General features: G+C 63.7%; 213 protein-coding genes, 3 tRNA genes, 2 pseudogenes and 1 riboswitch (1 of these 219 running past the window's edge). Of the genes and pseudogenes, 93 read left to right on the top strand and 125 right to left on the bottom strand.

The features are described from left to right. Positions 1–466: 466 nt before the first annotated feature. The 4 genes from AC58NV_RS16835 to AC58NV_RS16820 form a co-directional block, all read right to left on the bottom strand. Positions 467–1,240 (bottom strand): LamB/YcsF family protein, encoded by a 774-nt coding sequence (locus AC58NV_RS16835; protein ID WP_497228145.1) that lies wholly within the window; start codon positions 1,238–1,240, stop codon positions 467–469. Further along, positions 1,237–2,268 (bottom strand): 5-oxoprolinase subunit C family protein, encoded by a 1,032-nt coding sequence (locus AC58NV_RS16830; protein WP_497228144.1) that lies wholly within the window; start codon positions 2,266–2,268, stop codon positions 1,237–1,239. Before AC58NV_RS16830 ends, AC58NV_RS16835 begins: the two co-directional genes overlap by 4 nt. Further along, positions 2,265–3,017 (bottom strand): 5-oxoprolinase subunit B family protein, encoded by a 753-nt coding sequence (locus AC58NV_RS16825; RefSeq protein WP_497228143.1) that lies wholly within the window; start codon positions 3,015–3,017, stop codon positions 2,265–2,267. The genes AC58NV_RS16830 and AC58NV_RS16825 overlap by 4 nt, the downstream gene beginning before the upstream one ends. Before the next feature lie 109 nt (positions 3,018–3,126). Continuing rightward, positions 3,127–4,530 (bottom strand): methyl-accepting chemotaxis protein, encoded by a 1,404-nt coding sequence (locus tag AC58NV_RS16820; RefSeq protein ID WP_497228142.1) that lies wholly within the window; start codon positions 4,528–4,530, stop codon positions 3,127–3,129. A 551-nt stretch (positions 4,531–5,081) separates the two neighbouring features. Here AC58NV_RS16820 and AC58NV_RS16815 point away from each other — a divergent pair. After that, positions 5,082–6,470, top strand: a complete 1,389-nt coding sequence (locus AC58NV_RS16815; protein ID WP_497228141.1) for a sensor histidine kinase — start codon at positions 5,082–5,084, stop codon at positions 6,468–6,470. Position 6,471: 1 nt separating this feature from the next. Next, positions 6,472–6,933 (top strand): response regulator, encoded by a 462-nt coding sequence (locus tag AC58NV_RS16810; protein ID WP_497228140.1) that lies wholly within the window; start codon positions 6,472–6,474, stop codon positions 6,931–6,933. 43 nt (positions 6,934–6,976) lie between these two features. On the opposite strand, the gene AC58NV_RS16805 is transcribed toward AC58NV_RS16810, so the two are convergent. Next, on the bottom strand, positions 6,977–7,618 hold the full coding sequence (locus AC58NV_RS16805) for an alpha/beta family hydrolase (protein WP_497228139.1): 642 nt from the start codon (positions 7,616–7,618) through the stop codon (positions 6,977–6,979). A 114-nt stretch (positions 7,619–7,732) separates the two neighbouring features. Continuing rightward, a complete protein-coding gene (locus tag AC58NV_RS16800; protein WP_497228138.1) occupies positions 7,733–9,790 on the bottom strand; it encodes a putative bifunctional diguanylate cyclase/phosphodiesterase in 2,058 nt (685 codons plus the stop codon). Positions 9,791–10,120: 330 nt separating this feature from the next. On the opposite strand from AC58NV_RS16800, the gene AC58NV_RS16795 reads away from it, so the two are divergent. From AC58NV_RS16795 to AC58NV_RS16780, 4 genes are read left to right on the top strand one after another with little or no spacing between them, the layout of a single operon-like run. Further along, positions 10,121–10,738, top strand: a complete 618-nt coding sequence (locus AC58NV_RS16795; protein ID WP_497228137.1) for a paraquat-inducible protein A — start codon at positions 10,121–10,123, stop codon at positions 10,736–10,738. Then, positions 10,705–11,349, top strand: coding sequence for a paraquat-inducible protein A (locus AC58NV_RS16790; RefSeq protein WP_497228136.1), 645 nt, complete (start codon positions 10,705–10,707; stop codon positions 11,347–11,349). Before AC58NV_RS16795 ends, AC58NV_RS16790 begins: the two co-directional genes overlap by 34 nt. Further along, the gene (locus AC58NV_RS16785) at positions 11,336–13,420 is read left to right on the top strand and encodes an MlaD family protein (RefSeq protein WP_497228135.1); all 2,085 of its coding nucleotides are present in this window, start codon (positions 11,336–11,338) and stop codon (positions 13,418–13,420) included. Before AC58NV_RS16790 ends, AC58NV_RS16785 begins: the two co-directional genes overlap by 14 nt. A 1-nt stretch (position 13,421) precedes the next feature. Next, positions 13,422–13,979 (top strand): PqiC family protein, encoded by a 558-nt coding sequence (locus AC58NV_RS16780; protein ID WP_497228134.1) that lies wholly within the window; start codon positions 13,422–13,424, stop codon positions 13,977–13,979. A 134-nt stretch (positions 13,980–14,113) separates the two neighbouring features. Here AC58NV_RS16780 and AC58NV_RS16775 read toward each other — a convergent pair whose 3' ends face one another. Both AC58NV_RS16775 and AC58NV_RS16770 read right to left on the bottom strand, forming a co-directional pair. Continuing rightward, entirely contained in the window at positions 14,114–14,425 is a 312-nt protein-coding gene (locus AC58NV_RS16775; RefSeq protein ID WP_497228133.1) for an ETC complex I subunit, read from the bottom strand. A gap of 81 nt (positions 14,426–14,506) precedes the next feature. After that, complete coding sequence (locus tag AC58NV_RS16770) at positions 14,507–15,193, bottom strand: glutathione S-transferase family protein (RefSeq protein ID WP_497228132.1); 687 nt, start codon at positions 15,191–15,193, stop codon at positions 14,507–14,509. Between the two features lie 85 nt (positions 15,194–15,278). On the opposite strand from AC58NV_RS16770, the gene AC58NV_RS16765 reads away from it, so the two are divergent. Beyond that, entirely contained in the window at positions 15,279–15,728 is a 450-nt protein-coding gene (locus AC58NV_RS16765) for a MarR family winged helix-turn-helix transcriptional regulator (RefSeq protein WP_497228131.1), read from the top strand. A gap of 87 nt (positions 15,729–15,815) precedes the next feature. Then, positions 15,816–18,014, top strand: a complete 2,199-nt coding sequence (gene uvrB, locus AC58NV_RS16760) for an excinuclease ABC subunit UvrB (RefSeq protein ID WP_497228130.1) — start codon at positions 15,816–15,818, stop codon at positions 18,012–18,014. A gap of 64 nt (positions 18,015–18,078) precedes the next feature. Here the strand turns inward: uvrB and AC58NV_RS16755 are convergent, their stop codons facing one another. After that, on the bottom strand, positions 18,079–18,603 hold the full coding sequence (locus AC58NV_RS16755; RefSeq protein WP_497228159.1) for an REP-associated tyrosine transposase: 525 nt from the start codon (positions 18,601–18,603) through the stop codon (positions 18,079–18,081). 252 nt (positions 18,604–18,855) lie between these two features. After that, positions 18,856–19,158 carry a hypothetical protein gene (locus AC58NV_RS16750; RefSeq protein ID WP_497228129.1) on the bottom strand — a complete coding sequence of 101 codons (303 nt, stop codon included), beginning with the start codon at positions 19,156–19,158 and terminating at the stop codon, positions 18,856–18,858. A gap of 304 nt (positions 19,159–19,462) precedes the next feature. Between AC58NV_RS16750 and AC58NV_RS16745 the strand changes: the two genes are divergently transcribed. Beyond that, on the top strand, positions 19,463–19,930 hold the full coding sequence (locus tag AC58NV_RS16745) for an aminoacyl-tRNA deacylase (RefSeq protein WP_366662548.1): 468 nt from the start codon (positions 19,463–19,465) through the stop codon (positions 19,928–19,930). Positions 19,931–19,978: 48 nt separating this feature from the next. Here AC58NV_RS16745 and AC58NV_RS16740 read toward each other — a convergent pair whose 3' ends face one another. Then, complete coding sequence (locus AC58NV_RS16740) at positions 19,979–20,239, bottom strand: TFIIB-type zinc ribbon-containing protein (RefSeq protein WP_366662547.1); 261 nt, start codon at positions 20,237–20,239, stop codon at positions 19,979–19,981. A gap of 153 nt (positions 20,240–20,392) precedes the next feature. On the opposite strand from AC58NV_RS16740, the gene AC58NV_RS16735 reads away from it, so the two are divergent. Beyond that, positions 20,393–21,001, top strand: coding sequence for a hypothetical protein (locus AC58NV_RS16735; protein WP_497228128.1), 609 nt, complete (start codon positions 20,393–20,395; stop codon positions 20,999–21,001). A gap of 15 nt (positions 21,002–21,016) precedes the next feature. Here the strand turns inward: AC58NV_RS16735 and AC58NV_RS16730 are convergent, their stop codons facing one another. Then, positions 21,017–21,424 carry a universal stress protein gene (locus AC58NV_RS16730; RefSeq protein WP_366662545.1) on the bottom strand — a complete coding sequence of 136 codons (408 nt, stop codon included), beginning with the start codon at positions 21,422–21,424 and terminating at the stop codon, positions 21,017–21,019. Between the two features lie 299 nt (positions 21,425–21,723). On the opposite strand from AC58NV_RS16730, the gene AC58NV_RS16725 reads away from it, so the two are divergent. Further along, positions 21,724–21,846: a hypothetical protein gene (locus AC58NV_RS16725; RefSeq protein WP_497228127.1), complete on the top strand. Its 123-nt coding sequence runs from the start codon at positions 21,724–21,726 to the stop codon at positions 21,844–21,846. Between the two features lie 25 nt (positions 21,847–21,871). On the opposite strand, the gene AC58NV_RS16720 is transcribed toward AC58NV_RS16725, so the two are convergent. Continuing rightward, entirely contained in the window at positions 21,872–22,195 is a 324-nt protein-coding gene (locus AC58NV_RS16720) for an antibiotic biosynthesis monooxygenase family protein (RefSeq protein ID WP_497228126.1), read from the bottom strand. A 153-nt stretch (positions 22,196–22,348) separates the two neighbouring features. Between AC58NV_RS16720 and AC58NV_RS16715 the strand changes: the two genes are divergently transcribed. Both AC58NV_RS16715 and AC58NV_RS16710 read left to right on the top strand, forming a co-directional pair. Next, positions 22,349–23,008: a hypothetical protein gene (locus tag AC58NV_RS16715; RefSeq protein WP_497228125.1), complete on the top strand. Its 660-nt coding sequence runs from the start codon at positions 22,349–22,351 to the stop codon at positions 23,006–23,008. A gap of 27 nt (positions 23,009–23,035) precedes the next feature. Next, positions 23,036–23,521, top strand: a complete 486-nt coding sequence (locus AC58NV_RS16710; RefSeq protein ID WP_497228124.1) for a HugZ family pyridoxamine 5'-phosphate oxidase — start codon at positions 23,036–23,038, stop codon at positions 23,519–23,521. A gap of 2 nt (positions 23,522–23,523) precedes the next feature. Here the strand turns inward: AC58NV_RS16710 and AC58NV_RS16705 are convergent, their stop codons facing one another. From AC58NV_RS16705 to AC58NV_RS16690, 4 genes are all read right to left on the bottom strand, one after another. Next, positions 23,524–25,809, bottom strand: coding sequence for a right-handed parallel beta-helix repeat-containing protein (locus tag AC58NV_RS16705; RefSeq protein WP_497228123.1), 2,286 nt, complete (start codon positions 25,807–25,809; stop codon positions 23,524–23,526). A gap of 97 nt (positions 25,810–25,906) precedes the next feature. Next, positions 25,907–26,308: a DUF4864 domain-containing protein gene (locus AC58NV_RS16700; RefSeq protein WP_497228122.1), complete on the bottom strand. Its 402-nt coding sequence runs from the start codon at positions 26,306–26,308 to the stop codon at positions 25,907–25,909. Positions 26,309–26,459: 151 nt separating this feature from the next. Next, positions 26,460–28,103 carry a lysine--tRNA ligase gene (locus AC58NV_RS16695; protein ID WP_497228121.1) on the bottom strand — a complete coding sequence of 548 codons (1,644 nt, stop codon included), beginning with the start codon at positions 28,101–28,103 and terminating at the stop codon, positions 26,460–26,462. A gap of 136 nt (positions 28,104–28,239) precedes the next feature. Beyond that, on the bottom strand, positions 28,240–29,124 hold the full coding sequence (locus AC58NV_RS16690; protein ID WP_497228120.1) for a LysR family transcriptional regulator: 885 nt from the start codon (positions 29,122–29,124) through the stop codon (positions 28,240–28,242). A gap of 96 nt (positions 29,125–29,220) precedes the next feature. On the opposite strand from AC58NV_RS16690, the gene AC58NV_RS16685 reads away from it, so the two are divergent. The 3 genes from AC58NV_RS16685 (at position 29,221) to AC58NV_RS16675 (ending at position 30,737) form a co-directional block, all read left to right on the top strand. Next, entirely contained in the window at positions 29,221–29,679 is a 459-nt protein-coding gene (locus AC58NV_RS16685) for a cupin domain-containing protein (RefSeq protein WP_497228119.1), read from the top strand. 104 nt (positions 29,680–29,783) lie between these two features. Next, positions 29,784–30,206, top strand: a complete 423-nt coding sequence (locus AC58NV_RS16680; protein ID WP_174147283.1) for a tellurite resistance TerB family protein — start codon at positions 29,784–29,786, stop codon at positions 30,204–30,206. 123 nt (positions 30,207–30,329) lie between these two features. After that, on the top strand, positions 30,330–30,737 hold the full coding sequence (locus AC58NV_RS16675; protein WP_497228118.1) for a DUF2513 domain-containing protein: 408 nt from the start codon (positions 30,330–30,332) through the stop codon (positions 30,735–30,737). Between the two features lie 91 nt (positions 30,738–30,828). Here the strand turns inward: AC58NV_RS16675 and AC58NV_RS16670 are convergent, their stop codons facing one another. Then, a complete protein-coding gene (locus AC58NV_RS16670; protein ID WP_497228117.1) occupies positions 30,829–31,740 on the bottom strand; it encodes a PLP-dependent cysteine synthase family protein in 912 nt (303 codons plus the stop codon). A gap of 119 nt (positions 31,741–31,859) precedes the next feature. On the opposite strand from AC58NV_RS16670, the gene AC58NV_RS16665 reads away from it, so the two are divergent. After that, positions 31,860–32,234 carry a winged helix-turn-helix transcriptional regulator gene (locus AC58NV_RS16665; RefSeq protein WP_497228116.1) on the top strand — a complete coding sequence of 125 codons (375 nt, stop codon included), beginning with the start codon at positions 31,860–31,862 and terminating at the stop codon, positions 32,232–32,234. On the opposite strand, the gene AC58NV_RS16660 is transcribed toward AC58NV_RS16665, so the two are convergent. After that, positions 32,231–32,950 carry a GNAT family N-acetyltransferase gene (locus tag AC58NV_RS16660; protein WP_497228115.1) on the bottom strand — a complete coding sequence of 240 codons (720 nt, stop codon included), beginning with the start codon at positions 32,948–32,950 and terminating at the stop codon, positions 32,231–32,233. The genes AC58NV_RS16665 and AC58NV_RS16660 overlap by 4 nt on opposite strands. Before the next feature lie 112 nt (positions 32,951–33,062). Beyond that, positions 33,063–34,550: a D-alanyl-D-alanine carboxypeptidase/D-alanyl-D-alanine endopeptidase gene (gene dacB / locus AC58NV_RS16655; RefSeq protein WP_497228158.1), complete on the bottom strand. Its 1,488-nt coding sequence runs from the start codon at positions 34,548–34,550 to the stop codon at positions 33,063–33,065. Positions 34,551–34,682: 132 nt separating this feature from the next. Between dacB and AC58NV_RS16650 the strand changes: the two genes are divergently transcribed. Beyond that, positions 34,683–35,489, top strand: coding sequence for a DMT family transporter (locus AC58NV_RS16650; RefSeq protein WP_497228114.1), 807 nt, complete (start codon positions 34,683–34,685; stop codon positions 35,487–35,489). On the opposite strand, the gene AC58NV_RS16645 is transcribed toward AC58NV_RS16650, so the two are convergent. Next, a complete protein-coding gene (locus tag AC58NV_RS16645; protein ID WP_497228113.1) occupies positions 35,469–36,083 on the bottom strand; it encodes a nicotinate-nucleotide adenylyltransferase in 615 nt (204 codons plus the stop codon). The two genes, AC58NV_RS16650 and AC58NV_RS16645, sit on opposite strands and share 21 nt — an antisense overlap. A 157-nt stretch (positions 36,084–36,240) precedes the next feature. On the opposite strand from AC58NV_RS16645, the gene AC58NV_RS16640 reads away from it, so the two are divergent. Next, positions 36,241–37,308, top strand: coding sequence for a peptidoglycan-binding domain-containing protein (locus tag AC58NV_RS16640; protein ID WP_497228112.1), 1,068 nt, complete (start codon positions 36,241–36,243; stop codon positions 37,306–37,308). 139 nt (positions 37,309–37,447) lie between these two features. On the opposite strand, the gene AC58NV_RS16635 is transcribed toward AC58NV_RS16640, so the two are convergent. Beyond that, positions 37,448–37,978: a YcnI family copper-binding membrane protein gene (locus tag AC58NV_RS16635; RefSeq protein ID WP_497228111.1), complete on the bottom strand. Its 531-nt coding sequence runs from the start codon at positions 37,976–37,978 to the stop codon at positions 37,448–37,450. A 56-nt stretch (positions 37,979–38,034) separates the two neighbouring features. Then, positions 38,035–38,373, bottom strand: a complete 339-nt coding sequence (locus AC58NV_RS16630) for a hypothetical protein (protein WP_497228110.1) — start codon at positions 38,371–38,373, stop codon at positions 38,035–38,037. Positions 38,374–38,746: 373 nt separating this feature from the next. Between AC58NV_RS16630 and ettA the strand changes: the two genes are divergently transcribed. After that, a complete protein-coding gene (gene ettA / locus AC58NV_RS16625; RefSeq protein ID WP_497228109.1) occupies positions 38,747–40,414 on the top strand; it encodes an energy-dependent translational throttle protein EttA in 1,668 nt (555 codons plus the stop codon). Positions 40,415–40,426: 12 nt separating this feature from the next. Here the strand turns inward: ettA and AC58NV_RS16620 are convergent, their stop codons facing one another. After that, positions 40,427–41,221 carry a putative phage abortive infection protein gene (locus tag AC58NV_RS16620; RefSeq protein WP_497228108.1) on the bottom strand — a complete coding sequence of 265 codons (795 nt, stop codon included), beginning with the start codon at positions 41,219–41,221 and terminating at the stop codon, positions 40,427–40,429. Positions 41,222–41,700: 479 nt separating this feature from the next. Between AC58NV_RS16620 and AC58NV_RS16615 the strand changes: the two genes are divergently transcribed. From AC58NV_RS16615 to AC58NV_RS16605, 3 genes are all read left to right on the top strand, one after another. Continuing rightward, positions 41,701–42,072 carry an eCIS core domain-containing protein gene (locus AC58NV_RS16615; RefSeq protein ID WP_366662525.1) on the top strand — a complete coding sequence of 124 codons (372 nt, stop codon included), beginning with the start codon at positions 41,701–41,703 and terminating at the stop codon, positions 42,070–42,072. A gap of 134 nt (positions 42,073–42,206) precedes the next feature. Then, the gene (locus AC58NV_RS16610) at positions 42,207–42,425 is read left to right on the top strand and encodes a hypothetical protein (RefSeq protein ID WP_497228107.1); all 219 of its coding nucleotides are present in this window, start codon (positions 42,207–42,209) and stop codon (positions 42,423–42,425) included. 154 nt (positions 42,426–42,579) lie between these two features. After that, positions 42,580–42,825: a hypothetical protein gene (locus AC58NV_RS16605; protein WP_497228106.1), complete on the top strand. Its 246-nt coding sequence runs from the start codon at positions 42,580–42,582 to the stop codon at positions 42,823–42,825. 47 nt (positions 42,826–42,872) lie between these two features. Here AC58NV_RS16605 and trxC read toward each other — a convergent pair whose 3' ends face one another. After that, positions 42,873–43,298: a thioredoxin TrxC gene (gene trxC, locus AC58NV_RS16600; RefSeq protein WP_497228105.1), complete on the bottom strand. Its 426-nt coding sequence runs from the start codon at positions 43,296–43,298 to the stop codon at positions 42,873–42,875. A 165-nt stretch (positions 43,299–43,463) separates the two neighbouring features. On the opposite strand from trxC, the gene AC58NV_RS16595 reads away from it, so the two are divergent. Both AC58NV_RS16595 and AC58NV_RS16590 read left to right on the top strand, forming a co-directional pair. Then, entirely contained in the window at positions 43,464–44,036 is a 573-nt protein-coding gene (locus tag AC58NV_RS16595) for a L,D-transpeptidase (RefSeq protein ID WP_366662520.1), read from the top strand. Between the two features lie 230 nt (positions 44,037–44,266). Continuing rightward, positions 44,267–44,476, top strand: coding sequence for a cold-shock protein (locus AC58NV_RS16590; protein WP_027236435.1), 210 nt, complete (start codon positions 44,267–44,269; stop codon positions 44,474–44,476). Positions 44,477–44,528: 52 nt separating this feature from the next. On the opposite strand, the gene AC58NV_RS16585 is transcribed toward AC58NV_RS16590, so the two are convergent. After that, complete coding sequence (locus tag AC58NV_RS16585) at positions 44,529–45,170, bottom strand: arylesterase (protein WP_497228104.1); 642 nt, start codon at positions 45,168–45,170, stop codon at positions 44,529–44,531. Positions 45,171–45,218: 48 nt separating this feature from the next. On the opposite strand from AC58NV_RS16585, the gene AC58NV_RS16580 reads away from it, so the two are divergent. Together AC58NV_RS16580 and AC58NV_RS16575 are read left to right on the top strand one after the other, a co-directional pair. Further along, positions 45,219–45,923 (top strand): ABC transporter ATP-binding protein, encoded by a 705-nt coding sequence (locus AC58NV_RS16580; RefSeq protein WP_497228103.1) that lies wholly within the window; start codon positions 45,219–45,221, stop codon positions 45,921–45,923. Beyond that, entirely contained in the window at positions 45,920–48,445 is a 2,526-nt protein-coding gene (locus tag AC58NV_RS16575; protein WP_497228102.1) for an ABC transporter permease, read from the top strand. The genes AC58NV_RS16580 and AC58NV_RS16575 overlap by 4 nt, the downstream gene beginning before the upstream one ends. Before the next feature lie 21 nt (positions 48,446–48,466). On the opposite strand, the gene AC58NV_RS16570 is transcribed toward AC58NV_RS16575, so the two are convergent. Beyond that, positions 48,467–48,916, bottom strand: coding sequence for an RrF2 family transcriptional regulator (locus tag AC58NV_RS16570; protein ID WP_174147302.1), 450 nt, complete (start codon positions 48,914–48,916; stop codon positions 48,467–48,469). Positions 48,917–49,017: 101 nt separating this feature from the next. Here AC58NV_RS16570 and AC58NV_RS16565 point away from each other — a divergent pair, with 101 nt between their 5' ends. Both AC58NV_RS16565 and AC58NV_RS16560 read left to right on the top strand, forming a co-directional pair. After that, positions 49,018–49,590: a gamma-glutamylcyclotransferase family protein gene (locus tag AC58NV_RS16565; protein ID WP_497228101.1), complete on the top strand. Its 573-nt coding sequence runs from the start codon at positions 49,018–49,020 to the stop codon at positions 49,588–49,590. Beyond that, positions 49,587–50,780, top strand: a complete 1,194-nt coding sequence (locus AC58NV_RS16560; protein ID WP_497228100.1) for a DUF2254 domain-containing protein — start codon at positions 49,587–49,589, stop codon at positions 50,778–50,780. Before AC58NV_RS16565 ends, AC58NV_RS16560 begins: the two co-directional genes overlap by 4 nt. A gap of 70 nt (positions 50,781–50,850) precedes the next feature. On the opposite strand, the gene gltX is transcribed toward AC58NV_RS16560, so the two are convergent. The 4 genes from gltX to AC58NV_RS16540 form a co-directional block, all read right to left on the bottom strand. Then, positions 50,851–52,176, bottom strand: coding sequence for a glutamate--tRNA ligase (gene gltX, locus AC58NV_RS16555; RefSeq protein ID WP_497228099.1), 1,326 nt, complete (start codon positions 52,174–52,176; stop codon positions 50,851–50,853). A 125-nt stretch (positions 52,177–52,301) separates the two neighbouring features. Then, entirely contained in the window at positions 52,302–52,730 is a 429-nt protein-coding gene (locus AC58NV_RS16550) for a DUF1801 domain-containing protein (RefSeq protein WP_497228098.1), read from the bottom strand. A 75-nt stretch (positions 52,731–52,805) separates the two neighbouring features. Beyond that, entirely contained in the window at positions 52,806–54,137 is a 1,332-nt protein-coding gene (locus AC58NV_RS16545) for an NAD(P)/FAD-dependent oxidoreductase (protein ID WP_497228097.1), read from the bottom strand. A 179-nt stretch (positions 54,138–54,316) separates the two neighbouring features. After that, on the bottom strand, positions 54,317–55,975 hold the full coding sequence (locus tag AC58NV_RS16540; protein WP_497228096.1) for an NAD+ synthase: 1,659 nt from the start codon (positions 55,973–55,975) through the stop codon (positions 54,317–54,319). Between the two features lie 182 nt (positions 55,976–56,157). Between AC58NV_RS16540 and AC58NV_RS16535 the strand changes: the two genes are divergently transcribed. Next, entirely contained in the window at positions 56,158–57,579 is a 1,422-nt protein-coding gene (locus AC58NV_RS16535) for an MORN repeat-containing protein (protein WP_497228095.1), read from the top strand. Positions 57,580–57,624: 45 nt separating this feature from the next. Here the strand turns inward: AC58NV_RS16535 and AC58NV_RS16530 are convergent, their stop codons facing one another. Continuing rightward, positions 57,625–58,296 carry a pyridoxamine 5'-phosphate oxidase family protein gene (locus AC58NV_RS16530; protein WP_497228094.1) on the bottom strand — a complete coding sequence of 224 codons (672 nt, stop codon included), beginning with the start codon at positions 58,294–58,296 and terminating at the stop codon, positions 57,625–57,627. Positions 58,297–58,391: 95 nt separating this feature from the next. Between AC58NV_RS16530 and pdxR the strand changes: the two genes are divergently transcribed. After that, a complete protein-coding gene (gene pdxR, locus AC58NV_RS16525; protein WP_497228093.1) occupies positions 58,392–59,768 on the top strand; it encodes a MocR-like pyridoxine biosynthesis transcription factor PdxR in 1,377 nt (458 codons plus the stop codon). A gap of 76 nt (positions 59,769–59,844) precedes the next feature. Here pdxR and AC58NV_RS16520 read toward each other — a convergent pair whose 3' ends face one another. Together AC58NV_RS16520 and AC58NV_RS16515 are read right to left on the bottom strand one after the other, a co-directional pair. Continuing rightward, a complete protein-coding gene (locus AC58NV_RS16520; protein ID WP_497228092.1) occupies positions 59,845–61,389 on the bottom strand; it encodes an alanine/glycine:cation symporter family protein in 1,545 nt (514 codons plus the stop codon). A gap of 21 nt (positions 61,390–61,410) precedes the next feature. Continuing rightward, entirely contained in the window at positions 61,411–61,845 is a 435-nt protein-coding gene (locus AC58NV_RS16515) for a universal stress protein (RefSeq protein WP_174147313.1), read from the bottom strand. 510 nt (positions 61,846–62,355) lie between these two features. Here AC58NV_RS16515 and AC58NV_RS16510 point away from each other — a divergent pair. After that, positions 62,356–63,942 carry a 2-isopropylmalate synthase gene (locus AC58NV_RS16510; protein ID WP_497228091.1) on the top strand — a complete coding sequence of 529 codons (1,587 nt, stop codon included), beginning with the start codon at positions 62,356–62,358 and terminating at the stop codon, positions 63,940–63,942. Positions 63,943–63,999: 57 nt separating this feature from the next. Here AC58NV_RS16510 and AC58NV_RS16505 read toward each other — a convergent pair whose 3' ends face one another. The 3 genes from AC58NV_RS16505 to AC58NV_RS16495 all read right to left on the bottom strand — a co-directional run bounded on the left by AC58NV_RS16505 (position 64,000) and on the right by AC58NV_RS16495 (position 66,846). Further along, a complete protein-coding gene (locus AC58NV_RS16505; protein WP_497228090.1) occupies positions 64,000–65,745 on the bottom strand; it encodes an adenylate/guanylate cyclase domain-containing protein in 1,746 nt (581 codons plus the stop codon). Positions 65,746–65,810: 65 nt separating this feature from the next. Beyond that, positions 65,811–66,533, bottom strand: a complete 723-nt coding sequence (locus tag AC58NV_RS16500; RefSeq protein WP_497228089.1) for an SDR family NAD(P)-dependent oxidoreductase — start codon at positions 66,531–66,533, stop codon at positions 65,811–65,813. After that, positions 66,523–66,846, bottom strand: coding sequence for a darcynin family protein (locus AC58NV_RS16495; RefSeq protein WP_497228088.1), 324 nt, complete (start codon positions 66,844–66,846; stop codon positions 66,523–66,525). The genes AC58NV_RS16500 and AC58NV_RS16495 overlap by 11 nt, the downstream gene beginning before the upstream one ends. A gap of 151 nt (positions 66,847–66,997) precedes the next feature. Here AC58NV_RS16495 and AC58NV_RS16490 point away from each other — a divergent pair, with 151 nt between their 5' ends. Next, a complete protein-coding gene (locus AC58NV_RS16490) occupies positions 66,998–67,570 on the top strand; it encodes a TetR/AcrR family transcriptional regulator (RefSeq protein ID WP_497228087.1) in 573 nt (190 codons plus the stop codon). Here AC58NV_RS16490 and AC58NV_RS16485 read toward each other — a convergent pair. Continuing rightward, positions 67,507–68,301, bottom strand: coding sequence for a 23S rRNA (adenine(2030)-N(6))-methyltransferase RlmJ (locus AC58NV_RS16485; protein WP_497228086.1), 795 nt, complete (start codon positions 68,299–68,301; stop codon positions 67,507–67,509). The two genes, AC58NV_RS16490 and AC58NV_RS16485, sit on opposite strands and share 64 nt — an antisense overlap. A 131-nt stretch (positions 68,302–68,432) precedes the next feature. Between AC58NV_RS16485 and AC58NV_RS16480 the strand changes: the two genes are divergently transcribed. From AC58NV_RS16480 to AC58NV_RS16450, 7 genes are all read left to right on the top strand, one after another. Further along, positions 68,433–69,212 (top strand): lysozyme family protein, encoded by a 780-nt coding sequence (locus AC58NV_RS16480; RefSeq protein ID WP_497228085.1) that lies wholly within the window; start codon positions 68,433–68,435, stop codon positions 69,210–69,212. Positions 69,213–69,443: 231 nt separating this feature from the next. After that, positions 69,444–70,490 (top strand): rod shape-determining protein, encoded by a 1,047-nt coding sequence (locus AC58NV_RS16475; RefSeq protein ID WP_019297721.1) that lies wholly within the window; start codon positions 69,444–69,446, stop codon positions 70,488–70,490. 65 nt (positions 70,491–70,555) lie between these two features. Then, positions 70,556–71,497 carry a rod shape-determining protein MreC gene (mreC, locus tag AC58NV_RS16470; RefSeq protein ID WP_497228084.1) on the top strand — a complete coding sequence of 314 codons (942 nt, stop codon included), beginning with the start codon at positions 70,556–70,558 and terminating at the stop codon, positions 71,495–71,497. Next, on the top strand, positions 71,490–72,029 hold the full coding sequence (locus AC58NV_RS16465) for a rod shape-determining protein MreD (protein WP_497228083.1): 540 nt from the start codon (positions 71,490–71,492) through the stop codon (positions 72,027–72,029). Before mreC ends, AC58NV_RS16465 begins: the two co-directional genes overlap by 8 nt. Beyond that, positions 72,026–73,972 (top strand): penicillin-binding protein 2, encoded by a 1,947-nt coding sequence (mrdA, locus tag AC58NV_RS16460; protein WP_497228082.1) that lies wholly within the window; start codon positions 72,026–72,028, stop codon positions 73,970–73,972. The genes AC58NV_RS16465 and mrdA overlap by 4 nt, the downstream gene beginning before the upstream one ends. Next, positions 73,969–75,120 carry a rod shape-determining protein RodA gene (gene rodA, locus AC58NV_RS16455; RefSeq protein ID WP_497228081.1) on the top strand — a complete coding sequence of 384 codons (1,152 nt, stop codon included), beginning with the start codon at positions 73,969–73,971 and terminating at the stop codon, positions 75,118–75,120. The genes mrdA and rodA overlap by 4 nt, the downstream gene beginning before the upstream one ends. 18 nt (positions 75,121–75,138) lie before the next feature. Continuing rightward, a complete protein-coding gene (locus AC58NV_RS16450; protein ID WP_497228080.1) occupies positions 75,139–76,071 on the top strand; it encodes a 2-hydroxyacid dehydrogenase in 933 nt (310 codons plus the stop codon). Between the two features lie 83 nt (positions 76,072–76,154). Here the strand turns inward: AC58NV_RS16450 and AC58NV_RS16445 are convergent, their stop codons facing one another. The 7 genes from AC58NV_RS16445 to AC58NV_RS16415 form a co-directional block, all read right to left on the bottom strand. Then, the gene (locus tag AC58NV_RS16445) at positions 76,155–78,170 is read right to left on the bottom strand and encodes a M3 family metallopeptidase (RefSeq protein WP_497228079.1); all 2,016 of its coding nucleotides are present in this window, start codon (positions 78,168–78,170) and stop codon (positions 76,155–76,157) included. Between the two features lie 81 nt (positions 78,171–78,251). After that, positions 78,252–78,602 carry a hypothetical protein gene (locus tag AC58NV_RS16440; protein ID WP_497228078.1) on the bottom strand — a complete coding sequence of 117 codons (351 nt, stop codon included), beginning with the start codon at positions 78,600–78,602 and terminating at the stop codon, positions 78,252–78,254. 9 nt (positions 78,603–78,611) lie between these two features. Next, positions 78,612–79,661 carry a HesA/MoeB/ThiF family protein gene (locus AC58NV_RS16435; RefSeq protein ID WP_497228077.1) on the bottom strand — a complete coding sequence of 350 codons (1,050 nt, stop codon included), beginning with the start codon at positions 79,659–79,661 and terminating at the stop codon, positions 78,612–78,614. Further along, positions 79,661–80,116 carry a dUTP diphosphatase gene (gene dut / locus AC58NV_RS16430; protein ID WP_497228076.1) on the bottom strand — a complete coding sequence of 152 codons (456 nt, stop codon included), beginning with the start codon at positions 80,114–80,116 and terminating at the stop codon, positions 79,661–79,663. Before dut ends, AC58NV_RS16435 begins: the two co-directional genes overlap by 1 nt. Positions 80,117–80,155: 39 nt before the next feature. Beyond that, complete coding sequence (gene coaBC, locus AC58NV_RS16425; protein ID WP_497228075.1) at positions 80,156–81,352, bottom strand: bifunctional phosphopantothenoylcysteine decarboxylase/phosphopantothenate--cysteine ligase CoaBC; 1,197 nt, start codon at positions 81,350–81,352, stop codon at positions 80,156–80,158. 60 nt (positions 81,353–81,412) lie between these two features. Continuing rightward, positions 81,413–82,249: a ChaN family lipoprotein gene (locus tag AC58NV_RS16420; RefSeq protein WP_497228074.1), complete on the bottom strand. Its 837-nt coding sequence runs from the start codon at positions 82,247–82,249 to the stop codon at positions 81,413–81,415. Then, complete coding sequence (locus AC58NV_RS16415) at positions 82,246–83,124, bottom strand: RNA polymerase factor sigma-32 (protein ID WP_366662487.1); 879 nt, start codon at positions 83,122–83,124, stop codon at positions 82,246–82,248. The genes AC58NV_RS16420 and AC58NV_RS16415 overlap by 4 nt, the downstream gene beginning before the upstream one ends. Positions 83,125–83,398: 274 nt before the next feature. Between AC58NV_RS16415 and cobU the strand changes: the two genes are divergently transcribed. The 4 genes from cobU (at position 83,399) to AC58NV_RS16395 (ending at position 86,854) form a co-directional block, all read left to right on the top strand. Further along, positions 83,399–83,917, top strand: coding sequence for a bifunctional adenosylcobinamide kinase/adenosylcobinamide-phosphate guanylyltransferase (gene cobU, locus AC58NV_RS16410; RefSeq protein ID WP_497228073.1), 519 nt, complete (start codon positions 83,399–83,401; stop codon positions 83,915–83,917). Further along, on the top strand, positions 83,914–84,495 hold the full coding sequence (locus tag AC58NV_RS16405) for a histidine phosphatase family protein (protein ID WP_497228072.1): 582 nt from the start codon (positions 83,914–83,916) through the stop codon (positions 84,493–84,495). The genes cobU and AC58NV_RS16405 overlap by 4 nt, the downstream gene beginning before the upstream one ends. Positions 84,496–84,553: 58 nt before the next feature. Further along, a complete protein-coding gene (locus AC58NV_RS16400; protein ID WP_497228071.1) occupies positions 84,554–85,237 on the top strand; it encodes a glutathione S-transferase in 684 nt (227 codons plus the stop codon). A 114-nt stretch (positions 85,238–85,351) separates the two neighbouring features. After that, the gene (locus tag AC58NV_RS16395; RefSeq protein WP_497228070.1) at positions 85,352–86,854 is read left to right on the top strand and encodes a YifB family Mg chelatase-like AAA ATPase; all 1,503 of its coding nucleotides are present in this window, start codon (positions 85,352–85,354) and stop codon (positions 86,852–86,854) included. Between the two features lie 20 nt (positions 86,855–86,874). Here AC58NV_RS16395 and gshB read toward each other — a convergent pair whose 3' ends face one another. The 3 genes from gshB to rsmI form a co-directional block, all read right to left on the bottom strand. Then, a complete protein-coding gene (gshB, locus tag AC58NV_RS16390) occupies positions 86,875–87,807 on the bottom strand; it encodes a glutathione synthase (RefSeq protein ID WP_497228069.1) in 933 nt (310 codons plus the stop codon). Between the two features lie 71 nt (positions 87,808–87,878). Next, positions 87,879–88,253 carry a YraN family protein gene (locus tag AC58NV_RS16385; protein WP_497228068.1) on the bottom strand — a complete coding sequence of 125 codons (375 nt, stop codon included), beginning with the start codon at positions 88,251–88,253 and terminating at the stop codon, positions 87,879–87,881. A 3-nt stretch (positions 88,254–88,256) separates the two neighbouring features. Continuing rightward, positions 88,257–89,114 carry a 16S rRNA (cytidine(1402)-2'-O)-methyltransferase gene (gene rsmI / locus AC58NV_RS16380; RefSeq protein WP_497228067.1) on the bottom strand — a complete coding sequence of 286 codons (858 nt, stop codon included), beginning with the start codon at positions 89,112–89,114 and terminating at the stop codon, positions 88,257–88,259. 87 nt (positions 89,115–89,201) lie between these two features. Between rsmI and AC58NV_RS16375 the strand changes: the two genes are divergently transcribed. The 5 genes from AC58NV_RS16375 to AC58NV_RS16355 all read left to right on the top strand — a co-directional run bounded on the left by AC58NV_RS16375 (position 89,202) and on the right by AC58NV_RS16355 (position 95,582). Then, a complete protein-coding gene (locus AC58NV_RS16375) occupies positions 89,202–90,368 on the top strand; it encodes a penicillin-binding protein activator (protein WP_497228066.1) in 1,167 nt (388 codons plus the stop codon). Continuing rightward, positions 90,328–93,165 (top strand): [protein-PII] uridylyltransferase, encoded by a 2,838-nt coding sequence (locus tag AC58NV_RS16370; RefSeq protein ID WP_497228065.1) that lies wholly within the window; start codon positions 90,328–90,330, stop codon positions 93,163–93,165. Before AC58NV_RS16375 ends, AC58NV_RS16370 begins: the two co-directional genes overlap by 41 nt. Continuing rightward, positions 93,162–94,712: a murein biosynthesis integral membrane protein MurJ gene (gene murJ, locus AC58NV_RS16365; protein WP_497228064.1), complete on the top strand. Its 1,551-nt coding sequence runs from the start codon at positions 93,162–93,164 to the stop codon at positions 94,710–94,712. Before AC58NV_RS16370 ends, murJ begins: the two co-directional genes overlap by 4 nt. Continuing rightward, positions 94,709–95,296 (top strand): Crp/Fnr family transcriptional regulator, encoded by a 588-nt coding sequence (locus AC58NV_RS16360; protein ID WP_497228063.1) that lies wholly within the window; start codon positions 94,709–94,711, stop codon positions 95,294–95,296. The genes murJ and AC58NV_RS16360 overlap by 4 nt, the downstream gene beginning before the upstream one ends. A gap of 88 nt (positions 95,297–95,384) precedes the next feature. After that, positions 95,385–95,582, top strand: a complete 198-nt coding sequence (locus AC58NV_RS16355) for a YgaP family membrane protein (RefSeq protein WP_497228062.1) — start codon at positions 95,385–95,387, stop codon at positions 95,580–95,582. A gap of 223 nt (positions 95,583–95,805) precedes the next feature. Here the strand turns inward: AC58NV_RS16355 and AC58NV_RS16350 are convergent, their stop codons facing one another. Then, positions 95,806–96,492, bottom strand: a complete 687-nt coding sequence (locus tag AC58NV_RS16350; protein WP_497228061.1) for a rhomboid family intramembrane serine protease — start codon at positions 96,490–96,492, stop codon at positions 95,806–95,808. Between the two features lie 99 nt (positions 96,493–96,591). Between AC58NV_RS16350 and trpS the strand changes: the two genes are divergently transcribed. Beyond that, complete coding sequence (gene trpS, locus AC58NV_RS16345) at positions 96,592–97,620, top strand: tryptophan--tRNA ligase (RefSeq protein ID WP_497228060.1); 1,029 nt, start codon at positions 96,592–96,594, stop codon at positions 97,618–97,620. Positions 97,621–97,763: 143 nt separating this feature from the next. Beyond that, on the top strand, positions 97,764–99,773 hold the full coding sequence (locus tag AC58NV_RS16340; protein WP_497228059.1) for an OmpA family protein: 2,010 nt from the start codon (positions 97,764–97,766) through the stop codon (positions 99,771–99,773). A 54-nt stretch (positions 99,774–99,827) separates the two neighbouring features. Here AC58NV_RS16340 and AC58NV_RS16335 read toward each other — a convergent pair whose 3' ends face one another. The 5 genes from AC58NV_RS16335 to paaG all read right to left on the bottom strand — a co-directional run bounded on the left by AC58NV_RS16335 (position 99,828) and on the right by paaG (position 103,252). Next, complete coding sequence (locus AC58NV_RS16335; RefSeq protein ID WP_497228058.1) at positions 99,828–100,037, bottom strand: hypothetical protein; 210 nt, start codon at positions 100,035–100,037, stop codon at positions 99,828–99,830. A 62-nt stretch (positions 100,038–100,099) separates the two neighbouring features. Next, entirely contained in the window at positions 100,100–100,696 is a 597-nt protein-coding gene (locus AC58NV_RS16330; RefSeq protein ID WP_497228057.1) for a TetR/AcrR family transcriptional regulator, read from the bottom strand. A gap of 16 nt (positions 100,697–100,712) precedes the next feature. Then, complete coding sequence (gene paaK / locus AC58NV_RS16325) at positions 100,713–102,023, bottom strand: phenylacetate--CoA ligase PaaK (RefSeq protein ID WP_497228056.1); 1,311 nt, start codon at positions 102,021–102,023, stop codon at positions 100,713–100,715. A 15-nt stretch (positions 102,024–102,038) separates the two neighbouring features. Next, complete coding sequence (paaI, locus tag AC58NV_RS16320; RefSeq protein ID WP_421054207.1) at positions 102,039–102,464, bottom strand: hydroxyphenylacetyl-CoA thioesterase PaaI; 426 nt, start codon at positions 102,462–102,464, stop codon at positions 102,039–102,041. 2 nt (positions 102,465–102,466) lie between these two features. Then, entirely contained in the window at positions 102,467–103,252 is a 786-nt protein-coding gene (gene paaG, locus AC58NV_RS16315; protein ID WP_497228055.1) for a 2-(1,2-epoxy-1,2-dihydrophenyl)acetyl-CoA isomerase PaaG, read from the bottom strand. A gap of 127 nt (positions 103,253–103,379) precedes the next feature. On the opposite strand from paaG, the gene paaZ reads away from it, so the two are divergent. The 3 genes from paaZ to AC58NV_RS16300 all read left to right on the top strand — a co-directional run bounded on the left by paaZ (position 103,380) and on the right by AC58NV_RS16300 (position 106,565). Next, positions 103,380–105,410: a phenylacetic acid degradation bifunctional protein PaaZ gene (gene paaZ / locus AC58NV_RS16310; RefSeq protein ID WP_497228054.1), complete on the top strand. Its 2,031-nt coding sequence runs from the start codon at positions 103,380–103,382 to the stop codon at positions 105,408–105,410. Positions 105,411–105,494: 84 nt separating this feature from the next. Beyond that, on the top strand, positions 105,495–106,295 hold the full coding sequence (locus AC58NV_RS16305) for a PaaX family transcriptional regulator C-terminal domain-containing protein (RefSeq protein ID WP_497228053.1): 801 nt from the start codon (positions 105,495–105,497) through the stop codon (positions 106,293–106,295). Between the two features lie 193 nt (positions 106,296–106,488). Beyond that, positions 106,489–106,565 (top strand) — tRNA-Met (locus tag AC58NV_RS16300). Positions 106,566–106,700: 135 nt separating this feature from the next. Here the strand turns inward: AC58NV_RS16300 and AC58NV_RS16295 are convergent. The 3 genes from AC58NV_RS16295 to AC58NV_RS16285 all read right to left on the bottom strand — a co-directional run bounded on the left by AC58NV_RS16295 (position 106,701) and on the right by AC58NV_RS16285 (position 111,855). Next, a complete protein-coding gene (locus AC58NV_RS16295) occupies positions 106,701–107,684 on the bottom strand; it encodes a GlxA family transcriptional regulator (protein ID WP_497228052.1) in 984 nt (327 codons plus the stop codon). 23 nt (positions 107,685–107,707) lie between these two features. After that, positions 107,708–110,182 carry a GcvT family protein gene (locus AC58NV_RS16290; protein ID WP_497228051.1) on the bottom strand — a complete coding sequence of 825 codons (2,475 nt, stop codon included), beginning with the start codon at positions 110,180–110,182 and terminating at the stop codon, positions 107,708–107,710. A 152-nt stretch (positions 110,183–110,334) separates the two neighbouring features. After that, positions 110,335–111,855 (bottom strand): trimethylamine methyltransferase family protein, encoded by a 1,521-nt coding sequence (locus tag AC58NV_RS16285; protein WP_497228050.1) that lies wholly within the window; start codon positions 111,853–111,855, stop codon positions 110,335–110,337. 93 nt (positions 111,856–111,948) lie between these two features. Between AC58NV_RS16285 and AC58NV_RS16280 the strand changes: the two genes are divergently transcribed. Beyond that, positions 111,949–112,863: a LysR substrate-binding domain-containing protein gene (locus tag AC58NV_RS16280; RefSeq protein ID WP_497228049.1), complete on the top strand. Its 915-nt coding sequence runs from the start codon at positions 111,949–111,951 to the stop codon at positions 112,861–112,863. A 1-nt stretch (position 112,864) separates the two neighbouring features. Here AC58NV_RS16280 and AC58NV_RS16275 read toward each other — a convergent pair whose 3' ends face one another. From AC58NV_RS16275 to AC58NV_RS16235, 9 genes are all read right to left on the bottom strand, one after another. Next, the gene (locus AC58NV_RS16275) at positions 112,865–113,725 is read right to left on the bottom strand and encodes a metal ABC transporter permease (RefSeq protein WP_497228048.1); all 861 of its coding nucleotides are present in this window, start codon (positions 113,723–113,725) and stop codon (positions 112,865–112,867) included. Further along, the gene (locus AC58NV_RS16270; protein ID WP_366662740.1) at positions 113,725–114,603 is read right to left on the bottom strand and encodes a metal ABC transporter permease; all 879 of its coding nucleotides are present in this window, start codon (positions 114,601–114,603) and stop codon (positions 113,725–113,727) included. The genes AC58NV_RS16275 and AC58NV_RS16270 overlap by 1 nt, the downstream gene beginning before the upstream one ends. Further along, positions 114,603–115,520, bottom strand: a complete 918-nt coding sequence (locus AC58NV_RS16265; RefSeq protein ID WP_497228047.1) for a manganese/iron ABC transporter ATP-binding protein — start codon at positions 115,518–115,520, stop codon at positions 114,603–114,605. Before AC58NV_RS16265 ends, AC58NV_RS16270 begins: the two co-directional genes overlap by 1 nt. Before the next feature lie 99 nt (positions 115,521–115,619). Next, a complete protein-coding gene (locus AC58NV_RS16260; RefSeq protein WP_497228046.1) occupies positions 115,620–116,522 on the bottom strand; it encodes a metal ABC transporter substrate-binding protein in 903 nt (300 codons plus the stop codon). A gap of 191 nt (positions 116,523–116,713) precedes the next feature. Continuing rightward, positions 116,714–118,276 (bottom strand): alkaline phosphatase family protein, encoded by a 1,563-nt coding sequence (locus AC58NV_RS16255; RefSeq protein ID WP_497228045.1) that lies wholly within the window; start codon positions 118,274–118,276, stop codon positions 116,714–116,716. A gap of 147 nt (positions 118,277–118,423) precedes the next feature. After that, positions 118,424–119,179: a maleate cis-trans isomerase family protein gene (locus tag AC58NV_RS16250; protein ID WP_497228044.1), complete on the bottom strand. Its 756-nt coding sequence runs from the start codon at positions 119,177–119,179 to the stop codon at positions 118,424–118,426. A gap of 13 nt (positions 119,180–119,192) precedes the next feature. Then, a complete protein-coding gene (locus AC58NV_RS16245; RefSeq protein ID WP_497228043.1) occupies positions 119,193–120,359 on the bottom strand; it encodes a M24 family metallopeptidase in 1,167 nt (388 codons plus the stop codon). A 132-nt stretch (positions 120,360–120,491) separates the two neighbouring features. Beyond that, the gene (locus AC58NV_RS16240; RefSeq protein ID WP_497228042.1) at positions 120,492–121,637 is read right to left on the bottom strand and encodes an amidohydrolase; all 1,146 of its coding nucleotides are present in this window, start codon (positions 121,635–121,637) and stop codon (positions 120,492–120,494) included. A 167-nt stretch (positions 121,638–121,804) separates the two neighbouring features. Continuing rightward, positions 121,805–122,338, bottom strand: coding sequence for a hypothetical protein (locus tag AC58NV_RS16235; protein WP_497228041.1), 534 nt, complete (start codon positions 122,336–122,338; stop codon positions 121,805–121,807). 221 nt (positions 122,339–122,559) lie between these two features. Here AC58NV_RS16235 and AC58NV_RS16230 point away from each other — a divergent pair, with 221 nt between their 5' ends. Further along, a complete protein-coding gene (locus AC58NV_RS16230) occupies positions 122,560–123,039 on the top strand; it encodes a YHS domain-containing (seleno)protein (protein WP_497228040.1) in 480 nt (159 codons plus the stop codon). A gap of 98 nt (positions 123,040–123,137) precedes the next feature. Here the strand turns inward: AC58NV_RS16230 and AC58NV_RS16225 are convergent, their stop codons facing one another. The 12 genes from AC58NV_RS16225 to miaB all read right to left on the bottom strand — a co-directional run bounded on the left by AC58NV_RS16225 (position 123,138) and on the right by miaB (position 135,169). Then, positions 123,138–123,770, bottom strand: a complete 633-nt coding sequence (locus AC58NV_RS16225; protein WP_497228039.1) for a (d)CMP kinase — start codon at positions 123,768–123,770, stop codon at positions 123,138–123,140. Then, positions 123,767–125,113: a 3-phosphoshikimate 1-carboxyvinyltransferase gene (aroA, locus tag AC58NV_RS16220; protein WP_497228038.1), complete on the bottom strand. Its 1,347-nt coding sequence runs from the start codon at positions 125,111–125,113 to the stop codon at positions 123,767–123,769. The genes AC58NV_RS16225 and aroA overlap by 4 nt, the downstream gene beginning before the upstream one ends. An 86-nt stretch (positions 125,114–125,199) precedes the next feature. Continuing rightward, positions 125,200–125,976, bottom strand: a complete 777-nt coding sequence (gene trmB, locus AC58NV_RS16215; protein ID WP_497228037.1) for a tRNA (guanine(46)-N(7))-methyltransferase TrmB — start codon at positions 125,974–125,976, stop codon at positions 125,200–125,202. Between the two features lie 80 nt (positions 125,977–126,056). Next, positions 126,057–126,713, bottom strand: coding sequence for a COG3904 family protein (locus AC58NV_RS16210; RefSeq protein ID WP_497228036.1), 657 nt, complete (start codon positions 126,711–126,713; stop codon positions 126,057–126,059). A gap of 208 nt (positions 126,714–126,921) precedes the next feature. Next, on the bottom strand, positions 126,922–128,103 hold the full coding sequence (metK, locus tag AC58NV_RS16205; RefSeq protein WP_497228035.1) for a methionine adenosyltransferase: 1,182 nt from the start codon (positions 128,101–128,103) through the stop codon (positions 126,922–126,924). Between the two features lie 6 nt (positions 128,104–128,109). Next, positions 128,110–128,158, bottom strand: a riboswitch (SAM-SAH riboswitch). Between the two features lie 61 nt (positions 128,159–128,219). Continuing rightward, the gene (lnt, locus tag AC58NV_RS16200) at positions 128,220–129,719 is read right to left on the bottom strand and encodes an apolipoprotein N-acyltransferase (protein ID WP_497228034.1); all 1,500 of its coding nucleotides are present in this window, start codon (positions 129,717–129,719) and stop codon (positions 128,220–128,222) included. Then, positions 129,716–130,615: a hemolysin family protein gene (locus tag AC58NV_RS16195; RefSeq protein ID WP_497228033.1), complete on the bottom strand. Its 900-nt coding sequence runs from the start codon at positions 130,613–130,615 to the stop codon at positions 129,716–129,718. The genes lnt and AC58NV_RS16195 overlap by 4 nt, the downstream gene beginning before the upstream one ends. Positions 130,616–130,637: 22 nt before the next feature. Continuing rightward, the gene (gene ybeY, locus AC58NV_RS16190; protein ID WP_366662716.1) at positions 130,638–131,150 is read right to left on the bottom strand and encodes an rRNA maturation RNase YbeY; all 513 of its coding nucleotides are present in this window, start codon (positions 131,148–131,150) and stop codon (positions 130,638–130,640) included. A 79-nt stretch (positions 131,151–131,229) separates the two neighbouring features. Then, positions 131,230–132,240, bottom strand: coding sequence for a PhoH family protein (locus AC58NV_RS16185; RefSeq protein WP_497228032.1), 1,011 nt, complete (start codon positions 132,238–132,240; stop codon positions 131,230–131,232). Positions 132,241–132,380: 140 nt separating this feature from the next. Beyond that, on the bottom strand, positions 132,381–132,686 hold the full coding sequence (locus AC58NV_RS16180) for a hypothetical protein (RefSeq protein ID WP_497228031.1): 306 nt from the start codon (positions 132,684–132,686) through the stop codon (positions 132,381–132,383). A gap of 13 nt (positions 132,687–132,699) precedes the next feature. Further along, positions 132,700–133,275: an OmpA family protein gene (locus AC58NV_RS16175; protein ID WP_497228157.1), complete on the bottom strand. Its 576-nt coding sequence runs from the start codon at positions 133,273–133,275 to the stop codon at positions 132,700–132,702. 571 nt (positions 133,276–133,846) lie between these two features. After that, positions 133,847–135,169: a tRNA (N6-isopentenyl adenosine(37)-C2)-methylthiotransferase MiaB gene (miaB, locus tag AC58NV_RS16170; RefSeq protein ID WP_497228030.1), complete on the bottom strand. Its 1,323-nt coding sequence runs from the start codon at positions 135,167–135,169 to the stop codon at positions 133,847–133,849. 126 nt (positions 135,170–135,295) lie between these two features. Between miaB and AC58NV_RS16165 the strand changes: the two genes are divergently transcribed. Both AC58NV_RS16165 and AC58NV_RS16160 read left to right on the top strand, forming a co-directional pair. Further along, entirely contained in the window at positions 135,296–136,165 is an 870-nt protein-coding gene (locus AC58NV_RS16165; RefSeq protein WP_497228029.1) for a glycosyltransferase family protein, read from the top strand. Positions 136,166–136,705: 540 nt separating this feature from the next. Continuing rightward, a pseudogene (locus AC58NV_RS16160) lies at positions 136,706–137,323 on the top strand (ammonium transporter); the annotation flags it as partial. 464 nt (positions 137,324–137,787) lie between these two features. Here AC58NV_RS16160 and AC58NV_RS16155 read toward each other — a convergent pair. Then, complete coding sequence (locus AC58NV_RS16155) at positions 137,788–138,693, bottom strand: LysR family transcriptional regulator (RefSeq protein ID WP_497228028.1); 906 nt, start codon at positions 138,691–138,693, stop codon at positions 137,788–137,790. A gap of 147 nt (positions 138,694–138,840) precedes the next feature. On the opposite strand from AC58NV_RS16155, the gene AC58NV_RS16150 reads away from it, so the two are divergent. Genes AC58NV_RS16150 through speB form a run of 5 tightly spaced genes read left to right on the top strand, consistent with a single transcriptional unit; the run spans position 138,841 to position 142,851 of the window. Continuing rightward, positions 138,841–139,677, top strand: a complete 837-nt coding sequence (locus tag AC58NV_RS16150) for a transporter substrate-binding domain-containing protein (RefSeq protein WP_497228027.1) — start codon at positions 138,841–138,843, stop codon at positions 139,675–139,677. Positions 139,678–139,705: 28 nt separating this feature from the next. Continuing rightward, positions 139,706–140,383 (top strand): amino acid ABC transporter permease, encoded by a 678-nt coding sequence (locus AC58NV_RS16145; protein WP_497228026.1) that lies wholly within the window; start codon positions 139,706–139,708, stop codon positions 140,381–140,383. Then, complete coding sequence (locus AC58NV_RS16140) at positions 140,373–141,023, top strand: amino acid ABC transporter permease (RefSeq protein ID WP_497228025.1); 651 nt, start codon at positions 140,373–140,375, stop codon at positions 141,021–141,023. The genes AC58NV_RS16145 and AC58NV_RS16140 overlap by 11 nt, the downstream gene beginning before the upstream one ends. Further along, positions 141,023–141,820 carry an amino acid ABC transporter ATP-binding protein gene (locus AC58NV_RS16135; RefSeq protein ID WP_497228024.1) on the top strand — a complete coding sequence of 266 codons (798 nt, stop codon included), beginning with the start codon at positions 141,023–141,025 and terminating at the stop codon, positions 141,818–141,820. Before AC58NV_RS16140 ends, AC58NV_RS16135 begins: the two co-directional genes overlap by 1 nt. A gap of 59 nt (positions 141,821–141,879) precedes the next feature. Further along, positions 141,880–142,851 carry an agmatinase gene (gene speB, locus AC58NV_RS16130; protein WP_497228023.1) on the top strand — a complete coding sequence of 324 codons (972 nt, stop codon included), beginning with the start codon at positions 141,880–141,882 and terminating at the stop codon, positions 142,849–142,851. Positions 142,852–143,353: 502 nt separating this feature from the next. Here the strand turns inward: speB and gyrB are convergent. Together gyrB and AC58NV_RS16120 are read right to left on the bottom strand one after the other, a co-directional pair. Beyond that, positions 143,354–145,771, bottom strand: a complete 2,418-nt coding sequence (gene gyrB, locus AC58NV_RS16125; RefSeq protein WP_497228022.1) for a DNA topoisomerase (ATP-hydrolyzing) subunit B — start codon at positions 145,769–145,771, stop codon at positions 143,354–143,356. A gap of 85 nt (positions 145,772–145,856) precedes the next feature. Beyond that, positions 145,857–146,450 carry an NAD(P)H-dependent oxidoreductase gene (locus AC58NV_RS16120; protein ID WP_497228021.1) on the bottom strand — a complete coding sequence of 198 codons (594 nt, stop codon included), beginning with the start codon at positions 146,448–146,450 and terminating at the stop codon, positions 145,857–145,859. A gap of 109 nt (positions 146,451–146,559) precedes the next feature. On the opposite strand from AC58NV_RS16120, the gene AC58NV_RS16115 reads away from it, so the two are divergent. Next, a complete protein-coding gene (locus AC58NV_RS16115; RefSeq protein WP_497228020.1) occupies positions 146,560–147,153 on the top strand; it encodes a TetR/AcrR family transcriptional regulator in 594 nt (197 codons plus the stop codon). On the opposite strand, the gene AC58NV_RS16110 is transcribed toward AC58NV_RS16115, so the two are convergent. From AC58NV_RS16110 to AC58NV_RS16055, 12 genes are all read right to left on the bottom strand, one after another. Then, positions 147,150–147,770: a LysE family translocator gene (locus AC58NV_RS16110; RefSeq protein ID WP_497228019.1), complete on the bottom strand. Its 621-nt coding sequence runs from the start codon at positions 147,768–147,770 to the stop codon at positions 147,150–147,152. The genes AC58NV_RS16115 and AC58NV_RS16110 overlap by 4 nt on opposite strands. Further along, positions 147,767–148,864: a DNA replication/repair protein RecF gene (recF, locus tag AC58NV_RS16105; RefSeq protein ID WP_497228018.1), complete on the bottom strand. Its 1,098-nt coding sequence runs from the start codon at positions 148,862–148,864 to the stop codon at positions 147,767–147,769. Before recF ends, AC58NV_RS16110 begins: the two co-directional genes overlap by 4 nt. A gap of 97 nt (positions 148,865–148,961) precedes the next feature. Further along, the gene (gene dnaN / locus AC58NV_RS16100; protein WP_497228017.1) at positions 148,962–150,083 is read right to left on the bottom strand and encodes a DNA polymerase III subunit beta; all 1,122 of its coding nucleotides are present in this window, start codon (positions 150,081–150,083) and stop codon (positions 148,962–148,964) included. Between the two features lie 258 nt (positions 150,084–150,341). Continuing rightward, positions 150,342–152,792, bottom strand: a complete 2,451-nt coding sequence (locus AC58NV_RS16095; protein WP_497228016.1) for a GcvT family protein — start codon at positions 152,790–152,792, stop codon at positions 150,342–150,344. Between the two features lie 83 nt (positions 152,793–152,875). After that, positions 152,876–153,889 (bottom strand): GlxA family transcriptional regulator, encoded by a 1,014-nt coding sequence (locus tag AC58NV_RS16090; RefSeq protein WP_497228015.1) that lies wholly within the window; start codon positions 153,887–153,889, stop codon positions 152,876–152,878. Between the two features lie 18 nt (positions 153,890–153,907). Then, on the bottom strand, positions 153,908–154,804 hold the full coding sequence (locus AC58NV_RS16085; RefSeq protein WP_497228014.1) for a homocysteine S-methyltransferase family protein: 897 nt from the start codon (positions 154,802–154,804) through the stop codon (positions 153,908–153,910). After that, complete coding sequence (locus AC58NV_RS16080) at positions 154,801–155,871, bottom strand: alcohol dehydrogenase family protein (RefSeq protein ID WP_497228013.1); 1,071 nt, start codon at positions 155,869–155,871, stop codon at positions 154,801–154,803. Before AC58NV_RS16080 ends, AC58NV_RS16085 begins: the two co-directional genes overlap by 4 nt. A gap of 45 nt (positions 155,872–155,916) precedes the next feature. After that, positions 155,917–158,364: a GcvT family protein gene (locus tag AC58NV_RS16075; protein ID WP_497228012.1), complete on the bottom strand. Its 2,448-nt coding sequence runs from the start codon at positions 158,362–158,364 to the stop codon at positions 155,917–155,919. A gap of 15 nt (positions 158,365–158,379) precedes the next feature. Continuing rightward, positions 158,380–158,751: a GFA family protein gene (locus AC58NV_RS16070; protein WP_497228011.1), complete on the bottom strand. Its 372-nt coding sequence runs from the start codon at positions 158,749–158,751 to the stop codon at positions 158,380–158,382. A gap of 9 nt (positions 158,752–158,760) precedes the next feature. Then, positions 158,761–159,330 carry a helix-turn-helix domain-containing protein gene (locus tag AC58NV_RS16065; RefSeq protein ID WP_497228010.1) on the bottom strand — a complete coding sequence of 190 codons (570 nt, stop codon included), beginning with the start codon at positions 159,328–159,330 and terminating at the stop codon, positions 158,761–158,763. Between the two features lie 201 nt (positions 159,331–159,531). Next, complete coding sequence (locus AC58NV_RS16060; RefSeq protein WP_497228009.1) at positions 159,532–159,987, bottom strand: GAF domain-containing protein; 456 nt, start codon at positions 159,985–159,987, stop codon at positions 159,532–159,534. 93 nt (positions 159,988–160,080) lie between these two features. After that, a complete protein-coding gene (locus AC58NV_RS16055; RefSeq protein WP_497228008.1) occupies positions 160,081–161,253 on the bottom strand; it encodes a thiolase family protein in 1,173 nt (390 codons plus the stop codon). Positions 161,254–161,348: 95 nt separating this feature from the next. On the opposite strand from AC58NV_RS16055, the gene AC58NV_RS16050 reads away from it, so the two are divergent. The 3 genes from AC58NV_RS16050 (at position 161,349) to AC58NV_RS16040 (ending at position 164,061) form a co-directional block, all read left to right on the top strand. After that, a complete protein-coding gene (locus AC58NV_RS16050) occupies positions 161,349–161,693 on the top strand; it encodes an STAS domain-containing protein (RefSeq protein ID WP_366662690.1) in 345 nt (114 codons plus the stop codon). Between the two features lie 35 nt (positions 161,694–161,728). Beyond that, positions 161,729–162,178, top strand: a complete 450-nt coding sequence (locus AC58NV_RS16045; protein WP_366662737.1) for an ATP-binding protein — start codon at positions 161,729–161,731, stop codon at positions 162,176–162,178. Positions 162,179–162,486: 308 nt separating this feature from the next. After that, positions 162,487–164,061, top strand: a complete 1,575-nt coding sequence (locus AC58NV_RS16040; RefSeq protein ID WP_497228007.1) for a gamma-glutamyltransferase family protein — start codon at positions 162,487–162,489, stop codon at positions 164,059–164,061. Between the two features lie 37 nt (positions 164,062–164,098). On the opposite strand, the gene hspQ is transcribed toward AC58NV_RS16040, so the two are convergent. Continuing rightward, positions 164,099–164,425, bottom strand: a complete 327-nt coding sequence (hspQ, locus tag AC58NV_RS16035) for a heat shock protein HspQ (RefSeq protein WP_039147423.1) — start codon at positions 164,423–164,425, stop codon at positions 164,099–164,101. 333 nt (positions 164,426–164,758) lie between these two features. Here hspQ and AC58NV_RS16030 point away from each other — a divergent pair, with 333 nt between their 5' ends. After that, positions 164,759–165,346, top strand: a complete 588-nt coding sequence (locus AC58NV_RS16030) for a transglycosylase SLT domain-containing protein (RefSeq protein WP_366662687.1) — start codon at positions 164,759–164,761, stop codon at positions 165,344–165,346. 62 nt (positions 165,347–165,408) lie between these two features. Beyond that, a complete protein-coding gene (locus AC58NV_RS16025; protein ID WP_497228006.1) occupies positions 165,409–166,800 on the top strand; it encodes an alpha/beta fold hydrolase in 1,392 nt (463 codons plus the stop codon). Positions 166,801–166,816: 16 nt separating this feature from the next. Here AC58NV_RS16025 and AC58NV_RS16020 read toward each other — a convergent pair whose 3' ends face one another. The 4 genes from AC58NV_RS16020 to AC58NV_RS16005 all read right to left on the bottom strand — a co-directional run bounded on the left by AC58NV_RS16020 (position 166,817) and on the right by AC58NV_RS16005 (position 173,242). Further along, the gene (locus AC58NV_RS16020; protein ID WP_497228005.1) at positions 166,817–167,401 is read right to left on the bottom strand and encodes a LolA family protein; all 585 of its coding nucleotides are present in this window, start codon (positions 167,399–167,401) and stop codon (positions 166,817–166,819) included. Positions 167,402–167,480: 79 nt separating this feature from the next. Next, on the bottom strand, positions 167,481–170,507 hold the full coding sequence (locus AC58NV_RS16015; protein ID WP_497228004.1) for a DNA translocase FtsK: 3,027 nt from the start codon (positions 170,505–170,507) through the stop codon (positions 167,481–167,483). A 115-nt stretch (positions 170,508–170,622) separates the two neighbouring features. Then, complete coding sequence (locus AC58NV_RS16010) at positions 170,623–171,801, bottom strand: aminotransferase class I/II-fold pyridoxal phosphate-dependent enzyme (protein ID WP_497228003.1); 1,179 nt, start codon at positions 171,799–171,801, stop codon at positions 170,623–170,625. Between the two features lie 109 nt (positions 171,802–171,910). After that, the gene (locus AC58NV_RS16005; protein WP_497228002.1) at positions 171,911–173,242 is read right to left on the bottom strand and encodes an amidase; all 1,332 of its coding nucleotides are present in this window, start codon (positions 173,240–173,242) and stop codon (positions 171,911–171,913) included. Between the two features lie 110 nt (positions 173,243–173,352). Here AC58NV_RS16005 and AC58NV_RS16000 point away from each other — a divergent pair, with 110 nt between their 5' ends. Continuing rightward, the gene (locus tag AC58NV_RS16000; protein ID WP_497228001.1) at positions 173,353–174,579 is read left to right on the top strand and encodes an FAD-dependent monooxygenase; all 1,227 of its coding nucleotides are present in this window, start codon (positions 173,353–173,355) and stop codon (positions 174,577–174,579) included. A gap of 23 nt (positions 174,580–174,602) precedes the next feature. Here the strand turns inward: AC58NV_RS16000 and AC58NV_RS15995 are convergent, their stop codons facing one another. From AC58NV_RS15995 to AC58NV_RS15985, 3 genes are read right to left on the bottom strand one after another with little or no spacing between them, the layout of a single operon-like run. Further along, complete coding sequence (locus AC58NV_RS15995) at positions 174,603–174,791, bottom strand: Trm112 family protein (protein WP_039184767.1); 189 nt, start codon at positions 174,789–174,791, stop codon at positions 174,603–174,605. After that, positions 174,788–175,432: an LON peptidase substrate-binding domain-containing protein gene (locus AC58NV_RS15990; RefSeq protein WP_366662679.1), complete on the bottom strand. Its 645-nt coding sequence runs from the start codon at positions 175,430–175,432 to the stop codon at positions 174,788–174,790. The genes AC58NV_RS15995 and AC58NV_RS15990 overlap by 4 nt, the downstream gene beginning before the upstream one ends. A 27-nt stretch (positions 175,433–175,459) precedes the next feature. After that, entirely contained in the window at positions 175,460–176,386 is a 927-nt protein-coding gene (locus AC58NV_RS15985; RefSeq protein WP_497228000.1) for a tetratricopeptide repeat protein, read from the bottom strand. A 74-nt stretch (positions 176,387–176,460) separates the two neighbouring features. Between AC58NV_RS15985 and AC58NV_RS15980 the strand changes: the two genes are divergently transcribed. Further along, on the top strand, positions 176,461–176,982 hold the full coding sequence (locus tag AC58NV_RS15980; protein ID WP_497227999.1) for a DUF6653 family protein: 522 nt from the start codon (positions 176,461–176,463) through the stop codon (positions 176,980–176,982). A gap of 95 nt (positions 176,983–177,077) precedes the next feature. Here AC58NV_RS15980 and xth read toward each other — a convergent pair whose 3' ends face one another. Further along, a complete protein-coding gene (xth, locus tag AC58NV_RS15975) occupies positions 177,078–177,866 on the bottom strand; it encodes an exodeoxyribonuclease III (RefSeq protein WP_497227998.1) in 789 nt (262 codons plus the stop codon). Positions 177,867–178,105: 239 nt separating this feature from the next. Further along, positions 178,106–178,792, bottom strand: coding sequence for a response regulator transcription factor (locus AC58NV_RS15970; RefSeq protein ID WP_019297625.1), 687 nt, complete (start codon positions 178,790–178,792; stop codon positions 178,106–178,108). A gap of 172 nt (positions 178,793–178,964) precedes the next feature. Here AC58NV_RS15970 and ribA point away from each other — a divergent pair, with 172 nt between their 5' ends. Together ribA and AC58NV_RS15960 are read left to right on the top strand one after the other, a co-directional pair. Continuing rightward, the gene (ribA, locus tag AC58NV_RS15965; RefSeq protein ID WP_497227997.1) at positions 178,965–180,053 is read left to right on the top strand and encodes a GTP cyclohydrolase II; all 1,089 of its coding nucleotides are present in this window, start codon (positions 178,965–178,967) and stop codon (positions 180,051–180,053) included. Then, positions 180,053–180,562, top strand: coding sequence for a L,D-transpeptidase family protein (locus tag AC58NV_RS15960; RefSeq protein ID WP_497228156.1), 510 nt, complete (start codon positions 180,053–180,055; stop codon positions 180,560–180,562). Before ribA ends, AC58NV_RS15960 begins: the two co-directional genes overlap by 1 nt. Positions 180,563–180,617: 55 nt before the next feature. On the opposite strand, the gene AC58NV_RS15955 is transcribed toward AC58NV_RS15960, so the two are convergent. Both AC58NV_RS15955 and AC58NV_RS15950 read right to left on the bottom strand, forming a co-directional pair. Beyond that, the gene (locus tag AC58NV_RS15955; RefSeq protein WP_497227996.1) at positions 180,618–181,268 is read right to left on the bottom strand and encodes a YggS family pyridoxal phosphate-dependent enzyme; all 651 of its coding nucleotides are present in this window, start codon (positions 181,266–181,268) and stop codon (positions 180,618–180,620) included. Positions 181,269–181,391: 123 nt separating this feature from the next. Further along, positions 181,392–182,420 (bottom strand): porin, encoded by a 1,029-nt coding sequence (locus AC58NV_RS15950; RefSeq protein WP_497227995.1) that lies wholly within the window; start codon positions 182,418–182,420, stop codon positions 181,392–181,394. Between the two features lie 332 nt (positions 182,421–182,752). Here AC58NV_RS15950 and AC58NV_RS15945 point away from each other — a divergent pair, with 332 nt between their 5' ends. From AC58NV_RS15945 to AC58NV_RS15925, 5 genes are all read left to right on the top strand, one after another. Continuing rightward, the gene (locus AC58NV_RS15945) at positions 182,753–183,235 is read left to right on the top strand and encodes a DUF3576 domain-containing protein (protein ID WP_497227994.1); all 483 of its coding nucleotides are present in this window, start codon (positions 182,753–182,755) and stop codon (positions 183,233–183,235) included. Between the two features lie 88 nt (positions 183,236–183,323). Continuing rightward, a complete protein-coding gene (gene leuS / locus AC58NV_RS15940) occupies positions 183,324–185,900 on the top strand; it encodes a leucine--tRNA ligase (RefSeq protein WP_497227993.1) in 2,577 nt (858 codons plus the stop codon). Between the two features lie 12 nt (positions 185,901–185,912). Continuing rightward, complete coding sequence (lptE, locus tag AC58NV_RS15935; protein ID WP_497227992.1) at positions 185,913–186,428, top strand: LPS assembly lipoprotein LptE; 516 nt, start codon at positions 185,913–185,915, stop codon at positions 186,426–186,428. After that, the gene (gene holA / locus AC58NV_RS15930) at positions 186,425–187,453 is read left to right on the top strand and encodes a DNA polymerase III subunit delta (RefSeq protein WP_497227991.1); all 1,029 of its coding nucleotides are present in this window, start codon (positions 186,425–186,427) and stop codon (positions 187,451–187,453) included. Before lptE ends, holA begins: the two co-directional genes overlap by 4 nt. A 76-nt stretch (positions 187,454–187,529) precedes the next feature. Further along, positions 187,530–188,120 carry a glutathione S-transferase family protein gene (locus tag AC58NV_RS15925; RefSeq protein WP_497227990.1) on the top strand — a complete coding sequence of 197 codons (591 nt, stop codon included), beginning with the start codon at positions 187,530–187,532 and terminating at the stop codon, positions 188,118–188,120. Here AC58NV_RS15925 and AC58NV_RS15920 read toward each other — a convergent pair. Continuing rightward, complete coding sequence (locus AC58NV_RS15920; RefSeq protein ID WP_497227989.1) at positions 188,093–189,292, bottom strand: TIGR03862 family flavoprotein; 1,200 nt, start codon at positions 189,290–189,292, stop codon at positions 188,093–188,095. The two genes, AC58NV_RS15925 and AC58NV_RS15920, sit on opposite strands and share 28 nt — an antisense overlap. 68 nt (positions 189,293–189,360) lie before the next feature. On the opposite strand from AC58NV_RS15920, the gene AC58NV_RS15915 reads away from it, so the two are divergent. Next, positions 189,361–189,654, top strand: coding sequence for an HNH endonuclease (locus AC58NV_RS15915; RefSeq protein WP_497227988.1), 294 nt, complete (start codon positions 189,361–189,363; stop codon positions 189,652–189,654). Here AC58NV_RS15915 and AC58NV_RS15910 read toward each other — a convergent pair. From AC58NV_RS15910 to AC58NV_RS15900, 3 genes are read right to left on the bottom strand one after another with little or no spacing between them, the layout of a single operon-like run. Then, positions 189,651–190,337, bottom strand: coding sequence for a VOC family protein (locus tag AC58NV_RS15910; RefSeq protein ID WP_497227987.1), 687 nt, complete (start codon positions 190,335–190,337; stop codon positions 189,651–189,653). The genes AC58NV_RS15915 and AC58NV_RS15910 overlap by 4 nt on opposite strands. Further along, positions 190,334–190,945: an enoyl-CoA hydratase/isomerase family protein gene (locus tag AC58NV_RS15905; protein WP_497227986.1), complete on the bottom strand. Its 612-nt coding sequence runs from the start codon at positions 190,943–190,945 to the stop codon at positions 190,334–190,336. Before AC58NV_RS15905 ends, AC58NV_RS15910 begins: the two co-directional genes overlap by 4 nt. Continuing rightward, positions 190,942–191,691, bottom strand: a complete 750-nt coding sequence (locus tag AC58NV_RS15900; protein ID WP_497227985.1) for an SDR family oxidoreductase — start codon at positions 191,689–191,691, stop codon at positions 190,942–190,944. The genes AC58NV_RS15905 and AC58NV_RS15900 overlap by 4 nt, the downstream gene beginning before the upstream one ends. Positions 191,692–191,826: 135 nt before the next feature. Between AC58NV_RS15900 and AC58NV_RS15895 the strand changes: the two genes are divergently transcribed. The 5 genes from AC58NV_RS15895 to lpxK all read left to right on the top strand — a co-directional run bounded on the left by AC58NV_RS15895 (position 191,827) and on the right by lpxK (position 197,904). Then, positions 191,827–193,350, top strand: coding sequence for a DUF2125 domain-containing protein (locus tag AC58NV_RS15895; protein ID WP_497227984.1), 1,524 nt, complete (start codon positions 191,827–191,829; stop codon positions 193,348–193,350). 122 nt (positions 193,351–193,472) lie between these two features. After that, positions 193,473–194,819, top strand: coding sequence for a TldD/PmbA family protein (locus AC58NV_RS15890; RefSeq protein ID WP_497227983.1), 1,347 nt, complete (start codon positions 193,473–193,475; stop codon positions 194,817–194,819). Then, on the top strand, positions 194,806–195,609 hold the full coding sequence (locus AC58NV_RS15885) for an inositol monophosphatase family protein (RefSeq protein WP_497227982.1): 804 nt from the start codon (positions 194,806–194,808) through the stop codon (positions 195,607–195,609). Before AC58NV_RS15890 ends, AC58NV_RS15885 begins: the two co-directional genes overlap by 14 nt. 113 nt (positions 195,610–195,722) lie before the next feature. After that, a complete protein-coding gene (locus AC58NV_RS15880) occupies positions 195,723–196,916 on the top strand; it encodes a 3-deoxy-D-manno-octulosonic acid transferase (RefSeq protein WP_497228155.1) in 1,194 nt (397 codons plus the stop codon). Further along, complete coding sequence (gene lpxK, locus AC58NV_RS15875) at positions 196,903–197,904, top strand: tetraacyldisaccharide 4'-kinase (protein WP_497227981.1); 1,002 nt, start codon at positions 196,903–196,905, stop codon at positions 197,902–197,904. The genes AC58NV_RS15880 and lpxK overlap by 14 nt, the downstream gene beginning before the upstream one ends. 68 nt (positions 197,905–197,972) lie before the next feature. On the opposite strand, the gene AC58NV_RS15870 is transcribed toward lpxK, so the two are convergent. Both AC58NV_RS15870 and AC58NV_RS15865 read right to left on the bottom strand, forming a co-directional pair. After that, positions 197,973–198,644 (bottom strand): DsbA family protein, encoded by a 672-nt coding sequence (locus AC58NV_RS15870; protein WP_497227980.1) that lies wholly within the window; start codon positions 198,642–198,644, stop codon positions 197,973–197,975. After that, on the bottom strand, positions 198,641–199,168 hold the full coding sequence (locus tag AC58NV_RS15865; protein ID WP_019297604.1) for a DUF721 domain-containing protein: 528 nt from the start codon (positions 199,166–199,168) through the stop codon (positions 198,641–198,643). The genes AC58NV_RS15870 and AC58NV_RS15865 overlap by 4 nt, the downstream gene beginning before the upstream one ends. A gap of 84 nt (positions 199,169–199,252) precedes the next feature. On the opposite strand from AC58NV_RS15865, the gene mutY reads away from it, so the two are divergent. Both mutY and AC58NV_RS15855 read left to right on the top strand, forming a co-directional pair. Further along, positions 199,253–200,317 (top strand): A/G-specific adenine glycosylase, encoded by a 1,065-nt coding sequence (gene mutY, locus AC58NV_RS15860; RefSeq protein ID WP_497227979.1) that lies wholly within the window; start codon positions 199,253–199,255, stop codon positions 200,315–200,317. An 84-nt stretch (positions 200,318–200,401) separates the two neighbouring features. Further along, complete coding sequence (locus tag AC58NV_RS15855) at positions 200,402–201,535, top strand: alkane 1-monooxygenase (protein ID WP_497227978.1); 1,134 nt, start codon at positions 200,402–200,404, stop codon at positions 201,533–201,535. Between the two features lie 3 nt (positions 201,536–201,538). Here AC58NV_RS15855 and AC58NV_RS15850 read toward each other — a convergent pair whose 3' ends face one another. The 4 genes from AC58NV_RS15850 to AC58NV_RS15835 form a co-directional block, all read right to left on the bottom strand. Further along, positions 201,539–202,930, bottom strand: coding sequence for an adenylate/guanylate cyclase domain-containing protein (locus AC58NV_RS15850; protein ID WP_497227977.1), 1,392 nt, complete (start codon positions 202,928–202,930; stop codon positions 201,539–201,541). 190 nt (positions 202,931–203,120) lie between these two features. Beyond that, positions 203,121–204,224 carry a site-specific DNA-methyltransferase gene (locus tag AC58NV_RS15845; protein WP_497227976.1) on the bottom strand — a complete coding sequence of 368 codons (1,104 nt, stop codon included), beginning with the start codon at positions 204,222–204,224 and terminating at the stop codon, positions 203,121–203,123. Between the two features lie 107 nt (positions 204,225–204,331). After that, on the bottom strand, positions 204,332–204,949 hold the full coding sequence (gene rnhB / locus AC58NV_RS15840; RefSeq protein WP_497227975.1) for a ribonuclease HII: 618 nt from the start codon (positions 204,947–204,949) through the stop codon (positions 204,332–204,334). A 96-nt stretch (positions 204,950–205,045) separates the two neighbouring features. Beyond that, complete coding sequence (locus AC58NV_RS15835; RefSeq protein ID WP_497227974.1) at positions 205,046–205,561, bottom strand: hypothetical protein; 516 nt, start codon at positions 205,559–205,561, stop codon at positions 205,046–205,048. Positions 205,562–205,718: 157 nt separating this feature from the next. Between AC58NV_RS15835 and AC58NV_RS15830 the strand changes: the two genes are divergently transcribed. The 3 genes from AC58NV_RS15830 (at position 205,719) to AC58NV_RS15820 (ending at position 208,400) form a co-directional block, all read left to right on the top strand. Next, positions 205,719–206,012 carry a hypothetical protein gene (locus tag AC58NV_RS15830; protein ID WP_497227973.1) on the top strand — a complete coding sequence of 98 codons (294 nt, stop codon included), beginning with the start codon at positions 205,719–205,721 and terminating at the stop codon, positions 206,010–206,012. Then, positions 205,984–206,685, top strand: coding sequence for a winged helix-turn-helix domain-containing protein (locus AC58NV_RS15825; protein WP_497227972.1), 702 nt, complete (start codon positions 205,984–205,986; stop codon positions 206,683–206,685). The genes AC58NV_RS15830 and AC58NV_RS15825 overlap by 29 nt, the downstream gene beginning before the upstream one ends. A gap of 140 nt (positions 206,686–206,825) precedes the next feature. Beyond that, a complete protein-coding gene (locus AC58NV_RS15820; RefSeq protein ID WP_497227971.1) occupies positions 206,826–208,400 on the top strand; it encodes a DUF427 domain-containing protein in 1,575 nt (524 codons plus the stop codon). Positions 208,401–208,638: 238 nt separating this feature from the next. Here the strand turns inward: AC58NV_RS15820 and AC58NV_RS15815 are convergent, their stop codons facing one another. Both AC58NV_RS15815 and AC58NV_RS15810 read right to left on the bottom strand, forming a co-directional pair. Then, the gene (locus tag AC58NV_RS15815; protein ID WP_497227970.1) at positions 208,639–209,673 is read right to left on the bottom strand and encodes an ACP S-malonyltransferase; all 1,035 of its coding nucleotides are present in this window, start codon (positions 209,671–209,673) and stop codon (positions 208,639–208,641) included. Beyond that, positions 209,670–211,859, bottom strand: coding sequence for a dehydrogenase E1 component subunit alpha/beta (locus AC58NV_RS15810; protein ID WP_497227969.1), 2,190 nt, complete (start codon positions 211,857–211,859; stop codon positions 209,670–209,672). The genes AC58NV_RS15815 and AC58NV_RS15810 overlap by 4 nt, the downstream gene beginning before the upstream one ends. Positions 211,860–212,113: 254 nt before the next feature. On the opposite strand from AC58NV_RS15810, the gene AC58NV_RS15805 reads away from it, so the two are divergent. Continuing rightward, positions 212,114–212,200 (top strand) — tRNA-Leu (locus tag AC58NV_RS15805). Between the two features lie 96 nt (positions 212,201–212,296). Here the strand turns inward: AC58NV_RS15805 and AC58NV_RS15800 are convergent. Both AC58NV_RS15800 and AC58NV_RS15795 read right to left on the bottom strand, forming a co-directional pair. After that, the gene (locus tag AC58NV_RS15800; protein ID WP_497227968.1) at positions 212,297–213,784 is read right to left on the bottom strand and encodes a flavin-containing monooxygenase; all 1,488 of its coding nucleotides are present in this window, start codon (positions 213,782–213,784) and stop codon (positions 212,297–212,299) included. Positions 213,785–213,795: 11 nt separating this feature from the next. Then, the gene (locus AC58NV_RS15795) at positions 213,796–214,239 is read right to left on the bottom strand and encodes a cupin domain-containing protein (protein WP_497227967.1); all 444 of its coding nucleotides are present in this window, start codon (positions 214,237–214,239) and stop codon (positions 213,796–213,798) included. A gap of 126 nt (positions 214,240–214,365) precedes the next feature. Between AC58NV_RS15795 and AC58NV_RS15790 the strand changes: the two genes are divergently transcribed. Both AC58NV_RS15790 and AC58NV_RS15785 read left to right on the top strand, forming a co-directional pair. Continuing rightward, complete coding sequence (locus tag AC58NV_RS15790) at positions 214,366–215,373, top strand: cupin domain-containing protein (protein ID WP_497227966.1); 1,008 nt, start codon at positions 214,366–214,368, stop codon at positions 215,371–215,373. 69 nt (positions 215,374–215,442) lie between these two features. Then, positions 215,443–215,518: transfer RNA gene (locus AC58NV_RS15785), tRNA-Thr, on the top strand. 1,775 nt (positions 215,519–217,293) lie between these two features. On the opposite strand, the gene AC58NV_RS15780 is transcribed toward AC58NV_RS15785, so the two are convergent. From AC58NV_RS15780 to AC58NV_RS15755, 6 genes and pseudogenes are all read right to left on the bottom strand, one after another. Beyond that, on the bottom strand, positions 217,294–217,584 hold the full coding sequence (locus AC58NV_RS15780; protein ID WP_497227965.1) for a hypothetical protein: 291 nt from the start codon (positions 217,582–217,584) through the stop codon (positions 217,294–217,296). A 29-nt stretch (positions 217,585–217,613) separates the two neighbouring features. Then, positions 217,614–217,763 (bottom strand): hypothetical protein, encoded by a 150-nt coding sequence (locus tag AC58NV_RS15775; protein ID WP_497227964.1) that lies wholly within the window; start codon positions 217,761–217,763, stop codon positions 217,614–217,616. Between the two features lie 574 nt (positions 217,764–218,337). Beyond that, positions 218,338–218,856 (bottom strand): TOBE domain-containing protein, encoded by a 519-nt coding sequence (locus AC58NV_RS15770; RefSeq protein ID WP_497227963.1) that lies wholly within the window; start codon positions 218,854–218,856, stop codon positions 218,338–218,340. A gap of 193 nt (positions 218,857–219,049) precedes the next feature. Then, positions 219,050–219,277 (bottom strand): annotated as a pseudogene (locus tag AC58NV_RS15765) (Fe3+/spermidine/putrescine ABC transporter ATP-binding protein); the annotation flags it as partial. A gap of 542 nt (positions 219,278–219,819) precedes the next feature. Next, complete coding sequence (locus tag AC58NV_RS15760; RefSeq protein ID WP_497227962.1) at positions 219,820–220,320, bottom strand: hypothetical protein; 501 nt, start codon at positions 220,318–220,320, stop codon at positions 219,820–219,822. Further along, positions 220,280–221,134 (bottom strand): ABC transporter permease, encoded by an 855-nt coding sequence (locus AC58NV_RS15755; protein WP_497227961.1) that lies wholly within the window; start codon positions 221,132–221,134, stop codon positions 220,280–220,282. The genes AC58NV_RS15760 and AC58NV_RS15755 overlap by 41 nt, the downstream gene beginning before the upstream one ends. A 404-nt stretch (positions 221,135–221,538) precedes the next feature. On the opposite strand from AC58NV_RS15755, the gene AC58NV_RS15750 reads away from it, so the two are divergent. After that, positions 221,539–221,967, top strand: the 5' portion of a protein-coding gene (locus AC58NV_RS15750) for an FAD-dependent oxidoreductase (RefSeq protein ID WP_497227960.1). Its footprint extends 1,992 nt past the window's final position; the window shows 429 of its 2,421 coding nt (coding positions 1–429); it begins with the start codon at positions 221,539–221,541; the stop codon falls past the right edge of the window.

Raw genomic sequence — 221,967 nt, 5'->3', positions numbered from 1 at the left:
TCACCTCTGAGAGACAACAATCCCGGCTGCGCTCCAATTTCTTGCTGCGCCGCCGTTCCAGCTAACCCTCGGTGGTGACCGTCAGCGCCTCAGCGCCGCCGGTGAGGGGTGTTCTATGGTTAGCGCCGGAGAGTCGCAACCCCTTTTTTGAAGTTTCTATGACTTTTTGCTTGCCTCGGCAATAAGTTGATATTTTTCAATCGGTTATCACCCTTGAAAAGCTGCGCTCGCAGCCGGGAAACGGGCTTTCAGCGGGCCTGGAGAGAACAGGCGGAACCGCCCTTCGATTGCACCACACTATATGTTGGGGGTATGCCCCTTGGCATATACAAGCCGGTCGGTTTCCATCGAGTCGGCTGGAATCGAATCCGACGGCGCAAGCGCCGCGATTCCCGGGATTTTCCCGGCGTGCGGCCCAAAAATCTGCCTCAGATCCTGCTCCCCAAAGGGCGCCCCCTGCCGCGCCTCAGCCCCGGCGGCCGGGGAATTGCCGGATGGCGATCCCGCCTGCGGTCAGGCTGCTGCGGACGGAGGCGGCGAGTTCCACGGCCTCGGCTGTATCACCGTGCAGGCAGATGGTGTCGATCGCCGCCGGAATGCGTTTACCGCTTTCGGTGATGATCACCCCTTCCTGCACCATTTGCAGGATGCGCGGCCCGGCCAGGTCCGGATCGTGGATCACCGCCCCCGGCAGGGAGCGGTCGACCAGGGTGCCGTCGTCGTTATAGGCGCGGTCGGCAAAGATCTCGCCGCACCAGTTGCAGCCCAGCTCGCGCACCACCTCCTCCATGGCGGTGGCGGCCAGCACCATGATGATGATCTCCGGGTCCACATCCAGCGCCGCCTCGTAGCAGGCGCGCGCCATCGCGTGGTCGACGCAGGCCATATTGGAGAGCGCGCCGTGCAGCTTCAGGTGCCGCACCCGGGTGCCAGCGGCCTGGGCCAGGCCCCGGGCGGCGCCCAGCTGATAGCGGATCATATTGGCCAGGGTGCCGTGCGGCACCTGCATCTTGCGGCGGCCGAACCCCTGCAGGTCCATAAAGCCGGGGTGGGCGCCGATGCCGGTGCCGTTGTCCCGTGCCAGCGCCATGGTCCGCGCCATCACATCCGGGTCACCCGCGTGAAAGCCGCAGGCGATATTGGCGGAGGAGACGATGCCCAGAAGCGCGGCGTCATCGCCCATGTTCCAGGGGCCGTAGCTTTCGCCCATATCGGCGTTCAGGTCGACAGTCTTGGTCATGCGCTTTCTCCCGTCGCAAAAGGGTCCGCCTCCGCCGAGACGGCCCCGCTGATCAATTGATAGGACAACAGGTCCCGGACCGCCTGCGGATCCCGCACCAGCGGGCGGCAGGCAGCGGGCAGTCCCTTCAGTGCTTTTTCGAATTTCGCCTGGATCCCCAGCCCGTCCTCCAGGCTGATCCAGCGGAAGCGCAGCGCCGCCCCCGCCTGCGCCTGCGCTACCCTGGGCAGATCGCAGGGCAGCACGGTGCCGATCCGCGGGTAGCCGCCGGTGGTCTGGCATTCGCGCAGCAGCACAAAGGGCTTGCCGTCGCCGGTCATCTGCACGTCGCCGGGCAGGATCACCTCGGACAGTATGTTGAGCTGCCCTTCGGCGGCGAACCCCTCTCCGTCCGAGACCATTTCCACCCCCATCCGGTTGGCACGGCTGCCGCGGCAAAAGGCAGTGGCGGCAAAGCGGGCCCGGACGGGTTCGGGGAACAGGCAGCTCTGAAAGCTCTCTACGATACGCAGCTCGCCGCCCTTGAACCGCTCCTCCGCCGCCAGCACCAGCCCGGTATCGCCGTTCCGGTCCGGCCCGGCGGGCAGCAGGTCTCCGGCCTCCGCCACCCGGCCCAGCCCGGCCATCAGATGCACGGCGCGGGCGCCCAGCAGCGGTTCCGTGGCGATGCCGCCGCCCAGATGCAGATAGCCGTAGACGCCGGCGCGGGCAGCGCCGATGGTCAGGCGCTGGCCAGCCTCCATCCGGTGCGAGGCATTCCAGGCCAGCGCCTCGCCATCCAGTGCCGCCGCCATCGGCGCCCCGGTCAGCGCAATGCGCACGGGGCCAATGGCCTCGAACTCGCCGCCCATGCCGCCCATCTCCAGCGCTGCGAGGTCCGGGTCCTGCCGCAACAGCGCCGCGCCTTCGGCCAGCGCCAGCGGGTCAGCCGCTCCACCCTGCGACACGCCCTGCCCCAGCAGCCCGGGACGGCCCGTATCCTGCACCGATGCGGCCGGGCCGATGCGGAGAATCCTGAGGCCGCTCATGCCGGGATCTCCGAGGCAGTGGCGCCGCCGCGCAGCGGATCGTCTTCGCAGAGCTTCAAAAAGTCCGGCCTGGACACCGGTTCAAACTGCATCTCATCTCCGGGCCTCAGGGCAAAGGGCTCGTCTGTGTCCGCCTGGAACAGCCTCAGCCCGGTCTGGCCGACATGGCGCCAGCCGGTCGGCGCCGGGCTGGAAAACAGCACAAGCTGGCTGATCGCCTGCACCAGCGCGCCGCGCGGCACCATCGGGGTCAGTTCGGTCTGCCGCGGCAGGTTCCACTCCGGCCCCAGCGAGCCGAGGTAGGGCTGGCCGGGCGCAAAGCCGATGGTCAGCACCCGCACCCGTGCGGCGCCCAGGCTGTCGATGGCCTGCGCCTCGCTCATCCCGGCGGCATCGGCGGCCTCCGCCAGCTGCGGCGCCAAATCGGTGCCGTAGACGGTGGGCACCCGCCAGAACCGGCGCCCGGCGGGCAGCGGCGCCTGCAGCCAGTCCCGCGCCGCCAGCAGCTCCTGCAGCGCCGCCTCAATCCGCCCGTGCGGCAGAACGGAAGGGTTAAAACGGACAAACACCGAGGCCAGCGAGGCCATGGTCTCCGCCACGCCCTCCAGCGCCCGCGCCTCCACCGCGGTGCGGAACGCCAGCGCCGCCCGGTTGGAGGCCTCGCTCAGGCTGCCGCCGAAGCTGACCAGCATGCCGCTCAGCCCGGCGCGGCGGACCAGCGGATATGCAGCCGCATCCTGGCTGTCCATGTGTTCACCCCGTCATTTTGCGGCCAGCGTTGCGGCGCAGGCGGACAGTGTCAACACGTCAATTCAGGCAAACCCCGCGGCACCCGCGGACCGGCTGACGGCAGCCGCCTCAGAAGTCGTCCCTGCCCTGCGCCGCGGACAACCCGTCCTGCGCCGGCGCCGGGCGCTGAAAGGCGATCACCTCCGCCGACGGGGCAGCCGCCGGAGCCGCGCCTTCGCAACCGCTGAACTTGGACACCTCGCGGGTCAGCTGGCCGGAATCGGACGACAGCCGCCGGCTGGCGGCGGAGGCCTCCTCCACCATCGCCGCGTTCTGCTGGGTCACCTGATCCAGCTGCGAAACACCCTGATTGATCTCGCTCAGCGAGGCCGCCTGCTCCTTGGCGCCGGCGGCAATGCCGCTGATGTGGCTGGAGATGGTGCCGACGCTGTCGATGATCTGCTGCAGCTCGGCGCCGCTGCGGCCCACCAGATCGACCCCGCTGGCCACCTGCTGCTTGCTCTCGCTGATCAGCTGCTTGATCTCCCCGGCGGCCCCGGCAGAGCGCTGCGCCAGCGCCCGCACCTCGGAGGCCACAACCGCAAAACCGCGGCCCGCGTCGCCGGCGCGCGCCGCCTCGACCCCGGCATTCAGCGCCAGCAGGTTGGTCTGAAAGGCGATGTCGTCGATCATGCCGATGATCTTGGCGATCTCCTCGGAGGACGTCTCGATCTTCGACATCGCCGCCACCGCGTCCCCGACAACCCGGCCGCTGCGCTCCGCCGCGGTCTTGGCCTCGCTGACGATGCCCTCCACCTTTTCCGCACCCTCCGCCGCGGAATGAACGGTTGAGGTCAGCTCCTCGATGGCTGCCGCGGTTTGCTCCAGCGTGGCGGCCTGGCTTTCGGTGCGCTGCGACAGGTCGCTGGCCGAACGCGAAATCTCATCCGCGGTGCGCCCCACCGCACCCGACACCTGGGTGACCGCGCCAATCGCCGTTTGCAGCTGTTCGGCAGAGCGGTTGAACGCTTCGCCCAGCGCCGCGATATCGGCCTGCTCCGAGAGGGTGACCCGGACGCCCAGGTCGCCCTGGCTCATCGCCTCCAGCCCGCGGGCGATCTCCTGCAGGCCGCGGCGGCGCACGGTCACATCGGTCGCCACCTTCACCACCTGCACGACGGAGCCATCCGGCCCGGTGACAGGAGCATAGGTGGCCTGGATCCAGATGGTTTCCCCGGCCTTGGTCACCCGCGGGAACTGATCGGTGAACACCTTGCCCTTCGCCAGATCCTTCCAGAACGCCTTGTATTCCGCGCTGGCCGCTAGATCCGGCGCCACGAACATCGAATGGTGCCTGCCGGCGATATCCTCCAGGCTATAGCCCATTGCGGCCAGGAATTTGGCGTTGGCGGTCAGAATGGTGCCATCCGGTTCGAACTGGATCGTGGCCTGGGTGCGGTCAACCATTCCGGCAATCATTTCAGCATTGCTGGCCTGTTCTGCAGGCTTGGCCGACTTTGATCTGAAAAACATTCTGACTCTCCGCGTTCGTGATTCTAAATTGCTGGCGAGAGACTGCCGCTAAAAAGACAGAAAACTCTTAACCGGGAACAGGCCTGCCTCGGCGCCCCTGCCAAGCCGGCGGAGCGGCCCGAACCGGTTCTATCCTCGCCGCAGCAGCGCTTCGGCACCCGCCCCCGTGAGGGCAGCATCAAAAATCGGGTAAAACCTGCCCTGACCGGAACCGGTTTACAGTTTGCTAACCGGCTTCAGGCTTTCTGCCCAGGATTGCGCGGCGGGCTGCAAGCCGTTGCAAATCGCCTTGGCCGGCGGCAACGGCCCAATATCCGAAACACAACTTTAAGTTGCATTTTTCTTGAAACAGCGCACGAAGAATGTACCCTGACCGGACAAGCCGCTAGCCGGCTGCAAGCATTGCCACCAATCAGCAGCCGGATTTCTGACCGCCTGCACCGAACCAAGGGAACGCCCGCATTATGACATTTGCCCGGCAAACCGGCATCCATCAACAGCCTCGCTGGCGGCTCCCGGCCGGCCAGCATGCCCAGGCCGCAGCCGCCCTGATGATCGCCGCCGGATTTTTGTTCGACTACCTGACCCCGCTGGGGGTGGCGGCCGGGCTGACCTACACCGGGGTTGTCCTCTGCGCCATCTGGGCGGGGAAGCCCGCCACTGCCTACGCCTATGCCGCGGCGGGATCCGTGCTGACAATTCTCGGCTATCTTCTGTTTCACCGGGCCGGCATCCATGAATGGATCGTCCTCACCAACAGGGGGCTAACGGTCCTGGCGCTCTGGGCCTTTGCCTATGTTGTTTGCCGCCAGAAGACGATCATGGTCTCCCTGGAACGCAAGCAGACAGAGCTGACGGCCATCCGCGACAACAGCGTCGAAGGGATGGTCACCATAGATCCCGAGGGCAGAATTCAGAGCTTCAACCGCGCCTGCCAGCAGATCTTCGGCTACAGCGCAGAGGAGGTGGCCGGCAAGAATGTCAGTATGCTGATGCCCGCTCCGTACCGGTCGGAACACGACGGCTACATCCGCGCCTACTTCAAGACCTGGCAGCCGAAATTCATCGGCGACAGCCGCGACGTGCAGGGGCGGCGCAAGGATGGCAGCACCTTCCCGCTCAATGTCTCCGTCAGCGAGATCCGGATCGGCGAGCACATTCTATTCAGCGGCATTGTCCGCGATATCTCCGAACAGAAGCGCGCTGAGGAGGAACGGGAGAAATTCATCGACGACCTCTCCCGGTCGAACCGGGACCTGGATGATTTTGCCTATGTCGCCTCCCACGATCTGCGGGCGCCCTTGCGGGTGATCGACAATGCCTCCAGCTGGCTGGAGGAGGACCTGGCGGAAATCCTGGATGAAGACAGCCGGGAAAACCTGCAGCTGCTCCGCTCCCGGGTGTCGCGGATGGACCAGCTGCTGGACGACCTGCTTGAATATTCCCGGATCGGGCGCAAGACCGACCACCGCTATCAGCAGCTCACACCCGGCAACGATCTGATGCAAGAGGTGCTGATGCTGATTGATCAGCCCGCGGGCTTCACGATCCGCATCGACCCGGCGTTCGAGAGCATCCAGCTGGTGAACATGCCACTGAAACAGATCTTCGCCAACCTGATCTCCAACGCCATCAAGCACAGTGAATCCGGTGCCGGCTCGGTGGACGTGACGCTGCAGGACGCGGGCGGCCACTGGGTCTTTTCGGTGGCGGATGACGGTCCCGGCATCGAACCCAAGTACCACGAGAAGATCTTCAAGATGTTCCAGACGCTGCAGTCGCGGGACCAGGTCGAGGGCAGCGGCATGGGCCTGTCCATCGTACAGAAACACGTGCAGCAGGCGGGCGGCACGATCTCTCTCCAGTCCGCCCCGGGGGAGGGCTGCGATTTCCGCTTCACCTGGCCCAAGCATGAGCCCGCCGCCAAGGGAGGCAGCTGACATGGCGCATGGCACCGGCATCCCCTTCTCCCGGACAGAGCTGAAGATCCTGCTCGTCGATGACGACGACGGCGACGCCAAGGCGGTGCGGCGCGCCTTCCGCAAAGCCAATATCGCAAATGAGATCACCCGGGCCGTTGACGGCATCGACGCGCTCGACATTCTCCGCGGCACCGGCGGCAGGGACAGGATCACGCCGCCCTACGTGCTGCTGGCCGATATCAACATGCCGCGGATGAACGGCTTCTCCCTGGTCGGGGAGATGCGCAGCGACCCCGGCCTGCACAAGTCGGTGGTGTTTTTCCTGACCACTTCCAGCGACCAGCAGGACATCGCGGCCGCCTACAGCCTGAACGCCGCAGGCTATATCGCCAAGGAGACCGCCGGGCGCGACTTCCTGCAGCTCGTCACCATGATGGACCGCTACTGGCGGATCATCGAACCACCCGCACCGGAACACTGAGCCGCCCGGCGCCCGGCCCCGCGCCCGGGCCTGCCAACAGCCTCTATGCCAGCCCCTTGGCCCAATCGCCGGCCGCGGCGCAGGCCGCGTCCAGATTGTGCTCCTGTCCGAAGCCGGTCACGGTCTTGCGCGGTTTCAGATCATGGTCCCCGTCTTCCAGCCAGCACAGCCTGATCGCCGGAGACAGCGCGTACCCCTGCACCTCCTCCAGCGCGCCGAAAGGGTCGCGGCTGCCCTGGCAGATCAGCGCGGGCGTTTCCAGCCCCTCCAGATGCGCGGTCCGCAGGCGCTCCGGCTTGCCAGCCGGGTGAAACGGGTAGCCAAGGCACAGCAGGCCGCAGATGCGCCCGCCGGCGAGCAGCTCGTCAGCAATCAGGCTCGCCACCCGGCCGCCCATGGATTTGCCGCCGATGACCAGCGGCCCGTCGCAGGCAAGGCAGCTGACGGCGGCCAGAAACTCCGCCTGCAGTTTCTCAGCCTTTGGCGGCGGCCGCTTCGGCCCGCCGCTGCGGCGGGCGGCCATATAGGAAAATTCGAACCGCGCCACCCGCAGCCCCCGGCCGGCGAGACCGGATGCAATGGCCGCCATGAACGGCGTGTCCCTGGGGGCGCCCGCACCATGCGCCAGCAACACCGTCGGGCAGCCATCGCGGCCGCCGTCAAAAAGAAAAGAAATTTCCGTCAAGCCCGTGCTCTCCCAAACCGCCCGGCAGGCAGGTTAGCAGCTTGCAGCCTGCGCTTCATCCCCTCCGGCGGTTCCGGCCGCAGCGCCTGCCCGCGCGCCGGCCCAGGTGCGGCATCACGCCGAGTGTCTCCTGTCCGCCGCGCTCTGCCCGCAGGCAATCCGCCGCATGTCCTCCCGGTTCATCGGCATCCCGAAATAGAACCCCTGGACGGCACTGCATTTCTCCGCCTGCAGGAAGTTCAGCTCATCCTGCTTTTCCACTCCTTCGGCCAGCACCGGAATGTTCAGGGCCGACCCCAGCAGCAGCGTCGAACAGACGATTGCCGCGCTCTGCGCGTTCCTGTGCACATCCCTCACAAAGCTCTGGTCGATCTTGATCTTGTCAAAGGGAAAGGTCTGCAGGGTGGCCAGCGAGGAATAGCCGGTGCCGAAATCGTCCATCGCAATGCGGACGCCGTAGTCCTTCAGCTGATGCATGACTTTCAGGCTATGGGCCTGGTCGTCGATGATGCTGGATTCGGTGATTTCCAGCTCCAGCCGCTCGGGCGGCAGGCCGGTTTCCAGCAGGATGTCCATCACATCCTCGGCAAAGGACGGCTGCACCAGCTGCTGCGGCGCCACATTGACCGCCACCTGGAGCGGCCGCTCCCAGCCGGACGCCTCTTTGCAGGCCGCGCGCAGCACCCAGTGCCCGATCTCCCGGATCAGGCCGGTCTCTTCGGCCACCGGAATGAACTCGCCTGGCCCCACACGGCCGCGGATGGGATGGTCCCAGCGCAGCAGCACCTCAAAGCCGACCGGCTCCAGCGTGGTGATGTCATTCTGCAGCTGATAGGCCAGCTCGAACTGCCCCGCGGCGCAGGCCTGGCGCAGATCGTGGACCAGCTGCAGCTTCTCCCGGCTCTGACGGTTCATCTCCTCGCTGAACTGGCAGATCGCGCCAGCCGGATCGGACTTGGCCCGGTACATCGCCAGGTCGGACTTGTGCAGCAGCTCCAGCGGGTCGCGGCCCTCCTGCAGGCTGGCTGCCACCCCGATAGCCGCCCCTACCCGGACCGAGATGCCCTCCAGCTCGATCGGCTCGGTGACCGACGCCTGCAGGCGTTCGGCAAAGGCCAGCACCTGCTCGATCCGCCGGAACCCCTGCTTGACCGCAACAAACTCGTCGCCGCCCACGCGCGCGATGTGCTCATCCGGCCCCTGCTGGCAGGTCAGCCGCCGGGCTACGGCCTGCAGCACCTTGTCGCCCACCGCGTGGCCATGCAGATCGTTCACCTCCTTGAACAGGTTCAGGTCGATGGTCAGCACCGCCGCACGCCCGGTCTCATCCTTGCGCATGCGCTCTGCCAGATCAGCCAGGAACTGCGTCAGCCACATCCGGTTGGGCATCCCGGTCAGCGGATCGTGCAGCGCCGCGTGCGCCAGCATCCGGCGCGCTTCGCTTTCGGCATTTGCCTCGATGACGGCAGAAGCGAAACCAACCAGCAGGATCAGCCCCATGACCCCGGAAACCAGCATCCCCAGCACCGTCCCCGAGATCACCTCTTCGGGCACATCCACCGGCGGGCTGAGCTGGACATTGATGGCGCTCATGCCGGTGAGATGCATGCCGCAGACGGCGCCCGCCAGCAGCACCGTGGCCAGCGCCCGGTTCCGCCTGCCCAGCCCCTGTCTGGCGGCAAAAGCATACCCCCAGGCGCCCAGCCCGACTCCGACCGCAAGCGACAGCACCTGGTAGCCCGGCTGCCACTGCAGTTCCCCAGGGATCAGATAGGCCTGCATGCCGGTGTAGTGCATCACGGCCACCGTCAAGCCGAACGCGCCCCCGGCCAGCAGGGCCGGATGCCGTCCGGCGCCAAAGGCCAGCACGGCATTGGCAGCCAGCACCCCCAGCACCGCCACCAGCAGCGACAGTCCGGTCAGCAGCGGTTCGTAGCCATGGTCGAATCCCGGCTCATAAGCCAGCATCGCAATGAAATGCGTCGCCCAGACTGTCGCCCCGGTGATCACGCCGGAGAGCCCCAGCTGCACCAGCCGCTGCCGCCCCGTTGCGCCGTTCAGCCGGTTGATCAGGCGCACGTTCAGGCCGACCCCGGCAACACAGACCAGGGCGGCGACAGCCATAAGCCCGTAATTGTGCTGCTGCGTTATGCAATCCAGAATTCGGTACATCAAAATCCCCGGGCCGAGATACAGTGCTGCGGCCAGAATTCCGCCAAAAGCTTAAAGAATGGCGAAATCCGCAATCCGGGCGGTGCCGGCAGCACTCTGCATTTGCCGCAAATACCAGCGTATGCCCGTCGCCCTGCCAGCCCCCGAGCATCGCCCCCGGCTGCCGGCACGTCCTGTGCCATTCCGCCCAAAGCCGGGGCGCTTGCCATGCTGTCCTTTAAAAAAAACCGATTGAATTCCGGCCCTGCACGGCCTCAAGTGAGCAGCGATAGCACCAGCTGCTGCCGCAGGCGCGCAGCGGCTGGCCTGCGGCAACGGGAGACGAGTGCAATGGACTCTGGACAGCTGCTTGCCTGCCCCACCTGCGATGTGCTGCACCGCGACCAGGACGTGCCGGCGCATTCGGTCGCCCGCTGCGCCCGCTGCGGCACGGTGCTGGCGGCACCCAAGTCCGGCGCCATGACCCGGATCGCGATGCTGTCGCTGACCGCGCTGATCCTGCTGGCCGCCGCGGCCGTCTTTCCGTTTCTTGAGCTGAAGGCCCAGGGGCTGTCGCATCAGGCGTCGGTTCTGGATGCGGTGCTGGCCTTTTCGCAAGGGCCGATGGCGCCGCTGTCGCTGGCCACCGGCCTGCTGATCGTGCTGCTGCCCGCCGCGCGCTACGGCGCGCTGGTCTACACCTTGGCCCCGATGGCCCTGGGCTGGCGTCCGGCGCCGCGGGCCGCCACCGCCTACCGCTGGGCAGAGCGGCTGAAACCCTGGGCGATGGCCGAGATATTCATCATCGGCGTGGCTGTGGCCCTGGTCAAAGTCTCCGGCCTGGCCAAGGTCGGGCTGGGCCCGGCCTTCTGGGCCTTTGCCGCCCTTCTGGTGGTGACCATTCTGACCGACAACGCGATTTGCAGGCTGACCGTATGGAAAACCCTGAGAACCCGCAGCGCTTCCTGACCGCCGCCGCAGCCGGGCTGGCCGGCTGCCGCGCCTGCGGCACCGCCAATCCAGGCGGCACCCGGATCTGCGCCTGCTGCGGCAGCCCGCTGCAAGCCGCCGCCCCGGACAGCCTGCAGCGGGTCTGGGCCTGGCTGGCGGCCGGGATGATCGCCTATGTGCCCGCCAACCTTTACCCGATGCTGCGCACCACCACCTTCGGCCGCACCTCCGAGAACACCCTGATCGGCGGCATTGCCGAACTGTTCAGCCACGGTTCCTATGGCGTCGCGCTGATCGTGTTCCTGGCCTCCATCGTGATCCCGGTCGCCAAGTTCCTCGCCATCGGCTACCTGGCGGTTTCGGTCCGCAGGCCCGCAGCCCTTGGTAGCCACGGCCGGCTGATGCTTTATGAAGTGGTTGAATTCATCGGGCGCTGGTCGATGATTGATGTCTTTGTGGTGGCAATCCTGACCGCCCTGGTGCAGCTGGATTTCGCCGCCGCCGTCGCCCCCGGCCTGGCGGCGGTCAGTTTTGCAATGTCGGTTGCCTTCACCATGCTGGCAGCCCAGAGTTTAGATCCGCGGCTGATCTGGACCGCAGATAGCGAGAATTTGGATGAGCACCCCTGACCCTGCCCGCATGAACATCTCCAGCCAGCGCCCCTCGACCTGGCGCAACCTGTCGCTGGTCTGGCTGGTGCCGCTGGCGGCGCTGCTGGTGTCGCTGGGGGTGGCGTGGAAAGCCTATTCCGACCGCGGCGTGCTGATCAGCATCAGCTTCGAAAACGCCTCCGGCATTGCCGCCAATGAAACCACCGTGCGCTACCGCGACGTGGTGATCGGCCGGGTCGAGAAGGTCGGCTTTTCCAGCGACCTCAGCAAGGTCTCCGTCCAGGCCCGCGTCGACAAGGACATCGCCCCCTATCTGGATTCTGACGCCGCCTTCTGGGTGGTCCGCCCGGAAGTGTCGGCGCGCGGCATCTCCGGCCTCAGCACCGTTCTGTCCGGCGTCTACATCGAGGGCAGCTGGGACCAGGACCCCGGCCTCCCGCAGACCGCCTTCGAGGGCGCCGACCGGGCGCCGCTGGCGCAGCCGGGCCGCGGCGGGCGCCGCATCACCCTGCGCACCGATGACGGCCGGATGATCTCCGAAGGCGCGCCGGTGCTGTTCCGCGGCATCGAGGTCGGCCGCCTGGAACAGCCGCGCCTGACCGTCAGCGGCGACAGCATCGTCGTCGACGCCTTCATCGAGGCCCCGCACGACCGCCGCATCAACTCCGCCACCCGGTTCTGGGACAGCTCCGGCTTCTCGGTCTCGATCGGGCCCAGCGGCCTGTCGCTGGACGTGGACAGCATCGCCTCGCTGGTGGCCGGCGGCATCGAATTCGGCTCCGTGTTCGACGGCGGCCAGCCGGTCGGGCCGGGCACCGTCTTCGACATCCACGCCGACGAGGCCGCCGCCCGCCGCACCGCCTTTGCCCGCACCCTGTCCGGCGGGGTTGCCGTCTCGGTCGCCTTTGACGAGTCGGTGGCGGGCCTGGCCAGCGGCGCCGCGGTCCAGCTGCGCGGCGTCAAGGTGGGCGAGGTCAGCAGCCTCAACGCCGCCATCCAAAGCGGCAGCGACGAGGCCGAGGTGCGGCTGATCGCCAAACTGCTGCTTGAGCCTGCGCTGATGGGCCTGCCGCCGGGCTCCGGCGAGGCCGAGGCCCTTGATTTCCTGGAGCAGGCGGTCGAGGGCGGCCTGCGCGCCCGGCTGGCCTCCGCCAGCCTGTTCAGCTCCGAGCTGATCGTCGAGCTGGTGACGCTGGAAGACGCGGCCCCCGCGCAGTTTGCCCGCAACGCCGAACCGTTCCCGCAGCTGCCCAGCGCGCCCTCGGACCTGCCGGATTTCACCGCCACCGCCGAAGGCATGCTGGAACGCATCAACGCGCTGCCGGTCGAAGAGCTGATGGCGCAGGTCATCGCGACGCTGGAAAGCATCGAAAACCTGGCCTCCGCCGACAGCACCGTTCAGACCCCGGCAGCAGCGGTTGCCCTGCTGGAAGACGCCCGCGCCCTGGTGACCGACCCCGGCACCCGCGCGCTGCCCGGCGAATTGCACGCGGCCGTCACCGACCTGCGGGCCATGCTGACGGAGCTGCAGCAAAGCAAAGCGGCAGCCAAGCTGGCCGCGGCGCTGGACCAGGGCAGCCAGGCCGCCGCCAGCCTAGCCGCCGCATCCGAGGACCTGCCCGCGCTGGTCGCCGATTTCCGCGCCCTGGCGGCCAAGGCCAATTCGCTGGAAGCCGAAGAGCTGATCCGCTCCGCCAGCCAGCTGATGAACAGCGCCGATGCGCTGATCGGCACCGAGGGCGCCCGCGAGCTGCCCCCGGCGCTGACCGGCGCGCTGGAAGAAATGCGCGCCACGCTGGAGGAGATGCGCCAGGGCGGGCTGGTCGAAAACGCCAATGCCACCATGGCCTCGGCCCGCGGCGCCGCCGATGCCGTGGCCGCCGCCGCCGAGGGCCTGCCGGCGCTGTCTGCCCGGCTGGAACGGCTGGTGGCACAATCCGAGGCGCTGATCGCCTCCTACGGCGCCCGCTCCAGCTTCAACTCCGAAACCCTGGACGCGCTGCGCGAGATCAGGACCGCCGCCCGCGCGGTCTCCCAGCTGGCCCGCAAGATCGAACGCGACCCGAATTCCCTGCTGTTTGGAAGATAAAATGATTCAAGCCCTGAAATTGCTGCTCCCCCTTGCCCTGCTGACGGCCTGCGCCGGGGGCAACGATCCCCGCTATCTGATTTCTTCTGCCCCTGGCGAGACGGGGACCAGCCTGCGTTCCCGCTCGATCGAGGTGCGGCTGGTCTCGCTGCCTTCCTACGCGGCCGCCGCCGACATCGTTGCCGAGGGCGAAGGCGGCGCGCTGTTTGCGCTTGGCGGCGCGCAATGGGCGGATGACCCGGCCCGCGGCATGACCGCCGCCCTGGCCCGCGGCCTCAGCGAACGCACCGGCGCCGCCGCGGCGATGGAGCCCTGGCCGCTGAACACCGGCCCGAACGCGCGGCTGGATGTGCGGGTGGATCAGGCCTATGCCCGCGCCGACGGGCTGTTTGAGCTCTCCGGCCAGTTCGCGGTCTCCTCGCCCGAGGGCACGGTGCGGGAGTTTGTGCAGCGCTTCGATATCACCACGCCGGTTGCAGGCGAAGGCGCCGGCGCTGCCGCCGATGCGCTGGCCCGGGCGCTGGCAGAGCTTACCCGGCAGGTGTCGCTGGCCATGTAGCTCAGCCGCCGCGGCAGGCCAGGCCGCCCGGCGCGCAATGCCGCAGCCGCAGGAAACATGAAGGCGCCCATCGGGCGCCTTCATGTTTCCCCGCCGGGCCGGCAAGACAGCAGCCCGGGCGATAGCGGCAAAAGTCAGTGGGTCCAGGGGCTGCGGCGGTTGGTGGCGAAGTTGTCGCCATAGCCGCCGGGGCGGATGTTGGCCTTGCGCTCCTTCGGCTCGACGACCACCGCGTCGATGCCGTGGTCCTCGGCATATTCCACCGCCGCTTCCTTGCTCTCGAACCGCAGCTTGACCTGCGCCTGGGTGTCGGAGGAGGAGGTCCAGCCCATCAGCGGGTCCACTTCCCGGGCCGAGGCAGGCGCAAACTCCAGCACCCATTTCCGCGTCTTGGCCATGCCAGAGGTCATGGCGTTGCGTGCCGGCCGGTAAATCCGCGCTTGCATGGGCTGTCTCTCCTTGAGTCTCAATCCAGCGCTTTTATGCGCCGGATGCGGTTCTGCGGCAAGGTGGCATTTTGAGCAGGGTTATCCGGGTTTTGCAGCACCGCCACAGGCCGCCTGCGCCAGCCTCCCCAGATGCGATGGCCGCGCCGCCAGAAACGCCATCAGCCGCGCCGGATACCCCTCCGGCGGCGCCTGCCGCACCGACGGGCGGGCCGCAACCGCCGCCCGCCACGCGGCCATTGGCCCAGCGCCCGGCATCAGGGCAAAATCCCCGATCGCATCGAAGGTATCGAAGTAGCGGAAGATGGTGCCCCAGACCCCGTCCACCATGTGAAAGTTGTCTCCGGCAAAGAACCGCCCCGCCACCTCCGGCGCGATCCGCTCCAGCCGCCCGCGCAGGGCTGCAGCCGCCGCGGCAAACGCCGCCTCATCCGGTGCATTATACAGTTTGCCCATGGCCGCCAGCGTGCCGGAGCCGTATTCGATCCAGGCCCGGTGCCGCGCCCGCTCCAGCGGATCGGCGGGATGCAGGCTGCCGGGCGTGGTCTCATCCAGGTATTCCGCAATCACCTGGCTTTCGAACAGCACCCGCCCGCCGGTCTCCAGCACCGGCACCCGGCCCGTCGGCGACAGCACCCGGAACCAGTCTGGCTTGTCCGCAAGATCGATATAGGTGCGGCGGTGCGGAATGGATTTCTCGCTCAGCACAATCACCGCCCGCTGCACATAGGGGCACAGGTGGTGGCTGATCAGATGCAGGTCGCTCATGGGATCCTCATTTAGATGCAGTTGCATCCACATCAGATAAGAGCCCCGCCTTGCATGTCAATGCACCTGCATCTAAATATCCCGCATGCAGACACCCGACCCTTTCGACATCTGGCTGCCGCTCGCCCGCGCCCACAAATCCATCCTCGCCTCGGTGGAGGCCGCGCTGAAGCAGGCGGGCCTGCCCGGGCTCGACTGGTACGACCTGCTGTGGGAGCTGGAATGCGCCGGCGATACGGGCCTGCGCCCCTTTGAGCTGCAGGAGAAGCTGCTGCTGCCGCAATACGGCGTCTCACGGCTGGCGGACCGGCTGGCCAAGGCCGGATACCTCATCCGGCAGGAGTGCAGCGGCGATGGCCGCGGCCAGGTCCTGCTGCTCACCCCCGCAGGCGCCGAGACCCGCGCGCAGATGTGGGCGGTTTACTCGGACGCCATGCAGCAGGCCGTCACCCCGCATTTCAGCCCGGGCGAGGCGCGGCGGCTGGCGGAGCTGCTGGGAAAGCTGCTGCGCCCCGCGCCTGCTGACAAAATCTGACACCATATCCCGGATTGGCCGCCACCCCCCCTTGCACCGGAACAAAAACAGACCAAAATCGGCCCCAGCCGCCAACGGAGTCGCCTGATGCCCTACGCCCATTCCGACAAAACCATGCCGATGATGACCCAGCGCGCGCCGCAGCAGCGGCCCAAGCTGGAGGGCGGCAAGCAGTTCGTCATGAACACCACCTTCGATCCCGCGGGCGACCAGCCCACCGCGATAAAGGAACTCTCCGAAGGCGTGATGGAGGGCGAGCGCAACCAGGTGCTGCTGGGCGCCACCGGCACCGGCAAGACCTTCACCATGGCCAAGGTGATCGAGGAGACCCAGCGCCCGGCGATCATCCTTGCCCCCAACAAAACGCTGGCGGCGCAATTGTACGGCGAATTCAAGGGCTTCTTCCCGGAGAACTCGGTCGAATACTTCGTCTCCTTCTACGACTACTACCAGCCGGAGGCCTATGTGCCGCGCTCCGACACGTATATCGAGAAGGAAAGCCAGATCAACGAGCAGATCGACCGGATGCGCCACTCGGCGACCCGCGCGCTGCTCGAACGCGACGACGTGATCATCATCGCGTCTGTGTCCTGCATCTACGGCATCGGCTCGGTCGAAACCTACTCGGCGATGACCCAGGACCTGAAGGCGGGCGAGATGTACGACCAGCGCCAGATCATGGCCGATCTGGTCGCCCAGCAGTACAAGCGCAACGACCAGGCCTTCCAGCGCGGCTCCTTCCGGGTCCGCGGCGACACCCTGGAAATCTTCCCCGCCCACCTGGAGGACCGCGCCTGGAAGCTTTCCTTCTTCGGCGAGGAGCTGGAGGCGATCACCGAATTCGACCCGCTCACCGGCGAAAAGACCGGCACCTTCGACCAGATCCGCGTCTATGCGAACTCCCACTACGTGACGCCCAAGCCGACCCTCAACCAGGCCGTGGTCTCCATCAAGGCGGAGCTGAAGCAGCGCCTCGACCAGCTGGTGGGCGACGGCAAGCTGCTGGAAGCGCAGCGGCTGGAGCAGCGCACCAACTTCGACCTCGAAATGCTGGAGGCGACCGGCCACTGCAACGGCATCGAGAACTACTCCCGCTACCTGACCGGCCGCGCCCCGGGCGAGCCGCCCCCGACCCTGTTCGAATTCATCCCCGACAACGCCATCGTCTTTGCCGACGAAAGCCACGTCTCCGTGCCGCAGATCGGCGGCATGTACCGCGGCGACCACCGGCGCAAGTTCACCCTGGCGGAACACGGCTTCCGCCTGCCCTCCTGCATGGACAACCGCCCCCTCAAGTTCGAGGAATGGGACGCCATGCGCCCGCAGTCGGTCTTCGTCTCCGCCACCCCCGCGGGCTGGGAGCTGGACCAGTCCGGCGGCGTCTTCACCGAACAGGTGATCCGCCCCACCGGCCTCCTGGACCCGGAGGTCGAAATCCGCCCCGTCGGCATGCAGGTGGACGACCTCCTCGACGAAATCCGCAAAGTCACCGCCAACGGCTTCCGCACCCTGGTCACCACCCTGACCAAACGCATGGCCGAGGACCTCACCGAATACCTGCACGAACAGGGCATCAAGGTCCGCTACATGCACTCCGACATCGACACGCTGGAGCGGATCGAGATCCTGCGCGACCTGCGCCTCGGCGCCTTCGACGTTCTGATCGGCATCAACCTCCTGCGCGAGGGGCTCGACATCCCCGAATGCGGCCTCGTCGCCATTCTGGATGCCGACAAGGAAGGCTTTCTGCGCTCCGAGACCTCGCTGATCCAGACCATCGGCCGCGCCGCCCGTAACGCCGACGGCCGCGTCATCATGTACGCCGACAAGATCACCGGCTCGATGGAGCGCGCCATCGGCGAAACCAACCGCCGCCGCGAAAAGCAGATCGCCTACAACCTCGAGCACGGCATCACGCCGGAGACGGTCAAGAAAAACGTCGAGGATGTTCTGGCCGGCCTCTACGAGGGCGATGTGGACATGAACCGCGTCACCGCCCAGATCGGCAAACCGATGCACGGCGCCAACCTGGAGGCGCATCTGAACGGCCTGCGCGACGAGATGCGCAAGGCGGCGGAGAACCTGGAGTTCGAAGAAGCCGCTCGCCTGCGCGACGAGATCAAACGGCTGGAGGCGGTCGACCTCGCCATCTCCGACGACCCCTTGGCGCGGCAATCGGCGGTGGAGGCGGCGTCGGAAGCGGCTGTCAAATCGCGGGGGCGGTCAACCGCGGGCAAGGCCGGGACGCGGGCCTACCGGGGGAAATCGCAGAAGAAGTTTTCGTAGGGTGGGCAATTTGCCCACCATCCCCCGGTTACAAAAAATGAAACGGTGGGCGGTATCACCCAGCCTACTCGCCAAACGCCCCGTCCGGGCTACCCTCTGCCCATTCCGCCCCGACCCGCCAGGCGCGGATATCGCGGTGGATCGACGAAAACGCCCAATCCGCAGGGCGCTCAACAAGCCCGTGCTTCACCGGATTGGCCCAGCAATAGGCAACATGCCTCCGGTAGTCCTCCTCATCCCGAATCAAATGCTCCCAGTACCGCCGCTGCCAGATCCCTTTCTCCCGCTTGGCCTGTTTGCTGGCTGACCGCCCGAACCTACCTTCAACAGCGTGTGAAAACCTGGATTTAATCAGCCGCCAACGCTCCGGGAAGCCGCTGTCGCCTGCCGGCAGCGTCCAGACCGCATGCAGGTGATCGGGCAGAACCACTATGGCATCGCAGCGGAATGGCGCCTGCTTCAACGTCTGTGCAAACGCCGTCCTCAAGGCTGCAATCTCCCCGACGAGCAGCGAGCTGTCCCGCTGCGCCAGATTGACGGTGAAAAAATAGCAGCCGCCCTCGCGTTTGAACCGGCGGTAATTTGGCATGGGCAATTTGATCCCAGGGCTGGTTAACACCTCGTTAACCAGCTCTCGGATGGTGGGCAAATTGCCCACCCTACGTTGCACCATGCCCCGGTAAAACCACCGCAAACCCATTAACCAACCATCAATAAACAAGGTTTCGCAGCGAAACCCCTTTTCGTTTACGCCTGCGCCGCACCACCGCTCTCCCACTCCGACACACAAAACCCCTCCGGAAACTCCGGAGGGGGACCACTCGTCACCACACAGTCTAAATCAGTTGTCGGCGGCGGTCTCGGTGCCAGCATCTTCCGGCGGGGTCACTTTAATGCCGGGCACGGTGATCTCGGCGTCCTTCATCTCCACGTCGACATCCGGCACCTTCACGGTGGCGGATTCCTCGGTCAGCTCGACCGACCCGACCTCGGCATCGAATTTGGGCAAGTTGCCGCCCTCGACGCTCACATCCACATCCGGCAGGCGGGCCTCTTCGGTCTGGTCGACGTCGATCATGTAGAAAGCGGCAGCAATGGCGATAACGGCGGCCACCCCGATGGCAACGGCAGATCCGGTCTTCATGGTAATTTCCCTCTCGACTACCTGGCACCACAGCGGTGCGTCGCAGGGATAACGGCCAAAGGGCGTCAAGGGTTCCCAAAAGATTTCCGCCGGTTCCGGCCCGGCCATGCCGCCCCCCCCTTGCCCGACTCACCCCATCGGGCGCAGACTGGAGGGCACCAGAAACCTGCGCGCGCCCCGGCTTGCCGCTTGCTGCGCCCAGATCTGATGCCGCCGCCAGATCAGTGAGCCAGGATGCTCCCGCGGCGCCCAGGACCTGAGCCACGCGCCGCCGGGCCCCGCGCCCCAGACAGGAGGACCTTCGATGATTGCCTCACGCCTGAAACATCATCTGGAGGCACAGGGCTTGCCCTTCGCCACCGTCCGTCACCCCTATACCGCCACAGCATCCGAATGCGCCGAAGCCGCGCATGTGCCGGGCGGCCACCTGGCCAAATCGGTGCTGATTCACATGGAGGAAGGCCCCTTCCTGGCGGTGATCCCGTCCGACCAGAAGGTCGATCTGCACAAGCTGCAGTCGATGGTCGACCGCCGTCTCGGGCTGGCGCCGGAGATTGAGCTGGACCAGGTCTTTGACGACTGCGACCCGGGCGCGGCGCCCTGCGTCGGGGCGGCCTATATGGTGCCCACGATCATCGACGACAGCCTCACCGGTCTCGACAAGGTCTGGTTCGAGGCCGGCGATCACAAGACGCTGGTCGAGATGAAGGGTTCCGATTTCGACACCCTGATGAAGGACGCCAAACACGGCTCCTTCTGCACCATGCACTGATGCCTGCGGCCAGCCGCCCCAATGCCGCCGGGGCGGCGCCACCGGCTGTCAGAAGTCGAACAGATCTTCCAGGAAATTCTTCTTTTTCTTCTTGTAGTATTTCTTCTCGTGGCGCGGCTCATGATCGCGGCCGCGGTCGTCATAGCGCTGCGGCTGCGGCGCCGGCTGCACCGGCTGTGCCGACCGTTCGATGATCTTGTCCAATTCCCCCCGGTCCAGCCACACCCCGCGGCAGCGCGGGCAATAGTCGATCTCGACGCCGGCGCGGTCGGACATGACAAGTTCGGTTCCATCAATCGGGCACTGCATTCGCTTCTCCTTGCACAACTTCTGCAGTTGACGTGGGAACCGCCCCCGCGCTCTGCAAGGCAAAGCCAGTGCAAAAACGCGCAATTTGCGGGTTTCCGCCCGTTTCCAGACAGCTGACCCATGGTAAGCTGCCTGCAAACCACGGAGGCTTACATGAGCAGCAAGACCATCCTCGCCGGGTTTCTGGCCCTGATCCTATCCTGTGCATCCGCCTATGCCGGCGACGGCGGCGGTGGCGGCGGCCGGGACGGGATGGACTCCGGCGGCGGCCAGCGCAGCGGACTCAGCTCCCGGGCCACCAAGGCGGTTGTGACCACCCTGACCCGCGGCTTCGACCGTTGCGGCGAGCTGCCTCAGGTCTACAGGTTCGACTGCTTCCGCCACACCTACAAGCTGGCAGCGCAGAAACTGGACGGCAACCAGGCCTATGCCGAGGCCTACAAGGCGCTGGTGCTGGTCGAAGAAACCCTGACGCGGTCCGTCAAGCAGAATCTGGACCCAGCCCAGCCCCCCAAGCGCAAGGGGCTGAACCTTTACCGTGCGGTGAAGCCGGCGGCGGTGCCGCAGATCAAGCGGCAGGCGGAATCGGCAATGAAACAGGCCGAGACCATCCTGCTGCGCTCGCCCGCAAACAAGCAGGTGCATTACGCCCGCATTGCCGAGGCGGTGAATTCCAACAAGGTGCTCTTGCGCTCCGCGCTGCTGCCCGGGGGCATGATCCGGCTGGCCTGGAGCCTGCTGAAAACGGCGGTTCCGGCCTAGGCCGCGGTCCGCCCCTCAGCGCACCACATGCACGGCGCAGGCTGCGTGGCGCACCACGTGGCCTGAGGTCGACCCCCAGATCAGATCCTGCATCGCCGGGCGGTGCGAGGCGAGGATGATCAGGTCGGGCTGGTTCTGCTCTGCCCAGTCCAGGATGGTGCGGCCGGAGTGGCCCTCCACCAGCACCCCTTCAGCATCGGGCAGGGTCTTGGCCAGCCCGTCCAGCTCCGCCTGCAGCGCATTGCGGGTGTCCTCCATGAAATCCGCCGGGATGTAGGAAATCGCATAGGCCGGCACCTGTTCGATCACATGCAGAAGTGTCACCTTGGCCCCCGGCGCCGACAGCAGCCGCGCCACCTTGAGCGGCCCGGTCACGTCGCGTTCCGGATCAAATGAGATCGGCACCAGAATATTGTGATACATCGCAATTCTCCCTTCGCTGGCAGTCTACACCATTTTTCCGCTCTGTTGCTTGATCCGGATCATCCGCGGCGTGCAATCCGGACCGCTGTGGCAACGCCTTGTCCGGAACGCCGCAGGCCCCATAGGGTTCCAGTCAAGGACCCGCCCGGCGGCACGCTGGCATCTTCTTTGAAAAGCAGCCAGAGGATTGCCGGTTCCCTCCTTGCAGTTTCGCTGGCGCTGGCCGGAGGGTCAGGGCGGTCAAGCCGGAAGGGCGGAGCCCGGCGGCAGAGGCCTTCCCGCGCGCCTGCGCCCAAGTGGTGATGATCCTGCTGCGCTCCCAGAAGCCGGTCAAGGCGCACTGCGCGCGCATCGCCGCGGCGGCGGACTCGGCCAAGGCCGTCATCCGCTCCGGGCTGATGACCCTGCACCGGTTCATTTGAGATTCTGCCCCCAGCCAGCCGGGCCTCAGGCCCCGAACACCTCGGCGACGTCATACATCACCGGCTCGAAGCTGCGGCACAGCTCGTTGATCTTGCGGTTGCGCTCGCGCATCTCCGGGCTGCGCAGCATCGCCATGAAATCCTCGCGGCGGCGCCATTGCGAATAATTGGCAATCCGGGTCTGGGCGTCGTTCACATGCAGACCGGCCGAGATGAAGCCCGGCTGTTTGGAAATGAACTCCGCATAGGCGTCCTCAAGCGCCTCCAGCAGGTCCTGGCATGTCCCCGGCGTCATCTCGAATGTGGTGATAACGGTCTGGATGTCCGCGGTTTTTGCAATTTTCGGCATTGGCTCCTCCGTTGACGTGACCCCAGCCTACGCCCGTTCACGCGATTAGCGCACGACATTTTTTACGGAACAGCCCGAAGTGGCGCGCAAGAGGGTTAACACAACCTTAACTATAAATCCGGACCCTTGATGCACCCGCGATGAGGCCAAGGGATGAAAACTGCCTATGCCGCCTGTCTTGCTGTGCTGCTGGCTCCGCCGGCGGATGGCGGCGCTTGGCTGGAGGTGCCGGGAAAAGGGTTTGCCGCGGCCAGCGCCACCTACCGCCAGACCCAGGGGCTGGCCACACATGAGCTGGGCTATTACGCCGCTTACGGGATTTCGCCGAAACTGACGCTGGGGGTGGACCTGAATCAGAACGCGGATATCTCCGGGCATGCGATGATCTTCGCACGGCTGCCGCTGCGCGCGGGGGACAGGTACAGGCTGGCGGTTGAGGCCGGCTTCGGAGGCAATCATTACCGCGGCCAGTGGGCCTTGATGCAAAGAACGACCCTGTCCTACGGGCGCGGGTTCGGCACCGCCACGGCCAGCGGCTGGCTGGCAATTGATGCGGCATACGAGCTGCGCAACAGCGGGCTGGACGCGATCTGGAAACTGGACGCCACTCTGGGGCTGAACCGGCCCGGCAAAGCCGCGCCGATGCTGCAGATCGAGACCGCAAAGCCGGACGGCGGGCGTTTTTCCTATACGCTGACGCCTGCGCTGCGCTATCCACTGCCTGCCGGGCGCGAGCTGATCCTGGGGCTGGAACACCGCAGCGCGGGCGAGGGCAGCCTTGGCCTGAAACTGGGGCTGTGGCAGAAATTCTGAACCCTTTCCACGGACAGAAAGCGCAACATGGCAGATGTGATCCGCCCCACTGATGATGAAGCCCGCGCACTGGCACGCGGCCTGATGGAGGAGGCGCGCTTTGCCGCGCTTGGGGTGCTGCTGGAGGGCGGCCAGCCGCTGGTGACGCGGGTGGCCTTTGGTCTGGATCCGCAGGGATGCCCGATCAGCCTGGTCTCGGACTTGGCGCAGCACACCCAGGCGCTGCGGCAGCATCCGGCCTGTTCCCTGATGGTGGGGGAGCCGGGCAGCAAGGGGGATGCACTGACCCACCCGCGCCTCAGCCTGCTGGCAGAGGCGGCGTTTGTGCCGCGCAGCGATCCGGCGCATGAGGCGCTGGCGGAGGCCTATCTGCGCCATCAGCCCAAGGCCAAACTGTACCTGCAGTTTGCCGATTTCAGCTTTGTCCGCTTTCGCGTCACGGCAGCGCATCTGAACGGCGGCTTCGGCAAAGCCTTCCGCCTTGCCGCCGCTGATCTGCTGCCCGGCGGCTGACATCAGCTGTCCATCCGCATCAGCACCTGCACCTCGCCCTTGACCGCCTCCTGCCAGCGCAGGCGGATTTCGTCCTGGTTCGTGCCCTGCAGCACATCGGCATAGGGCGTGATATAGCGGGTGCTGTTGCCGCTGGTCTGCAGCGGCCCCAGCGCCACCACGCTGTCGGCAAAGCGCGCGTAGCCCTGAAACGGCAGTTCGTCGCCGGACTCCACGGTCCAGGAGGAGGAGGCGGAGGACTGGCCGTGGCGCACCCGCAAGGGGTTGGCCGATTGGGCGGTGACGTTGTGGTACATGTTGCCGGTGACCACCACGTTCTTGGAGCGGCTGAAATCCAGGCCGGCAAAGCTGGTGTCGACCCGCTCTGCCCGGTCGATGCTGCCGTTGGTGGAGCGGAACTTGTTGCCGGTAACCGAGACGCCGTTCAGGTAGTGGCCGCTGCCGTAGGGTTTCACCACGATGTAGCTGAACCAGGGCGCGACATCGCCGGACAGGAACACATTGGCATTGATCGACAGCGCGCTGAAGGAAAAGCCGCCGGTGTAGTCCGGGGACGCGTCGCGTTCATTGGTCCATTCGATGAAGCAGTTGTCGACATAGTTGTCGGACACGGTGGAGGTGCAGTTGTTGGAGGTCAGCACCAGCCCCGCGGTGCGCACCCCGTTCGGGACGCTGTCGCCCTGGAAGAAATGGTTGCCGGTCACCGTGTTGTTGCTGCCGCCCAGGATCGCGAAATGGCGGAAGCGGGTGGCGCGGTTGCTGCGCAGCTTGGCGTCGTTGTTGTTGACGTTGAGCCCGATGCTGACCCGGTCCGGCACGTCCAGCGGGTCCTCGTCCGACAGGAACTGGCAGTTGTCGACCAGGATGCCCTGGCAGCCGGTGCCGATGGAGGTGATGCCGCGGTCCTTGGGTCGGGAGATGAAGCAGCTGTCGAAGGTATTGACCGATCCGGACGGCGACAGCCTTACAGCGCTGCAGCGGCCGTTGCACTGGAACTCGATATCCTGCAGCCCGAATTTGCTGAGCGAACTGAAGCCGCTGAAATCCACCAGGTACTTGAAGTCGCGGAAGGTGAAAGTCTGGGTGCCCTCGGCATCGTAAAGCGCGGCGCTGAGGGTGAGTTCGCCGGCGCCGGTGTTCTTGGATCTGACATAGACCTCGCGGCCCACACCCGCGCCCTCGACCAGCGATCCGACGGCGATGTTGGCGATATTGGCGACATTGGTCAGCTTCTTGGAATCCGACGCGCTGTAGGTCGCCTGCGAGGTCACGGCATCGGTGTCCCAGGCAGAACTGCTGGCGGCCTCCAGCTGGCCGTTGCGGATGATCCGGCGGGTCGCATAGGAGGATTTGTTCGGCACCGCCGCGGCCATGTCGATGGGCCCGCTGACGGTGATCTTGCGGCCCATCAGGTCGAGCGATTCATGGTCGGAGTTGTTGATCAGAGCCTGAAATGCCTTCTTGAAGCCCAGCTCCTCATCCCCGAAGGCGGCGGCATAGGCGGGGAAGTTGTAGTTCTTGGTCAACAGCAGCATGGCGCTGTCCGGCATCTCGACTGTGCCTTCGAACACCGCCTCGTGGTTCAGCGAGACAGTACTGGCCAGATAAAACTCCCCCGCGGGCACCAGGATGCGGCGCCCGTCCGCGGCGGCATCGGCAGCCTCAAACGCCGCCGTGCAGTCAAAGCTGCCGTTGCCCACCGCGCCGTAATCGGTGACATCCACCACGCTCAGCATGTCGCGCAGGAAGGCGCTGGTGATATCGGTGATCTCGATATCGTCGATCCGCACCACGCCGCCGTTGGCGCCGGTGAGGTCGAGGCCGAAATGACCGTAGGCCGCATCGCGGCCCCAGGGCATGTCCACGCCGCCGCGGCTGCCGCTGCCGACGATGCCGGTCACCTCGACCACCTCACCATAGGCGGTAAGCGCCACCTGCGTCGCAAATTCGGTGACCCCGCTGATGTGGCTGCCGCCCGCTGCTGCCGCCCAGCCGGCAATGCGGACCGAGGGCAGCGCGCCGCTGACGGCCTTGATGCGAATCCTGATCTGCAGATAGCAGCCCGGTTGCAGCGGCGTCTGGCCCATGAAGCGCAGCTTCTGGGTGTTCTCGGTCTTCTGCATCTCCAGGCAGCCGCCGAAATCCGCGTCCGCCGCCACAAAGACCGCATTGGCGGCGCCGTCATAGGTATCCGAGCCCGGGGTGCCGTCGCCGCTGGACCAGACATCGAGGCCGTCCGCAAAGGCGGGGGGCATCAGCTGCAGACCTTCGGTGATTGCCTTGTTCATGGAAGCTTCCTTTCCTGCTGCGCATCTCGCGTTCGGGGAAAAGGAAGTACAGGAGCGGCGTTAAATTCCGCCCAGCGGTGCGTACGCTGCCCTGGGTTCAGACGCTGTCAGCCTGCCCTTTCAGCAGGTGTACCGCGTTGATTTTCCAACCGCTTTCCAGATTAACCATTTGGTAATCCAACAGGTGCACGGCGCCTGTTTGGTCGGTGATCATCACCCGCTGCCACAGGCTGCCTGCGACCTCGCGCAGGTCCAGATAGCGCACCTCGGCCGAGCGCCAGACCATCGGGTAGCCCTGGCGCACCATCCCGGCAAACCGTTCAGGCGTGCCGAAGATGCGCCGGATATTCGGCGAGGCGTAGGAGAACGCGGTCTCGGTATCGTTGTTCAGGAAGGCCTCAAACTGAGAGCCGATCACGGATGTGACCGGCTCTTTCTGAGCTAATGCCGGGAAGGCCAGAAGTAAAACACTAACCCCCGCAAACAGAACACTGCGCATCTGTCCCTCCCGGTCCGTTCCCTTAAGTTAGACCAGAGTGACGCAGCGTCAAAACATTTTTTGCGATTTGGTAATTTTCTTGCGTGCCGAGAGGCTGAACAGAAAAGGGCGCGGAAACCCGCGCCCTGTCTCATTGTCCTTGAATGCAGGCTCAGGCCAGCTCGCCCGCCAGCGCTTTTTCGATCAGCGCGATGGTGTCCTCGACGCCGTAAAGCGCGATGAAGCCGCCGAAGCGCGGGCCCTGGGACGCGCCCAGCAGCACCTCATAGATCGCCGAGAACCAGGCGCGCAGCGGCTCGAACCCGTGGATCTTGCCGATGGCAAAGACCACCGATTGCAGGAATTCCTCATCCGCGAAGTTGGCCTCGGGCAGCGGGTCGGTATTGCCGGCGATCTCGTTCTTCTTGGCGATGGCGGCAAGTGCGGCGTCTGCCGATTTCAGCGCGTCTGCCAGATCGCTGAGCGCCGCGCGCTCCTGATCGGTGGGCAGGCGGAATTCCTTCGCGGGTTTCACGAAGTCATTGAAATAGGCAACCGCAAAGCCCGCCGCCTGGTCCATGCCCGGATGGGTGTCCGGCGTGGCGTTGGGGGCGTATTTGTTGATGAAGCCCCACATGGTCGCCTTGTCCTCGGCGCTGGAGGCAGAGGCCAGGTTCAGCAGCATCGAGAACGGCACCACCATGTCGGACTGCGGAACATCGCCGCCGTGGATGTGCCAGACCGGGTTGTTGAGCTGCGCCTTCAGATCCTGGCCATGGTAGGCGCGCAGCTGCTGGTGGTATTCATCCACCGCCTTGGGGATCACGTCGAAATGCATCCGCTTGGCGGTCTTGGGCTTCTGGTACATGAAGTACGCCAGCGACTCGGTCGAGGCATAGGTCAGCCATTCGTCGATCGACACGCCGTTGCCGGAGGATTTGGAGATCTTCTGGCCGTTTTCATCGAGGAACAGCTCATAGGTGAAATGCTCCGGTGCACGCTGGCCCAGCACCCGGCAGATGCCGTCATAGATCGGCGTGTTGGTGGAGTGGTCCTTGCCGTACATTTCGAAATCGACTTCCAGCGCGGCCCAGCGGGCGCCGAAATCGGGCTTCCACTGCAGCTTCACGTTGCCGCCGGTGACCGGCAGGGTCCATTCCTTGCCGTCCTCGTCGTCGAAGGTGACGGTATAGGTCTCGGCGCAGACTTTCTTCATCGGCACATAAAGCACGCGGCCGGTTTCCGGGTGGATCGGCAGGAAGATCGAATAGGTCTGGCGGCGCTCTTCGCGCAAGCTTTTCAGCATGATCGCCATGATGTCGTCGTACTTGTCGACGGCGCGCTTCAGGATCTCGTCGAACTGGCCGGACTGGTAGAATTCGGTGGCCGAGTAGAACTCGTAAGAGAACCCGAAGGTGTCCAGGAACCGGCGCAGCATGGCGTTGTTGTGGTGGCCGAAGCTCTCATGCGTGCCGAACGGGTCCGGCACCGAGGTCAGCGGCTTTTGCAGGTGTTCCGCCAGCGCCTCCTGGTTTGGGACGTTGCCGGGCACCTTGCGCATGCCGTCCAGATCGTCGGAGAAGCAGATCAGCCGGGTCGGGATGTCCGAAATGGTCTCGAACGCCTTCTTGATCATGGTGGTGCGGGCGACCTCGCCGAAGGTGCCGATGTGCGGCAGGCCCGACGGGCCATAGCCGGTTTCGAACAGCACATAGCCCTTCTCCGGCGCGCCCTTGGCATAACGTTTGAGAACCCGGCGGGCTTCTTCAAACGGCCAGGCTTTGCTCTTCAGAGCTTCTTCGCGCACATCAGACATTTGTGTTCTCCATCGGCGGCAGTTTGTCAGCGATCGGGGTGCCGCGTGATCATCCCGGATGCCCCATGCACCCGGCCCTTCCCTCTATTGTGCCTGTGCAGCATGAGTCAATGATCACCGGCCCGGGCGGCGTTTGCTAGGCCGCCTTTTCGGTGATCCACGCCAGAATGTCCCGCACGTCGCGCCCGGCCGCCAGGCCATCGCGGGCAGAGGCGAAGTAGCCGCGCGCGGAGCTGGCGCTTGGCCCCTGCAGCCGCACCAGCGCGCCGGTGCCCAGAAAGCTGTCGAGCACCCCGCCCCAGGCCAGGCACACCCCCTGCCCGGCCAGCGCAGCGTTGACCAGCATCGCATAGGAATTGAAATCCAGCGCGCGGGCGCCGGACGGCATTGCCAGGCCCGCCTCATGAAACCAGCTGGGCCAGTCATGCCACTGGCTGCGGGCGGCCTCCATCGTCAGCAGCGTCATGCGGGCAAAGTCATGGCGGTCCGCGGCCATTCCCAGGCGCGTCAGATACAACGGGCTGGCCACCGGGAAGACCTCGTCCCCCAACAGCCGCTGCTCCTGCCCGGCGCCTGTTTCCGGCAGCCCGAAGCGGATCAGCAGATCGCCGGGGCGGATCGCCTCTCCATACTCCTGGCTTAGGATACGGATGGTCACCCCGGGAAAGGCGTCCTCCAGCGCGCCCAGCCGCGGGATCAGCCAGAAGGCGACAAAGCCGGCCGGGGCCGAGACCGTCACCACCCGACCCTGCGCGCTCTGCCGCAGGCGGGCCACCGAGGCTTCGATCTGCCCGAAGCCGCTGTGCAAAGCCTGCAGAAGATCCTTGCCCTGCGGGGTCATGCGCACGGGCTTGCGGCTGCGGTCGAACAGGGCGCAGCCCAGGTCCGCCTCCAATGCCGCGATCCGGCGCGATACCGCGGGCTGCGAGACATTCAGCTCCTGCGCGGCGGCGGTCAGGGTGCCGTGGCGCGCCGCGGCATAAAAGGCGGTGAGCCCGGAAAAGCTGGGAAGGCGCTCCATCTATCATAACCTCAGCGTATATTACTGTGCAGCTTTACCCTATTGAGCGAAACCCGGGAAGGCCTCTAACTGGGCGGCAGGATGAGGAGACCCGCGATGACTGCAGAACTGACCACCCTGGCTGCCGATCTGGGCGATGCGGAACAGCTGCATCAGCCCTCCAACCTGCCGCATGCGCCGCTGGCGGTGGATGCCGCGCAGGTGCCGCTGGCGGGCGGCACCGATCCGGCCTATGGCGAGGTGCGCTGGCGCACGCTGATCAACGGCAGCGACGACGCCCCGCGCGATATGGTGCTGGGCATTGCCGAATTCGGCCCGGGCGGCCGCCTGCTGTCGCACCGCCATGACCCGGCAGAGTTCTATTTCGGGCTGGAGGGGTCCGGCGTGGTGACCATCGACGGCATCCCGCATGAGATTCGCCCCGGCGTGGCCATCTATGTGCCCGGCGGCGCCGAGCACGGCACCGTGGCGGGCCGGGACGGGCTGCGCTTCGCCTATGGCTTTGCCGAACCGAGCTTTGAGCAGATCCAGTACCGGTTTTCCGCACAAGCTTGAATCCGAGGCGGATTTTTGCGGCTTTGGCGCGGGCAGCAGTTGAACCTGCCCCGCCCTGTACCTATCCTGATTGCAGCAGCATGCAGCATGAAAAGGATGCCTCGATGAGTGAGCAAACCCCGCACCCGATGTCCCCGCAGGACTGCCTGGTGGCGCTGATGGTGGCGGTGTCTGCCTCGGACGAGAACATCCGCACCGCGGAGCTGGTCAAGATCCAGTCGGCGGTCAACATGCTGCCGGTGTTTGCCGACTACGACATCGACCGGGTGGCCCGCATTTCCCGCACCGTGTTCGACCTGTTCGAGCAGGAGGACGGGCTGGAGGCGCTGTTCGGGCTGATCCGCGGCGACCTGCCGGAGCGGCTGTTCGAAACCGCCTATGCGCTGTCCTGCGATGTGGCGGCGGCCGACGGGGTGCTGGGTGAGACCGAGCTCGAATTCCTGGCGGAGGTCCGTTACGAGCTGAACATCGACCGGCTGCATGCCGCCGCGATCGAGCGCGGCGCGCGGGCCCGGCACATGGTCTGACGGCGGCCGCTTTACGCAGCTGCCCTTGCCCGCATTGCATGGCAGGGTTGCACAACGCACGCTTGCAACAAATTTGACCCGTTCCCATTTGGCGCTAGTTCGACGCCTATCGGGAAACGGGTCATGGTCACGTGGCAAAGAGACATCAGTGAAATCCGCAGGCTGCTGCTCGAGATCGAGGGCGGCAGGGAGGCGTTCTGCGCCCTGCCGCGGTCCGCTGCCGAAGCGATGATGCTGCCCGCGGAGGACTGCCTGCCCGATGCCGAAGCCCGCAAGCTGGCCTATCACCTGAGCCTGCTGGAAAGCGCCGGGCTGGCGCGGTTCAGCCGGCTGTCCAACGGCAACTGGCATGTGCGCGGGCTGACCTGGAACGGCCATGAGCTGCTGGACAACATCCGCCGCGAGGACGTCTGGGCTGTGGTGCAGGAACGGCACCGGCAGCTGGGCGGCTTCAGCATGGAGATCCTCAGCGGTCTGGCTGGGGAAATGATGCGCCGCGAGGCCGGCGCGCTGGAAACTTCCGGCACCTGAGCAGTGCTTTCCGGGGACCCGGCCGGCGCGCACTCCGCGCCGGCCGTTGTATGTCAGGAGACTGCCGGAATGCCGAGCGCCCCCGGCAACGTCACCGGTACAGCGCGGAATTCAGGTAGCGCAGGCCGGTGTCGATCACCACGGTGACCACCCGCTTGCCCGGCCCCAGTTCGCGCGCCCGCTGCAGCGCCGCCCAGATATTGGCGCCGGAGGTGATGCCGCCCAGCAAGCCCTCCTGCTGCGCCAGCATGCGGGCACCGGCAAAGGCATCCTCGTCCTTGACCGGCACCACCGCGTCAATCAGGTCGCGGCGCAGGATTTTCGGCAGGAAGGACAGCCCGATCCCCTCCAGCTGGTGGGTGCCGCTGGTGTCGCCGCCCGACAGGTTGCGCACGTGGTAGGGCTCAATGGCGGTGATGCAGGTTGCCGGGTTGGCCTCCTTCAGCACCTCGGCATTGCCGGAAATGCAGCCGCCGCCGCCGGTCGCCATCACGAATTCATCCACCGGACCGTCCAGCTGCGCCAGGATTTCGCGGCCCATGCCGTGATAGCCGCGCTTGTTGTCCATGTTGTTGACCTGATCGGTCCAGAACACGCCCGGCTCCGCCGCCAGTTCCTTGGCCCGCGCGATGGTGCGGTCGATCACGCTGGCGGTCAGGATGCCGCCCTCGGCATGGATGATCTCCACCTCGGCGCCATAGGCGCGCATGGTCTGCAGCTTCTCCTCCGAGAACGCGTTGGAAGAGACGAAATGCGCCCGGTAGCCGCGGGTGGCGCAGACCATCGCCAGCGAGCTGCCGGTGCTGCCGCCGGTGTATTCCACCACTTTGCCGCCGGGCTTCAGATCGCCGCGCCGCTCGGCGCCTTCGATCATCGACAGCGCCATCCGGTCCTTCATGCTGCCGGTCGGATTGGCGCCTTCCCATTTCACCCAGACCTCGGCCATGTCCGGTGCGATCAGGTGCTTCAGCCGCACAAGCGGCGTGTTTCCGATGGCGTTCATGTGGCGGTTCTCCCTTGCTGCGCGACTCACTTTCAAAATTAAAGTCACTATGCGCCAGTGGCTTTCATTTTGAAAGCCGCTTAATCTGGGGGAGTGCCAGAACCCGCAGGAGCCGCGCCATGACCCAGCCGCAGACCAAGTACCGCTCGCGCTGCTCGATTGCCCGCACGCTGGATGTGCTGGGGGACAAGTGGACGCTTCTGGTGGTGCGCGACCTGATGTGGCACGGCAAGCATACGTTCCAGGAGCTGCAGGCAAGCGAGGAGCATATTGCCGCCAACCTCCTGTCGGAGCGGCTGAAGCGGCTGATGGCGCTGGGGCTGGTGGCGCGGGAGGCCTATCAGGACCGGCCGGTGCGCTACCGCTATGCGCTGACGGATGACGGCCGCAGCCTGGAGCCGCTGCTGCTGCAGATCATGGGCTGGGGCCACGCGCATCTGGGCGGCGGGCTGTTTGATCCGCAATCCGGACAGACGGTGGCAGTGGCGGATTAACCCCTGTGGGCTGCAATCAGACTTTTTAGGCTCTGTTTTTGCTGTCCCTGCGCGTCGAAATTGCCGGGGTCGAGCCATTCGGCATAAGCCGCCTCCAGCCGCGGCCATTCGCTGTCCAGCACCGCATACCAGGCGGTGTCGCGGTTGCGGCCCTTGTAGACGACGGCCTGGCGGAACAGCCCCTCGTAAGTAAAGCCCAGCCGCTCTGCCGCGCGGCAGGAGGGCGCATTCAGGGCGTCGCATTTCCATTCATAGCGGCGATAGCCCAGGTCGTTGAACACCCGCGCCATCATCAGGAACATCGCCTCCGTCGCGGCGGGCGTGCGCTGCAGGGCCGGGGCATAGGTGATGCCGCCGACCTCGATCACCCCGTGCTCCGGCTTGATCCGCATATAGCTGGCCACGCCTTCGGCCCGGCCGCTGGCACCGTTGACGATGGCGAAATAAGGCTGCGCATCGACACCGCTGGCCCCCTGGATCCAGCTGCGCAGCTCCGCCTCGGTGCCGAAAGGCCCCCAGGGGATATAGGTCCAGATCGCGCCGCCGGGGTCCTGGCTGAAGGCGGCAAACAGTTCCGCGGTATGGCGGGCGGCGTCCAGCGGTTCCACCCGGCAATAGCGGCCCGTCAGACCGTCGTGGCCGGGCAGGCGAGCGCCCTGCCAGTCCGGCAGCCGGGCGCCGATCGGCTGGCCGTGTTCGTTGATGCGGTCGGTCATGGTCTGGTCCTTTGCACTGCGGGCCGGCGGCCCTTGCCCGATGCCGCTGTGCCTGCAAACCGGCCCTGCGAAAACGTCCAGAAAGCGGAAATTTCCCCAGACCAGTCAGGCCCTAACTCCCGTAAACCGCGCCCCAGCGTTCGATCAGCTGCTGCTGCAGCTGCTTGGCCCGGCGGTTCCAGCTGCGGGCGCCCTGGGGCCGTTCGCGCTGCGCCCGGGTCAAGCGGCCGCGGGTCTTCTCATCCGCGGTGAAGATAGCAAAGGCCAGCACGGTGCCGTCCGCCGCGGTCATGAACCCGCCAAGGCCGGAGACGAAGTTCAGGGTGCCGGTCTTGGCGGCGACCTTGATCGGGTGGCCCTTGACGGTGCGGCCCTTGGCGTCGCGCATCTGGAACGGTTTCAAAAGCGGCTTCAGCTGGCCCGCCTTATAGGCGGCCACCAGCGCGCCGGTCAGATCCGCCGGTGTCATCCGCGAGTCGCCGCCGAGGCCGGAGTGATCCACCAGCCGGCTGCCGGACATGCCGTATTTGCCCGCGGCCCAGCGGCTCATCTCCGCTGCCGAGGCCTTGAGCGAGGCCGGGCGGCCCGCGCGGGCGGCGGTGGCGGACATGCCGATCATCTCGGCCATCAGGTTGTTGGAGTATTTCAGCATCGCCTTCAGCAGCACATCCAGCGGCGGGCTGTGGTGCTGGGCCAGCAGAGTGGCTGAGGGCAGCGCGCGGGTTTTCTTGGGCTTGGGCAGCTTGATGCCGTGAGCGCGTGCCAGGGTGCGGAACACGTCACCCGCATAGGCCGCCGGGTTGCGCACCGGCAGCCAGCGGGCGCCGCCCTTGCCCAGCGCCTTGGAGGCGACGGTCCAGTGATCCACCCCGCCCTTCTCCGCATAGGTGTAAACCGGCACCGCGCGGGACTGGATCGCCATCCGGGCGGTGGCCACCTCGGGGCGGTATTTCTCGGTGCGGGCGTCCATGGTGATCGCCCAGCCGCCGCTGGCGGCGCGCTTCCATTCGAAATGCACCCGGTTGAAGTTCAGCGCGATGCCGGACACCGCGGGGGAATAGCCGACATGGTCGGGCTGGTCCGGGTCGATGGTCTTGACCGTCGGCAGCGCGCCGTCCCAGATCAGGAAGTTGCCGCGCACCTCGCGCACGCCGGCGTTTTTCAGCGCTTTCGCCAGCAGCGCAAGATGGTCGGTGTTCAACAGCGGATCACCGCCGCCGGCCAGGATCAGGTCACCGTTGACGACACCGCCGGACACGCCGCCGGTGGCCAAGATGCGGGTCTCGAACCGGTGGTCCGCCCCCAGCACATCCAGCGCATAAAGCGCGGTCAGCGCCTTGGCTACGCTGGCGGGCGGCAAGGCCTGAGAGCCGCCGGAGGCTTCCAGCAGCTTGCCTGTCTTCACATCCGCCACCGCACAGACTGCATCACCCCTGAGGCCGGCGCGTTCAATCAGCGCCTTGAGGCCATCGGCACCGGCCGCAAGTGAGCTGACCTTGCGGGCAACGGGCCGCAGCGAGACGGCCGGCGCGTTGGCCAGCGCCGAGGTGCCTGCCAAAGCGGCAAGCCCGGAAAGGAGGAATGTCCGGCGTGAAGTCATCTTATTCATTTTTAGGGTCAGGAGCGGCTCTACTTCAATCCCTGATCCACGGCTTTGCGCCGCAAGGTCCGGGCTTTTTCACACTGGCAAGTCCTGCTACCGCTGGCAGCCATGTTGCAGGCACTCATCCTCATGTTCGCGGCCATGTCAATGATCCCCGCAGGCGACCTGTGCGGGAAACTGCTGACCGGCGCCGGGCTGGCGACGCCCGCCTTTGTCGCCTGGTCGCGGTTTGCCATCGGCACCGCGCTGATCCTGCCCTTCGTGCCGCGCCGGGCCTATACCCTCTTGGGCGACTGGCGGCTGTGGCTGCGGGCCGGGCTGCTGACCGGCGGCATCTTCTCGATCCAGCTGGCGCTGCAGAGCGAACCGCTGGCCAATGTCTTTGCCGCCTTCTTCATCGGGCCGGTGGTCAGCTACGTGCTGTCGGTGCTGCTGCTGCGCGAGCAGGCGACGGCGCTGCGCAGCCTGCTGATGGCGCTGGGGTTCGTTGGCGTTCTGATGGTGGTGCGGCCGGGCCTGGGCGGCTCCGTGAACCTGTTGTGGGCGGTGCTGGCGGGCTGTTTCTACGGCGGCTTCCTGACCAGTTCGCGCTGGCTGGCGCATGTCGGCACGCCGCTGGAGCTGAGCCTGACCCAGCTTCTGCTATCGGCCCTGCTGATGCTGCCGCTGGGCCTGGCCGGCCTGCCGGAATTCACCCCCTCCACCGCGGCGCTGACGGTGGGGAGTGCGGCGTTTTCGATGACGGGCAACCTCTTGCTGCTGTTTGCCTATGGCCGGGTGCAGGCGGTGAAGCTGGCGCCGATGGTCTATTTCCAGCTGGTGGCCGCGGTCGGCCTGGGCTGGGCGGTGTTCAGCCAGCTGCCGGACGCCTGGACCTGGGGTGGGCTGGCGGTGGTGCTCAGCGCCGGGCTGGCCTCAGCCCTCCTGCGCCGCTGACCAGGTGCCGCGGGCGCGCAGCGCGGTGGAGCTCACATCCACCATCGGCAGGTTGACGAAACACCAGGCCGGGCTTTCGGCCTGCGCCAGCAGATGGCTTTCGCTGCCTTTCAGCATGGCATGGCGGTAAACCCGCGCGGCCGGGGAAAACCGGGACGAGATCCGGTCGCCGGGCCGCGCCAGCACTCCGACGGGCACCGTGTCCAGGATCTGCTGCCAGTCTTTCCAGCGGTGGAAATGGGTCAGGTTGTCGGCCCCCATCAGCCAGACAAAGCGCACGCCGGGATGGCGGCGGCGCAGGTGGCGCAGGGTCTGGGCGGTGTAGCGGGTGCCCAGCGCAGCCTCGATGCCGGTGATGTGGATGCGCGGGTGCCGGATCAGCTCCTCTGCCGCTGCGATCCGCCGCTCCAGCGGTGCCGGCTGGCGGGCCTTCAGCGGGTTGCCGGGCGACACCAGCCAGAACAGGTGATCCAGCCCGAAGCGTTTCAGTGCCGCATGGGAAATCGCCGCGTGGCCGCGGTGCGGCGGATCAAAGGACCCCCCGAGCAGCCCGACGCTCTGGCCGGGGCGGATATGCGGCAGCTTGCAAACCATGAACGCCTTGATGCGCATAGTTTTCGGGAGAGATCAATTGCCGCCCGCAGCCGGCGCGCACAACCCTGCGCAGATTGCCTGAAACGCTGCTTTGGGTGTAGAATTTTATTGCGCGGGCGTTGTTTGCAGCCCGCTGTTTCCAGTTTGCGAGTTTACCATGGTTGCCAAGCTTTCCGCCTCCGTCGGGCGCAAGGGCAAGAACCTGCCCGAAGACGTCAAAACCGTACAGCAATTGTTGAATGCCTTTGCCGGCAATGCCGGCATCAAGAAGGTCAAGATCGATGGCACCCCATCCCCGGTGCTGGAGAAGATGATCGGCCAGTTCCAGCAGGAGATCTGCGGCTTCAAGGCCGATTTCCGCATCGATCCGGGCAAGAACACCATCAAGAAGCTGAACGCGGGCCCGGCCAAGGCCAAGGCCGAGCAGAAGGCCAAGGAAAAGCAGGACGAAAAGGCCAAGCAGGAGGCCAAGGCCCAGGCCGTGAAGGCCGCCAAGGACGCGGTGATGAAGGAGGCCAAGTCCAAGTCGCTGGACCAGAGCGGCTGGGCCGCGCTGCTGGAAGACATCGAGGAATATGCCACCTCGCTCTATGACAGTTATTTTACCAGGGGCGAGAAGAAGGGCGAGGACGCGCAGAAAGCCGCCAAGCAGGCGGCGGAGAAGGCCGCCAAGGAGGCCAAGAAGAAGGCGGCGGAGAATGTCATCAAGACCATCGACACCGGCGGGCTGTGCAAGCCGGGGCGGCTGGAAGGCAAGACCGGCGGGGTGAAGAAAGCGATCCTCAACGTGCTGTTTGATGTCTCCTCCTATTACGGGCAGACCATCAATGTGGTGTCCGGCTTGCGCGACAAGAAAGGCCAGGCCAATGCCATGTACAAGGGCTGGAACGGCCACCTGGAGCACGGCAAGATCTACATCTACCTGCGCAACAACGAGGATTTCCGGCTGGAGCTGGACGGCTATGTGCAGGCGGGCGACAAGAAGGGCTTTGTCGCCTGCATGTTCAAGAAGGCGAAATGGGACCAGATCTCACGCCATCTGACCGGCCGGGCGGTCGACATCTCCACCAAGACCGACGCCAAGATCATCGAAGCGCTGAAGACTTGCCTGCAATATGTGCGCGAGCCGCGCAAGAACAGTGAAGGCATCAAATGCCACCACTTCGACGACCGCAAGCTGGTCTATCCGATCCCGGACAGCGTCAAGAAGAAGTGGAAGATCTGAGGGGGCCGGGAATTGGCGGCCGCTGCCGCCGCCTGTGAATCCTGCAGATGGTGCAGCCGCCATGGGACGGGCAGCTGCACCGCGGAACGCCAGGGGGCCAGAGCCGCGGGCCCCTGCCGGCGTTCCGCAAACCTGCGCGTCAGTGGGTATGCGCGGCGGGCGCGGTCAGATGCAGCCCCGGCGCCGGATGCGCCAGATCATGCGGGTCCTGGCCCTCGGCCGGGATTTCGCTCCAGCTGTTTTCGCCGGTGGCGCATTCCTGCATGGTGGGGAAGAACAGCATGGTCTCCGGCTCCAGCGACCCGTCCAGCTTGGCGCGGAAGGTGAACTCATCGTAGAAGTCATCCTGCAACTCGCCGGTCCAGATGATCTCCTTGACGCCGGAGGTGAGCGTCTTGCCGTAGTAGTCGTAGCTGTTTGCGTAATCGCCAGAGACAGTTTCCAGCGTCCAGCCCGCCTTGGGCATCGGCTTCACCGAGATCACGCCCTCGGGGATGGCGATCCGCAGCTTCAGGGTGGCCTCGCCGCTGCAGCCATGGCCGATCCGCATCACGCCCTTGTAGAAGCTGCCGGTGGCGGCCTCCTGCTGTTCCAGGGTGGCATGGGCCTGGGCCGCGGTTCCAAGCGCAGCCGCCAGCAGCGCAGCCGAAGCGATGTTCATGAGTTTCATAAGTCTGGTCCGTTTGTTCACATGTCAGGTGTGCCGGGGGTCCCGGCGGTTTGCTGTCATGTGAAGGCCGGCGGGGCCCGGGCCAAATAGATCGGAACAACGCCCGGCGCAGCGATCCAGCCGCCGCGTCCGGCAGTTGCGGTGCGGCGGAACAGGCAAGGCTGCCCGGGCGCCTTGGCCTGGGGCAGCACCGCCCCCGCCGCCAGGGTGCAGTTCGGGCAATTTCCGGTCTCGCCGCCCTCGCCAAAGCCGCAGATGTCAGAGGCGGCAAAGCCGAAGGCCGCAAACCCCGGATCCGCCGCAACCGGCCGCGCCGCATGGATCCCCGCCAGCAGCGCAAAACAGAGCGCCGCCGCCAGCGCCAGCCCTGTCCTGTATCTGTGCCACTGCGTCACGGGGTGTCCTGCCCTTTAGGTGCCTTGTCCTTGGCTCCCTGTCTAAGGCGCGGGCGCGGGGCATTTGTTGCGCTTGATCAACATGCTGGGCAGAAACTGCACAACACAAGGCCCGGGCCTGACCTTGGGAGGGCGCGAAGGCGCCTGACCGGGGGGAAGGTCAGGCGCGGGCCGTGCCGCTGCGCGTCACGTCCCTGGGGGCTCGCCGCGCCTGATCTGAAAACAATCAAACGGCACCAACCGGTGCACAGGGGGGTGTACAGAGGGTGCACGCATGGCACCCCCTTGCGCAGGCCTGCATCCCGCATTGCCCCGCCGCCGCCCATCCGCTATCACTCCCGCCAGCAAATTTCCCCCTTAACGGAGCGATCCCATGGCTTCCTACCAGTACGTCTACCACATGCAGGGGGTCTCCAAGACCTACCCGGGTGGCAAGAAATGCTTTGAAAACATCCACCTCTCCTTCCTGCCCGGCGTGAAGATCGGTGTGGTCGGCGTCAACGGCGCCGGTAAGTCCACCCTGATGAAGATCATGGCCGGCCTCGACAAGGATTTCACCGGCGAGGCCTGGGCCGCGGAAGGCGCCAAGGTCGGCTACCTGCCGCAGGAGCCGCAGCTGGATGAGAGCCTCACCGTGCGCGAAAACGTCATGCTGGGCGTGCAGGCCAAGAAGGACAAGGTCGACCGCTTCAACCAGATCGCGGTGGAGATGGCGGAGAACTACACCGATGAGCTGATGGCCGAGATGACCGAGCTGCAGGACGCCATCGATGCGGAAAACCTGTGGGACCTGGACAGCCAGGTCGACGTGTCGATGGAGGCGCTGCGCTGCCCGCCGGATGACGCGATGCCCGCCAACCTGTCGGGCGGTGAGCGCCGCCGCGTGGCGCTCTGCAAGCTCTTGCTGGAAGCGCCCGACATGCTGCTGCTCGACGAACCGACGAACCACCTCGACGCCGAGACCATCGCCTGGCTGCAGCAGCACCTGATCGACTACAAGGGCACCATCCTCTGCGTCACCCACGACCGCTATTTCCTGGATGACATCACCGGCTGGATCCTGGAGCTCGACCGCGGCCGCGGCATTCCCTACGAGGGCAACTACTCCGCCTGGCTGGAGCAGAAGGCCAAGCGGCTGGAGCAGGAAGCCCGCGAGGACAAGGCCAAGCAGAAGACGCTGGAGCGCGAACTGGAATGGATGCGCCAGGGCCAGAAAGCCCGTCAGGCGAAGTCCAAGGCGCGTATTGCCGCCTATAACGAAATGGCCAGCCAGTCCGAGCGCGAGAAGGTCGGCCGCGCCCAGATCGTGATCCCCAGCGGCCCGCGCCTCGGCTCCAAGGTGATCGAGGTCAACGGCCTGGCGAAGCACTATGGCGACAAGCAGCTGATCGAGGGCCTCGACTTCTCGCTGCCGCCGGGCGGCATTGTCGGCGTGATCGGCCCCAACGGCGCCGGCAAATCGACCCTGTTCCGGATGCTGACCGGCCAGGAGCAGCCCGATGTGGGCTCGGTCGAATACGGCGACACCGTGAAACTGTCCTATGTCGACCAGTCGCGCGATGACCTCAATGACAACGACACCGTGTGGGAAGCGATCTCCGGCGGCGCCGAGATCATCGAGCTGGGCGACGCGCAGGTCAATTCCCGCGCCTATTGCTCCTCCTTCAACTTCAAGGGCGGCGACCAGCAGAAGAAACTGTCGCTGCTGTCCGGCGGTGAGCGCAACCGCGTGCACATGGCGCGGCTGCTGAAAGAGGGCGGCAACGTGCTGCTGCTCGACGAACCGACCAACGACCTGGACGTGGAAACCCTGCGGGCGCTGGAAGACGCGCTGGTCGATTTCGCCGGCTGCGCCGTGGTGATCTCGCACGACCGTTTCTTCCTCGACCGGATCTGCACCCATATCCTGGCCTTTGAGGGCGACGCCCATGTGGAGTGGTTCGAGGGCAACTTCGAGGACTACGAGGAGGACAAGAAGCGCCGTTTGGGTCCGGACGCGCTGGAGCCCAAGCGGTTGAAGCACAAGAAGTTTGTGCGGTGAGAAATGCTGTAGTCAGCTAATCTCCATAAACTCTGGATATGATCCATTCTTATCAAATGCGAAAGCCGAATAGGCTTTCGCATTCACGCCGCTCTGGTCAAATTGCATTTGCTTCACGTGCTTTAATAGGTGGTACTTCTCGATAAGAGGCTTAAACTTCTCTCCGTGCCGACTGAGCCCATTCACCATTAACATGGCCGCTTCCAAGTCAGAAAGTTGCGCTCGAACCAAGTTCGAATAAAACTTGGGATTCTCAGGAGCCTTCTCATCTATATATTTAACTATGTTGAATAGCATCCTAAAGTAGTGCCCCAACTCCTTACCATTCGCCTCATAGAATTTTTCATAATCAAACTTAAATTTATTGCCGAGGCGCAACCAGAGAGAAGCAATGACGTCTCGGCCAGTTGTGTTAGTTGTTCCATCAGTAAGGTCGATCTGAGTCAACATTTCGTTATGCAGTGACAACATCTTAAAAAAAGTCTCTTCGAAAGACTTGACTCGCGCATCGTCATTTTGCTTGTTAAGCGCCCTTGATTGATCTTCTAGTATTACTTTCGTCCTTTCCAATTCTTCTCGGGCAATTGACACTTCATGCCTTTGCAGAAGTATTGCATAAACGACACCGAGCAAAGCCAACCCAGAAAAGATCGAGTTTGCGACTCCGAACATATCGCCGAATGTGCCGCGCTCATCCGAAGTCCAGCCGATTGGCACTGCAAGATTCAAAAACCAAATTAACACCACCAATACAAAAGCAACATAAAGAAATTTCATAGAAACAGGGGCACTATTTTGAGCACTCACCACTAGATCCTTTCAAACTCTGCAAGACGCAATTGAGCGCAAAATGTTGGCGCACACAACGAAAAGCTAGATGTACGAGCTCTTGTCGCCGGCAAGTGCGCTATCTCGGCTCAATACTCCCCCTTTCGTCCAAGCGACTACCCTACCCCATTGTGGCGCCATAAGAACTCTCCTTTGAACGTTCATAAGATTGGAAGCTCAGGTGCGAGCTATGTCGCTGCCGCTACGCGATAGATAGAGCGGCGGCTGCCTGGACGGGCGCGAATGCGCCTGCCGGGGGGCAGGCAGGCGCAGCCCGGGCCTCAAGCGGCCCGGGGAAATGGGCCCGGCGGCGCAAAATTGCTTCTGAACCGTTTGACTGTTCTGTTGCTGACGGCGCTTTGTCCCCGTCCTCGATTTCGCCTTTCCGCCAACCTGCGCTACCCTCACCACAGGCGCCCGGCGCCTTGTGTTGGTTAAAGCGTTGGAAAGGATCCCCCATGGCTCTGAAACCGGAAGAGGTGAAGGCGGAGGTCGAGGCGGCCAAAGGCCGGAAGGCCAAGCGCAAGAAGCTGAAGACCGCGCCGGAAGGCACCACGGAGAAGAAGCTGCCCGGCGATCTGCGCAAAGGGCTGGAGGCGCATTTCGGCGGCAATCTGGGCAAAGTGCGGGTGCATATGGGCGGCAACGCCAAGGACGTCTGCAAGGAACTGAAGGCCCGCGCCTTTACCGTGGGCAACCATATCTATGTGGCGAAACCGGCCTTTGCCAAGGATTCCAAGCTGCTGGCGCATGAACTGGCGCATGTGCTGGAACAGGGCAAGGGCAAGATGCCCAAGGCCAAGGACGGGGTCGCGCTGACCTCGAAATAACGCCTGCGCGCCCATTATTTGCGCTGGTTTGCCGCTGCCGCCGCGATCTTAACGTTTTGATAACACAGTTCGCCGGATGATGGGCGTGGAGGCAGCGGGCGCTTGGGCCCGGGCTGCGGAATTGTGGAGGCGTCATGGCCTGGGCAGGTGTCATTCTGGGTATGGTTGCGGGCCTGTGCGCCGCGGTGGCGGGCTATGCCGTTGCCGGGCTGCCGCTGTGGGCCTGCCTGCTGATCTATCCCGCGGCGGGTTCTGCGGCGGCGCTGCTGGCCACTGCCCTGTGGTACTGGCGCAGCGGGGCGTCGGGGCCCGGCGGCGGGATACCCCCTGGCGGCCGGCTGGCAGCCGCCTGAACCGGGCGGCAGCGCATCCGGTCAGCGGCTGAACGCACCACCCTTGATATAACCAACTCCGGACAGATCGCGCAGAAGTATCCCTTGCCCAGTTGCCTGCCTGCAGGCTGCGCCCTACTTTCTTGGGGTAGGGGGCATGAGGGGAAAGGGCTGCATGGCCTGGATCAGCGCATTATTCGGCGCATTGGGCGGCCTTGTGCTGGCCATTGCCGCCATCATGATCGGCGGCTGGCCGGTGTGGCTGGTTGTGCTCCTGTACCCTGTGGCAGCCGTGGTCCTGATGCTGGGAATGCTTGCCATTCAGCTGTGGCGGAGCGGCAGTATCGGCAGCCGCGGGCATGGCGCGGGCGCGGGCAAAGGCCCCAAGGCCCGCTGTGGCCCCGGGCCGGGCCTGTTCTGACACCGGCGCGCCGCAGGGCGGGACCCGGTGTCTGAAGCCCCGAGGGATCAGCCGCGCAGCCAGCTGATGATCTGCCCCGACCGCAGCGCGCCGGCCTGGCGTTTCTTCTCCTTGCCGCGCTCAAAGGCGATCAGCGCCGGAATGCCGCGGATGCGGTAACGGGCGCCGGTGGACTGGTGGTCCTGGGTGTTGAGCTTGACCAGCCGCGCGCGGCCTGCCAGCGCCTTGGCGGCCTTGGCATATTCCGGCGCCATCATCCGGCAGGGGCCGCACCAGGGCGCCCAGAAATCCGCCACCAGCGGCACATCGTCATTCTGCACCGCCTTCTGCAGCGTGGCCGGGTCCACATCCACCGGCTTGGACGGCATCAGCGCCGCGCCGCAGCTGCCGCATTTCGGGCCGCTGCCCAGTTTTTCCCCCGGCACCCGGTTGAGCTGGGCGCAGGTCAGGCAGGTGAGGGTCTTGGCGCCCATGACGGCTCCTTTGGCTGTTTGCCCCGGTATAGCCGCGGCGGCCGCCCGTGCAACAGTTTGCATCCTGTGCAACAGTTTGCATCGCATCCGCCGAAACCCGTTGACCGCCTGCCGCCGCCGCCGGAAGATGAAGAGGAGTTGCAATTGACGTTCGGAGGTTTGGCCATGTTTTCACGCCGGAAAATTCTGACCGCGGGCACCGCAGCCGCCGCTGCGGCGCTGCTCCCGCTGCCGGCGCTGGCCCGCAAGAAAGAGCCTGCCCCCTTTGACCCCACGCCGCAGGAAGTGCGGATCCGCAAGGGCTTTGCCCCCGGCCAGATCCTGGTGCTGCCGCGCTCCTACTACCTCTACTTCGTGACCGACAAGCGCAAGGCGATCCGCTATGGCGTCGGCGTCGGCAAGGCGGGGCTGGAGTTCACCGGCAAGGCGGTGATCGAACGCAAGAAGGTCTGGCCGACCTGGCGCCCCACCGACGAGATGATCGAGCGCGATCCGCGGGCCTATGCCAAGTTCATCGACAACGACTACATCCAGCCGGGCGGGCCGGACAACCCGCTGGGGGCGCGGGCGCTGTACCTGTTCCAGAACGGGATCGACACCTATTTCCGCATCCATGGCACCAACCAGCCGCAGACCATCGGCCATTCGGTGTCAAACGGCTGCATCCGGATGATGAACGAGCATGTGGTGGACCTGTACGAGCGGGTGCCGCTGGGCACGGTGGTGACTGTGCTATAGCCGCACAAGTGACAGTTCCTTAGGCGCACAACCGCCGGAATCTGCTCCAGAACCCCGCGTCACCGCGCATTTTTCTTGCGCTGAGGGGGATTCGTACCCAATTCTGTCACGGCGATGTTACGCGAATGCCATCACTGTACCCTACCCGGCGCGGTCATGACCATCTGCAAACCTTGCCGGACTGCCGCATAAGCGGGCAGAGAACTGAGACGACTTAGGAGTACACGACGATGGCCACTGGCACCGTCAAATGGTTCAACACCACCAAAGGCTATGGCTTTATTGCACCCGAAGAAGGCGGCAAGGACGTATTTGTCCATATTTCCGCTGTGGAGCGTTCCGGGCTGACCGGCCTGGCAGACAATCAGAAAGTGACCTACGAGCTGCGCGCAGGCCGCGACGGCCGCGAATCCGCAGTGGATATCGCGCTGGTCTCCTGACCCTCTGATCTGTACCGAAATTTTCAAACAGCCCTGACGGCCGGGGCTGTTTTCAGCGGTCTATGGCCGCCACCAGCTGCAGCGCAGCCGGGCCGATCGCGGCCACGTTGAGCGCAACGCCGCGGGCGTTGGGGTGTATGCCGTCGTCCTGCATGAACGCCTGCGCTGCTGCGGGGTCGTTGCCCGCCTCAGCCGCCATGCCGGCAAAGGCATCCGGGTGCAGCACTGCACCGTATTCAGCCGCCAGTTCCGGATAGATCGCGTCAAAGGCCTGTTTGTAATCCGGGCCATAGTTGCGCGGGGCCTTCATGCCGATCAGCAGGACCTCGATCCCCTTGGCCTGTGCCGTTTGCAGGATGCGTTCGAGATTGGCGCGCGCCTCCTCAGGCGCCAGCCCGCGCAGCATGTCATTGCCGCCCAGAAGCACGATCAGCCCGTCTGGAGTGTCCGACAAGGTCCATTCGGCGCGCTCTGCCCCGCCGGCGGTGGTGTCGCCTGAGACGCCCGCGTTCTGCAGCGTGACATCGGCACCGTTCCCGTTCAGCCAGCGTTCCAGCTGCGGCACCAGCCCCTGGCCCTGCGGCAGCCCGTACCCCTGCACCAGGCTGTCGCCCAGGGCGGTGATCCGCAGCGGTTCCGCCCAGGCGGGGGTGGTAAAAAGCAGCAAACTCAGCAGTGCCAATGTCTTGCGCATCGCCGCAAACACTCCATATCCGTTAGGTGCATCCAACAGGCAGGCCCGATGACCGATCAAAACAGCCCCGTTCTGCATCTCTTAGATGCGAGTTTGACCCTGAATAGCAATACCGGCCCGGTGGAGATTTTGCACGGCATCTCGCTGGACGTGCGGCAGGGGGAGACATTGGGGCTGGTGGGGCCGTCCGGGTCGGGCAAATCGTCGCTCTTGATGCTGATGGGCGGGCTGGAGCAGGCGACCGGAGGCACCGTGACCGCACTGGGCCAGGACCTGACCGCGATGGACGAGGACGCGCTGGCACGGTTCCGCCGCAATAACATGGGCGTGGTGTTTCAGAGCTTTCACCTGATCCCGACGATGACGGCGCTTGAAAACGTGGCAACGCCCTTGGAGCTGGCGGGCGTCAAGGATGCCTTCCCCCGCGCCCAGGCTGAGCTGGAGGCGGTGGGTCTCGGCCACCGGGCGGGCCATTTTCCGGCGCAGATGTCGGGCGGCGAGCAGCAGCGGGTGGCGCTTGCGCGGGCACTTGCGCCGCGGCCTGCGATCCTGCTGGCGGATGAGCCGACCGGCAACCTGGATGAGGCCAATGGCGAAGCGGTGATGGACCTCTTGTTCGGGTTGCGCGACCGCTATGGCGCGACGCTGGTGATGGTCACCCACGCGCCGGAGCTGGCAGCGCGCTGCGACCGGGTGGTGCGGCTGCGCGACGGGCGCGTGGACGACGCGGCGGCGCGCGAGGCCGCGGAATGAATGCCGCCTCTATCCGCCTCGCCTGGCGGTTTGCCCTGCGGGAGCTGCGCGGCGGGCTGAAGGGGTTCCGCATCTTTCTAGCCTGTCTTGCCCTGGGGGTCGGGGTGATTGCCGCCATTGGCTCCATCCGGGCCTCTATCGAGGCCGGGCTGTCGCAAGAGGGCGCGACGATCCTGGGCGGCGATGCCGAACTGAATTTCACCTACCGGTTTGCCAATGAGGACGAGCGCGCCTGGCTAGACCGGACCGCGCTGCGCCATTCCGAGATTGCCGAGTTCCGCTCCATGGCCACTGTCGGCGAGGAGCGCGGGCTGACCCAGGTGAAGGCGGTGGACGGGCTGTACCCTCTGAAGGGTGAGATGAAGCTGAGCCCGGAAATGCCGCTTGAGACGGCGCTGGCAGGGGCTGAGGGCTTACCCGGCGGGGTGATGGACAGGGTTCTGGCGGACCGGTTGGGATTGCAGCCGGGGGATGTTTTCCGGCTGGGCACCCAGGATTTCCGCCTGACGGCGATGATCGCGCTGGAACCGGATGCCGCGGCCTCCGGGTTTGAGCTGGGGCCGCGCACCATGGTGCGGACGGCGGATCTGGGAGAGTCCGGCCTGCTGGAGCCTGGCACCCTGTTTGACACCAAATACCGGATGGAACTGCCTGCGGGCAGCAACCTGAACGCTCTGCAGGCCGAGGCCGAGGGGCTGTTTGAGACCACCGGCATGCGCTGGCGCGATGCCAGGAACGGCGCGCCGGGGATCACCTCCTTTGTCGAGCGGCTGGGCGGTTTCCTGGTGCTGGTGGGCCTGTCCGGCCTGGCGGTCGGCGGCGTCGGCGTCTCGGCCGCCGTGCGCGCCTATCTGGCGACCAAGACCGCGACGATTGCCACCCTGCGCACGCTGGGGGCGGAGCGGCAGACGATTTTCCTGACCTACTTCCTGCAGATCGGTGCGCTGACGCTGGTCGGGGTCGGCATCGGGCTGGTGCTAGGCGGCGTGCTGCCGCTGCTGCTGGGGCCGTTGATTGCAGCGCAGCTGCCGTTCCCGGCCGTGTTCTCGCTCTTCCCCTCGGCATTGGCGGAGGCCGCTGTCTATGGCGTGCTGACCGCCTTCATCTTTGCCCTGTGGCCGCTGGCGCGGGCGGAGCGGATCCGCGCGGCCTCGCTGTTCCGGGATGCCTTTGCCAGCCGCACAAGGCTGCCCGCGCCGCGCTATCTGCTGGCGACCGGGGTGGCGCTGGCGGCGCTGGTGGGGCTGGCAGCCTGGTTCAGCGGCTCGGCGCAGCTGACGCTGTGGACCGCGGGCGGGCTGATGGGGGCACTGATGGTGCTGCTGGTTGCGGCGCTGGCGATCGGGTTCTTGGCGCGCCGCGGCACCGGCGCCTCGCACGGGCGCCCTGCCCTGCGGTGGGCGCTGTCTTCCATTGGCAGTGCGCGTGACGGTGCCGTGCCCGCGGTGCTGGCGCTGGGGCTGGGCCTGACGGTGCTGGCCGCCATCGGCCAGATTGACGGCAACATGCGCCGGGCGATCGCGGGCAACCTGCCGGATGTGGCGCCGAGCTATTTCTTTGTCGACATCCAGCGCAGCCAGATGCCTGCCTTCCTGGAGCGGGTGGAGAACGATCCCTCCGTCACCCGGGTGGAGAACGCGCCGATGCTGCGCGGTGTGCTGACCCGCATCAACGGACAGCCCGCGACGGAGGTTGCGGGCGACCATTGGGTGGTGCGCGGCGACCGCGGCATCACCTATGCCGCCGCGCAGCCGGAGGCGACAGAGGTCACAGCGGGCGAGTGGTGGCCGGAGGATTATTCAGGCGAGCCGCAGATCAGCTTTGCCGCCGAGGAGGCAGAGGAGCTGGGCCTCAAGCTGGGCGACACGCTGACGCTGAACATCCTGGGCCGCGACATCACCGGCACCATCACCAGCTTCCGCAACGTGGATTTCTCCACCGCGGGCATGGGGTTTGTGATGGTGCTGAACGAGGCCGCGCTGGCCGGCGCGCCGCACAGCTTCATCGCAACCGTCTATGCCGAGGAAAAGGCGGAGGCGGCGATCCTGCGCGATCTGGCGCGGGAGATGCCCAATATCACCGCCATCCGCATGCGTGACGCCATCGACCGGGTGTCGGACATCCTGCGGCAGCTGGCGGCGGCCACCGCCTATGGCGCCGCCGCAACGCTGCTGACCGGGTTCCTGGTACTGCTTGGCACCGCGGCCGCGGGGGAGCCTGCACGGCGGTATGAGGCGGCGCTGCTGAAAACCCTGGGCGCACCGCGCAAGCAGATCCTGGCAAGCTTTGCCCTGCGCTCTGCCCTGTTGGGCGCGGCGGCAGGGATGGTTGCCTTGGCGGCCGGCATTGCCGGGGCCTGGGCGATCAACGCCTATGTGTTTGAGACCAGCTATGCGGTGATCTGGCCCAATGCGGTGATGGTGATCTCGGGCGGGGTGCTGACGACGCTGCTGGCGGGGCTGGCATTTGCGCTGCGGCCGCTGGCCGCCAAGCCCGCCCGCATCCTGCGCGCGCGCGAATGACCTGGCCTGCGGCGGCCTGGCTTAGCGGGCGCCGCAGGAGACCGGCTGCAAGAGGCGCATCAGGTCATGGTTGTCGCAGACCAGGGATTCCAGCGAGATATCGTCCAGCGAGGCATAGAAAGCCTGTGCCGCATCCGCCAGCGCCACCTTGAGCCGGCAGGCATCGGACAGCGGGCAGGTGTTGTCCGCGTCGGCAAAGCATTCCACCATCGGCAGGTTGCCCTCGACATCGCGGAACACATCGCCGATGCGAATCTCCGCCGCGGGCTTGCCCAGGTTCATGCCGCCGTTACGGCCGCGCTGGGTGGCGAGGTAGCCCAGCTGGCTCAGCTGGTTGATCACCTGCGCCAGGTGGTTTTCCGAGATATTACAGCACTCTGCGATCTCGGCCTTGGTCACCAGGCGGTCTTCATGCGCGGCGCAATACATCAGCAGCCGCACGGCAATGTTGGTCCTTTTGGTAATGCGCATGGGTCAGCTCCCGCAGCTATGGTGCATCGCTTATTGCACAAGAGCGGAAAAAGCGGTTTGACATACATCAATAAGCGAAAATGCGGCAGAAGGGCGCACAGATGACGGCTCCTTACTTCTTTGGCTACGGCAGCCTGGTGAACACTGCGACCCATGCCTATGGCGGTGCGGCACCTGCCCGGCTCAGCGGCTGGCGGCGCGCCTGGGTGCATACCTCCTTGCGCGAGGTGGCGTTCCTGTCGGCGGTGCCCTGCGAAAACAGCGAAATCGACGGGCTGATTGCGGAGGTGCCGGGCGCCGACTGGGCGGCGCTGGACGAACGGGAATTCGCCTATGAGCGGCTGCCGACCTCGGACCGGGTGCAGCACGGGCTGGCGGTCAGCCCTGAAATTTCCGTCTATGCCGTGGCGGCGGACAAGCAGAACGGCGTCAGCGAACGGCACCCGATCCTGCTGAGCTATCTGGATGTGGTTTTACAGGGCTACTTGCAGGTGTTTGGCGCCGAGGGTCTGGAGGGGTTCGTGGAGACCACCGACGGCTGGGAGTCGCCCATCCTGGACGACCGCGCGGCGCCGCGTTACCCGCGCCATCAGGCGATCACCGCAGCCGAGCGCAAAATCTTTGACGATCTGATCGACAGCACCGGCGCCCGCCGCATAGTCTGGAAGGCATGATTGAAAAGGCATTCTTGCACCTGGGCCGGATTGCGCGGCAGCTCTGGTTCAGGGTTGTTCTGATTTCCCTGATTTCCGTGCTGGCACTGCTGCTTGCACCTCTGGCAAAACCCTGGCTGCCCGACAACCTGAGCGAGGATTTCGGGCGCGAGGCGGTGCTGCCGGTGCTGACGATCCTGGCGTCGGGCATGCTGGCGGTCACCACCTTTTCGCTCAACGTCATGGTCAGCGCCTACCGCACCGCCGCCTCGATGGCGACACCGCGGGTCTACCGGCTGCTGCTGGAGGACACCGTCACCCACCGGGTGCTGGCGACATTCGTCAGCGGCTTCATCTATTCGCTGAGCGCGGTGATCCTGTTCCGCGCGGGCTATTTCACGCCGGAAGGCGCCTTTGTCGTTTTTGGCCTGACCGTCATCGTGGTGGTTCTGATTGTCGGCGCCATCCTGCGCTGGATCGATCATTTGTCGGGCTTGGGAAGCATGGACCACACCCTGCGGCTGATCGAGAACCGCAGCCGCGCCAGCCTGCGGGCGCGGATGGACAAACCCTGCCTCGGGGGCCTGTGCGCGCGCAAAGACGCCAAACCCGCGGACGCCGTGGATATCCCCGCCGCCAAGAGCGGCTTTGTCCGCTATGCCGGGCTGGCGCGGCTGAACGAGCTGGCGGATGAGGCCGGCACCGGGATCACCCTGACGCGGGCGCCGGGGGAGTACATCCTGCGCGGCCAGCCGGTGGCCTGGGCAACAGACGGGGACGAGGATTTCTGCAAGGCGGCCTCTGCCGCGATCGACATCGGCGACGTGCGCAGCTTCGATCAGGACCCCTCCTTTGGCCTGACCCTGCTGGCGGAGACCGCGCAGCGGGCGCTGTCGCCCGGCGTCAATGATCCCGGCACCGCAGTGGAAGTAATGGGGCGGCTGGAGCGGCTGCTGTGGGAGAACACCCCGGAGGACGAAAGCAGCGACGCCCGCAGGGCCGAATACCCGAAGGTGAATGTCCCGCCGGTCACAGCGCGGCATCTGCTGCATTGCGCCTTCCCGCCGATTGCCCGCTGCGGCAGCGACTCGCCATCGGTGATGCGCTGGATGGAAAAGTCTCTGAATGCGCTTGGCGAACATCCGAACCCGGATATGGCCAAGGCCGCCAGGGAGATGTGCCAGGACGTGCGGGACGGCAACTGGGGTTGATAGAGACCGTCCGGAAACGGAAAAGGCGGCACCCGGAGGCACCGCCTTTTGCAACAGGATGTTTCAGGTGTCAGCCGCGGGCGCGCACGGTTTCCATCAGCGCCAGCAGGGCGGACATGTCGGGGCCGCGCTCCATGCCGGTCACGGCCTTGCGCAGCGGCATGAACAGGCCCTTGCCCTTGCGGCCCGTCGCCTCTTTCACCGCGGCGGTCCACTTGCCCCAGCTTTCGCTGTCATAGGGGCCTTCGGGCAGCAGGGCCATCGCCTCGGCGATGAAGTCCTTGTCCTCATCCGCCACCAGCGGTTCGGCGCCGTCGCGGCACAGATCCCACCAGCCGGCGAGGTCCTTGAGCGTGGTGATGTTTTCCTTGGCCATATCCCAGAAGGCGGCCTGTTTCCCGGCCGGGACGCCCAGCGCGTCCACGTGGGTTTGCACAGCCTCCAGCGGCAGCGACTGCAGGTGGCGGGCGGTCAGCGGGTAGAGATCCTCGACATCGAACTTGGTCGGCGCGGCGCCGAAGCGGTTGATATCGAAACCGTCGATCAGCTCTGCCAGCTCCGTGCGCAGCTCGACCGGGTCAGAGGAACCCAGACGCGCCATCAGGCTGAGGAGAGCCATCGGCTGCACACCCGCCTCGCGCAGGTCGCGCAGCGCCAGAGTGCCCAGGCGCTTGGACAGCGCCTCGCCCTGCGGGCCGGTCAGCAGCGAGTGGTGGGCAAAGGAAGGAACAGAGCCGCCCAGCGCCTCGATTATCTGGATCTGGGTGGCGGTGTTGGTGACGTGATCGGAACCGCGCACCACATGAGTCACGCCCATTTCGGTGTCATCCACCACCGAGGCCAGAGTGTAGAGGAACTGGCCGTCGCCGCGGATCAGCACCGGGTCGGAGACCGAGGCCGCGTCGATGGAGATATCGCCTAGGATGCCGTCGGTCCACTCGATGCGCTGGTGGTCCAGCTTGAAGCGCCAGACGCCGTCGCCGCGCTCGGCGCGGAGCGCAGCTTTCTCGTCCTCGGACAGGTTCAGTGCGGCACGGTCATAGACCGGCGGCTTGCCCATATTCAGCTGCTTCTTGCGCTTCAGGTCCAGCTCGGTCGGGGTTTCGAAAGCCTCGTAGAACCGGCCGATCCCGCGCAGCTTGTCGGCGGCGGCAACGTAGCGGTCCAGCCGTTCGGACTGGCGCTCCACCTTGTCCCAGGTCAGGCCAAGCCACTCCAGATCCTGCTTGATGGCATCGACGTATTCTTCCTTGGACCGCTCCGGGTCGGTGTCGTCGATGCGCAGGATGAAGGTGCCGCCGGCCTTGCGGGCGATCAGGTAGTTCATCAGCGCGGTGCGCAGGTTGCCGACGTGGATATAGCCGGTCGGCGACGGGGCAAAACGGGTGGTGGTCATTACGAGTCTCCTGTTGCCCTGCCCCTTGTCACATGGGCGCCGGATTGTCCAGTTTCGGCAGTGTTAACGCACCTTCGGCGCGGGCCTGCGGCGCGAGTATTTCGGGAAAGATGAAAGTCCGGCAATTACTCCGGCCGCACCGGCCAGATCGCGTTCAGGTCTTTGAGGCCCGCTTTGACCAGTTCCCCCAGAACCTCCAGATCTACATCGGCGAGCTTGTTCACATAGAGGCAGCTCTTGCCCAGCTTGTGCTTGCCCAGGCGGGACAGGATGGCGCTGTAATCCTGATAGCCCGGCATGATGTAAATTGAATGGCGCGCCCGGCGCGGGGCGAATCCGGTGGCCAAAAATTCCCCTTCGCGGCCCGTCGCATAGCGGTAACGGTAGCGGCCGTATCCGATGATGGACGGGCCCCACATCTGCGGCTGGAATCCGGTCGCCTCGCGGAACAGCCGGTCCAGCTCCTGCGCCTCGACAGATTTGCGCTCCGGCTCCACCGCTTGCAGAAACTCTTCGACGCTTGCGCCCGTTGGAGCTGTCTTGTTCCGGCTCATCCGCCAGCCCTCCTGCCGTAATGATAGTGCACAGCCTGCGCTCTGACAGCCCGGGCCGCCTGCCGGACGGATCGCTCAATAGCCGGTTTGCGGCCCGTATTTGCTGCCGTCGGTGAACCGGGACAGGCGGAAGGCGCGCGGGTCCACGACCGGGGTGCTGCCGGTGACCAGATCGGCGGTCAAACGTCCTGCGGCGGGGCCGATGCCGAAGCCGTGGCCGGAAAAACCGGTGGCAATGAACAGCCCCGGCAGGCTGTCCACCTGCGAGATGACCGGGATCGCATCCGGGGTCACATCCATCAGCCCGGCCCAGCTTTGCACCACGTCGGCGTTCTGCAGCACCGGGAAGGCCTTTTGCGCGGCGGCCCAGCCGCTTTTCAGCGCCTTTTGCGAGGGCGCCGGGTCCAGAACGCGGCACTGTTCGAACGGCGTGGTGTCCTGCTGGCCCCAGCGGCGGGGCTGCGCTGCCTCCTCTGCCCAGCGGCCGGAGATCCGGAACTGCAGCGCCCGCCATTCCTGGCGCAGGCTGGCCAGGTATTTCCAGCCAAGGCGGAAACTGTCGGGGACAATGTCCACCACATTCTCCATCGCGTCTGAGACCGTGTAGCCGCCGTCTGCCCGCTTGCGCAGGCCGAGGTTGCCGCTGCGCACCGCGGTTTCCGGCCCGCCTTGCACCGGTGAGGTGCGCAGGACCGAGTTCAGCACCATGAGCTGCGGCACGTTCACGCCCGCATTGCCTAGGAACAGCCGCGACCAGGCGCCGCCGGCAGTGACAACCGCGGAACAGGCCACCCGGCCGCGTTCGGTCATCACGCCGCTGATGCGACCCGCGGAGGTCTCGACGCTGCGCACGGCGCAGTCGGTCATCACTTTCGCCCCGGCCGCACGGGCGGCGGAAGCGATTGCGTGGGTCGCCAGCTGCGGTTCGGCCCGGCCGTCCAGCGGCGTGTGCAGCGCTGCGCGAGCCGCCGTCTGATGCCCCGGCATCAGCAGGGCCAGCTGTTCGCCGCGGACCATGCGGGCGCCCTGTCCCCAGCCGTCGAGATTACGCAGCCAGCGTTCCAGCTGGGCTTCCCGCTTGGCGGTTTCGGCCGTGTAGAGGATACCGGATCGGGTGAATCCGGTTTCATGCGCGGTGCGTTCCGCCAGCCCCTCCCACAGGCGCAGCGACTCTGCCATCAGCGGGATTTCCCGCGGGTCGCGGCAAGCGATGCGTACCCACCCCCAGTTGCGCGAGCTTTGCTCCCCCGCGATCTGCCCCTTTTCGCAGAGCAGCACGGAATGGCCGCGTTCGGCCAGTTCCAGCGCGGTGCTGGCTCCAATAATTCCGCCGCCGATCACCACAGCGTCGACGGCCTTGGGCAAGGCCAGATCAGGTTGGAAATGAGGCAGTCTGGGTCCGGGCATGGAGGCATCTATGCCCGGTGCAAAACCGCTGGTCCAGCGTGCATGCGACACCGGCTGCGCCGCATTCCGCCAATGTGATTTTTCCGCCGCATATCAGAGCGTTACCGGCACAGAAATGGCGTGAGTCGCGCTGCTGAAGGGGCATAAAAACCTGTGGCTTCAAAGGGTTAATACGGCCTTCAGGACGGGTCGCGCCAGCGGTTCACGATCGGGTAGCGGCGGTCCAGCCAGAACGCGCGCCGGGTCAGGCGGGCGCCGGGTGCGGACTGGAAGCGCTTGTATTCGCTGATATAAACCAGATGCTCCACCCGCTTGGCCGTATCGCGGTCATATCCTGCTGCAACGCAATCTGCGATTGAGCCATCCTGATCGATCAGAATGTCCAGAATTGCATCCAGAACCGGATAATCCGGCAGGCTGTCGCTGTCCTTCTGGTCCTCGCGCAGCTCGGCACTGGGCGGCTTGTCGATCACATTGGGACGGACCACCTCACCTTCCGGCCCCTTCATCCAGGGGCGGTGATTGGCGTTGCGCCAGCGGCAGGTTTCGAACACGCGGGTCTTGTAGAGATCCTTGATCGGGTTATAGCCGCCGTTCATGTCGCCGTAGATGGTGGCATAGCCGACCGCGACCTCGGACTTGTTGCCGGTGGTCAGCAGCATTTCCCCGAACTTGTTGGACATCGCCATCAGCAGCAGGCCGCGCAAGCGGGACTGGATGTTTTCCTCGGTGATATCGGCATCGCGGCTGGCAAACAGCGGAGCAAGGGTATTGGTGATCGCGGAGCGGCCCTCGGAGATCGGGACATAGTCGTAATGCACGCCCAGCGCCTTGGCCACGGCCTCGGCATCGTCGAGCGATTCCCGGCTGGTGTACTCGGACGGCAGCATCACGCAGCGGACGTTTTCTGCACCCAGCGCATCCACCGCAATGGCCGCCACGATGGCCGAGTCGACGCCGCCCGACAGCCCAAGCAGCACCTTTTTGAAACCGGTCTTGCCCATGTAGTCGCGCAGGGATTCCACCATCACCCGGTAGTCCTGCTCCAAGGCGTCGGGCAGATGCGCCTTTTCACCCTCTGCCGCGCGCCAGCCGTCATCGGTGCGTTCCAGATCGAGATGGGCATAGGCCTCATCGAACACCGGCATCTGCAATGCCAGGGCGCCGCCGGGGTTCAGCACAAAGGAGCCGCCATCGAAGACCTGGTCGTCCTGGCCGCCCACCATGTTGAGGTAGATCACCGGCAGATGGGTTTCGACGGAGCGTGCCACCATGTGGTTGAAGCGCACCTCCATCTTGTCGCGGAAATAGGGTGAACCGTTGGGGATCAGCAGGAACTCGGCGCCGGTCTCGGCAAGCGTCTCGGAGACATCCTCGTGCCAGCCGTCCTCGCAGATGGGGGAGCCGATGCGGGTATTGCCGACCGCGTAAGGGCCGCCCAACGGGCCGGCATTGAAGATCCGCACCTCGTCGAACACGGTCTCGTTCGGCAGGTGGTGCTTGAGGCTGCGGGAGGCGATCTTGCCGCCTTTCAGGATCAGGTAGGCATTATATAGCTGTGCGCCCTCAACCCAGGGGCTGCCGATGGCCAGCGCCGGGCCGTCTGCGCAGTCGGCTGCCAGTTTCTCCACCTCGGCAATTGCTGCTGTGTGGAAGGCCGGCTTCATTACCAGATCCTGAGTGTTGTAGCCGGTGATGAACATTTCCGGCAGCGCCACCAGGTCGGCGCCGGCCTTGCGCCCCTCTTCCCAGGCGGCACGGGCCTTGGCGGCGTTGCCCGCCAGGTCGCCGACGGTGGGGTTCAGCTGCGCCAGTGTCACGCGGAAACGGTCTGCCATGCTGCTTGGGCCCTTTGCAAGTATCCTTCCTCAGCCATTTACCAGATTGACGGCCAAGGGGAAGGGCAAGGGGCTGAAGCCCGGGAAAAGACATTGCGGCCAGTGTTGCGGTAGCTTAGTTTCCGGGCGAGCAACCCAAAATGGCAGCAGCACCGTAATCCCTGGGCAGGCAGAGGTTTTCAATGACCCGTTTCGGCACCGCATTCGCGCTTTCCACCATCCTGGCACTGGCCGCACCCGCGCTGGCGCAGGAAGGCGAGGTCATCACCACCCAGGACGAGATCGGCGGTGTCTATGAAGGCACTTTCAAGGGCGGGCTGCAGCATGGCACCGGCACCTACACGCTGCCGAACGGCTATCAATACACCGGCGAGTGGGTCGAAGGCGAAGTGCGCGGCCAGGGGGTAGCGCGGTTCCCGGACGGTTCGGTCTATGAAGGCGAGTTTGCGCAAGGCAAGCCGCACGGGCTGGGCAAGCTGACCCGCGCCGATGGCAGCACCTATGAGGGCGGCTGGCAGGACGGGCAGATCCACGGCGACGGCACCTCTGTTTATGCCAGCGGCGTGCGCTACCAGGGCAGTTTTGCCGATGGCAAGCGGCACGGACAGGGGGTGATGTCCTCCCCCGACGGCTATACCTATGACGGCGACTGGGTCGAGGGCCACCAGCAGGGCCTTGCCAGGATCACCTATGCCGAAGGCACCGTTTACGAGGGGGCCGTTGCCGATGGCCAGCTGCAGGGCCAGGGCAAGCTGGAGACCTCCGACGGGCTGGTCTATGAGGGCGAATGGCAGGCCAGCCAGATGCACGGCACCGGCAAGCTGTCGCAACCCAACGGCGACATCTACGAAGGCGAGCTGCAGAAGGGCCGCCGCCATGGCACCGGCACGCAGACCTATGGCAATGGTGATGTCTACGCGGGCGATTTCCGCGATGACCAGCGCCATGGCACCGGCACATTCACCGAAAAGGACGGCTACAGCTATACCGGTGAGTGGGTGAAGGGCCAGATTGAGGGCAAGGGCAAGGCAGTCTACCCCGACGGTTCGGTCTATGAGGGTGATTTCCGCGATGATCTGGCCGAGGGCCAGGGCAAGATCACATACCCAGATGGCTCCACCTATGAAGGCGCTTGGGTGGCCGGGGTGATCGAAGGCCAAGGCACCGCCGCCTACCCGAGCGGCATCACCTATACCGGCGGTTTCAAGAACGCCAAAAACCACGGCCAGGGGGTGATGACGTACGCCGACGGCTACCGCTACGAGGGCGGCTGGAAGGACGGGCAGCGCCACGGCGAGGCCACGGTGACCTATGCCGACGGCTCTGTTTACACCGGCCAGTTCGCCAACAGCCAGCGCCACGGGCAGGGCAAGATCGTGATGCCCGACGGCTTCACCTATGAGGGCGAATGGCAGGAAGGCAAGATCTACGGTCAGGGCGTGGCGACCTATGCCAATGGCGATGTCTACGAGGGCAGCTTTGTCAACGGCAAGCGGCAGGGGCCTGGCACAATGAAATACGCCAGCGGCCAGAAGGCGGACGGCACCTGGGAAAACGGCGCGCTGGTCAGCAAAGGAACCGGGGACACCAGCCAGACCGAGTAAGCCGGAATGATCAGAAGGCGCGCCAGGGCGGCGCGCCTTTTCGTTTCAGCCGATACGGATGCGGCTCAGGTGGTCGGGCATCGCGACGCCCTCCAGATTGGCCGGATCGGGCTGCGGCGGCTTCAGCTCCATTGCCATCGGCACCACGCCGGCCCAGATGGGCAGGGCGTAGTCCTCCTCGTCATCCTTGGGCGGGCCGGAGCGGATCTTGGCGGCGCCCTCCTCAATCGGCATGCGCAGCACCGCGGTTGCCTTCAGCTCCTGCGCATTCATCGGACGCAGGGTCTCCCAGCGGCCGGGAAAGATATGATCCACCATCGCCTTGAGGCTGGCCGCCTTGGCGTCCTCATCTGTGATCTTCTCTGCCACACCGAACAGCATCGCGGAGCGGAAGTTGACGGAGTGGTGGAAGGCCGAACGCGCCAGGACGTAGCCGTCCATGCAGGTGACGGTAAGACAGACCTCTGCCCGCTCCATCGCGCGGATCGCCCGGCTGGCAGCGGAACCGTGCCAGTAGACGTGGTCGCCCTCGCGCCATTGCAGGGTGGGCAGCACCGAGGTGGCGCCGTCGATCTGGTAGCCGATATGGGCCAGCGGCATGGCGTCGAGCACCTGATACAGGCTCTCACGGTCGTAATGCCCGCGCTCATGAGCGCGGCGCAGGCGGCTGCGGCCGGATTTCAGGGCGGTTTCGTCTTCGGGTTCGGGCTGGCGCATCGGCTGACCTCATGTTTCTTGTTGTTTCCCGTGACAGCTACGCGCAAACTGGATTGCGATTAACTTCCAGTTTTTGACAAAAAGGGCAGTCCAGTATGATTGACCTCTCCGGCATGATTTCTGACAGCAAAGCTGAGCCGCTGTATCTGCAGATCGTCGAAACACTGCGTAGCCGGATCAGCGAGGGGAGCTTGGGGCTCGGCACCCGGCTGCCGTCCTCGCGGGCGCTGGCGCAGGATCTGGGGGTGGCGCGCTCTACTGTTGTGACGGCCTATGACCAGCTGGTGGCGGAGGGCTTTGCCGAAACCCGGCGGGGTGCCGGGGTGTTTGTCTGCGACGTGACCCCGATCCGGCCGCCGGAGGTTCCGGCCAAGCCGATTGCGGCGGCGCCGCCGCCCGCGCCCGGAATGCTGGTGCCGGGCGCGCCTGACCTGGAGGTGTTCCCGGCCCGGCCCTGGGCGCGCTGTGTTTCACGTGTGGCAAGGATGGACCCGCTGAGCCTGAGCCACCAAGAGGACGGCTTTGGCGACCCGGAGCTGCGCAAAGAAATCGCGGCCTATGCCGCGCGCTGGCGGGGCATCGAGTGCAGTGCGGAGCAGGTGCTGGTGACCAGCGGCGCGCGGGAGGCGCTGGAGCTGGCGATGGAGTTTCTGGTGGAGGGCGAGGATATCGCGCTGGAAGCCCCCGGTTTCACTCCCACCCGGCGCTTTGCCTTGTCGCGCGGCTGGAAGGTGCGCTGGCTGCAGGCGGGGGCACGCGGCGCTGAGGTGCCGCGGCAGATGGCCAAGGTCACGCTGCTGACCCCGTCGCATCAGTTTCCGCTGGGCGGCACCCTGCCGGTGCCGCAGCGGCAGATGTTCCTGCAGGCCGCAAGAGAACGGGGCGGCTGGATCATCGAGGATGATTTCGACAGCGAATTCCGCTACGGCGGCCAGCCGGTGCCTGCCATGGCCGCGCTCGACCGGGAGGGGCGCTGCATCTACGTGGGAACCTTTTCCAAGACGTTCTCTCATGCGCTTCGGCTGGGGTATGCGATCCTGCCGCCGACGCTGGTGCCGCAGTTCCGGACGCAGTTCATCCACCCCAGCGCTGGCGCTGCCATCACCGCGCAGCGGCCGCTGGCAGAGTTCATGGCGTCGGGCCAGTACGACCGCCACATCCGCCGCGCCCGGAGGCTTTATGCCGAGCGTTATGCCGCGGCGGCGGAGGCACTGGCGGAGTGGCCGGAGGCGTTGGGATCCTTCCACCGTCACAATGCCGGCATGCAGATCGCCTTTCACCTGAAGGGGCTCCGGAAGGACGCGGACATCTGCCGCCGCGCAGCCGTGGCGGGCTATGGCGTCCGGCCGCTGACGCCGCATGACCCGGATGGCGCGGCACAGGGGCTGCTGATCGGCTTCTGCCAGTCGCAAGCCGGGGAACTGCCCGGCCAGATTGCCGGGCTGCGCCGGTTCGTGGAGGACGGCAGTTAGAGCCGGGCCAATGAAAAGACCTCCCCGGATGCCCGGGAAGGCCTGAATTTCTCAGCTTTGATCAGGCATGGGCCTGTCAGCTGAACTTCTTGATCTCACCCGACTTCAGGCGCGACATGTAGCTGTTCAGCTCTTTCTTGACGATCGGCATCAGGAAGTAGAGCGCGATGATGTTGACCACCGCCATGGCAAAGATTGCCGCGTCGGAGAAGTCGATCACCGGGCCGAGGTTTGCGGCTGCGCCGATCACCACGAAGATGCAGAAGATCACTTTGAACACCAGTTCGGTGGTCTGGCCTTCGCCGAACAGGAAGGTCCAGGCCTTGAGGCCGTAATAGGACCAGCTGATCATGGTGGAGAAGGCGAACAGGATCACTGCCAGCGCCAGCACGTACTTGAACCAGCCGAAGGCCGAGGAGAAGGCCGCCGAAGTCAGCGCCACGCCTTTGTTGCCGTCGATAGTCTGAATGGTGCTTGCGCCTTCGTCCAGCAGGTACAGGCCGGTGTTCGGGTCCTGGATCAGCTGACCGGTGATGATGATCACCAGCGCGGTCATGGTGCAGATCACCACGGTGTCGATGAAGGGTTCCAGCAGCGACACGAAGCCTTCGGTGATCGGCTCCTTGGTGCGCACGGCGGAGTGGGCGATGGCTGCCGAGCCGACGCCGGCCTCGTTCGAGAAGGCCGCCCGCTTGAAGCCCTGGATCAGCGCGCCGACCATGCCGCCGGCGATGCCGAGGCCGGTGAAGGCGCCTTCGAAGATCTGGCCGAAGGCCCAGCCGATCTGGTCCGCGTTCATTGCCAGGATCACGATCGCGGCCGCGACATACATGACACCCATGAAAGGAACCACTTTTTCGGTCACGCGGGCGATGGATTTCAGGCCGCCCACGATCACGGCGAACACCACCGCGGCGAACACCACACCGGTAATCCAGCCCGGATACGCGCCCACGACACCGGAAATCTGCGCGTGCGCCTGGTTGGCCTGGAACATGTTGCCGCCACCCAGGGCGCCAAGGATACAGAACACCGAGAACATGACCGCCAGGAACTTGCCCATCGGCAGGCCGCGTTCGGCAAAGCCCTTGGTCATATAATACATCGGGCCGCCGGAGACGTGGCCGTCTGCGAACTCGTTGCGGTATTTGACGCCCAGGGTGCATTCGGTGAATTTCGAGGCCATGCCCATCAGGCCGGCCAGGATCATCCAGAAGGTTGCACCGGGACCACCGATGCCGACTGCCACCGCAACGCCGGCGATATTGCCGAGGCCGACGGTGCCCGACAACGCGGTTGCAAGCGCCTGGAAGTGGCTGACTTCGCCCGCGTCATTGGGGTCGGCGTAGTCGCCTTTGACCAGCGCAATGGAATGCGGAAAGGCGCGGAACTGGATCAGGCCGAAGTAGATGGTGAACACGGTAGCCGCGATCACCAGCCAGGCCACGATCCAGGGGAAGCTGGTGCCGGGGAACGGGCTGAAGATCAGGTTGACGAACCAGCCGGTGGAGCTGGCAAACAGCTCATTGACGCGTTCATCGACGGATTGTGCCATCGCCGGCGCGGTTGCCGCCAGCAGCAGCGGCGCAGACAGGGCTGCCGCCTTGATTGATTTCCTCATGACTGTCCTCTGAGTTTATCTTTAGGGAACGATGGTGACCGGAACCGGTGCCGCCTGTGCCAGGCTGCCCGCAACGGAGCCGAACAGCCGCGACGACAGCGCCGAATGGCCGGTGCGGCCGATGATCAGGTGGCTGGCGCCGCTCTCTTTGATCACATCGATCAGGGTTTCCGCGATATGGCCGTACTTCAGCTCGGTGGAAACGGTGACACCGCTGTCTTCCAGGCTTTTGCGCACTGGTGCCAGCAAAGCATCCTCTGCGCGCTTCAGTTCATCTTCGCGGCGCTTGTGGCGCTGCTCGATCTCCTCCGGGGTGAGGAAAGAATAGGGCGACCATTCCAGCACATGCGCGATCACCAGCTCTGCCCCTTGTGCTTTGGCAAGGCTGACGGCAAAAGCAAGCGCCGATTTGGCGGCCTCGCTGTCGTCGTATCCAAGGACAATTTTATTCGACACTTTTTCCTCCTATCGATGGCGCATTTCTCAACGAGAGCGCCGGATCCGGGCTGTCAACGCCGGAAAACCTGCCAGCGCAAGACCCATTGCCGTTCCTGCCTTTAAAAAAGGCGCAGTGCGGACAAACTGCCGCATTGAAACTGCGGCAGGCCCTAACTTATACTATATGCCCTTTTCAATACTGTCTTGCACTTGCCGCGAACCGCCGCATGCTGCCCGCCGCAGCGGTGCCGTGCCGCAACGGCAACTGCGGCAACTGCGGCAACCGCGGCGGGCAGAATCCCCCTTTCCATTCGGCAGCACCTCTGTATAAATCCCTGCCATGACCATTTGCGCAGATATCACAATTGCAGCCACTGCCCCCCGCGGTGCCGCTCTGCGCGCCCTACTGATCCTAGCCCGCCTCTGAGCGTGCCCTTCCGGCGCGACCGCTCAGAGGATTGCCGCACGCGCGCCATTGAAGGCTATGAATGCCCCTGAGGGCCTAGGACAGAGACAAGAGATACCAAAATGACAAACGCATCCCCGATTTCCGGCGACAAATCCCGTGTATTGATTTTCGATACCACCCTGCGCGACGGCGAGCAGAGCCCCGGCGCCACCATGACCCACGACGAGAAGCTGGAGATTGCCGAGCTTCTGGACGAGATGGGTGTGGACATCATCGAGGCGGGCTTCCCGATTGCCTCCGAAGGCGACTTTGCGGCCGTGTCCGAGATTGCAGAACGCTCGAAGAACGCGATGATCTGCGGCTTGGCGCGTGCAAACTTCAAAGATATCGATCGCTGCGCCGAAGCGGTGCGCAAGGCCGCGCAGCCGCGCATTCACACCTTTATCGGCACCTCGCCGCTGCACCGCGCCATCCCGAACCTCACCATGGACGAGATGGCCGACAAGATCCACGAGACCGTGACCCACGCCCGCAACCTGGTGGACAACGTGCAGTGGTCGCCGATGGATGCGACCCGGACTGAGTGGGACTACCTGTGCCGTGTGATCGAAATCGCCATCAAGGCCGGCGCCACCACCATCAACATTCCCGACACCGTGGGTTACACCGCCCCTGCGGAAAGCGCCGACCTGATCAAGCGCCTGATTGAGACCGTTCCGGGCGCCGACGAGGTAGTTTTTGCCACCCACTGCCACAACGACCTGGGCATGGCGACCGCCAACGCGCTGGCAGCCGTGGCCGGCGGCGCGCGGCAGATCGAATGCACAATCAACGGCCTCGGCGAGCGTGCGGGCAACACCGCGCTGGAAGAGGTGGTGATGGCGCTGAAAACGCGCAATGACATCATGCCCTGGCACACCGGCATCGACACCACCAAGATCATGCATATCTCGCGCCGGGTCTCCACCGTGTCCGGCTTCGTGGTGCAGCCGAACAAGGCGATTGTCGGCAAAAACGCCTTTGCCCATGAAAGCGGCATCCACCAGGACGGGATGCTGAAGAACCGCGAGAACTTCGAGATCATGCGGCCCGAGGACATCGGCCTTTCCGGCACCTCGCTGCCCCTGGGCAAGCATTCCGGCCGCGCCGCGCTGCGCGACAAGCTGGAGCACCTCGGCTATGAGGTCGGCGACAACCAGCTGAAGGACGTCTTTGTCCGCTTCAAGGAGCTGGCCGACCGCAAGAAAGAGGTGTTCGACGACGACCTCATCGCGCTGATGCGCATTGGCACTGACGCGGAGAATGATCATCTCAAGATCGTCTCGATGAAAGTGGTCTGCGGCACCGGCGGCCCGGCGGAATCCACTGTAGAGATGGAGATCGACGGCAAGGACGTCACAGAAACCGCTGAGGGCGACGGGCCGGTGGATGCCACCTTCAAGGCGATCCGCAAGATTTACCCGAACACAGCGCGGCTGCAGCTCTATCAAGTGCATGCGGTCACCGAGGGCACCGACGCGCAGGCGACGGTTTCGGTACGCCTGGAAGAGGATGGCAACATCGCCACCGGCGAAAGCGCCAACACCGATACGGTTGTGGCCTCGGCCAAGGCCTATGTGAACGCGCTGAACCGGCTGATCGTGCGCCGCGGCCGGGTTGGCGAAGGCGCCGACACCAAGGAAATTTCCTATAAGGACCTGGCCTGAGCTTAGCTCCAATCAACGGGAAAGGGCGCCTGCTGCGGCGCCTTTTTTTGTTGCTGCCTAGTCCAGACCGGCTTTGCGCAGCCCTTCGGTGAAATGCTCTTTGTCCTCGCTGCGGCCATAATGCAGCCCGGCCAGCAAAGCCTCTGCCGTGGCGTCCGGCTGCATCGCCCGGATCTGCGCCACACAGTCCTGCGCCTGTTCCGCGTTGCCCAGCCAGCTATGGCAGGCCGCCACCAGCGCGGTTTGCACCGCGTCCAATACTGGCAGGCGTTTGAAATCCGTCAGCGCCTCCTCATACAGCCGGGCGGTGAAATGCGCCTTGCCGAGGTGGCTCCAGAAGCGGACCGGGAAATGCGGATTAAGACGCATCGCCTTCTCGATCCATTCCGCGCCTTCCTCCGGCCTGCCCTGCCAGGTCAAGAGCTCACCCATCTGCACCACAACCAGATCGTAGTTCGGGTTCAGCGACAGAGCGCGCTCCTGATGGTACTGCGCCTGATCCAGATTGTCCTGCAGGATAGAAACCGCAGCCATAAGCCGGTGCACGTCAGCATCGTTGTCATCCATCGACGCGGCTTTCTGTATCGACACCAGTGCCAGCTCGAGCATCGCCTCGACATCATCGCACCAGCCATAGCCCCAGGCCTGGCCGCGGATACAGCCGCGCCATGCGTGGGCATGGGCGAACTCCGGGTCCAGCTCCACGGCCCGGTCGATGAGCTTCATCGCCGCTGCGTTGTCCTCGCGGGTGCTGCGGTGGTGCAGGACTTTCGCGGCCAGCACACATTCATAGGCCGCCAGGCTGGAGGGCTTCTTGCGCGAGACCTCATCCTGCTGCGCTGCTTCGATCCGCCCGGGGAGTGTGGCGACAATGGCCGAGGTCACCTCATCCTGGATCTCGAAAATGTCGTCGAGGGTGCGGTCGTATTTCTCCGCCCAGATATGGGAATCGTTGCAGCTGTCGATCAGCTGCACGGTGACCCGCAGCCGGTTGCCCGCTTTGCGCACACTGCCCTCGACGATGTAGCGGGCGCCCAGTTTTTCCGCCACTTCGCGGATGTTGACCGCTTGTCCCTTGTAGACAAAGGACGAGTTGCGGGAGATCACAAACAACTCATGGCGGCGGCTGAGTTCGGTCAGGATGTCCTCTGTCAGCCCGTCGGCAAAGAACTCCTGCTCCGGGTCGCCGCTCATGTTGGCAAAGGGCAGCACCGCGATGGAGGGTTTGACCACGGCAACAGGCTCAGTCGCGCTGTCATCCTGGTCCAGCCCCGCACCGGCAGCCTCCCCCTCCAAAATCAGCCGGTAGACCTGCACCGGTTCCGCAATGTTCTTGAGATGCTGCGGCCCCAGATCCTCGAACTGCAGCTCGCCCATGCGGCGCACCTGATCGTAAACGGCAGCAGAGACGCAGACGTCCCCGGTGCCGGCAAACTGTTCCAGCCGGGCCGCCACATTCACACCGCTGCCGTAGATGTCGCCTTCGTCAAAGATGATATCGCCGAGATTCACCCCGACCCGGAACTGGATGCGTTTATCCGGCGCCACATCGGCATTGCGGCGGCGCATCCGGTCCTGCACCTCGGCGGCGCAGGCCACCGCATCGCAGACGCTGGGGAACTCGACCAGCATCCCGTCGCCGGTGGTCTTGATGATGGAGCCGCGGTTCTTGGCAATTGCAGGGTCGATCAGTTCGATCCGGTGGGTGCGAAGACGGGCCAGGGTGCCCTGCTCATCGACGTCCATCAGGCGGCTGTAGCCGACCATATCCGCCGCCAGCACGGCGGCCAGCCTGCGTTCCATGTCGCGCCCTCCCTGCCGGAAAGCGTAGCGGGAAAGCGCTGGATTTCAAAGTTGTTTGCAAAACCTCAGCCGCGCAGGATGCCGGCCGCCAGCGCCGGGGAGAGGCGGTGGATCAGCCGCAACAGCTTCATCTGCCCCACCCAGATTTCGCCTTTGCCCGCAGCAATCCCGCGGAGCAAGGCGGCGGCTGCCGCGTTGGGGCTGATCTTGCCGCGGCCCCGCCCGGCAGTCATTTGCGTCGCGGCCAGCGCCATCACGCAGTCCGTGATACGCACCGGCAGGCCTGCGTCCTCAGCCTGATAGCGCAGGGCGCGGGTGAAATTGCGCAGGCCCGCCTTGGAGGCGCAGTAGACCGGTGCCTGCCGTTTCGGGGCCAGGGCAAGGCCGGAGGTCACATTGACCAGAAAGCTGCCCCGCGTTTGCGCCAGAACCGGCAGCAGCCCGGCGGCGAGATGCATGGGGGCTGTCAGGTTCACTGACAGCTCCTGCTCGATATCCTGCGGATCGGCCCCGCCTTTGGCGAAATCGGCGGCGATCTGAATACCCGCGTTGTTGATCACACCGTCCAGCCGCTGCCCCTGCAGACCGGCAATCAGCGCCGCCCGTGCGCGGCTGTCTTCCAGGTCGCAGGCCAGCCTTTCCACGCCCTCTGGCAGACCCTCCATCGCCTCAGTGGAGCGGGCCAGCGCCAGAACCTCAGCCCCTTCTGCCGCCAGCTGCAATGCCAGCGCCCGCCCGATCCCGCGCGAGGCGCCGGTGACGAGTACCCGTTTGCCGTCAAACCGCATGGGCGGCCTCATAGGTGCGGAAGCCGTATTCATAAGACGGGATGATCCCGGCCACCGAGAAATAGCCCTCGGTGGTCAGCGCGGTATCCCTGAGCTGCTCGATGGCGAAGTAATAGGCCTCAGGCGTTTCCGCCTCGATCATCGCAACATCGCTGTAATCCGCATGGAAGGCTTCGGCATCGCAATGGCTCAGCGAGAGGCCATTGCGGGCAAAGGGCTTCAGCCCGTCAGCGGCCAGGCGGCTGCGTTCTTTTCGACCCAGGCGCAACCAGCCCGGGGAGGCGTTGAGCAGCAGCAAGATGGTCATTCTCATCGGAAACTCTCCGGGATGTTGCCTTTGCCAAAAAGGATGTGAAGGATTGCTCATATTCACAACTCGCGTTCCCGGCATGAAGGCACCCGCGATGCACAGCCCAAGAAAACAAGCTCGCCAGGCCCGTTCCCGTGCCACGCAGGAGGCGATCGTGGAGGCGGCGGCTCGCATTCTGGAAACCGCTGGGCGGGAGGGTTTGACAACAAATGCGATTGCCGAGCGGGCCGGCGTCAGCATCGGCTCTCTGTACCAGTATTTCCCCAACAAGGAGGCGGTGCTGGCCGCGGTGCTGCGCGGCAAACGGGCGGAGTTGCTGGGCTGGATGCAGGACGCCGCAGCGCGCTGCCGGGAGGCGCCGCCGGCGGCGGCATTGCGGGAACTGCTGGAGGCCGGGATGCGGCACCAGTTCGAGCGCCCCCGGCTGGCGATGGAGGCGGAATATGCCGAACAGCACTTGCAGCTGGCACCGGAGACCGCCGCACTGGCGCAGGAGATGGCGCAGATCGTGCTGGAAACCATCCGGCGGCTTGCCCCCGCCGCCGGGCCGCAGGAGGCGCGCGACGTGGTGGCCATTGCCAAGGGCATGATCAACGCCGCAGCCCTGAACGGAGAGGAAGGCGGGGCCGCCCTGGCTGCGCGGGTGGAGCGCGCGATCCGGGGTTACTTGCGGGAAACCGCCTCGAACAGCGCCGAAATCCGCGCCGCTTCCTCGGCCGCGCCATAAGGCGCGTTGACCACAAACATGCCGGAGCCCACCATCCGATGCCCCTCGCGCACCGAAGGGAAGAACACCTCGTGGCGCAGCGCACCCGGCAGCCCCTGTGCCTCCAGCGCCTTCAGCATCTGCTTGTGGCTGCCGTCCAGCAGGATCGGATACCAGAGCGCGATGACACCGACGTTCCACTTTTTGTGCAGCTGGCTGATGATGCCGGGAATGCGGGCATAGTCGGATTTGATCTCATAACTGGGGTCGATCAGCAGCAAACCGCGGCGCGGAGTTGGCGGCGCCAGCGACATGGCGAGTTCGAACCCGTCCTGCTGGTGCACCTTGGCCTTCCAGGGCTTCAGCGCGGCTCGCAGGGCGGCATTTTCCTGCGGGTGCAGCTCAGCAAAATGCAGCGAGTCGCCCGGTCGCAACAGCGAAGCTGCGATCAGCGGCGAACCGGGATAAGCGGCTGTGCCGTGTGCCTTGCGGGTCTCCGACAGGGCGCGATTCAGCGGGTGCTCCGCCGCCAGCCCCTGATCTGCCAGCACCTTGGTGATACCCTGCTCCGCTTCGCCGGTCTTCACGGCCTCGGGCGCGTCCAGCTGATACAGGCCGCGCCCCGCATGGGTCTCGATATAGCTGAGCGGTTTGTCCTTGCGGGTGAGATAGGCGAGCATCCAGGCAAGCAGCGCGTGCTTCTGGACATCGGCCAGATTTCCGGCGTGGTAGATGTGCTGATAAGAGAGCATGCGCCCCCTCTAGCCGCTAATTCCTAAGGGCGGAAGGGGCAGCGTACGCAGGATAAACGGAATCTCAACTCCGCTGAGGCAGACTGCCCCCATCAAGATACCGCAGAATGCAGGTTCCCATGCCCCTCAGAATGAGCGCCCTTGCCCTGATCCTGACGTTTCTGGCGTTGCTGCTGTGCACCGCAGCCGCGGTCAGCGCGCAAGGGTATTCGCTGGTTGGCAACCAATTCTTCCTGCACAAGGCCTCTGCCCCGATGCCCGGATCGGCGCCTGCCTCCGCAGCCCCGGCACCACAGGCGGTTGCCAGCCTGCTGCCTGACACCCTGCCCGGCGCCGACCAGGGCCGCGGTGCGGTTTCGCTCAACCCCGGTGCAGCCAGCCTGTTCCGCGGCCGCAGCGGCGGCGGGCTGTTCGCCCCCATCCTCAAGGCGCCGCCCAGCGTCAAACGGCTGCTGGACCTGATAGCCAGCGCCGAGGCCGGCAAGGCGCAATATGATGCGGTGCAGTACGGGGCCACCCGCAAACCGCCGAAGAAGCCGACAGGCATGACAATCGCCGAGATCAACGCCTGGATCGACGCGACCCCGGGCCAGCCCCATGCCATCGGGCGCTATCAGTTTATCCCCGCCACGCTGCGGCGCCTGGTCCGTCACCAGGGCGTGAAACCGCAGGCCCGCTTCACGCCGGAGCTGCAGGACCAGCTGGCGCATCAGCTGATCGAGGAGGCGGGCTATAGCGCCTTCCTGGCGTCGGAAATGCCGCGCAAGACCTTCATGCTGAACCTCGCCAAGATCTGGGCCGGCCTGCCCGTTTCCACCGGAAAATCCTATTACGAGGGCTATGCCGGCAACAGCGCCAGCCTGACCTGGGCGCATTTCAAGGCCGAGATGCAGCGGATCTTCCCGGCCTGAGCGTTGAAACTCAGGCCACTGAGGCTGCCCCTCCGGGCGTGTCCCCCCGGCCCTGCCGGAACAGCGCGTGAACGCGGCAGGCTGACGCCGCCGGAGACTGGGCGGAAAGGCGCTGTTTCACCATAATACGCCCTTTCGCGGCCCTGCCGGGCCGCTTATAAGGTTGGGGAAGGCGGCTCCTGCGGGGAGTCGCCCAAGGAATATTGGCAGCACTCACAGGATCCCTTCTATATGGCGCTTTTCGGAAACTTGGGCGGTCTGTTCTCCTCGGACATGGCCATCGACCTCGGCACAGCCAACACTCTGGTCTATGTCAAGGGCCGCGGGGTGATCCTGTCCGAGCCTTCCGTGGTCGCCTACCACGTCAAGGACGGCGTCAAGAAGGTGCTGGCCGTGGGTGAAGACGCCAAGCTGATGCTGGGCCGCACCCCCGGCTCGATCGAGGCGATCCGGCCGATGCGCGAAGGCGTGATAGCCGACTTCGACACCGCCGAGGAGATGATCAAGCACTTCATCCGCAAGGTGCACAAGCGCTCGACCTTCTCCAAGCCCAAGATCATCGTCTGCGTGCCGCATGGCGCCACCCCGGTTGAAAAACGCGCGATCCGCCAGTCGGTTCTGTCCGCAGGCGCCCGCCGCGCCGGCCTAATTGCCGAGCCGATTGCCGCCGCCATCGGGGCGGGCATGCCGATCACCGATCCGACCGGCAACATGGTTGTCGACATCGGCGGCGGCACCACCGAGGTGGCGGTCCTGTCGCTGGGCGACATCGTCTATGCGCGTTCGGTCCGCGTCGGCGGCGACCGCATGGACGAGGCGATCATCAGCTACCTGCGCCGCCAGCAGAACCTGCTGGTGGGTGAATCCACCGCCGAGCGCATCAAAACCTCCATCGGCACCGCCCGGATGCCCGACGACGGCCGCGGCCAGTCGATGCAGATCCGCGGCCGCGACCTGCTGAACGGCGTGCCGAAGGAAATCGAGATTTCCCAGGCCCAGGTGGCCGAGGCGCTGGCCGAGCCGGTGCAGCAGATCTGCGAGGCGGTGATGACCGCGCTGGAAACCACCCCGCCGGATCTGGCGGCCGACATCGTTGACCGCGGCGTGATGCTGACAGGCGGCGGTGCTCTGCTGGGCGATCTGGACCTTGCCCTGCGCGAGCAGACCGGCCTGGCCGTCTCCATCGCGGATGAGAGCCTCAATTGCGTGGCGCTTGGTACCGGAAAGGCGCTGGAGTTTGAAAAGCAGCTGGCGCACGCCATCGACTACGACAGCTAACAGCCCCTGACCGCCGGAACGGCGCCAGCTGACAGGCCGGTTTCCGGGCGGCTGGAAGGAGAGACGTGGCAAAGGACAAGTCACAGCGCGACGATTACGCAACCCCGCTGCGGCGTCTGCTGACTGCGGTGCTGTGCCTGTGCCTGGCCGCGATTTTCATTGTCTGGCGCATCGACAGCCCGCGGGTGGAACGCTTCCGCGCGCAGGTGGTGGACACCGTCGTGCCCAATATGGATTGGGCAATGGTGCCCGTGACGGCCACGATCAATCTGGTCCGCGATTTCCAAAGCTACCAGCGGCTGGCGGAGCAGAACCGCGAGCTGCGCAGCGAGTTGCGGCAGATGCGCGCTTGGAAGGAAGCAGCGCTGCAGCTGGAACAGGAAAACGCCCGGCTTCTGGACCTCAACAACGTGCGGCTGGACCCGAAGCTGACCTATATCACCGGGGTGGTGATGGCCGACAGCGGCTCCCCCTTCCGCCAGTCGGTGCTGCTGAACGTTGGCAGCCGCGACGGGGTGCATGACGGCTGGGCGGCAATGGACGGAATCGGGCTGGTGGGCCGGATCTCCGGCACCGGGCGCAGCACCGCACGGGTGATCCTGCTGACCGATGCTGCAAGTGCCGTCCCGGCGACCATCCAGCCCTCCGGCCAGACCGCGCTGGTCACCGGTGACAACAGCGCCGCGCCGGTGCTGAGTTTTCTGGAAAACCCTGACCTGGTGCGCCCCGGCGACCGGGTGATCTCATCCGGTGACGGCGCCGTCTTTCCGGCGGGGCTGCTGATCGGCCAAGTCGCCAAGGACCGGTCGGGCCGGATGCGGGTGCGCCTGTCCGCCGACTATGGCCGGCTGGAGTACCTGCGGGTGCTGCGCCATCACGGCACGCAAGTGATCGAAGGCCCCGGCGGGCTGGTCGGCGCTGCCCCCGGCGACCCGCTGCCGCAGCCGCGCCCCGAAACCCTGGGGGAGGACAGCGCCGAAAGCACGGCTGAGGCCGGCAATGGCTAACACCTCTCCTGCAAGGATCTGGACCATGCGCGCGGCCTTTCCGGCGCTGGCACTCTTGATCATGTTCTTCCACCTGCTGCCGCTGGAAACCGAGCCGCAGTTCTGGGCGCCGCCGGACCTGCTGCTGGCACTTGCCATGGCCTGGAGCTTGCGCCGCCCCGATTATGTGCCCGCCTTGTCCATCGGCCTGGTGATGCTGCTGGCGGATCTTCTGTTCCACCGCCCGCCCGGGCTGCTGGCACTGCTGACGGTGCTGGGCTGCGGCTTCCTCAAGGGCCGCGCGGCACCGCACCGCGAGAGCACCTTTGCCAGCGAGTGGCTGGCTGTTGCCCTGGTGCTGACCGGGATTGCGACGCTGAACCGGCTGATCCTGACCCTATTCGGGGTCGCCCAAGCGCAGCTCAGCCTGGCCGTTATCCAGGTTGTGATGACCATCGCCGCCTATCCGCTGGCAGTTTGGGCCAGCCAGTCTATTCTGAACGTGCGCAAACTATCCCCTGCCGAGGCCGAAACCCTGGTGAGCCGCCGATGAAACGCAATCCCAAGGATCTGGATGCCGCACACGGCAAGATGACCCGGCGCGCGCTGTTCCTGGGCGGGCTGCAGCTGGCGTTTGCCGGCGGGCTGGCGGCGCGGATGCGCTATCTGCAGGTGGACCAGGCCGATGAGTTCCGCCTGCTGGCCGAGGAAAACCGCATCAACATCCGGCTGCTGCCGCCCGCCCGCGGCCAGATCTTTGACCGCAACGGTCTGATCATCGCGCAGAACTCGCCCTCTTACCGGATCACCGTGGTTCCAGAGGATGCCGGCGACGTGGAGGCGGTGATTGCCAAGCTCTCCAGCCTGGTGCCGCTGGACCCGGAAGACCTGGAGCGTGCCCGCACCGAAATGCGCCGCTCGCCGCCGTTCCTGCCGATCACCCTGGCGGACCGGATCGGCTGGGAGGATATTTCCAAGGTCGCAGTGAACGCCCCCGCCCTGCCCGGCGTCACGCCGGAGGTGGGCCTGACGCGCGTTTATCCGCAGCTTGGCGATTTTGCCCATGTCATCGGTTACGTCGGGCCGGTCTCGGACTATGACCTGAGCAAGATGGAAGACCCGGAGCCGGTCTTGATGATCCCGCGCTTCCAGATCGGCAAAGTCGGGTTCGAGGCCAAGCGCGAGGATGTGCTGCGCGGCAAGGCCGGTGCCAAGCGGGTGGAGGTCAATGCCACCGGCCGGGTGATGCGCGAGCTGGACCGGCGCGAGGGCATTTCCGGCGCCGACATGCAACTGACCATAGACGCGGAGCTGCAGAATTATGTGCAGGCGCGGCTGGGCCGGGAAAGCGCCGCTGCGGTAGTGATCGACTGCGAGGACGGGGACATCCGCGCGATCTGCTCCTCGCCCAGTTTCGACCCCAACCTGTTCGTGCGCGGCATCTCGGTCGCCGACTACCGGATGCTGACCGAGGACAACTACCGCCCGCTGTCCAACAAGACCGTGCAGGGCACCTACCCGCCGGGCTCCACCTTCAAGATGATCACAGCGCTGGCGGCGCTGGAAAACGGCGTGGTCGGGCCGGAGGAAACCGTCTGGTGCCCTGGCCACCTGAAGGTTGCGGGCCGCCGCTTCCACTGCTGGAAACGCGCGGGCCACGGCCACGTGGACCTGAACACCTCGCTGAAACGGTCTTGCGACGTCTATTACTACGACGTGGCGATCAAGACCGGCATCGACAAGATTTCCGAGATGGCCAACAAGTTCGGCCTGGGCATCAAGCATGACCTGCCGATGTCTGCCGTGGCGCAGGGGATCACTCCGACCAAGGAATGGAAAGCCAGCTCCTACGGCAAGGACTGGCTGATCGGTGATACCGCAAACGCCTCGATCGGGCAGGGCTACATGCTGGCCTCTCCCCTGCAGCTGGCAGTCATGACGGCGCGGATTGCCACCGGCCGCAGCGTAACGCCGCGGCTGTTGAAGTCGCTGGACGGCGTGGAGCAGCCGAGCGGCGCCGGCGAGCCGCTGGGGATCAGCGAGAACAGCCTGCGCATGGTGCGGCGCGGCATGCATTCGGTCAGCAACGACCGCCGCGGCACCGCCTACCGCTCCCGCATCATCGGCGATGGGCTGCAGATGGCGGGCAAGACCGGCACCAGCCAGGTCCGCAACATCACCGCCGCCGAACGCGCGGCCGGGGTGATCCGCAACGAGGACCTGCCGTGGGAGCGGCGCGACCATGCGCTGTTTGTTTGCTTTGCGCCCTATGACAAGCCAAAATATGCGGTGGCCGTGGTGGTCGAGCATGGCGGCGGCGGCTCCAAGGCGGCGGCGCCGGTGGCCCGCGACGTGCTGCTGCAGGCGCTCTATGACGGCACCCCGCCGCTGGAGGCCTACCCCAAGGCCGACCGCAGCCGCATCAAGGCACAGCAGGAGCGGCTGGAGCGCGAGCGCGTCAAGCGCCCGCTGGGCAGCAGGAGCAGCCGGGCATGAGCTATCTTGAGTACCACGCCAAATCGACCCCCGCCGGACTGCGCAAGATCCTGCATCTGAACTGGGGGCTGACGCTGCTCTTGATCACCGTCTCCAGCGTCGGCTTCCTGATGCTCTATTCGGTGGCGGGCGGGTCGTTCAGCCCCTGGGTGGAACCGCAGGTCAAGCGCTTTGCCCTGGGGCTGGGCGTGATGTTCGTGGTGGCGATGATCCCGATCTGGTTCTGGCGCAATATCTCGGTGGTGGCCTACCTGGGGTCGCTGGCGCTGCTTGTGGCCGTGGAGCTGTTCGGCACCGTTGGCATGGGTGCGCAGCGCTGGATCGACATCGGCTTCATGCGGCTGCAGCCCTCGGAGGTGACCAAGATCGCGCTGGTGATGCTGCTGGCCGCCTATTACGACTGGCTGCCTGCCGAGAAGACTTCACGCCCCTTGTGGGTGCTGCTGCCCGTGGTGCTGATCCTCGTTCCCACCGCGCTGGTTTTGAAGCAGCCGGACCTTGGCACCTCGATCCTGCTGATGGCAGCGGGCGGCGGAGTGATGTTTCTGGCGGGCGTGCATTGGGCCTATTTCGCGGCGGTGATCGCGGCCGGCGTGGGGCTGGTCAGCGCAGTGTTCCAAAGCCGCGGCACCGAATGGCAGCTGCTGAAGGACTACCAGTTCCGCCGCATCGACACCTTCCTGGATCCCTCGCAGGACCCGCTGGGCGCCGGTTATCACATCACCCAGTCCAAGATTGCACTGGGATCCGGCGGCTGGTCCGGGCGCGGATTCATGCAAGGCACCCAGTCGCGGCTGAACTTCCTACCGGAGAAACACACCGACTTCATCTTCACCACCCTGGCGGAGGAATTCGGATTCATCGGTGGCTTTACCCTTTTGTTCATCTACATGCTGATCATCCTGTTCTGCATCGCCTCTGCGATTGCCACCAAGGACCGGTTCTCCTCGCTGGTGATCATGGGCATTGCCATCACCTTTTTCCTGTTCTTCGCCGTGAACATGTCGATGGTGATGGGGCTGGCGCCGGTGGTTGGCGTGCCGCTGCCGATGGTGTCTTATGGCGGCTCGGCGATGCTGGTGCTGCTTGGCGCCTTTGGCATCGTGCAAAGCGCCCATATCCACCGTCCGCGGCAATCGTCGCGCTAAGAAATCTAGGGAGTTCTCATGACCGCCAATGTCCTGTTTGCAGGCCGCCCCGATGCCTGGCCCGCCTATGAGCCGCTTTTGCTGGCGGAATTCGACCGGCTGGGTGTGAAGGCCGATCTGCGCAAGGAATTCGCGCCGGAAGAGGTCGATTATATCGTCTATGCCCCCAACGGACCAGTAAGCGATTTCACCCCGTTCACCCGCCTGAAGGCGGTGCTGAGCCTGTGGGCAGGCGTCGAAAAGATCGTGCCGAACAAAACCCTGACCGTGCCGCTCACCCGAATGGCGGACACAGGGCTGGAACAGGGCATGACCGAATGGGTTGTTGGCCACACGCTGCGCTATCACCTCGGCATGGACATGCAGATCCACGGGCTGAACGGGCGCTGGCACCGGCAAGTGCCGCCGCTGGCCAAGGACCGGCACGTCACCGTGCTGGGCCTGGGCGCCCTGGGAACCGCCTCGGCCAAGGCGCTGGCGGCGCTCGGGTTCCAGGTCTCCGGCTGGAGCCGGACGCAAAAGGACATCGAAGGCATCACCTGCCACGCCGGGCCCGACGGGCTGAAGGCGGCGCTGGAGCAGGCCGAGATCGTGATCCTGCTGCTGCCGGACACGCCGGCAACCGAAAACACGCTGAATGCCGAAACCCTGGCCCTGCTGCCCAAGGGCGCAAAGATCATCAACCCGGGCCGCGGGCCGCTGATCGACGATGGCGCGCTGCTGGCCGCGCTCGACAGCGGCCAGGTGGGCCATGCGACGCTGGATGTGTTCCGCATCGAACCGCTGCCGCCGGAGCACCCCTACTGGGCGCATCCGAACGTGACCGTCACGCCGCATATCGCCTCGGAAACCCGCGAAAGCACCGCGGCTGAAGTCATTGCCGAAAACATCCGCCGCGGCGAGAAGGGCGAGCCGCTCTTGCACCTCGTCAATCGCAGCCTCGGCTACTGAACGGAAAAGAGCGGACTGGCGCCCGCTCTTTCATCTTTCCCAAAATACTTCTGCCGGAGGCAGCGCCCGCAAGGGCGCTTTCCTCATTCCGCAGCCAGACCGCGGCCTTTCAGCAGCGCTTCCACGCCCGGCAGCCGCCCGCGGAAGGCGGAGTAGAGCTCCGCCGGGTCCGCAGAGCCGCCGGTCGACAGGATATGCTCCTCCAGCGCCTTGGCACGCTCGGCGACAAAGGCCCCGCCGGCCTCCTCAAAGGCGGCGAAGGCATCGGCGTCCATCACCTCTGACCACATGTAACTGTAGTAGCCGGAGGAATAGCCGTCGCCGGAAAACACATGCGCGAAATGCGGCGTGGCATGGCGCATGATAATCGCGCTCGGCATGCCGATGTCTTCCAGTACCTTGGCCTGCTTTGCCATCGGGTCAGCAGGCGCCGGACCATCGTGGAAGGCCAGGTCCACCAGGGCCGAGGCCACATATTCCACCGTTTGAAAGCCCATGTCGAAATTGGACGCGCCCAGCACTTTCTCCAGCATCTCCTGCGGCATCGGCTCGCCGGTCTCCGCGTGGGTGGCAAACTCCTGCAGCACCTCCGGCACTTCCAGCCAGTGTTCATACAATTGGCTGGGCAGCTCCACGAAGTCGCGCGCCACCGAGGTGCCGGAGATGCTCTCGTAAGTCACATCCGACAGCATCTGATGCAGCGCGTGGCCGAACTCATGGAACAGGGTGCGGGCGTCGTCCCAGGACAGCAGCGCCGGATCGCCCTTGGCGAAATTGCAGACGTTGATCACCACCGGCGCCTGCACGTCCGGGAACTTGGCCTGCTGCCGCATGGCTGAGCACCAGGCGCCGGAGCGTTTGGAGCCGCGTGCAAAATAGTCACCGATGAACACTGCCACATGGCTCCCGTTCCGGGTCACCTCCCAGGCGCGGCAGTCGGGGTGGTAAAGCGGCACATCCAGCGGCGCGAACTCCAGCCCGAACAGGCGGCTGGCGCAGGCAAAAGACGCCTCGATCAGCCGGTCCAGCTGCAGGTAGGGCTTCAGCGCAGCCTCATCCAGGTCATGCTCTGCCTTGCGGCGTTTTTCGGCGTAGTAGCGCCAGTCCCAGGGTTCCAGATCGCCGTTGACACCGTCCGCCTGCATCATTTCAGTCAGGATCTGCGCGTCCTGATCAGCGCGCGACTTGGCGGCTTCCCAGACCTCCATCAGCAGCCCGCGGACTGCCTCCGGCGTCTTGGCCATTTCGGTTTCCAGTTTATAGGCTGCGAAGTTTTCGTAGCCCAACAGCTGCGCGCGTTCTTCACGCAGCTGCAGGATTTCCGCCGCAATGGCGCGGTTGTCGGTCCCGCCGCCATTGGCGCCGCGGGCGGCCCAGGCGTTAAAGGCTATCTCGCGCAGGTCACGGCGGGGCGAAAATTGCAGGAACGGCGTGATCAGAGAGCGCGACAGGGTGACAACCGGGCCATCCTTGCCCTTTTCCTCGCCTGCCGCCCGCGCCGCCTTGACCACAAACTCCGGTAGGCCTTCCAGATCGTCCTCCGAGAGTTCCATGAACCAGTCTCGTTCATCGGCCAGCAAGTTCTGGGTGAACTGGGTGCCCAAGGTGGCAAGCCGCCCCTTGATCTCCTGCATTCGGGTGTCGGCCTCACCTTCCAGCGCCGCGCCGCCGCGGACAAAACCGCGGTGGGTCAGCATCAGCACCCGCTGCTGTTCGTTGGTCAGGTCCAACTCCGCGCGCAGGTCCCACACCGCCTTGACCCGGGCATAAAGCGCCTTGTTGGCGGTGATTGCCGAGAAATGTGCCGCGAGTTTCGGAGAAAACTCCCGCTGCAGCTCCTCCCGCTTGGGATTGCTGTCGGCGCCGGCCACAGAGAAGAACACGCCCAGCACCTGCTCCAGCTCGCGGCAAGGGGCTTCCAGCGCCTCGATCACATTGGCAAAGCCGGGCGGCTCGGAGCTGTTGGCGATAGCCTCGATCTGGGCGCGGTGCGCCGCCAGCGCCTGTTCCAGCGCGGGGGCGAAATCTTCATCGGAAATGCTGTTGAACGGGGCAATTTCAAACGGCGTGTCCCAGCGGGACAGAAGCGGATTGGACATATGAGAGGTCTCCTTTGCAGGCGACGCTAGCGGCAAAGACAGGGAGCTGCAATTGACCTTTCCTTGCGCGGCACCGGCACCTCAGCCGCCCGCCCCGTCACCCTCCGTCAGCTCTGCCGGAATGATGCGGATGGGCACATCCGCCACATTGGCCGCCCGCGCGATGCGCCATTCGAAGCGGCCCATTTTGCCATCAGTATCGATCAGCACGACCACCGGCTCCTTGCCGGTCACCTCGGCCGCAAACAGCGCCTGCTGGATGCTGTCGAGGCTGCTGCGCTTATCCAGCCCGAACTCGATGACCCGGTTTCCGTTCTCGCAATCGGTGCGGATGGAGGCCGCGCCACCGGGATAAGTGAAATCATGCACCTGTTCCGGCTGGCCGCCGAACAGGGCGCCGCAAAGCAGTGCGATGTAATGGGCTTCGTTCACTGGCAGGGATCAGCTTTCCACGCTGCTGCCACAGGCCGGGCACCCCTCCTGCCGGGACAGGCGGATCTTGCGGGTTTCACCGTACAGCCCGTCATAAATCAGCATCTCGCCCCGCAGCACCGCTCCGGCACCGGTGATCTGCTTGATGGCTTCCACCGCCATCATCGAGCCGACCACGCCGGGCAGCGGGCCGATCACCCCGGCCTCCGAACAGCTGGGCGCAAGACCGGCCGCGGGCGCCTCCGGGAAGATGCACTGGTAACAGGGGCCTTCTTCGGCCGGGTGGAACACGCTCAGTTGGCCCTCCCACTGCGACAGCGCACCGGAGATCAGCGGCTTGCCCAGCGCCACCGCGGTGCGGTTGGCCAGATAGCGGGTACCGAAATTGTCGGTGCCATCGAGGATCAGGTCATATTCGGCAAACAGCTCCGACGCGATCTCGTCGGTCAGGCGGCGGTTGTACGGGCGCACCTCCACGTAGGGGTTTTGTGCCTGCATCGCGGCCTGGGCCGAGAACACCTTGGGCTTGCCAATGTCCGCGTCCCGGTGGATCACCTGGCGCTGCAGGTTGGCATTGTCGACCGCGTCGTCGTCGATCACCCCGATGGTGCCCACACCGGCGGCCGCGAGGTATTGCAGCGCAGGCGCCCCCAGCCCGCCGGCGCCGATCACCAGCACCTTGGCGTTCTTCAGCTTTTTCTGCCCCGGACCGCCCAATTCCCGCAGGACGATATGGCGGGCGTAGCGGTCAAGCTCGCTTTCGGTGAAGGTGCTGGCGGGTTGGTTCATCTCGGCTTCCTGGGGCTTGGCACGGGTCTTCAGAGCGGCCACGATACGCGCATAAAACCCGGCCACAAGGGCAAAGCCGCCCAGCATCAGCCAGGGCGCCACGGATCCGCCAGTGCCTTCGCGCAAGGGGTGCCCGTCCGGCAGGGTCAGCTGCACCGCCAGCACGGCAGTGAACAGAACAGCCAGCAGGCCAATACGCAGATTGCGCGGCAGGCCAAGAAAGCGTCCGCCCCACCAGATCAGCGCCGCCAGGACCAGGATCCGCAGCATCAGCCGCGCCCTGTGGAGCCGAAGCCACCGCCGCCGCGGCTGGTTTCTGAAAGCGCATCGGCAAGCTCGAAACGGGCTTGCAGCACCGGCGCCACCACCATCTGGGCGATACGCTCGCCGTGGTGGATCTCGAAAGGTTTGTCACCTGCGTTCAGCAGGATCACCCCCAACGGACCGCGGTAGTCGCTGTCAATTGTACCGGGCGTGTTTGGCAGGGTGATCCCATGCTTCAACGCCAGGCCGGAGCGCGGCCGGATCTGCACCTCATAGCCCGCCGGGATCTCGATCCGCAGCCCGGTTGGCACCAGCGCCCGCGCGCCCGGCTGCAGCACCAGGCATCCTCGGTCCGGCAGGTTGGCGCGTACATCGGCACCCGCTGCACCGGCGGTTTCATATGATGGCAGCGGCACATCCCGGTCCGCCCCCTCATCGTGGATCACACGGATAGTCACCATCACAGCGCCCCTGCTTCTTCTTTGTTCAAATACTCAAATTCACCCGGCCAGCGCAGCCGCGATCCGGTCTGCCAGCCTGCGGGCAACCTCATCCTTGCCCATGCGCGGCCATTCCTCGGCCCCTTTGTCAGAGATCAGGATCACCGCGTTTTCGCTTCCGCCCATGATGCCGGTTGCAGGCGAGACATCATTTGCCACAATCCAGTCGCAGCCCTTGCGCTTACGCTTGGCAGTGGCGTTTTCCACTACATCGTTGGTCTCGGCTGCAAAACCTACCACCAATCCGGGGCGGCTGTTTTTCATCTGCGAGACGGTCTTCAGAATGTCCGGGTTCTCGGCAAATTCCAGCACCGGCAGCCCGTCCTTGGATTTTTTCAGCTTCCGGTCAGAGGCGCTGGCCACCCGCCAGTCCGCCACCGCGGCGGCAAAAACCCCCGCATCGGCCGGCAAAGCTGCCTGCACCGCGGCCTCCATCTCGCGGGCGCTTTCCACCGGCACCACCTGCACCCCCTCGGGGGGGCGGACTTCTGCCGGTCCCGTGATGAACACCACGTCCGCTCCCTGATCGCGCAAAGCACGGGCCACCGCTGCTCCCTGCGCCCCGGAGGAGCGGTTGGCGATGTAGCGCACCGGGTCGATCGGCTCATGCGTCGGGCCGGAGGTCACCAGGATGCGCTTCCCCTTCAGCGGGCCGTCCGCGAGCCTGGCTGCAATCGCCGCGAGGATCTCGTCCGGTTCCGCCATCCGGCCGGGTCCGAATTCACCGCAGGCCATGCTGCCCTCGTTGGGGCCCGCAAAGGACACACCGTCCGCTTTCAGGGTTTCAAGATTGCGCCGCGTCGCCGGGTGATCCCACATGCGGACATTCATCGCGGGCGCCAGCAGCACCGGCGTATCGGTGGCCAGCAGCAGGGTCGAGGCGAGGTCGTTAGCATGACCTTGCGCCATTTTCGCCATCAGATCAGCGGTGGCCGGCGCCACCACCAGCAGATCGGCGCTGCGCGACAGCTGGATATGGCCCATCTCGGCCTCTGCCGTCAGGTCGAAAAGCTCCTGATGCACAGGTGTTCCCGCCAGGGCTGAGACCGACAGCGGCGTTACAAACTCAGCACCGGACTTGGTCAGCACCGGCGTTACCCGCGCGCCCTGATCCTGCAGCCGGCGGATCAGCTCCAGCGACTTATAGGCCGCAATGCCGCCGCCGATGATCAATAGAATATGTTTGCCAGCCAGCATTTGCGCATCCTCGCCCGGTTTCCCGCGACCTTACTGCGGCGCGGCACAAGAGTGAAGCAGTCAGCCGTCCGTGCGGAAGGCAAGGCAGGGATCAGGCCGGTCAACAGGCGGCGCATCCAGCACCAGATCAAACTGCCCGCTGATCTGCCCGTCCTCGGACTGGCCCAGACTGCGGATCACCGCACCGGGACGGGCCTTTGCCAGGTAGACGGCCAGCCCCCGGTCCATGCGGGCGTGGCCGTTGCCGGTGATCACCGCTACCGGCCCGCCCGTGTCAGCAAGCGCCCTGTCTGCTGCGGCTGCAAGTGTTGCATCCCGCAAGCGCTGAAAATCCACCAGTACCTGCAGCATGTCTTCAGGCATGGCGTTGCAGTGATTGGCCTGCTGATCCGCCTCCCGCGCCGCCTGTTCTTTCTCCGGCAGCGGCTGGTCCAGGCCAAAGCGGGCAGAGGGCTCCGCCCCGAAATAGGCAGCCGCACCCTGTTCCAAGGCTTCGGCCGCCTTGTTCCGCGGAACCAGCGCGCCGTACTGCCGCGCGCCCTTGGCCGCCGCAAAGACCGGTGCATATAGGGCAAACTCCGGCCAGCCGCTGTCGGCCCAGTCCAGCTGGCTTGCCGTCTGCTCTGCGTCGGCAAGCGCATCCGGATCCAGCATTGCGGCCTGCTTTGCCGTGATCATTTCCCAGACCACGGCCTTGGGCTCAAGCGCAGCCAGCAGCGCAGCCTGCCGCAAGTGGTGGTCGGCGTTGTCATGCACTTCGCCAAGGATCACCACATCAGCGCCGCGCAGCGCGTCCGCTGCGGCGGACACCGCATCCGCACGGGCGCCAGACAGGCCAAGCGCCGCCAGAGCGGCGGCGCTTGCCATGATCTTCAGGAGGCTGATCCGCTTTCTCATGAAAGCAGTTTGTGCACCTCGCGCGATTGGCCTTCAAGGCACTTGCGCATTTTCTGGAACGCTCCGGCCTCCAGCTGCCGCACCCGCTCCTTGGACAGGCCGAGTTCCGTGCCCAGGCTTTCCAGTGTGCGGGGCCGTTCGCGCAGCTTGCGCTCGGTGATGATGAACCGCTCGCGCTCATTCAGAGCCTGCAGCGCCGAGACCAGCCACTTGCGCAGCTGGCGGCGGTCGTGCCGCTCCTGCACCAGCTCTTCGGCCTGCGAGGTTTCATCCTCCAGCGCGTCAATCCATTCGCGCCCCTCTTCATCCGCGGACTGGATCGCATTGAGCGAGAAGTCGGCACCGGACAGGCGCCCCTCCATCATCTCGACGTCCCGCAGCGGCACTCCGATTTCGGTGGCGATTTTCTGGTGCAGCTGATGCCGGTCCAGCCGCACACCCGACGCGCGGGCCTCGCGCTCGAACTGCGCCTGCACCCGGCGCATGTTGAAGAACAGCGATTTCTGCGACGAGGTGGAACCGGTGCGGACCATCGACCAGTTGCGCATCACGTAATCCTGGATCGATGCCTTGATCCACCAGACCGCATAGGTCGAGAAGCGCACCCCGCGGTCCGGGTCAAATTTATCCGCTGCCTTCATCAGACCCAGGCCTGCTTCCTGGATCAGGTCGTTCATCGGCGCCCCGTACCGCTTGAACTTGGCGGCCATGGAAATAGCCAGGCGCATATAGGCGTTAATGAGCCGGTGCAGCGACTGCACGTCGCGGTCATCCCGCCAGGCATAGGCCAGGCGCCGCTCGGTCTCTGCATCCAGCAGTTCCGCCTTCATTGCCTGTCTCGGCAATGGGTTTTCAACTGTTTGATCAAGTGCCATGTGTTTTCCCCCCGGAAACTAATTAACAAACTGCCGCCTGGGGGCGTGCTTGGAACAATCGGGGGCCCGGTTTTCATAGGCTGCAGCAACAGCGCACAGGATGCGACTTTCGGCTCATCCAAAGGCCAAAACGGAAAAGTTAAATTGTATCTTGGCCCCTGCGCAGTCAAATCCGGCCTTAATAAGTGGAACCCCGGAACGCTGCGGTCTCTTGTCTTCACCGGGCCCTGCAGTTACCCACAGGAACGGCTTCGGACTCATAGGTTAGCAAAAAATGCCGTCAAATGTAACTTTTATTCTGGGGGGCGCCGCCTCAGGGAAGTCGGCATTTGCCGAGCAGCTGTGCGTAAACACCGGAAAAGATAAGGTTTACTGGGCAACAGCACAGATTTTTGACGCCGAAATGCGCGATAAAGTGTCTCGGCACCTAGAACAAAGGGGCGCTGGCTGGGCGACTTTTGAAGAACCGGAAACAGCCGCGCAAGTGCTGGATCCGCTCACCTCCGCCCAGATTTGCCTGATGGACTGTGCCACGATGTGGCTGACCAACCACCTGCTGGCCGAACATGATCTGGAAACGGCACAGGACGAGCTGCTGTCAGCCATCGGCCGCTGTCAGGCGGATCTGGTGATTGTCTCCAATGAAACCGGGCTTGGCATTGTGCCGGAAAACAAGCTGGCCCGCCGCTTCCGCGAGGCGCAGGGGCGGCTCAATATTGCCTTGGCCGCGCGGGCGGATACCGTGGTTCAGGTGACGGCCGGGCTGCCCCTGGTCCTGAAGGGGGCACTGTGAACACCCGGCTGTTTCTGGTGCGGCACGGGCCGACCCACGCGAAATGCATGGTCGGCTGGTCCGACCTGCCTGCGGATCTGTCCGACACGGCGGCCTTGAATCGCCTCTCGGAATACCTGCCTGCCGGGGCGCTGGTAGTGTCCTCCGACCTGTCCCGCGCAGCAGAAACCGCCAGCGCCATCCAAGGCCACCGGGACCGGCTGCCGCATGACGAGGCCCTGCGCGAGATCCACTTCGGCGCCTGGGAGCTGCGGACCTGGGCAGAGGTCGACGCCGAAGACCCGGAGCGCATCCGCGCCTATTGGGAAACGCCGGGGGATGTGACTCCCCCGGGCGGAGAAAGCTGGCATCAGGTTTGCGCGCGGGTGAACGCAGCCATTGACAGGCTGATCGCAACCCACCGGGGCTGCGACCTGATCGTGGTCGGCCATTTCGGCCAGATCCTGACCCAGATCCAGAGGGCGGAATTGCTGACCGCGGAAGAGGCCTTTGCCCACCGGATCGACAACCTGTCGGTCAGCGAAATCTCCTATGGGCCGAATGGCTGGCAGGCCGGGGTGATTAATCACCTGCCGTGACGGGTGCCATCACAAACATTCCATTTTGAAATAGGGCGCCCCGCGCTAGCCTCCTGCCATGGCTTATAAAATCTATATTGGCGACCGCATGTATTCCAGCTGGTCATTGCGCGGCTGGCTCATGCTCGAAAAATTCTCCCTGCCCCATAACGTGCATATGGTGGGGCTTTATTCCGGAACCATGGCGCAGGAAATGGCGCATCTGGCCCCGGCGCGGCTGGTGCCGGCGCTGCGCACGCCGGAAGGCTTGGTGGTCGGCGAAAGCCTGGCCATTGCCGAAACCCTGGCCGAACGCCACCCGGAGGCGGGGCTGTGGCCGGCCGATCCGGCACAGCGTGCCACGGCACGCTGGCTGGCGGCGGAAATGGTCGGCGGCTTCTCTGCCTTGCGCGGTGAATGCCCGATGCAGCTGGCCCATATCTATGAAGGCTTCGAGGTGTCGCGCGGTGTTAAGGCCGACCTGGAGCGGATCGAGGCACTGTTTGCCCACGCCCGCAAGATCTCCGGCCGCAGCAGCGGTTACCTGTTCGGGGACTATTCTCTGGCAGAGGTGTTCTATACCCCGGTTGCGGCCCGGATCGTGGGATACGGCCTGCCGGTCTCTGAGGAGACCCGCGCCTATTGCAAGCTGCTGCTGTCCGACCCGGCAGTTCTGAAGTGGCAAGCACTGGCGCATGAGGTCAGCTACGACCCGGAACCCTATGCGATGGACTTGCCGAAGCGGCCCTGGTCGCTGGGCTGAACTGGCGGCCTGCGCGAAATCTGCGTGAATTCGCCGCTGGCCGTCCGCATGTTAACCAATCGGAAACCACGATTGCCAAGCCTTTCCCCCTGACCTTTCAGGAAGCGGGGAGAGATGACAGCACGGTCTTACACGGTGGCTTTTCAGGGCGTCGAGGCCCGCCAGGTCGAGGTGCAATGCGCCGTCGCGCCCGGACTGCCCGCCTTCTCGGTCGTCGGTCTGCCGGACAAGGCGGTTCAGGAAGCGCGCGAGCGGGTAAGGGCAGCTTTTGCTGCCATGTCCATCGCCCTGCCCTCGCGCCGGATCACCATTAACCTGTCGCCCGCGGACCTGCCCAAGGAGGGCAGCCATTTCGACCTGCCGATTGCGCTCGCCTTGCTGGCCGCCATCGGCATCGTCCCGGCGGAGAAGGCAGAGGAAACCATCGCCCTGGGAGAACTCTCTCTGGACGGGCAGCTGATGCCCGTGGCCGGTGCCCTGCCCGCAGCGGTCACAGCAGCGGAGGAAGGCCGGATGCTGCTCTGCCCGAAACCCTCAGGGCCGGAGGCCGCCTGGGTCGATGCGGCCCAGGTGATCGGTGCCGCCACCCTGACCGAGGTGGTGCAGCATTTCACCGGCCAGCGGCGTATCGAACCCGCCGCGCCGGGCGAGGCCGTCAGCGGGCTGGGCGGCAAGGACCTGCGTGATGTGAAAGGGCAGGAATCCGCCAAGCGGGCGCTGGAGATCGCCGCCGCCGGTCGCCACCACATGCTGATGGTCGGACCGCCGGGTTCCGGTAAGTCGATGCTGGCGGCTCGACTGCCCTCGATCCTGCCGCCGCTGTCACCCGCGGAAGCTCTGGAGACCTCAATGATCCATTCCCTGTGCGGTTTGATCGACGAGGGCGGCATCAGCCGCGCCCGCCCCTTCCGCGAACCGCACCACACTGCATCCATGGCGGCCATTGCGGGCGGCGGACGGCGGGCACAGCCGGGAGAGATCAGCCTGGCTCACAACGGCGTGCTGTTCCTGGACGAACTGCCGGAATTCGGCCGCCCGGTGCTGGAAACCCTGCGCCAGCCGCTGGAAACCGGCGAGGTGATGGTGGCGCGTGCCAATGCCCATGTGAAATATCCCAGCCGTTTCATGCTGGTGGCCGCCGCCAACCCCTGTAAATGCGGCTATCTGGCGGATGCCAACCGGGCCTGTTCGCGGGCGCCAATCTGCGGCGCAGATTACCTGGGCCGAATCTCCGGCCCGCTGCTGGACCGCTTCGATCTGCATCTGGACGTGCCGCCGGTGGATGTGGCCGACCTTGAGCTGCCGCCCAGCGCCGAAGGTTCCGCCGAAGTTGCCCAGCGGGTGGCGATTGCGCGGGAAACGCAGAGCGCCCGGTTCCGCGATCACCCCGGGCTGCGCCAGAACGCCGATGCCGAAGGCGCGTTGCTGGAGGAGCTCGCCGCCCCGGACGCCGAAAGCCGCGATCTGCTGGTCCGCGCTGCCGAACGCTTCGGCCTCAGCGCGCGCGGTTACCACCGGGTGCTGCGGGTCGCGCGCACCATCGCGGATCTGGCCTGCCAAGATGAGGTTCAGCGCCCGCATTTCGCCGAAGCGCTGAGCTTCCGGCTGCCCGACTGAACCAGGCTTCGCCATCAGCCTCAGAGGTTGGCTTCGATCGCCTGCCAGATCTTTTCGGCGATGTTCACCCCGTCGAAGCGCTCCAGCTCCTGAATGCCGGTGGGCGAAGTCACGTTGATCTCGGTCAGGTAGTCGCCGATCACATCGATGCCGACGAAGACCTGGCCCTTTTCCCGCAGCAGCGGGCCGATGGCAGCGCAGATTTCCAGATCGCGCTCGGTCAGGCCAACTTTCTCAGGCCGCCCTCCTGCATGCATGTTCGAGCGGGTCTCGCCCGCGGCAGGCACCCGGTTGATGGCGCCAACGGCTTCGCCATCGACCAGGATAATGCGCTTGTCACCGTTGCTGACGTCCGGCAGGAACTTCTGCACGATCAGCGGCTCACGGCTGAAGCCAGTGAACAACTCGTGCAATGCGGTCAGGTTGCGGTCGCCGTGGTCGAGCCGGAACACCCCTGCACCGCCATTTCCGTAAAGCGGCTTCAGGATGATGTCGCCGTGCTTTTCCTTGAACGCCTTGATGGTTGCCAGGTCGCGCGCAATCGCCGTCGGCGGGGTCAGATCCGGGAAATCCAGCACCAGCAGCTTTTCCGGGTAGTTGCGCACCCAGAAGGGATCATTCACCACCAGCGTCCGCCCCTTGAGCCGGTCCAGGAGGTGCGTCGAAGTGATGTAATGCATATCAAAGGGCGGATCCTGGCGCAGCCAGACCACATCGAAAGCGCCGAGGTCCACCTCCCGTTCCGGACCCAGCACCGCCGGAACGCCCGCCACGCGCTGCACGGTCATGTCGTGGCCGCGGGCGGTGACATGGCCCTCCTGATAGGCCAGGTGGTCCGGCGTGTAGAAGAACAGCTCGTGGCCGCGCGCCTGGGCTTCCTCGGCCAGGCGGAAGCTGCTGTCCGCATTGATGTCCACGCCCATGACCGGGTCCATCTGAAAGGCGATCTTCATGGCAGTATCCCTTGTAAACTGGCCAAATACATGGCCCACCCTGCCCCGGGGTTCAATGGGTCAGGCGCGGTTCAGTCCATCCCGAAAGCGTTTTCGATGATTTCCACGGCGCCGGTTCTGTCGACCAGCGCCGCGTCAAACCTGACCGGCGTCAGCTGGCCCTGCGGTTCGCTCTCCAGATACTGCCCGGCACTGGCATAGATCCGTTCCGCCTGCCGCGGTGTGATGCGCAGGGCCGCAGCGGCACTGGTGGTGCTGTGCTTCACCTCCACAAACACCAGCCCGTCCGGACTGCGCAGGATCAGGTCGATCTCGCCGCCTGCCCCGCGCCAGCGGCGCTCGGCCACGGTGTAACCGCGGTTTTCATAGTGCCGCGCAACGATCTCCTCCGCCGCCTCACCGGCCAGATGGGCGCGGGTGCCGCGGTGCTGGCGGGCGCGGGTCACGGTTCAGCTGTCCTTCGCCAGCTGCAAGGCCAGCTGGTAGACCTTGCGCCGGGGCAGCCCGTGCATCTCCGCGACGATCCCGGCGGCGTCTTTGACCGAGTTGCCTTGCAAGGCGGCCTGCAGGTCGCTTTCCAGATCGCCCTCGCTGACTTCCGCCTCCTGGGCGCGGTCGACCAGCAGCACAATCTCGCCCTTGACCGGGTTCTCCTCCAGCCCGGCAGCCAGTTCCGTCAGCGAAGCCCGGCGCACCTCCTCGAATTTCTTGGTCAGTTCCCGGCACATGGCCGCCGGGCGGTTGCCCAGCACCGCTGCCATGTCGGCAACCGAGGCGGCAACCCGCTTGGGCGATTCATAGAAAATCAGCGTGCCGGGAATTTCCCGCAGTTCCTCCAGCCGTTTGCGCCGGGCGCCGGAGGCATTGGGCAGGAAACCCGCAAAGAAAAACGCATCCGTTGGCAGCCCGGCCAGCGTCAGCGCCGTGGCCGCTGCCGAGGCACCGGGGGCGCAAGTCACCGTATGGCCCGCCTCCGCCGCCGCGCGACTGAGGTCAAACCCGGGATCGGCAATCAGCGGCATCCCGGCCTCGGACGCATAGGCAACCGATTTCCCCTCGCCAATCGCCTCCAGCAGTTTGGCCCGCGCCCCGGTGCCGCTGTGGTCGTGGTAGGCGATGATCCGCCGCCCGCCCAGCGGCACGCCGTGAATCTCCATCAGCTTGCGCAGCGAGCGTGTATCCTCAGCCGCAAGCACATCGGCCGAAGCCAGAATATCCAGCGCCCGCAGGGTAATGTCGCGGGCGGTGCCGATCGGCGTGGCAACAAAGTAAAGCCCGGGGGACAATATGACATTCTGGTGATTCAACGCTGGACCCGCCTTTTTGGTCGTTTATGATCCGCCCTTAAACCCACACGGCGCTGCAGCGCCGGGAGAACGGAGTTTCAAGCCATTATGTTTGCTGTTTTCAAACGCGCCCGCAAGGCGGCACTGACTGTCGCTGCAGCCGTTTCCGCCATTGCCCTTACCGCCTGTGACCCGATTGCCGTTGGCACCGGCCCCACGATCAATACTTCCAAACCCGTTCCGGTGGCGCTGCTGGTGCCGCGCGGCTCCGCCCAGCAGGGCGACGGCGTGCTGGCGAAAAGCCTGGAAAACGCAGCCCGCATGGCCATCGCTGACCTAGACAGCGTGCAGATCGACCTGCGGGTCTATGATACCGCGGGCAGCCCCGAAGTTGCCTCTGGCGCGGCGCAGCAGGCGCTCAATGACGGCGCCCGCATCATTCTCGGCCCGGTCTATGCCGAAGCCGCCAATGCCGCAGGCATCGCGGCGCGCCAGCGCGGCGTGAACGTGCTGGCCTTCTCCAACAACACGGCGATTGCGGGCGGCAACGTCTTCATCCTGGGGCCGACTTTCGACAACACTGCCCGGCGGCTGACCGGCTTTGCCGCCCGCAACGGCAAGCGGAACATCCTGGTTGTCGGCGGCAATGATGCCGCGGGCAGCGCAGGACGCAGCGCAATCCAGCGCGCCGCCAGCCAGAGCGGTGTCAATGTCGCAGGCAGCGTCGGCTATGAGCTGTCGCAGCAGGGGGTGATCAATGCCATTCCCAATATCCGTACCCAGGCCGCTGCCGCAGATGCGGTTTTCCTGACCTCGACCACCGCAGGCGCACTGCCGCTTCTGGCGCAGCTGCTGCCCGAAGCCGGTGTCGATCCGGCTGAAAAACAGTACATCGGCCTGACCCGCTGGGACATCCCGCCCCAGACCCTGGCGCTGCCCGGCGTTCAGGGCGGCTGGTTCGCCCTGCCGGACCAGAGCAAGGTCCAGCAGTTCAGCGCCCGCTACCAGGCCAGCTATGGCGCGGCGCCGCATTCCATCGGCAGCCTGGCCTATGACGGCATTGCCGCCATCGGCGCCCTGGTTGCGGCCGGCAAGTCCGACGCGCTGACCGCCAGCGCCCTGACCCAGGGCGCCGGTTTCCAGGGCGCGGGCGGCATCTTCCGTCTGCGGCCCGACGGCACCAACGAGCGCGGGCTGGCAGTCGCCACCATCCAGGAACAGAAGGTCGTGATCATTGACCCAGCCCCAAGCAGCTTCGCCGGCGCAGGCTTCTGAGCCCGCCGCCCCGGCGCAGCCCTCAGCCAGCCGCCACCCTGAACCGCTGGGCCCGCTGATCTGCGGCCCGGCGGACATTTTCGACGCCGCCGGCATCCAGGCGCAGATCACGGCGCTGGCTGAGGACACCGCACCAGCGGCCCTGCGCGCGGAAACCGTGAAAATCCTGAAGGCGGCCAATAAGGCCGGGCGCGCCGCAATTGCCGCAGCTTTTGCGGAGAAACCCTTTGCCGCGCGGGAGCTGACCCGCTCCTACACTTTCCTGACCGACGGGCTGGTAACCACCGCGCTTTATGTCGCCAGCGAACTGCTGCACCCGCTGGCCACCCCCACCCAGGGTGAGCGGATCGCAGTGATGGCCGTCGGCGGCTACGGACGGGGGGAAATGGCGCCGGCCTCGGACGTCGACCTGCTGTTTCTCACTCCCTACAAGATCACCGCCTGGGCGGAGAGCGTGATCGAATCCATGCTCTACATCCTGTGGGACCTGCGGCTGAAGGTGGGCCACGCAAGCCGCACCATCAAGGACTGCATCCGGCTGGGCGGCGAGGATTACACCATCCGAACCGCGATGCTGGAGCACCGTTTCCTGGCGGGCCACGCCCCTCTGGCGAAGGAGTTGGACAAGCGCCTCAAGAAGGAGCTGTTTTCCCAGGACGCGCAGGAATTTGTCGAGGCCAAGCTGGCCGAGCGCGACGCCCGCCACCTGAAGCAGGGCCAGCGTTATATGGTGGAGCCCAACGTGAAAGAGGGCAAAGGCGGCCTGCGCGACCTGCAGTCGCTGTTCTGGATTGCCAAGTACCTCTACCAGGTGAAAGACGCCGAAGACCTGGTGCCGCTGGGCCTGTTCCGCCCTGAGGAATTGGAACTGTTTTCCAAGGCTGCGACCTTTCTGTGGGCGGTGCGCTCGCATCTGCATCTGGCGACGGGGCGCGCCACCGAACAGCTGACCTTTGACCTTCAGGTCGAGGTCGCCAGCCGCATGGGATACGAGGACAAGGCCGGCCGCCGCGGTGTGGAAGTCTTCATGCAGGAGTATTTTCGCCACGCAACCCGCGTCGGCGACCTGACCCGCATCTTCCTGACCAAGCTGGAGGCCAGCCAGCAGAAGACCGCGCCTCTCCTGGAACGGATCTTCCGCCGCCGCCCCCGGATAAAGCCCGGCTACAAGGTGGTGAACAACCGGCTGGACGTCATCGACCCCAAGGCCTTTCTGGAAGACCGGGTCAATCTGCTGCGGCTGTTCGAGGAAGCGCTGCGCACCGGGATGCTGATCCACCCGGATGCAATGCGGCTGGTGACAGCCAACCTGCACCTGATCGACGATGACATGCGCAACGACAAGGAGGCGCGCAAGCTCTTTCTGGACCTGCTGCTGAAGCACGGCAACTCCGAGCGCGCCCTGCGCCGGATGAACGAGTTGGGAGTGCTGTCGGCTTTCCTGCCGGAGTTCGAACCGATCGTGGCGATGATGCAGTTCAACATGTATCATTCCTACACGGTGGACGAGCACACGATCCAGGTGATCGCCAATTTCGCCGCGATTGAGCGCGGCGAGCTGGAGGATGAGCTGCCGCTGTCCTCCGAAATCCTGCGCAAGGGGCTGAACCGCAAGGTGCTGATGGTGGCGATGCTGCTGCATGACATCGGCAAGGGCCGCGAGCAGGACCATTCGATCCTGGGCGCGCAGATCGCCCGCAAGGTGGCGCCGCGGCTGGGGCTGAAACCCTCGGAATGCGAAACCGTGGAATGGCTGGTGCGCTATCACCTTCTGATGTCCGACATGGCGCAGAAGCGCGACATCGCCGACCCGCGCACGGTGCGCGATTTCGCAAAGGCGGTGCAGACGGTAAAACGGCTGGACCTGCTGCTTCTGCTGACCGTCTGCGATATCCGCGGTGTCGGCCCGGACACCTGGAACAACTGGAAGGCGGCGCTGCTGCGCGCGCTTTACGGCCAGACCCGCGCGGCGCTGGAGGGCGGCATGGAGGCGCTGAACCGCGAACACCGCGGCGCGTCGGCCAAGAAGGCGCTGCGCGAGGCGCTGCCCGATTGGTCCAAGGCCGACCTCAAGACCGAGACCGCCCGCCACTATCCGCCCTACTGGCACGGGCTGCATGTGACTGCGCATGTGGATTTTGCGGAAATGCTGCGGGACTACACCGCCACAGGCGACCCGGGCGAGGTGATGATCCGGCTCTATCCGGATGTGGACCGCGACGCCACCCGCGCCTGTTTCGTGATGGAGGACCACCCGGGGATCTTTGCCCGCATCGTCGGCGCCCTGGCGCTGGTCGGGGCCAATGTGGTGGACGCACGTTCCTACACCACCAAGGACGGCTATGTGACCGATGCCTTCTGGATTCAGGACAGCGAAGGCCATCCCTTCGACCCGATCCGGCTGCACCGGCTCAAGCAGATGATTGAAAAAACCCTGAAGGGCGAGGTGATCACCCGCGACGCGCTGAAGTCCCGCGACAAGATCAAAAAGCGCGAGAAAGCTTTCAAGGTGCCGACCCATATCACCTTCGACAACGAGGGGTCGGAAATCTACACCATTATCGAGGTCGACACCCGCGACCGGCCCGGGTTGCTCTATGATCTGGCCCGGACCCTGGCCTCCGCCAACGTCTATATTGCCAATGCGGTGATTGCGACCTATGGCGAGCAGGTGGTGGATGCCTTCTATGTCAAGGACATGTTCGGCTTAAAATACTACTCGGAATCCAAGCAGCGGACGCTGGAGAAGAAACTGCGCGAGGCAATTGCCGAGGGCGCAAAACGGGCGGATATATGAAACCGATCAAATTGCTGTCGGGCTTCCTGACCGTCGGGTTCTGGACGCTGGCAAGCCGCCTGCTGGGGTTCGCCCGCGAAATCCTGATTGCCGCTTTCATCGGCCCGGGACCGGTGCTGGACGCCTTCATCGTCGCCTTCCGCCTGCCCAACATGTTCCGCCGCTTCTTTGCCGAGGGCGCTTTCAACGCCGCCTTTGTTCCGGCGTTTTCGAAACGCTACGAGGCCGGCGAGGACGCCCAAACCTACGCTCAGCAGGCCTTTAACCTGCTGGCCGCAGCGGTGCTGGCGCTGGTCGGGCTGGCCATGGTGTTCATGCCGGGGCTGGTGTGGCTGACGGCGGGCGGCTTTGTCGGCGATGCGCGGTTTGATCTGGCGGTCGGGTACGGCTACATCGTCTTTCCTTACATCCTGTTCATGTCGCTGGCAGCGCTGTTTTCCGGCGTGCTGAACGCCACCGGGCGCTTTGCCGCTGCCGCGGCCGCCCCGGTGCTGCTCAACATCTTTGCCTGCACGGCGATGACAGCCGGAGCGCTCCTGGGCGGCGAGGTCGTGATCTGGCTCACCTGGACGATCCCGGTTGCCGGTGTGGCCCAGCTGGCGCTGGTCTGGGCAGCGGCAGCAAAGGCCGGCGTTTCCCTGCGGCCCGGCCTGCCGCGCTGGAACAGCGAGATGCGCGACCTGGTCCGGATCGCCGTGCCTGCCGCCCTGGCCATGGGCGTCACCCAGATCAACCTGGTGGTGGGGCAATACGTGGCCTCCGACATTGAAAAGGCCGCCAGCTGGCTGTTCATTGCCGACCGCCTGTATCAGCTGCCGCTGGGCGTCGTGGGCATTGCCGTGGGCATCGTTCTGCTGCCCGCCCTGTCGCGCCGCCTGCGCGCCGGCGACCGCGCGGGCTCACAGGACGCACTGTCGCGCGCCGGTGAATTTTCGCTGCTGCTGGCAGTCCCTTCCGCCGTGGCCTTCATCACCGTGCCGGTGCCGCTTGTCTCCGTTCTTTACGAGCGCGGCGCCACCGGCCCGGAGGATGTGGCCGCCATCGCCATTGCCGTCGCCATCTATGGCGCCGGCCTGCCAGCCTTCATGCTGCAGAAGGTGCTGCAACCGCTCTACTTCGCGCGCGAAGACACCAAGGCCCCGTTCCGTTATGCGCTGGTCGCGATGGCAGTGAACGCAGCGCTGGCCTTCGGCCTGAAACCGGTTCTGGGCTGGATTGCCCCCGCCATCGCCGCTTCCGCTGCCGGCTGGGTGATGGTCGCCTTGCTGGCTCTCGGCTCCCGCGGCATGGGGGAGGAAGCCCGTTTCGACGCCCGCTTCCGCCGCCGCGCCTGGCGCATCCTGGCCGCCGCCGCCGTCATGGGCGCCGTGCTCTACGCAGTCGCCGCATCCGCGGGCTGGCTGTTCACGCTGGACTTCTGGCGCTACCTGTCCCTGCTCGGCCTGGTGGTGCTGGGCGGCGCGGTCTACTTCGCCACAGGTCAGGCCATCGGCGCCTTCCGCCTGTCGGAGTTCCGCAGCGCCCTCAGCCGACGGAACCAGGCATGAGCCGCCTCTCTTGCGCCGCCGGCACCGTGCTGTTCCGCCCGGGGCAGGACTGCCCCGGCTTTGTCCGCCTCGCCGCCGGCCGCATCAAGGTCACCCTGACGGCCGCCAACGGCCGCGAAGTCGTGCTGTACCGCGTCGGCCCGGGCGATGTCTGCCTGCAGACCTTTGCCTGCCTCACCGACGGGCGCGCCTATGCAGCGGAGGGCGTGGCAGAAACCGCTCTGGAGGGTGAAGTCATCCCGCATGCCGCCTTCCGTCAGGCGATGTCAGAGGACGGGGCATTCCGCAGCGAAGTGCTGACAGCCGTTGCCCGCCGCTTTGCCGATTATGAACAGCTGGTGGAGGATGTCGCGCTCACCGGATTTGACGCAAGGCTCGCCCGCGCGCTGCTGCGTCTGGCGCAGACCGGCGACGATATCCGCATCACCCATGATGCGCTGGCGGCCGAAACCGCCTCTGGCCGTGCCTTTGTCACCCGCCGCCTGCGCGAATTCGCCCGCCTTGGCCTGGTGGAAACACAGCGCGGCCGGCTGCGCATCCTGGACCGCGCCGGGCTGGAGCGGACCGCTCAAGATGAAGCCTGAGCTTTGGTGACACTGTCACCGACAGGCGGGCAACGCCTGGCCTAGAACGGACTCACGATTTCCAATCCGAGTTCGAAAGGACCACGCAATGCCCCGTAACGAAGGCACCCTCGACCGCGCCCTGCGCATCCTTCTTGGCCTGATCCTGCTGTCGCTGGTTTTCATTGGCCCGCAAACCCTGTGGGGTCTGATCGGCCTGGTGCCGCTGGCCACCGGCCTGATGGGCTACTGCCCGCTCTATCAGCTCATCGGCCTCAGCACCTGCCCGTTGAAGAAGCAGGGCTGACCCTCCCGGCAAATTCCGGGTCAAGGGCGGCACAGCCGCCGCGCGGCGCGCGCGGTTCACCCTTGAGGCGGGATTTGCCAACGGCACAATGGCGACGGCGCCTTCAGGGCAGGCCTGCCCCTGAAGCGCTTCTCAGCAGCTCTCCCCGCCGCGCGTCAGCGCGGCCCAACGGCTGGCGATGCCCCGCATGGGGCTTCTCCAGCGGGCGGGAGCGTTTGCGGGATCAATCGTGGCGGATGCGGTTGCGGATCCGTGCCCAGCCGCCCGGGGCCAGGAAGAACGAGAGCCCGAACCCGGTGGCAAAGCCGCTCAAGTCCGCCACCCAGTCCTTCTGGCCGCCAAACAGCAGCCCGAACAGCAGCTGCGCCCCCATCAGGAAGGCAATCAGTGTGAAGGCGCGGCTCTGCTGCGCCCCGACAGACGCCAGCGAGCGCCACAACAGGAAGGTGAATGCGCCGATCAGCCCGTAAACAGCGGGGAAACCGCCCACCAGCGGCACCGGCGAGTTGACCAGCAGCGCATAGCCCAAGGCGCCGCCCGCGCCGGACAGCAGGAAGATGATGACCATCGCCAGATCACCCATCACCTCGCCCACCATCTTGCCCATCGCCAGCACAAAGACGCAGACGAAAACCGCGTGGGTAAAGGCGCCATGCACGAAGATATAGGAAAGAAACCGCTTCAGATGCTCCGGCCCCCAGCGGCCGCTTTCCTGCATCCACCAGAAGATGTCGCTGGAAAACGCATAGGACTGCACCGCCTCCAGCCGCCAGCCGATCGCTTCCGGCCCGCCGATGATGCCGCGGGCGCCCAGCGAAAACACCGCCTCGATGCCCATGATGATCAGCACCAGCGCCACCACGGCGGCGGGCAGCGGGTTGACGGGGGCGTTGTGGGGCTGGCTGCTCATCCTGGCTCCTTGCGGCACGGAATCCCCCGCGCCTGTTGACCTATCCTGGCCCCATGGGTAAGCGACGATGGTGCATAATTCCAGACGGGAGTTTCCGCGATGAGCGAAACCAGCTTCACCCCGCGCGTGTTTTCGGGGATCCAGCCTTCGGGCAACCTGCATTTGGGGAATTACCTCGGTGCGCTGAAGCGCTTCGTCGACTGGCAGGCCAAGGATATCGAGACCATCTACTGCATGGTCGACCTGCATGCGATCACCGTCTGGCAGGACCCCGCGGATCTGAAGAAATCCACCCGCGAGCTCTGCGCCGGCTTCATTGCCGCCGGGATCGACCCGGAAGAATCGATCCTGATCAACCAGTCCCAGGTGCCAGAGCACGCGCAGCTGGCCTGGGTTTTCAACTGTGTCGCCCGCATGGGCTGGATGCAGCGGATGACCCAGTGGAAGGACAAGGCCGGCAAAAACCAGCAGAACGCCTCCCTGGGCCTGTTTGCCTACCCGGCCCTGATGGCGGCCGACATCCTGGTCTACCACGCCACCCATGTGCCGGTGGGCGAGGATCAGAAGCAGCACCTGGAGCTGACCCGCGACATCGCGATCAAGTTCAACCACGACTACGGCGTGAACTTCTTCCCGGAGACCGAGCCGGTGATCGAAGGCGCCGCGACCCGGGTGATGTCCCTGCGCGACGGCTCCAAGAAGATGTCGAAATCCGACCCCTCGGACGCCAGCCGCATCAACCTGACCGATGACGCCGACGCCATCGCCAAGAAGATCCGCAAGGCCAAGACCGACCCGGAGGCGCTGCCCTCCGAGGTGGAAGGTCTGGAGGACCGCCCCGAGGCCCGCAACCTCGTGAACATCTACGCCGCCCTGAACGAGCAGACCGTGGAACAGGTGCTGGCCGACGTCGGCGGCCGCCAGTTCTCGGAGTTCAAGCCGATGCTGGCGGATCTGGCGGTTTCCAAGCTGGCGCCGATCTCCACCGAGATGGCGCGGTTGATGCAGCAGCAGGACGAGATCGACAAAATCCTGGCCCGCGGCGCCGAGCGCGCCCGCGCGATCACCGCGCCGATCCTGCGCCAGACCTACGACATCATCGGCATGGTGCCGCCGCCGGCGGTCTGACGCTCAGCCGCCAGCGGATATCAGCCTGATCCAAGCCGCCCCCGCCCAGGGCGGCTTTTCTTTTCCCCCCGCAATGCGCAACTTTCCCGCTGTTCATCAGTTATCCTTGTGCGGCCGCGTGCCGGAACAAGAAAGGAACCGTAATGAAACCGGGAATTTTCAAATCATCCACGGCGCTGGCAGTGATGATCTCGCTGGCGGCCCCGATGCCCGCCCTGTCGCAGAACCAGGGCGGCCAGCGGATCGACCCGAGCCAACTGTCCGCCGCAGAAATCGGCGAACTGGTGGACCGCTGCCGCAAGCGTGCGGAACGGCGGCAGAAGAAGCTGGAGGCCGGTCAGGACATCGAAGAGAAGACCGGCAAGGTCGCCAGGTTCTGCCAGGCTTATGGCGAAGGCGCCTTTGACCCGGCCCTGCCCGCAAACCTCCAGTCCGCCAGTGTTCTGGCAGGCATCGGCGCTGCGGAGGCAGAGGTGACGGCGTCCACTGATCAGGCAGCCGGGGCGCAGGCAGAGGCTGTAGCGGAGGCCCAAACCGAAACCGGCAGCGAAGCGCAGCCCCAGGCTGAAGCTGCAGCCGAAGCCGCCGGGCAGCAGGACGCGCAGGAACAGCCTGCAGTGGCCGAAGCGCAAGTAGAAACCGAAGCTCAGGCTGCAGCCGAAGCGCAAGCACTGGCAGAGGCTTTGGCACAAGAAGAAGCTGAAGCGCAGGCGGCGGCTGAACAACAAGCACAGACTGAGGCCGAAGCTCAAGCCGCAGCAGAAACACAGGCTGCAGCCGAAGAGCAAGCCGCAGCTGAACAAGCTCAGGCGGAAGCAGCCGCGCAGGCTGCAGCCGAGGAACAGGCCCAGGCAGAGGCACAGGCCGAAGCGCAGGCAGAGGCTGAGGTGCAAACCGACCCCCAGGCTGACGGCAGCGGCGAGGCATCCGCAGGCGCCAGTGCCGAGGAAATCGCGGCGGACCTCGCCCAGTCACAAGGCGGGACACCTGAAGAAACCGACAATCCCGAGCTGGAGGAACAGGACAGCCAGGCCCAGGCTGATGCCCTGGCAGAGGAAACCAGCGAGCCCGCTGCCGCCGCCGCGGCAGCCGCGGACGGTGCTGTTTCCGAAGGCGAGGCCGAAGTGACCGAAGAAGTGGTCACCGAGGAGACCGCGCGCAGCTCTGACGAGGAGTTTGAAACCGGCGTCAATGAAAACGCCCAGGCAGAAGCCCAAGTGGCCGCCCCGCAGGCCAATGCCGCCACTGAGGATGACAGCGGCCTGTCGACCCGCGAGCGCAACGCCCTGCTTGGCCTTGGCGCCCTGGCAATCGGCACGCTGCTCAACAACGGCGGCAAGGTCGTGTCCAACTCCGGCGACCGCGCCGTCGTCGAGCAGGACGGCCAGTACCGCGTTCTGAAGGACGATGATGCGCTGCTGCGCCAGCCGGGCTCCAACGTGACCACCTACCGGTTCCAGGACGGCTCCACCCGCACCGTGGTGGTGCGCGAGAACGGGGTCGAGGTGGAAACCATCCGCTCCGCCAAGGGCCGGGTGCTGCGCCGCACCAAACTGCTGCCGGACGGCCGCAACGTGGTGCTGTTCGATGATACCCAGAAGGCCGAGCGCGTGGTGGTCAATGAGCTGCCGCAGGTGCAGGACAACCGCCGCGCATTCTCCAGCACCGGCGCGGTCTCGGCTGAGGACCTGGCCGCGGCGCTGGCCGCACAGGAAGCCAAGACGGTGGACCGGCGCTTCTCGCTGGCGCAGATCCGCAACATCGACGCGGTGCGCCGCCTGACGCCGGTGATCAACGTGGATTCGGTGAATTTCGACACCGGCTCCTCGGTGATCCGCCCTCAGGAAGCAGAAGAACTGGCAACGCTGGGCAACGCGCTGCGCGAGCTGATTGACCGCAACCCGGGCGAAGTGTTCCTGATCGAAGGCCACACTGACGCCGTAGGCGCCGCGACCTATAACCTAGCTCTGTCGGACCGGCGCGCCGAAACCGTGGCGCTGGCGCTGACGGAGTATTTCGGCGTGGCGCCGGAAAACATGGTGGTGCAGGGCTATGGCGAAAGCGATCTGGCCGTCAGCACCCTGGACGCCGAGCGCGCAAACCGCCGCGTCGCGGTGCGCCGCATCACCCAGCTGCTGGGCAATCCGGGCTGATTGGCCTGAAACGATACGGCATCCGGCGGGCACGTCCCGCCGGGTGTTTCACTGTTACTCTGCCGGTGTCTTCTTCCGCGCAAGCAGCCCGTATTTCAGCGCAAACTGCTTCCAGGAAAACCGCCTCCTGCCGGGTGCCGCCTGCAGCATCCCCGCCGTGCGGTCGAACTCATACATGTCGATGGCCCGCTCGGCGCAGCCGCAGGCCTCGCCCAGTCCAACCTTCTTGTAATAGAAATTCTCGAAGTTCTCAGGTTTCTGCATGGCACCCTCCGATCCCAGGGCAGGCTAGCGCAGAAACACCCGAACGCAAAACCGCGCCGCGGTCAGAGCCCCTTGACCCCGCTCAGCGTCAGGTCGGCCACCAGCCCGGCATAATCCTCGCGCGCCTTTGACCCGGCACCGGAATTCCACATGTAATACCAGTTCAGCATTCCAAAAACAGACATGGTGGCGCCACGCAGCTTGGCCGCGTCGCCGTTGAAAATCTCCGGTGCCACGTCCTTCAGCGCATCGCTCATGAACTGCACCATCTCGCGCTGGTAGCCGCGCAGATGCTTCTGCTGCTCCTCGGGCAGCGCCCCCATCGCGCCCAGCTGCACCTGGTGTTCATGGTCGGCACCCTGATAGGCCAGCATGATTTCTGACACGATGCGGCGCAGCCGGTCCTCGGCGCCAAGCCCCGTCAGGTCCACCCCGCAGACCCGATCGCGCAGCTCGCAAAGGTAGGTATCAAGGAGGCCGTAGAGCACGGCGTCCTTGCTGTCGTAATAGTGGTAGATATTCGCCTTGGAGATCCCGCATTCGCGCGCCAGCTGGGTCATTGAGGCCCGGTCGTAGCCGGACTCGGCAAACACCTTTGCCGCCGACTTCAGGATCTGCGCGCGTTTCTCATCGTGGTCTTTTGCGATCGTGCGGGCCAAGGCTCACTCTCCCGGGTCAGGACTTGCTGCGGTTGTCGACGACGCGCTTGGCCTTGCCCTGGCTGCGCTCGACGGACCCCGGGTCGCCTACTATGATCTCGGTCGAAACGCCAACCATATCCTTGATCCGCTTGGTCAGCATCCGCGCCGCGGCGGTCTTGCTCAGCTCGTCGGTTGCATCCGGATTGGCCTCCACAAACACCCGCATCGCGTCCATGCGGCCGGATTTGTAGAGCTCGATCTGATAGTAAGGCGCGAGGCCGCCGGTCGCCAGCAACTGCTCCTCCACCTGGCTGGGGAACACGTTGACACCGCGCAGGATGATCATGTCGTCGCTGCGGCCGGTAATCTTCTCCATCCGCCGCATCGAGCGTGCGGTGCCCGGCAGCAGACGGGTCAGATCGCGGGTACGGTAGCGCACCATCGGCAGGCCTTCCTTGGTCAGCGTGGTGAACACCAGCTCGCCCAGCTCCCCGTCCGGCAGCACCTCGCCGGTCTGCGGATCAATGATCTCCGGCAGGAAGTGGTCCTCCCAGATCACCGGCCCGTCCTTGGTCTCGACGCATTCATTGGCCACACCCGGACCCATGATCTCAGACAGGCCGTAGATATCGACAGCGTGCATATCAAAGGCCTCCTCGACCTCCTTGCGCATCGCGTCGGTCCAGGGTTCGGCACCGAACACACCCACCTTCAGCGAGCACTCCCGCGGATCCATCCCGACCTTGTGGTACTGCTCCAGGATGTTGAGCATGTAGGACGGCGTCACCATGATGCCGTCGGGCTTGAAATCGGTGATCAGGCCGACCTGTTTTTCGGTCTGGCCGCCCGACATCGGAACCACAGTGGCGCCCAGACGCTCAATCCCGTAATGCGCACCCAGCCCGCCGGTGAACAATCCATAGCCATAGGCGTTATGCACCATGTCGCCCTTGCGCAGGCCCGAGGCACGCAAGCTGCGCGCCACCAGATCCGCCCAGTTCGAAATGTCATTGGCGGTATAGCCCACAACCGTCGGCTTGCCGGTGGTGCCGGAGGACGCATGCAGGCGGATGATTTCACTGCGCGGCACCGCAAACAGGCCAAAAGGGTAATTGTCCCGCAGGTCGTTCTTGTAGGTGAAGGGGAACTTGGCCAGATCGGACAGCTGCTGCAGGTCGTCCGGATGCACGCCGGCCTCATCGAACCGCTGCTTGTACATCGCCACGTTGTCATAGGCATGGCGCACCGACCACTTCAGCCGCTCCAGCTGCAGCGCGCGGATTTCGTCGATCGAGGCGATCTCGATCGGGTCCAGTTCACCCTTCTTGGGGCTCAGGTCTTCCATGGCGTCCTCCACACCTTATTCGTCAAACAACTGGCCTTTGACCGCCCGGGAGAAGCCCCGGAACTCGGCGATCTGCTGGCCGTCCTGGTTGGTCACTGTCACGTCATAAATGCCGCTGCGCCCGGTCAGGGAAATCTCGCGGGCCGTGGCAATCAGCTTGTCGCCCAGCCGTCCCGGCGCGGTGAAGCTGATCACGTTGTGCTGCGCCACGGTCGACTGGTTGCGGCTGTTGCAGGCAAAGGCAAAGGCGCTGTCGGCCAGCATGAAGGTCACGCCGCCGTGGCAGATGCCGTGGCCGTTGCAATGGTGCTGGGCAATGGTCAGTTCCAGCGTGGCCTCGCCCTCATCCACATGAGTGATCTCCATTCCCGCCCATTTGGACGCGTGGTCGTCCGCCCACATGGCGGCTGCGGATTTCTCGGCGCGTTCTTTCGGGGTCATGGTCACTTGCCCTTGAACGCGGGTGCGCGCTTTTCCAGGAAGCTGGCAACGCCCTCGGCATAGTCCGCGCTCTCGCCGCAGGTCTTCATCGCGTCCGCCTCGATCTCCAGCTGATCGGACAGCGTGTTGACCGCCGCCGCCTGGATGCACTGTTTGGTCAGCCCCAGGCCCAGCGTCGGGCCATTGGCGAATTTCTCGGCAATGGCGCGGGCTTCAGCCATCAGTTCGTCATCCGGCAGCGCCTTCCAGATCAGGCCCCAGTCCTCGGCCTTCTTCGCGGGCAGCGGCTCAGCGGTCAGCGCCAGCCCCTTGGCGCGGGCCTCGCCCAGCAGTCGCGGCAGATGCCAGCTGCCGCCGGTGTCCGGGATCAGGCCGACCTTGGAGAAGGATTGAATGAACTTGGCGCTTTCCGCCGCCAGCACCATGTCGCAGGCCAGCGCCAGATTGGCGCCCGCCCCCGCGGCCACGCCGTTCACCGCGCAGATCACCGGGAAGTCCAGCTCGCGGATCAGCCGCACCAGCGGCGCATAGAATTTGCGCACCGTCTGGCTCAGGTCCGGCGGCCCGTCCATCTTGCGCGGATCGCGGTCGCCCAGATCCTGGCCGGCGCAGAAGCCGCGCCCGGCGCCGGTCAGCAGCACCGCCCGGGCGCCGCCGTCGCGCGCGGCCTCCAGCGCGCCGCGCAAGGCGTTGTGCATCTCTTCGTTGAAACTGTTCAGCCGGTCCGGGCGGTTCAGGGTGATCTCCACCCAGGTCCCGTGGTCCACAACCAGAATCGTATCGCTCATCGCTCCCTCACCCTGTCAGCGGTGCATTTGACAAACTTCTTGCATAAACCGACCGGACGGTCAATATATCTCAACATCGGATTCCAGCCAGCCGGCCCCGCGCCGGCCTGATGAAAAGGACGACAGGATGAGCCTTCTAGAGATTTCCAGCTTTGCAGCGGGTCAATGGGTCGCACCGGGCGCAGGCGCCCGCAACATCGCCAGCGCCATCACCGGCGAGGTGATCGCTAGCGCCGGCAACGACGCGCTCGACGTGCAGGCGATGCTGGACTACGCCCGCACCGTGGGCGGCGCCAACCTGCGCAAGCTGACCTTCCACGACCGCGCCCGGATGCTGAAGGCGCTGGCAGGCCACCTGAACCAGCACAAGCAGGCGCTCTATGATCTGTCGTTCAACACCGGCGCCACCCAGTCCGACCACATGATCGACATCGACGGCGGCATCGGCACCATGTTCGTCTTTGCCTCCAAGGGCCGCCGCGAAATGCCGGACGGCCACGTCTACCTCGACGGCGATGTGGAGCAGCTCAGCCGCAACGGCACTTTCCTGGGCCAGCACATCTGCACCCCGCTGCGCGGCGTTGCGGTGCATATCAACGCCTTCAACTTCCCGGTCTGGGGCATGCTGGAGAAACTGGCCCCCACCCTGCTGGCAGGCGTCCCGGCCATCGTGAAACCGGCCACCAACAGCTGCTATGTGACCGAACTGGCGGTGAAACTGATGCTGGACTCGGGCATCCTGCCCGACGGCGCGCTGCAACTGGTCTCCGGCGGCCTCGGCGACATGCTGGACCACCTGACCATGCAGGACGTGGTCAGCTTCACCGGCTCCGCCAATACCGCGCTGAAACTGCGTGCGAACCCGGTGATCCTGGAAAACTCGGTCCGTTTTGTCGCCGAACAGGACAGCCTCAATGCCTCCATCCTTGGCCCCGACGCGCAGCCCGGCACGCCGGAGTTTGACCTCTTCATCAAGGAAGTCAGCCGCGAGATGACCACCAAGGCGGGCCAGAAATGCACCGCCATCCGCCGCATCATCGCACCGCAATCGCAGGTGGACGCGGTGATCGAGGCACTCTCTGCCCGCCTGGCGAAAACCCAGATCGGCGACCCGCGCCTGGAAACCACCCGCATGGGCGCGCTGGTCTCGGGCAGCCAGAAACGCGACGTGCTGGAGAAGGCCGCAATCATCGGCCAGGAAGCAGAACGCGTCTTTGGCGACCTGGACAGCTTCTCCGTCGATGGCGCCGACGCCGAAAAAGGCGCCTTTGTGCCGCCGATGCTGTTCCACTGCGCCGACCCGGACAAGGCAATCCGCGTGCACGACACCGAGGCCTTCGGCCCCGTCTCCACCATCATGGGCTACCGTGATCTGGACCACGCCATTGATCTGGCCAACCGCGGCCAGGGCTCGCTGGTGGCGTCTGTCATCACCCATGACCCCGCCACTGCCCGCGAGGTCGCCATCGGCGCCGGCGCCTACCACGGCCGCCTCTACTTCAACAACCGCGATTCGATGAAGGAATCGACCGGCCACGGCTCCCCCCTGCCCCACATGGTGCATGGCGGTCCAGGCCGTGCAGGCGGCGGCGAGGAAATGGGCGGCGTGCGCGGCGTGAAGCACTACATGCAGCGCACTGCTATCCAGGGCTCGCCCGACATCCTGTCGGCGATTGGCGAGAAATGGGTCCCCGGCGGCACCGAGATCAAAGGCCCGGCGCACCCCTTCACCCGCAAGTTCGGCGAGCTGTCCATCGGCGAGACCCTGCACACCGCCCCGCGCACCGTGACGCTGGAGGATATCGAGACCTTTGCCCATTTCACCGGCGACACCTTCTATGCCCACATGGACGACGACGCCGCCAAACGGAACCCGTTCTTCCCGGGCCGCGTCGCGCATGGCTACCTGCTCCTGTCATTCGCCGCGGGCATGTTCGTGCAGCCCGACGAAGGCCCGGTTCTGGCCAACACCGGCCTCGACAATCTGCGCTTCATGAAGCCGATTTCGGCGGGCGAAAGCATCAAGGTGCGCCTCACGGTCAAGAAGAAGACCCCGCGCAACGAGGAATACGGCGAGGTCCGCTGGCACGTCACCCTGACCAATCAGGACGGCGAGATTGCAGCGGAGTACGAGCTGCTGACCATGAACGCCTTCTGAACTTGCGCAAAAGTGGTAGGCAGCGGTAACGCTGCACCGCGCCCGGACTGGTCGAACCGGTCCGGGCGAACTATGTTTATCCCCATGAACGAACAGCAAAACCCCTGGTTTGACACCACCGTCCAGCAGCTGAACGACCCGCAGAACCAGCGGGTCTGGTCGGTGATCGTTTCGCTGTTCGGCGATCTGGCGCAGGACAAGGGCGCCCAGATCAGCGGCGGGGCGCTCACCCGCATCATCACCCCGATGGGAATCAAGCCAGAGGCAATCCGGGTGGCGCTGCACCGGCTGCGCAAGGACGGCTGGATCGAAAGCGAGCGCGCGGGCCGCGCCTCGGTGCATTACCTGACAGAATACGGCCGCAATCAATCCGCCGCTGTGACCCCGCGGATCTATGAACGCAACGCTGCTGCACCGGGTGAATGGCATCTTCTGATCGCCGAGGACGGCGCCGGCCAGGCCACCCTGGACGAGGTGCTGCTGCTGCCCAGCTATGTGGCGGTGAACCGCACCACCGCCCTGGGCCGCGGCCCGATGCCGCAAAGCCTGGATGATCTGCTGGCGGCCGGCGTCAGCTCCATCGCGGTGCCGGACTGGCTCAAGACACGCCTGTTCCCGGATCACCTGTGCGACGCCTGCGCCGCCCTGCAGCGGGACTTGCAGCAAATCTCCGCGCCGCCTGCGGGCCTGACCCCTGCGCAGACCGGCACGCTGCGGACCCTGATTGTGCACCGCTGGCGCCGCGTGGTCTTGCGCCACCCGGACCTGCCGTCCGGTTTTCACCCCGCCGGCTGGACCGGCGAGTCCTGCCGCGCCCTGGTGTTCGCCCTGCTGGACAAGCTGCCGCGCCCGGATCTCGCTGCCCTGGACGGCCTGTCGGAATAACCGGCGCCACCATCAGCCTCCCGCTGCTGCAACAGCAGCCGCGCCGGGCTCCGCCTGGGCTAAAGAACGCGCAACCGTCCGTAATTTCAATGCTTTTCCAGCAGGTTCGAAAAATGTCCGAAGAATCCGCGATTCTTCCGCTTTTCTGCTTGACCCGGCTGGCGGCATTCCGTAAATCGCCTCCACACAGAGCGGCGGAGTAGCTCAGTTGGTTAGAGCAGCGGAATCATAATCCGCGTGTCGGGGGTTCAAGTCCCTCCTCCGCTACCACCCTTCCCGAAATGACAGAACGCACGGCAGCACAGATTGCGCTGATGCGGGCGCGTTTCGCCATCCGCTCCATCATTTTGCATGAAGTTGAGAAGCTGCGCTTCCCGCGCGGCTGAAACGCCCGGTGAACGGCCGTCAGAACGGCCGTTCCTGATGCGGCGACTTGCCGAAATACCGGCGGTAGACCTTGGCGAAATGGGTCTGGCTGTTGAAGCCCGAGGCCAGCGCCACGTCGATGATCCGCATGTTGGTCTGCAGCAGCAGGCTGCGCGCATAATCCAGCCGCAGCCTTGTGTAATAGACCTTGGGCGTTGTCTGCAGGTACTTGGAAAACAACCGCTCCAGCTGGCGCACCGACAGGCCGACCAGACAGGCAATGCCGCCGGGGGTCAGCGGCTCCTCCAAGTTGCTGCGCATCAGGCTGAGCGCTGCAGCCAGCTTCTCATGCCGCACACCGGCGCGCCCGAACTCGGACACCGTCTGGTCCTGGCTGCCCTTGCGCGCGGCAGAGCAGACCATCAGATCCGCCGCCGCCGTCGCCACGTCACTCCCATGATGATCCGAGATCAGGTTCAGCATCATGTCGACCGTGGCGGTGCCGCCGGCGCAGGTGATCAGGCTCCCGTCGATGGTGAACAGCGAGCTTTTCACCTCCACATCCGGATGCATCTCCGCCAGCGTGGCCCGCTGCGCCCAATGGGCAGACGCCCGGCGCCCGGACAAAAGCCCCGCCCGTGCCAGCGCCATGATGCCGCCGCCAAGCGCTGCCATCGGCAATCCCATCCGCTGCGCCTTCCTAAGCCAGCCAAGCACCTTCAGCGATATCCCCGGCTCCACCCCCTGGCCGCCGCAGACAAAGACCATGCTGCCGCGCGCCAGCTCCGGCAGGCCGCCGTCAACCGCGACCCTCAAACCGTTGGGAGCCGTCGCCGGCAGCCCGTCTTCGCTGACCACGCGCCAGTCATAGCGCGCGGTCCCGTCGTGTTTGTTCGCCGCCTCCAGCGCCGCCACCGCACTGGACAGGTCCAGCGGCGAGAAGGTGGGCAGCAGCAGGAAGATGCAGCGGCAGGTCGGCACGGCCTGCACCGCGTCGGGGAGCGTCCGCATGGGTCTGGTCATGGTTTCTGCTCCCCTTGCGTGGATCAGGCGCGCATGTTGGCGCCGTTGGCGTCGTAGATGGGCGCGCCCAGCACCTCGGCGTCATACATCTCGCCCAGAATCTCGACCTGCAGCCGGGTGCCCGCCACCGCGTGTTCTGCCACGACATAGCCCATCGCCATCGAGGTCTTCGCGTGATGCGCATAACCGCCGGAGGAGATATAGCCCACCGCCGCGCCATCCTTCAGGATCGCTTCGTCGTTCGACACATCTATGCCGTCCACGTCGATGGTCATGGTGACCAGCTTGCGACTTGGGCCTGCTTCCTTGGCTGCCAGCGCGGCCTCCTTGCCAACAAAGTCCTTCTTCCAGTTGATGAAGACATCCATGCCGCTTTCCGCCGCGTCGAAATCCGGGCGGAAGTCCAGCGTCCACACACCCCAGCCCTTTTCCAGCCGCATCGACATCAGCGCCCGCGCGCCGTACCAGCGGTAGCCCAGATCCGCGCCCGCCTCCTCGATCGCTTCCGCCAGACGCAGCAGGTACTGCGGTTTGCAGTAGATCTCATAGCCGAGCTCGCCCGAGAAGCTGATCCGGTTCAGGATCACCGGCACGCCGCCCACGAAGGTCTGGCGCAGATCGCGGAACTTCATGGCCTCGCCCGAGACATCCTCACGGGTGATCCGCTGCAGCAGCTGCCGCGATTTCGGCCCGGACAGCGCAATGCCGTGCCAGTCGTCCGAGACGTTCTGATATGTCACATCCTCCGGCAGATCCTTCTCGAACCAGCGGCGGTGCGCCTCCTGCATGGCGCCGGAGCCGAACAGCATGAAATGCTCCTCGCCCAGGCAGGCCACGGTCAGATCGCCATAGAGCTTGCCCTTGGGGGTCAGCATCGGCGTCAGCGTCAGGCGGCCCGGCTTCGGCACATAACCGGCCAGCACCCGGTCCAGATAGGCGCGCGCGCCCGCACCCTTGAACTCATGCTTGGCAAAGTTGGCAACCTCGATGCCGCCCACGGCTTCGCGCACCGCCTTGACCTCGCGCGCCACGTAATCATGCGAGCGGTTGCGCTCAAAGGTCGGCTCCTCATGCGCGTCCTCCGGCCCGTCGGCAAACCACAGCGCATTCTCCAGGCCAAAGCCCTGGCCCATCCGCGCGCCCTTGGCGACCAGCCGGTCATACAGTGCGGTGGTCTTCTGCATCCGGCCCTTCGGCAGCGTCTCGTTCGGGAAGGTCATCACGAAGCGGCGCTCGTAGTTCTCAGTCGATTTCACGGTGCCCCAGTCGGGGGTCGCGAAGTCGCCAAAGCGCGCCACATCCATCGCCCAGACGTCGATGGACGGCTCGCCGTCGATCATCCACTCGGCCATGGTCAGGCCGACGCCGCCGCCCTGGCAGAAGCCCGCCATGACGCCCACCGCGCACCAGTAGTTCTTCATGCCCGGAACCGGGCCGATCATCGGGTTGCCGTCGGGACCGAAGGTGAACGGCCCGTTGATCATGTCCTTGATGCCCGCCTCACCGATGGCAGGGATGCGCTCAAACGACATTTCCAGACGGTCGGCAATCCGGTCCAGATCCGGCTGCAGCAGCTCGTGGCCGAAGTCCCACGGGGTGCCGCCCACCTTCCACGGTGTGCCCTTGGGCTCATAGGTGCCCAGCAGCATCCCCTGACGCTCCTGCCGGAAGTAGATGTTGGCCTCATAGTCGATACCGGCCGGCAGGCGGGTCGGGTGGTTGGCCACCGCGTCGATCTTGTCGGTGATCAGGTAATGGTGCTCCATTGGCTGCACCGGCAGGTTGATGCCCTGCATATGGCCGACCTCACGCGCCCACAGACCGCCGCAGTTCACGATATGCTCCGCGTTGATCACCCCGCGCGGGGTCACCACGTCCCAGCTGCCGTCCGGGCGCTGGGTGGTCGCAGTCACCGGCGTGTGGGTGAAATACTGCGCACCGTGCATCTTGGCCGACTTGGCGAACGCATAGGTCGCGCCCGACGGGTCCAGATCGCCGTCCTGATCGTCCCACAGCGCCGCGTGGTAGTGTTTCGGGTCAATCAGCGGATGGCGCTCGGCCACTTCCTTTGGGCTGATGAATTCCTGGTTCAACCCCATGTAGCGCGCCTTGGATCGTTCCCGCTTCAGATAGTCGTACCAGGTCTTGTTCGACGCCAGATAGAAGCCGCCGGTGATGTGCAGGCCGACGCTGTGCCCCGAAGCCTCCTCGATCTCCTTATAGAGGTCGATGGTATAGGACTGCAGACGCGAGATGTTCGGGTCCGACGAAATCGTGTGGATTTGCCCCGCCGCGTGCCAGGAGGAGCCGGAGGTCAGCTCGTCACGTTCCAGCAGCACCACGTCCTTCCAGCCGAACTTGGCCAGGTGGAACAGGATCGAGCAGCCAACCACACCGCCGCCGATGATCACCGCCTTGGCGTGGCTCGGCAGCTTCTTGTCGCCGGTGCTCTCCTCTTTGTGGATGTTGAGCGTCGATTGGGCAAAATTGTCTGACATGGGTTTGTCCTCAGGTCCGGGGCAAAGCGCAGGAATTGCGGTAAATGGCACCAAAGGGGTGCACAGGGGGTGTACGGGGGGTGCACAGGGGGTGCCGGGGCATTCCGGCACATCCTGCATCAGCTGAACTTATGCGTGAAGAAAGGGTTAACTCAGTACCACGCATCCGGGATCTCCTCCTTGCGGCGGGCAACATAGGCAGCCAGTTCCTCTTTCACCGCCTCATCCATCGGCGGCGCCTGATACTCGTTCAGCATCTGGTTCCAGCGTTCATAGGCGCGCTGGCGCATGTCCTTGGAACCGCCTTCCTCCCAGCTCTCGACATTCTCACTGTCGCTCAGCTTCGGCTCATAAAACGCGGTCTGGTAGTTGCGCATGGTGTGGCCGGAACCCAGGAAATGCCCGCCCGGCTCCACCTCGCCATAGGCATCGCGGGCAAAGGCCTCGTCGCTGGTATCCAGCCCTTGGCTCAGCACCTTCTGGTAGGATCCCAACCTGTCCGCATCCATGATCAGCTTCTCGAACCCGGTGCACAGCCCGCCTTCCAGCCAGCCCGCCGAATGCAGCACATAGTTGGCGCCCGCCAGCATGGTGGAATGCATCGAATCCGCACTCTCATAAGCTGCCTGCGCATCCTCGATCTTGGACGCGGTCAGCGACCCGCCGCAGCGCAAAGGCAGCCCGGCCCGGCGGGCCAGCTGGCCGATCGCATAGTTTGAAATCACCGGCTCCGGCATCCCGAATGTCGGCGCGCCGGACTTCAGCGACATGGACGACAGGAAGTTGCCCAGCACAAACGGCGCACCGGGACGGACGATCTGGGTGAAGGCGCAGACCATCATCGCCTCCGCCATCGCCTGCGCCACCGACGCCGCGGTGGAAACCGGCCCCATCGCACCCGTAAGGATGAACGGCACAACGATAATTCCCTGCCCGCGGGCGGAATAGGTGCGGATGGCCTCAGTCACAACCTTGTCCACCAGCAAGGGCGAGTTGGTGTTCACGTTGCCCATGATCACGCAGTTCTCGTCCATGACATCCTTGCCAAAGACGATCTCGGCCATATCGACGCTGTCCTGCGCTCGGGACATCTCGGTGATGGCACCCAGATGCGGTTTGTCGCTCAGCGTCATATGGGCAAACAGCATGTCGAAATGGCGCTTGCTGACGGGCACGTCGCAGGGCTCGCAAATCACGAACCCGCCGTGGTGCAGGTTCGGATGCATGTAGGTCAGCTTCACAAGCTTCTCGAAGCTCTCCATATCGCCATAGCGCCGCCCGCCCTCCAGGTCGCGTACAAACGGCGCGCCGTAGATCGGGGCGAAGACCTGATTGGTGCCGCCGATGGTGACAGACCGCGCCGGATTGCGGGCCAATTGGGTGAACTCGCGCGGCGCCTTGGCGCACAGCGAACGGATCCACTGCGCATCGGCACGCACGGTGTCGCCGTCAATCTTCGCGCCGGCCTCTTTCCAGATCCGCAAGGCTTCGGGGTCGTCGCGGAAAGCGATGCCGACTTCCTCGAAAATCCAGTCGACCTGCGCTTCCAGCCGGACCAGCTTTTCCTCGTCCAGCACGTCAAAGAACGGCAGCGTCCGCTGGATCCAGGGCGAGGCCGGAGCCCCGGCGGGGGCAGTGTTTCTGTCGCGGGATGCGCGGGCGCGTCGGGCCATGGGGCTCTCCATCTTCAGGCGTTGCGGAACAATAAGACCCGGCGCAGATGTTGTGACGGTTGAAAATTCTGATGATTTGGATAACACACAGTTATGCAAGAACTCTGGAAACTCCTTACCAGCCCCCGCCACCTGATCGTGTTTGAAGCCGCTGCCCGGCACGGCTCCTTTACCCGCGCGTCGGAAGAACTGAACGTGCAGCAGCCTGCTGTCAGTGCGGCGGTCAAACAGCTGGAAGCGTCTTTGGGCGTTATTTTATTCCGCCGTGGACACCGAAAGGTGGAGTTGACCGGGGCGGGCATGCGGCTTTACACGGATGTTTCAAAGGCGCTTGAGGACATCCTGTCCTCCGCCAAGGCGGTGCGGCAGTTCGGGCGTAACGACCATGTGACGCTCAACTGCTCCTCGGCTTTTGCATACTACTGGGTGATGCCAAGACTGACCCAGCTGCATGAGGCGCATCCCGACATCGACCTGCGGCTGCAAAGCTCCGACCGGGAGCCGGACATCAACACCGAAGGCATCTCATTGGCGGTGCGGCGCGGCGACGGCAACTGGCCGGACTGCCATTCGGCCCTGATCGCGCCGGAGGTGATCTTTCCGGTGGCCAGCCCGCGGGTGATGGCCTCGGCGGTCAATCTGGCGACGGTGCCGAATCTGTTGCACGAGCGGCTGATCCATCTGGAGGAACCGATCCGGGAGCGCCCCAGGTGGCAGCAGTGGTTTGCTCATTTCGGGGTGACCGGGCGCCCGCCGGCCGCGGGCCTCAGGCTCAACGACTACGCGCTGGTTCTGCAGGCGGCGATTGCGGGCGAGGGTTTTGCATTCGGCTGGCAGCATGTGACCGAGCCGCTGATCAAGCAGGGGCTGCTGGCCGCCCGCAAGGAATGGTCCTGGACCACCGGCGCAGGGTTCTACCTGGTGTGGTCCAAGACCCAGGACCTGGTGCCCAATGCAGAACTGGTGCGGCAGTGGCTGCTGGAGATGGCCAGGCCCGGAACCGCGTGACTCACGCGGCGCCGGAGGAGTCCATGGCGCGCTGCATCGACCTGCGATGCGTCAGATACAGCCGCCGCACAAAGGCGAGGATGAACAGCGCGGTCAGGATCAGCACGATGGTCGGCGCCGGTGCGCTGTCGAGGAAGAAGCTGGCATAGGTGCCCGCCAGCATCGAGAACATGCAGACCAGCACAGCAACCCACAGCATGGTGCTGAACTTGCGCACCACCAGGAACGCGATGGCACCGGGGGCGATCAGCAGTCCGATCGCCAGGATCAGCCCGGCCGCCTTGAGCGTTGCCACGATGGTCAGCGACAGCGCCGCCAGCAGCCCGTAATGCAGCACCGTGACCGGCAGGCCCGACGCCTGCGCCTGCGCCGGGTCGAAGCTGTGCAGCAGCAAGTCCTTCCACTTCAAGACCAGCGCCGCGCCGACCACCAGCGAGATGATGCCTGCCGTCCACAGCTCATCCGGTTCCACCCCCAGCATGTTGCCGAACAGGATGTGGTCCAGATGCGCGTTGGTCTCCAGACCCACATACATCACGATGCCGAGCCCGAACATGCCTGAGAACACCACTCCCATCACCGTATCCTGCTTGACCCGGCTGTTGCCCGCCAGGAAGCCGGTTGCCACCGCGCACAGCATGCCGGCCGCAAAGGCGCCGATGATCAGCGGGAAGCCCAGAACATAGGCCAGCACGATTCCCGGCAGCACCGCGTGGCTGACCGCGTCGCCCATCAGCGCCCAGCCCTTCATCACCAGGAAGCAGGACAGCAGGGCCGTGGGCACCGAGACGATCATGGAGATCCAAAAGGCGTTCTGCATGAACGCGAACTGGAACGGCATCAGCAGCGTATCGAGATCCATCACGCTGCCTCCTGTTGTGCGGCGGGGCCGCGCTTCAGCGCTTCGCGCGCCTTGCGCTTGGCCGCCAGCAGCCCGTGTTTCGGGGCGAACACAAAGACCGCCAGGAAGATCAGCGTTTGCAGCGTCACGATGATGCCGCCGGTGGCGCCGTCCAGGAAGTAGCTGGCATAGGCGCCGAAGAAACTGGTGAGGGCACCGATCAGCACCGACACCATGATCAGCCGCGGGAAGCGGTCGCACAGCAGATAAGCGGTGGCGCCGGGTGTCACCACCATGGCGATCACCAGGAAGGCGCCCACGGTCTGCATCGCCGCCACGACGGAGGCTGATAGCAGCACAAAGAACACGGCCTTCAGCAGCCCGGGCCTGAGCCCGATGGTGCGGGCGTGATTTTCGTCGAAGAAGGTGACCATCAGGTCCTTCCACTTGGCCAGCAGCACCGCCAGCGAGACAAAGCCGATGATCGCCAGCTGCAGTGTATCCTCCGGTGTAATGGCCAGGATATTGCCCATGGTGATGGTCTGCACCGAGACCGACATCGGGCTGATCGAGACGATGAACAGGCCAAGACCGAAGAAGGAGGTGAAGATCAGGCCAATGATCACATCGACTTTCAACCCCGAACGCTCTGACAGGAACAGCATCGCCGCCGCCGCCAGCCCGCCGGCGATGAAGGCGCCCAGCGCAAAGGGCAGGCCCAGGATGTAGGCGCCCGCCACCCCCGGCACCACCGAGTGCGAGAGCGCGTCGCCGATCAGCGACCAGCCCTTGAGCATCAGATAGGCGGACAGGAAGGCGCAGACACCGCCCACCAGCGCCGAAACCCACATTGCATTGGTCATATAGCCGTAGGTGAACGGCTCCAGCAGGTATTCCATCACGGCTTGTCCCCGCCCTCGCCACGGCCTTCGCTGGTCTGGGTTTTTTCGCCGTACTGGACAAAGGGGCGCTCGTCGTCGGTCAGGATGGTAACCTCGCGGGTGTCGCCATCATCATGCAGCGCGTCGCCGCCCAGGGTAAAGTGGCGCAGAACGCCGCCAAAGGCGTGTTCCAGGTTTTCGCGGGTAAAGGTGGTTTCGGTCGGCCCGTAGCCCAGCACTGTGCCCTTGACCAAGACCGTGCGGTCGCAGAATTCCGGCACGCTGCCGAGGTTGTGGGTGGAGACCAGCATCACCCGGCTCTCCTCGCGCAATTCGCGCAGGAGGGCGATGATCTGCTCCTCGGTTTTCACATCGACACCGGTGAAGGGCTCATCCAGCAGGATCACCTGCCCGTCCTGCGCCAGGGCGCGGGCCAGGAACACCCGCTTGCGCTGGCCGCCGGACAGTTCGCCGATCTGGCGGTGGCGGAAGTCCTGCATGTTAACCCGGCGCAGTGCCTGATCGACGGCCTCGTGATCGGCCGCCTTGGGGCGGCGCAGAAAGCCCATGTGGCCGTAGCGGCCCATCATCACAACGTCCTCGACCAGCACCGGGAAGGCCCAATCGACTTCCTCCGACTGCGGCACATAGGCAACCAGGTTCTTGCGCAGCGCCTCCTTGACGGTCATGCCGAGGATGCGGATTTCGCCCTGCGCGGCCGGGACAAAGCCCATGATCGCCTTAAAAAGGGTCGACTTGCCCGCGCCGTTCACCCCGACCAGCGCGGTGACGGTGCCGCGGGGAATGCCGAAGCTGGCATTCCACAGCGCGGTATGGCCGTTGCGGTAGGTGACGGTGACATTCTGTGCGGCAATCCCGCCGTCCGCTGGTGCGGCGCTGGTGTTCATGATGTGGGTCTCGCTGGCATCAAGCATTGGGCTTTCCCGCAGAGTTACACACAGAAATTGTGTTTTGTGAAATGAAACGCCCCGCAACTTGCGCTGCGGGGCACTTGGATATGAAAAAGGACGTTCTTAGTTGGTCACTTCGGTCAGGCCGCGGGCCACGGTCTGGGAGGTGACCTTGAGCAGGTCCAGGTATGTCGGCACCGGGCCATCGGCCTCGCTGAGGGAGTCGACATATAGCTCGCCGCCGTAGGCAACGCCGGTTTCCCGTGCCACCTGCTCTGCCGGAGCGGTGTTGACGGTGCTTTCGCAGAACACCACCGGGATGTCATTGGCGCGCACGCCGTCGATCACACCGCGCACCTGCTGCGGGGTGCCGACCTGGTCGGCGTTCATCGGCCACAGGTACAGCTCCTTCATGCCGAAATCGCGGGCCAGGTAGCTGAAGGCGCCCTCGCAGGTCACCAGCCAGCGCTTGTCCTCGGGGATCTCCGCGATGGAACGGCGCAGCGGCTCGATGGTGGCGCGCAGCTTGTCTTTGTATTCGCCTGCGTTCTTGACGTAGATCGCGGCGTTTTCAGGGTCGTGCTCGGCAAAGGCCTCGACGATATTGTCAATATAGATCAGCGCGTTATCCAGACCCATCCAAGCGTGCGGGTTGGGCTTGCCCTCGTAAGAGCCGGCCGCGATCGGGATCGGGTCGATGCCGTCGGTCAGGGTCACGGAAGGCACATCGTCGAGGTTTGACAGGAACTGCTCGAACCACAGTTCCAGATTCATGCCGTTCCACAGGATCAGGTCGGCGTCAGAAGCCCGCACGATATCGCGCGGGGTCGGCTCATAGCCGTGGATCTCCGCCCCCGGTTTGGTGACCGAGACCACTTCAGCCGCATCCCCGGCCACATTGGCAGCCATATCGGCCAGCACGGTGAAGGTGGTGACAACCTTCATCTTGTCTTCAGCCATGGCGGCGCTGGCGGTGACGGCAGCGATGGCGGCGGCGGACACTGTCTTGAGCAGGTTCGGGAACATCCGATTCTCCGTTTTGAAGATGTCTTTGATGCACTGTTATTGCAAATCATTCGCAACTGTCAATGAAATTGAGAATGATTTGCAATAACGGAGGTTTCCAGCCACCCGCCGCCGGCACATCCAAGCCTGACAGGCAGCGGATGTGTTGCCATCATCAGCGACCCTTGCTCCGGCGGAGCCGGCCAAGCGTCTTACTGCGGGTACCGGGGCATGCTGCGCGCGCCATCACCGGTGATGGCGGTCAGCGACAGCGTATGGTCCATATTCCGCATCCGGTGCCGCAGCATTTGCCGGGTCAGCCGGCTGAGGTTGCCGGAATGTTCGGGCTGGCCCGCCACATTCTCCAGTTCCCCGCGGCCCTGGCTGTCAAACAGCATCGGCGGCAGGTCGGCAGCGAATTCGACCAGCGTGAACCGCTCGTCCCGCAGGATACCAAGGCAAGAATCGCTGGCCGTGGTGCCAAGCTCCTGCTGCCACAACGTCGGCTGCAGCGGGTCCGAGAAATCCAGCTCAGAGAAGGAATACTGCCGCCAGTCCTTCGGCACCTCTCCGCGCAAGAGCGGCAGCAGCGACCTGCCGTCCATGGAATTCGGCACCTCCTGCCCCACCCATTCGAGGATAGTCGGCGTCACGTCGATGGATTCGGTGATCTGCGGCAGGCAGGCGCCTGCGTTCCGCTCGTTGCCCGGCATCCGGATGATCAGCGGCGTGTGGTAGGCGGCATCATAGACCGTCATCTTGCCCCAGGAATGCCGGTCACCCAGCATCTCGCCATGGTCAGCGGTAATCACCACCATAGTGTTGTCGTATTGGCCCGTGTCCTTCAGGAACCGGATCACCCGCCCGACATGGTGATCCACTTCGGTCGCGAGGCCCAGGTAAACTGACCGCAAGGTGCGGATGTTCTCATCCGTCGGCTCCAGTTCCGGGAAGCCTTCGACGAAGCTGGCAGCGGTGCTTTTCCGCAGCAGCGGGCCGAAGAACGGGTGCTGCGCGCATTCCTCCTCCGGTGTCGCCAGCCGTTCCGGCAAGGGCAGGCTGGCTGGGTCACACATGCTGTTGTAGGGCGCCGGCGCCACCAGCGGCGGGTGCGGCCGGATATAGGTCAGATGCGCGAACCAGCTTTCCTTGCGATAGGCGGCCATCTTTCCAAGGAAGGAGTTGGTCAGGAACGCGGTGTCGCTGTCCTCCGCCGCGTAGAGCGCCGGATCGTTCAGCCTAGGCGCGCCGCCAGCGGGCGAGACCGGCTTGTAGACGTCCCAGTAGTTTTCGAATTCATAGCCCTGGCTCATCAGATGCGACTGCCACGGATAGGACATCTCCAGCCGCATCTCGGTCATCTCATGGAACCCGTTCATCGGGTATTCATAAGTCCTGAGCGCCGGATCGTTGGCATCATATGCGCGCGGATCCTGTGAAGTATCGGTATAGCCGAACAGCATCGGCAGATAGCCTGCCTTGCGCATTTCGGTGGCGATGTTCGGGGTGTCATGGCGCAGCGGCGTGCCGTTGCGGACCGAGCGGTGGTTCATCGCGTACTGCCCGGTCAGGATCGACGCCCGCGACGGCCCGCAGGGGTTGGTCACCGAGAAATGCCGTTTGAACGACACCGCCTCCTGCATGAAGCTGCGGATATTCGGCAGCTTCACATGCTCTGCCAATGCCCCGAACACACAGTCCGCGCGCAGCTGGTCGATGATGATGAACAGGACGTTGCGGGTCGCGGGGCGGTTGTCGGGGCGGGCAGCGGGCATCCGGGTGTCCTCATTTTCAAGGCACGGGTCAGGTTTCGGATGCCAATCTGCGGCGATCTGCAGGCGGATTACAAGCGCAGACTGCGCACTGCGGCAGGACAGCCTGCCGCGGTGCACCAGCCGGTAAACCCAGGAGGGTTCCCCCTGTCAGGCAGCCAATCCCCGGGTGAACATCTTGCCGAATTGCGGCAGAGGATCCTCAACACCTGCAAGCCGCAGCATATGCCAGCCCAGCGCCTGGTTACTCGAAATCACCGGCACGCCGGTCCGCGCCTCGATCTCCGGAATGATCCGCAGGCATCGCAGGTTGGTGCAGGAAATCACGATCGCGTCGCAGTCGCCTTGTCCGGCGACTTGTGCTGCAGCTTCCGCAATTGCCGCCTCGCTGATCCGGGCCACAACGCGGTCGTCCATCTGTTCAAACGATCCGAAGCCAGCGATTTCAAATCCCGCCTCTTCCAGCTTGACGCGCATCTGCGCGGAAACTTCCGGCAGATACGGGGTGACAAACCCGAACCTGCCAGCACCCAGCGCCTTTCCCGCCGCAATGATCGCTGCCAGCGGGTCAGTCACCTTGGCATCCGGCAGAACGGTCTGCACGGCTTCGGCCACCTTGGCGGAACCGATCACCGTTGAGGCCGAGGTGCAGCCGTAACCGATCACGTCAAAGTTTGGCGTAGAGGGAAACAGCCGCGCCGATGCCGGCAAATCCGCCTGCATCTGCGCCAGGGTCTCCGGACGGACCTCCGGCACCATCGGGATGCGGCTGTGATAGAGCGCGACCCCCGGCTGCGCCATCATCCGGGAGAACTCCGGCTCCAGCGTTTCGTCGGTTTCCAGCACGATCACACCCAGGGTGGCGCGGGTGCCGATCCCTTCGTCCGTGTCATAAGAGAGTTTCATGGCTTTATCTTCCTCAGATCACCGGCAGTTCCGGGGCGGCGCGCTCTGTCAGCAGCTCCGCGCCATCGGCCCGCACAACGATATTCTCCTCATGCACCATGATGCGGCCTTCGCCATAGCTCAGCGAGGGTTCCAGCGTCAGCACCATGTTTTCCCCGATCACCGTCCCGTCAAAAGCCGCGTGCGAGGGCCATTCGGTCAGCTGCATCCCCAGCCCGTGGCCCAGCCGCCCCACATCGCCGCCCTGATCGTCCATCTCTGCGATCACGGACTGCATCGCCTGGAACAGCTCGCGGCAGGTGGCACCGGAGCACGCGGCGGCAATCCCGGCCTCAGTCGCCCGCCACAGAACATCATAGGCGCGGCGCGACAGATCATCAGCATGGCCAATGGCAAAGTTGCGGTCGAAATCACAGAAATAGCCGTCCCAGGTCGATCCGGTGTCCAGCATCACGATGTCGCCCGCCTGCAGCGGCCGCCCGGTCGGCGGCGAGATCACGTCGCTGTAACCGCCCTGATCTGCTCCGCCAACCAGATAGGGCACGTCGTCTGCCCCCTGCGCCAGCGCCTCGCGCCGGAAGGCGCGGAACAAATCCTCAAACGGCAGGCCCTCATGGGCAATCTGCGGCACCTGCGCAAAGGTACGCGAGCCAATGCCGCAGATGTGGCGCAGCTTTTCGATCTCGGCGGCGGATTTCACCATCCGCAGGCCACGCACCAGCGGGGTGGCATCGGCCACCTTCAGCCCCGGCAACCCCGCCATCAGGCGTTCGTAATCGCCGAGCGGCATTCTGAGCGAGGTCTCGTGCCCTTTCATCAGGCCGATAGAACCGCCGCGTCCGGCAATGGGCGACAGCAGCTCGGTCAGCAGGCTGATGCCGTCGTCCTGCGGCGCAGGCGCGCTCCAGGTGCGGATGTCCTCGATCCAGGTGCGGCGCATCAAGTCGGCGCCGATCTCCGGAATGATGGCAATGGGTTTGCCCGCGGGCGGCACAAACAGGAACCAGGGCCGGGTCGGGCTTTGCCAGAACAGCGTGTGGAAGCCGCTGAAGTAGCGCACTTCCGGTTCGGTCAGCAGCAGGAGCCCGTCCAGCCCCTGCGCTGCCATCAGCGCCTGGGCTTTTTCTGTGCGGGCGGCGAATTCAGTCTCCGGAAAACCGCGAGCGGGAGCCGTGGACATGGTTATTTCCTTTCATGATCGCGGCAATGGCCGCCGGATCGGAAGCTTTCCGGAACCGGCTGGCAGTATTGGGGCGCTTCTGAGCAGCCCCAAGGTCATTTTCATCTGCGGCAACAGACTGGCCCAATGCGGTCAGCCCCTGTCAGCAGGCAGCCGGTCACGCACCAGCTGCACCCAGTACTCCGCGCCGATCGGCAGCAGAGCATCGTTGAAGTCATAATCCGCCGAATGCAGCGGCTGGCCGTGCGGACCTTCCTCGCCATTGCCCAGGAGCAGGAAGCAGCCCGGCACTGCGGCAGCGAAGTGGGCAAAGTCCTCCGAGAAGCTCATCGGCGGGCGGTTGCGGATCACTTCGCAGTCGGCGGCTTCGCCCGCGCGGCAGGCGGCTTCTGCCGGTTCTTCCGCGTTAATGGTCTCGACAAATTCGGTGTTGAAACTCACCTCGGCCTCCGCCCCGTGGGTTGCGGCGACACCGGCGGCGATCTGGCGCATGAAGCGCTCGACCGCCTCTCGGTCTTCGGGCACCCGGGCGCGCACGTCGCCCTTGAGCACCGCATGGCCCGGCAGCACGTTGCGCTGGCCGTCAGTCAGAAATTCAGTCACTGACACCACCGCGCCGGCACCCGGTGCCAGCTTGCGCGCGACGATGGTCTGCAGCGCCAGCACCAGCTCGGCGCCGACGGTGATGGCATCCACCCCCGCTTGCGGCATCGAGGCATGGCCGCCCTGCCCCTTGATCGCGATTTCAAACAGGCTTTCACTGTTGCAGATCTGGCCGGGACGGGTCGAGACCTGCCCCACCGGGGCGCCGGGCAGATTGTGGATCGCATAAACCTCTTCAATCGGGAACTGCTCCAGCACACCCTCGGCTATCATCGCCTGCGCGCCCAGTCCGTGCTCCTCGTTGGGCTGGAAGATGAACACGACGGTGCCGTCAAATCCCTTCTCCGCCGCCAGCCGTTCGGCGGCCCCCAGAAGCATCGTCATATGGCCGTCGTGGCCGCAGGCATGCATCTTGCCCGGCGTTTCCGAGACATAGTCATGGGCAGAGGTTTCGGTGATCGGCAGCGCATCCATATCGGCGCGCAGCCCGATGGCACGGTTGCCGGCGCCGGCGCGCAGCAGGCCGACGACGCCCGCGCCTTCATGCACCTCCAGGCCGAAGCTGCGCAATTGCTCCGCCACCTTCGCCTTGGTGCGGTCCTCCTGAAAGCCAAGCTCCGGATGCCGGTGAAAGTCCCGGCGCATTGCGGTCAGGCGGTCCTGAAAGCTTGCCATGTGCATTCTCCAAGCTGTGTGGGGCGAAAATATGCGTCCCCTTGCGACTTGGCGCATATTATTGCAGTTCTCAGGTGACGAAATTCATTCCCATTCCGCCATTTCGCGGCGAAAAACGTACCAGGGAAATGAGCGGAATCACCGCCTGAAGATCAGCAGAGAGAGCCTCATATCTCCTCGCCCTTGTCCAGAAGCTCCTCGATCAGCTGCCGCTGGATCCCCGGGCTGTCACCGCCGCCGAACTGCAAGGCCCCGCCAGTGTAGAGCGTGCCATAAGTGCGGGCGATGTTCACTGTCTGGCCTAGCGAGGAAATCAGCTGGTCTTTCTTGAGCGGCGACAGCGGGTGGATGAACACCGCCCACAGCTGCCCCTTGGCCACTGCATAGCGCGCATCGAGTGCGGTGTCGAAATTGGCCTGCATCATCCGCATCAGTTCCTCCGCCGTCAGCCCCTCGGCCGGGCGCAGCGGCACCATCGCCCGCATCCGGTCCGCTGCCGGATCGGTGACCACCAGCATCGGCACCCCGGAAATGGTCAGCTGAAACCCTGGCCCCACCGGTTGCGTGTTGCCGTCCAGCGCAAACAGGATCCGGCCCAGCCGCTCATAGGTCATCGGCGGCTCTGGCGCCTTGCCCGTTTCCTGCGCCATCGCAGGCGCCGCCAGAACACAAGCCATCGCAATTGCTCGCAGCCAAGTCATGAAAGAACCTCCCCTCAGCATCCACTCTCAGGCTAATGCGCTCCTGCCCAAGCTGCCATGCACAGATGAGTGAACCGCAGCAGTTGGGAGGCGGGAGCGATTTGGAACGATCTGCAAAATCAACGGGACGAACAGAGATTAATCGTTCAACCCAGCGGATCTAACTTCAGTCTACCGGGCCGCAGAGCCTGTTTGCACACCTGAACCTGATGAGGAAAACCATGAAAACGCTTCTGACAACCGCTCTGATTTCGCTTTCTGCTGCGCTGGCGGCCCCGGCCTATGCCGCGGATGAGATCAACGTTTCCAACGGCATCTCAGCCGGCGGTGCGCCGCTGGCAGCCCATGGAGTCGATCTGGTGGCGCTGCTGGACAGCCGCAACCCAGTGGAGGGCATGGCGACTTATACGGCCACCGTGGACGGCGCCTCCTATTACTTCGCGTCTGAGGAAAACAAGACCGCGTTCGAGGCCAACCCGTCGAAATACCTGCCCCAGCACGGCGGCTTCTGCTCCTACGGCGTGTCGGTGGGAAAGAAATTCGACGGCGACCCGGACCAGTACCTGGTGCATGACGGCAAGCTGTTCCTGTTCCTGAACGCTGCCACCCGCGCCGCCTTCCTGGAAGACGTGGCTGGCACCGCCAAGACCGCGGACAACCAGTGGGGCAAGATCAAGCATACTGCGGTTGGCGCGCTCTGACCCCGCCTGACAGAGGGCAGGCAGACCCACGTTCCGTCCTGCCTGCCTTCAGCCCGCAGCTGCTGCGTCAGCTGCGGGTTTTATTGTAAAGCTGGTGTTTACGGCAGTGTTTCGCCCGCCTCGCGGCGGGCTTCAATTACCGCCATCGCCTTGGCCAGGGCTTCCTCGATGCTCAGATCGCTGGTGTCGATCAGAATCGCATCCGCTGCGGGGCGCAACGGCGCCTCAGCGCGGTTCGTGTCGCGCTCGTCCCGGGCTTTCACATCGCCCAGCACTTCCTCCAGCGTCGTTACCTTGCCCGCTGCGGCAAGTTCCAGGAACCGGCGGCGGGCACGGACTTCGGCGCTGGCGGTGACAAAGAATTTCACCTGCGCATAGGGGCAGATCACTGTGCCGATGTCGCGCCCGTCCAGCACCGCACCGCCCGCACGGCGGGCAAAGGCGCGCTGGAAATCCACCAGAGCCGCGCGCACTTCGGCAATCACCGCAACCTTGGACGCAGCCTGCGCCACTTCCGGACCGCGCAGGTCGTCACGCGCCAGGTCTTCGGGCGTCAGGTTCTGCGCCGCGTCCACCGGCGCCGCGCCGTCCAGCATCTTGGCGCCAACAGCGCGGTACAAGAGGCCGGTGTCCAGATGGCCAAAGCCATAGTGCGCGGCCAGCGCCTTGGACAGCGTGCCCTTGCCCGCAGCCGCAGGCCCGTCAACGGCGATGGTGAAGCTTTCGCTCATGTGCGCTCCAACTTGGCGCCGAGGCTGCCCATCAGGGTCTCGAAGATCGGGAAGGAGGTGGCGATCGGGCTGCCGTCGTCGACAGAGACCGGGTTCTGCGCCCCCATGCCCATCACCATGAAGGACATGGCGATGCGGTGGTCCAGGAAGCTCTCGCAGGTGCCGCCGCCCGGCACGCCGTCGATGCCCAGGCCGGTGACTTCCCACCAGTCCTCGCCTTCTTCAACAGTAACACCGTTGGCACGGAGGCCCTTGGCCATCGCGTCGATGCGGTCGCTTTCCTTGACCCGCAGTTCCTTGACGCCCGCCATCATGGTCTTTCCTTCCGCGAAGGAGGCCACCACCGACAGCACCGGGTATTCATCGATCATCGAGGCGGCACGCTCGGGCGGCACTTCGACGCCCTTCATGTCCGGCGAGTATTTGGCGCGCAGATCAGCGACCGGCTCGCCGCCCTCTTCGCGCATGTTCTCGAACGTCAGGTCGGCGCCCATGTCCTGCAACGTGTAGTAGAGGCCCGCACGGGTCGGGTTCAGGCCGATGTTCGGCACCAGCACGTCGGAGCCGGGGGTGATCAGCGCGGCACAGACCGGGAAGGCCGCGGAGGACGGGTCGCGCGGCACCGCAATTACCTGCGGCTTCAGCTCCGGGCGGCCGGTTAGGGTGATGACGCGGCCTTCTTCGGTTTCTTCGGTGGTGATCTCGGCGCCGAAACCGGCCAGCATCCGTTCGGTATGGTCGCGGGTGGCTTCCTTTTCGATCACCACGGTTTTGCCGGGCGCGTTGAGGCCCGCAAACAGCACTGCCGATTTCACCTGCGCCGAAGGAACCGGTACCACATAGCGGACTGGCACCGGGTCCGCGGCACCGACGATGGTCATCGGCAGGCGCCCGCCGGAGCGGCCGACGGACTGGGTGCCGAACAGCGCCAGCGGGTCGGTCACGCGCGCCATCGGGCGTTTATTCAGGGAGGCATCGCCGGTGAAGGTCGCAGTGATCGGAGAGGTCGCCATCACCCCCATGATCAGCCGTACACCGGTGCCGGAATTGCCGCAGTCGATCACATTGCCAGGCTCTGCAAAGCCGCCGACACCGACGCCGAATACCGACCAGTTGCCGCCGCCATGGTTCACCACTTCGGCGCCAAAGGCCTGCATCGCCTTGGCGGTGTCCAGCACATCCTCGCCCTCCAGCAGGCCGGAGATCTTGGTTTCCCCAACCGACAGCGCGCCCAGGATCAGCGAGCGGTGCGAGATCGACTTGTCGCCGGGCACCTCTGCCACGCCTTTGAGAGCGTCAGCACGGTGAGAGGTCATCGGGATGGGCGTGCCGTGTCCGGACATGGGGCTTCCTTCGTCTGTCGGTCGTTCGTCTGTTCGTTTGCGCTATCGGTAACGGATTGAATCTGGCCGGTCCAGCGTAATTGGCCTCAGCCCAGACGGCGGAAGGTCAGGTAATGCGGGGACCGGCCTTCGCGCAGGGCTTTCTGCTCGTAGCGGGTGGAAACCCAGTCATCCCACGGCTGGCGCCAGTCGTTTGGCCCTTCGGCCAGCCATTCGAATCCGGCCTTCGGCACTTCATCCAGTGTCTGGCGAACGTAGTCGGGGATATCAGTCGCCACGCGGAAGATCGCGCCCGGCTTCAGGCAGCGGGCCAGCGGCTCCAGATGCTCCTGCGTCACAAACCGGCGGCGGTGGTGGCGGGCCTTGGGCCAGGGGTCGGGATAGAGCAGGAAGGCACGTGAAACGGACGCCTCAGGCAGCACGTCCATAAGGTCGCGCGCATCACCCGGATGGACGGCGATGTTATCCGCGCCCGCGTTGCGGATCTTTCCCAAGAGCATCGCGACGCCGTTGATGAAGGGTTCGGCGCCGATGATGCCAACTTCCGGATTGCTGACCGCCTGATGCACCAGATGCTCGCCGCCGCCGAATCCGACTTCAAGCCAGACATCCTTGCCGCCGAACAGCGCCTCCAGGTCCAGCGGGGTCCGGTCCGGGTTTTCATCCCAGCCGACTGCACCGGGGCTGAGGCTTGCCAGGTCCTCGTCCAGATAGCGCTTCTGGCTGTCCTTCAGGGTCTTGCCCTTGAAGCGGCCGTAGAAGTTGCGCCAGGGCGCGCCGCTGGCGTGTTTTTCGGCCGCATTGGTTGCGGCAGGCTGGGCATCCTTGGACTGGTCGTCGCGGGGCTTCTGGTCGCCGGACATGCGTCTGGGCTCCTGTTCGAGGCGTCTTTTTGAAAGGCTGGCCGCCCCTGTGCCGCAAGCAGGCCCGCGGGTCAAGCCATCTAGGGGTTTTGCCCCGGCCGCAGCTCGCGCAGAACGCCCGCTGCGATCAGCCGCAGACGGCTGGGATACCACTCCCCGTCCGGATCTGTGCGCAATGTCTCAATGGCAAAGCCAGGATCCACTCCGCGCGCCACCATGTAGCTTAGATGCTCGTAGATTTCGCGCTGGGTGTCCTCATAAATCCAGGAGCCGAACTCAAACGGTGTTGCCCAGCGGCGGCGCTTGCGTTCGCTGCGGTAGTACTTATGCACGGCCTCGGACGGCCAGTTGCGCTGGTGAAACCCGATGCTGGAGCCGATTGTCATCCGCCTGCGTTCGCCGGCCAGAAAGACATCCACGCAGGCACTGATGCAGGTGCCGTCGACGAGCGTATCCAGCCCGTATTCCAGCACCAGCCCGGCAATTTCCTCGCCTGCATAGACGCTGCCGCCGACGCTGTTGAGCTGCAGCTCGGAAATCTCGGGGCTTTTCTTCAGGATATCCCGCAGGTGCGAGACGTCCTCCTCGGTGATCTCCGCCAGTTCGCCTGTCACGTCTGTTTCGGTGTCATAGACCAGCGTCTTGCCCAGCAGACTGAATTTCTGCGGCAAAGCCTCCTTGGCGGCAGCCGCAGACGCCAGAAGCAGGCAGGAAAGTACAAATGTCACGCGCAGCATTGCAGTCCCGGCAGCTGAATGAACCCTGCCCGGCACTATGGCGCAGGCTCTCGTTTCACTCCACCCCCAACAGATTCGCTGACCGGTGCGCCGCAGCACAGCGCCGGTCCAACGGGAGAGGTGCATATTGCGCATGTGCTGAACCAGACGCCCCCCCCGAAACGGAAAAAGCGGGCCGCGCGGCCCGCTCTTTACCAGGTTTTCGGCCTTAAACCGCCTTCTTCAGCGCCTCGGCCAGATCGGTGCGCTCCCAGCTGAAGCCGCCGTCGGCATCCGGTTCGCGGCCAAAGTGGCCATAGGCCGCGGTGCGCTGGTAGATCGGCTTGTTCAGCCCCAAGTGCGAGCGGATGCCGCGCGGGGTCAGATCCATGACCTGATCGATTGCCCGTTCGATCGCCGCCGGGTCGACCTCTCCGGTGCCGTGGGTTTCGGCATAGATCGACAGAGGCTTGGAGACACCGATCGCATAAGACAGCTGGATGGTGCATTTCTCCGCCATGCCCGCGGCCACCACGTTCTTGGCGAGGTAGCGCGCAGCATAGGCCGCCGAGCGGTCCACTTTGGTCGGATCCTTGCCGGAAAACGCACCGCCGCCGTGCGGGGCTGCGCCGCCGTAAGTATCTACGATGATCTTGCGCCCGGTGAGGCCCGCATCGCCATCCGGGCCGCCGATCACGAACTTGCCGGTCGGGTTGACGTGCCAAACGGTGGCATCGGTCAGCCAGCCGTCGGGCAGGGTTTCGCGGATGTAGGGCTCCACAATGGCGCGGATGTCATTTGAGGTCAGCGATTCATCGAAGTGCTGGGTCGACAGCACCAGAGAGCTGACGCCTACCGGTTTGCCGCCTTCATAGACCACCGACAGCTGCGATTTGGCATCCGGGCCAAGGACCGGCTCGGTGCCGTTCTTGCGCACTTCAGCCAGGCGGCGCAGGATCGCATGGCTGAACTGGATCGGCGCCGGCATCAGCGCATCGGTTTCGTTGGTGGCAAAGCCGAACATGATGCCCTGGTCGCCTGCGCCTTCGTCCTTTTCACCAGAAGCATTGACGCCCTGCGCGATATGCGCGGATTGCTCGTGCAGCAGATTGGTCACTTCCACGGTTTCGTGGTGGAACTTGTCCTGCTCGTAGCCGATGTCCTTGATGCAGGCCCGGGTGATCTCGTCGATCCTGCCCATGTAGTCGTGCAGCTTGTCCTGATCGGACAGGCCCACCTCGCCCCCGATGACGACACGGTTCGTGGTGGCAAAGGTCTCAGCCGCCACCCGCGCCTCGGGTTCTTCCGCCAGGAAAGCGTCCAGAACAGCATCGGAAATGCGGTCGCAGACCTTATCCGGGTGGCCCTCGGAAACCGATTCCGAAGTGAAGGTGTAGTTCATACGGGTCATGAAAAGTGCTCCATTGGTTCATCCTTGCCACGCCAGGAAGCCGTTGTGGCAGGTATCAAGCCGCATTACGCGGCTCATCCGCGCGGGTCAATCTATATTCCGGTACAGTTAAGCAGCTATGACCGCGGCGCAAGAGCGCGGGGAAGAAAGATTGCCGCACCTGCGATGATCAGGCACAGGAGAAGAACCGGCCAGTCTCCGGTCCGGCGGTACAGGGTGGGCGGCAGCGGCGCAGGCAGGGCCGCGTCGATATAGCCGGCCTCGCCCAGAGGCAGTCTGTCCAGCAGCGTTCCGTCCGGCGCAATCATGGCCGACACCCCGGTATTCGCAGCCCGGATCATTGGCAGCCCCTGCTCCAGCGCCCGCATCCGGGCCTGCACAAGGTGCTGATAGGGGCCTGAGCGGGTGCCGAACCAGGCGTCATTGGTGATCTGCACCAGCATGTCCGGGCGGGATTCGGCGGCGTTCACATCCTGCGGGAAAACAGCCTCATAGCAGATCAGCGGCAGGGCGCTGCCGATCGGCAGATCCAGCAGCCGCGCCCCGGGTCCGGCGGCATATCCTGCCCCCGCTTGGGAAGCAAAGCCATGGATACCGAAACGGGCCATAAAGTCGCCGAACGGCACATATTCCCCGAACGGCACCAGATGCGCCTTGTCGTAGGTTGCGGCCGGCAGGCCGTCTGAATCCAGCAGCACGGCAGAGTTGTAGTAAGCGCCGCCCTCCTCGCGCTGAATACCCAGCAGGACCGGCACGCGGCCAACGCCTTCGGCGATAACCTGCAGCGTGTCTTCTGCATAGTTCAGCAGCTGCGGCACCGCGGTTTCCGGCCAGACGATCAGGTCCGGACGCGGGTTCTCAGCAGAAAATGCCAGCGCGCGGCGGACAAACTCCCACCTGTGGTCCGGGAGCCATTTCAAGTTCTGCGGCGCATTGGGCTGGACGATGCGCACGGTCTTGCTGGTCAGCTCTGTTGCGGAGGGTGCTGGAGCGGCCAGGATTGCTGCTGCCACCAGCGCCGGCGGAAGCAGAGCCGCGGCAGGATTTTTCCACAGCAGGCCCAGCGGTAGGAAAGCTGCAAGCGTCAGCAGCGCCAGCCCTTGCGGCCCGGTCCAAGGCAGCAGGTTTGCGGCGGGCGTATCGAGCCAGAACTGGCCGAAAGCGGCCCAGGGAAAACCAGTGAGCAGATAGGCGCGGGCGAATTCCGCAAGCGACCACACGGCGGCCAGCATCGGAATGCGCAACGCACCGCGGCTGAAACGGGCAGCGATGCCAAAAGCCGCCCCCCAGAACAGGGCAAGCCCGGCGGCCAGGAAGACCAGCGCAAAGGGCGCCATCCAGGCGTGACGGTCGGGGTCGATCTGAAACGGTTCAATAATCCACGTGAGGCCGAAGGCGAAATAGCCCAGCCCGAACAGCCATCCAGCCAGAGCAGCGGCTCGGGCAGAGGCTGCCTGAACGGCCAGCCAGCCCGCCGCGGCCAAGGCAAGCGGCAGCCCGGGGAGCATGTGCCAGGGTGCCAGCGCCAGCGACAGCAGCGCACCGGCCCCAAGGGCCAGCGCCGCCGGGGCCAGCTGGAGCTGGCGCGCGGCCTGCCACAGCCCCAGTGACATCATGCAGCGGCGTCCGGCAGCCGCACCCGCAGCCGCTTGATCCGGCGCGGGTCGGCATCCATGACTTCGAATTCAGCGCCCTCAGGGTGTTCGATCACCTCGCCGCGGGCCGGAACCCGGCCCGACAGCATGAAGACCAGCCCGCCGAGGGTGTCGATCTCTTCCTCGTCCACGTCATCGTGGCTGGTCAGGGAATGGCCGGTCTCAGCCTCGAACTCCGGGAGAGACGTGCGGGCCAGCGCGATGTAGCAGCCGGGCTTCTCCTCGAACCAGGTCTGCAATTCGTCGGCGTCGTGCTCGTCCTCGATCTCGCCCACCACCTGTTCGATCAGGTCCTCAATGGTAACGAGGCCGTCGACGCCGCCGTATTCGTCAATCACCAGCGCCATGTGGCGGCGTTCGGCCTGCATCTTGGTCAGCAGCACGCCGATCGGCATCGACGGCGGCACGAACAAAAGCGGGCGCAGCATCTTGGAGAGGTCGAACTCCGAGGCGCCGCCGTTGAAACCGTGCGTGAGCGAAAAATCCTTGAGATGGACAAAGCCCAGCGGCGTGTCCAGCGTGCCCTCGTAAACGGGAATGCGGGTAAAGCCGCTTTGCCGGAAGATGCCGACCAGATCATCCTTGGCGACAGTGACCGGCACGGCAGCGACTTCGGCGGAGGGGATGGCGACATCCTCAACCCGCATCCGGCGCAGGTTGATCATGCCGTGCGGCCCGGCGCCCGGGGCAGGCTGTTCGCCGCCGGTGTCCTGGCCGCCCTGCGGATCGGGGCTGAACACGCTGCGCAGCCGCGTCCACAATCCGGTATTTTCAGAGGCCGGGGCATCCGCCGCCGTGCCATTGATGTCCTGCAGCGCGCCTTGCGCCGCGTTAGAACTGCCTTCTATGTCGCCCATCTTTCCATTCCAAAGGCCCCTGTCACGGGGCGTCCTCACTCATATATGGGTTCGCGATACCCAGTTTGCCAAGTAGCAGGACCTCAATCCCTTCCATCAATGCGGCATCGCCGTCACGAATGTGATCATAGCCCAAAAGATGCAACAGTCCGTGAATAATCAGATGGCGGGTGTGATCGGCCAGGGCTTTACCCGCTTCCGCGGCCTCGCGGGCGCAGGTATCATAGGAAATCGCGATGTCGCCCAGCGGGATTTCTCCAGTAAAATCAGCCTCTGGCGGCAGCGGCGTGCCGCCGTCCTCCTCGGCAGCCAGCTCTTCTGCCGGCCAGCTGAGAACATTGGTGGGGGCCGGCTTTTCGCGGAATTCGGCATTGAGATCCGCAATGCGCGGATCATCACAGGCTAAGAGCGAAATTTCGCACATCCCGGACTCCAGGCCAAAGTGCCTGAGAACAATTGCAATGGCCTCTTCGGCCAGCGCTTCAAGCCCCGCGTCCTGCCAGCGGCTGTCTTCGATGGTGATGTCGAGCGTCATTGTACGGCTGCACATGCGGGGGCCAGCCCCCGCACCCCCGGAGTATTTTCACAAAGATGAAGCCCGGCGGGTCTCTCCGTCAGGCGGGTGCTGAGTCCGCGTCATAAGCCTCGATGATCGCCGCCACAAGCGGGTGGCGCACCACGTCGCGGGCAGTGAAGTAGTTGAAGCTGACCTTGGGGATCGTTTTCAGCAGCCGCTCGGCATCCGCCAGGCCCGACTGCACCCCGCGCGGTAGATCGACTTGGGAGCGGTCGCCGGTGATCACCATGCGCGAGCCCTCACCTAGGCGGGTCAGGAACATTTTCATCTGCATGGTGGTGGCATTCTGCGCCTCGTCCAGGACCACAAAGGCATTGGAGAGCGTGCGGCCGCGCATGAAGGCCAGCGGCGCAATCTCGATCCGCTTGTCTTCGATCAGCTTGGCCAGTTGCTTGCCTGGCAGAAAGTCGTTCAGCGCGTCGTAAAGCGGCTGCATGTAGGGGTCGACCTTGTCCTTCATGTCGCCGGGCAGGTAGCCGAGCTTCTCGCCGGCCTCCACCGCCGGGCGGGACAGGATAATGCGGTCAACATGGCCGGTGATGAACATCGAAACCCCCACGGCAACGGCCAAATAGGTCTTGCCGGTGCCTGCGGGGCCGATACCAAAGGCCAGTTCGTGTTCGAACAGGGACTGCACATAGGCCTTCTGTGCCTCGGTGCGCGGCTCCACCAGTTTCTTGCGTGTCTTGATCTCCACCCGGCCGCCGCGGAACATCTGCAACTGGCCGTCGGGTTCTGCTTCGTCGGTGTCCGGCCCCATCCGCAACTCGCGGTCGATATCGCCGCTTTCGACACTGCGGCCGGTTTCCAGCCGGTCATAAAGCGCGGTGAGCACCCCAGCCGCCTGTTCGCGGGCCGAATCCTCGCCCATCACGGACAGCTGGTTGCCGCGGCGGACGATCTGCACGCCCAGTTTCTGTTCGATGTCAGCCAGGTTGCGGTCATATTCGCCGCACAGGTCGATCAGCAATCGGTTGTCAGGAAATTCCAGCAGCACTTCGTGGGTTGCGGTCTGGGTCTGCGGGTCATTCAGGGCGCTGATGGCCAAGCTGATCTCCTCAATCTGGCGTTGCCCTTTCAGTCTGCCTCCGCCACGGCGTTTGCGCAAGCATGTGCCGTATAAAATCACTTCATTGAAACAAAACAGCCGCCCCGGAGGGCGGCTGCAATTCTAGCTGAACGCAAGCCTCAGATCGGGTCCTCAAAGGTCGAGCCTTCCTTGAACGGACCGGTCGCCACATTTCGCGGCAGGTCGCTGTTGCAGACCGGCTTGCCGTCCGGCGTGCGCCGCAGGTCGGCATAACCTTCCAGGCCATCATCAATGATCCAATGCTCGCAACCCTGCGGATCGACCCAGATGCCGGCCTCAAGATTGGACAAATGCAGGGATTTGCCATCCGCGACATGCCCGTCTGATGTCTTGTCAACTGCCGGAGTACAGGCGGAAATCCCTGCGGCCGCGGCAAGGAGAACGGCTGTTTTCACTGTTTTCATGATTCCTCTCCCCTCAGCGCAGGCAATAGATTTCGACACGGCGGTTCTGCGCCATATTGGCTGCGCTGGTGTTAGGAACCCGCGGGTCGCGCTCGCCGTAGGCACGGATATCGTTGATCCGGGCACCCACCGAGCGGGCAACCTTGGCCACAGCATTGGCACGGCGCTCTGACAGGCGGATGTTGTATTCATCGGAGGCACGGCTGTCGGTATGGCCGGCGATCACAAAAGACCGTGCACCGTTCGCCTTGGCCTGCTGGAAAAATTCTCCCAAGCGCTGGCGGCCCGCGGCATTGATGAAATGCTTGTCAGTGGCAAAGAACTGATCGGTCGGCATCACGCCGCAGATTTTCCCGCGGCGGCAGACCGGCTTGCCGTCCGGGGTCACGTGCGGCGTCATGAAACCCTCGGCCCCGTCATCCATCACCCAGTGTTCGCAGCCGTCCGGATCCACCCAGATCGTCGGCACATAGCGTTCGCCCTTAATCGTCCGCTGCCCGGTTTGCGCGCTGACAGGCGCGGCGGCGATGCCGAGCGCAGCCGTGGCAGCGGCAGCCAGCGCAATCGCCTTGTTCACTTTGAGTATCAACACAACCAGAATTCCTTCACCTAAAGATCCCCCCAGGGTGTTGCCGCGCACAAGCGGCCACCGTTCAGGCCCAAAAACCAAAATACCTGATAGAGATACAGCACACATGCTAAATTTTTAATTATTCCGGACGGATTAAACACTCGCCGGGAACACTCAATACCTTTTAATAAAATTGTTCCCGAAAGCGATGCAATGAAGACCCGCCTGCACTTGGCAGGCCGCCGGAAATCAGTGGCCTAGGCAGAGGCTGCCAAGAGATTCTGCCGCAAGCGCCGGTTAGGATCAGACCCCATGAATGCCACATCACTGGTTTGGCAGTTTCGCCGGGAAAACAGTCCCCGGGGTGTTTTACGATCCTCCTCGCTCTGTACTGTCGTCAGGCGGAACATCCGCCAGATCCCTCGAACACCCAAACTGCTGCAAGTCAGTGGCGCAGCCCTCTTGGAAGTGGGCCTGCGCCGTCATTGGTTCGAGATGAAGGCGATCCACCGCCGTTAGCGGCGCGTGCCAAAACCACTGAAATTTTGCGGCTCTGACGCCAGCGGTGCGGAAATAACGATGCCCGACCCTAGCCGATCAGTTCGCCCGCAAGAGAATTGGCGCCGGAAGAGACAATTCGCACCCGTGCAAGATCACCGACCTGGCGGTTGCATTCTGCAACATGCACCGCGTGCAGATAATCGGATTTGCCAACCATCTGGCCCGGCAGGCGGCCTGCCTTTTCAAACAGCACTCCAACCTCGCGGCCGACCATGCTGTCCTGCACCTCGCGCTGCTGTTTGGTGAGCAGGGCTTGCAGGCGCTGCAACCGGTCGTCAGCCGCAGCCGGATCGACCTGAGGACGCTCTGCCGCCGGGGTGCCGGGACGGGTGGAATACTTGAAGGAATAGGCCGTGCCGTATTTCACTTCTTCGACCAGATCCATGGTGGCCTGGAAGTCCTTTTCGGTTTCTTCCGGGAAGCCGACGATGAAGTCGCCGGAGATCAGAATGTCGGGCCGTGCCGCGCGAATGCGCTCGATCAGGCGGATATAGCTTTCGGCGGTGTGGGAGCGGTTCATCCGCTTCAGGATCTTGTCGGACCCTGCCTGCACCGGCAGGTGCAGATAGGGCATCAGCTTGGCACAGGTGCCATGCGCCTCGATCAGGTCGTCCTGCATGTCATTTGGATGCGAAGTGGTGAAGCGGATGCGCTCCAGCCCGTCAATCTTGTCCAGCTCCCAGATCAGCTGCGCCAGGGTCAGATCGCCATTGGGGCCGGCCCCGTGGTAGGCGTTCACATTCTGGCCAAGCAGGGTGATTTCACGCACGCCGCGCTCCACCAGATCCCGGGCTTCACGCAGGATGCGGTCTGCCGGGCGCGAGACCTCTGCACCGCGGGTGTAAGGCACAACGCAGAAGGCGCAAAACTTGTCGCAGCCTTCCTGCACCGTCAGGAAAGCGGTCGGGCCGCGTTTGGCCTTGGGGCGGTTTTTCAGTTTCTCGAATTTGTCCTCTTCGGGGAAGTCGGTATCGAGCACCTTCTCCCCTTCGCGCGCCTTGGCTTCCATCTCCGGCAGGCGGTGATAGCTTTGCGGGCCAACCACCAGGTCGACCAGCGGCTGGCGGCGCATGATCTCTTCGCCCTCGGCCTGGGCCACACATCCAGCAACACCGATCTTCAGATCCGGCTTCTCCGCTTTCAGGCCTTTGAAACGGCCCAGTTCGGAATAAACCTTCTCCGCGGCCTTTTCCCGGATGTGGCAGGTGTTGAGCAGGATCATGTCGGCATCATCTGCCGATTTGGTCTCAACATAACCCTCACCGCCCAGCGCCTCGGCCATACGTTCGCTGTCATAGACATTCATCTGACAGCCATAGGTCTTGATAAACAGCTTCTTCGGGGCGCTCATACAGGTCAGCCTTCCAGCCAGGGTGGGTAAACAGCGGCTTGCCATACAGGCAATTGCCGCGGCTTGCAATGCAGCGGGATTTACCCGATTTTGGCAGCAAAGGCCAGAAAGGCAGGGCAGACCGGCATGATGTATTCTTCACTGCAGGATTTCCTGAAGGAAGGAAAGGCGCTGCTGGCAAAGGGGCCGGTTGCGCTGATCTTCATCGAAGATGAGGTGGAGGTTGCCACCACCCTGCGCCACCACCTGCAAAGCGGCTTCAAGGCGGTCGTGGCACTGATGCCGGACGCCTTTGATTTACCGCAGGACGTGCGCGCCAAGGTGCACCGGGTGCCGTTTGACTGCGGTCCGGAGAGGGCCGTGGCCGGCGCCGTCAATGCGGTGATCGCCGCCACGCAATCGGGTTGCTGGCTGTATTACTGCTATAACGCGGAATACCTGTTCTACCCGTTCTGCGAAGCCCGCAGTGTCGGCGAGATGCTTTCCTTTCATACAGAAGAACGCCGCGATGCGATGCTCACCTATGTCATCGACCTATACGCGGGTGATCTTGGCGCCAGCCCCAGTGCGGTATCGCTGGAGGCAGCCTATCTCGACAAATCAGGCTATTATGCCCAGTCGCGCAAGGATCCGGCGACAGGCCACCCGCGCGAGCGGCAGCTGGACTTTTTCGGCGGCGTGCGCTGGCGGTTTGAAGAGCACATCCCCGCCGCCAGCCGCAAGATCGACCGGATTTCACTGTTCCGGGCCAAGCCGGGGCTGCAATTGCAGCCGGATCACACCTTCAACGATCAGGAATACAACACCTATGCCTGCCCCTGGCATCACAACCTAACCGCTGCTGTCTGCTCTTTCCGCACCGCCAAGGCTCTCAAGCGCAACCCGGGTTCATCCTTTGATATCGAAACCTTCCGCTGGCACAATTCGGCACCGTTCGAATGGCACTCGCGTCAATTGCTTGACTTGGGGCTGATGGAACCTGGGCAGTGGTTCTGAAATGAACCAGAAGGCTGGACCTGCCGACAACGGCCTGTTTCAGCAAGAAGCAATGGCAAACTTTGCGGGCAATGCATTTTCAGGTCGCGTTATTGCTTGATGCTTTGAACAGCGCAGCTGCATCCATAAAGACGCCCTAGGCACTGCGGACGCATATTTGGAATTGAGGAAAAGGTCCCACTGCATTGCAGCGCATGAGCGGTTGCTTTGCTTGGCCACTCAGAAGGCGCATAGCAGTTGGCCAAGAGCAAACTACCGCCTGCGCCAGCGGTGCATTTGAAGGCTGCAGCACAGGTGATACCCAAAGGGGCTTCAGCGGCCAGTATAGAACAAAGAACTGTCAATCTGCCCCTGAACTGAGATGCTCTGATGTGCCCGCAATTCTTCCAGCTGGAAAGAGCGCTGAAAAAAGTGAAGCCAGACCGGCGGCAAAACGCAGCAGCCGGATTTACCAAGACTGCCAGCAGAAACCAATTATTGATTTTCGTGACGCATTATACTCCTCAAGCATGTATTTTATCTCCTCATGAGGGTAATTTCATGTCTGAGGCCGACGCAGTTTGGATACTCATCTCCGCGCTTCTGGTGCTGGTGCTGCAATCCGGTTTCCTATGTCTGGAATCCGGAACCGTGCGGGCAAAGAACGCGGCAAATGTTGCGCTCAAGAACCTCTCGGATGTCTGCGTTGTCAGCACTGCCTTCTGGTTGACCGGTTTCAGCCTGATGTTCGGGCCCAGCTTCAGCGGCCTGTTCGGGGCTGGCGGATTCTGGCCCCGGCTCGACAATTCCGCGGGCCATTCCGCCGCCCTCTTCTTGTTTCAAATGGCCTTTGCCTCCACTGCGGCTACGATTGTCTCTGGCGCCGTGGCCGAGCGGGAGAGGTTCCTGGGCTACATGCTGATGTCAGTGATGCTGGGGGCCTTCATCTATCCGGTTGCCGGCCATTGGATCTGGAACGAGGCGGGCTGGTTGCGGCAGGCCGGCTTCATCGACTTTGCCGGAGCGACGGTGGTGCACAGCGTCGGAGGCTGGACCGCGCTGGTGGCAACTGTCTTTCTGGGCCCGCGGCTGGGCCGCTACGGGCCGAAGAAACGGTTTTTTGAGGAGAACTCCATCGCGCTTGTAACCCTGGGCGGGCTGCTGCTGTGGGTGGGCTGGTGAAGGATCACCCATAAAACTGCGCCCCGCCAATTGATTTCATTGGGAAAATTCTCGGGTACGCACCTATAACATTGTGCGGCACTCGCGCATAGTTTTGCTCTATTTGCCCAAAAGTTTGCGCGATCAACCCGTTTCCCTCGCGAAGGGGTGGTGTAGACTTCGCAGAATCAACTAGGACTCAATTTTGCTCCACTCATGGTGCACCAGTTGTTGCATAGCACAATCCCAAAGTCTCACAGGGTCTCTCTGCTGCGACAGGGGTTACTAGTGAACTCCCACTCGCCAGTGAAGCAAGGGGAAAAACTTCCAAGGCCAGCCATGCACAAACAAACCGACCAGCCCCAGTCAGATCAGTCGACCATCACACAGTCAGTCATTACGACCGACAGGCACGATGCGGGGATGTTTCCATGGGCAACGCCCGAGGAGCAGGACGAAACGGCCACTACCAAGTGCAGCTTTCAGGTATCAGCCCGCCGCATTTTGATGCACGCAAATAGGTCATCAGCAAAAGCAGACAACAGACGCGACATGCGGGCGTCCTTCCGAGTGACCAGGAAGAAGGACGTATTGAACGACGTTTCCTCCGGCAGCAAGAGGCGCATCTTGCCCGCCTGCACCCAACGCTCTGCGTAATGGCGTGGCAGAAAACCGATATAATGGCCACTGAGAATGAAAACCGCCAGCGCCTCCATGTTGGAGGCATTGGCCGCCACCTTGGGTTTTGAAAACGGCCGCAGCTCCATCAGTTGGCCGAAGCGGCGAGCGACAAAAGCGTGGCATTCGGCATCCGCCAGCTTCGGCTCCGGCATGTCGAACAGCGGGTGATCAACACTGCAGTAGAGCGACTGCATCTCCTCATAAACAGGTTCATAAGTCAGGCTTTCCACCTGCTGCCCGGTAGAAGTTAAAGCCATGTTGAGATCGCCACTTAGCAACGCAGCCTCCAGCTCTCGGGGCGTGCCGACGCGCAGGTCGAATTCCACATTGCGGGCCCGGTTCACGAAGCTGCGCACGGCGCGGTAGAGCGGCAGGCCCGGATCCGAGATCGTGTTGTCGATCATGCCGAATTTCAGATGTCCGGTGATCTGGTTGCGCATCTCGCCCAGTTCGTCCGACAGTTCGTCGATCAGATGCGAGATCTTGCGGGCCTGGGCATATACCTGCGCGCCTTTCTCTGTCACCGAAAACCCGCTGCGGCCCCTTTCGCACAGCCGGAAGCCTAGCCGTTCCTCAAGGCCGGCAATATGTGCGCTGACCGAAGATTGGCTGATATTGAGCGAATGCTGTGCACCGGTGAAGCCGCCGCTTTCCACAACCACGCGGAAGACGTTCAGGCTGTTAATATCACTGCTACTGACGCGCATACTGCCGCCCTTCCCTTCATATCAGAATTTCCGGAGTGAACTTCATTAACTTGGGATTTGTCAATATTTTGGGCGCGCATAGAACTGAGGCAGACTCATGCCGGACCCGGAAAACCGGGGCGGCTTTCCAGCAGCAGGGAGATATTTATGCGTATTGGAGCACTGACCCTCAAATCCATCCTCGGCGCCGCGGCCCTGGCCCTTACCCTTGCGCCCGGAGCGCAGGCGGACCTTCTGTCCGATATCAAGAAGCGCGGCGAGTTCGTGGCCGGCACCGAAAGCCGCTTCCCGCCGTTTGAATTTGTCGAAGACGGCAAGATCGTCGGCTATTCCGCCGATATCATGACAGAGATCATGAAGGACCTGCCGGGTGTTGATTTCAGACGCCTGGACCTGCCGTGGCAGGGTATCCTCTCCGGTCTGGAAGCCGGCAAGTTCGACTACGTGGTGACCTCGGTCACGATTACCGCCGAACGCTGGGACCGATACAACATGTCCCGCCCCATTGCCGACGCCACCATGGCGGTGATGAAGCTGAAACGTACCGACGGAATTGAAACCCCGGAAAAAATCGCAGGCCTTGCGGTCGGCACCCAGGCGGGCACTGTGCATCAGGCGACGCTGGAGGAATACTCCAAGACGCTGGACACGCCGATCACCATCAAGACCTACGTGGACTATAACGAGGCCTATGCCGACCTTGCGGCAGGCCGCATTCAAGCGGTGGCCAACAGTCTGCCGAACCTGCTGGAAGCGCAGCGTGCGCGGCCCGATCTGTTCCAGGTGGTCGACGGCACAATTGGCCCCAAAAGCTATTACGGCTGGGTGGCCCGCAAGGACGCAGACAGCGCCTCGCTGGCGGAGTTCATGAACGCAGGCCTCGAAAAACTTCAGATGAACGGCAAGCTGGCCGAGCTGCAGACCAAATGGTTCGGCGCCCCTATGCCGCTGCCAGAAGGCGCGCCGCAGCGCCCCGAGCACTGATCGCCTAGGGCCCTAGGACTCCAAGATAATGAACTCCCTCCTGTCCATCCTCAGCGACCATTGGGATGACCTCCTGAGGGGGGCGGCCTATACCGCCTCCCTTTCGCTGATCTCCATAGTGCTGGGGATCTTTGTCGGCCTGACCCTGTGTTTTGGGCTGATCTCGGCAAATCCGGTGATCCGGATCGCCTCGAAATTCTACCGCAGCATCTGGCGCGGCACGCCGCTTCTGATCCAGCTGCTGATCATCTTCTATTTCCTGCCGATGGTGGGTATCGACGTGCCCCCCCTGGCCGCAGCCGTCATTGCGCTGACCATGAACACCGCCGCTTTCCAAGCCGAGATCTACCGTGGCGGGCTGACGGCCATCCCTCGGGGCCAGGTGGAGGCCGCGCGGATGCTGGGCATTTCCACCTTCACCATCCGCAAGAACATTCTGGTGCCCCAGATGTTCCGCTTAGTGCTGCCCTCGCTGGTCAATGAAACCATCTCGATCCTGAAAAACTCCTCGCTGATCTCAGTGATCGCGGTGACCGAGCTTTTGCGCACCAGCCAGCAGGTGGTCGCCACCACCTACCGCCCGTTCGAAGTCTATTTCCTGGCGATGCTGATGTTTCTGATCATGACCGTCAGCCTAGCTGCCTTGGGTCGCTATTTCGAACGCCACCTCGGCAAGAGCGAAAGGAAGCTGGCCCATGCAGTTTGAATTCGACCTTGTTCTGAAATACCTGCCGCTCTTGCTGCGGGGGGCGATGACCACGCTGATCATCTGCGGCCTGGCGTCCGTTCTTGCCATGGGGCTGGGCCTGCTTGCCGCCCTTGGGCTCCTGTCCCGCTGGGCCGTGCTGCGCGCTGCCTGCCGGATCTATGTGGAGGTGATGCGCGGCACGCCGATCCTGATCCTTCTGTTCCTGATGTACTACGGCGGGCCGTCCATCGGCCTCACGTTCTCGGCCGAGGTGGTCGGCGTCGGCGGGTTGGGAATTTACGCGGGTGGATACTTTGCAGAGATCTTCCGCTCTGGCTTCCAGTCGATCCCGCACGGGCAGATCGAAGCGGCCCGGATGCTGGGCATCGGCCGCGCCATGGTCGTCCTGCGCATCCGCATTCCGCAGATGCTGATGCTGATCGTGCCGCCGCTGACCAACCAGCTGGTGCTGCTGGTGAAGGAATCGGCCGTGTTGTCGATCATCACCGTGGCCGAACTGACCAAGAACACCACCCAAATGGTCAACGAGACCTTTGCCACCATGGAACCCTATCTGACCGCCGCCGCAATCTACTGGATCCTGATCGAAGGCATTGCCGCCGCCGGCGCCTGGGTTGAAAAGAAGGTGAAACACTGATGTTTGAACAACCTGTTACAGCCACTCCCGCGGTTTCCGTTAAGGGGCTGCACAAGCGGTTCGGCCAGCTGGAGGTGCTGAAGGGCATCGACCTGGAGGTCAGCCCGTCGGAAGTGATCTGCATCATCGGCCCCTCTGGATCGGGCAAGAGCACGCTCCTGCGCTCTATGGCCTTCCTTGAGGTCTATGACGAAGGCGATGTGCTGATTGAGGGCCGGCTTCTGGGCTACAAGGACGGCCCGGAAGGGCGCAAACCTGCCTCTCCAAAAGAAACCGACGTGGTGCGCGATTGCGTCGGGATGGTGTTCCAGCAGTTCAACCTCTGGCCGCATATGACGGCGCTCGGCAATGTTTCCGAAGCACTGCGTGTGGTCCAGAAGATGAGCAAGGCCGAGGCCGAAAAGATCGCGCTGGAGAACCTCGCCAAGGTCGGCATGGAGGCCAAGGCGCAGAACTACCCCAGCCAGCTGTCCGGCGGCCAGCAGCAGCGCGTCGCCATTGCCCGCGCCACCGCCAAGGCGCCGCGCATCATGTTCTTTGACGAACCGACCTCGGCCCTGGACCCGGAACTGGTTGGCGAGGTTCTGACCGTGATGCAGCAGCTCGCCAAGGACGGCATGACCATGGTGATCGTAACGCATGAGATGGGTTTCGCCGCCCGTGTCGCCGACCGGGTGGTGTTCATGGACCAGGGTGTGGTGGTCGAGCACGGCCCCCCGGCGGAACTGTTCGAGAACCCGCAGAGCGCACGCCTGAAGCAGTTTCTGGAAACCTGGAGCGAACGCTCCGGCGGCTGACGCCCGCTGGTCTGACCAAAACATGCCCCAGAAGAGGGCGAATAACTATCGGAGTTGAAATGAGTACCAAAGAAATGTCCTTCCAGCCGGTTTCGGCGATGGAAGTGCCGCGGTTTGCGTCCATCCCGACGTTTATGCGGCTGCCGCATCTGGAGCTGAGCAACGAGGCAATTTCGCAAGTGGACATTGGCCTTGTCGGCGTGCCCTGGGACGGCGGCACCACCAACCGCCCCGGCGCGCGCCACGGCCCGCGCCAGCTGCGCGACTATTCCACCATGATCCGCGCCATGCACCCGGTATCCAAGATAAAGCCTTTCGAAGCCGCGAACTGCGCCGATCTGGGCGACTGTCCAGTGAACCCGGCCGACACCATGGACACGCTGCAGCGGGTGACGGATTACTTTCACCAGGTGAAGGCCAAGGGCGTGGTGCCGCTGACGGCGGGCGGCGATCACATGATCTCGCTTCCCGTGCTGCGCGGGCTGGCCTCGGACGGGCCGGTGGGGGTGATCCATTTCGACGCCCACACGGATCTGTTTGACGAGTATTTCAACGGCTGCAAATACACCCACGGCACCCCCTTCCGCCGCGCCATCGAGGAAGGCCTGCTGGACCCCAGGCGGATGATCCAGATCGGCATCCGCGGCACCCGCGGCGGCGATGACGTGGAATGGGGCATCGAGCAGGGCATCCGTATCGTCACCATCGAGGAGTTCCACGACGTCGGCCTGGACCACATCATGGAAGAGGCACGTGGCATTGTCGGTCAGGAGCCGGCCTACGTGACCTTCGACATCGACTGCATTGATCCCGCCTTTGCACCCGGCACTGGCACGCCGGAAATCGGCGGCTTCACCACATTTGAAGCCCAGAAAATGGTCCGCAAGCTGCAGGGCCTGAACCTGATCGGCGCGGATCTGGTCGAAGTCTCGCCGCCTTTTGACCCGGCGGGAGGAACCGCATGGGTTGGCGTGTCAATCATGTTTGAGTTGCTCTGTGTGCTTGCAGGCCAAGCGGCTCACGGGAAATGACGATTGGCAAGCCGGTGCCATCGACGGTGGGAGATTGCTGAATGCAGTGGCACTGGCTTGTAGATGTCATACACTTCCGGCGGAGGCTTCTTCGTACTCTGCTTTTGCTTCGCCGCTATGATTCCTGCCGCGCTTGCGAGGGTTTGCGTAGCAACCGAAGACCGCCTGGTCCTCTTAGAAGACAACAAACAATCGTGGGTGCGCAGGGGAAGTTCCATCTTAACCGCACAGGGCTTCCTGGAGGCCCTCCAGAGCCTTCAATGCGCCCAGAACCTTCCTTAGACAGCAACCCACAGTTCAGCGCGTTCATGGCGAGTACAGCAGCCGGAACAGAAGTCACAAAAAAGCCAGCAGAGCAAGAAACCCAGCTACAACTCAAGCAGGAGATTTTCGAAGCCTTCAGCATCCACTTCCCCCCTAGCGTGTGCGAGAACCAAAACTATGGGCAACTTACGCAAAAGTATGGGTCAAAAACACGCTTTTGGGCGATCCTACAAAAACCTTAGAAATCCAGGTTCTCCACGCTGAGGGCGTTCTTTTGAATGAACTCCCGGCGCGGCTCCACAACATCTCCCATCAGCTTGGTGAACAGATCATCCGCTTCGACCATATCGTCGATACGTACCTGCAGCAGGGTGCGGGCATCCGGGTCCAATGTGGTTTCCCACAGCTGGTCCGGGTTCATTTCACCCAAGCCCTTGTAGCGCTGCAGGGTAAGGCCCTTTTCGCCCTCCTCCAGGATCGCCTTGAGCTGCCCCAGCGGCCCGTGAATGATCTGGCTGCGGTCGCGGCGGACCAGCTGGGCGGTGGTGCCGTAGACTTCCTGCAGGCTCTGGGTGAAGCTGCCGGTCTTGCGGGCCTCGCCGGAGCGCAGCATCGGGCCGTCCAGGGTACGGACCTCCTCAACCCCGCGCAGGATACGGGCCAGGCGGATGCCGTGGTCCTGAGTAATCCGGCCCTGCCAGCCGCGCTCATACTCCAGCGCGATGGCATCCAGGCGGGCGGCAACCTGATCGGCCACGCCCTGCAGGTCGGAATCCACCGCGCCGGGCACAAAGGCGCCGGCCACGGCTGCCTGCTCCAGGATGTGACGCGGGTAGTGGGTCGGGAAGGCATCCAGCACGCGTTTGAGCTGGCGTGCCTCGTCCACCACGCGGGTGAGGTCGGCGCCGGCCATTTCGGAGCCGTCACCCAGTTTCAGCACCGCGCCGTCGACGCCCTGGTTGATCAGGTAGTCGTCCAGCGCCGCCTGGTCCTTGAGGTAGACCTCGGACTTGCCGCGCGCGACCTTATAGAGCGGCGGCTGCGCGATATAGAGGTAGCCGCCCTCGATCAGCTCCGGCATCTGCCGGTAGAAGAAGGTGAGTAGCAGGGTGCGGATGTGGGCGCCGTCGACGTCCGCGTCGGTCATGATGACGATCTTGTGGTAGCGCAGCTTGTCGATGTTGAACTCATCGCGGCCGATACCGGTGCCGAGCGCCATCACCAGGTTGCCGATCTCCTGGCTCGAAAGCATCCGGTCAAAGCGCGCGCGCTCCACGTTCAGGATCTTGCCGCGCAGGGGCAGGATCGCCTGGGTCATCCGGTCCCGTCCCGTTTGGGCGGAGCCGCCGGCCGAGTCACCCTCGACCAAGAAGACTTCGGTCTTCGACGGGTCCTTCTCGGAGCAGTCCTTAAGCTTGCCCGCCAGGTAGTTCACGTCCATCGCGGTCTTGCGGCGGGTCAGTTCGCGCGCTTTACGCGCAGCCTCGCGGGCCAAGGCGGCCTCGACGATCTTACCGACGATCTGCTTGGCTTCGTTCGGATTTTCCTCGAACCATTCGGCCAGTTTTTCACCCATCAGACTCTCCACCACCGGGCGCACCTCGGAGGAGACCAGTTTGTCCTTGGTCTGGCTGGAGAACTTCGGGTCCGGCACCTTGACCGATAGAACACACGTCAGCCCTTCGCGGGCATCATCACCGGTGAAAGAGACCTTCTCTTTCTTGGCGATCCCCGACGTCTGCGCGTAGTTATTGATGGTCCGGGTCAGCGCGCCACGGAAGCCCGCCACATGGGTGCCGCCATCACGCTGCGGGATGTTGTTGGTGAAGGGCAGCACTGTCTCGTGGTAGCTGTCGTTCCACCACATGGCGATCTCGACGCCGATGTCGTCCTTTTCCCCCACGATGTAGACCGGAGCCTCCATCACGGGGGTCTTGTGCCTGTCGAGGTATTTGACGAATTCCTTGACCCCGCCCTCGTAGAACAGCTCCGCCGAGAGTTTCTCTGCCGGGCGCTCATCCTCCAGAATAATCCGCACGCCTGAGTTCAGGAAGGCGAGCTCACGCAGGCGCTTTTCCAGCGTCTCGAAAGAATACTCCAGATTGGAGAACGTGTCGGTCGACGCCATGAACCGGACTTCGGTACCGGTCTGGTCACCGCAATCGCCGACGACTTCCAGATGCTTGACCGTATCGCCGCGTTCAAACCGTGCCACGTGTTCCTTGCCGTTGCGCCAGATGCGCAGCTCCAGCCAGTCAGACAGCGCATTCACCACCGACACGCCCACGCCGTGCAGGCCGCCCGACACCTTATAGGAGTTGCTGTCAAACTTGCCGCCCGCGTGCAGCTGGGTCATGATGACCTCGGCCGCCGACACGCCTTCCTCGGCGTGGATATCCACCGGGATGCCGCGGCCGTTGTCACTGACAGAGACGCTGGAATCGGCGTGAATCTTGACCGTCACGTGGTCGGCGTGGCCCGCCAGGGCCTCGTCGATGCCGTTGTCCACGACCTCGTACACCATGTGATGCAGGCCCGAGCCGTCATCCGTGTCCCCGATATACATGCCGGGGCGTTTTCGGACCGCCTCCAACCCTTTGAGAACTTTGATGGAATCCGCGCCATATTCTGCGGGGGCCTGCTCGTTTCCGGACATTCACATCTTCCTGTCTTAGCTTCGGGATTTTATACGAAACCTGACCGGGATTGTCACGCGCAAGCCCCCTTTTTTCTTGGCAGAATCAGGCTCCCTTGGCCCCCAATCCCCCAGCTGCCGCCAGCCAGGTTTTGACCTTGGCCTCCGGCGCGTCCGTAGCTGGCGCGAAAGTGCTGAACCGCGTGGGTTTTATGCCGACAAACCCAAGGATCTGGCGGCTGATGAACTTCTTGACAGCATTGCCGTAGAACAGCCGCAACAGCAGCGCGGGAGTATCCGAGGTCAGCAGCACCCGGGCAGTCTTGCCGGTCAGCATCGGGGCCGGGAACCCCGCGAAGTTGACGTTGCGGGTGTCAAAGGCCCGCCCTGGCAGCAAAGCCCTGTCAAATACCGCCTTCAGCTTGGCAGGGATAGCGCCCCACCACAGCGGAGAGGCCATTACCACATGCTCTGCCCACTCCAAATCCTCCAGAAAAGCCGCCAGGTCCGGCTCCAAGGGTTTCGGGTTTTTATACCCGCCTTGCCCATAGTCCATGTCGAATTGCATCTGTGAAATGTCATGGCAGCGCACCAGATGGCCGTTTCCCTCCGCCGCGGCCTGATATGCGGCGCACAGGGATTTCGACAGGGAGGTTTGGCCGGGGTGGCCGTTCAGAAGCAGGATTTTCCGGGCAGACATCTCGCTCTCCATTAGCTAAGTTGACCGTGGTCACTTTATTGAATCAAAAAATGACCGCGGTCAATTACAAAAATGACCGCGGTCAATAATGAGGTCGTGAGGCTGAGACATGACACGTGCACCGCAGAAACGGCGGCTGGAAACCAGGGCAAATCTGCTGGAGGTGGCAAAGGCTATTGTACAGGAGCAGGGCTACAGCGGATTGCGGGTGGAGGATGTGGTCGCCCGCGCCGGTGTGGCCAAGGGCACCCTGTTTTCGCATTTCAAGGACAAGGACGGGCTGCTCGCCGTTCTGATCGGGGATGAGGTCATGCGCCTGCTGGACGGGATGGAGGCGTTTGGCGCCCCCCGGGATGCAGCTGAGCTGACCGCCCGGCTGGCGCCGCATCTGGACTACGTCGGCCAGAACCGCGTGATTTTCGATTTGCTGCTGCGCTACTCCGGCACCACGGCGGCAGAACCGGACGAAGTGATCACCGCAGGCTTCCTCCGCCAGGTTGCCCTGCTGACCCGCTGGCTGCAGCTTCTGCAGGCGGCAGGCCGGATCCGCCACGATCAGCCGCCGGAACTGCTGGCCGAAGGCATTCAGGCCTTTCTAAATCACGTCCTGGGCGTGTGGTTCTGCATGGAGCACGATGATGAAACGCCGCCGGCCAGGGCGCTTGAGCCCTATCTGCGGGCTTGGTTGCAGCCCGTCCCTTAGGTGAACGGGATCACCAGCCCGACGCAGATCAGCAGCCCGCCGGAGACCAGATTGATCCGCCGCCGGATCCGGGTGGAGGTCACCGCACGGCGCACGCGGTGCACCATCCCCGCCAGAGCCAGGTTGCCCAAAAGCGGCACCAGGAAGGACAGGGTGACAATCGCGGCAATGTCGCTCCAGGAGATGCCCGACAGGTCAAAAAACCCGGGCAGCACGCCCATGTAGAACAGGATTGCCTTGGGGTTTCCAAGGATCACCGCGATACCGGCCATGAAACCGGCCCAGATGCCGGGACGGGTCAGGGCGCGGTTTTCCTCCACCGCATCGCCGGCATGGCGGATCAGCAGGTATCCCATACCCAGGAACATCGCGCAGGCAACCCAGCGCAGCACTGTCATGATGCCCTCGAATTCCGAGACCACCCAGGACATGCCCGCCACTGCGATCAGCGGCCAGAAGATGTCGCCGCAGGCGACGCCAACCGCCAGCGGCCAGGCCGCTGGGAACCCGCCGGAAACCGAGCGCGCCATCAGCGCCAGCCAGACCGGGCCGGGGGTCAGGAACAGGATCAGCAAGGCGCCGGCGTAGAGCGCCAGATCCCAAGGCGTCACGGTCATTTCTGGGAAACCTCCGACACGCCATCGGCTTCCGACACTTCCATCACCTGCGCCCGGCCGCCCAGCTCCGCAAACAGCTCAGGGCCGGTGCCCGTCATCCAGGCCTGGGTTCCCAAGGCGCAAATCTCATCATACAGAGCGGCGCGGCGGGTGGCATCCAAATGCGCTGCGACCTCATCCAGCAGCAGGATCGGCGGCGCGCCCTCGCGCTCGGCCAACGCCCGCGCATTGGCCAGGATCAGCGACACCAGCAACGCTTTCTGCTCGCCCGTGGAGCAATCCCTGGCCGGGATGCCCTTGGCCCGGTAAGTGCCAATCAGATCCGTGCGGTGCGGCCCCACTAAGGTGCGGCCCGCCGCCAGATCCCGGAAACGGCTTTCTTCCAGCGCCTCTTTGAAATCAGCCTCCGAGGACGGCATGCTGCCCTCCGACTGCATCAATTCCAGTTCGGCAGCGGGAAAGGCGGTTTCCGCCCCGGCCTGCGCCAATTGCAGCAGTTCCACCGCCTGCACCCGCGCGGCATGAATCCGGTGCCCGGCGGAGGCCATCCGGTCTTCCAGCACCTTGTACCAGGCAGCGTCGCGGATCTGTTCCTTCAGCAGCCGGTTGCGCTCGCGCATCGCTTTGTCATAGGCCAGCGAGGCCTCGGCATGGGCGGGTTCAAAGCTGAGCGCGATGCGGTCCAGAAACCGCCGCCGCCCCTCCGCTGCCTCTATCCACAGCCTATCCATTGCCGGGATCAGCCAGACCACCCGGGCCACCTGCCCCAAGGCAATCTGACTCGCGGATTTGTTGTCGATCTTCACCTGCCGCGCATTGCCGCCTTCGGAACAGGTTTCCACCTCATAGGTCTGTGAAGGCGTCCGCAGCTCGCCCTTCAGCTTCCAGCCCAGCATCTCCGGCTGGCGCGCCATCTCCGCTGCGCTGGCCCGGCGCAGGCCGCGGCCGGGGGAGAAAAGCGACACCGCTTCCAGGATGTTGGTCTTGCCCGCGCCGTTGTTGCCATAGATAGCCACCGGACGCCCGTCCAAACGCAATTCCGCCCGCAAATGCGAGCGGAAATGGGACAGGGTCAAGGCAGTCAGGGCCAGCACGCGGCGCGCTCCCTATTCATCTTTTCAAATATACTCGCGTCCCGCTGCCCGGCTGGCGGCTTTGCCGCCGAGAGGGGAGGTAGAGCCGTCAGGCGCGTCAGACCCGCATCGGCATCACGACGTAAACGGCGCTTTCGTCGTTGCCTTCGCGCATCAGGGTCGGATCACCGGAGGAGTTGAACATGAACACAGCGTTCTCGCGGTCCACCTGGTTGGCGATCTCCAAGAGGTACTTGGCGTTGAAGCCGATCTCCAGCCGCTCGTCATTGTAGGCGACTGCCAGCTCTTCCTCGGCGGCGCCGCTGTCGGGCGCGTTCACCGAAAGGATCAAGCGGTCCTCTTCCAGCTGCAGCTTCACCGCGCGGGAGCGTTCGGAGGAAACGGTGGCAACCCGGTCAACCGCCTGTGCGAATTCGGCTGCATCCACTTCCAGTCGGCGGGTGTTGCCGGCCGGGATGACGCGGGTGTAGTCGGGGAAGGTTCCGTCGATTACTTTCGACGTCAGAGTGATGTTCGGGGTGGCAAAGCGCACCTTGGTTTCCGAGACCGAGACCGCAATGTCCATGTCATCGTCGTCAAGCAGCTTGCGCAGCTCGCCCACGGTCTTGCGCGGCACAATCACGCCCGGCATATCCTCGGCACCCAGCGGCAGCTCTGCATCGATGCGGGCCAGGCGGTGACCGTCGGTGGCCACGGCGCGCAATGCCTTGCCACCCTCTGCGCCCGCGGAGACGTGCAGGTAGACACCGTTCAGGTAATAGCGAGTCTCCTCGGTGGAGATTGCGAATTTCGATTTATCGAACAGACGGCGCAGCACCGCAGCCTTGGCGGCAAAGTTGGAGTGATACTCCGACGAGGCCATCACCGGAAAATCCTCGCGCGGCAGGGTCGCCAGCGAGAAGTTGGAGCGGCCGGCTTCAACGGTCAGGCGGCCGGTTGCGGCATCAGCGCTCAGGGTGACCAGCGCGCCGTCGGGCAGCTTGCGGACAATCTCGTGCAGGGTGGTGGCGGCTACGGTGGTGGCACCCGCGCGCTCCACCTGAGCGGGGGCCTTGTCAACCACCTCGATATCCAGATCGGTGGCGCGGAACTGGGCGCTGTCGCCCTCCGCTTCGATCAGCACATTCGCCAGGATCGGAATGGTGTTGCGGCGCTCGACCACAGACTGCGCCTGGGCCACGGCCTTGAGAAGCGTGCCGCGTTCGATGCTGATCTTCATGTCCCAAATCCTCTTCGTCAGGCCCCTGTCAGTGGCCGGGACAAGCAACCTACCTGTTTACCCCTGCCATACAAGGCTTTTTATGGATTTCTCCAAGGGATTTCCGGCGGGGTCAAGAGGCGGTGGGCGGCTGAACCTCGAAACCGGGGCAAACGTTGCAGCCGAACCCGAAACCGCCCGCGCGGAGACAGCTATAAAAAACGCCCCGGCGGTACAGCCGGGGCGTGATACGGGCTGGTGAATGCACTGGAGAGGTGTTTAGGCCTTCACCCGCTCCGATTTCGGATCATACATCGGCTTCAGCGAAGCCTCGGCTTTCACCTTCACGCCGCAAACGTCGATTTCGTAGGTGGAACCCAGCACATCTGCAACGCTTTCGCCCTCGCTGGGCACGTAGCCCATGCCGATGGCGGCGCCCAGCGTGTGGCCGTAGTTGCCGGAGCTGAGGTAGCCCACGTATTTGCCATCGCGGATGATCGGCTCATTGTGGAACAGCAGCGGCTCCGGCTCGGTCAGCTTGAACTGAACCATGCGGTTCTTGGGGCCGGTTTCCTTGCGTTCCAGCACCGCGGACTTGCCGATGAATTCGGCCTTGCCGGTGGCAACCGCAAAGCCGAGGCCCGCGTCGATCACATTGTCCTCGCAGGTGATGTCATGGCCGAAGTGGCGGAAACCCTTCTCGATCCGGCAGCTGTCCATCATGTGCATGCCGCAGAGCTTGAGCCACATGTCCTGGCCCGCTTCCCACAGGGTTTCGAATGCATGGCCTGCCATGTCAGCACCGACATAGATTTCCCAGCCAAGTTCACCCACGTAAGTCACCCGATGCACACGGGCGAGGCCCATGCCCAGCTCGATCTCCTGCGCGGTTCCGAAGGGGTTGGCGTCGTTGGAGAAGTCGTTCGGCGACACCTTCTGCAGCAATTCTCGAGAGTTCGGGCCCATCACCGCCAGCACGCCCTCGCCAGCGGTCACGTCAGTGATCACCACGCGTTGGTCGCCGACATGGCGCATCATCCAGGTCTGGTCGGCGAGACGGGTGATCGCCGGGGTCACCACCAGATAGGCGGTCTCAGACAGGCGGGTGACGGTCACATCCGCCTCGATCCCGCCGCGGGCGTTCAGGAACTGGGTGTAGACGATCTTGCCGGCGGGCACCGAGACGTTGGCACCGCAGATGTAGTTCAGGAACTTCTCGGCATCCGGGCCTTCGACGCGGATCTTGCCGAAGGAGGACATGTCGTACATGCCGACGTTTTCGCGTACCGCCCTGTGTTCAGCTGCCGAGTTCTCAAACCAGTTCTGGCGCTTCCAGCTGTACTGGTATTCGCGTTCCTGGCCCTCATTGGCAAACCAGTTGGCGCGCTCCCAGCCGCCGAGTTCACCGAATACTGCGCCCTGTTCCTTCAGGTGGTGATGGAACGGGGTACGGCGCACGCCGCGCGCGGTGGCCTTCTGGCGATAGGGGAAGTGGTCCGCGTAAAGCAGGCCCAGGGTTTCCTTCGAGCGCTCGAAAAGATAGTGCTTATTGCCCTGGAAAGGGTGCATCCGGCTGATGTCCACGTCGCCGAGGTCGAACGGTTTCTGGCCGTCTTCCATCCACTGCGCCAGCGCCATGCCTGCGCCGCCGGCCGATTGGATGCCGATCGAGTTAAAGCCTGCTGCGACCCAGAAGTTGTCCATTTCCGGCGCCAGACCCAAGTGATAGGCGTCATCCGGGGTAAAGGACTCGGGACCGTTGAAGAAGGTGTGGATTCCCGCCTCAGCCAGCATCGGCATACGGTTGCAGGCCGCTTCCAGGATCGGCTCGAAGTGGTCGAAATCTTCGGGCAGCTGGTCGAATTCGAAGCTGTCGGGGATACCGTTCATCGCCCAGGGTTTGGCGTTGGGCTCAAAGGCGCCCAGCAAGATCTTTCCGGCGTCTTCTTTGTAGTACGCGCATTCGTCCGGCACCCGCAGCACCGGCATCTGGGTCAGGCCTTCGATGCCTTCGGTCACGATGTAGAAGTGCTCGCAGGCGTGAAGCGGCACGTTGACGCCTGCCATACGGCCGACCTCATGGCCCCACATGCCGGCACAGTTCACCACCATGTCAGCTTCGATGTGGCCCTGGGACCGGCCGTCGTCGCTGACCCAGTCAACGCCGGTGACACGCCGGCCTTCCTTGGAGATGCCCGTGACCTTGATCCGCTCCTTAACCAGTGCGCCGCGCTGGCGGGCGCCCTTGGCCAGGGCCAGCGCGATGTTGGCCGGGTCGCCCTGCCCGTCCTTCGGCAGCCACACGCCGGCGGTCACGTCGCCCACGTTCAGGTGCTCGTAGCGGGCTTTGACTTCCTCGGGGGAGATTTCCTCAACCTCGACACCGAAGGCGCGTGCCATGGCGGCCTGGCGGAAGATCTCTTCCTTGCGCTCTTCTGTCAGGGCCACGGTGATCGAGCCGCAACGCTTGAAGCCGGTGGCGACACCGGTTTCCTCCTCCAGCGAGCCGTAGAGTTCCTGGCTGTATTTCGCCAGTTTGGTCATGTTGGCAGTGGCACGCAACTGGGCGATCAGACCCGCGGCGTGCCAGGTGGTGCCGGAGGTCAGCTGCTTGCGCTCCAGCAGCACAACATCCTTCCAGCCGAGCTTGGTCAGGTGATAGGCCACCGAGCAGCCGATCACGCCACCGCCGATAATCACCACACGGGCCTTGTTGGGAAGATCGCTCATGTCATCGCTCCTGAATGAGAGTTTGCGCCAAATTATCACGAGCAGGCGGCGCAAAATGCATCAAAAGCGTCAGACTCCCGGGGCTATTCTCCGGCCTTCACAATTTTTTCCGATCCGTCCTCGCCCAGCCGCCGCCGTTTGCGCAGGGCAAAGGGAGTGATGCCGAAGAAGCTCTTGTAAAGACTGGAAAAACCGTTCGGAAAGCCGCAGGCAAGACCAATTTCCCGCACACTCATGGTGGTGTTGAGCAAGAGATTGTTGGCCTTGGAAAGGCGCATTTCCCGGTAGAAGCCGTTAGGGGTGGTGCCGAGGAAGGTCTTGAACTTGCGCTCCAGCGAGCGGGTGGAAATGCCAAGTTCATCAACGATTTCACCGATCGGCACCGGTTCTTCAATATTGTCCTGCATGATGCGGATGCAGTGGTCCAGTTCACTGTCACCGGTGATGGTCGGCTTGGCGCCGGCAAATGGCTGCAGCGAGGAAAAATCGCGCACCTGCTCATGCAGCATAATATTGGCCACGGTCATCTGCGCCGCGGCAGAGGTGAGCCGTCCGACCAACGCCAGCGCGATATCAACAGTGGAGCCCATGCCGGCACAGGTCACCACCAGCCCGTCCTCGCTGGCCAGCGCGTGGCTGGAGTCGTTCAGCCCCATGCGTTCACGCAGCAGGGCAGAGTTTTCCCAGTGGGTCGTCAGCCGCCCGGAAGCCCCGCCCTGGTCGCGGATATAGCGGGCCGCGGCTTCTGCCAGCAGGTAGACCTTAATGCCGCGGCAAGTGTAGCTGGAAATCACCCGGCCTAGGCTGAGGCCCGGATGATCAGGGTCGGAGTTGCCAAGGAAAAAGGCAAAATCCGCGTCCGGTTTGACGGCAAAAGGTTCGGTATCCAGGCTGAGACCCGCACGGCAGCCGACCCGCCCTCCCTGCAGTGAACGAACGGTCCATTTGAACGGTGGCTGGGCCAGCACGCGGTTGGCGATCCGCAACACCTCCAGGATCGCCGACATCTCGATCAGGACAAAACCTTCAGTGACGATGATGTCGATGTTCCAGACCCGGGCCGGGTCCGCAGCTTTGAGTTTTTCCGGAACTGCCATGCTGATCCCCTCCCCTGGTCAGACGATGTGGTGCCCGGCCGCGCGCAGCTGCCGGGCCAGTTCGGCAATATGGTCCGGGCCGACTTCGCAGCAGCCGCCGACGATGGCGGCGCCTTGGGCAACCCAGCCCAAAACAAATTCCGTGTAGGCCTTGGGCCCCAGATCCTGACGCTGCTCCAGGGCGTCCACGGTGGGCGCGTCCTTCAGGAAGCCCTCCGAGATCCGGGTGAAACCGTTGGCATAGGCCCCGAAAGGCTTGTCGAACGCCTTGACGATCTCTAGGCCGCTGCCGATGACCTCGGGCCTAGAGCAGTTGAGCAGCACCGCGTTCGGCTGAAATTCCTCAACCAGCGGCGCGAGGTCTGCCAGCGGTTCGCCGGAACGGAGCAGCGTGCCGTCATCATCGGAGACGGAAGCCGCCAGCCACACGGGCTTGTCTGTGCCGACACAGCCGCGCAGCGCACCCCTGGCATGTTCGACCGAAGACACGGTTTCTATCAGGAACAGATCTGCCTGCGGCTCGAGCAGCTGAACAAGCTCCGCATAAACAGGTGCGGCCTCCTCATGCGGCGGGCAGATGTCCGGACGGTAAGAGGCAATCAGCGGGCCAAGCGCAGCAGCAACACGGCCCGAGCCATGCGCATCCCGCGCTGCGGTAGCCTGTGCGGCAGCCTGGTCCAGCAGCGCCTCGAAATGCTCTTCTATCCCGGCGCGGGCCAAACGGTCGCGCAGAACCGCATAGGTGTTCATGGTGGCAACTGTGGCGCCCGCAGAGAAGTAGTCGGCGTGAATGCGGCCGACGACGTCCGGATTTTCGATCATCACGGAAGTTGACCATAGCGGCGTTGCCCGGTCCCCGGACCGTTTGACGACCTCTTGCCCGATCGATCCATCAAGGAGGACGATATCTGTCATGGCGCCTCCTGCGGGGGAATCAGGACCAGTTTGCCTGGAAACGCCTTGCTCTTGAAATCTTCCTGCGCCCGAGCGATTTCCTGCAGGGGATAGGTTGCCGAGATCAGAGGACGGATTGCGCCGGAATTGATCAGCTCAACCAGTTCGGCAAAAACGGAACGGGGCGAGAAGGTGCAGCCGTGAATGGTAATGTCGCGCAGGTAGATTTCGCGCAGGTCTGCCGTGACAATCGGGCCGGCAATTGCGCCGGAGACCGCGTAATGCCCGCCAGGCCGCAAAGCCTGTATGAGCGCGGGCCAGGCCGGGCCGCCAACCACGTCGATGACCGCGTCAAAACAAATTGGTTCCGGCGCTTCCTCGCGGCTGATAATGCCGCTTGCCCCCATAGCGGTCACCGCTTCCGACTTGGCGGGCGATGTCTGGCCAGTGACATGTGCGCCAAGATGGGATGCTAGCTGCACCGCGGCCAGCCCAACCCCGCCGGATGCGCCGGTCACCAGCACCCGCTGGCCGGCAGAGACACCGGCACGGTGCAGCATGTTCCAGGCGGTTCCATATGCGCAAGGCATAGCCGCAATCTCGGTGTCCGACAGGGGGGAGGCGCTTACGTCGAACAGCTCTGCCGCGTCAGTCAGGCAAAATTGCGCGAATGCGCCGTCAAGTTCGGAACCCAGCGCGACAAAGGCCGCCGGATTGTCCGGCTGCAGTCTCGGGATATTGATCTGACTGGTGACCCGCTGCCCCACGCGGATAGCACCGGCGTCCGGGCCGGTCTGAACCACCACACCGCACAGGTCTCCGCCCTGTATCCGGGGAAAGCTCAAGGCGCCGCCCCAGCCGCCGGCTTCTACGTCTGTGTCATCGCACACGGCATCCGTGGCACCCGTCACATCTGACGAATACCAGCCGATCCGGGTGTTGATGTCCGTGTTATTAACGCCTGCCGCCAGGACCTTGACCAGCACCTGCCCCGGTCCAGGGACCGGAACAGGAATATCTTCACGCCATTCGAGCGCTTCCGGCCCGCCATGCCGGGTCAAATAGACGCCTTTCATCAACTGGGCCATCGCTGAAGCCTCCTGAATTAAGCGTGACGGGCCGACCGTAGCACATCAGGCGCGCAGGCGCTCGTTGGCCGGATCCCACAGCGGTTCGTCCTTCTGAACCACCGCACGGCATTTCTGCCCGTAGATCTCAACCTCCAGCTCGGTGCCCGGCACGGCCAGATCGGTGCGCACCATGCCCAGCGCGATCGACTGGTTGACACGGTAGCCCCAGCCGCCGCTGGTGGTCTCACCGACGATCTCGTCGCCGTTCCAGATACAGGACATATAAGGCGCATCCGCGTCGCCGGCTTCAACCGTCAGCGTAACAAAGGCCTTCTTCACGCCCTGTTGCCTTTCGCTCTGGATTGCAGCCTTGCCCGGGAAGTTCTGCGGCTTGTCCAGTTTCACAAAACGCTCCAGGCCGCCTTCAAGCAGCGAGTAATCGGTGCTCAAGTCGCCTTTCCATGCGCGATAGCCTTTTTCCAGGCGCAGCGAGTTCAGGGCATACATGCCGAACGGCTTGGCGCCGCCTGCAAGGATGGCCTCGTAGATGGCCGGCATGTCCTCGTTCAGCGCGTGGACTTCCCAGCCCAGTTCGCCTGCAAAGGACACGCGCACCAGGTGTGCGGGCTTGCCTGCCACGGTTGCCGCCTGATGGGTCAGCCAGCCAGCCTGCAGATCCGCATCCGAGATCGCGGCCAGCAGGTCGCGCGACTTGGGCCCGGTCACGATCAGGGTGTCGCGGGTGGTGGTGACGTCCTCGACCGACGCGGTCGCGGGCATCGCGTTCACCAGGAGGTCACGGTCGTGCCATTGCGCTGTTGCGGCGGTGATCATCACGAAGTCGTCTTCGCCCAGACGCATGCAGGACATTTCGGTCAGGATGCGGCCGCGGCTGTCCGCGATATAGACCAGGTTGATCCGGCCAATCTTGGGCAGGCCGCCGGTGACCAGACCGCGCAGCGCCTCGGCTGCACCTTCGCCTTTGACCAGGAACCGCGAGAAGCCCGGCAGGTCAAGCACACCAACGCCATCGCGGACGGCTTCGCATTCTTGCTTGATCCGCTGCTCCCACGGTCCCGAACGGCCCCAGGTGTGGGTCGCTTCTTCCGAGGTATCGTCACCCGGCTGCGCGAACCAGTTGGCGCGCTCCCAGCCGTTGTAGACACCCATCTGGCCGCCCAGTTCCTTGACCTTGGCATGCACCGGCGACAGTTTCTTGTCGCGCGCAGCGGGCCATTCGTGATGCGGGAAGTGCATGGCGTATTCGTTGCCGTAAACTTCCATGCCCTTTTTGTTGCAATAGTCTTGGTCGGTATAGTCGGTATAGCGGCGCGGATCGACGGCCCACATATCCCACTCGGTGAACCCATCGACGATCCACTCTGCCAGCACCTTGCCGGCGCCGCCGCCCTGGGCAATGCCGAAGGTGAAGCTGTGCGCTTCGAATGCGTTTTTCACACCCGGCATCGGGCCGATCATCGGCAGGCCGTCCGGCGCATAGGGGATCGGCCCGTTGATGACGCTGCCAACACCAGAGGTCGCCATCAGCGGCACACGCTCCATGGCATCGGTAACGATATCTTCGATGCGGTCCAGATCGTCATTCCACAGCTGGAACGAGAAGTCTTCAGGCATCGGGTCGTCCTCGGTCATCCACTCGCCCTTGCAGTTGGGCTCATATGGTCCAAGGTTGAAACCGTTCTTTTCCTGGCGCAGGTAGTAGGACACGTCCACGTCACGCAGAAGCGGCAGCTTGCCGCCATGCTCCTTCGACCAGGCTTCGACCTCGGGCACTTCCTCGGTCAGCAGATACTGGTGGCTCATGACCATCGCGGGCACCATGCGGCCGCCGTAGGGCTTGAACATCTCACCCACGCGCTGCGCATAATAACCAGCCGCGTTCACCACATAATCACAGGCAATATCGCCTTTTTCGGTGTGAACGGTCCAAGTGCCGTCCTCGTGCTGGGTCACGCCGGTCGCCGGGGTAAAGCGCAGGATTTTCTGCCCCATGTCGCGCGCGCCCTTGGCAAATGCCTGGGTCAGCTGCGCCGGGTCGATGTCACCATCGGTCGGGTCATAAAGGACGCCTTCCAGATCGTGGGTTTCCAGGAAGGGATACCGCTCTTTCGCCTGCTCCGGGGTCCACATTTCCATCGGGATGCCCTGGTACAGGCCCATGGACATCGCGCGCTCAAATTCCTGCATCCGCTCTTTGCTGTGCGCCAGACGGATCGACCCCGAGACGTGATAGTTCATCGGATAATCGACTTCCTCTGCCAGGCGCGAATACAGCTCGGTCGAGTAGCGCTGCATGTTCATGATCGCCCAGGAGGTCGAGAAGGTCGGGACGTTGCCGGCCGCGTGCCAGGTCGAACCGGCGGTCAGCTCGTTCTTCTCCAGAAGCACACAATCGGTCCAGCCTTTCTTGGCCAGATGAAAAAGCGATGAGCAGCCGACGACGCCGCCGCCGATGATGACCACGCGGGCCTTGGTTGGAAAATCAGACATGTTCGCTCCCTAGTCTCAGTCCTCTTGCGGCACGCCGTCCGCGATTTCGTAGTAGTCGCCCTTGGAGGCGGTAAAGATATGCTTTTCGACGCTGAGACCGGTGTTCCCGTCGACAGCGCCCAAAGCAAAACTCGTGGTGTCCTCGCCCTTGCCCTTCCAGAACAGGAAGGAGCCGCAGCGCGGGCAACTGCCGCGCTTGGCCTGCGGCGTTGCCCCGAACCAGCTCACCGGTCCGGTGATTGTAAGGTCCTCATCGCGCACCTGGGCCGAAGCCCAGATGCCGCCCGATTGCTTACGGCATTGGCTGCAGTGGCACATCGAGGCCCCCTGCGGTAGTGCGGCGGTTTCAAAGCGGACATCGCCGCAAAGGCAGGAACCCTTGATCATCATCCCCTCCTAGTAAACCGGCGGCGCGATCACCCAGACGGCCACGGCAGGCTCGTCGTAAGGGTTCGACCACTGATACGGCTCATGCTTGATCCGGAAGCTGTCGCCGGAACCGACAGTAAAGCTGCGGCCGCCGATCAGCAGGTCCAGCTTACCCGAGATCATGTAGCCGACCTCCTGTGTCGGCCGGTTGGCCGGCGTCTGCATCCGCGAATTGGGCTGGAAGGTGGAGTGCACCATCTCGAAGTCGTCGGTCAGGTCGGGGGACAGGAGTTCTTCGATCAGCCCTTCCTCGCCGGAGCCCATCGGGCGGCGGGAGCCAGCGCGCACGATATACCCATGTTCATCCGCCGGGGCGCCGGAGTGGGCAAACAGCATCGACATCGGTACCCCCAGCGCCTCTGCAATCTGGCGCAGGTCGGAGATCGAGGGCTCGGACATGTCCCGTTCAACCTGGCTCAGCCAGCCGACCGAGCGGTTCAGCATCGCGGCGATATCCGACAGAGTCAGTCCGCGCGCCTTGCGCAGGGCCCGGATGTCGGCCCCCAGTGTCGCTGCTGCCAGGGTCTGATCGTTCACAGCCTACCTCCCCGCCCGTGAAAAATTCCTCTCGTTTTTCACGATGCCCCGAGTCCGTGAAATTTCCAAGCTTTTTTTCACGAGGCAAGCGGATACCAATAAAAAACCCAGCGCCTTCAGGCGCCGGGTGGCTTCTTTCTGTTCAAAAATACCCTGGGGTGAGGCCGCGAGGCCGAGGGGCAAAGCCCCTTGATTAACGAATCAGCTGCGGCTGAACACCTGTCGAAGGATTGCTGCCAAGTGGTCTGCATCTTCCTGAGCGAAAGCATCTGGCTGGTCGCTGTCGATATCAAAAACCCCGATCAGTTCCCCATTGCCGTTCCAGACAGGCAGCACCAGTTCCGAGCGCGTAGTCGACGCACAGGCGATATGGCCGGGAAAGGCGTCCACATCCGCGACCAGCTGTATCTCTCCGGTGCGTGCTGCCGCGCCGCAGACACCGCGGGAGAACGGGATCTGCAGGCAGCCATGGCCGCCCTGATAGGGGCCGATCTTCAGCAGCTCCGGCGCAACGGCGCGGTAAAAGCCGGTCCAGTCGAACCGGTCGTCGGCGTTATGCACCTCGCAGGCGACAGTGGCCATCAGCGCCACCTCATCCGTCTCGCCATCAGTCAGTGCCGCGATGGTCTTGGCAAGGGATTCGTAATCGGCCCGCATGAGCAGCCCTCCTTCAACGTAACAGGGGGGCTGTCTGCCCCCTCTTGACCTGCCGGTCAATTCACCCCCGAGAGTATTTTGCGAAGGTGAAGATCACACCCTCTCGATTGCGATCGCGGTGCCTTCGCCGCCGCCGATGCAGATGGCCGCGACGCCGCGCTTGAGGCCGCGCTTTTCCAATGCGTTCAGCAGGGTCACCATGATCCGTGCGCCGGAGGCGCCGATCGGGTGGCCCAGCGCGCAGGCGCCGCCGTTCACATTCACCCTGTCACGCGACAGGCCCATTTCGTGCATGAAGGCCATCGGCACCACGGCAAAGGCCTCATTGACCTCCCACAGGTCAACATCCTCGGCCTTCCAGCCGATGGATTTGAGCAACATCTGCGCAGCCGGAACCGGCGCGGTGGTGAACCAGCCCGGCGCCTGGGCGTGGCTGGCATGACCCAGGATGCGGGCGCGCACGGTCAGGCCCTGGGCCTCGGCCGCCTCGGCGGAAGCCATGACCAGCGCCGCCGCGCCATCCGAAATGGAGGACGCATTGGCCGCGGTCACGGTACCGTCCTTGCGGAAGGCCGGTTTCAGCGTGGGGATCTTTTCCGGACGCGCCGATTTCGGCTGCTCATCCGCATCCGTCACAACTTCACCTTTGCGGGTTTTCACGGTCACGGGGGCGATTTCCCCGTCAAAGGCACCGCTGTCCTGCGCTTCCAGCGCGTTCGACAGCGACTTCAGCGCATATTCATCCTGGGCTTCGCGTGTGAACTGGTACTTTTCGGCACAGTCCTCGGCAAAGGTGCCCATCAGTCGGCCCTTGTCATAGGCGTCTTCAAGCCCGTCCAGAAACATGTGGTCGATCACCTGGCCGTGGCCGATACGGGCGCCCCCGCGCATTTTCGGAAGCATATAGGGGGCATTGGTCATGCTCTCCATGCCGCCGGCGATCATGGTGTCCGCATGACCCAGCGCGATCTGGTCGAAGGCGATCATCGCCGCCTTCATGCCGGAACCGCACATCTTGTTAAGCGTTGTGGCAGGCACACCTTCGCCCAGGCCCGCTGCAAAACCAGCCTGGCGCGCAGGAGCCTGCCCCTGCCCCGCCGGCAGAACGCAGCCCATCAGCACCTCATCCACGGTGGCAGTGCCAGCCCCTTCCAAAGCCGCCCGGATTGCCGCGCCGCCCAGTTCCGCAGCCGTCACCCCGTCATACATGCCCTGAAACCCGCCCATGGGCGTCCGGGCCGCTCCGGCGATAACAACATCTTTCATGCAATTTTCCTCCAATCGTCAAAAATATACCTACAGAAAAGTAAGCTTTGCGGTCTAGAGTGCTGCCTAATGACGTTACATCCCGGGGGACCAAAATGAGCCTGACGACCACCATGACGGACGGTGCACAGATCGTCAAAGTCAATGCCGAGCGCATTGATGCCGCCATGGCAATACAGTTCAAGGAAGACATGCGCACGGAAACCGAATCCGGACCGGAGCGGGTCATCCTGGACCTGTCTGAAGTGCAGTTCATCGATTCCAGCGGGCTTGGCGCGATTGTCGCGGCCATGAAGCAGCTTGGCGGAGGCCGCAAGCTGGATCTGGCCGGGCTGACTCCCATGGTGGAAAAGGTCTTCCGGCTGACCCGCATGGATACGATCTTTGACCTGTACAGTTCGCTAAGTGAAGCAACCGCCCCGGCCAGCGCAAATTCCTGAAAACGACGGCGCTGGCGGCGCAAAGCGAGAAATTGATGGTAAAAACCTTCGCCTGCTCGTTCACGGCCACGAATTTGGATGCCCGTTCCGGCATTTCATCCGTTGTGGCCCGGCTGCGGACCCTGGGAGTCCCGGCGGCCCGTGTGGATGAGGTGCAAATCGCCCTGACTGAGGCTGTAAACAACGTGGTCGAGCATGCCTATGCAGATGCGGCCCCGGGGGATGTCCGCATCAAAGCGGAGCTCTCTCCAGAACGGCTATGGATCAGCATCCAGGACGCTGGTGCGCCTTTTCCGAACGGACAGCTTCCCGAAGGCAAGCCTGCTGACGTCGACGTGCCTGTGAAAAACCTGCCCGAGGGCGGATTTGGCTGGTTCCTGATCCGGGAACTTGCAAGCCAGGTCCAGTATGAGCGTTCAGGGGGAAGCAATAATCTGTCGCTCTGTTTCGAGATCCAGGTCACCAGCCCGCCTGCCCAGGCCTGAGCCAGACCTTGCACTGGCGAAACCCCCGGCCAATTAAACGAAACTTTAACGTTTTGCCGCATTTGCGCCGCATTCCCGGCCCGCCCCAGACAAATAGATATGCGAATCCTTACCTGTAGCTGAAACGAGCTTCCCCTGGTGCCGTGTATTCTTGCCCCCACCAGAACATGGCACCGGGGACATCTTCTTCAGCCCTTCCTTCCCAATTCTTTGCATTGACGCCCCGTTCCTGCGGGAGGGCAAGCAAATTGAATTGCCTTCCTGCACCCCGCGCCTAGGCTTAGCGCATCGACAAGGGAGTCAGGCTCATGCGGGATTTTCATTTGCCAGGGCGTTCGGCGGCTTTTGCCAGCAATGGCATGTGCGCCACCTCCCACCCATTGGCGGCCAGCGTTGCGCTGGACATGCTGAAGCGCGGCGGCAATGCAATGGACGCGGCTTTGGCCGGGGCGGTCTTGCTGGGTATTTGCGAGCCGCAAATGACCGGGATTGGCGGCGATTGCTTCGTTCTTCATTCGCGGCCGGGGCAAGACATTCAGGCATTGAACGGATCGGGCTGCGCCCCGGCGGCAGCCACTGCATCTGCCCTCAGAGCGCAAGGTCTGGAAGCGGTTCTGCCGGGAAGCGCGGATGCGGTCACAATCCCTTGCGCCATCGATGCTTTCTGCCGCATGGCGGATACCGAAGGCCGACTTGGCCTGGATGTTCTGCTGCAGCCCGCCATCACCTACGCCGAGGAAGGCGTGCCAGTGGCGCCCCGCACGGCCTTTGACTGGCAAAACAACGCCGGAACCTTAAAGGGTGCAGCGCGCAGGCACTATCTGAGGGACGGCAAACCACTACGCTGCGGCGATGTGTTCCGCGCGCCAGGGCAGGCTGAAGTGCTGCGCCGGATCGCAAAACATGGGCGCGAGGTGTTCTATTCCGGGGAAGTGGCGGAGGATATCGTTTCAGCGCTGTCGGCCATGGGCGGCTCGCACACGCTAGAGGACTTTGCCCGCGCCAACAGTCTTGCCACGCTGCCTGTTGAAGGCCAGTACAAGGAATCCTGTTTGGTAGAGCATCCGCCGAACGGCCAGGGGGCCACGGCGCTCCTGCTGCTGAACATCCTCAAACACTTTGAACTTGCAGGACTGGACCCGCATGGCGCCGAACGGGCGCACATCGAGGCGGAGGCCGCCAAGCTGGCCTATGATGCGCGCAACCGGTTTCTGGCAGATCCGGATCATACTGCCCGGCTTGCACACATTCTGGCGCCTGAAACTGCTGCGCATCTTGCCGCGCTGATCGACCCCAAGCGTGCCATGCCCACTGCCGCGCCACTGACCGAGGCAGTGCACAAGGACACAGTTTATATCACGGTGGTGGACAAGGACCGAATGGCGGTTTCACTGATCTATTCCATCTTCCACGGCTTTGGCTCAGGCATCGCGTCAGAGAAATTTGGCATTCTTTTGCAGAACCGCGGCGCCGGTTTCACCCTGGAGGAAGGCCATCCGAACGAACTGGGGCCAGGCAAGCGCCCGATGCACACCATCATTCCGGCAATGCTGAAACAAAATGAAGAGGTCGTCATGCCCTTCGGCGTGATGGGCGGCGGATATCAGCCCACCGGTCACGCCAGGCTGGTCTCGAACCTTCTGGATTTCGGGATGGACCTGCAAACCGCGATCGACGCGCCGCGCTGCTTTGCCGATAGCGGTGTGTTGAAAGTGGAGCGAGGCTACTCAGACGAAGTCCGCCAGCAACTGACGGGCTTGGGGCATAAGGTGGAAATTCCGGACACCCCTTTGGGCGGTGCGCAAGCAATTCGCATTCATGCCTCAGGAGTTCTGGAAGGTGCAAGCGATCCGCGCAAAGACGGCTGTGCGCTGGGATACTGACGCCCGCGCCGCAAGCCAGCCCGAAGGAATGCGGAGATTAGTTCAACTGATAGTGCAGTGCATAGGCGCCGCCGTCGAAATTACCAAACATTTCAGGCACATCCGGGTGCCCAACAGGCTCGCCTGAATAATCCGCAACCAAGTTTTGTTCGGAAACGTAAGCCACATAATAGCTTTGATCATTCTCAGCCAGCAGGTGGTAGAACGGCTGATCTTTGACGGGCCGGCTGTCTTCCGGGATCGCTTCATACCATTCCTCGGTATTCGAGAATTCCGGATCGACATCAAAGACGACGCCGCGGAAGGGATGCTTCCGGTGGCGGACGACCTGCCCAAGGTTATATTTTGCGCGTGTTCTCATCATGGTCTTAATGCCCCCGTTTAAACTAAATAGCGCGCGCGGCGGGGAAATGTCCAACTGTTGACGCAAATTTTAAGGGAAACAGACTGTGGATCTCACTTTGACAGTGCCATCGCTGTAGCAGGGCAGCGCCAAGGCAGCCGGACTGACACAGTAGCCCAGCGCCGGAGAGCATTTCCCGCGCGAAGACCGGAAACACGGACGGTTTTGCCCGGAAATCCGAAGTTTTTCTGCCACTGCAACGGTAATCGAATCTGGAAATTTGATTTCCTCGACCGCCACAATCCGCTAAAGTTGCCACAAAACAAACCCAATATTAAAAAGTGGGCAGAGGCAATGAGCAGACTCATCAGCGCCCTCGTTCTCCTCATGGCGGTTGCGTCTTGCGGAGGCGGGCACAAAGCGCCGCCGCGCAACCTGGATAATGCCTGCAGCATCATTCAGCAGCGTCCTGACTATCTGAAGGCCTTCCGCGCGACCCAGCGCCGCTGGGGGGTGCCGGTGCATGTTCAGATGGCAACGATCTATCACGAAAGCCGGTTCCGCGGCGATGCCCGCACACCGCATCAGTACCTGCTGGGGGTGATCCCCATCGGGCGCCAGTCAAGCGCCTATGGCTACAGCCAGGCGCTGGACGGCACTTGGGACGACTACCGCCACGACACTGGCCGCCGCCGTGCCAAGCGCGACCGGATCAGCGATGCCACCGACTTTATGGGCTGGTACATGCGCAAGAGCCTCGAGAAGAACGGCATTCCGCTTTATGACGCGCGCAACCAGTATCTCGCTTACCACGAGGGCCATTATGGTTATTCCCGCGGCAGCTACCGCTCCAAGGCTTGGCTGATGCGCGTTGCAGGCCAGGTCGAGGCGAGAGCACAAACCTATCAGGCACAGCTGGCTACTTGCCGCAAGTTCCGCTGACCCTGTCCAAGACTGGAAAAAAAGCCCCTTTCCCCTAACATTCAGGGGGGAGGATACAGTGCATGGAACGCAGGCTTGCCGCCGTTTTAGTCGCCGACATGGCTGGTTACTCCCGGCTGATGGAAGCGGATGAAGAAGGCGTTCTGCGGCGCCAGAAGAGGCACCGCCGGGAGCTGATCGACCCGCAAATCTCAGCCAACCGCGGCCACACCGTGAAGACCACTGGCGACGGCATGCTGGTGGAATTCGGATCTGCCCACGACGCAGTCCGCTGCGCGTTGACAATCCAGAAGAATATGTCCAAACGCGAAGCGGACACGCAGGAACAAAGCCGCATCCGCTACCGCGTCGGGATCAATATCGGCGACGTGGTCTTTGACGGCGCGGATATCTTTGGCGACGGTGTCAACGTCGCCGCCCGCCTGGAAGGGCTGGCGGAACCCGGCGGCATCTGCATCTCCGGCATCGTGCACGAAACCGTCAGGGACCGGCTCGGTGAAAACTTCCGTGATATGGGGTCGCAACGGGTCAAGAACATTTCCCGCCCGGTCAGGGTCTGGCAATGGGTCCCCGATGCCCGTCCCGAGCGCGCGCCGCCGGAAGCTGCCCTGCAGCAAAGGGTCAGATACTGTACATCACCTGACGGAACCCATCTTGCCTATACCACGATCGGCAACGGGCCGCCGGTTCTAAAAGCGCCGAACTGGATCAACCACATCGAATACGAATGGCAAAGCCCGGTTTGGGGCCAGTTTCTGAACGAATTTGCCGGCAACTGCAGCTTGACCCGGTTTGACCAGCGCGGCAACGGGCTGTCGGATTGGGAGGTGGAGAAAATATCGGAAGACCGGATGATCGACGATATGCTGGCCGTGGCCGATGCCGCCGGACTGGAGCGCTTTGCCCTGTGCGGCATCAGCCAGGGCGCGGCCTTTTCCATGCGGTTCGCGGCCCAATATCCGGATCGCGTCAATTGCCTTGTCTTGCTGGGCGGTTATGTGCGCGGGCGCTTGCGGCGGGAGGACCCGGAGGCGGACAGGTTCCACCAGATCGGCTACAACATGATCCGGGACGGATGGGGATCTCCGAATTCGATCTACCGGCATTTCTTCACCACCACGTACATTCCTGATGCTAATGCGGAGGAGGGAGCGTCCTTTGACGAATTGCAACGGCTGTCCACAAACCCGGAGAACGCGCTGCGAATCCTGGAAATGAACGCCGTGATCGATGCCACACCCCACGCGAAAAACGTCAGGGCGCCCACCCTGGTCCTGCACTGCCGCGGCGACCGAGCAGTAACGGTGGCAGAAGGGCGGCTGGCCGCGCGGCTGATTCCGGAGGCCAGTTTTGTCGAGCTGTCCGGTAACAACCACTGCATGATTGCCGGCCACCCCGGATTCCAGGAATTTTTTAACGAAGCTATGCCGTTCATTCACCGCCACGCGGCATAAGCGGCAGCGGCCTGTTTTAGCGGGACCGGCCGCTGGTCGTAAACAAGCTTGAGGAAAGTTTCACGCCAGTCTTCATCGCCCCCAGAATGACGGTTGTCTGCCCGCCCGCGCTGTCATGGATCACCCATTTACGCAGTTCCACCGGGCTGCCGGTGAACATCATCTCGATACTGCCGTGATCCGGATTTTCCGGATCTTGTGCCCGCACAATCGTCGAGGTGCCGTCGAAACTTTGCCCCACGACCATATTGGCCCTACCCAAATCCACCCTTCGGTCCAGGATGATCGACAACGGAGTCCGCTTAAGCGGGTAGGTCTCAGGCGGCTGGTTCGATTTCGGGTCGTGGATCACCACCGCACCGCCGCCGGCCACCACTGTGCCGCCGCCATTACCATCATATTCAAACCGCATCCGGCCTGGCCGATGAATATACAGCTTGCCGGTGGACAAGCTGCCGTCGTCATTTATTTGCGTGAAGGGAGAGGAGGCCGTGGAAATCCCGTTCAGGTAACTGGAAATCTCATTGAGGCTCAGCTTCTCTGCCGCCCAGGAAGCAGGGGCGATGAGGGTCAGCGCTAGTGCGAGTGCAATCCGTTTCATGAGCTCAACATAGGCACGCTGTTGCAGATGTGAAGATGCCGGATCCGCAAGGACCCGGCATCGGCAGATTTTTGTCAGCTTACTGTTCGGGAACCAGAATTTCCCGCTTGCCCACATGGTTGGCGGCGGAAACAACGCCCTCTTCCTCCATCTGCTCCACCAGCCGCGCGGCCTTGTTGTAGCCGATCGCCAGCTTGCGCTGGATGTAGGAGGTGGAGCACTTGCGGTCCTTGATGACAATCGCCACCGCCTGATCGTACAGCGCATCCTCGCCGTTGGTGTTGCCGCCGGTGTTCAGACCAAGCACCGCGTCGATATTGTCGGCCTTGTCCTCGTCGGGGCCATCCAGGACACCGCCGACGTAATCCGGCGGGCCGAACTGCTTGAGGTGGTTGACCACTTCCTCGACCTCTTCGTCCGAACAGAACGGACCGTGGCAGCGGGTGATCTTGGCCCCGCCCGCCATATACAGCATATCACCCATGCCCAGCAGCTGCTCGGCACCCATCTCACCCAGGATGGTGCGGCTGTCGACCTTGGAGGTGACCTGGAAGGAGATGCGGGTCGGGAAGTTCGCCTTGATGGTGCCGGTGATCACGTCCACCGAGGGACGCTGAGTTGCCATGATCAGGTGGATGCCCGAGGCACGCGCCATCTGCGCCAGGCGCTGAATACAGGCCTCGATCTCCTTGCCCGCAACCATCATCAGGTCGGCCATCTCGTCGACAATCACGACGATATAGGGCAGCGCCTTGGGTTCGAACTCTTCGGTCTCGAACACCGGTTCGCCGGTTTCGTCGTCAAACCCGGTCTGCACGGTGCGGGAGAACATCTCGCCCTTGGCCAAGGCCTCTTTCACACGGCCGTTGTAGCCCGCAATGTTGCGCACGCCCATCTTGGACATCTTGCGGTAGCGGTCTTCCATTTCGCCCACCACCCATTTGAGCGCCACGACGGCCTTTTTCGGGTCGGTCACAACGGGTGAGAGCAGATGCGGAATGCCGTCATAGACGGAAAGTTCCAGCATCTTGGGGTCGATCATGATCAGGCGGCATTCATCCGGCGTCAGCTTGTAAAGCAGCGACAGGATCATGGTGTTGATCGCTACCGACTTACCGGAACCGGTGGTGCCCGCAATCAGCAGGTGGGGCATTTTGGCGAGGTTTGCGACCATGGCGTCGCCGCCGATGTCCTTACCCAGCGCCAGCGGCAACGCGTGGTTGCCGTCACCGAAGTCGCGGGAGGACAGGATTTCGCGCAGAACCACTTTCTCACGCTTCTCATTCGGCAGTTCGATACCGATCACGGTGCGGCCGGGCACGGTCGAAACCCGCGCCGACAGCGCAGACATGGACCGCGCGATGTCATCTGCCAAGCCGATCACGCGGGAAGCCTTGAGGCCTGGTGCGGGCTCCAGCTCATACATGGTGACGACGGGACCGGGGCGAACCGAGACGATCTCGCCTTTCACGCCATAGTCGTCCAGCACCGTCTCCAGCATCCGGGCGTTTTCTTCCAGCGCCTCATCGCTCAGGTGGTGGCGTTCGATGCTGACCGGGTTGGTCAGCAGGTTCAGCGGTGGCAGTTCGAAATCGGTGTCACTGTCGTCGAAAGCCAGGTTGGGCTGGGCTTCTGCCTTGGCGCGTGCGGACGGCTGCACCGGCTTGCGCGCTGGTTTCTCTACCACTGCCTTGCGCGGTTCTGCCACCGGCAGATCAACGGTCAGCCGCGGCCCGGGGGCCTTGGCCGCCTGGGGTGCATCCTGAACCGGCGCCACCGCGTCTGGCAACGCTTCGGCCGGCACGTGGTCCGGCGTCAGCGCCCTGGGCCCGTCGTCGCCGAAGCCGGCGCGGGCGTCCTCTTCCTGCGCGTGCACTTCCGGTGCGTTCGGAACAAAAGCCTCAGCCTCCGACGCCTGCCAGGACAGCGGCGCCTCTTCCGGCACCGGCGGCACCGGCATTTGCGCAGCAGTCAGGGGCGGCTCGGCGGGCAGACCGCCCTGTGCGGCTGCAGGATTGAAAATCAGCGGGGCGGGGCGCTGACCGCGGCCCTTGGTCAGCGGCAGGTTCGGGTCCAGCTCCGGCGGTGTATCAGCGGCGCGGCGGATCCGCACAGCATTCGCGATCTTCTTGGATATCCGATCCTCGCCGCCCTCATCATCGGCAAAGGTCTCTTCTTCGTCCGCAAAAAGGGTTTCATCGGCATAGGTGTCCTCAGGTGCCGGCGCAGCAGGTGCAGCCCGGCGGATCAGCCCGGGCACACGCGACAGCAAACCGCCTTTGGCCGGCGTTTCAGGTTCTTCCTGGTCAGCATCAGCCGCATAAACGTCTTCGGGATAGTCCTCGAACATCTCCGGATCCGCATCAGCGCCGGCATAGAGGCCCTCCTCCGCAGCATCCGTGCGTTCGGCGCGCTCCCTGCGGTAGGTCAGCGCCGCCTGCAGACCGCTGGAGGCACCGCGGCCCAGCAGCGCAGCTACGGCGCCATAGCCCAGGATCAGCCCGATCATCACCTTGTGCAGGCCTTTCTTCATCTCTGGCCAAGTGAAGCCCAGCACCACGCAGCCAAGCGCCAGCATGCCCGCAGCGCTCAGCAGGGACATGATCTTGACCATGAAGTGCAGGCCAACCGGCAACAGCGCCAACAGCGCGCCCAGGAAGGTGTAGCCAACCATGCCGCCGAGGCCGAAGTCATAGTTCTGCTGCCAGCTGGTGCTGGCATTCAAAGTTTCCATATGCAGGGCCACCACCAGCAGCCACGGCACCGACAACAGCAGCGGCCAGACCACGCGGTCCTCGCCCCGGTGCAGCACGAACCGCAGGCCCCAGGCCGACAGGAACAGCGGCAGTGCCCAGCTGGCCTTGCCGAACAGGGTGATCAGGATGAAGGAGACGGAGGCGCCCGGACGGCCCAGCCAGTTCTGCACTGGGGCGTCGGTAGACACCGTCCAATTCGGATCCTCAGGTGTGTATGAGCCAAGCATGGCCGCAACCATCAGCCCTACCAGGATCAGGGCAATCCCGATCAGTTCCTTGCCGCGCTTTTCAATAGCCGCCTGCATATTGCTGTCGAGCAGCGGATCGCGGCTGCGGGTTTGAAATGCCATGCCTACCTCAGTTCCGTTTCATTCGCCCCTGCCCCGCTGTTCACCGCAAGGTCAAAGGCCTGTCCGTTCTTGGTTTTGGCTGCGCGGCCCCCAGCCAAGGGCCGCTCAGCAGAATTCAGTAAAGGCAGCCGCGCAGCGTGCTCAGCGCTTTGCGGGTGTCCTCAGCCGGGGCGACCAGCGCCACCCGGATGTATGTCTCGCCCGGGTTCTGGCCGGTCGCGCCTTGCGCCAGATAGGCGCCGGGCAGCACCCGGACACCCGTTTCCTTCCACAGCTTCAGCGCGGCTTGCTCACCATTGTCCACCGGAAGCCAAAGGAAGAAGCCCGCTTCGGGCGCCATGTAGCCGTTGAGGCCGTCAAAGACCTCGTCTGCGATTTTGTATTTTTCCTGATACAGCGCACGGTTCTCCGCCACATGCGCCTCATCCGCCCAGACCCTGGCGGCTGCGGCCTGCAAGGGTCCCGGCAGCGGTGCGCCGGAATATGCGCGCAGCTGCTTGACCCGCTTGATGGTTTCCGGCCCGCCCGCAATCAGGCCAGAGCGCAGGCCCGGCAGGTTCGACCGCTTGGACAGCGAGTTGAACAGAACCACCCGTTCGGGGTCCGCCCCCAGCTCCTGTGCGACGGTCAGCGCACCCACGGGGGGCTCATCGCGATAGATCTCGGAGTAGCATTCATCCGCGAAAACGCGGAAATCGTATTGCTCAGCCAGCTGGATCAGCCGGATCCAGTACGCGCGCGAGGCCACCGCGCCCTGCGGGTTTGCGGGCGAACAGATATAGGCCACGGCGGTGCGGTTCAGAACCGCTTCGGGCAGGTTTTCGTAATCCGGCAAATGCCCGGTGGCTGCAGTTGCAGGCACGAAAACAGGCTCTGCGCCAACGGAAATCGTCGCCACCATGTAGACCTGGTAGAAGGGGTTCGGGATCAGAACTACGGGATTCTGACCGTTCTTCTGCTCCGGGCAGAGCGCCATCGCGGCGTTGTACAGCCCCTCACGGGTGCCGTTCAGCGCCATGATCTGCGTCTCGGGGTTTGCGGTCACGCCATAGCGGCGGCTGATCCAGTCCGAAATGGTACCGCGCAGCTCCGGCGTGCCGTCGTTGTTCGGATACTGGTTAAACCCGGCGGCGTTTTCGGCGATGACATCGGTGACCCAGGCCGGAAACGCATGTTTCGGCTCGCCAATGGTCATTTGCACCACATCCCCGCCGGGGGTGTGATGGTCCAACAGCGCCCGCAGGCGCGGAAACGCATAGGCTGGCAGGTTCGAAAACCGCTCAGGAAAATCCATGTCTTATGCCTCAGTCACGGGATCATTGGCGCCCCGTTTGCGCCTCAGGTTACAGATGGCGGGCGGATGCGTCCACCCGGTGAGTGGCCCGCTGGGCCGAATGTGGCTTTCAGGCCAAGGCCGTCTCGATCGCGGCACCGGTGCGCAGCAAGGCTTCCTCGCAGTCCGGCTGCCCCAGCACCTGCAGCCCGCAGCTGGGCGTGCCAGTGGGCAGTGACAGCGCGCAAAGGCCCATCAGATTGCCGACCCGCGTGTTGCGCAGTGCAAGCAGATTGGACTGCACGTAGAAGTCATGATCGCTTTGCAGCCGCTCCAGGTTCGGCGGCAGGTTTGGCGAGGCCGGAGTGAGTACCGCATCAAAGCCTGCCACGGCCTGATCCCAAGCCATCCGGCACTGTTCCAGCTTGGCCCAGGCCGCGACGTAATCCGGGCCGCTGAACTGCGCGCCGGTGCGGAAACGTTCCAGGATTTCAGCATACATCAGCTGCGGTGAGGCCTCGATCACGTCTTTCCACAGCCCATAGGCTTCGGTGGTGTAGATAATCGGGCTAAGGCCCATGGCCTCTTCCAGCTCCGGCACCTCCAGCGGCACAATCTCTGCCCCGGCGTTTTTCAACCTCTCCAGCGTTTCCCGGTAGGCCGCCGCAATCTTCGGGTCCAGATCATCGTGCACGACATTTTGCAGATCGGCAAACCGGCGGCCTCTGAGAGTGGCGGGATTGCGCAGATCGGGGCCTGAGGTTCCCTCCAGCACCCCCAGCAGCAGTCCCGCATCCTCCACCGAGCGGGCCAGAGGGCCGATGGTGTCGAACTTCAGGCACAGCGGCACCACGCCTTCAAGGGTGATCCTGCCCGATGTGGTCTTGAACCCCACCAGGTCGTTCCAGGCAGACGGAATTCGGACCGAACCGCCTGTGTCAGAGCCGATTCCAGCCGCCGCCAAGCCAAAAGCCACGGATGCAGCGGCGCCGGAGGAAGAGCCGCCCGGCGCTGCGCCCTGGTCATTCACGCAGGGCGGCGTTTCCTTGATCGGGTTGAAGCCCAGGCCGGAAAACGCCAGCTCGCTCATGTGGGTCTTGCCCAAGCAGACGGTGCCCATGAAGGTTGCGTTGCACAGCACAGCCGCATCTTGATCCGGCACCCGCCCCTTGAGCAGGTCAGAGCCGGATTCGGTCGCGGTGCCTGCGCTGTCGAACAGGTCCTTCCAGCTGATCGGAACCCCGTCCAGCAGCGAACGTCGCAGACCGAGTTCGGCACGCTGCTGGGCTGCTTCCGCCTCCGCTAGCGCCCGGTCATGAGTCACCTGCGTGTAGATCCGGTCTTTCAGGGGATGCGCGTCGATGGCGTCCAGATAGCAGCGGGTCAGCGCCACCGGTCCGATTTCACCGGCCTCAATCCCGCGTCCCAGATCGGCGGCCGTCATCGTCAGCCATTCTTGCATCAGCATCTCTCCCCTTGGCAGTTGCCGGTGACGGTAGCGGCAGCAGGACGCAGGCACAATCCCGCGCTTCCTGCATGGACAATCCCGCCAGCAGGCGCATATTGCGGGGCATGAAAAATGCGTCCGATATCCTGATCGTAGGCGGCGGGCTGAATGGCACGTCGCTGGCCCTGGCCCTGGCACAGACCGGCCACAGCGTCACCGTGGTCGACTCGCTGACCCCTGACAAACTTGCCGATGAGGATTTCGACGGCCGCGGTTATGCGCTGGCGCTCGCCTCGCAGCGGCTGCTGCAGCAGACCGGCGTCTGGCAGCATGTCGCGGACAATGCCCAGCCGATGCTGGAAATCAAGGTAACAGACGGCCACGCAGGCCACGGGCCCTCCCCGTTCTTTATCCATTTCGACCATGCCGAGCTGGAAGAAGGCCCGATGGGCTATATGGTCGAGGACCGCTTCCTGCGCCGCGCCTTCCTGCAGGCGATGGAAGATCAGCCGCGAATTACGCTTGCGTCAGGGCGCACCGTGACCGAACAGGCCCCGGATCAGACTGGCGTGACCGTCACGCTGGATGACGGCGGAGAGCTGCGCGGACAGGTTCTGGTCGGCTCCGACGGGCGCCGCAGCGGCACCGCACAGCGGGCCGGAATCAAAAGGACCGGCTGGGACTATGGCCAGACCGCGCTGGTCTGCGCCATCGACCATGAAAAACCGCACCACGGCATCGCCCACCAGTTCTTCATGCCGCCGGGGCCGCTGGCGATCCTGCCGCTGCCGGGCAACAGGTCGTCGATCGTGTGGAGCGAACGAACCGAGACCGCCAAGGCGATCCACGCCCTGGATGATGCAGAATACATCCAGGCGCTGCGGCCGCGGTTCGGCGATTTCCTGGGAGAGATTTCCCTGGCCGGCAAACGCTTCACTTATCCGCTGAACCTGACCATCGCCAACAGCTTCATCGGCGACCGCATGGCGCTGATCGGAGACGCCGCGCACGGGATGCATCCGATCGCGGGCCAGGGCCTGAACGCGGGCCTGCGCGATGTCGGAGCGCTTGCGGAGGTGATCACCGGCGCCACCCGCCGCGGCGAGGACATCGGGTCCTCGCTGGTGATGGAGCGCTACCAGCAGTGGCGCCGCTTCGACACCGCGTCGCTGGCGGCGGCGACCGACGTGTTCAACCGGCTGTTTTCCAATGACAACCCGCTGCTGCGCTTGGGCCGCGACATTGGCATGGGGATTGCCGGCGCCGTTCCCGGCCTGCGCCGCGGCTTTGTGCGCGAGGCGGCAGGCCTGACCGGCGACCTGCCAAGGCTGCTGAAAGGGCAGGCAATTTAGGGAATAAGGCGCCGCTGGCCGGATCAGTCTAGCTCGCGTGCCTCATCCACCAGCATCACCGGGATGCCGTTGCGGATCGGGAAGGCCAGATTGGCCGCGCGCGAAACCAGTTCCTGCGCCTGGGCATCATATTCCAGCACCGTCTGGGTCAGCGGGCAAACCAGTGCTTCCAGCATCCGCCGGTCAAAGGCTGGCGCCTGTGTCTCGGTCATTGCAGGGTTTCCTCCTGAGAGCCGCCGCGCAGGGCAAACTCGATCAAAGTGACAAGCGTTTCCCGCCTTGTGGCAAGGCAAGGCGCCTCAAGCAAGGCCTGTTTGTCCTCCGGGTCGAATTCCAGCAGCATCGCCAAAGAGTTGATTAGCAGTTCGTCGTCCGCCTCTTTCAGCGCCTCCCAGTCGGTTGACAGGCTGCGCGCGGAAAAGAAGCGCTCCAGCAGATCCAGGAAAGAAGGGCGATCCAGGGTTTCGTCCGCTTCGCAGCGGCCCAGATCCCTTTCAAACCCCGCCCAGCTGACATCACAGCGCCGGTAAGGCGTAAACCCATTAGCCTCGCGGGTGATTCGGAAGCGGGACACGCCTGACAACGTGATGAGGTACCGCCCGTCCTCGGTTTCGGAAAACTGGGTGACACGCCCAGCGCAGCCAATGCTGTGCAGGTCCTCTCCATTGCCATGCGGTGCCGGGCAGGGCTGCACCATGCCGATCAGGCGCTGGCGTGTTTTCAACGTGTCCTCAAGCATTTGCAGATAGCGCGGCTCAAAGATATGCAGCGGCAGGCGCGACCGGGGCAGCAGTAAAGCCCCGGGCAAGGGAAACACGGCAATCGTGTCCGGCAGATCGGCAGGCTGGATCATGGGACAGAGTGTAGTGCTGCCACGGTCCTAGGCAAATATCATCGAGCTGAGTTTGCGGCGTCCGTTCAGAACCACCGGGTCATTCGGTTTCAGCGCGTCGAAGATGGTGAACAGCTGAGTTTTGGCGGCGCCGTCGTTCCACTCCCGGTCGCGGCGGAACAGCTCCAGCAACTCACACACCGCGGCCTCAGCATCGCCGGCCGCGTGCAGTGCCTGCGCCAAGTCGAAGCGTGCCTGGTGATCATCCGGGCTGGCGTCCACTGCGGCGCGCAGCTCTGCCACCGGACCGGCATTTTCCGCCTGCCGCGCGAGGGCGATCTGTGCGTGAACTGCTTCAATCTCTGCCGCGCTGGAAATCTCCGCTGGCGCGCCATTCAGAACCGCCTCGGCTTGGTCCAAATCACCAAGCGCGATATGGGCCCGGGCAAGCCCGCCATAGGCGGCGGCATTCTTGTCATCCTCGCCCAGGATCGCGGCGAAGGTCTGGGCCGCGTCAGCAACTGCGCCTTCGGCCAGCATCTGCTCTGCCGCTTCCAGCGCTTCTCCCAGGCCGCCATCGGCTGTGCCGCCTGCCGCTTCGATCACCTTATTCACGAAGGCATCGATTTCCGATGCAGGCAGGGCGCCCTGGAACATGTCGACCGGACGCCCCTGCACAAAGGCCACAACAGTCGGAATCGACTGAAGCGGCAAGCCCTGCTGGGCCAGCGCCTGCGCCAAGCGCTGGTTTTCATCCACGTTGATCTTGGCCATTGTGGCCGCGCCCTTGGCCCTGGTAACAGCCGCCTCCAGCATCGGACCCAAGGTCTTGCACGGGCCGCACCAGGGCGCCCAGAAGTCCACGATTACCGGCGCCTTCATGGATGCATCGACAACATCCTGCATGAAGGTGGCTTCGGTCACGTCTTTGATCAGGTCGTCCGCCGGTGCGGAACTGCCAAGAATTTCACTCATCAGATTGTTCTCCGTTAGGAACTTGCCCCCTATATGGAATCCTGCGCGCTGGAAACCAAGAGAGGAGTTTGCCAATGTCCTGTCGCCGGTTCGATCTCTTCGCCGCGTCAGAGCACCTGATGAAGATGGACGACGACGCTTGGGCGCGGCACGCAAACCCACGGAGCGTTTTCAGCCGGATGTCAGTGCTGCCGCTGATGACCCTGGCGATCTGGTCCCGGGTCTGGCTGGGTTGGATTGCGCTGCTGCCGGTTCTGCTGGTGCTGGCATGGACCTGGTGGAACCCGCGCGCCTTTGCGCGTCCTGCCAGTACGGACACCTGGGCCTCGCGCGGCACGTTTGGAGAAAGGGTATTTCTGAACCGGGCGCAGGTTCCTATTCCCCGGCATCACGAGCAATGGGCAAAGGGCCTCGCCTGGGTCTCGGCCGTTGGTGTGATTCCCTGGGTTCACGGCCTGTGGGCATTGAACCCGGGGACCACCCTGGCCGGGCTTATCCTGATGATCGGCGGCAAGCTGTGGTTCGTCGACCGGATGGCCTGGCTTTATCAGGACATGAAGGACAAACACCCCGGCTACGCCGACTGGCTGCGCTAACGCGCGGGGTGCCGCGCGGCAGCGCAGTACCATGCCCAACTGAGCAAGAACATCCGGTGGATGTTCAAGATCAGGCGGGAGCGCTCCGTCTTCAGTTAAAGATCAAAGGTCGCGAACACCGGCGCGTGGTCGCTGGGCTTCTCCCAGCCGCGGGCATCGCGGAGGATTCGGCTGGAGTGGGCCGCATTCCTGATGTCAGGCGTTGCCCAGACATGATCCAGGCGGCGCCCCTTGTCGGCAGCATCCCAATCCTTGGCCCGATAGCTCCACCAGCTGTAAAGGTGGCCCTCCGGGATATCGGTGCGGGTCACATCGGACCAGTTGCCCGCCTCCATCACCTCCGCGAAATGCTCCACCTCAACCGGCGTATGGCTGACGACCTTCAGCAGTTTCTTGTGATCCCACACGTCGTCTTCGCGCGGTGCAATATTGAGATCGCCGACCAGGATAGACTTCTCCTGTTTTTCCGCATGGAACCAGTCGCGCATGTCCTTCAGGTAATCCAGTTTTTGGCCGAATTTCTCGTTCTGCTCCCGATCTGGCACATCGCCGCCCGCAGGCACATAAAAATTGTGGATAACCACCCCGTTCTCCAGCCGCCCCGCGACGTGGCGGGCGTGACCGAGCCCGGCAAAATCCTTGTCGCCAACATCTTCGATCGGCAGCCGCGACAGGATCGCAACGCCATTGTAACCCTTCTGGCCGCGGGCAATCATGTGCGTGTAACCCAGCGCCGCAAAACCCTCCATCGGGATCTTCTCCACCGGGCTCTTGCATTCCTGCAGGCAGAGAATGTCCGGCCCTTCCTCCTGCAACAGCTTCTGCACGATCGGCTCGCGCAGGCGGACGGAGTTGATATTCCAGGTGGCAAGGGAAAATGGCATCGCGCGCCTCGTCGTGTAATCCGGGTTCGGTGGCGATACTGCCTGCGTGGGCCAGAAAGTGCCAGAGACGTTTTCGCGTGTTCGCGTGCCGGGTAAACAACAGGGGAAAAAAGGCCGGGCACTCGGCCCGGCCAAGTCCAACAGGGAGGTGCATATCTTAACCCGGATATGCGCGGGTTCAGGATCATTCTAAAGATGAACCTTAGGTCCCTCTTTGATCTGGCTCAACGCCATCTGCATCAGGCGACCAGCCTGTACCCACCCGATTCCGTCACCAGCAGGCGTGCATTTGAAGGATCGGGTTCGATTTTCTGCCGCAAGCGGTAGATGTGGGTCTCCAGAGTGTGGGTGGTTACCCCAGCGTTATAGCCCCAGACCTCATGCAGCAGCACATCGCGTGGCACCACACCGTCGCTGGACCGGTACAGAAATTTGAGGATATTGGTTTCTTTCTCAGTGAGCCTGATCTTGCGCTCATCCTCGGTAATCAGGAGCTTCATCGACGGCTTAAAAGTATAGGGTCCAAGCGCAAAGACGGCATCCTCTGATTGCTCGTGCTGCCGAAGCTGGGCACGAATTCTGGCCAGAAGCACCGGAAACTTGAAAGGCTTGGAGACATAGTCATTCGCACCGGCATCCAGACCCAGGATCGTGTCCGCATCGGTATCGTGGCCGGTCAGCATCAAAATCGGCGCCTTTACCCCCTGCTTGCGCATCAGACGGCACAATTCGCGCCCGTCGGTATCAGGCAGGCCGACGTCCAGGATGATCAGGTCATACAGGGCCTCCTTGGCGCGTTCCATCGCGCTTTGACCATTCTCTGCCTCGAACACGTCGAAGTCCTCGGTCATCACCAGTTGCTCGCTCAAGGCCTCGCGCAGATCCTCATCATCATCAACCAGCAGAATTTTCTTCAGTTGCGCCATCGGCTAACCCTCCTGTTCTCCTGACCACACATGCGTATCCCTTGCGCTCGCGGCAAGATTTGCTGCAAAACTCTCACGCCGACGTGTCCATGGCATGGAAATTGTTTCACATCCGTTGCATTTAGGCGTAAAGACAGCAAGCTTTGTTACAAAATAACATCGGATGCAGTGCATGAGCCTGATGCCCACCATGATCGAACTTCTGGCCCGCGCCCGGGTCGATCTGCGTATGGGCCTGCCGGTTGTGCTGACCCGCGGAGGTGAGGCCGCGCTGGCAATAGCTGTGGAGGCGCTGACTGAAACCCGTCTTTCGGACATGCGGTCACTGGGACCGTTGTCTCTGGCGTTGACGGCCCGCCGCGCGGAAACGCTGAAGGCGCGGGTATATGATGAAGATACCGCCCGTGTGGCAGTTCCTGATTTCGAAGAACTGAACTGGATTAAAGCCCTGGCAGATCCGGCAGATGATTTGAACACACCAATGAAGGGCCCTCTGTCCAGCATGCGCGGCGGGAGTGCGGACCTCCACAGGCTTGCCATTGCGCTGGTAAAGTCCGCCCGCATGCTGCCCTCTGCAGTACTTGTACCCGTCAGCGATCCATCTGCATTTGCTGCATCCCAGGGCCTGACCCTCATTTCGCGCAGCGCAGCAGAACCTCTTCTGAGCGAAAGCTCTCCACTGCACCCCGTTGCAGCCGCGCGCCTGCCGATGACGGCCGCCGAAGCCGGCCGGCTCCACATTTACCGCCCTGAAGATGGCGCAGAGGAGCACTATGCGGTTGAAATAGGCCGCCCTGACCGCAACAAGCCGGTGCTCGCCCGGCTGCATTCCGCCTGCTTCACTGGTGACGTGCTGGGCTCGCTCAAATGCGACTGCGGCCCGCAGTTGCAGGGCGCGCTGGCGCAGATGGGGGCAGAGGGCGCAGGCGTTCTACTGTACCTCAACCAAGAGGGGCGCGGCATCGGCCTTGCCAACAAGATGCGGGCCTATTCGCTTCAGGACCAGGGCTTTGACACGGTGGAAGCCAACCACCGGCTGGGGTTTGAGGATGACGAGCGGGATTTCCGCCTGGGCGCGGCGATCCTGCAGAAAATGGGCTTTTCGCAGGTGCGGCTGCTGACTAATAACCCCAACAAGATCGCGATGATGGAGAAGACCGGCATCCAGGTGGCTGAAAGGGTCCCGCTCAAAGTGGGTGAAAATACCCACAACCAGCATTACCTGGCCACCAAGGCCCGAAAGTCCGGGCACATACTGTGATCACGCCCTCGGATCTGGTCCTGACCCCGGCCGGAGTCCGGCTTATGGGCCGCCTGCTGCCCTGCACCATCGGAACAGGCGGGCTGTCCAGCGATAAGCGTGAAGGTGATGGAGCCACCCCGGTTGGCATTCACCGTATTGCAGGGATGCTCTACCGGCCGGACCGCCTGCCCCGCCCGGCGGCTTGGGCTGAGCCAATCGGTCCGCGGGATCTCTGGTCAGATGATGCAAGCCACAACTGCTACAACCATCGCGTTCGGACACCTTATGGGTTTAGCCATGAAAGGCTGCGCCGCGCAGACCCGCTTTATGACCTTGTGCTGATCACTGACTGGAATTGGCCCAACGCCACTCCCGGCAAGGGGTCTGCCATTTTCATCCACCAGTGGCGCCGTCCGGGCTATCCCACCGAAGGCTGCATTGCCTTCTCCAGGTCAGACCTGCACTGGCTTGCTGCCCGTGTGCAAATTGGCACGCGGGTTATTGTTCCCGAACTGGCTGCTGCCTGAGGCCAGCAAGACTTTTTGAAAAGTCTTGGCAAAAGTATTCCAAAACTTTTGCGCCTCAGTACGTGCGGTCGCCGAAAATTGCCGATCCGACCCGTACGTGCGTCGCGCCAAGGGCGATCGCTTTCTCAAAGTCCCCACTCATCCCCATGGACAGGCCTTGCAAACCATTCCGCTCGGCGATCTTGGCCAGCAGCGCGAAATGCAAGCTCGGTTCCTCATCCACCGGCGGGATGCACATCAGGCCCTTCACAGGCAATTCCAGCTTTCTGCACTCGGCTATGAAGGCATCCGCGTCAGACGGCATCACACCTGCCTTTTGCTCTTCTTCACCGGTGTTCACCTGCACAAACAACTCCGGGCATTTCCCCAGCTCCTGCGCCAGCCGGGCGATCGTATTGGCCAGCTTGGGTCGGTCCACCGAATGGATGCTGTTGAACAGCTCCATTGCCTGGCGCGTCTTGTTGGTTTGCAAGGGGCCGATCAGGTGCAAGTCGATGCCGTCAAACTGCTCAGAGAAACCAGGCCATTTGCCTGCCGCCTCCTGAACTTTATTCTCTCCAAAGCAGCGGTGGCCCTCCTGAAGCACCGCCTGAACACGTTCGTTCGGCTGCACCTTGGACACCGCAATCAGCTGCACGCTGCCCGGTTCGCGGCCGGCCTGCGCTTCAGCCTTGGCAATCCTGGATTTGATCTCTTCAAGCGGCATGGGTCCGGCCTCATCACTGTTTGGCCGCAAAAAACACTGTTTGCCGGGAAATGTTAAGGGGCAAAAGAAAAGGGCGGGCCCCGAAGGAACCCGCCCCGAAAGTCACGCTAGGCGTGCTTCAGCTTAGAAGCTGAAGTGCAGACCTGCCTGAACGGAGTTTTCGTTGTCGTCTGCGTGCGAGCTCACAGCACCAGCAACGAAGGTCACGCCGCCGCCCAGGTCATACTCGTAGTTGATGCCGAAGGCGGTGCCGTCACGGCCAGCTGCGGTGTTCTGATCAGCAGAGTTCACCCATGCAACGATGGTGGAAGCCGCGCCGATTTCAACGTCACCCGCCAGGGTGATGGAATCGCTTGCGTCGGTGGTACCGTAGGACAGGGTTGCACCGAACTGACCGAAGTCACCGCCGACTGCGAAGAAGCCCAGCTCATCGTTGGCAGTCACGTTCGAGTCCTGGTAAGCACCAGTCACGAAGTAGTCGCCGAAGGAGTAGGACAGCATGATTGCGGTACGCTCTTCACCTTCCGAAGCAGCAACTGCCGGGCTGATCACGCCGTCGGTTGCATCGGTGTCTGCTGCAACTGCAACAGTGTCGTTCTGCTTCGAGTAGGAGATGTGACCGGTGAAGCCGCCTGCGGAGTAGATCGCTTCAACACCGTTGCGGCCAGCGCCTGCGGAGGTGAAGGTGTCCCAGTTGAAGCCGTTGCCGATGGCCAGGGAGTTGAAGCCCATGCCGTCGATGCCGGTGCCCACGGAGGTGGTGTTCAGGTACAGGCCCGGTGCGGAGTCGATCGCGCCCCAGATGTTACCAACGTTCACACGCAGGCCACCGTATGCAACGTGGAACTGCGGTGCGGACCAGTTGGCAACGCCTGCGGTGCCGTCACGGCTTTCGGCCTGTGCACGGATGCGGCCACCAACGGTCACGCCGCCGTCGGTTTCGGTCGACGCGTCAAAGGTCAGACGGAAACGGCTGGTGATGGAAGTTTCTTCAGCATCGGAGCCGGTATCACCAGGTGCAGTAGTCGGCGCACCGTCGTTTGCCTGGTTCCAGTCCAGGCCAAAACGGCCGTAGCCGGAAATTTTGACTTCTGCCGCGGCCATGCCTGCGGTGGCGATCAGCGCGGTGGTCGCGAAGAGAACCTTTTTCATGTTTTTCCCTCGGTTTTCTATTCCTCAGCCCAAACCGGGGAATCCGGCGTGGGTATGCCAAGGGGTTTCGCTCTTTCACCCCCGTTTTGGCAAGACTTGGGAAAGGCAGGTGAACCGATGCGATCCTGGATGGTGCAGCTTTGCCACAGTCCGGTCGGTAGGGGCACCCGAACCGGTCGGTAGGGGCACCCGAAACACGTCGGATATGCCAATTAATAGTCCAGTCTCTCCGGAAATACCTCACAGAGGCAGAGTCATAGAAGCCAAAGCCCTTGCTCCGCCAGCGCGGCTTGCGTTAGGTGTTCGCGCAGAAAATGGCTCCGGGAGCGGTTATGAAATACGGAAAGACTCTGCGGGTAACAGTGATCGGCGCGGTATGTCTCAGCCTTGCGGCTTGCGGCGGCCGGGGCGGCGATGCGCCTGCTAGCACTGCACGCACAACCAGCCACAAGGAAGAAGTACAGGGCGCAGCGACCAAGTCCTCTGTATTTGATTTCCTGAACGCCAAGCCGGACCAGACCGTGCAGGTGAACCGTTACCTGTGGACGGCCAGCCTGGATGTGCTGAGCTTCCTGCCGGTGCAGTCAGTGGACCCCTTCACCGGAGTCATTGTGACGGGCTATGGCACCCCGCCCGGCGGCGGCCGCGCCTACCGGGCAACAATTCATATCAAGGATCCGGCCTTGGACGCACGTTCTTTGAACGTCGCCCTGCAATCCAAGGGCGGCCCAGTCAGTGCCAGCACCACCCGCGCGGTTGAAGACGCGATTCTCTCGCGTGCGCGCCAAATGCGGATCGCTGACGGAAAACTCTGACCCGCTGCCCTCTGGAATCATCAGCCAAACCCCACTATCAAAAGCGCCGGGCCACCTGCCCGGCGTTTTCATGCAAAGGACCGCTCTGATGCCGCGTTACATAGCTCCTGAAATCGAAGCACGATGGCAGAAGGCCTGGGACGAAGCCGGAATTTTCCAGGCCAAGCGTACCGGCGACAAGCCCAAGTATTATGTGCTGGAGATGTTTCCTTATCCGTCGGGCAAGCTGCACATGGGCCATGTGCGCAACTACACGATGGGCGACGTGATCGCGCGCTACAAGTTGTCCACCGGCCATAACGTGCTGCATCCTATGGGTTTTGACGCCTTCGGCATGCCCGCCGAAAACGCCGCGATGGCTTCGGGCGGACACCCCAAGGATTGGACTTACTCGAACATCGACACCATGGTCGAACAGATGAAGCCGCTGGGGCTGTCGCTGGACTGGTCACGCATGTTCGCGACCTGTGACCCTGAGTATTACGGCCAGCAGCAGGCGCTGTTCCTGGATTTCCTGGAAAAAGGCCTGGTCTACCGCAAGAACGCGGTGGTGAACTGGGACCCGGTCGACATGACCGTGCTGGCCAACGAGCAGGTCGAAAACGGCCGCGGCTGGCGCTCCGGCGCGCTGGTGGAGCGGCGCGAGCTGACGCAGTGGTTCTTCAAGATCTCGGATATGTCCGAGGAGCTGTTGTCGGCGCTGGACACCCTTGAGAATTGGCCCGCCAAGGTCCGCCTGATGCAGGAGAACTGGATCGGCAAGTCACGCGGGCTGCAGTTCTCGTTTGAACGCACGGACGGCGGCGAGGCGATCGAGGTCTATACCACCCGCCCCGACACGTTGAATGGCGCGTCTTTTGTCGGCATCTCGCCTGACCACCCGATTGCGAAAGGCTTGGAAGCCGAATCGGCAGAAGTTGCGGCATTTGTCGCCGAATGCCGCAAGGGCGGCACCACCGAGGAAGCCATCGAGACGGCTGAAAAGCTGGGCTATGACACCGGCATCCGGGTGAAGCACCCGCTGAACCCCGAGTGGGAGCTGCCGGTCTGGATCGCCAACTTCATCCTGATGGACTACGGCACCGGCGCGATTTTTGCCTGCCCGGCGCACGACCAGCGCGACCTCGACTTCTGCCGCAAGTATGATCTGCCGGTCACCGACACCTTCTTTGCGCTGGACAATGACACTCCGGTGGCCAACGAGGCATTTGTCCCACCGAAGACCGAGAAAGTCCGCTGGGTCGATCACTTTGCCGGGCTGACCGAGGCCACCGGCGAGGAAGCCATCAACGCCACCGTCGATTTCGCGGAGAAGGCCGGCTGGGGCCAGGGCGTCACCAAATACCGCCTGCGTGATTGGGGCCTGAGCCGCCAGCGCTACTGGGGCTGCCCGATTCCGGTGGTGCATTGCGAAGACTGCGGCGTGGTGCCGGAGAAGAAAGAGAACCTGCCGATCGCCCTGCCCTATGACGAAGACGGCAAAGCCATCGACTTCTCAGTGCCGGGCAACCCGCTGGACCGCCACCCCAGCTGGCGCAACTGTGCCTGCCCGTCCTGCGGCAAGCCGGCACAGCGCGAAACCGACACCATGGACACCTTTGTTGATTCGTCCTGGTATTTCGCCCGGTTCACCGCCCCGCGCGCCGAAACCCCGACCGATCTGGCCGAGGCCGAATACTGGATGAACGTCGATCAGTATATCGGCGGCATCGAGCACGCGATTCTGCACCTGCTCTATTCGCGGTTCTTTGCCCGCGCGATGCAAATCTGCGGCCATCTGCCAGAGAAATCGGCGGAACCGTTTGATGCGCTGTTCACCCAAGGCATGGTGACCCACGCGATCTACAAGACCACCGGCGACAATCACCGCCCGGTCTATCACTACCCCGAGGAAGTGGAGCTGCGCGACGGCAAGGGCTTCCTGCAGGACGGCACCGAGGTGGAGATCATCCCCTCGGCCAAGATGTCCAAGTCCAAGAACAACGTGGTGGACCCGCTGCACATCATCTCGTCCTTCGGCGCCGACACAGCCCGCTGGTTCGTGCTGTCCGATTCGCCGCCCGAGCGCGATGTGGAATGGACGGCAGCGGGCGCCGAAGCCGCCTATAAACACCTGAACCGGGTCTGGAACCTGTGCGACCGGATCGGCGAGATGGACCCCGAGGCCGCTGGCCAGGGTGACGAGGATCTGCTGCGCGAGATGCACAAATGCATCCGCGACGTGACCCTGGGTGTCGATTCCTTTGGCTTCAATGCGGCGATTGCCAAGCTTTACGCCTTCACCAACACGCTCGCCAAATCCAAGGCCAGCGCCAAGGTGCAGAAACAGGCGATCATGACCCTGGCGCAGCTGATGGCACCGATGACCCCGCACCTGGCCGAGGACATCTGGAGCCACCAGGGCGGCGAAGGCCTGATTGCCACCGCCCTCTGGCCGGTTGCGGATGAGGCAATGCTGGTCGAAAGTTCTGTGACACTCCCTATTCAGATCAATGGGAAAAGGAGATCGGAAGAGGTTGTTCCCGTTGACGCATCTCAAGCAGAAATTGAAAACATTGTATCCGCGAATACGGCAGTGCAATCTGCTTTGACATCGGTCGACGCTTCAGAGTGGAAAAAGTTGATCTATGTTCCAAATCGCATCGTCAACGTGATTATCAAATAGGCCGGATTGTGAATGTCGTTGCTTAACCGCAGAACCCTGCTGCTGGCCCTGCCCCTGGTGGCAGCGGCCTGCGGCTTTACCCCGGTCTACGCCCCTGGCGGCACCGGGTCCGCGCTGCATGGCCGGATCGAGGTGCAGGCGCCGGAAAAGATCAAGGGCGCCAGCGGCACCGATGCCTATTTCCTGGTGCAGAACCTGGAACAGCGCCTGGGCCGCGGCGGCAGCGCAGCCTACAAGCTGGACCTGACGCTCAGCACCCAGGAAGAGGGCCAGGCGATCACCGCCGGCAATGAGATCACCCGCTATTCGGTGATTGGAACCGCTGACTACTCCCTAACGAGATTTTCAGATGGTAATATCGCCTCTAGCGGCACCGTGCGGAACTTCACCGGCTATTCTGCTACCGGTTCCACCGTGGAAACACTGGCAGGCGAACGTGACGCGCATGAGCGGCTGATGGTGATTCTGGCAGACCAGATCACCGCACAGATACTGGCAACTGCGGACCTTTCCGCTCAGGCAGAATGAAGCTTTCCCCACGCGAAGCTGAAGGCTATTTTGCCAAGCCCGACCCGGGCAAGACCGGCATTCTGATCTATGGCGCCGATGCAATGCGCGTGTCCTTGAAGCGCCAGCAGGTGCTGGCGGCGTTGCTTGGCCCTGGTGCCGAAGAAGAAATGAGACTGACCCGCCTGCCCGGCAGCGACCTGCGCAAAGATCCGGCGCAATTGCTGGACGCGGTCAAGGCGGTCGGGTTCTTTCCCGGTGTCCGTGCGGTGTTTGTCGAAGGCGCAAATGACACAGCCACTCCGGCAATCACTACAGCGCTTGAGGAATGGCAGCCCGGCGATGCGCAGATCGTGGTCACAGCAGGCCAACTGAAAGCCTCCTCCAAACTGCGCAAGGCTTTTGAGGGCCACAGCAATGCCTATGCGGTTGGCATTTACGACGACCCGCCCTCGCGTGCCGAGATCGAACGGGTTCTGGGCGAGGCAGGTATCCGCGAAGTGCCCGGCGACAGCATGTCGGCACTGACGGATATTGCCAATGACATCGGCCCAGGCGACTTCTCCCGCATGATCGAAAAGCTGGCGCTATATAAACACGGCGACAGCAGCCCTCTGTCGCTGGAGGATATCGGCGCCGTTGCACCGCAATCGACCGAAGCCGCGCTGGATGACGTTCTCAACGTAGTGGCCGAGGGGCGCAGTGCCGAAATTGGCCCGCTGATCCGCCGCCTGCAGGCGCAAGGCACCAATGCGGTGACGCTGTGCATCGGTGCAACACGGCATTTCCGCACCCTCTACACCATCGCCTCCGCTCCGGGCGGCCCTGCCCAGGGCATCGGCCAGCTGCGCCCGCCGCTTTACGGCAAGCGCCGCGACCGGATGCTGCGCCAGGCGCAGAACTGGGGCGCGAACCGGCTGGAAACCGCGCTGACCATCATCACCGACACTGATCTGGCATTGCGCTCTGCCGGCCAGACAGCGCCGGCTCTGGCGCTGATGGAACGCGCCCTGATCCGGCTGGCCATGCTGGGCCGTGCCCGCTGAACTGGCTACGCACCGTCCCGCTTGATCCGCCTTCGCTGGCTGCCCATCTTAGCAGCACAAGAACAGGAGAAAGACGATGTATACCGTCACCGGCATTCCGCTGACCCGCACCTTCCGGGTGCTTTGGGCGCTTGAAGAGCTTGGCGAACCATACGAGCTCGACCAGCACGGCCCCCGCAGTCCGGAAGTTCAGGCGCTCAATGTCTCGGGCAAGGTGCCGGTGCTGCAGGTGGAGGGCGAGGTCATCACCGATTCGACCGCCATCCTCACCTATCTGGCTGACAAGCACAGCGCCCTGACCGCGCCCGCCGGAACGGTGGCGCGCGCCAAGCAGGACGCGATCACCCATCTGCTGCTCGACGAGATCGACGCCGTCCTGTGGGCTGCGGCCCGCCACAGCTTCATCCTGCCGGAAGAGCAGCGTGTGCCGGAGGTGAAAGGCAGCCTGAAATGGGAATTCGGCCACAATCTGGCGCGTCTCGAAAGCAAGATGGCTGGTCCCTTCCTGATGGGAGAAGTGTTCACCATTGCAGATATCATCTGCACACACTGCCTGAATTGGGCCCGCAGTGCCAAGTTTTCGGTCGAAGGCGAGAAAATTCAGGATTACGGCAAGCGGATGCGGGAGCGCGCGGCTTATCAGCGGGTTGCAGAACTCGCCAAGTAATCTGCCGCCGCCCGTCCGGCCCAGCGCCCGGTGGCAAGGCAGGCGGTCAGCAGGTAGCCGCCCGTCGGCGCCTCCCAATCCAACATTTCTCCGGCGCAAAATGTTCCGGGGAACTGTTTCAGCATCAGGTTATCGTTCACCGCATCCCGGCGGACACCACCTGTGGTGGAAATCGCCTCGTCCATCGGGCGCAGCCCCGCGTGGTTCACTGGCAGCGCCTTGACCAGCTGTGCAAGGGCCTGCGCATCCTGCGGCAGCGGGTGTCCGAATTCCTGCAGTACAGCCGTCCGCGTGGGTCCCAGCTTCAGCACCTTTCGCAAATGGTTGGAAAAACTCGCCTTTCCGCGCGGGCGGGACAGGCGGCGGGCAATCTCCGCCGCCTCAAGTTCCGGCAGCAGGTCCATATGCAGAACAGCGCCATCCCGTACCGCCGCACAGACAGTATAGATGCCGCCGCCCTCAAGCCCGCGTTCCGAAATGACCGCTTCTCCGCGCGTTGCCAGGCTGCCAGCGCGCAGCGCAATGCCCTTCAGCGGCTGCCCGAACTGAGGTCCCATATGGTCGGACCATTCCACCAGCAGACCCGCATTGGCCGGCTGGAATGGCGAGAGGTCCACACCCCTTTCACGTAAAAACGGCGCCCAGGCCCCGTCAGAACCCAGCCGCGCCCAGCTGGCACCGCCCAGCGCCAGGACCACGGACGCGGCCTCTATCCGTCGCGGCCCTTCGGGCGTTTCAAAGGCAAGCGCGGTATCTTCCCAGCCGGTCCAGCGCCAGCGGGTGCGGATCTGAACTCCGTACCCATCCAGCCGCGCCAGCCAGGCGCGCAGCAGCGGCGAGGCTTTCATCACCGTGGGAAACACCCGCCCCGTCGAGCCGGTGAACAACTCGCTTCCCAGCCCGTGCGCCCAGTCCTGCACCGCCTGCGCATCAAAGGCGCGGATCATCGGGGCCAGCCAGTCCGCCGCGCCGCCATAGTGCGTGATCAGCTGCTCAAACGGTTCATCCTTGGTCAGGTTCAGGCCGGACTTGCCCGCCATCAGGAACTTGCGCGCCACCGACGGCTTGGCCTCGATCACCAGCACCTGGCGCCCGGTGCGGCCCAGCTCCTCTGCGGCCATCAGCCCAGCAGGCCCGGCGCCGATCACCACTGCGTCCCACGTTTCCGTCATGCCATCCCCTTGCCAGCGCCTGCCGCCAGCGTGTCTATTCACCGCACGAAACCGCAAAAGGCCCGCACATGTCCGATCCGGTCTGCCCGCTTTGCGGCCGTCCCATTCCCGATGGCGTGCCACAAAGCCTGCACCATCTGATCCCAAAACTGAAAGGAGGCAAGGGCGGGCCGACCGTGCTGCTGCACGACATCTGCCACCGCGAGATCCACGCAACGCTGACCGAGGCGGAACTGGCCCGCGAATTCAGCACCCCTGAGGCGCTGAAAACGCACCCGCGCCTGGCCAAGTTCATTGCCTGGGTACAGAAACGCCCGCCGGAGTTCCGCTCCCGCGTGCCCGGCAAGCGGCGCAAGCGCTAGCTGATCTCCAGGCCCAGGAAGGCCGGGCTGTCGCGCAACTCCGCACCGGCGATATGTTGGAATTCCAGTGCCGTGTACGGGCGCCGCCACAACCATTGCCGGTTCGTGACGGCCTGCAAGTCCGGGTCCGGCGGTGTTTCGTCCGTATAGGCCAGGAAATGCAGGTCAAAGCCGAACTCCGCCACTTTCTGGACTGACAGCAGCGTCATGTCCGCGCGCATGGCCAGCTCCGCCGCAATGTCACCGGTGCGTAAGGTGATCTGCCCCAGATGCGCCCCGCCGCCCAGCGGCAGCGCAGGATCACCCGCCCCATCCAGCCGGTCACCCTGAAAGTCATGCTGCAGCAGTTCGATGGCAAAGCCTTCGGGATCATGCAGATGCGCCATATAGCCGATGTCGCGGAACTGATGCGGGGCAGATACCTCCACGCCTTTCTGCCGCAGATGTTCACAGGCGATGTCCAGGTTGGGCAGGCAGATGCCAATCTTCCAATACCGCTCGTCACGGAAATGCTGCAACAAGCGGCCGCCCGGCTGCAGGATCAGATCTGCGTCCTGCCCCGCATAGCCCGCACGCCAGGTGCCGTCATCGGACCGCGCTGCCATGCCCAGCACATCTGAATAGAACCGGGTAAGCCGTTCGGGATCCTCCACCTGCAGCTGCACACCGGACAGCCGCTTCACCGGCACATCCTCAGGATCCCGGCGGCAATCTCCGGCTTGGCCTCCAGCGAATGGGCCAGCAGTTCCTGTGCGGTGCCCATCAGCTCCTCCGGTTCCACGATGCGGTCCACAAGACCGTAATCATAGGCCTCCTGCGCGGTGATCTTCTGCCCCGCCGCCAGGATCATCTTGGTGCGTGCAGGCCCGATCAGCGCCGCCATGCGGCCAGCGTCCGACGGCTGCGGCAGGTAACCGAGCTTCATCACCGGATAGAAGAACTTGGCCGATGGCACCGCAATGCGGATATCGCAGGCCAGCACCATGCCGTTGGCTCCGCCCGCCAAGGTGCCGTTGAGTGCGGCCACCTTCAGGCAGGGCACAGCAGCCATTGCCGCCGACAGCCGCTCCCACACAGGTGAGGTCGCCAGCCCCGCCCGCGCCTCGTCCAGGTCGGCACCGGCGCTGAAGACCTTGCCGGTGCCGGTCAGGATCAGCCCGCGTGCCTCCTGCGCACGTTCGGCGATCTCTGCCAGCTCGGTCAGCATCGCCTCAGTCAGAGAATTGGCCTTGTCCGGACGGTTGACCGTGATGGTCCACAGACCACTATCCGCAATATCCAGCCCGATCATGCCAGCCCGACCCGCTGACGGATGCTGTCCTCGCGCAGGGAGACTTCCTCTCCGACATAGTCGTCCGCGTTGGCCGTGCACATCCACAAGAGCGTCCGCGCGGGCCATTCGGCGGGAATGTGGTCTTCCCACTCCAACTCGCTCACCGGGTTGATGCCGCTGGCCTTGATCTCGCGCTGCATCTGGGTTGCCACCGTTCCGGGCGACAGACCCATGGCGCGGATGCCGTTGCTGCGCTCTTCCAGATCCAGGGCGGAGGTCAGCATCGCCGCGCCCGCCTTGGAAGTGCAATAAGCGCTCCAGCCCTCCAGCGGCCGGTGCGCCGCGCCGGAACTGACGGTGATGATGGTGCCGCCGCCTGCCGGTTTCATCAGCGGCAATGCCGCCCGCATCCCGTTGAAAACGCCTTTGACGTTGATATCGATCAGCTTGCCCCAGTCTTCGGGCTGCGCCGCCTCCAACCAGGCAATAGGCTCGATCACCCCGGCGTTATTGATCAGGACATCCAAGCTGCCGAATTTCTGGTGCGCATCGGACAGGGCCGCCTCGACCGCGGCATAGTCAGCCACGTCACAGGCGAAGGTCAGCACGTTTCCGCCAATCTCCGCCGCCAGTTCCTGCAGCGCCTCCCCGTTCCTCGCCATCAAGGCCAGGTTGGCCCCGGCAGCGGCAAACACCCGGGCTGCATCCGCGCCAATGCCGCGGCTGGCCCCTGTAATTGCAACTGTTTTTCCATTGAAATCCATCCGCTGTCCCTCCAATTGGCTGCTGACCCAAGTGGTAAAGCGGTTACGGGGAACGGTCCAGCCCAAGGCCCCCTTGACGGCACCGCCCGCCGGGCCGACGATGATTTCAATTATCTCACAGAGAAAGGTTCTCTAATGTCCGTAATTTTTGCGCGCGGCGGGGCCGCAGCGGCAATTTTGGTTGTTTCCGCCCAGGGCGCTCTGGCCGATCTCAGCGCTCAGGACGTCTGGGCCGACTGGAAGGCCTATCTGACCAGCACCGGCTACACCGTATCCGGCACTGAATCCGTTTCCGGCAGCACTCTGACCGTTTCCGATGTGTCGATGGCCATGCCGATTCCCGAAGAGGACGGCTCCGGCACCATCAGCTTCCCGGAAGTCCAGTTCATTGAGAACGGCGACGGCACTGTCAACGTGCTGCTGCCTGCCGAGTTCCCTATGGGCTTTGAGTTCTCCGGCGACGGCGAGACCTTTGCAGGCAAGCTGATCTATTCCCACGACGGCTCCCCGATGAAAGTGGCAGGTGATGCCGAGAACATGAGCTATGATTACAGCTCCTCCAAGGTGACCCTGACGCTGGATGAGCTGTCCGCGGACGGCGAGCCTGTGCCCGCGGAAGTGGCGAAAGTTCAAGTTGTGGTGAACGATGTGGCCACCAAAAGCACCATGAAGGCCGCCGATGGACGCAGCTACGACCAGACGATGACCGCCTCCAGCCTCAGCTATGATATGGGCTTCAATGATCCTGAAGGCGACGGCACGGGCGCCTTCAAAGGCGCCCTGCAAGGCCTGAGCTTCTCTGGCACTGGTACCGTTCCCGAAGGGCTCGAAAGTCCGGACATGGCCGCGCTGCTGGAGGCTGGATTTGCCTTTGACGGCACCTTCACATTTACCGGCGGCAATGGCTCGATCTCCGGTGTGGACGGCAGCGAAAGCTTTGCCATGGAAAGCAGCTCCCAGGGTGGCGCTTTCAAGGTTTCGATGGACAAGAAGCACCTGACCTACGACGTGTCTCAGGTTGCAACCAATGTGAATATCTCCGGCTCCGAAATCCCCTTCCCGCTCGCGCTCAGCATGGCGGAGACAGGATTCAAGCTGATGATGCCGCTGGCAAAGTCCGAGGAGGAACAGGACTTTGCCCTGGGTGTCACTCTGCGCGACTTTGCAGTTCCGGAAATGCTCTGGGGCATGGTCGACCCGACCGGCCAATTGCCGCACGACCCGGCCACCGTTATTCTGGACCTGGCCGGTAAGGGCAAGGTCCTCTTTGACCTGTTCGACCCGGAAGCCATGGAAGCCGTGGAAAGGGGTGAGGAGCAGCCGGGCGAGCTGAACGCACTGACCGTGAAGCAGCTGCAAGTCTCCGCTGCGGGTGCCGAGCTGACCGGAACCGGCGATTTCACCTTCAACAATGAAGATCTCACCAGCTTTGACGGCATGCCGGCACCCGCGGGCGAAGCCAACCTCAAACTGGTAGGTGCCAACACCCTGATCGACAAGCTGATCGGCATGGGCCTGATGTCCGACAGCGACGCCATGGGTGCGCGGATGATGATGGGCATGCTGGCGGTTCCGGGCGAAGGCGAGGACACCCTGACCTCCAAGATTGAAGTCACCGAAGACGGCCAGGTGCTCGCCAACGGCCAGCGCATCAAGTAACCGTCAGATCCTGGACGGGATCTGTAAAGGGGCTGCCGCGCGCAGCCCCTTTTTTACGGCCCGCACTTGCGGCACGCGGCTTCACTGGATAGCTCTTTTATAGAGCAGAACAGAAGGTGCCCATGACCCAGTCCCCCGAAGCGCTTTGCCAAGCCCTGATTGACGCCGCCCGCAAGGCCGGGGCGGATGCAGCTGACGCCATGGCGGCCGAAGGCAGCTCTCTCAGCATCGAAGTCCGGGAAGGCAAACTGGAGCACGCGGAGCGCTCGGAAGGTACCGATCTGGGCTTGCGGGTGTTTGTCGGAAAACGCCAGGCGCTGGTTTCCTCGTCTGACATGAGGCAGGAAACCATAGCCGCAATGGCAGAACGTGCGGTTGCCATGGCCAAGGAAGCACCGGAGGACCCTTATGCCGGTCTCGCTGACCCGTCTCAGCTGGCCAAGGGCTGGGATCTGCCTGCGCTTGAGCTGGAAGACCCGAGCGGCGAGCCGGAGCCCGCAGCCCTCCAGGCAGACGCCTTGGCTGCCGAAGCAGCCTGCCAGGCGGTCGACGGTATCACTCAGGTGCAATCCGCGGCCGCAGGGTACGGCCGTCATGTGGTGCATTTGGCAGCCACCAACGGATTTTCAGGCGGCTACCAACGTACTGGCAGATCATTGTCCTGCACCGGGATCGCGGGCACTGGTACCGGTATGGAAAGAGACCACGACGGGGACTCGCGGACCTTTCAGGCAGACCTGCGCAGCGCTGAGGAAATTGGCCGCACTGCAGGGGAACGGGCCGTTGCCCGGCTGGGTGCCCGCAAACCCAAGACCGGCAGCTTCCCGGTCTTGTTTGACGAACGTATATCTTCCTCCCTGATCGGGCACCTGATGTCCGCCGCAAATGGCGCCGCAATTGCCCGCGGCTCCTCTTGGCTGAAGGACTCGCTGGGCCAGCAGGTGCTGCCCGAATCCCTGTCCGTAACCGAAGACCCGCACCGCCCGCGCATATCAGGCTCCCGTCCGTTTGATGGCGAGGGGCTGCCAACCCGGAAGCGCACCGTTGTGGACAACGGCGTGCTGACCGGCTGGACGCTGGACCTCGCCTCCGCCCGCAAGCTGGGGCTGGAAAGCACCGGCAATGCCGCTCGCGGCATCGGCGGGGTACCCTCTCCCTCTACCTGGAACATCGCGCTGACCCAGGGCGATGCCAGCCGCGAGAATCTAATCGCGCAGATGGGAACCGGCCTGCTGGTCACCTCGATGATCGGCTCCACCATAAACCCCAACACCGGCGATTATTCCCGCGGCGCTTCGGGATTCTGGGTGGAAAACGGAGAAATTGCCTATCCGGTCAACGAATGCACCATTGCGGGCAACCTGAATGACATGCTGCGCCGGATCGTGCCGGCCAATGACGCGCGCCAGCACTTGTCCACAGTGGTGCCATCGCTGCTTGTCGAGGGGATGACTCTTGCCGGCAACTGACCTTTCCCTGCTTGTAAAAGCGGCGGAACAGGCCGGAGACATCGCATGCCGCTACACAGGTCCCGCCGCCAGGCGCTGGGACAAGCCCGGCGGCGCGGGGCCGGTGACCGAGGCTGACTTGGCCGTCAACGCCATGCTTGAGGACATGCTGCAACAGGCGCGGCCGGACTACGGCTGGCTGTCGGAGGAGTCCGAGGACGGCACAGCCCGCCTGACGCGCGATCGGGTGTTCATCATCGACCCGATCGACGGCACCCGCAGCTTTGCCGAAGGCTCCCGCACCTGGGCGCATTCCATCGCCATTGCCGAAAAAGGCGAGATCACGGCTGCGGTGATCTATTTGCCGCAGCGGGAGCTTATTTACACAGCCGCTAAGGGGAAAGGAGCGGCCTGCAACGGCAGCCCGGTCAATATCTCTTCTGCGACAGTGCTTGCTGACACCGAAATCCTAGCCGCCAAGCCCAATCTGCAATCGCATCACTGGCAGGGCGGTATCCCGCCTGCGTTCATCCGCAGCTACCGGCCATCGCTGGCCTACCGGCTGGCAAAAGTGGCCGATGGCCGGTTCGGAGCCATGCTGACACTGCGCCCAAGCTGGGAATGGGACATTGCCGCCGGCGATCTGCTGGTGCGCGAGGCAGGCGGCACGATCACCGATAGGTCAGGCAGTCTCCTGCGCTTCAACAATCCTCACCCCCGCCTGAATGGTGTGGTCGCCGGAAACCGCGCCCTTCACGGGGAACTGATGGCTGCACTCGATCCGGCCGGCCCCGGCATTGCTGGACATTGAGCCTGGCTGAGCGTAAGCGGTCTCAGCCGTCCAGCCGTGGCTGGGCAAAAACTTTTCACAGACAAACCCGCATGTTGCAGATACCTTGGGCCGGAAAACTCAAATCGAACCAGATGCAACGGCGAACTATCAATTCCGGCCGCTCCTCAGTGTTGCAGCCCCGTCCCAAGGGGGAGCTGCTGTGGGTGCACGCAACCACGCCTGAACGCTACCTGGCGCTCTGCGACATCGGCCGCCGCCTTAAAAGCCTGCGCCCGGACCTGTCAGTGATGGCCAGCTGGGAACCGGACCTGCGGCTGACCGGCACCGTCGGCTGCGACATTCCGGTTGGTCCTCTGGCCGAGGACACTTTGGCAGAAGCCCGCGAATTCGTGCAGCACTGGCAGCCCGATGCTTGTATTTGGACGGGTCCGCCTTCCCGGCGGATCATGCTGCGGCACCTGCGCGATCAAGGAACGGGCGTGCTGTTGGCCGACCTTCTTGACGCTGAAATGCCCCACCGGACCAGCCGCTGGCTGCCGGATCAGCGCCGCAGGATGCTGGAAGGGCTGACTTGTATCTTGACACCATCCAAAACCGTGCGTGACCGGCTGATCCGATTGGGCTACCCGGCTGAGCGGCTGGAAGTGGCTGGCAAGCTGCGGGTATCCGCCATTCCGCCCGGGTGCAACGACGACGAACTTGCTGCCATGCAGCAGACCCTGGGCAGCCGCCCGGTCTGGCTTGCGGCCCACGTCAAGCTGGATGAGCTGTCCCGCGTCATTGACGCTCACCGCAATGCTCTGCGGCTGCTGCACCGTTTGCTGCTGGTTGTTGCGCTGGACGATGTATCAGACCTTGAGGCCGCTCGCAGCCTGCTGCAAAACAGCGGTCTGTCCTTTGCTGACTGGGAAACCGGCGGCGAGCCAGAGGACTTTAACCAGGTCCTCCTCACCGGCGGTGAGGACCTTGGCCTCTGGTACCGGTTGTCACCGGTGGCCCTGCTCGCAAACAGCCTCGATCCAGCAGCCCAGGGCCAATCGCCGCTGGATGCCGCCGCTCTGGGTTCGGCTCTTCTGCATGGTCCCGGCATCCACGCGCACAGGGACCTCTATTACCGGCTGGCCAAAGCCGGTGCCGCCGTTCAGGTGCAAACCCAAAGCGAGATGTCAGACACTGTTGTCGCTCTTTCGGCACCCGACAAGGCCGCCGAAATGGCCCTGGCCGGCTGGCAGAGCGTCACCGAAAGCGCCGCAACAACAGACACACTACTGGAAAAGGTTCAGGCCCTCTTGGACCAGCGTGAGGACAGCGATGCGGGCACCTGATTTCTGGCACAAACAGCCGGAGGACTTCGATCTTCGGTCTGCCCTGCTGGCACCGCTGGGCTGGGCATATGCGCGTGCAACGGCCTCCCGGCTGTCCAAGGGCCGTCCTGCCACACCGGGTGTGCCGGTCATTTGCGTTGGCAATCTAAATGCAGGCGGCACCGGCAAAACCCCAACCGTGATCTGGCTGCTGGAGACCCTGCGCAGCCTCGGCCATGAGCCGCACGTGGTCACCCGCGGTTATGGCGGCACGCTGGAAGGGCCAGTGCATGTTATGCCTGCAACGCACAAGGCTGCACAGACCGGCGACGAGCCGCTTCTGCTGGCCGCCTTTGGCGAGGTCTGGGTAGCCAAGGACCGCGCCGCAGGCGCCCGTGCCGCAGCAGACGCTGGGGCAACGGTCATTGTTCTGGATGACGGATTTCAGAATCCTGCAGTGGCCAAGGATCTGTCGCTGATTGTTGTGGACGCCCAGCATGGTTTCGGAAACGGGCGCTGCCTGCCCGCCGGTCCCTTGCGGGAGCCGGTTGCTACCGGGCTGAAACGGGCTGATGCTGTTCTGTCACTGGGTGCGGAACCGGCCCAGAAAGCCTTTGCCGCTTCCTGGGGAAGTCAGCTGCAAGGCCTGCCGCATTTCACCGGTGCGCTGGAACCTCTGCAGACCGGCATGCCCTGGAACGGCACCCGGGTTCTTGCCTTTGCCGGTATTGGCCATCCGCATAAATTCTTCGGCACCCTGCGCAGCCTTGGCGCCGAAATAACCCGGGCCGAAGCGCTGGATGACCACCAACCGCTGACCCCGGCGCTGCTGAACCGGCTGGAAAACGAATCCAAGCTGTTGAACGCACAGCTGGTCACAACCGAAAAGGATGCCGTCCGTCTGCCCGACAGCTTCCGCTCAAAGGTGATCACCCTGCCGGTCCGTTTGCAAATTTCCGGCGACGATGGCTTGAAAGACATGCTGAAAGCAGCTGCACCTGCACCCTGACCGGCAACGCCACAGACAAAAAAGCCCGGGCACATGGCCCGGGCTTATGCTTATCTGCTTACCGCCGCTCAGCTTTCCAGTTCGGCATCCAGCAGCTTCTTGAACTCGTCGTAGGACTGGTTGGAAACCTTCTCACCGTTCAGGATGAAGGACGGCGTGGATTCAATCCCGTGCTCAGTCGCATTCTCCTGGTACCAAGCCACCAGTGTTTGCGCCTTCTCACCGTCCTGCAGGCAGGCCTCCAGCTGGTCGTTTTCGATGCCCGCCAGCCGGCCGATCTTGCGCAGCTCGTCGATGATCTCCGATGCACCGCCGGCCCGGGCCCATTCGGACTGGCCTTTATAGATCAGATCGGAAATGCCAAAGAACTTCTCCGGCCCGCTGCAGCGCGCAATCATTGAGGCCCACAGCCCGTAGCGATCGAAATAGACCTCCCGGTAGATGAACTTCACCTTGCCGGTGTCGATGTAGTCGGCCTTCAACTGTTTGAATGTGTTGTTGTGGAAGTTCGCGCAATGCGGGCAGGTGTAGGAGGCATATTCGATCAGCGTGACCGGCGCATCCTCTGCCCCCAGGGTCATTTCGGTGATCGTCGAGGTGTCTACTTCTGCTTCCTGCGCAACTGCCGCGCCAACCAGCGGGTTTGCGTGCAGATTGCTCTGGCTGCCCAACCCCGACAGGGCATAACCGCCCGCAACCACCGCAATCGCGGCCAAGACACCAGACATCAAACGGGTCATTTGAACCCCTTTCCTTGCGTTTTCTGTTTTGTCAGCACATTGCGCCCCAGGCGTTCCAGGGCGGCGCGCAAATCGTCGTTTTCCACCCCTTCGGCAGCCTTGCTGGCCTCAGCCGCATCCTGCGGGTCCGGCTGCAGCGGCGCTTGCACTTTGGGGGCATATTTGAACTCCACGCGGCCGTCAGAAAATCCCGTCGGTGCCGTTTGCGTGATCCGCACCTTGGAGATGGCGTTGAAGCCGTAGACCGCATTCACCCGCTCGCGCAGGCGCTCTTTTTGCATTTCCAGCATCGGCGCGTTGGCCCCGGTGGTCAGAACCGTCAGCGTAGCGCCAAAGGAACCGCGCCCGTAGCCGATGTTCACCGGACGGGCCATGGCAGCGATATCCGGACCGGCGATCTCCTCCCAATGGGTGAGCAGCCGGGACACCGCGAATCCGCGGCTTTCACCCGCTTTGCGGATCTGCTCGCTGAGGAGCTTGGAGGTCCGGGAGAACCCGCGTGTGGTGCTGCGCCTGAATGCCATGATCTAGCTTTTGCTCGACTGCGTACCCTATTGTAAAGAGCCCGGGTACAGGCGCCAGCCCAACCGCAAGCCAAGGAATAACGAATGCGTGACTTGAACAGCAATGTAGGGGCCATGAGCGGAGAGCTGCTGGCCTGGTACGACGTGCATGCCCGCGAAATGCCTTGGCGCGTCAGCCCAGCCGAGCGCGCTGCCGGAATCCGACCCGATCCCTACAAGGTCTGGCTCAGCGAGGTAATGCTGCAGCAGACAACCGTGGCCGCCGTCCGCGAGTACTTCCTCCGCTTCACCGGCCGCTGGCCATCGGTTCTGGATCTGGCTGCCGCGGAAGACGCAGATGTGATGAGCGAATGGGCCGGCCTCGGCTATTACGCCCGCGCCCGCAACCTGCTGAAATGCGCCCGTGCGGTGGCGAATGAGCTGCAGGGGAACTTCCCGAACAGCTACGAAGGCTTGCTCAAGCTGCCTGGTATTGGCCCCTACACTGCCGCCGCCATCGCCTCGATCGCCTTTGACCGGCCCGAGACCGTGCTGGACGGCAATGTCGAACGGGTGATGGCCCGGCTGCATGACATCCACGATCCCCTGCCTGACGTGAAACCCGTCCTCAAGGAGCGCGCGGCGGAGCTGACTCCGGCCCAGCGGCCCGGAGATTATGCTCAGGCGGTGATGGATCTGGGGGCCACCATATGCACCCCCCGCAGCCCGGCCTGCGGCATCTGCCCCTGGCGCACACCATGTGCAGCGCGGGTCGCGGGCACCGCTGCTGAATTGCCCAAGAAAACCCCTAAAAAGCCAAAACCCATCAGGTACGGCATCGTCTACCTGGCCAAATCCGCGGAGGGCACCTGGCTGCTGGAACGGCGCCCGGACAAGGGGCTGCTGGGCGGCATGCTGGGCTGGCCCGGATCGGAGTGGAATGAGGCACCTGCCCCCAATCCCCCTTTTGCAGCGGACTGGCAGGATCTGGGGGGCGAGGTGCGCCACACCTTCACCCATTTCCACCTGATCCTGCAGGTGATGACGGCGGAACTGCCCGAAGGGTTCAACCCCAGCCCCGCGCAAGAACTCATCCCGCGGCACGGGTTCCGCCCCTCCAGCCTGCCCACGGTGATGCGCAAAGCCTTCGATCTGCACAAGGGGAGCTAGGTCACGCTGCGCCCCTCTTGGGTTTTCAGATCTTTGCGCCTAGGGTCGTCCAAGACGCGCGCTGACTGATTGGGAGACACTGGCATGATTGCCCCCGAAACCCTTTCCCGCTGGCAAAGCGCCCTGCCGTTCTGGATGTCCTTTCTGCTGCTGCCGCTGGTCTGGATTGCCGCGCTGCAGGGCGGCTGGGCGCTGCTGCTGCCACCGCTGGTAACCTGGCACCTGTTTGCGGTGCTGGACGGGATGTTTGGCCTCAACCTGGAAAACGCCGACCCCGAAACGCCTGACGGCGACCTGAAATGGTACAAGGCGCTTACGGCGGCCTGGGTGCCGCTGCAGTTCTTCACGCTGTTTGGACTGATCTGGCACGTCAGCGGCGCGGAGCACCTGAACGGCTTCGAGAAATTCGCCGCCTTCTTCGGTGTTGGCGTTGTCACCGGCGCCGTCGGCATCACCTACAGTCACGAGCTGATGCACCAGTCTAGCCGGGTGGAGCGCTGGCTGGGAGATATCCTCTTGGCGATGGTACTCTACTCCCATTTCCGCTCCGAGCATCTGCTGGTGCATCACCGCTATGTCGGCACCCCGCGCGATCCAGTCACCGCGCGATACAACGAAGGCTTCCACCGCTTCTATCCCCGGGTGTTGCGGCAGTGCTGGCATTCTGCCTTCCGCGCTGAAAAAGAGAAGCTAGCGAAGAAGAACCGCCCCTGGACCGACCGCTCCAACCCGTTCTTCCGCTACTGGGCGCTGCAGGCAGCGATGCTTCTGCTGGCCCTGACTCTCGGCGGGCTGACCGGCGTCCTTCTGTTCCTTGTTCAGGCTGGCACTGCAATCTGGCAGCTGGAAGTGGTCAACTATGTCGAGCACTACGGGCTGACCCGCAAACATCTGGGCGACGGTAAGTATGAACCCGTCCAGCCGCGTCATTCCTGGAACGCGGCACACAAGGCGTCGAACTGGCTGCTGATCAACCTGCAGCGCCATTCGGACCACCATTACAAGCCGAACCGCCGCTTTCCGCTGTTGCAGAACTACACCGAGGCCGACGCCCCGCAGCTCCCCTACGGTTATCCGGTCATGACCATAGCCGCGATGATCCCGCCATTGTGGCGGCGGGTGATGAACCCGCGGGTGCGGAGCTGGCGGCAGAGGTATTATCCGGAGGTCACCGACTGGCACCCGTATAACAAGGCGCAGAACCCGATGCCGCGTTAGGGTCTACGCCCAGGCCAGAACCGTCATTGGCTGGTCCAGCCCGCGCACTTCCTGATCCGGATGGCAGGCTGCTCCGTCCAGCAGGTCCAGCCCAGTCAATTCAGCCTTCACCTGTTCTGCCACTGTTGCGCTGACAACAATACTGGCCCGCAGCCTGCGGGTCAGATTCTCCAGCCGTGCGGCAATATTCACCGTCATGCCCAGCACCGCGTATTCCAGCCGGTTGGCTCCGATGTCCCCCAGCAGCGTCTCACCGTAGTGAATGCCAATGCCAGCGCCGATCTCCTGCTTACCCTGCTTGACGCGCTCGCGGTTCCACTTCGCCAGCGAAGACCGCATGGCATGGGCGCAGGCCAGCGCATTTGTGGCATCCTGTTGCCCTGCAACCGGGGTGCCAAAAGTCGCCATCAGCCCATCCCCCAAATACTTGTCCAATGTGCCGTGGTGGTGGAACACCTCACGCTCCATCCGGCCATGGAATTCCCGCAGCAGGTCAATAACCGCGTGCGGATCCATCCCCGCTGAAAGACGGGTAAAACCAATGATATCGATGAACAGAACCGCCACATTCTCGCTGCGTACCTGCTTTAGCGGTTCATCGTTCTGCGAAAGCTGCTCGACTACATTGGGCGAGAAGTAGCGCGACAAATTGGTCCGCTCCCGTGTCAGGCTCGCGTTGCTCATCAGTAGCCCGTTGAAGCGCCGCACCGAAAATCCCAGCGTCGCAGCAACTAGAACAAAGACCACAGCCTCTTGAATCCGCAGCTGAACCACAAAACTATTCGGATCGAAAAACTCCGCCAGTTCCGGCTCAAATCCAAGGGCATCGGCTACGGCATCCGACAAGCCGGGAACTGGGCTGGAAAACCACCAGACCAGTCCCAACGCGGTAAGCCACATGGCGGCCGTCCAAGTGCCGATCGCAATCACCGTGCGCCAGGAATAGGCCATGGTCCCAGCCGCAAGGATGACGAAGAAATACTGGAAGTTGTCGAACCGGTAGAGTATCGCCGCCGGTATTTCGCGGGCATCAAAGGGGTTGGGCACCACCAGACCGATGGTCATGATCAGAAGGTCAAGGAAGATCAACAGCAGCTCCAGCCGCGACCGGCCCACTTTGCCAACCCGGCTGATGAACCAGCCGTTGAGGCACAACAGCGCCAGAATGCCATGGTAGTAAAGCACGCTCCAGACGGGGTTTAGAAAGACGATAAAGACCGCGATTATGGGCAGTGCGATCCAGCGGGCCCGCACCGCAAGCTGCAGCCCGCGCCGCTTGTGCTCATCCAGCGCCGCCTCTGCGAATCGGCTTTCCGCAGGTGAGGCCTGCTGCAAGCTGCCGGTTTCCACCGCCTTGGCGGCGCTGGTTCCAGACGCAATCGCGGTATCGGTCATCGGCTTTCCCTCCTGCCCGCTGGCTGCTGCAGCACCGGCACTTCAGATAAATGCTCCGCATTACACAGGGAATAGCGCATTGGACCGCACCGGTGCAAAAAACCCCGCCTTGGACAGGCGGGGCAAGTTGTGCGCCTGCGCAAAAGCACAGGTGCCTGCAATAGACTGTTGGGTTCTGAAACCGTGACCGTCAGTTCTGCATCTCAGCCCGGATCTGCTGGCGCAGCACGTCAATTGGCACTGTCTTGCCGTCACGCTTGAAGCACCAGTAGGTCCAGCCGTTGCAGGACGGCGCGTTTTCCAGATGCGCACCCACCTGATGGATCGAGCCCTTGATATTGTCGCCGATCAGGGTGCCGTCCGCACGCACCTTCGCCTTGTGGCGGCGGTTCATCGAATAAAGTTCCTCGCCAGGGCGCAGCATGCCGCGCTCGACCAGCTGGCCGAACGGCACCCGCGGCGCCGCGCGTTTGCTGGCGGAAACCTCCAGCGCCTCGCGGTCGTACTTACGCACCGCCTTGATCCGCTTCTCCGCCACCTTGCGGTAGGCTTCCTCGCGCTCGATGCCGATAAACTCCCGGCCCAGCATCTTCGCCACCGCACCGGTGGTGCCGGTGCCGAAGAACGGGTCCAGCACCACGTCGCCCGGGTTGGTTGCCCCGACCAGGATCCGGTGCAACAGAGATTCCGGCTTCTGCGTAGGATGCGCCTTGTCGCCGTTTTCGTCCTTTAGACGCTCGTGGCCAGTGCAGATCGGCAGCACCCAGTCACTGCGCATCTGAATGCCCTCGTTCAGCGCCTTCAGCGCTTCGTAGTTGAAGGTGTACTTGGCGCCCTCGGACTTGGACGCCCAGATCATCGTCTCATGCGCGTTGGTAAAGCGTTTGCCGCGGAAGTTCGGCATCGGGTTCGACTTGCGCCAGATGACGTCGTTCAGAACCCAATAGCCCTCGTCCTGCAGCACAGCGCCGACACGGAAGATATTGTGGTAGGAACCGATCACCCAGATCGAGCCGTTCGGCTTCAGCACCCGGCGCGCCGCCTTCAGCCAATCGCGGGTGAACTGGTCATAGGCCTGGAAGCTGGAAAACTGGTCCCAGTGATCATCCACGGCGTCGACCTTGGAGTTGTCGGGACGGTGCAGTTGGCCTTTCAGCTGCAGGTTATACGGCGGATCCGCAAAGATCAGATCGACCGAATTGGCCGGCAGACTGTTCATCGCTTCGACGCAGTCCCCGCCAATAATCGTGTTTAAAGGGAGCGCTGCCGCGCCCTTTGTCATGGTTTTATTCATTGCTCTGCCTCATAACCGCGGCGCATTTTTGCGCTCATTAGGTTGTCCACAGGATGAGTCATCGCGGATTCGAGGTCAATTTGTTTATTATAACAACGCCCTACGGTTCACTCTTGATACAAGATATTGTGTACCGGTTTGAAGGATCGCCGATGATGTGGGGTCACACCAAGCTGAAGTAGCGCATCCCGGTGCTGTTTCGAGGGATAGCCCGCGTTTTTCTCCCAGCCATAACCCGGGAACTGTTGCGCCAAATCCACCATGATCCTGTCGCGCGTGAGTTTCGCCAGGATCGAAGCCGCTGCGATGGACACCGATTTTGCGTCCCCTTTGACCACCGCTTCCGCTGGCAAAAACAGCCCCTTAGGGATTAGATTGCCATCGATCAGCAAATAGTCCGGTGCCGGGTCCAGCGCTGCCACTGCACGCTCCATCGCCAGATGCGTCGCGCGCAAAATATTCAGTGAATCAATCTCTTCCACCGTAGCATGGGCAATGGCCGCCTGTGCGGAGGATAGGATTGCCCCTTCCAGCGCCTCGCGTTTTTTCAGGGTGAGCTTTTTAGAGTCGTTGAGACCATCAGGTATAGCGCTGGCATCCAGCACCACCGCGGCGGCGGTCACCGGACCTGCCAGCGGCCCGCGGCCAACCTCGTCCACACCGGCAATTCTGAGAAACCCTTTTTCATGGGCAAGGGTCTCGAGACTGTAATCTGGCTGTGTCATGCCTCTCACAAAGCCAATCATGGCCCCGGATGCAACCCGTACAAAAAGGGGGGCCGAAGCCCCCAAGTTTGCTGCTGCTCGAAGCCGTTGAGCGGGTTAGCGGTTCACCATCCGGTAGCCATGTCTCTTCAGGCAGCCGGGCTTGAAACCGGTGCGGTTGCGCTGTCCATTCCAGAACGTCACTTTACAAGCCCGCGGCAGCTTGTGGGTGTAGCCATAGTTGCGATCCAGGCAGCGCTTTGCCGCCAGCGGATAGTTCTGGCTGTAGCGCGGGAAATAGCGGACGCATTGCGCAGGCAGGTCATAGCGGCGCACAGACCGCGGCAGCGGTTTGACGTGGCCGTCGTTGCGATTGTAACCATTGTGCCGGTGGCCGCCGTGTGAATGGTTGTGCGGCGGATTGTAAGTGCGGGTTACCGCATGATCATCCCTATCCCGGGAATGCTTGATGGCTGCGCCCAGGATCCCGAGTAGCGCCAGGCCGCCAAGGATTTTTGCGACATCATCGTCAGCGCGGGCGGGCGCCGCAGAGAAACCGGTAATGGCAATGGCGGCAGCGACAATCATTGCAATGAATTTGCGGTGCGGCTGGGGGCGGTGAATCTGGGCCATGTCGGGACCTTTCTTTTGAATATGCAGAACACTTGATGCCGCCAGCCTGTCCCGCCCCCCGTCAGACAGGCAATATCGGCAGCTTGTTATCAGATATCAGCTGCCCCAACCCCCCGCGGTTATTGAATTTCACATCCTCCAGACGCAGGATGGCCCCATGAAACAGCACCTTCTGATCCCCGCCCTTGCGGCCACCCTTCTGGCGCTTTCCTCGCCCGTGATGGCCGCAGACTGCTATGCCGACTACAAGGCCAAGCAGGACAACCCGCTGCGGCTGCACTATGGTGTGATCCAGCTCTCCGGTGCCTGCCAGAAACAGGCCGCCCGCGGTGAAATCCAGACTCGCATCGCGCCCGCTGGATGGACGCTCCTGAATGTCCTGTCCGTCTTCGGCCCCGAAGGCCTGCAGCAAAGGAAGGCCAATGCCGGACCCTACTATCTCCGTTTCTGAGGCCCGTGCGGCCGGCAGCAAGGTCATCGGCTTTGGCATTGCTGCCATCGTGGCAATTCTGGCCGTGGCCGGCACGGTGCTGCTGCTGACGCTGCCCGATGCCAATGCCTTCAATGCCCGGGTTGAACAGCTGTTTATCGAAAACGACCTGACCACCCAAGCCGAGATCAAGCTGCTGGAAATCCTGGCCCAGTCCGGCACCGCCTTTGCCGACACGCTGACCAGCTACCGGATGGTGATCTTTGTGCTGCTAGTCTTTGCCGCTGCCATGATGGTAGCGGCCTTTGCGGTGCTGGGCATGCTGGTGATGCTGAACCGCCGCATGGCCCAGATCGAACGCTCCGGCATCCAGGTGAACGAACTGCTGATCAGCCGCGATGAAAACACCGTCTATCTGAACAACATGGGGTTCAAACTGACACCCGCGGCGATGGAAACCCTATCTGTTCTGGCCGAGGCCCGGCTGGACGACGATGTGCTGTCCGGCGCCGAGATCGAGGCGGTGATTTCCGGCCGCACCTCCGCCGATTGCGAGGAGGCTGCCGGCGCCACCCGGATCAAGCGCCTGCGTGATACCCTTGGGAACCAGATGGTCAGCGAACTGCTGGTCAAGAACATTGCCAAGCGCGGCTATGTGCTGGCGATCAGCAAGGACGTGATCCGCATGGTCTGACCCTTCCGCTCCGTTCTGCTCAATATCCTGTGTCCGGCTCTGGATTTTTCCGGCACAGTACTCAGATAGTTCATAACCGGCCTGCGCCGGCCGGTCCTGTTTCCGCCGCCTGAACGGCACATAGGACAAGGATCTCTGGGATGGACACACAGGTGCAGACCCGCAACCGGGGCTACGGCATTGTTGTCGAACCGCTGCAAGGCCTGGTCACCGCCCGGCGCAACGGCACTGTTGTGGCGCAAAGCTCCCGTGCCAAGGTGATGTACGAAACCCGGCTCCCGCCAGCCGTCTACTTCCCGGCAGCAGACGTGACCGCGCCGCTGTCAGCCCATAATCCCCTGCAAACCTTCTGCCCCTTCAAGGGTACCGCCAGCTACCGCGACATCCTGCTGCCCGGCAGCACGGTGCAAAACGGCGTCTGGGCCTACGAGGACGCCATGCCGGAGGCCGCCGCCATTTCCGGCCACATCGGCTTCATGCCCGGCGCCGAAGTTGAGTTCGACTTTGGCAGAAACACTGTTGAGATGCCGGACTACGGCAATATCTCCGGCCCGGTGATCGACTGGCTGCTGCGCGATGCCTCGATGGTGGCAACTCCGGAAGAGCTGACCGCCGCCTTGGCAGAGAAGTTTGTCGAGCAGGGCATTTACCTGTCCCGCCTGTCGGTCATGGCCTGGTCGCTGCACCCGCTGATCGCGGGCAAGAACTACATCTGGCAGAAGAAAACCGGCGAGGTTACCACCTACGCCCCGTCTTATGAAATCCACGACCATCCCGCGTACCAGAACAGCCCGCTGCGCCATGTCTCCAACGGGCTGGGCGGGGTGCGGCACCGGCTGGACGCCTGCTGCACCGACGATGCCTTCCCGATCCTCGAAGACCTGCGTAAGGACGGCGCCACCGACTATGTCGCGATGCCGCTACGGTTCTCCGACGGGCGCATCAATGTGCTGACGCTCACCAGCGATCACCCGAATGGCTTTTCGACCGCCAACCTTGGGCTGATCTTCGAATGCTCCGGGGTGATCGCCCGCTACTACGAGATTTTCATGCAGCGCGAAAACGCTCAAGCGTTGCTGGAAACCTATGTCGGCAAGCGCACCGGCGCCCGGGTGCTCGGCGGCGAAATCCGCCGCGGCGACGGCGACGAGATCGACGCTGCCATTATGTTCTGCGACCTGCGCGGCTCCACCCGGCTGGAGGAACAGTTGGGCCGCCAGGACTATATTGCGCTGCTGAACCAGTTCTTCGAAACCGCCTCAACCATCGTGCATGACCATGGCGGCGAGGTGCTGAAATTCATCGGTGACGCTGTGCTGACCGTCTTCCCGGCCGGCAGCAACCCGGAAAAAGCGCGCACCCAGGCCCTGGACAGCGCCCGCGCCATCGTTGCGAGGCTGGAAGAAATCGCCCAGGAAGAAGACGGCCACCGCTGCGAGGCTGCCATCGGCATCGCCTATGGCCGTGTGACCTATGGCAATATCGGCTCGCGAGAGCGGCTGGACTTCACGGTGATCGGCCAAGCCGCCAATATCGCCGCCCGGCTGGGCGACTACGGCAAGACCGCGGATCACGCGATTGTCGTCAGCCGCGACATCCTAAGCGACGCGTCGCAAGGCGTTTCGCTGGGCGCTGTCAGCCTGCACAATGTCTCCCAACCAGTCACCTGCTTTGCCGTCGCACCTGCCCAGAATTCCCAAGCCGCCGCAGAATAACTCTGCCTCTGTTCAGCACCGGGTCAAGGGCGACGCAGCCGCCGTGCTATGCGCGGTTCACCCTTGAGGCGGGGATGAACGCACCACACTGGAACCCGGCCTTCAGGCAAACCTGCCCTGAAGAACCTCTCAGCAAATACCCTTCCGCCCTGCCCGCAGGGCAGGGCCACGCCCAAGGCTGCTTCGCCGGCATCTACGATGCAGGCAACAGCCGCGGGAGCTTTCCGCCGCCCCTCACTCAGCCGGTTGCAATCCCGCGCTGCGCCTTATCCCCCATGGAGAGCAGCAGCGGGTCCTTAGCCTGGCGCGCCTTGAAGGCCTCCTTGCCGGTCAACCCCTGCCAGCCGCATTGCACCAGCGATTGCGCCACCGCGCCGCCCAGCGTTGTGCCCGGACCGGTCACGATGAACAGGTCCGGCGCAAACTCACAGGCCGCATTCTGTACCGCGCGGGTGAAATCATAGGGTTCCACTACCTGATGCCCCAGCGTGTAATCCCGCAAGGCCTTCGTATCCGTGGCACCCGGCCACCAGACCTGCCCCTGCCCATCAATCAGCGGCACCTCCGGCTGGGTGAACATCTCCGCACCCAGCCGCTTGCGCCCTTCTGCCGCTACCGGTACCTGCAGGCTGGTGTGAAACGCCGCGTGATTGGCCAGACGCATTGGGAAACGTTCCTCCACCACTGGCACCGCGCCCTCAAACGCCGCCAGCCCGGCCTCGTTTCCGGCCAGCACCAGCATCCCGCCCAGATCAATCGACAGCGCCAGGTCATGCCCCTCGCGGGCATCAATCTCTGCCGCCAGCGCCAGCAGCTCCGCCTTGCGCGCGGGATCGTTCTGCCAGTCCGGTCCGGCAAAGGGATAGACCAGCTGGCCTCCGATCAGCTGCTTCTGCATCAGTGTGCCCATGGTGTTCACCACCTCGAACCCGTCTACCGCACTCAGCGCCCCGGCCGCCGCGAGCGCGATGTACCAGCCCATCGAATTGCCGGTCACCGCAACCACCTCGATATCCTCCGACAGCGACTGCGCATCCGCCAGCGCCGAAGAATAGATCAGCGGCGAGGCAATATCCCCGCGGGAATACTTCGAAACCGAAAACCGGGCGGCACCATCCAGAGCCGTGACCTCTTCCTGCCCGGCGTCCCGCCGCTGCGCATCAAAGCCCGCAAACAGCGCTGCCTTGTCTGCATGATGGCGATGGAGATATCCCAGCTCCGCCTTGTTGTAGGTGCCCCTTCCCGGGCAGATCAGAACAGCGGTGCGGGTCATTTCTTGCCTCCTGCCAGCTTCAATGCAGCCACAATGATGCTGTCCTTCGACGGCAGAGTAGCGCCATAGGCAGGCCCGGTTGCGATAAAGCAATCGCTAGCGGCGATCCGCGCCGTGGGGATATCGCTTTGCTCCGCAAACAGCGCCATCAGCGCTTCCGACTGGCTGCCGGTGATGCGGCATTCATCAACGATCAGCACGTTCTTGCAGCCATTCACTGCCTCCAGCAGCGCCGCCTCTGGCAAGGGCGCCAGCCAGCGCAGGTCCACAATCCGGGCATCCACGCCTTTCAACGCCAGCTCTGCCTGCGCCTGAGCCGACAGGTAGCGCCCATTCCCATAGGTCACGATTGCCAGATCAGTGCCATCTCCATGCACCCCAACCTCGCCCAAACCAATGCGCCGGTCCCATGACGGGTAGGTCCGCATCCAGCCGCCATCCTTTGCCTCATGCAGGTCCCGCATCGGATAGAGCGCGATGGGTTCGACAAAGACCACCACCCGCTGCTCCTCGCGCGCGAGCCGCACCGCCTCGCGCATCATCATCGCCGCCTCGGCCCCGTCCGACGGGCAGGCAATCACGATCCCCGGAATATCCCGCAGCACCGCCAGTGAGTTGTCGTTGTGGAAATGGCCACCAAAGCCCTTCTGATAACCCAGCCCGGCAATCCGCAGCACCATAGGGTTGGAAAACTGCCCGTTCGAGAAAAACGGCAAGGTCGCCGCCTCGCCGCGCAGCTGATCCTCGGCGTTGTGCAGATAGGCGAGGAACTGGATCTCCGGAATGGGCAGAAAGCCGTTGTGCCCCATGCCAATCGCCAGCCCCAGGATCGACTGCTCATCCAGCAATGTGTCGATCACCCGGTCAGACCCGAACCGCTGCTGCAGCTTCTGGCTGACGCCATAGACCCCGCCCTTGCGGCCCACATCCTCGCCCATCATGACGATTTCGCCGTGCTCCAGCATCAGGTCGGTCAGCGCCCAGTTGATGAGGCGCGACATCGGCTGCGGCTCCTCCATCGCGCGCATGTCGCTGCCAAAGGCTGCGGCCCGTGCCTCGGCACTGGGGCCATTGGTGGGCGCACACGCCCGTTTGGGCGGGATCAGGCTGGCCGCGACATCCGCCGCGGTTTTCAAATGCGGCCGCGTCACCGCTTCCGCCCGGATCCGTTCCACCCGCGCGCAAGTGTCCGTATAGATCTTCAGCGCTTCCGCGGGCTGCAATACGCCTGCCTCCTTCAGCAGCCGCACCGAATGCAACAGCGGATCATTGGCCTCATCCGCCTCCACCTCGGCCTTGGTCATATAGGTGGTCGGCACATCCGCCCCGGCATGGCCGTAAAGCCGCACGGTGCGCAGATGCAGAAAGGCCGGCTTCCTGCGGGTCCGTACATACTCTGCCGCCTCTTGCGCCACCGCAAAGGTGTTGTAGATATCCAGACCGTCGGCCTTGAAATACTTGATGCCGGGACGATGCTCCATTGAGGCCTCAATCCACCCTTTCGGCGTTTTGGTCGAAATGCCGATCCCGTTGTCCTCGCAGACAAACAGCAAGGGAAGCGGCGTTGACTGCACCGAGGTCCAGCCCGCGGTGTTGATTGCCCCCTGCGCCGTCGAGTGATTCGCGGACGCATCGCCGAAGGAACACAAGACGATCGCATCCTCAGGCAGCAGCTGATGCTCCGGCTTGTGCCGCTTGGCCGCGCCGATGGAATAGGCCGCCCCAACCGCCTTGGGCAGATGCGAGGCGATGGTCGAAGTCTGTGGCGGGATCATCAGTGCCTTGGAGCCCAGCACCTTGTGCCGCCCACCCGAGGTCGGATCTTCGCTGGAGCAGGCAAAGGACAACAGCATGTCCCATGCAATCCGCTGTCCAGGTGCATGATCCGCGCGGTCGATCTGGAAAGCTGCATCGCGGTAATGAAGGAATGCCATATCGGAAGGGCGCAGGGCACGGGCGACCGCCGCCATCCCCTCATGCCCGGAGGAGCCGATGGTATAGAACCCTTCGCCGGCTTTTTGCATTTCCCTGCTGGTAAGATCCAGCGCCCGGCTCAGAACCTGGGCGCGGAATACGGACACTGCCTCGGCGGCTATCAGCGGCCCGCTTGGTTCGGCTCCTACGGGAAAATCACCAGCCTGAACCCGGTCCAGGAAATTCTGATGCACGATCTGAGCGCGGTCCATGCGGCCTCCTTGAACTGGCTGACCGCCTCTTTATCCGAGAATCCGGGACACAAAGCCAATGAGATTGCGTTCTGGTATTATTCCGAAATGGAATGCTCAGGCCAGAATTCAGTCCAGCTTCTCACAAGAGGTACGACTTTGCCGCGCTTGCCGCGGTGGATCGCAATTGGCTGAACCCAGGCCCCGCGGATTTGCCTGCCATTTCCGTTTGACGGCCCTGGCAATCCGCCTTATACGCCGGTCTCACGACACCTGCCCAGGTGGCGGAATTGGTAGACGCGCTAGCTTCAGGTGCTAGTGTCCGTATGGACGTGGAGGTTCGAGTCCTCTCCTGGGCACCATCCCCCCCTCACTCGAAAATCAGCGCATCGCAGTAGTAACTGCGCGACCGCTAAAGCATGTGCGCCCGCCGTTTCCGGCAGGCGCAGGGGCGGGCCTCAGGCCGCCTGATATTGCGGCGCCGTCGCCAGAAAGCGGCCATAGGCGCTGGCGTCGGGCGGCGCGAATTGCTCGGCCAGCGGATTCGACCGCTTCCATTGCGTCGCGCCCATATCCATCAGCAACTCGTCGAAATGCTTGAAATGGAACGGGGCCGAGCACAGCCCGCCATAGATCTGTGCGGCCGGGCGCTCCTTACGGCGCCAGTCGAGCATCATCTGGATGTTCTCCTCCATCTCCGCCCGCGACGGCTGACGTGCCAGCTTGCCATCGGCATAGCGCACCAGCCAATTTGCCACCATCTCAGCCGACAGGATGGTGCAGAAACTGGAGTTGAAGCCGACAAAGCCCATCTCCGGCAGGTCCGGGTTCACCGCCAGGCGGTAGGTCCGGTACTGGCCGTCCGCCTCGATCAGCTTGTCCAGATGCTGCTGCGCCAGATAGGGGATGCCCAGTTTCCAGCCGACGGCCGAGATCACCAGATCAGCGCCGATACGCTCACCGTTTTCCAGCACAATTTCGTCACCGTCATAATGCGAAAAGGTGGTACGGTGCGGCAGGATCGAGCCGTCCTTGAAGCCTTCGAACAGCCCCGGCGTCACGATCGGCACCGAGCAGGAGACGTCCCTTTCGATCGGAATATCGGGCACCATGTCCCACTTCTTCAGCCCCAGTTGCAGCTTCAAAAGCGTCTCTAACCCGCGGAAATTTGCCCAGATCAGCGGCTTGGCCAAACCATAGAAGGCCTTGTGCAGCCAGCTGCGGCCCCAGCCGTTGAACTGAACCTCCTGCGCCCGCATGTACAGCAGCCGCTTGAAGTTGATGCCGCCGATGAAATACGGCACCCGCCAGACATTCTGACGGTAGACCAGATGCACCTGCCTGGCGCCGTTCTGCGCCGCATTCACCGCCACGTCGGTCGCGGATTTGGAACCGCCCAGCACCACCACCCGCTTGCCGCGCGCATGTTCCGGATCCAGGTATTCCGAGGAGTGCATCACCTCCCCGCCCTGCACGGTGAAGGCCTCCTGCCCGGGATGGGTCAGGATGTTCTTCTCGGAAAACTGCCCGGTGCAGGCCACGGCAAAATCCACGTTCTGGACCTGGGTCTCGCCGCCCGTCTCGATCACCAGCCGCCAGCCCGGTTGCCCGTCCGGGCGGCGGTCCATCTCCAGCACGTTGGTGTTCAGCTGGAACAGCCGGTGCAGATCATACTTGTCCGCATAGGAATGCAGATAGGCATGCACCTGCGGCCCCTTGGGCCATTCCGGATAGTCTTCCGGCATCGGATGGTCAGTATAGCAGTACAGGTTCTTGGGCGATTGCGTCTGCACCCCGGGGTAAGAGCGAGACGGCTCCCACACCCCGCCAAGGTCATGGCTGCGCTCATATCCCAGAACCTGATGCCCCCTTTCGGCAAAGGCCTTGGCCGCGGCCAGCCCGCTTACCCCGCCGCCGATCACGGCGACCGTTTTGCGTTTCACCATGTCCGCCTCCCTCATTGCGAGGGGGGCGGCAGAAAATCGACCTCATGCAGCGCCGACAGCCGCACCAGTTCTTCCGTATCGGTCACCCCGTCCAGCGCGCAGAACAGCTCGAACAGCTTGCGCGACGGCGCCACCCCGAACACGCAGGACGCCGTGCTGCCAGAGCGGTTGAAGATGCCATGCGCCACCCCCATCGGCATCCGCACCGTGTCGCCCGGCCCGGCCTGGTAAACCTCACCGCCGAACTCCACCTCCAGTGTGCCTTCCAGCATGGTGATCCACTCATCCTGGGTGGGGTGCACATGCGGCGGTACAAAAGTGCCGTCCGGAATGACCGCGTGCCAGATAAAGGCGTTCTCGCTGTGCAGCTTGGGCGTATAGGTGTGCCCGACGACATTCCAGGACGTGCCGTTGAGTCCGTCGGCGGCCTTGGTTACTCCTTGCTCCTGAGCCATTTTTTCCTCCCATGTCAGCTCGTTCCAATAGCCTAGGGGCGGCGCTGGAAAAGGATTATCCAAAATACGCAAATAAGCGCAGACCGGCGTGATTGCCTGACCTGCAAACCGTGCTAGGCTGCGGAAATGACAGCATCGCAATCTTCAGGCGCACGTGAACCGCTGCGCGCTTGGCGGCAGTTCCACAGCCGTGACATTGATGAAGTGCGCGCGCTGGTGGCGCAAAAGTTTTGCGACCACCGCCTGCAGCCCGCAGGCCCTTCCCGGAGGACCGGCACCCGTTACAACCATGTGCACGGTCGGGCTCTGTCACTCAATTACCTCAGCTACGGATCCGCGGTACACATCGATCCGGGCGAACTGCAGGACTTTTATCTGGTCCAGGTGCCGCTCAACGGCCGGGCGCTGGTGGCCAACGGCGCCACTCCGGTGGCGTCCGACCGCAGCACTGCAACGGTGCTCAACCCGACCCGCGATACCCGGATGACCTGGCACGCCGATTGCCGGATGCTGCTGCTGCAGATCAGGCGGAGCGCCCTGCACGCGCTTGCAGAACAGGCTGCCGGCCTGTCCTTGTCCGAGGCTGTTGTCTTTGACACCGCGCTCCCGGTATCCGGCGGTGCCCTGCATGGCTGGGCACGCCAGTTTGCGGCCTGTGTCAGCGCCACTGAAAACCGTGCCGGCTTTGGCTGCTGGAGCGCGTTGCAGCAGCAAGTGATCGAAGAGCAGCTGATCCTTGGCCTGCTGACCCATCAGCAAAGCAATATCCGTCACCTGCTGACCACCCGTTCATCGGGGAGCAGCAGTCAAGTCCGCCGCGCTCAGGACTTCATTCATGCCAATGTCGGCGAGTCTCTTTCGGTCCCAGCCATTGCTGCCGCGGCGGACTGCAGCATCCGGTCGCTGCAGGCTGGGTTCCGCAAGCACTTCGGCCTGACACCTATGGAATACCTGCGCGACCTGCGGCTGGACCTGGCCCGCTACCTGATGTTGTCGCGGAACGCAGAAACGCCGGTCAGCAGCATTGCCTATGATTGCGGGTTCTCCCACTTGGGCCGGTTTTCCCAGCTCTACCGCGCCCGTTTCGGAGAGCTGCCCAGCGCCACGACGGGCATTCCATGCCATTCCCTGTGATCCACACTTGCGCGGGAATTACGCAATGTTTAAACGAGCATCACCTGCCCGCCTCGAGCGGAGGCCGGTGCCGCTGTAGCTCAGCTGGTAGAGCACGTCATTCGTAATGATGGGGTCGGGGGTTCGAGTCCCTTCAGCGGCACCAACAAACCAAGGAATCATTATGTATTTCAATTGGTTAGTTGGGGTGTTGAAGGTTTAGCCACCCCATATTCCCCCATTTAATTTCCGCCTGATGCGCCAGGAGATCTGAACCCCAAGCGCTCTCTGTCTGCGGGAGGGCCATCGGGGGTATGCACTGCGCGCTCTTTTTCGGTCCTGTCCATTTGTGAGTTGCTCAACCGTTCAAAAATCAAGACAACTCCAATAAGCGCCCAAATGTTTCAAAGTAGCACAGATGGCCGGTGACGAATGTGCCTACGAACCGACACTAAGATTGATTAGTTAAATTGCTGTTTCGTCCGCAGCGCATCCCGGAGCGGCCATTGATATAGAGCAGGCGGCGCTGAATACTGCAGGTGCTACTTATCGGGGTCGCCTTCCCGGGAAGCGGACGCTCGATGAAGCTATATACCTTCTACTTATGCTGTGGGTCGCGCCGACGGCAGCAACGCGCAGAAAGCGAATTTTTCAAAGTCGTGGCTCCTCGGGCAGGGCAATAGGCACGACCGGCCCATTGCGGTCGCTCGCCGCTGTTACTGGGCGCTGCCGTGTGGCCCGTCAGTGGAGACATTAGCTGCGCCCGCGAAATCACGCGACATGCGAGCTTGCCATTTGCAGGACCCAGCGGACATTCGCTGCCGCTGCAGCATCGGTTACGAAGTACATCAGCTTGCGCAGGAAGCCGACATTGGTGCCACATGCAGCGGACGGCAGGAGCGCGCCTAAACCACCGTCGTACAAGGCTAGGGCCTTCGCTTGTGAAGTGCTGCTAGGCAAGCGATGACTAAATTGGATTAAACCGCCGGAACCGACGCCCCGCTGTCAATCAAAGCCAATTGGTTCTGGCCAACACGGGCGGCCCTAAACTGCCATCTTGCTTCATGATGGCACCGCGGCGCAGTTTGCCTACAGTGAAACAACGGCTGTCAGTCACCACATGAAAACCAGCCTTACATTAGTTTCCTTCGGGTTGTGCCATTGGCGTGCGTTGCTTCTGGGCTTCCTGTAGGCGCTCCGGCCAAGTTGACTTTATGAAAGTTAGAATGTTCCAAACATCTTGATCGGAAAGCCTGTCCTCAACTCCCGGCATTCCACTAATGACTCCCGTTACCCCATGTTTAAGAGCGCGGCTTTCCCCCAAATTTGGTATTTGGTATAGGTGAACAGCACGGCATCATCGTGGTGCCAAGTATGACCTGTGCGGTCATGCGGTGGCGCCCGAAGCACGCCATCTCTATCAGGGGACTGCCAATCCTCTTGCGAAAGTGCCGCCCACCACGTGCGGCGCTTTAAACACGTGGCCCTGCTGTCGCGCCGCCGCATGACGGCTTTGAGCCCTCTCCAAAAGTACTGAAATTTTGCTGCGTGCGTTAGTAGCGCGGCGGTGCGCTGCACCGCCGAATTTCTCCCGCTGCACGGCAGAAGGAATTGCGGCCATTCCGGCGGGCCGCAGCAAAATCTTTGACCAAGAATTTGTCCGTCATCAACTGAAGTGGGTAAGTTGAGGGCGGACAGACCAATCGGCGAAAATCTGAGCGAGAGATGAACGCATCAATCAGTGTTAAAACCGCCGTTGACCAACGTGATGCCGACTCTGAGCTTCCCTGTGCGGCGAACACAAGTACAGTCGACTGACGTATACGCTCCTTTTTGGCATGCAGCTGGCAGAAGGTTCGAGCTGGAAAAGCGGCGGGGCGGCGGGCTTTGGCGCCCGCCGCTTTCTGGGATCAGAAGCGGCCTTGATGCGCTCGAATTCCTTCAGCATGCGGCCTTCCAGCTCCGGGTTGACCGCGTCGAAGAACAGGCTGCCTTCGAAGACTTGTCGACATCGGCAAAGCCGTAGGTCTCGATCAGGCTCTGGTCCGCGGATTTGAACGCCTCGGCATTGGAATGGGCATAGCCCAGTTCTCGATGATGTATTTTGCCGCTGGGCTCGGAACTCAGCGCATTCAGCATGTTCATAGACCTGCTCGTCGCTCTGGTGAGGGCGTTGGGATCCGCCGTCGCCGCAGACCCGGTGGCGATGCCCTTGTCCACGTCGCGCATCATCCGGGCCGGGGTCTCGTTCCAGATCAGGTTCAGCTCCGACTGGTTCCAGCCCAGCCCATCAGCACCTCGCCCGAGGCGATGGCCTGGTCCAGCTGGCCCGCGTCGGACCAGTAAAGCGCACGTCGGGGTGGATCTGCGCGCAGGAAATCGGAGGCCTTCTGGATTAGCCCATCCGACATATCGGTGTAGCTGGAGGCACCGGTGCGGCCGGCGCCGCCATCGCATAGGCCGAAGAGGCCGCATCGGGGATGGCGATCTTGCCCTGGTAGGCGGGGTCACCCAGCAGCTGCAGCGAGACCGCGCTCTGGTCGAAAGAATATCGTCGGTGCGGTAGATCAGCCGGATCTTGCCCTTCAAACGGCACCATATACGGTCTGGCCGTCGATGGTGACGCCGTCCATCATCCTTGATCTGCGGCAGCAGGCTGTCCCAGTTGCTGATTTTCGAGGTGTCGATCGGCTGGGAGCCGCCGCCACCCATTTTGCGCAGCCCGTAGGTGCAAGGGTGGGCGAGGTCTGCGGCAAAACCCAATTGCAGCTTGGTGAAAGCCTCCTCGACGCTGCCGAAGTAGGTGTAGCTGGGGCGCGCCGTATTTTGACGTAGTCGCCGTAAAACCCCTGGTCCTCATAGCCGGACCAGTCAAAGACCAACAGGCTGGCGGGCGTCGGCGGCTGCGATGCCCGCCGGCGGTCAGGGCCGTGGCCGCGGCCAGTACCGTTTTGAAGTGTTTCATGTGTTGTCCTCCCTTTATTCTCATGCCTCGCGGGCGCCGAGGTCGATCACGGAGGCGTTCTGCACCCCCAGCCAGACCGGGTCGCCCTGCTTGTGATCCACCGTGTGGAAGTAGTTCGGCACCGACACCGCAATGGCTGCAAAGCCCTCGGCGGTGACGTGGTCATGCACATTCTCGCCGTAGAAGGCGGCGTTGGTGACAGTGCCCTGCAGATAGCCGTCGTAGCCGCCGGGCTTTTCCGCCGATCTCCAGCTGCTGGGGCGGATCCCCATGAGCAGCTGCGGCCCGCGCCGCGCCACATTGGGGTTCACGTCGATGGAGAGCGGGCCGAAGCCCTGCACCTGGGCGTGCAGTTTGCCGTCCGCCTCTCCGGTGACAGCCGCATCCAGGAAGTTCATGCCGCCGATGAAGGCGGCGACCTCCTGGCTGCAGGGGCGGGCATCGGCGCCTCGGGCTTGTCCACCTGCTGAGCTCGCCCTGAACGTCGCCCCGATGCGGTCGGACATGGTCATCACCTCGTACTGGTCGTGGGTGACCATGACGAAGGTGATCCCGAGCTTCTGCTGCAGGCGGCGCGTTCGAACTGCATCGCCTCGCGCAGGTTCTTGTCGACGCCGACAGCGGCTCGTCCAGCAGCAGAACCTGGGCCGCATCACCAGCGCCCGGGCCAGCGCCACCGCTGGCGCTGGCCGCCGGACAGTTCCGTGGCCTTGCGCGGATACCGATCCGCAGCTCCACCATCTCCAGCGCCTCGGCGACGCGGGCCTCTGTTCGGCCTTGCCCAGCTTCAGGCTTCCGCAGTCCAAAGGCGACGTTATCGCCGACATTCAGATGCGGGAAGATCGCGTAAAGACTGGAACACCATGTTGGCGGGCCGTTTGTTCGCCGGGATATGCGCCATGTCCTGGCCGCCGATGCGGATGCTGCCAGCAGTGCGTGGTCCTGGAAGCCCGCAATCATCCTCAGCGCCGTGGTCTTGCCGCAGCCGGAGGGGCCCAGCAGAGAAAAACTCGCCTTCCCGCAGCGTCAGGTTCAGGTCGCGCACCGCGGTGAAGGTGCCGAACCGTTTCTCCACGCCGGAGATTTCGATGATGTTCTGGCTGGTCATTCCGTATCCTTCATCGGCGGATTCGGCGGAACGGCGGCGGAAGTATTCGGCGGCCAGCAACAGCAGCACCGAGGCAAGCAGCAGCAGCGAGCCGAGCGCCAGCGTGTTCGGCAGCTTGGCGGGGAAGCGGATCTGGCTCCAGATATAGACCGGCGGCGTTGGGCTGGTTGCCGGACGGAAAAAGGCCAGCACAAACTCGTCAAACGAGACGGTGAAGGTGACCAAGGCTGGCGACAATCCCCGGCGCCACAATGGGCGGGTCACCCGGCGGAAGGTGCCGTCGCGCTTTCGCCAAGATCAGAAGGCGGCTTTTCCTCCAGCGACTGGTCGAAATCGTCAAAGGCGGATTTCATGATCAAAACCGCGAAACGCCACAAAAACACATGACCCAGGATCACCGTAGTAGCGACGGCCTCAGCCCAGCGAGATAAACAGCCCCGGCGTCGAGGACGCCACGATGATGCCGGGGATGACCAGCGGCAGCATCACCAGCCCCTCCGACAGTTCGCGCCCCTTGAACCGGTAGCGCACATAGGCGCCGGCGGCGCGAACAGCCCAGCGAGGTGGCGACCAGCGCGGTCACCGCGCCGACGATCAGCGGTTTCGCCATCGCCTGCAAGAGCGTGTCCTGTTCGCCCAGCTGAGCGTACCATTTCAGGGTGAACCCCTTCATCGGAAAGGCGACGATGGTGCCGTCGTTGAAGGAGAACAGCGGCAGCAGCAGCACCAGCAGGTGCAGGAAGATCAGGTAGCCGATGGCATAAGCCGGCCGCCAGGGGAAGCGGAAGGGTTTGCGCGGGGCTTGCTCAAAGCGGGGCTCAGCGGCTTGTTCAGGGGTTCGCTTACCGGAGTGCTCAACGGATCCTCCTCCCCAATGCGGTGGCCAGGATGACAAACAGGATGGCGACAAAGCCAACGGAGGCCATCACCGCCAGCGACGGGTTGCCCCCAGCGGCCGGTCTGGCCGGGCCGAACTGCACCTGAATGAGGTTCGCCGCCGTCTTGCCCTGTGAGCCGCCGACCAGCGACGGGGTCACATAATCGCCGACGGTGGGGATGAAGATGATCAGGCTGGCGGCGATGATGCCGGGCACGGTCAGGGGCAGGGTGACGCGGAAGAACCTTTCCAGCTTGGAGCAGCCGAGGTCGGTGGCCGCCTCCAGCAGCGCGCGGTCAATCTTCTGCAGCGACACATAGATCGGCAGGATCGCAAAGGGCGCCCAGGCGTGGGCCAGGGTCAGCACCACCGCAAACTCGTTATAGAGCAGGAAGGTCAGCGGCTCCTCGATCAATCCCAGCGAAATCAGCGCCGAGTTCATCACCCCGTTAAAGCCCAGGATCAGCTTCCAGCTGAACACCCGCAAGAGGTAGCTGGACCAGAACGGGATGGTGATCAGCAAGAGCCACAGGGTTTTCTTATGGGTGCGGAAGGCGATGAAATAGGCGATCGGATAGGCCAGCGCCACCGTCGCCATGGTCACCGCGCCGGCAATCGCGATCGAGCGCAGCATCAGATGCCGCACCAGAGGGTCGGTCGCCGCCTCCAGGTAATTGGCCCAGGTCAGCGTCTTGTCGATCTCGACATAGGTCTGGGTCCAGAAGCTGTAGGCCACCAGAATACCCAGCGGCGCAGCCACCAGAAGCCCCACATAAAGCGAAGCAGGGGCGCTTAATGCATAACCTTTGCCTGCTTCACTTTGAATGTACAATTGTCATTCCTCCCTGGCATTGACGCTAGTTCCGGTTGGAGAAAGCGCCCCAATTCCTCCCACGCGCCGTGTAGATATCTTCAGCAGGCACCGCAGAATCTTGCAGGCGCTAGAACTGGACACTCCGGTGACCCAACTGCCTTCCTGGCACCCGGAACGGCCTTGTCTTGCGAGCTGCCGTGATGCCGTTCCCTGCCCGGCCGTTAGGTCGTGGTCCCCTAACGATCCGGCAGCAATGGATTCATCTCAACTAAATAAATTTCGATCGTCACCAAGAAAATTACACCGTCGGATTTGGCCGCAGAATCAAATTTGAGGACCCCGCAATTTAATTTGTTTGAGTTCACCCGCCCCCTGCTCGACAGTTTTTCAACCGAAACCTCAGCGACAGCAGGGCGAGCGTAATGGAAACAAAAGCAAGAGTGGTCGTTATCGGCGGCGGGGTCGTCGGTTGCAGCATCCTCTATCACCTAGCCAAACGGGGCTGGAAGGATGTGGTGCTGCTGGAACGGCAGGAGCTGACAGCAGGCTCCTCCTGGCACGCGGCCGGCAACCTGTTCACCCTGACTGCCCCAGGCAATGCTGCGGTTCTGCAAAAGTACACCATCGACCTCTACCCGGAGCTGGAGCGTGAAAGCGGCCAGGAGTGCGGCCTGCATTACAACGGCGAGCTGCTGGTCGCGAAGGATGAGGAAGAGATCAAGACGCTCGCCATCGCCCATGCCTTCGGCAAGCGTTATGGCATTGACTCCGAGTTCATTTCTCCGGAACGCGCCAAGGAGCTTGCTCCGACCCTCAACACCGATGACCTGACCGCGATCCTGCACGAAAAA

It is taken from the genome of Leisingera sp. ANG49 (assembly GCF_059694505.1).
Note: the sequence above shows the minus strand (reverse complement) of the source record. Positions and strands in the feature narration are given on the sequence as shown.

Excerpts from the sequence above, each read along its gene's own strand:
- AC58NV_RS16415 (WP_366662487.1), bottom strand. The coding sequence starts at position 83,124 with ATGGCACTTGATCAAACAGTTGAAAACCCATTGCCGAGACAGGCAATG.
- trpS (WP_497228060.1), top strand. The coding sequence starts at position 96,592 with ATGAGCGAAACCAGCTTCACCCCGCGCGTGTTTTCGGGGATCCAGCCT.
- AC58NV_RS16595 (WP_366662520.1), top strand. The coding sequence starts at position 43,464 with ATGTTTTCACGCCGGAAAATTCTGACCGCGGGCACCGCAGCCGCCGCT.
- AC58NV_RS16375 (WP_497228066.1), top strand. The coding sequence starts at position 89,202 with ATGTTTGCTGTTTTCAAACGCGCCCGCAAGGCGGCACTGACTGTCGCT.
- AC58NV_RS16000 (WP_497228001.1), top strand. The coding sequence starts at position 173,353 with ATGAAAAATGCGTCCGATATCCTGATCGTAGGCGGCGGGCTGAATGGC.
- AC58NV_RS16675 (WP_497228118.1), top strand. The coding sequence starts at position 30,330 with ATGGTCACGTGGCAAAGAGACATCAGTGAAATCCGCAGGCTGCTGCTC.
- AC58NV_RS16560 (WP_497228100.1), top strand. The coding sequence starts at position 49,587 with ATGATTGAAAAGGCATTCTTGCACCTGGGCCGGATTGCGCGGCAGCTC.
- AC58NV_RS15825 (WP_497227972.1), top strand. The coding sequence starts at position 205,984 with ATGCCGGACCCTACTATCTCCGTTTCTGAGGCCCGTGCGGCCGGCAGC.
- uvrB (WP_497228130.1), top strand. The coding sequence starts at position 15,816 with ATGCCCTACGCCCATTCCGACAAAACCATGCCGATGATGACCCAGCGC.
- AC58NV_RS15775 (WP_497227964.1), bottom strand. The coding sequence starts at position 217,763 with ATGTCGGATGGGCTAATCCAGAAGGCCTCCGATTTCCTGCGCGCAGAT.
- pdxR (WP_497228093.1), top strand. The coding sequence starts at position 58,392 with ATGATTGACCTCTCCGGCATGATTTCTGACAGCAAAGCTGAGCCGCTG.
- AC58NV_RS16815 (WP_497228141.1), top strand. The coding sequence starts at position 5,082 with ATGATCGCCGCCGGATTTTTGTTCGACTACCTGACCCCGCTGGGGGTG.
- miaB (WP_497228030.1), bottom strand. The coding sequence starts at position 135,169 with ATGAGCGCCCCGAAGAAGCTGTTTATCAAGACCTATGGCTGTCAGATG.
- AC58NV_RS16395 (WP_497228070.1), top strand. The coding sequence starts at position 85,352 with ATGACAGCACGGTCTTACACGGTGGCTTTTCAGGGCGTCGAGGCCCGC.
- AC58NV_RS15915 (WP_497227988.1), top strand. The coding sequence starts at position 189,361 with ATGTCCGATCCGGTCTGCCCGCTTTGCGGCCGTCCCATTCCCGATGGC.
- AC58NV_RS16110 (WP_497228019.1), bottom strand. The coding sequence starts at position 147,770 with ATGACCGTGACGCCTTGGGATCTGGCGCTCTACGCCGGCGCCTTGCTG.
- AC58NV_RS16080 (WP_497228013.1), bottom strand. The coding sequence starts at position 155,871 with ATGGCCCAGTTGATGAAAGGCGTCTATTTGACCCGGCATGGCGGGCCG.
- AC58NV_RS16025 (WP_497228006.1), top strand. The coding sequence starts at position 165,409 with ATGGAACGCAGGCTTGCCGCCGTTTTAGTCGCCGACATGGCTGGTTAC.
- AC58NV_RS16590 (WP_027236435.1), top strand. The coding sequence starts at position 44,267 with ATGGCCACTGGCACCGTCAAATGGTTCAACACCACCAAAGGCTATGGC.
- lnt (WP_497228034.1), bottom strand. The coding sequence starts at position 129,719 with ATGATGTCACTGGGGCTGTGGCAGGCCGCGCGCCAGCTCCAGCTGGCC.
- aroA (WP_497228038.1), bottom strand. The coding sequence starts at position 125,113 with ATGTCCGGACACGGCACGCCCATCCCGATGACCTCTCACCGTGCTGAC.
- AC58NV_RS16735 (WP_497228128.1), top strand. The coding sequence starts at position 20,393 with ATGAGCAGCAAGACCATCCTCGCCGGGTTTCTGGCCCTGATCCTATCC.
- AC58NV_RS16305 (WP_497228053.1), top strand. The coding sequence starts at position 105,495 with ATGAACGAACAGCAAAACCCCTGGTTTGACACCACCGTCCAGCAGCTG.
- AC58NV_RS15865 (WP_019297604.1), bottom strand. The coding sequence starts at position 199,168 with ATGGCATTCAGGCGCAGCACCACACGCGGGTTCTCCCGGACCTCCAAG.
- AC58NV_RS15850 (WP_497227977.1), bottom strand. The coding sequence starts at position 202,930 with ATGACCGATACCGCGATTGCGTCTGGAACCAGCGCCGCCAAGGCGGTG.
- AC58NV_RS16285 (WP_497228050.1), bottom strand. The coding sequence starts at position 111,855 with ATGGCCCGACGCGCCCGCGCATCCCGCGACAGAAACACTGCCCCCGCC.
- AC58NV_RS15985 (WP_497228000.1), bottom strand. The coding sequence starts at position 176,386 with ATGAGTGAAATTCTTGGCAGTTCCGCACCGGCGGACGACCTGATCAAA.
- AC58NV_RS15845 (WP_497227976.1), bottom strand. The coding sequence starts at position 204,224 with ATGAATAAAACCATGACAAAGGGCGCGGCAGCGCTCCCTTTAAACACG.
- AC58NV_RS16705 (WP_497228123.1), bottom strand. The coding sequence starts at position 25,809 with ATGAACAAGGCAATCACCGAAGGTCTGCAGCTGATGCCCCCCGCCTTT.
- AC58NV_RS16420 (WP_497228074.1), bottom strand. The coding sequence starts at position 82,249 with ATGAGAAAGCGGATCAGCCTCCTGAAGATCATGGCAAGCGCCGCCGCT.
- AC58NV_RS16360 (WP_497228063.1), top strand. The coding sequence starts at position 94,709 with ATGAGCCGCCTCTCTTGCGCCGCCGGCACCGTGCTGTTCCGCCCGGGG.
- AC58NV_RS16045 (WP_366662737.1), top strand. The coding sequence starts at position 161,729 with ATGGTAAAAACCTTCGCCTGCTCGTTCACGGCCACGAATTTGGATGCC.
- gshB (WP_497228069.1), bottom strand. The coding sequence starts at position 87,807 with ATGAAGATCGCCTTTCAGATGGACCCGGTCATGGGCGTGGACATCAAT.
- AC58NV_RS16545 (WP_497228097.1), bottom strand. The coding sequence starts at position 54,137 with ATGCCCGGACCCAGACTGCCTCATTTCCAACCTGATCTGGCCTTGCCC.
- AC58NV_RS16755 (WP_497228159.1), bottom strand. The coding sequence starts at position 18,603 with ATGCCAAATTACCGCCGGTTCAAACGCGAGGGCGGCTGCTATTTTTTC.
- AC58NV_RS16115 (WP_497228020.1), top strand. The coding sequence starts at position 146,560 with ATGACACGTGCACCGCAGAAACGGCGGCTGGAAACCAGGGCAAATCTG.
- AC58NV_RS16400 (WP_497228071.1), top strand. The coding sequence starts at position 84,554 with ATGGCTTATAAAATCTATATTGGCGACCGCATGTATTCCAGCTGGTCA.
- AC58NV_RS15880 (WP_497228155.1), top strand. The coding sequence starts at position 195,723 with ATGCAACGGCGAACTATCAATTCCGGCCGCTCCTCAGTGTTGCAGCCC.
- AC58NV_RS16335 (WP_497228058.1), bottom strand. The coding sequence starts at position 100,037 with ATGCAGAAACCTGAGAACTTCGAGAATTTCTATTACAAGAAGGTTGGA.
- AC58NV_RS15810 (WP_497227969.1), bottom strand. The coding sequence starts at position 211,859 with ATGGACCGCGCTCAGATCGTGCATCAGAATTTCCTGGACCGGGTTCAG.
- AC58NV_RS15995 (WP_039184767.1), bottom strand. The coding sequence starts at position 174,791 with ATGACCGAGACACAGGCGCCAGCCTTTGACCGGCGGATGCTGGAAGCA.
- AC58NV_RS16030 (WP_366662687.1), top strand. The coding sequence starts at position 164,759 with ATGAGCAGACTCATCAGCGCCCTCGTTCTCCTCATGGCGGTTGCGTCT.
- AC58NV_RS16450 (WP_497228080.1), top strand. The coding sequence starts at position 75,139 with ATGACCGCCAATGTCCTGTTTGCAGGCCGCCCCGATGCCTGGCCCGCC.
- AC58NV_RS16480 (WP_497228085.1), top strand. The coding sequence starts at position 68,433 with ATGAGCGCCCTTGCCCTGATCCTGACGTTTCTGGCGTTGCTGCTGTGC.
- hspQ (WP_039147423.1), bottom strand. The coding sequence starts at position 164,425 with ATGATGAGAACACGCGCAAAATATAACCTTGGGCAGGTCGTCCGCCAC.
- AC58NV_RS16435 (WP_497228077.1), bottom strand. The coding sequence starts at position 79,661 with ATGCTGCGGATCCTGGTCCTGGCGGCGCTGATCTGGTGGGGCGGACGC.
- AC58NV_RS16830 (WP_497228144.1), bottom strand. The coding sequence starts at position 2,268 with ATGAGCGGCCTCAGGATTCTCCGCATCGGCCCGGCCGCATCGGTGCAG.
- AC58NV_RS16010 (WP_497228003.1), bottom strand. The coding sequence starts at position 171,801 with ATGGATTTTCCTGAGCGGTTTTCGAACCTGCCAGCCTATGCGTTTCCG.
- AC58NV_RS16645 (WP_497228113.1), bottom strand. The coding sequence starts at position 36,083 with ATGGTTTGCAAGCTGCCGCATATCCGCCCCGGCCAGAGCGTCGGGCTG.
- AC58NV_RS16120 (WP_497228021.1), bottom strand. The coding sequence starts at position 146,450 with ATGTCTGCCCGGAAAATCCTGCTTCTGAACGGCCACCCCGGCCAAACC.
- AC58NV_RS16075 (WP_497228012.1), bottom strand. The coding sequence starts at position 158,364 with ATGTCTGATTTTCCAACCAAGGCCCGCGTGGTCATCATCGGCGGCGGC.
- AC58NV_RS16270 (WP_366662740.1), bottom strand. The coding sequence starts at position 114,603 with ATGGAATACCTGCTGGAGCCGTTCACCTACGGCTATATGACCAATGCA.
- AC58NV_RS16580 (WP_497228103.1), top strand. The coding sequence starts at position 45,219 with ATGACCGATCAAAACAGCCCCGTTCTGCATCTCTTAGATGCGAGTTTG.
- AC58NV_RS16530 (WP_497228094.1), bottom strand. The coding sequence starts at position 58,296 with ATGCGCCAGCCCGAACCCGAAGACGAAACCGCCCTGAAATCCGGCCGC.
- AC58NV_RS16615 (WP_366662525.1), top strand. The coding sequence starts at position 41,701 with ATGGCTCTGAAACCGGAAGAGGTGAAGGCGGAGGTCGAGGCGGCCAAA.
- AC58NV_RS16665 (WP_497228116.1), top strand. The coding sequence starts at position 31,860 with ATGACCCAGCCGCAGACCAAGTACCGCTCGCGCTGCTCGATTGCCCGC.
- AC58NV_RS16740 (WP_366662547.1), bottom strand. The coding sequence starts at position 20,239 with ATGCAGTGCCCGATTGATGGAACCGAACTTGTCATGTCCGACCGCGCC.
- AC58NV_RS16445 (WP_497228079.1), bottom strand. The coding sequence starts at position 78,170 with ATGTCCAATCCGCTTCTGTCCCGCTGGGACACGCCGTTTGAAATTGCC.
- AC58NV_RS15870 (WP_497227980.1), bottom strand. The coding sequence starts at position 198,644 with ATGACCCGTTTGATGTCTGGTGTCTTGGCCGCGATTGCGGTGGTTGCG.
- AC58NV_RS16155 (WP_497228028.1), bottom strand. The coding sequence starts at position 138,693 with ATGCGCGTCAGTAGCAGTGATATTAACAGCCTGAACGTCTTCCGCGTG.
- AC58NV_RS15950 (WP_497227995.1), bottom strand. The coding sequence starts at position 182,420 with ATGAAAAAGGTTCTCTTCGCGACCACCGCGCTGATCGCCACCGCAGGC.
- AC58NV_RS16520 (WP_497228092.1), bottom strand. The coding sequence starts at position 61,389 with ATGAGGAAATCAATCAAGGCGGCAGCCCTGTCTGCGCCGCTGCTGCTG.
- AC58NV_RS16765 (WP_497228131.1), top strand. The coding sequence starts at position 15,279 with ATGCAGACACCCGACCCTTTCGACATCTGGCTGCCGCTCGCCCGCGCC.
- AC58NV_RS16005 (WP_497228002.1), bottom strand. The coding sequence starts at position 173,242 with ATGCAAGAATGGCTGACGATGACGGCCGCCGATCTGGGACGCGGGATT.
- AC58NV_RS16020 (WP_497228005.1), bottom strand. The coding sequence starts at position 167,401 with ATGAAACGGATTGCACTCGCACTAGCGCTGACCCTCATCGCCCCTGCT.
- lpxK (WP_497227981.1), top strand. The coding sequence starts at position 196,903 with ATGCGGGCACCTGATTTCTGGCACAAACAGCCGGAGGACTTCGATCTT.
- AC58NV_RS16230 (WP_497228040.1), top strand. The coding sequence starts at position 122,560 with ATGAAAACGCTTCTGACAACCGCTCTGATTTCGCTTTCTGCTGCGCTG.
- AC58NV_RS16795 (WP_497228137.1), top strand. The coding sequence starts at position 10,121 with ATGGACTCTGGACAGCTGCTTGCCTGCCCCACCTGCGATGTGCTGCAC.
- AC58NV_RS15925 (WP_497227990.1), top strand. The coding sequence starts at position 187,530 with ATGTATACCGTCACCGGCATTCCGCTGACCCGCACCTTCCGGGTGCTT.
- AC58NV_RS16255 (WP_497228045.1), bottom strand. The coding sequence starts at position 118,276 with ATGCCCGCTGCCCGCCCCGACAACCGCCCCGCGACCCGCAACGTCCTG.
- AC58NV_RS16295 (WP_497228052.1), bottom strand. The coding sequence starts at position 107,684 with ATGACCAGACCCATGCGGACGCTCCCCGACGCGGTGCAGGCCGTGCCG.
- AC58NV_RS16775 (WP_497228133.1), bottom strand. The coding sequence starts at position 14,425 with ATGCAAGCGCGGATTTACCGGCCGGCACGCAACGCCATGACCTCTGGC.
- AC58NV_RS16050 (WP_366662690.1), top strand. The coding sequence starts at position 161,349 with ATGAGCCTGACGACCACCATGACGGACGGTGCACAGATCGTCAAAGTC.
- AC58NV_RS16280 (WP_497228049.1), top strand. The coding sequence starts at position 111,949 with ATGCAAGAACTCTGGAAACTCCTTACCAGCCCCCGCCACCTGATCGTG.
- gltX (WP_497228099.1), bottom strand. The coding sequence starts at position 52,176 with ATGACCACCACCCGTTTTGCCCCGTCGCCGACCGGCTATATCCACGTC.
- AC58NV_RS15800 (WP_497227968.1), bottom strand. The coding sequence starts at position 213,784 with ATGGTGAAACGCAAAACGGTCGCCGTGATCGGCGGCGGGGTAAGCGGG.
- xth (WP_497227998.1), bottom strand. The coding sequence starts at position 177,866 with ATGCCATTTTCCCTTGCCACCTGGAATATCAACTCCGTCCGCCTGCGC.
- AC58NV_RS16290 (WP_497228051.1), bottom strand. The coding sequence starts at position 110,182 with ATGTCAGACAATTTTGCCCAATCGACGCTCAACATCCACAAAGAGGAG.
- AC58NV_RS15830 (WP_497227973.1), top strand. The coding sequence starts at position 205,719 with ATGAAACAGCACCTTCTGATCCCCGCCCTTGCGGCCACCCTTCTGGCG.
- mrdA (WP_497228082.1), top strand. The coding sequence starts at position 72,026 with ATGAAACGCAATCCCAAGGATCTGGATGCCGCACACGGCAAGATGACC.
- AC58NV_RS16250 (WP_497228044.1), bottom strand. The coding sequence starts at position 119,179 with ATGAAACTCTCTTATGACACGGACGAAGGGATCGGCACCCGCGCCACC.
- AC58NV_RS16495 (WP_497228088.1), bottom strand. The coding sequence starts at position 66,846 with ATGAGAATGACCATCTTGCTGCTGCTCAACGCCTCCCCGGGCTGGTTG.
- AC58NV_RS16730 (WP_366662545.1), bottom strand. The coding sequence starts at position 21,424 with ATGTATCACAATATTCTGGTGCCGATCTCATTTGATCCGGAACGCGAC.
- AC58NV_RS16640 (WP_497228112.1), top strand. The coding sequence starts at position 36,241 with ATGGTTGCCAAGCTTTCCGCCTCCGTCGGGCGCAAGGGCAAGAACCTG.
- AC58NV_RS16150 (WP_497228027.1), top strand. The coding sequence starts at position 138,841 with ATGCGTATTGGAGCACTGACCCTCAAATCCATCCTCGGCGCCGCGGCC.
- AC58NV_RS15815 (WP_497227970.1), bottom strand. The coding sequence starts at position 209,673 with ATGACCCGCACCGCTGTTCTGATCTGCCCGGGAAGGGGCACCTACAAC.
- AC58NV_RS16695 (WP_497228121.1), bottom strand. The coding sequence starts at position 28,103 with ATGTCTGATGTGCGCGAAGAAGCTCTGAAGAGCAAAGCCTGGCCGTTT.
- AC58NV_RS16660 (WP_497228115.1), bottom strand. The coding sequence starts at position 32,950 with ATGACCGACCGCATCAACGAACACGGCCAGCCGATCGGCGCCCGGCTG.
- AC58NV_RS16500 (WP_497228089.1), bottom strand. The coding sequence starts at position 66,533 with ATGCGGTTTGACGGCAAACGGGTACTCGTCACCGGCGCCTCGCGCGGG.
- ybeY (WP_366662716.1), bottom strand. The coding sequence starts at position 131,150 with ATGACGCTCGACATCACCATCGAAGACAGCCGCTGGCAGGACGCGGGG.
- AC58NV_RS16195 (WP_497228033.1), bottom strand. The coding sequence starts at position 130,615 with ATGGGCGACATAGAAGGCAGTTCTAACGCGGCGCAAGGCGCGCTGCAG.
- AC58NV_RS16715 (WP_497228125.1), top strand. The coding sequence starts at position 22,349 with ATGAAAACTGCCTATGCCGCCTGTCTTGCTGTGCTGCTGGCTCCGCCG.
- AC58NV_RS16550 (WP_497228098.1), bottom strand. The coding sequence starts at position 52,730 with ATGAGCCGGAACAAGACAGCTCCAACGGGCGCAAGCGTCGAAGAGTTT.
- AC58NV_RS16650 (WP_497228114.1), top strand. The coding sequence starts at position 34,683 with ATGTTCGCGGCCATGTCAATGATCCCCGCAGGCGACCTGTGCGGGAAA.
- AC58NV_RS16165 (WP_497228029.1), top strand. The coding sequence starts at position 135,296 with ATGATGTATTCTTCACTGCAGGATTTCCTGAAGGAAGGAAAGGCGCTG.
- AC58NV_RS16710 (WP_497228124.1), top strand. The coding sequence starts at position 23,036 with ATGGCAGATGTGATCCGCCCCACTGATGATGAAGCCCGCGCACTGGCA.
- rnhB (WP_497227975.1), bottom strand. The coding sequence starts at position 204,949 with ATGACACAGCCAGATTACAGTCTCGAGACCCTTGCCCATGAAAAAGGG.
- AC58NV_RS16145 (WP_497228026.1), top strand. The coding sequence starts at position 139,706 with ATGAACTCCCTCCTGTCCATCCTCAGCGACCATTGGGATGACCTCCTG.
- AC58NV_RS16095 (WP_497228016.1), bottom strand. The coding sequence starts at position 152,792 with ATGAGCGATCTTCCCAACAAGGCCCGTGTGGTGATTATCGGCGGTGGC.
- AC58NV_RS16060 (WP_497228009.1), bottom strand. The coding sequence starts at position 159,987 with ATGCGGGCCGATTACGAATCCCTTGCCAAGACCATCGCGGCACTGACT.
- AC58NV_RS16540 (WP_497228096.1), bottom strand. The coding sequence starts at position 55,975 with ATGGCAGACCGTTTCCGCGTGACACTGGCGCAGCTGAACCCCACCGTC.
- AC58NV_RS16745 (WP_366662548.1), top strand. The coding sequence starts at position 19,463 with ATGATTGCCTCACGCCTGAAACATCATCTGGAGGCACAGGGCTTGCCC.
- AC58NV_RS15895 (WP_497227984.1), top strand. The coding sequence starts at position 191,827 with ATGTCCGTAATTTTTGCGCGCGGCGGGGCCGCAGCGGCAATTTTGGTT.
- AC58NV_RS16015 (WP_497228004.1), bottom strand. The coding sequence starts at position 170,507 with ATGGCATTTCAAACCCGCAGCCGCGATCCGCTGCTCGACAGCAATATG.
- AC58NV_RS16700 (WP_497228122.1), bottom strand. The coding sequence starts at position 26,308 with ATGCGCAGTGTTCTGTTTGCGGGGGTTAGTGTTTTACTTCTGGCCTTC.
- AC58NV_RS16485 (WP_497228086.1), bottom strand. The coding sequence starts at position 68,301 with ATGCTCTCTTATCAGCACATCTACCACGCCGGAAATCTGGCCGATGTC.
- dnaN (WP_497228017.1), bottom strand. The coding sequence starts at position 150,083 with ATGAAGATCAGCATCGAACGCGGCACGCTTCTCAAGGCCGTGGCCCAG.
- ettA (WP_497228109.1), top strand. The coding sequence starts at position 38,747 with ATGGCTTCCTACCAGTACGTCTACCACATGCAGGGGGTCTCCAAGACC.
- AC58NV_RS16820 (WP_497228142.1), bottom strand. The coding sequence starts at position 4,530 with ATGTTTTTCAGATCAAAGTCGGCCAAGCCTGCAGAACAGGCCAGCAAT.
- paaG (WP_497228055.1), bottom strand. The coding sequence starts at position 103,252 with ATGAGCGATACGATTCTGGTTGTGGACCACGGGACCTGGGTGGAGATC.
- paaI (WP_421054207.1), bottom strand. The coding sequence starts at position 102,464 with ATGACCCCGAAAGAACGCGCCGAGAAATCCGCAGCCGCCATGTGGGCG.
- AC58NV_RS16685 (WP_497228119.1), top strand. The coding sequence starts at position 29,221 with ATGACTGCAGAACTGACCACCCTGGCTGCCGATCTGGGCGATGCGGAA.
- ribA (WP_497227997.1), top strand. The coding sequence starts at position 178,965 with ATGAGCCTGATGCCCACCATGATCGAACTTCTGGCCCGCGCCCGGGTC.
- AC58NV_RS16475 (WP_019297721.1), top strand. The coding sequence starts at position 69,444 with ATGGCGCTTTTCGGAAACTTGGGCGGTCTGTTCTCCTCGGACATGGCC.
- AC58NV_RS16610 (WP_497228107.1), top strand. The coding sequence starts at position 42,207 with ATGGCCTGGGCAGGTGTCATTCTGGGTATGGTTGCGGGCCTGTGCGCC.
- AC58NV_RS16235 (WP_497228041.1), bottom strand. The coding sequence starts at position 122,338 with ATGACTTGGCTGCGAGCAATTGCGATGGCTTGTGTTCTGGCGGCGCCT.
- AC58NV_RS15945 (WP_497227994.1), top strand. The coding sequence starts at position 182,753 with ATGAAATACGGAAAGACTCTGCGGGTAACAGTGATCGGCGCGGTATGT.
- AC58NV_RS16240 (WP_497228042.1), bottom strand. The coding sequence starts at position 121,637 with ATGGCAAGCTTTCAGGACCGCCTGACCGCAATGCGCCGGGACTTTCAC.
- AC58NV_RS15970 (WP_019297625.1), bottom strand. The coding sequence starts at position 178,792 with ATGGCGCAACTGAAGAAAATTCTGCTGGTTGATGATGATGAGGATCTG.
- leuS (WP_497227993.1), top strand. The coding sequence starts at position 183,324 with ATGCCGCGTTACATAGCTCCTGAAATCGAAGCACGATGGCAGAAGGCC.
- AC58NV_RS16140 (WP_497228025.1), top strand. The coding sequence starts at position 140,373 with ATGCAGTTTGAATTCGACCTTGTTCTGAAATACCTGCCGCTCTTGCTG.
- AC58NV_RS16785 (WP_497228135.1), top strand. The coding sequence starts at position 11,336 with ATGAGCACCCCTGACCCTGCCCGCATGAACATCTCCAGCCAGCGCCCC.
- AC58NV_RS16780 (WP_497228134.1), top strand. The coding sequence starts at position 13,422 with ATGATTCAAGCCCTGAAATTGCTGCTCCCCCTTGCCCTGCTGACGGCC.
- AC58NV_RS16570 (WP_174147302.1), bottom strand. The coding sequence starts at position 48,916 with ATGCGCATTACCAAAAGGACCAACATTGCCGTGCGGCTGCTGATGTAT.
- AC58NV_RS16070 (WP_497228011.1), bottom strand. The coding sequence starts at position 158,751 with ATGATCAAGGGTTCCTGCCTTTGCGGCGATGTCCGCTTTGAAACCGCC.
- rodA (WP_497228081.1), top strand. The coding sequence starts at position 73,969 with ATGAGCTATCTTGAGTACCACGCCAAATCGACCCCCGCCGGACTGCGC.
- AC58NV_RS16750 (WP_497228129.1), bottom strand. The coding sequence starts at position 19,158 with ATGAAGACCGGATCTGCCGTTGCCATCGGGGTGGCCGCCGTTATCGCC.
- AC58NV_RS16510 (WP_497228091.1), top strand. The coding sequence starts at position 62,356 with ATGACAAACGCATCCCCGATTTCCGGCGACAAATCCCGTGTATTGATT.
- AC58NV_RS15980 (WP_497227999.1), top strand. The coding sequence starts at position 176,461 with ATGTCCTGTCGCCGGTTCGATCTCTTCGCCGCGTCAGAGCACCTGATG.
- AC58NV_RS16680 (WP_174147283.1), top strand. The coding sequence starts at position 29,784 with ATGAGTGAGCAAACCCCGCACCCGATGTCCCCGCAGGACTGCCTGGTG.
- paaK (WP_497228056.1), bottom strand. The coding sequence starts at position 102,023 with ATGGAAGACCTGAGCCCCAAGAAGGGTGAACTGGACCCGATCGAGATC.
- AC58NV_RS15835 (WP_497227974.1), bottom strand. The coding sequence starts at position 205,561 with ATGGCCCAGATTCACCGCCCCCAGCCGCACCGCAAATTCATTGCAATG.
- AC58NV_RS16340 (WP_497228059.1), top strand. The coding sequence starts at position 97,764 with ATGAAACCGGGAATTTTCAAATCATCCACGGCGCTGGCAGTGATGATC.
- AC58NV_RS16085 (WP_497228014.1), bottom strand. The coding sequence starts at position 154,804 with ATGACAGATATCGTCCTCCTTGATGGATCGATCGGGCAAGAGGTCGTC.
- AC58NV_RS16810 (WP_497228140.1), top strand. The coding sequence starts at position 6,472 with ATGGCGCATGGCACCGGCATCCCCTTCTCCCGGACAGAGCTGAAGATC.
- AC58NV_RS16265 (WP_497228047.1), bottom strand. The coding sequence starts at position 115,520 with ATGCTTGATGCCAGCGAGACCCACATCATGAACACCAGCGCCGCACCA.
- trmB (WP_497228037.1), bottom strand. The coding sequence starts at position 125,976 with ATGTCCGGCGACCAGAAGCCCCGCGACGACCAGTCCAAGGATGCCCAG.
- paaZ (WP_497228054.1), top strand. The coding sequence starts at position 103,380 with ATGAGCCTTCTAGAGATTTCCAGCTTTGCAGCGGGTCAATGGGTCGCA.
- AC58NV_RS16210 (WP_497228036.1), bottom strand. The coding sequence starts at position 126,713 with ATGCTGCGCGTGACATTTGTACTTTCCTGCCTGCTTCTGGCGTCTGCG.
- AC58NV_RS16770 (WP_497228132.1), bottom strand. The coding sequence starts at position 15,193 with ATGAGCGACCTGCATCTGATCAGCCACCACCTGTGCCCCTATGTGCAG.
- AC58NV_RS15900 (WP_497227985.1), bottom strand. The coding sequence starts at position 191,691 with ATGGATTTCAATGGAAAAACAGTTGCAATTACAGGGGCCAGCCGCGGC.
- AC58NV_RS15890 (WP_497227983.1), top strand. The coding sequence starts at position 193,473 with ATGACCCAGTCCCCCGAAGCGCTTTGCCAAGCCCTGATTGACGCCGCC.
- AC58NV_RS16350 (WP_497228061.1), bottom strand. The coding sequence starts at position 96,492 with ATGAGCAGCCAGCCCCACAACGCCCCCGTCAACCCGCTGCCCGCCGCC.
- AC58NV_RS16635 (WP_497228111.1), bottom strand. The coding sequence starts at position 37,978 with ATGAAACTCATGAACATCGCTTCGGCTGCGCTGCTGGCGGCTGCGCTT.
- AC58NV_RS16465 (WP_497228083.1), top strand. The coding sequence starts at position 71,490 with ATGGCTAACACCTCTCCTGCAAGGATCTGGACCATGCGCGCGGCCTTT.
- holA (WP_497227991.1), top strand. The coding sequence starts at position 186,425 with ATGAAGCTTTCCCCACGCGAAGCTGAAGGCTATTTTGCCAAGCCCGAC.
- AC58NV_RS16575 (WP_497228102.1), top strand. The coding sequence starts at position 45,920 with ATGAATGCCGCCTCTATCCGCCTCGCCTGGCGGTTTGCCCTGCGGGAG.
- AC58NV_RS15905 (WP_497227986.1), bottom strand. The coding sequence starts at position 190,945 with ATGATCGGGCTGGATATTGCGGATAGTGGTCTGTGGACCATCACGGTC.
- lptE (WP_497227992.1), top strand. The coding sequence starts at position 185,913 with ATGTCGTTGCTTAACCGCAGAACCCTGCTGCTGGCCCTGCCCCTGGTG.
- AC58NV_RS16605 (WP_497228106.1), top strand. The coding sequence starts at position 42,580 with ATGGCCTGGATCAGCGCATTATTCGGCGCATTGGGCGGCCTTGTGCTG.
- AC58NV_RS16535 (WP_497228095.1), top strand. The coding sequence starts at position 56,158 with ATGACCCGTTTCGGCACCGCATTCGCGCTTTCCACCATCCTGGCACTG.
- AC58NV_RS16720 (WP_497228126.1), bottom strand. The coding sequence starts at position 22,195 with ATGCCGAAAATTGCAAAAACCGCGGACATCCAGACCGTTATCACCACA.
- AC58NV_RS15795 (WP_497227967.1), bottom strand. The coding sequence starts at position 214,239 with ATGGCTCAGGAGCAAGGAGTAACCAAGGCCGCCGACGGACTCAACGGC.
- AC58NV_RS16565 (WP_497228101.1), top strand. The coding sequence starts at position 49,018 with ATGACGGCTCCTTACTTCTTTGGCTACGGCAGCCTGGTGAACACTGCG.
- AC58NV_RS15790 (WP_497227966.1), top strand. The coding sequence starts at position 214,366 with ATGACAGCATCGCAATCTTCAGGCGCACGTGAACCGCTGCGCGCTTGG.
- trxC (WP_497228105.1), bottom strand. The coding sequence starts at position 43,298 with ATGGGCGCCAAGACCCTCACCTGCCTGACCTGCGCCCAGCTCAACCGG.
- AC58NV_RS16040 (WP_497228007.1), top strand. The coding sequence starts at position 162,487 with ATGCGGGATTTTCATTTGCCAGGGCGTTCGGCGGCTTTTGCCAGCAAT.
- AC58NV_RS16690 (WP_497228120.1), bottom strand. The coding sequence starts at position 29,124 with ATGGAGCGCCTTCCCAGCTTTTCCGGGCTCACCGCCTTTTATGCCGCG.
- AC58NV_RS16055 (WP_497228008.1), bottom strand. The coding sequence starts at position 161,253 with ATGAAAGATGTTGTTATCGCCGGAGCGGCCCGGACGCCCATGGGCGGG.
- AC58NV_RS15955 (WP_497227996.1), bottom strand. The coding sequence starts at position 181,268 with ATGCCGCTTGAAGAGATCAAATCCAGGATTGCCAAGGCTGAAGCGCAG.
- cobU (WP_497228073.1), top strand. The coding sequence starts at position 83,399 with ATGCCGTCAAATGTAACTTTTATTCTGGGGGGCGCCGCCTCAGGGAAG.
- AC58NV_RS16800 (WP_497228138.1), bottom strand. The coding sequence starts at position 9,790 with ATGTACCGAATTCTGGATTGCATAACGCAGCAGCACAATTACGGGCTT.
- AC58NV_RS15780 (WP_497227965.1), bottom strand. The coding sequence starts at position 217,584 with ATGATGCGCGACGTGGACAAGGGCATCGCCACCGGGTCTGCGGCGACG.
- AC58NV_RS16585 (WP_497228104.1), bottom strand. The coding sequence starts at position 45,170 with ATGCGCAAGACATTGGCACTGCTGAGTTTGCTGCTTTTTACCACCCCC.
- AC58NV_RS16245 (WP_497228043.1), bottom strand. The coding sequence starts at position 120,359 with ATGTCCACGGCTCCCGCTCGCGGTTTTCCGGAGACTGAATTCGCCGCC.
- AC58NV_RS16225 (WP_497228039.1), bottom strand. The coding sequence starts at position 123,770 with ATGAGCGAAAGCTTCACCATCGCCGTTGACGGGCCTGCGGCTGCGGGC.
- AC58NV_RS16180 (WP_497228031.1), bottom strand. The coding sequence starts at position 132,686 with ATGAAAACAGTGAAAACAGCCGTTCTCCTTGCCGCGGCCGCAGGGATT.
- AC58NV_RS16135 (WP_497228024.1), top strand. The coding sequence starts at position 141,023 with ATGTTTGAACAACCTGTTACAGCCACTCCCGCGGTTTCCGTTAAGGGG.
- AC58NV_RS16790 (WP_497228136.1), top strand. The coding sequence starts at position 10,705 with ATGGAAAACCCTGAGAACCCGCAGCGCTTCCTGACCGCCGCCGCAGCC.
- dacB (WP_497228158.1), bottom strand. The coding sequence starts at position 34,550 with ATGACTTCACGCCGGACATTCCTCCTTTCCGGGCTTGCCGCTTTGGCA.
- dut (WP_497228076.1), bottom strand. The coding sequence starts at position 80,116 with ATGGTGACTATCCGTGTGATCCACGATGAGGGGGCGGACCGGGATGTG.
- coaBC (WP_497228075.1), bottom strand. The coding sequence starts at position 81,352 with ATGCTGGCTGGCAAACATATTCTATTGATCATCGGCGGCGGCATTGCG.
- AC58NV_RS16825 (WP_497228143.1), bottom strand. The coding sequence starts at position 3,017 with ATGGACAGCCAGGATGCGGCTGCATATCCGCTGGTCCGCCGCGCCGGG.
- AC58NV_RS16670 (WP_497228117.1), bottom strand. The coding sequence starts at position 31,740 with ATGAACGCCATCGGAAACACGCCGCTTGTGCGGCTGAAGCACCTGATC.
- AC58NV_RS15855 (WP_497227978.1), top strand. The coding sequence starts at position 200,402 with ATGATTGCCCCCGAAACCCTTTCCCGCTGGCAAAGCGCCCTGCCGTTC.
- AC58NV_RS16090 (WP_497228015.1), bottom strand. The coding sequence starts at position 153,889 with ATGGCAGTTCCGGAAAAACTCAAAGCTGCGGACCCGGCCCGGGTCTGG.
- AC58NV_RS15920 (WP_497227989.1), bottom strand. The coding sequence starts at position 189,292 with ATGACGGAAACGTGGGACGCAGTGGTGATCGGCGCCGGGCCTGCTGGG.
- mutY (WP_497227979.1), top strand. The coding sequence starts at position 199,253 with ATGCGTGACTTGAACAGCAATGTAGGGGCCATGAGCGGAGAGCTGCTG.
- AC58NV_RS15990 (WP_366662679.1), bottom strand. The coding sequence starts at position 175,432 with ATGATCCAGCCTGCCGATCTGCCGGACACGATTGCCGTGTTTCCCTTG.
- speB (WP_497228023.1), top strand. The coding sequence starts at position 141,880 with ATGAGTACCAAAGAAATGTCCTTCCAGCCGGTTTCGGCGATGGAAGTG.
- AC58NV_RS16355 (WP_497228062.1), top strand. The coding sequence starts at position 95,385 with ATGCCCCGTAACGAAGGCACCCTCGACCGCGCCCTGCGCATCCTTCTT.
- AC58NV_RS15820 (WP_497227971.1), top strand. The coding sequence starts at position 206,826 with ATGGACACACAGGTGCAGACCCGCAACCGGGGCTACGGCATTGTTGTC.
- AC58NV_RS15770 (WP_497227963.1), bottom strand. The coding sequence starts at position 218,856 with ATGGTCACCCACGACCAGTACGAGGTGATGACCATGTCCGACCGCATC.
- AC58NV_RS16835 (WP_497228145.1), bottom strand. The coding sequence starts at position 1,240 with ATGACCAAGACTGTCGACCTGAACGCCGATATGGGCGAAAGCTACGGC.
- gyrB (WP_497228022.1), bottom strand. The coding sequence starts at position 145,771 with ATGTCCGGAAACGAGCAGGCCCCCGCAGAATATGGCGCGGATTCCATC.
- metK (WP_497228035.1), bottom strand. The coding sequence starts at position 128,103 with ATGACCCGTATGAACTACACCTTCACTTCGGAATCGGTTTCCGAGGGC.
- AC58NV_RS16275 (WP_497228048.1), bottom strand. The coding sequence starts at position 113,725 with ATGGATCTCGATACGCTGCTGATGCCGTTCCAGTTCGCGTTCATGCAG.
- AC58NV_RS16505 (WP_497228090.1), bottom strand. The coding sequence starts at position 65,745 with ATGGAACGCAGGCTGGCCGCCGTGCTGGCGGCGGATATGGTCGGCTAC.
- AC58NV_RS16260 (WP_497228046.1), bottom strand. The coding sequence starts at position 116,522 with ATGTTCCCGAACCTGCTCAAGACAGTGTCCGCCGCCGCCATCGCTGCC.
- murJ (WP_497228064.1), top strand. The coding sequence starts at position 93,162 with ATGAAACCGATCAAATTGCTGTCGGGCTTCCTGACCGTCGGGTTCTGG.